The sequence below is a fragment of the Erwinia sp. PsM31 genome, from assembly GCF_030433775.1.
Taxonomy (GTDB): domain Bacteria; phylum Pseudomonadota; class Gammaproteobacteria; order Enterobacterales; family Enterobacteriaceae; genus Erwinia; species Erwinia aeris.
On the sequence record NZ_JARUWZ010000003.1, the window covers coordinates 1 to 230,686 of the forward strand.

Genomic DNA, 230,686 nt, shown 5'->3' on the forward strand with positions numbered 1-230,686 from the left:
GACGCTCGATAGCGGTGCTCAGAGAAGCCTGTGATTTGTTCAGGTTGTTCTGAGTAGTCAGCGACATGATGTTAGTGTTAATAACGGACATAATAGTTTCCTTCAAAATCAGTTAGTTTGTTAGGCTGAGCTTTTAACGCTCACGGCGTCTGCCACCGTTACTGAAGTTATCGGTTGGGTTAATCTGAACTTTAGAAAAAAAGTGAAAAACCCATTAGCCCGTTGAATCAACATTAAAAATCGTGACTATTCTACCCTTCCCGACCGCCGTTTCGCGGCCGATACGTACTCTGCAACTCTCATTATAGTAACCCCGGCCTGAAGAAACGATCTGGCTAATTACCTGCGGATACCCCTCTTATTCTGCCCATTAAATTTTTTTCTGCGGCGTAAACTTTTTATCTCTGCGGCCGATATGTGTTTTGCACCTATCTCATTCTTAAGGATCTCTCATGGCAAGTGTAAGCTCGCTCGGAGTCGGTACCAGCCTTGATCTGGATACCCTTTACACCAGTTTAGAAACCGCTGAGAAGACAAAACTGACCGCGATTACTAAACAACAGACGACCTATAATTCCCAGCTCAGCTCTTATAGCAAGCTGCAGAGTTCTATGGCCGCGCTGCAAACGGCGGCGGCGGCGCTGACCAAGACGTCTGCTTTCAGCGCGACGGCCGTAACCAGCACCAATACTTCCTTTACCGCTACTACCGACGCAACGGCCTCAACCGGCGATTACAGCGTTGACGTTGATCAAATAGCGAAAGCGCAGACGCTGATGTCCGGCTCGTTTAGCAGCAACAGCACGGCGCTGGGCGGCACCACCAGCGGCAACAGCCGTACGCTGACCATCGCCCAGGGCGGCAGCACTACGCCGCTGACGATTACGCTGACCGACAGCCAGACGTCGCTGTCCGGCATTGCCGACGCCATTAACAAAAGCGCCGGCAACGTCAGCGCCAGCATTATTAAAGCCAGCAGCGGCGATTACCGTCTGATGCTCAGCTCGAAGACTACCGGCACCGACAGTGATATGACCGTCAGCGTGACCGGCGACGATACGCTGCAAAGCGCGATTGGCTATAGCGCCAGCGCGACCGGCACGCAAAATATGTCGGTGCAGACCGCCTCTCAAAACGCCAAACTCAACATTAACGGCGTGGCGATTGAGCGTAGCAGCAACAATATTACCGATGCGTTAACCGGCGTTACGCTGAACCTGAACGCTCCCAGCACCGATGCCTCCGGCGAGAAGCTGACGGTTTCACGCTCTATTGATGACAGCAAAAAAACCATCAATGCTTTTGTGACGGCCTACAACTCGCTGAAGTCGACTATTGCTTCGGTTACCAAGTATACCGCCGTTTCAGCTGGCGAAACGCAGGCAAGCAGCAACGGCGCGCTGCTGGGCGACAGTACGGTTCGTGCGGTAGAAAACAGCATGAACTCGATCCTGACCACGGTACAGGGCGGTTCCTACTCGATTCTGGCGCAGCTGGGCATCACTATCGATCCAACCGTGCAGAGCGACGGTTCTACCGGCGCGCTGACCGTAGACGACACCAAGCTGACCGCCGCGCTGACCAATAACCCGCAGGCTGTCAGCCAGTTCTTTATCGGCGACGGCAGCACCACCGGTTTCGCGACCAAGCTGAACAGCACCTTAACCGCGATGCTGAGCACCACTGTCGGTAAAGAAGGCATCATCAAGAACGCAGAGGATGGCATCAATACCACGCTGAAAACGCTGAGCAATCGCTATGATCAAATGAGCGATTCGATTGACGCGACGATGGCCCGGTACAAGACGCAGTTTACGAACCTGAGTACGCTCGTAAACTCCCTGACCAACACGTCGACCTACCTGACGTCGCAGTTTTCTTCAACTTCATCCAGCTAATTAAGCCGGGGACGATATGTATAAAGATTCAGGAGCGCAGCTCTACCGCAAAGTAGGTTTGGAAAGCAGCGTGCTGGGCGCCAGCCAGCAGCAGCTGACCACGCTGTTGTTCGACGGGGCGCTTAGCGCCCTGGTTCGCGCACGGTTGTTTATGCTGGATGGCCAGATTGAAGGCAAAGGCAACGCCATCTCCAAAGCCATCAACATTATTGAAAATGGGTTGAAAGTGGGCCTGGTGGATGAAAGCGGCGACGAGCTGGCTGCCAATCTGCTCGCGCTCTATGACTACATGATAAGACGCCTTCTCCAGGGTAATTTGCAGAATGATGTCGCTGCCGTTCAGGAAGTAGAAGATCTGCTGCGCAACATTGCCGATGCCTGGAAAGAAGTTACTGTTAATACTGTTCTTCAGGACGCCGTTTAATGAATATTGCACCGCATCTGCTCTCGATTTACCAACAGCTTTTAGTGCTCAGCCAGTCAATGTTGCGTCTGGCAACAGAAGGCGAGTGGGATAAATTGATCGAAATGGAAGTCGATTATGTCAGTGCGGTGGGAAAACTGGCGGAGTGTACGCAGCAAACACCCGTCTCGGCTCAGACTCAGGACCAGTTACGTCCTGTACTGCGCCATATCCTTGCCAACGAAGCGGAAGTGAAAAACCTGCTGCAGGCGCGCAAGGCAGAGCTGGCGCAGCTGATTAGCCAGACCAGCCGTCAGAAAACCGTCAATAAAGCCTATGGCGGCATGGCGGGCGTGATCCTGTTCCCGCAAAACGCCCAGGGCGTTTAATTCCACTCGGGCAATCGTCCCGAATGAAGCCAGTAAGCGCAGCGGAAAATATTTCTGCGCTTACCGCGCTTTTCCCGCCGCCTCTTCCATACTTCAGTTTCCCGCTGATGACTATTGGAGCAATGGCATGCGTAACCCCACATTATTACAGTTCTTTCACTGGTATTACCCCGAAGGAAGCAGGCTGTGGCCAGAAGTGGCTGAACGCGCCGAATGGCTGGCGCAGGCGGGGATCACCGATGTCTGGCTGCCACCAGCCTATAAAAGCTCCGAAGGCGCAACAGGCGTAGGCTACGCCACTTACGATCTTTTTGACCTTGGGGAATTTGAACAGAAAGGCAGCCGCGCCACCAAATATGGCGATAAAGAGCAGCTGATCGCGGCGGCAAACGCGCTGAGAGAGCATGAGGTCGGCGTCATTATGGACGTGGTCTTCAACCATAAAATGGGCGCGGACGAAAAAGAGAAGGTGCAGGTCAATCGCGTTAACCCTGAAAACCGGGAAGAGATCGATGACGAGGTGATTGAGGCGGAAGCATGGACCCGTTTTACGTTTCCGGGCCGTGGCGGCCAGTATTCAAAATTTACCTGGGATTATAAATGCTTTAACGGCGTGGACTGCATTGATAACCCGGAGGAGTACGGCGTCTTTAAGATTATCAATGCCTATACCGGCGACGGCTGGAACGAACAGGTTGACGACGAGCTGGGCAATTTTGATTATCTTATGGGCGCCAATATCGATTTCCGCAATCGCGCGGTTACCGAAGAACTGAAGTTCTGGGCGCGCTGGATGATGCAGCAGCTGCCCTGCACCGGCTTTCGTCTGGATGCCGTCAAGCACATTCCCGCCTGGTTCTATAAGCAGTGGATCGATCATATTCAGGAAGTGGCAGAGCAGCCGATGTTTATCGTGGCGGAATACTGGTCGCACGAGGTCGAGAAGCTGCAAAACTATATTCATCAGGTCGAAGGCAAAACCATGCTGTTCGACGCGCCGCTCCAGATGAGATTCCACAACGCCTCCCGCGAGGGCGCCAACTTCGACCTCAGCCAGATTTTCAGCGGGACGCTGGTCGAACACGATCACTGGCATGCTGTAACTATTGTCGCTAACCATGATACCCAGCCGCTCCAGTCGCTGGAGGCGCCGGTAGAGCCCTGGTTTAAACCGCTGGCCTATGCGCTGATCCTGCTGCGCGAACAGGGCGTACCCTGCGTCTTCTATCCCGACCTGTTTGGTACCAGCTACAAAGACACGGGCGGCGATGGCGAAGAGTATCAGATTGATATGCCGGCAATCCCGGAGCTGCCTGCATTGCTGCGTGCGCGCCAGGAACATGCGCACGGCATCCAGACCGAATGGTTCGATCATCCGAACTGTGTGGCTTTCGCGCGCAGCGGCACGGATGAACACGCGGGCTGCGTGGTGATTATGTCAAACGGCGAACAGGGCGAGAAAACGCTGCCGCTGGGCATGGATTTTGCCGGTAAAACATGGCACGACTACCTGGGCCATCGTGAAGAGCAGGTGACCTCGGACGAAGAAGGCAACGCGACCTTCTTCTGCAATGCGGGCAGCGTCAGCGTTTGGGTGCTGGATATTTAAAAAAATGCGCGCGCGGCGGGCCGCGCGCGGCTTGTTCAGGATCAGGATTTCCCGTTTTTCATCATCACTTTATGATGCGACCGGCCGTTGCTATGTGCTTTGGCGACTTTTTGCGCCTGCGCCTGCTCTGTAGCCTGTTTTAACGCTTCCTGACACTCGGCGGTTGGCTGCTGCACCTTCTGCATCACCAGCTTGTCGTAGTGCAGCGCCTGTCCTTCCAGCACCAGCGGCATGACGCGCACTTCATTATTTACATTCACCCAGTCGCCGGAGAACAGGGTAATCTTGCCCGGCTTGGCGATAACGCGCTGCCACTGGCGACAGTCCAGCGTATCGCCTTCGGCGGTAACGATCAGGCTGGCTTTTGCCTCTTTGCTGACCAGCCCCTTCTGCGGCCCCATCGTCTGCCAGTTACCAACCAGGTTTGCAGGCGGCGGCGTTTTAATCGCGCTCTGGTAATTAGGTATTTGCGCACAGCCAGTCATCGCGACGGCAGCGGCCGCTAAAATCCACTTTTTCATGTTCAGTTCCTGATTCTTCAGCCAGGCGCTACGTTATAATTTTTTACCCGTACAATTCAAGCTGTCTCGCCCTGCCCTACGCGCTTTTCAACAGCAGATGCTGAAAAGACGCCGGACGTGTAAACTGGCGCATCATTTTTTTGCCGGACCCCGCTATGAAAACCATTGAAGAGTATTACGCCGCCGCCACCGCGCTTTTTCTGGAAGCGCACCCGGAAATCAAAGCCGGTATCGCCGCGCTGAGCCAGCAGGACGCAGAGACGCTCGGCATGTCGTTACCGGCCTTACAGCGTATGCAAACCGATCGCGCCTATGCTGCGTTTACGCGTGAAAAAAAGCTGGATGGCATGTTGTTCGCCATCCAGCTGGCCGAGCCGGATAAAGCCGTAGCGGCTCAGGCTATCGAAGCCTACCTGCGCCAGCACGCCGAAGCGCTCGGCATGAGCTGGGAAGAATTCTGCATTAAAAACGAGCTGTAGCTGTTTATCCTGCTTTTTTCCGGCGTAATCCCTCTGTTGCGCCGGATAAACGCAACTTCAGGACCGACCCCGGTGAGAATGCTCTCAAACAGAAAAGCGCAGTGAATAATAATGCGTAAAGCGCACTTTTTTACGGTATATATAGCCTTAACGCCTGTATCTCGTGATAGATCGCGACAGGATGATTAATTTTTCAGGAGATTGAAAACAGCAAATTATAAGGATATTCTTTACGCGCTTTTCCGCCTGGATAAATAAGCCTGACTTTATTGCCTTGTCGCGACCAGGGGCATTATCTGCTTTACCTGTTTGAATCATAAGAAATTATTAAGAATACTAAAGTCAGAAAACCAACTGTGATAGCTGGAAGTATAAGCGCAGGCCACGTTTGCGGCATTGCCTTAAATAAAATTTGAGCCACCGAAATGCCATTAAGTAAATATAAAATCAACCTGGTTATTCTGCTATTTTTTATCACTCTTTGTATGGCAATGCTGGGGCTTTACTGCCGCACTAACGCCGCGCTTTCTCTTTTCTGGCCCTGCAACGCGATGCTGCTGGGTCTGCTGGTCCGTTTTCCCCAGCTTAGCTCGGCCCTGACTTTTCCGGCTATTTACGTTGGGCTGGTGACTGCGGATATCGCTTTTGGCACGCATGTCGCTGCCTCAATGGGCATGGACGCGGCCAACCTCTCTTTTATCGTCACCGGCCTTGGCGTCCTGCTAACCGGCAGCACTACGTCACGCCGCCTGCAGGCGCTGAACCGCGTTTTTCCGGCTTCTGTCGTGGGCGCAGCGGTATGCGCGGTTATCGGCTCGGTCGCCAGCCAGCACTATTTTCATGACGATTTGGTGCAGGGCTGGATTTCCTGGTTTTGCGAGCAGGTATCCACTTCTATTCTGCTGTTGCCGGTCATGATTACCTTGCCCCGCAGCGATGAAATCAACGAGCTGCTGAGGGAGTGCCGTCAGGTTTCGCCGCTGCCGCTGATTTCGCTGGGCGTATCCATCGCCGCCGGCATTAGCGTGGGCGGCGGCGGCAGCCTGATTTTTCCCCTCCCGGCGCTGATGTGGTGCGCGGTCAGCTATCCGCTTTTTATCACCTGTCTGCTGACGCTTATCACGGGCATCACTGAAATTATCCTGGTCGCCAGCAACGTATTAACGATTCAGGGCAGAGACGATTTCTTTCTGATCGATAGTCTTGCTTCGGCGCGGCTGGGCGTAGCGGCGATGACGGTCAGTCCGCTGATCGTCGCCCTTAGCGCTACCGCCAATAAAAAGCTGGTGGCGCGCATTACCCGACGGGCCGATTACGATCTGCTTACCGGCGCGCTGACCCGCAGCGGTCTGGCCGCCAGGCTCGACGCTTTGATGGCGCGCAGGGATCATAACTTTAACGGTGCGGCTTTTGTGGTGGATATCGATCGCTTTAAAAATATCAACGACACTTTTGGACATGCGGCGGGAGATTATGTGCTGGCGCAAACCGTCGAGCGTATTCGTCAGACGCTACAGCAAACGGCGATTATCAGTCGGATGGGGGGTGAGGAGTTTTTAATTTTAATTGAGGATATTTCGCTGCCTCGCGCTTTTCTGCTCGCCAACCGGCTGCGGCAGAGCATTGAGCAGCATACGATTATTCTTAACGACGACGATCTAAGCGTGACGATCAGCATCGGTATCAGCTCGCTGGAGCGGGTTGATGCTAAAACGCTGGATGAAGCGATTAAGAGCGCGGATAAACAGCTCTATCTGGCCAAAAGCAGCGGCCGCAATCGGGTCTGTCCGGAAGTTGTGCTGTAAAAAAAAAGGCCGCCATCACTGGCGGCCAAAGCCTTAACGGCTAATAGTAAGCAATTTTACGGTCTGTACCGTTAATATTGACCGTGACATAGCCTGCTACTGTCGTGGTCGAAGGTGCTGTAGCGGTAGCGGTAGCTATCGTCAGCACGCCTTTTTCATTGGCGCCAATCCCTGCCAGTCCGTTGTGCAGGCTCATCCTGGCGTTGACCACCGTTGTCCCTACGACGCTGGCATCGGCTTCTGCCAGACTGGGTCGGTAGTAACAGCACTCGCCGGAATCAAAGCGGCTTGGGCCCGTCGCCCGCAGGCTGAACGAGGTATCGCCGCTGTTGGCTTTCACCTTGATAAAGACTTCCGCAACGGTCATCCCAACACGGTTGATTTTGGCCTCCAGCACGGACGGCAAGCCTTTGTGCTGCATATCGCCATAAATACCGTTCCAGCAGCGCGAAATATTCAGCCAGGTCATACAGGAGTTGGTTGAGGTGATCGGATTGCCCAGCGTTTTATCCAACGCTTCCGTACTTAGCTTGCCGATAATCTCAAAAACCCATTGCAGGTTATCTTTCGGGAAGTTAATTAATCCCAGATTGAACCACTTATCGGTGCTGGTATTGTTCGTCACCCGATAGCCGGAGTACCAGCCGGGACGAATCGAACCGTTGAGCGAGATACCGTAGTTTTCATCGCGGCGCCAGCCGTACTCAAAGGCGGACAGCCAGCGGCTTTTATCATCAAAGGTCAGGTCCAGCGCGCTGCCGCTTTGCAGGTTAAGCTGACGCATCTGCACGCGGCTGTTGGTCATATTCAGCTTGTTGGCGCAATCCTCCACGCTCAGCGCATCGACAATCCACTGCCCGTCACTTAAGTTGCCGGGGAAGCGGGTATGTTCGATCCAGACGTTGTTGATCAACCCCTGGGTCACGCGCGGCATCCACAGCGTCGCTTCGCCATAGCCGTACTGGAAGTTCGCATTCGTCAGCTCAATTGCCGTTGAGTGATCCCACGAACCCGCCGCCGTGCCGGAATAGTTGACGTCAAAAATCCGGCCGTAGGTGGTGGTGGTATAAACCTGGTTAAACTTGGTATCCAACGTATCCAGCAGCTTGATAACCGTACCGCCGCAGTACTGCGCGCGGAAACCGTCAATCAGTACGGATTCGCCCGCCACGATGGTATTTTCAAAGAACGGCTGCGTGTTGGAACACATCGCCGCCGTAATCGCCCCCGTATTGGTTTTAACATCAGCCGCCGTCTGACCATCCCAGCAGATACCTTCAATGGTGACACGCCGCGATTTAACCTTGAATACCGGCGATGATGACTTATCGGAAATAATGGTGGTACGGGGGATGGCGCCGTGCGGGTTATGATCCCCGTAGAGATAGAAGAACGCCGTCTCACTTGCTGAAATATCAATGGGCTTAACCAGAAATTTACCCGCCGGGAAGCGTACGGCGATATCACGCATACTGGTGTTATACGTCTGTGCCCAGTTCAGCATGTTTTTAACCGGCGTAGTATCGTCGTTAGCGCCATCACCGCGTGCGCCGAAATGGAACAGGTTTACCTCATCCGGATCGTCCACCACGCGGCGCCAGTAGAATCCGTTTCCGACCGCAATGGTACCGCCATTATCTGCCGGCAAAGAAGTGGTAACGTAGCCCACGAAATTACCGCCGCCGCGATAGTAGTTGTCGTTATTATAATAACGACGCAGGATAGCCAGCTCGCCGGTTTTGGATGGCGCAGTTGTTTTCAGTTCAGCAAAAGAGTTAACTTCAATCATAATAACCTCCGCGACAATAAGCAGGTGCAAATTGCCTGTAGTGAATAAAAGAATAGTTAAACAGATTTAGCCTTTATTATTTCCCGCCTGCTCCTTCCCCTGGAGGGCGATTAGTGTCCTTTTTATTTGTGCAGAGTTTATTCCACATATCATTGTGCACATTTATTTCCTTCACTGTCCTGATGTCCATGAGTTTCCAGTCTTCCCCGTATGTTTTAATAGGTGAGAAAAACGTACAGGATGAATCCACAATTAGCCTAGGGCTGTTTGTCGTTGTATTGCGACTCGCGCAGCTTGCGACGAGCGTCGTCGTCATTAAGAGCATTATTAGCGGCCTGAACATTTTTGGCTTCCTCGCTATTTTTTGCCTGCTTTTCAGCAACGGCGGAAATTTGCGCGCTTTCAACCTTTGCGGCCTGAACGTCCGCTTTCGCTTTCTCCTGCACCTTGCCGGTTTTTTTACCGCCGAACCAGCTGGCCACGACTGCCGCGATTACTACGCCGATCCCGGCAAGGACATGCCAGCTCCCGTTAAATAAGGCGAGGAAACTTGTCATGATTTCTCTCCCGGTTTAGGCTGCGTTTCCGGTGCCACAGGGGCTGAAGCAGGTGCTGCCGCCGTATGCGAACCGCCTGGCCTGCCGGCTACGGCAGTTTGATCCGACGTTACTACCGAAACTTCAGGCGCTACGGGCGTTGATACCGGCGCTACGGGCGTTGCGTCAGAGTCCGCAGGTGCCGGGTCAGATGGCGTCGTTGCGTCAGGTGCCGTCGTTTCCGGCGTGACCGGCCTGCCGGGTACCGCGGTTTGCTCCGACGTCACGACTGACACCTCAGGCGCCACGGGCGTTGATACTGGTGCCGCAGGCGTTGAGTCAGATTCCGCAGGCGCTGCGTCAGGCGGCGTCGTTGTGTCAGATTCCGCAGGTGCTGCGTCAGGCGTCGTTGTCGTTTCCGGCGTAACCGGTCTGCCGGGCACCGGAGTTTGCTCCGATGTCACGACTGAAACCTCAGGTGCCACGGGCGTTGATATCGGCGCGGCGGGCGCTGAATCAGAGTCCCCAGGCGCTGCGTCAGGCGGCGTCGTTGCGTCAGGCTGCGTCGTTGCGTCAGGCTGCGTCGTTGCGTCAGGCTGCGTCGTTTCCGGCGTAACCGGCCTGCCGGGCACCGGGGTTTGCTCCGATGTCACGACTGAAACCTCAGGCGCCACGGGCGTTGATACCGGTGCCGCAGGCGTTGAATCAGATTCCGCAGGCGCTGTGTCAGGCGTCGTTGTCGTTTCCGACGTGACCGGTCTGCCGGGCACCGGAGTTTGCTCCGATGTCACGACTGAAACCTCAGGTGCCACGGGCGTTGATACCGGTGCCGCAGGCGTTGAATCAGATGCCGCAGGTGCTGCGTCAGACGGCGTCGTTGCGTCAGGCGGCGTCGTCGTTTCCGGCGTAACCGGCCTGCCGGGCACGGGGGTTTGCTCTGACGTCACGACCGACATCATGGCCGAGGAGGATCCCATCCCCGATGCTGCTGCCATTGGCATTGCTAATATCTCTGGCATCACCGAGCCGGAAGCCATAGCCGGCGCCGTAACCGCGGTTAGCGGGTTAGCGACCGGCACCCGAATTGGCCTTATTTCCGCCGTTGGCCCGGCGGCCAGCTGCCCTTTTTCCGCCGCTAATTTTTTCTGTCGGATAAACTGGGCGATTACCGCCATCGCGACCATAAAAGAGGCCAGGAAGCCCAGAAAATGCTGCGGAATAACCGTTTTTACATCCTCAGGCAGGCCGTTCCACGCGCTGGAAGCGGAATCCGGGAAGGACTGCACCCAGGCGCCGATGGCCGAGCCGGCGGAGGCCAGCCAGACAGACCAGGTTTTGAACAGGAGCTTAGCGTGGGCTACCAGCTGGATGTTGCCGTGTTTACTGCTCCACCAGACGATAAACCCGATCGCCATCACAATAAGAATAAAGAGGATAAATTTCATAACGCCCCCTGCCACGCATCATAAGTTCCGCTGCGCATAGCCTCTGCATGACGCTTCGCTCGGGCAGGCGTCTGTTTTGCCCAGAGGCTGCTCAGCATTCCTTCCGCCGCGCCTGAAAAGTTTTTATTGGAAATCATGACCAGCGTATTTTTAAACGCGGCCAGCCCGTCGATGCCAAGCTGATAAGCCATACTGTAAAGCACATCAGCGCGAGCTTCGTTGCACTCTTTGAGCGCGGCTACTAATACCGGTCTGTTATTCATTTCCTTTATTTTGTCGTTAATTATTTTTTGCATCCATACATCGCCGACCTCACGCGGAACGGTGAATGAATAATATTTCAGCGGCGCCTCTTTGGGGCCAATGAGAATACCGCACCCCACCGTTGGGTAGCCTTCAGTATCGATATATGGCTTCTCTTTATAGCCTTCTTCATAGGCCAAAATTTGAATTATCTTACTCATTTTTCACCCCTTCATCGAATAAGCCGCCGTAGCGGAATGGATAAGGACCTTTCCCCGGTGAAAATGAATTTTATATTTATGCAGGCGGTTTAAATTGCCTTTCTAACACACTAGAACCGAAATTGCGTACGCAACCAATTTTTCTTAAAAAAATTTTCAAGCTATAGGAAAAGATATTTAAAGTTAAAGGAATTTTTTAAAGGAAATAAAATATTTAGGCCCGTAACGAGGCGAAAATTATTTTTCGCACTCCAGCTCTACCTCCAGCGCGCTCAGCACGCCTTCAACAAAGCCCTCGGCGGTTTGCAGCTGTTTACGAATGGTGCCGTCCGCACAGCGACGACGGCGCGCAATAGAGCGCAGTGAGATCCGATAGTGATAGTGCGCCACCAGCAGCGCATGTTCGTCAGGATGATTAATTTTCAGTCTGCTGATGCAGCTATCAAGGATCATGCCGTCGTTATCACTACAGGTAGGACGATCGGAAGGCGCGGCGGTAATCAATCCGCGGAATCCGGCGGCGATGTGTGAATAGCTGACGCCGCTCTGTTCCGTCGCCGCCCAGCCTCCCCATTTTTCCAGCAAGCGTTTCATGTCTCGCATCTTGACCCCCTCAGAGTGAGTAAAGCAGAAGAAAAAATGAAGTTTCCCACACTTTCTCTTAACACCTGCTAATTTCAAAACGGTACTGTTTTTTTGCGTGCGGCGCTGCCGCTTCGCTTGTTTTCCCTGGGTCAAATGGGTTGCCAGCGGTTAGGCTGGACGGCCTGATTGTCAAAGAGCGGGCGTGCTGAAACTGATAGCCTGAAGGAAGAACTTTTATCCGCTTAAGTATCAACACACCTTAATTAATAGCATAGGTTATTAAACCTGCCAATAGCAAAGCGTGTTTGACGAAAAATACGCGTCGCTATAAATTCTGGTATATGAAACCGAATACACTCGCCTACCGACTGAACATGGCTATGACCATGATGGGGATCACCCAGGGTGCTTTAGCTAAAGCATCGGGCGTATCACAACCTACGATCTGGCGTCTGACCAAGGGAGAGGCCGAAGGGTCGCGCAAACTGGTCGATATTGCCAGAGCGCTGGATGTTAATGTGCAATGGCTGGCCAGCGGCGAAGGAGAGATGCGCGGCAACGCTGGGCTGAGCGCTATTGATAAAGTAAAAAGTGGATCGACGATTCCGGTCTGGGGACCGGAAGGGAAAACAGGGGAAATAGTCTCTTCGCCCAATGGAGTAAAGGCGAAGAAGACCTGGCGCGCCTACATTCTTGACAGGAACAGTGGCTGCGCGGAAGCCACTACCGGCAGCATCGTTATTGTCGATACCGACGTACCACCCGAATCTGGAGATTTGGTCATGGCCAGGGTGAGTTCACGCATCTCGGTTTATCGCTATCTGGAAGGCCCCTCCAATGGTTTTTTAACCGTGGACGATCCCCGATTGCCCGCCGTAGAACTCTCCGATGAGTCAGAACTGATTGGCGTAGCGATCTTTCTAATCCGTGATTTAAGGCGATAGTTACTGACATCCTGCCCTGGCAGAATGGTTTCTTTGTAACGCCCCCCAGACACTCTGTGCAGCACAGATATCATCAGCTTATCCTCGCGAAAACCCATCCTCTGTAACAGTTAATCTGCGCAGAGGCTTTGGCGCATTGATTCAACTGAATAGATTAGTAAAGCTTTTAATAACATCGCCAGAATAATACGTAAAAAAAGCGTTAATAAAATAATTAAGCAAACAAAAACAACAACTTAAGCTAATAACAAAAGTTATACTTGCAATACCTATTGATATTAATAATAACTATGGCTATTGTTTTTTAAGGTGGACAAATTCCCCCCACTTAACATTCCTCATCGCCTTGTTTAAGTCGCTGGGAAATCGACTAATTTGCCCGTAACCGGAGGGTTGTTTATGACCATTATCATCTGGAAAAAGTCCCGTCCTGCCGGCACCAGCAAGAGCCGTTATAAGGCCAGACGTGCCGAGATGCAGAAGGTGTTGGCGCAGGAAGAACAGCTTGCCCGGCGGATAACGCGAACGTTGGCGGGCTGCAGTTTGAGGGTGCTGAAGGCGGTACACAAGTGACACAATGGCCTGCTCCTGTAATTTATACTGGTTTTATATACAGTATTATTTCTTTTACCGGGCAGGCAAGTTTTTTTCATAGCGGCTGGTACGGTTTTAAAGGTCGTTCTCCCCTTCCCACCGTTCCCCCGTACTGTCGCAGGGCGCAACAGTGCAGGTCTGCGCAGTAAAATGCGCGCAGGCCGACGGAAAATCAGGCCCGATCGGCGTTAGCAGCGTGACAGGCCGGAAAAAAACTTTTTTGGGGCGATAGACTAGCTGGCGAAAGCTTTGTAGCTAACCGTCATGGTGGCTTTGCAGAAGATGCAGTTAGCGCCGTGAGGATTTTTAGGCGTGATACTGTGGAGCGAGAAGCGGTACTGACATCCGTGGCATGTCGGACATCTGAATTTGATAGGAGGAATAAGTAGCCTTAGTTTTACGAAATTGAAGCTCCAGCCTAACACTCCCTGCCGTCTCTGTCGAATCTAACACCCGTTCCACATCAATAAATGCGATTATTTATTCCGTCAAACTGCTTCGTTGACGTTGGTGAAGTTCTTAAAGCCGCTTCTGATATGGATACGCCTGCTAAAACGCCATCACAGCGCTGTCACAGCATTTTTATCCATTAACGTCCTGTCACCCTGGTAGCGTGCCGTAACGGTGTCAGTCGCTCGACAGCGGCTCTGAAGCGGGCTGCCGTCATAGCAGCCCGGATCCTGCGGATCCTTGATATATTCACGGCCTTTAAGGCCTTTTGCCGACATTAAGACTAAACTCAAGAGGCATTTACTCCGGTAGACATAATCCGGATAGCGTAGTCGTACCACCCCCTTGTCAAGCCTTACGCCTTTCACACTCAGAAACAGTCAAATCTTGTTTATCAATTCTTTGCGGGGGATTTTACCGTGGTGTTTTTTGCGACCCGTTTCCGGCTACCGTACGTAACCAGAAGCAGGGTAAAAAAAATCAGAGCTGAGCCAATCAACGTTTCCATTAAAAGCCTGCCTTAATGATTTGATGAAGTCCCTATTTTTGCCCGACGCCGCTAAACGCTTTGCCAACATGCTGCATAAATGTCCTGTTCTGCCCTTCTGGTAAGCGCTATCTGACGCCGCTATAACGATTTTTTGCTCCCGTTTTGCGAAGGGTTATGCATTCTTCTGCAAGTCGGCTGTAAGAGATTTTATTTTTTGGAATAAACGTCAGATCTGAAAGAAGTTGTCGGTGACAGCCTTTCGGCAACAGGCTTAGGATACAAAACGAAGTCAGAGAAAAGTCAGGACAGACCGTTACAACGGATGCCAAAAGCAGTATGGCAAGGGAGCGTAACTTATGCGAAGGCAAGTAAAGAAAACAGTCAGCTTGCCGTTCCCGGCGTTAAACCAGCCTCATGACGGCCAGATCAGCGGAGAAGAAAGGATGCTTAACCGAATCAAAAAACTGGAAGAAGATATGTACATCGTCCGGACAGACGTGGCGGTCATCAAGGCCAGCTATGCCACACGGGCAGACGTCAGCGAAGCGAAACAAAGCATTATTTTATGGGTGGTAAGTGCCATTTTTCTGGTGCAGCTTTTACCTGCTTTTATTCACTACTTCAGCCCTTAAGCCGGCAGGCCACGGCATTCGCCCGGCAAAGCTGCTGCTGGCATCCGTAAGCCAGCCAGATGCGCAATGGCGCGATGGCCCTACCCCAGAAACGTTGGCGCCCAGGCCTGCGTATGGCCCTGGCGCAAAATACGGCGGTAATAAGCGGTTTTAAACCAGAAGGCTGGCGGACTATACCTGCATATTCATCACTTCGGAGTAGGCATTGACCAGCTTGTTGCGCACCTGAATGCCCATCTGCATAGAAAGCGATGCCTTCTGCATATCGATCATAACGTCATTCAGGTTCACGCCGGGTTTACCCAACTCAAAATCCTGCGCCTGCGTACGTGCTTCAGTTTGCGTATCGCTGATTTTGTTCAGCGCAACTTTCATCGCGTCTGCGAAATCTGCGTGGCTGGCCGCATCGGTCTGCTTACCGCTTGCCTGAATCGCTGCGGTCTGCAGCTGCTGCATTACGCTCTCAATACCCTGAATTGCCATGACTTACCTCGGTTAGAAAAGGGAGAAGATTTTTGCTGTGTGAAAACTTACCACAATGTCAATAAGACAAAGCCCGTAAATAAGAGCAAAAGTCATAGCTTATCCAGCCATCGAATTTTTCATTTCAGAAAATAATGGCACCCCATAAGAGGTGGATTAATTTGTTTAGCCAGCACATCAGGGAGTCAGATTTGTTACGACACTACACGAAACAGTCCGGTCAACTGTCAGGCGGGAAAGAGTCATGAATGCAACTGTCACGCAGGATCAACCAGAGAAGAAAGGTTTGAACGACCTTTTTGCTCGTTTAAAGGCAAATCCTCGCATCCCGATTATCATCGCTGCGGCGGCTGCCGTTGCCATTGTAATCGCCATGGTGCTGTGGGCCAAACAGCCTGAGTACCGTGTGCTTTACAACAACCTCAGCGATGAAGATGGCGGCGCCATCGTCACTCAGCTGACCCAGATGAACATTCCTTATCAGTTCGATGATAAGGGCGGCGCGCTGATGGTGCCCGCTGAGAAAGTGCACGAGCTGCGTCTGCGCCTGGCCCAACAGGGCCTGCCGAAAGGCGGTGCGGTCGGCTTCGAACTGCTGGATCAGGAAAAGTTCGGCATCAGCCAGTTTAGCGAGCAGGTTAACTACCAGCGCGCGCTGGAAGGCGAACTGTCCCGTACTATCGAAACGTTAGGCCCGGTCAAGAACGTACGCGTACATCTTGCCATGCCAAAACCGTCGCTGTTTGTGCGTGAACAGAAAGCGCCAACCGCATCGGTTACCCTGACGCTGCAGCCCGGCCGTGCGCTGGACCAGGGTCAAATCAGCGCCATCGTGCATATGGTATCCAGCAGCGTTGCCGGCCTGCCGCCGGGCAACGTGACCGTGGTCGACCAGGCCGGTCATCTGCTGACGCAGTCCGATAATGCCGACCGCGATCTGAATGACGCGCAGCTGAAATACGCCAGCGATGTGGAAACCCGCTACCAGCAGCGTATCGAAGCGATCCTGAACCCGATTTTGGGTAACGGCAACGTACACGCTCAGGTAACGGCGCAGATTGATTTTAATGCTCGTGAGCAGACCGACGAGAAGTATCAGCCCAACACCGATCCTTCTAAACAGGCGATCCGCTCACGGCAGAGCAGCAACAGCGAGCAGTCCGGCGGTCAGTCCGGCGGCGTGCCCGGCGCACTCTCTAACCAGCCTGCGCCTGCCAACAGCGCGCCGGTGACGACGCCAGCTAATGGCGCAAACGGTGCGAACGGTGCGAACGGTGCAAACGGTGCAAACAGCACCACGGCGAACAACGCCACGGCAAACCAGAACAGCAGCACGACAAAAACCGGGCCGTTAAGTAGCCGTAATGATGACACCACGAACTACGAAGTAGACCGCACCATCCTGCATACCAAGATGAATGTAGGTGAAGTACAGCGTCTTTCTGTAGCCGTAGTGGTGAACTACAAAACCGACGCGGCCGGCAAGCCGATAGCGCTGACCGATGCGCAGCTGAAGCAGATTGACAACCTGACGCGTGAAGCGATGGGCTATTCAGAGCAGCGCGGCGATACGCTGAACGTGGTGAACTCCCAGTTCAACGATACGCAGGAAATCGGTGGCGACCTGCCATTCTGGCAGCAGCAGTCCTTTATCGACCAGATAATGGAAGCCGGACGCTGGTTGCTGGTACTGATTGTGGCCTGGATCCTTTACCGCAAGCTGGTTCGTCCACAGCTGCAGCGTAAAGCGCTTCAGGAGAAAGCGATGGTGGATGCCGCGACCCAGGCAAGAGCGGGCAGCGATGACGATGCCGTCTCCGTGAAGCTGTCGAAAGACGAGCTTGATCAAGAACGTAAGTCTCAGCACCGCATGAGTGCTGAGGTAATGAGCCAGCGTATTCGTGAGATGTCGGAAAACGACCCACGCGTGGTGGCTCTGGTCATTCGCCAGTGGATGAAGGACGAACTATGAGTCTCACCGGTACCGAAAAAAGCGCCATTCTGATGATGACGATTGGCGAAGACCGCGCGGCCGAGGTGTTCAAACACCTTGGCGCCCGCGAGGTGCAGCACCTGAGCGCCGCGATCTCTAACATGCGTCAGGTTTCTCACAAGCAGCTGACCGAAGTACTGCATGAGTTTGAAAACGATGCCGAACAGTTTGCGGCGCTGAGCGTTAACTCTAACGACTACCTGCGCTCCGTACTGACTAAAGCGCTGGGCGAAGAGCGCGCAGCCAGCCTGCTGGAAGATATTCTGGAAACCCGCGAAACCACTACGGGCATGGAAACGCTCAACTTTATGGAGCCACAGGCGGCGGCAGACCTGATCCGCGACGAGCATCCGCAGATCATTGCTACCATTATGGTACACCTGAAGCGTTCGCAGGCGGCCGATATCCTGGCCCAGTTCGACGAGCGTCTGCGTCACGACGTGATGCTGCGTATCGCCACCTTCGGCGGCGTGCAGCCAGCGGCGCTGGCCGAGCTGACCGAGGTACTGAACGGCCTGCTCGATGGTCAGAACCTCAAGCGTGCGAAGATGGGCGGCGTGAGAACCGCAGCGGAAATCATCAACCTGATGAAGACGCAGCAGGAAGAAGCGGTTATCGAAGCGGTACGCGACTTCGACGGCGAACTGGCGCAGAAAATTATCGACGAAATGTTCCTGTTCGAAAACCTGGTGGAGGTCGACGACCGCAGCATCCAGCGTCTGTTGCAGGAAGTGGAATCGGAATCGCTGCTGGTGGCGCTGAAAGGCTCCGAACAGCCGCTGCGCGAGAAGTTCCTGCGCAACATGTCGCAGCGTGCGGCAGATATTCTGCGCGACGACCTGGCGAACCGTGGCCCGATGCGTATGTCGGCAGTGGAAAGCGAACAGAAAGCCATCCTGCTTATCGTTCGTCGTCTGGCGGAAAGCGGCGAGATGGTGATTGGCGGCGGCGAGGAACAGTATGTCTGATAAATCTTCACTTCCCTGGCAGCGCTGGCAGCCCAACGATCTTGGGCAGCCGAATAAGCCGCTGATGGCCTCGTTCGACGAGCCGGAAGCGCCGCTGGCGGATCTGACAGACGATCCGTTCAGCCAGCAGCAGTCTGAGCTGGAGCAGATGCAAAACCAGGCGCGCAGCGAAGCGCAGGGCCAGGGCTATGCCGAAGGGCATCAGCAGGGGTTCAGTGAAGGACAGAAAGCAGGCTATGAAGCCGGCTTTCAGCAGGGGCTGGCCGAGGCGCAGCAGCAGCAGGCGCCGCTTCAGGCCCGTATGCAGCAGCTGGTCTCTGAGTTTTCCCACACGCTGGAAGCGTTGGACAGCGTGATCGCCGCCCGTCTGATGCAGCTGGCGCTGGAGGCCGCTCGCCAGGTGATTGGCCAGGCGCCGCACGTCGACGGCACCGCCCTGCTTCGTCAAATCCAGGGCATGATCCAGCAGGAGCCGATGTTCAGCGGTAAACCCACGCTGCGCGTGCATCCGGATGATTTACAGCGTATTGAGCAGTCGCTGGGCGCCACGCTCAGCCTGCACGGCTGGCGCCTGATGGCGGACAGCACTATCCATCCCGGCGGCTGTAAAGTCAGCGCCGAAGATGGCGACCTTGACGCCAGCATCGCTACCCGCTGGCACGAACTCTGCCGCCTTGCCGCGCCGGGAGAACTGTAATGACCACCTCTCGCCTGTCGCGCTGGCTTGGCGCGCTTGACTCTTTCGAACAGCGTCTGGCCAATGTGCCGGACGTTCGCCGCTATGGTCGCCTGACCCGCGCCACCGGCCTGGTGCTGGAAGCGACCGGCCTGCAGCTGCCGCTGGGCGCGACCTGCGTGATCGAGCGCATGGACGGCAACGGCGTCAGCGAAGTCGAGAGCGAAGTCGTCGGTTTTAACGGCCAGAGGCTGTTTTTGATGCCGCTGGAAGAAGTAGAAGGCATTTTGCCTGGCGCGCGCGTGTATGCCCGCGTGGCCGGCGACAGCCAGCACAGCGGCAAACAGCTGATGCTTGGCCCGGAGCTGCTGGGGCGCGTACTCGACGGCAGCGGTCGGCCGCTGGACGGGCTGCCTTCGCCGGAAACCGGCTATCGCGCGCCCTTGATTACGCCGCCGTTTAACCCGCTGCAGCGTACGCCGATTACCGACGTGCTGGACACCGGCGTGCGGGCCATTAACGCCCTGCTGACCGTGGGTCGCGGCCAGCGTATGGGCCTGTTCGCCGGGTCCGGCGTGGGTAAAAGCGTGCTGCTGGGCATGATGGCGCGCTACACCAAAGCCGACGTAATTGTGGTTGGGCTGATTGGCGAGCGTGGCCGTGAAGTAAAAGACTTTATTGAAAATATTCTGGGCGCCGAGGGCCGCGCGCGCTCTGTAGTCATCGCGGCGCCAGCGGATGTTTCTCCGCTGCTGCGTATGCAGGGCGCGGCCTACGCCACGCGCATCGCGGAAGATTTTCGCGATCGCGGCCAGCACGTGCTGTTGATTATGGATTCCCTGACTCGTTACGCCATGGCCCAGCGTGAAATCGCCCTGGCTATCGGTGAGCCGCCTGCCACCAAAGGCTATCCGCCTTCCGTTTTCGCCAAGCTGCCCGCGCTGGTGGAACGTGCCGGTAACGGCATTGACGGCGGCGGCTCCATCACCGCTTTTTATACGGTGCTGACCGAAGGCGATGACCAGCAGGATCCCATTGCGGACTCCGCGCGCGCCATTCTTGACGGTCACATCGTGCTGTCGCGTCGCCTGGCGGAGTCGGGCCACTATCCGGCCATTGATATTGAAGCGTCGATCAGCCGCGTGATGTCGCATCTGATCGACGATACGCACTATGCGCGGGTTCGCCAGTTCAAACAGCTGCTTTCCAGCTATCAGCGCAACCGCGATCTGGTAAGCGTGGGCGCCTATGCCGCCGGCAGCGATCCGACGCTGGATAAAGCGATCAAGCTCTATCCGGAGCTGGAAACCTTCTTACAGCAGGGCATGTTTGAGCGCAGTACGTTTGACGACGCCTGTCTGCATCTGCAGGCAATTTTTGGTTAAGGGCTGACTGATGGCAAAACACGCATCGCCAATTGAAACCTTGTGCGGCCTGGCGCAGAAAGATCTGGAAAAGGCCGCCATCCAGCTGGGCGACGTTCGTCGCGGTCAGAAACAGGCTGATGAGCAGCTACATATGCTGCTGAACTATCAGGACGAATATCGCAAAACGCTGAATACCACCATGGCGGAAGGGATTAACAGCACCCGCTGGTACAACTACCACCAGTTTATCGAGACGCTGGAAAAAGCGATCGAACAGCATCGCCAGCAGCTGGCGAACTGGAACGGCCGGGTAGAAAACGCATTGCGCCTGTGGCGCGACAAGCAGCAGCGGCTTCATGCTTATGAAACCCTACAGGCTCGCGCGGCAGCAACCGCACTATTACAGGAAAACCGTCTCGATCAGAAACGGATGGATGAATTTGCCCAACGGGCATCATTGAGGAAAGGCGAATGATGACTTTGCCACTGGTTAACACGGCGGCGAAAACCGCGACCGCTTCCACTAACGGCGCGGCGGCGGATGCTACCGATATCGGCACGGATATTGGCGGTGCGGCTACGGCCGACGGCGCGCAAACCGGCAACGCGGGCTTTCTGTCACTGCTTGGCAATAAGCTGCTGACGCTGGCGCAGCAGGGGCAAACAGCCCTGCCCGCCTCGGCGACGGCGGCCGTTGCCGCTGCCGACGATAAAAATGCCGCCTCGCCGAAGGCGAAACTGAACGCGCTGCTGGCCGCGCTGGATAAACCGGAAACGCTGAACTCGCTGCTACAGTCCGCGAAAACGCCGTCGGAAGACAACGCGATCGCGCTGACTAAAACCCAGGACGACAGCGAAACCGCCGCCGCCCAGCCCCTGAGCAGCAGCGATATGCAGGCGCTTCAGGCGCTGTTCGCCATGCTGCCGCAGGCGCAGCAGCAGCCGACCGCAGCCCTTGCCAAAGGCGGCGATAGCCTGACCGAAGGCAATATCAAAGGCAGCAACGCTAACGCTACCCTTGCCTCGCTGTTAGCCAGCGCGGGCGGAGCTAAGACGACAGCCGTCGACGGCGATGAAACCGCAAAAGACAGCGACAGCAGCATGCCGCTGAGCAGCACTAACACCCTGAGCGCAACGGCCGGCACGCAGAAAGGCGATATCGCTACGCTGAACAGCGCCTTCCAGCAGGTGCTGGGCCAGGTGACTAAAGACAGCGATAAAGACAGTGCCGCCAGCCAGACAACGATTACACCTGGTGTTATCAGCGCTGCTTCCGTCGCCGTGACGCCAGCTACAACCTCGCTGGTTAGCGCACCGGCTACGCCGCAGCTGAGCTCTCAGCTGGGCAGCCCGGAATGGCAGCAGGCGCTGGGCCAGCAGATTGTGATGTTCAGCCGCAACGGTCAGCAGACCGCCGAGCTGCATCTGCATCCGCTGGATCTGGGCAGCATCCAGATTAGCCTGAAGCTGGACAGCGATCAGGCGCAGCTGAGCATGGTGTCGAACCACAGCCAGGTGCGCGCCGCGCTGGAGGCCGCCATGCCGCAGCTGAAGGAAGCGCTGGCGCAGAGCGGCATCAACCTTGGGCAGACCAACGTCAGCAGCGACGCCCAGGCGCAGAGCCAGAGCTTTAGCGGCCAGCAGGAGCAGCGTAATAACAGCCGTGGCAACACCTTTAGTCTTGCTGCCGACGCCGACAGCGAGATCACCCCTATCGCCGTTCCTGCCTCCCTCCAGGCGCGCGCTTCGGGCAGTAATGCCGTTGATATCTTCGCCTGACGATCACAAACGCCAAAGCTAACGGTAAAACCCGCGTCTTTTCGCCCTATTGTTTAGCGAGCGATGCGGGATAATCTGCCCATAACGTCGTCAGAGAGCAGGCACTCCCGGCTCTTGAACATACTCACAGGAATTATCGCCCGTATGACTGAGAAGAAAGCCAAAAGCGGCAAACGTAAACTCTTGATTATCCTGATAGCGCTGGTGGTTCTGGCCGCTTGTGGCGCAGGAGGCTATCTGGTCTGGCATAAAATGCACGGGTCTGCCGACACGGCAAAAGCTGAAAAGCCTGCGCCGCCGCCTGCACCGGTATTCCTGGCGCTGGATACGTTTACCGTTAACCTGATCAACCCGGATAACGATCCCGATCGCGTGCTTTACGTTGGCTTCACGCTGCGTCTGCCCGATCAGGAAACGCTGCAGCGCGTAAATGATTATCTGCCGGAAGTTCGCAGCCGCCTGCTGCTGCTGCTCTCTAACCAGAACGCCGCGTCGCTGGGCAACGAACAGGGCAAGCAAGAGCTGGTCAAACAGATTAAAGCCACGCTTGCGCCGCCGCTGGTGCCGGGACAACCTCCGCAAAAGGTGACGGACGTTCTGTTCACCGCCTTTATCCTGAGGTAGGGCAAAATGGCCGACAGCATTCTCTCACAAGCGGAAATTGACGCGCTGCTTAACGGCGACAGCGACAGCGCGGCGGAAGAAAACGTCAGCAGCGCGGGCGACAGTGATATTCGTCCTTACGATCCCAATACCCAGCGTCGCATGGTTCGCGAACGTCTGCAGGCGCTGGAGATCATTAACGAACGCTTTGCGCGTTCATACAGGATGGCGCTGTTTAACCTGCTGCGTCGTAGCCCGGATATCACGGTAGGCGCGATTAAAATTCAGCCGTATCATGAATTTGCTCGCAACCTGCCGGTACCGACGAACCTGAACCTGATCCACCTGAAGCCGCTGCGCGGTACGGCGCTGGTGGTGTTTTCGCCAAGCCTGGTGTTTATCGCCGTGGATAACTTGTTTGGCGGAGACGGTCGCTTCCCTACTAAAGTAGAAGGACGCGAGTTTACGGCAACCGAACAGCGCGTCATTCGCAAGATGCTAAAACTGGCGCTGGAAGGCTACAGCGAAGCGTGGAAACCGATTTATCCGCTGGACGTGGAGTATGTTCGCTCCGAAATGCAGGTAAAGTTTACTAATATTACTACTTCACCTAACGATATCGTGATTACCACGCCGTTCCAGGTGGAGATTGGCAACCTGATTGGCGAGTTCAATATCTGCATTCCGTTCAGCATGATTGAACCGCTGCGTGAAACCCTGGTCAACCCGCCGCTGGAGAACTCGCGTCAGGAAGATCACAACTGGCGCGAGACGCTGGTGAAGCAGGTTCAGCACTCCGAACTGGAGCTGATTGCGAACTTTGCCGACGTCTCGATGCGGATTTCACGCCTGCTGGCCCTGAAGCCCGGCGATGTATTACCGATAGAAAAACCGGATCGCATTATCGCTCATGTCGATGGCGTGCCGGTCTTAACCAGCCAGTACGGCACCCTGAACGGGCAGTACGCGCTGCGTGTGGAACATCTGATTAACCCGATTTTGAACTCGATGAATGAGGAACAGCCCCATGAGTGACACCAATAAGCCGTCCGTTGACGACCTCTCTGCGGACGACCTTTGGGCTGACGCGCTGAACGAGCAGTCAAACTCAACCAGCACCGCGTCCGAAGGGGTGTTTAAATCTCTGGAAAGTAATGATATCGCCGGTTCGCTCCAGGATATCGACCTGATTATGGATATCCCGGTCAAGCTGACCGTGGAACTGGGCCGCACCAAGATGACCATTAAAGAGCTGCTGCGTCTGACGCAGGGTTCCGTGGTGGCGCTGGAAGGCCTGGCCGGCGAGCCGCTGGATATTCTGATCAACGGTTATCTGATTGCCCAGGGCGAAGTCGTGGTGGTTGCCGATAAATACGGCGTGCGCATCACCGACATCATTACGCCATCTGAACGTATGCGTCGACTGAGCCGTTAATGACGACCGCCAGCCAAACGCAGCAGGAGCAAGCGCCAATGAGCACGGGCCAGCAGCAACCGGCGGCGCATTCGCCGGTCAACGTCGGACAAACGCAACAGCCGCCAGGCCAGCCGGCCGCTTCCACCGGTTCAGTGTTGACGCAGGTCAGCAGCGTGTTGGCCGTGATTATTCTGTTGATTCTGGCCTGCGCCTGGCTGGCGAAACGATTTGGCTTCGCGCCCAAAACGGGCAAGCGCGGCCAGCGGGATATCTCGATCAGCGCCAGCTGCCAGGTTGGGCAGCGCGAGCGCGTGGTTATCGTTGACGTGCAGGATGCCCGGCTGGTGCTGGGCGTGACCGCACAGCAGATCACCCATCTGCATACCCTGCCGCCCTCACCGGTGCAGGAAAATCCGGAAGAGCCGCAGCCCGCTGGCGATTTCCGTCAGGTGTTAGAGCTTATTAAACGCGCCGGAAAACCAAAATGAAACGCATTCTTCCTTTCTTAGCGCTGCTGCTGCTGCTGGCGCCTGAAGTTCACGCCCAGTTGCCGGGCCTGGTCAGCCGTCCGACGGCTAACGGCGGTCAGAGCTGGTCGCTGCCGGTGCAGACGCTGGTGTTTATCACCTCGCTGACTTTCCTGCCCGCTATTTTGCTGATGATGACCAGCTTTACGCGCATCATCATTGTTTTCGGCCTGCTGCGTAACGCGCTGGGCACGCCGTCCGCGCCGCCAAACCAGGTGCTGCTCGGCCTGGCGCTGTTTCTGACCTTCTTTATTATGAGTCCGGTATTGGACAAGATTTATCAGAACGCCTATCTGCCGTTCAGCGAAGACAAGATCAGTATGCAGGACGCGCTGGATAAAGGCGCGCAGCCGCTGCGTGAATTTATGCTGCGGCAGACTCGCGAAGCGGATCTGGCCCTGTTTGCTCGCCTGGCCAACTCCCCGCCTTTGCAAGGCCCGGAAGCGGTGCCGATGCGCATTCTGCTGCCGGCCTACGTGACCAGCGAGCTGAAAACGGCGTTCCAGATTGGCTTTACCGTGTTTATCCCGTTTCTGATTATCGACCTTGTCGTCGCCAGCGTGCTGATGGCGCTGGGGATGATGATGGTGCCGCCCGCGACCATCGCGCTGCCCTTTAAGCTGATGCTGTTCGTGCTGGTAGACGGCTGGCAGCTGCTGATTAGCTCGCTGGCGCAAAGCTTCTATTCATAATAATCGGGCGACGACGTCGCCCGGCAAAAATCGCGGCGCTGCCTGTCGCGACGATATAGGCCCTCAATTTTCCCGGAGTCGTGATGACACCAGAATCGGTTATGTCAATTGGTCATGATGCGCTGCACGTTGGGCTGATCCTGGCCGCACCTCTGCTGCTGGCGGCGCTGGTCAGCGGTCTGCTGATTAGCCTGCTGCAGGCGGCGACGCAAATCAACGAACAAACGCTCTCTTTTATTCCAAAAATCCTCGCCGTCGTTGCGACCATCGTCGTGGCTGGCCCGTGGATGCTGAGCCTGGTGCTGGACTATATGCGCACCCTGTTTACCAACCTGCCTAATATGATCGGTTAAATGATTAACTTCGACAGCAGCCAGCTGATGTTATGGATGGGGCAACTTTTTTGGCCCCTCGCCCGCGTGCTGGCGTTAATCATGACCGCCCCGATCCTCAGTGAAAAATCGATTAGCAAAAAGGTTAAGCTTGGCTTAGGCCTGATGATTACCTGGGTTTTGATCCCCACGCTGCCGCCGGTTAATGTGACCTTATTCTCAATTGGCGGCTTCTGGCTGCTGATTCAGCAGATTCTGATTGGCGTGGCTATCGGTTTTACGATGCAATTTGCCTTTGCGGCAGTCAGAACCGCAGGTGAAGTCATTGGTTTGCAGATGGGTATCTCTTTTGCCACCTTTTTCGATCCTTCAAGCCGACTGAATATGCCGGTGCTGGCCCGCTTTATGGATATGCTGGCCATGCTGCTGTTTTTATCTTTTAACGGTCACCTGTGGTTAATTTCTATGGTCGCCGACAGCTTTCATACGCTGCCTGTTGGCGGAGAGCTGATTAACGGCAACGCGTTTCTGGCGTTAACGAAAGCAGCCAGTCTGATTTTCCTTAATGGAATGCGATTAGCGTTACCCCTGATAACGCTGCTGCTCATCATTAACCTGGCACTGGGTTTGTTAAACCGTGTTTCACCTCAGCTGTCGGTTTTTGCCATCGGCTTTCCTATCACCTTATCAATCGGTCTTATCTTCCTGAGCCTGATGATGCCGCTCCTGGCCCCGTTTTGTGAGCATTTATTCAGCGAAGTATTTGATTTACTCTCACAGATCCTTAGCGAACTTCCTGCCAAATAAACTTAAGTATTCAGAACCACCTCAAGAGAGGCCCTGGGGGCATTGTTAAGCGTGTAGAATGTTTTTGCACATTTTTCAAACCGCCGATACCAGAAAATTCTTAAGGAAAATCTGATTAATCGCTTCACCCAATGAAAATTATTCTTATTAAATGCCAGTTAGCGTATTTTGTTTAACGAAACGGATGCAATGTTGCTTAAATGTTAAGCATCGGAGTGAATAAAAACGTCTGTTTTTACTGGAAATTTTATTTTTTGCCGTTATTCTTGTAGCAAATCGTATTTCACAGCAGGTTTAGTGCCCTATACAGCGGCACACATTCGCGTGATGAATGTTTTTTAGGATTCGTCCTATCAGATTTCTCTGCGTTCTGCGCGATAGTGGCGAAGTTCACAAAGCAGTGCGGCAAACTTCTGTCAGATCCTCCATCTGTCTACGGATGTTTTACCGCGTTGGTAGTGGGTGGTTTGCCTAAACTAAACGGTTACATCGAGCATGGACAGGTTTGTTCAGCGTCCGCTAACAGACTTAATGCTGAGTACAAATAATAAAATTGAAAACAGAACATATTACTCTCGTAACTTACACAACGCGTAATTCATCGTTAGTTTAAACGAATAACAATTTGGTGAGGGTCGCAGTTATGCCAACAATTATAATGGATTCATGCAGCTACACACGCTTAGGTCTTACTGATTATATGTCCGTCAAGGGAGTTAAAAAGAAAAACATAACTTCCGTTACCGACATCGATCAGCTTCAAATTAAATGCCAGCAGCTCCAACCGGGCGTTGTATTTATTAACGAAGATTGTTTTATTTATGAAGCAGATGCCAGCCAGCGTATAAGAGACATTATTACGCAGCATCCTGACACGCTGTTTTTCATCTTTATGGCTATCTCTAACATCCATTTTGAGGAATACCTCTACGTTCGTAAGAACCTGATTATTACGTCAAAATCGATTAAGCCTGCTACACTCGATAACTTACTTCTGTCCTATTTCCAGAAGAAACTCAACGTGTCGCCTCGCTATTCCGCTGGCTTCGATGTTCATCCATTGACGCTAAGCCAAACTGAGTCGAACATGCTTAAAATGTGGATGTCCGGTCACGATACCATTCAGATCTCGGACAAAATGCAAATTAAAGCCAAAACGGTTTCTTCGCATAAAGGCAATATTAAACGCAAGATTAAGACTCATAATAAACAGGTCATCTATCATGTGGTGCGCCTGACTGATAACGTCACCAGCGGTATCTACGTCAACGTACGCTAAGCGTTAAAGAAGCCGGCTTATGCCGGCTTTATTTTATCCACTAATGTTAACAGGATCACACTTTTCCGTTAACCTTTCGCCTTTCTCTGCCGATGTGTTGTAAACAAAGCGAAGCCTGTCGCTTCGTTTACCCAGACAGAGAGCACAAGGACATGACACCACTCCCCCAACCCGAAGGTTCTTCTCACTTAAGTTTCTGGCAGCATCTGCGCCTCGTTCCCCTGTTCACCACTATTCTCGGTGCCATCCTGTTTCTGTTCGCCCTGTGCATCGGCCTGGCGAGCTATTATCTGATCCAGAGTAACCAGTCGCTCAAGGACGTTACCGAAGAGATCCAGGTACGTATGGCTATCTCTAACAGCTCCAATCACCTGCGTACGGCCCGGCTGAATATTATTCACGCGGGCGCGGCGGTGCGCATTGGCGATATGGATCTGTTTAACGAGAATCTTAAACAGGCGGAAAAGCGTATTCAGCTGGCTGGCGAGAATTTTAAAGCCTACACGCAACGGCGCATTAAAACCCCGGCGGACGAAGCGCTGGATGGCGAATTGACCGTCCGCTTTACGGCCTATGTCAGCGAGGGCCTGCTGCCAATGGTAAAAAGCGCCAAAGACGGCAGCTTTGAAAATGTGATAACGCGAGAAACAGATTTCACGCGCGGCCTGGATAATGACTATAACGCCGTACTGCTGAAAGCCATCGCCATTCGTACCCAGCGCGCCACCGCCATTAACGCGGGCGCAGAGGCGCAAACCCGCATGGGCTTTATTATGATGGCCGGCGCTTTCGCCGCCGCGCTGCTGCTGACGCTGGCTACCTTTATCTTCCTGCGTCGCGTGATCATTGCCCCGCTACGCCAGGCGGTGCAGCGAATTGAGCGTATTTCGCATGGCGATCTGACCGCGCCGCCGCAGGCCTGGGGCCGCAGTGAAATCGGCGCGTTGGGCAGCAATCTGCAAACGATGCAGCAGGCGCTGGTGAAAACGGTCGGCACGGTGCGTGAAGGTGCGGTAGCTATCTATCAGGGCTCGACCGAAATTTCGGCGGGCAATACCGATCTTTCCTCCCGTACCGAGCAGCAGGCGGCGGCGCTGGAAGAAACGGCGGCCAGCATGGAACAGCTGACCGCAACCGTGAAGCAGAATGCGGAAAATGCGCACCATGCCAGCCAGCTGGCGGGCGACGCCTCCGGGAAAGCCCGCCAGGGCGGGGATATCGTTTCCGGCGTGATCGGCACCATGAATAATATTTCCGCCAGCTCAAAGAAAATTGCTGAAATTACCACGGTTATCAACAGCATCGCATTCCAGACCAATATTCTGGCGCTGAATGCCGCCGTTGAAGCGGCGCGGGCGGGCGAACAGGGTCGCGGTTTCGCCGTGGTGGCCAGCGAGGTGCGGAATCTGGCGCAGCGCAGTGCGGGCGCGGCGAAGGAAATTGAAGGGTTAATTGCCGAATCGGTCAGCCTGATCGAGCGGGGATCGACTCAGGTCAGCCATGCAGGCGAGAGAATGACGGATATCGTTCAGGCCGTACACAGCGTTACGGAGATTATGGCCGAGATTGCTTCTGCCTCTGATGAACAAAGCCGGGGCATCCAGCAGGTGAGCCAGGCCGTATCGGAAATGGATAACGTTACCCAGCAGAACGCCTCGCTGGTGGAACAGGCCTCCGCCGCCGCCTCATCGCTGGAAGAGCAGGCCTCACGTCTGACGCAGGCCGTAGCGGCCTTTAATCTTAGCGGCACGCCACAGCCGACTGCGCCAGTGCTGAAAACCAAAGCGGCGCCGTTGCGTCCGGCGCTGGCGGACGGCGATAACTGGGAAAAATTTTAGAACGGGCGTAAAAAAGGGCGAATTGCTTCGCCCTTTTTCATCCTGCGCGGCTATTCGGTATGCGGTTCTACAAAAATGCCGTCCCGCTGCCCCAGCTCGTTAAAAAACCAGATCCCCTGCGGATAATCCTCCAGCGAGACCAGATACATGGTGCCTTCGCTAAAGTCCTCTACCGCCAGTACCGTGCCGGCGCGGCGCGGCCCGCCGTCGGTCTTTACCGTGACCCGATCGTTTACCTTCATTTTTTTCTCCTGGTAGGTGCGCTACAAATAAGATAGCGCATCTTACCCGGAAACCGGCGCGCTTAACGACGGGCAATGACCCAAACGGCGTGCACAATACCCGGAATGTAGCCGCAGAGCGTCAGCAGGATATTCAGCCAGAAGGCGCCGCCAAAACCGACCTGCATAAAAACACCCAGCGGGGGCAGAAGAATAGCAATAATAATACGTAAAAGATCCATGTCGCCTCCATAGCGCGGATAACAGCTTGTTTTGTAATCGTTTGTTCAGTATAGCCCGAATCTGCCGTTGCGCCTGCCGCCGCATGTAAAACAACGTAATGAACGTATATTTTTCACTTTTTTAACGTTTTACGGTGAGACTTCTGACAACGGCCCGGCATACACTGTTCCCACTGCACCAACCCCAAAGGCGCAGTCAACCTAAAAAGTAACAAGGATTTTTGCCCGCGCAGCGCGGGCTTTTTTTTGCCTTTTTTTCAGGCATTGCGTCGGTTATGCGCAAAAAAAAACCCGGCCAGCGGCCGGGAAAAAATTAAAATTCGCTACAGAGAAAAATCTCTGACCCGCGTAGCCTACCGATTGGCCCTATTAAGAATTTTCTTAACTTCATAGCACATTATTTTTTTCCTGTGAATTTATCCACCTTTTTTGTCTGAAGCCCTGTCGCCTCGCCTGCTCGCCTGTAAGTAGTTACTTACGTGAGTTATTGCTGTTTTTTAAGAGAATTCCTGGGCGAACCGCTTCGTTTGTTTGCCTGCCTTTTCTGCGCCTTCGATGGATACCGCTATACTTGAGTCACTTGCCTCAGGCTATGGAGAAACAACGATGCCGGCGCTGCATGATCCCCTGATGATAGTTACGGATTTAGATGGTTCCCTGCTGGATCATCATACCTACAGCTGGGAGGCTGCCGAGGCCTGGCTGGCGCGTCTGAAGGCGGCCGATATTCCCATCGTGATCTGTTCAAGCAAGACGGCGGCGGAAATTGAGCCTCTGCAGCGGGCGCTGGATATCGTCGGCGCGCCTTTTATTGCGGAAAACGGGGCCATTGTGAAATGGCAGCAGCAAACGCCTGTCGCTGCCGATCGGCCTTCCGCAAAAGATTATGCGGCGATCTGCAAGACGCTGCGGCAATTGCGTGAGCAGGATGGCTTTAAATTTACCGGGTTCGCCGACGTGACGGAAAAAGAGGTGGCGGACTGGACAGGCCTGACGCCGCGCGACGCCGCCCTGGCGAAAACGCGGGAAGGGTCGGAAAGTTTGATCTGGCGAGATACCAGCGAGCAGTTTACCGCTTTCCAACAGGCGCTGGCGGCGCAACAGCTGGAGCTGGTTCAGGGCGGGCGTTTCTGGCACGTCATGAATCAGGGACGCGGTAAGGGCGCGGCGCTTGACTGGCTGCTGACGCACTACCCGCCTCCCGGCAGCGGCCGCTGGATCACTATCGGTCTGGGCGACGGTCCCAACGATGCGCCCATGCTGGAGAAAGTAGATTATGCCGTCGTGATCAAAGGCTATAGCAAAACCGGCGTGACGCTGAAGCGTCAGCAACATGTTTTTTACAGCGCAGGCTTTGGCCCGGAGGGCTGGAGCGAGGGCCTGACGCACTATATTACCTGATAACAGATTTCCCATGCAGCCCAACTACGGGCCCGGCTTAAGGAACACGCGATGAGTGATTTTTTCCAGAACGGCGTTATCACCAACTTTCATAATCTCACCGCACGTCCAGTTGAGGAACTGGAGCAGGAGCTGGTGCAGTTCGCCACGCGGCGCAAGATGGGACTGATCCTGCCTTCGCTTTTTTCCGAACTGGAAGGCCCGGCGCTCGGCCATATCGTTGACGAGCTGGCTAAGGTGCCCTATCTCGAAGAGATAGTTATCGGCCTGGATCGCGCCGATCGCGAGCAGTTTCTTTACGCCCGCGACTTTTTTTCCCGCCTGCCGCAGCGCCATCGTATTTTGTGGAACGACGGGCCGCGCCTGAAGGCGATTGATGCCGAGCTGGATAAAGAAGGACTTTCCCCTTCTCAACCGGGCAAGGGTCGTAATGTCTGGTTCTGTACCGGCTATACGCTCTCTTCGGAAAGTACCAGCTGCGTGGCGCTGCACGACTGCGATATCGTAACGTATGAACGCGGCATGCTGGCAAGGCTGCTCTATCCGCTGGCGAACCCGTCTTTTCAGTATGAGTTCTGTAAGGGTTTTTACGCCCGCGTGGCCGACAACAAGCTGAACGGTCGCGTTGGCCGCCTGCTGGTTGGGCCGCTGCTGCGTTCGCTGCAGAAAGTGTACGGCCATTCGGAATACCTGGACTATCTGACCAGCTTCCGCTATCCGCTTTCCGGCGAGTTCGCAATGCGCACGCACGTGCTGAACAATATAAAAATCCCCGGCGACTGGGGGCTGGAAATCGGCGTGCTGTCTGAAATCTATCGCAACTACACCACGCGCCAGAGCTGCCAGGTTGAGATCGCGCATAATTACGATCACAAACACCAGCCGCTGTCGGAAGAGGACGGCACCGGCGGCCTGCGTCGGATGAGTAACGATATCGTCCAGTCTTTGCTGCGCAAGATGGCGACAATGGGCGTGGATTTGACCAGCGACTCGTTCCGCGTGTTGAAAGCGACCTATTACCGCAACGCGCTGGATATGATGGAGATTTACAGCCATGAAGCGGCGATGAACGGGCTGAAGTTCGATCAGCACGCGGAAGAGGCGGCGGTAGAAATGTTTACTCAGTCGATTCTGGAAGCCGGACAGTCCTTTATCGAGCGGCCGAACGAAAAACCGTTTATTCCAAGCTGGAGCCGCGTGCAGTCCGCTTTCCCTGACATTATGCAGCGTATCTATCAGGCGGTGGAAGAGGATAACAAGGGCAACGTTTAGTCCCGGTCGCAGACGCGATTGCGTCCTGACGTTTTGGCTATATAGAGCCTGCGGTCGGCAATCGAGCGCAGGCTTTCAAAATGGTAGTCGCCCGACGCCTCGCTGGAGGCGACTCCCAGCGAGGCCGTTACCCTCAGCCATGCTGAATTCCCGGCAAACACCTGCTTTTGCGCCAGCGCGACGCGAACTTTCTCCGCTATTGCCACGGCCTGGTCGGCAGTAACGGCCAGCGCAATGCAAAACTCTTCACCGCCAACGCGCCCGGCGATCGCCGACGGGTCAATGGTGTCATCTATCACGGCGGCGGCATAGGCCAGCACGCGATCGCCTGCCTCATGACCATAGCCGTCATTTACCTGTTTAAAGCGGTCGAGATCCAGCTGGATCACCGAAAAAGGCCTCTGCCTGAGCTGGCTCTCGTACGCCAGCGCGTTAGCCCGTTCGAAAAACGCGCTGCGGTTCAGCATCTTCGTCAGCCCGTCATGGCTGGCGCGCCAGCGGAGTTTTTCCTGCATCGCCAGCAGGCGCCTGACCAGACGAATAATGAGCTGGTGCGACAGCAGCAGCGCCAGCGTAAACAGCAGCCACATCCCCAGCAACGCCAGCGCTACCTGACCGGTGCTGCCCGTCAGACTCTGCCGCAGCGTATCGACATTAATCAATACGCCTCGGGCATAACGGGTTTTGACCCAGCTGATATAGCGCGTATCAAGCCGCAGCGCGCCGCGATCGCTGTGGGCGATGGCCCGTTGCAGCCGGGCGATCTGCTCAGCGGTAAAATGTGCGGTCGCTGGCCCGTCTACGGCGCTGGCCAGCGGCCTCAGGTTGATATCATAAAAAAGTATGCTGCCCATTGGCCGTTCAGGCAGCGACAGCAGAAGCTGTTGGCGAATGTTGGCGGTCGAAAAATCCATTGCCAGCACGCCATACCAGTAGCCGTCCAGATCGACAGGCAGACTGAGCGTCAACGCGCTGCGGCCTGCGGCAGTCGCGTCCGGGCCGCTCCAGCGCGGCTGCCTGGACAGATTGCTTTCAGGCCGCATAGCGGTAAACCAGGGCGCGTTCACCACGCGGGTAAGATAGCGCAGCGTATCCTCGCCCTGCGGCAACGGCGTGGAGCTGAGCCAGAATCCCGCCCGCGAGAGGTACCAGAGCCGCGAATGAAAATCTCTGTTGGCGTCGTTAAGCTGCAAAATCAGGCTCATCATCAGCGTTGCCGCCAGCTCCGGCTTTAGCCTGGCGTCGTCGCGCCTGAGCAGCGGATAGGCGGCAACCGCGTCGTCGGCAATACCGGATAGCGGCAGGCTGTGGGTCATGCTGGCGTAGAGATGCCAGACCGGCTGGCTACGCAGCAGCGAAAAATAGTCCAGCTGTCGCCGCATCTGGCTGTTTTCGGCAGGCGCGCGCATAACCTGTTGCAGCATATTGCGGCAGAACAACAGCTGGTCAAGGCTGAACTGAAACTGGCGATCGAGATCGTCGGCAATATCTTTCAGGCTGGCGCGCTGGCTAAGCTCATAGGTTGCTTTTAACACGCTGCCTTCTCGCCAGGTCAGTACCGAGGAGAAAAGAAAGACCAGCAGAAAACAGACATGAATAACCGCCTCAGGATGGGAATGGGCCAGCTTCACACGGCAACGCTCCTGCCAGCGGGAAAGAGCTTTTCAGTTTAGCTGCGGCAGGAAGGTTGCGCCAGCAGCGGCGCGGCGGGAAGTAAATGATAACAGGACGAAATTTCTCGTCCCGTTCGGTCAACGCTAGCTGGCAAGCCGGTTTTGCCCCGCGCTCAGCGCACAAAGCTCCTCTTCCCGAAACGCTTCGCGCCGCACGCTGTAGCCGTCATACCAGCGACACTCCACCATACCGCTGGCATAGCCGGTAACCACCATTGCCGGACCGCCTTCTTTAAGCTGCACTGCCTCACTGACCATGATCATGCCGTTTCTCCTGAGCTGGAAACTTCGGGGGAAATTCAGGTATAGCAGGCAATCGCGCGGCGCGCCGTTAACGGTAGGTAAAAGTTTTGTTAAAAAGGAATAAGCAGTTAAAAAGGCGAAAATTAAAAAAAGCGAGTAAGGATTACTCGCTTCAAAGAAGGGTCGAACTCAGATTTTGCAGCCTTCGCAGTCCGCTTCGTCGCTCAGGTCAGTCGGGACTTCGCTGGCTTTTTTCTCGGCGTTGGCTTCTGCCTGTTCCAGCTCGGCATCAATATCAAATTCAAAAATATCGTCTTTCATCTTCGCTCCCGGTTTGGTGAAGGGGTGTCTTTATACTGATTATGCCCGCAGTTTGCCAGCCAGATTTACCCCGCACAGCACGATCGATCCGACGATAAAACCAATCACCAGATTTGCGCCGTTGCTGATAAGCGAGCTGATAAAACCGCTGTGGCCCGCGGCCAGATGCTCAATAAAGTGATGGATGAAGGGCACGCCGTGCGCAATGATGCCGCCGCCGACCAGAAACATCGCTATTGTGCCGACTACCGTCAGCACCTTCATCATTTTTGGCGCCAGGGTCAGCAGCACGCTGCCGATACCTTTGGCCAGCGATGAGGTTTTCTGTTGCAGCCACAGGCCCAGATCGTCGATTTTCACGATACAGGCGACAATGCCGTACACGCCGACGGTAACCAGAATGGCGATACCCGCCAGGATCATCACCTGGCTCAGCAGCGGCGCTTCGGAAACGATACCCAGCGTAATGGCCACAATTTCTGCCGACAGAATAAAGTCCGTGCGCACTGCGCCTTTGACCTTTTTCTTCTCGAAGGCAGCGGCTTCCTGCTGCGAGAGATTGCGCAGCCGCTGTTCGCGCGCCGCATCGCTGTTTTTCTCTTTGCCGTGCAGGCTATGCAGCACCTTTTCCACGCCTTCATAGCTAAGGTAAGCACCGCCCAGCATCAGCAGCGGCGTGATCGCCCAGGGGATCCACGCGCTGATGGCCAGCGCCAGCGGCACCAGGATCAGCTTGTTAAGAAAAGAGCCTTTCGCCACGCCCCAGACCACAGGCAGTTCCCGGTTGGCTTTGACGCCGCTGACCTGCTGCGCGTTCAGCGACAGATCGTCGCCCAGCACGCCGACGGTCTTCTTTGCCGCCACCTTGCCCATGATCGAGATATCGTCCATCAACGTGGCGATATCATCCAGTAAAGTCAGTAAGCTACTACCCGCCAAAATTTCCTTCCTTATTTAATGTTCATCATGCTGACAGCAGGGACAGACGTTGACTTCCGCTACCGTCATATCGGCTATGCCTTCGCAATCCCACTCAACCCGCACCGGCTGGCCCGCGTCCAGGTTGTGATGCACAAATTTGCTGACCGGGCTTTCGGTCATCCCGGCGATCTCCTCCGTCGCCACCAGCTGCTCGCCGACAAAAATGCGCGCGGTAGCCTGCGTGTTGACCATGCGCTCGCCGCTGATTTTGTACAGCCGTCTGACTGTGAGTTTGATACTGGCCATCGTCTGTCCTGCTACAGGATGTTAAAGAGTGTGATCTAAGCAAGTATGCACGAGAGATGCAAATTATGTGGACTGAATCGCTTTCCGGCCGTTAAAAAGACGCTATTTCATCTGGTTGAAATCTTTTTTTAACGGTAACTTAACGACCCCAACCCGCGGTGAGAAACCTTATGTTACGTCGTGCGCCCGCTCTGCTTCCGCTTCTGGCCGCTTTGTTCGCCCTTTACTTTATCTGGGGATCGACCTATTTCGTTATTCGTATTGGGGTAGAAAGCTGGCCGCCGATGATGCTGGCTGGCGTGCGCTTCGTGCTGGCGGGCGTCGTCCTGCTGGTCTTTCTGCTGCTGCGCGGCGAGCGGCTTCCCGGCTGGCGAGCGGCAGGTAACGCCGCGCTGGTGGGGATTATGCTGCTGACCATTGGCAACGGCGCGGTGACGATTGCCGAGCATCAGCAGGTGCCTTCCGGTATCGCTGCCGTGATGGTCGCTACCGTCCCGCTGTTTGCAATGTGCTTCAGCCGCCTGTTCGGCATGGCAACCCGCTGGATAGAGTGGCTGGGCATTGCGGTTGGCCTGGTCGGCATTATTCTGCTGAACAGCGGCGGCCACCTGGGCGGTAATCCCTGGGGCGCATTGATCATTCTGATCGGCTCGATCAGCTGGGCGTTTGGCTCGGTATGGGGATCGCGCATCACGCTCCCGACAGGCATGATGGCGGGCGCAATAGAAATGCTGGCGGCGGGTGCGGTTCTGCTGGCGGGCAGCCAGCTTAGTGGCGAAAAGCTGGCTGCCGCGCCGGGCCTGTCCGGCCTGCTGGCGCTGGGCTACCTGACGCTGTTCGGTTCGATTATCGCCATCAACGCCTATATGTTTTTGATCCGCAACGTCAGCCCGGCGGTCGCCACCAGCTACGCCTACGTTAATCCGGTGGTGGCGGTGCTGCTGGGGATTAGCTTCGCCGGTGAAAGCCTGTCGCCGCGCGAATGGCTGGCGCTGGGGGTGATCCTTTTTGCAGTGGTGCTGGTCACACTGGGCAAATATCTTTTTCCCGGCAGGCCGGTGATTAAATCGGTATCTCGTCCAGACTAAGGCGCTATGCGGGGCTTTTATCCATTAGTGGATGCCCTCAGTCATCAATGGCCAGAGCACTATGCAGGGCGTTCGCGCATCAGGTGAATGCCCTGCCAGTCGATTTCGGCGTTACCCTCGCCGGCAAAAAGCCACTCTTCCAGCCTGGCGCTTATCGCCTCGTCCGCCAGCTTGTGCTTACCGCGCAGCGCGCATTCCCAAACCACCAGCACCCGCCAGCCGCTGGCGCTCAGCTGATCGATAAAACGCTTATCGCGCGTCACGTTGCCGCTGATTTTATTCATCCAGAATTCGGTGCGGGTTGCCGGCACTTTAAACAGATAGCAGTCGTGATGATGCCAGAAGCAGCCGTGCACAAAAATAATGGCCTGGGGGTTCTCCAGTACGAAGTCCGGCTTTCCCGGCAGCGTCTTATCCTGCACGCGATAGCTGAACCCGCGCTCGGCCAACAGCTCGGCCAGGCGGATTTCAATGGCGGTATCCTGGGTACGGATAGCGCGCATATTTTTACTGCGAATTGCGGAAGTGTGAACATCGGCCATAGCATCCTCCTTGAGGTGGCTTAAGTATAGACGCCTCCGGGCCTACTTCTCCGCCTGCTTAACCGCCTGCGCTATCCAGGGCTGCAACAGTCTGGCGACGGCGGCAAAGGCGGGCACCACCACTGAATTGCCAAACTGGCGATAGGCCTGACTGTCTGAAACCGGAATGCGGAAACGCGTTTCGCCCGGCGCCTCAAAGCCCATCAGGCGGGCGCACTCTCTTGGCGTCAGGCGGCGCGGACGGCGCTGCTGGTTTTGCGGATGGTCGAAATCCACCTCGCCCTGCTCTTTGTCCCAGCCGCGATCGATCAGGATTTCCGAGCCGTCTTTGTAGTAGCGCGCGGAGAGCGTGCGCACCACGCCGTGCTCTTTATCCGGGTCGACCAGCCCGTAGCCAAAGCCGTTGCCCTTCGCCTGATGCTTTTTCGCGTAGTTATAGAGATATTTCCACAGCGACGGCGTCAGAATATATTTGGCCTCGACCTGGCTGTCCAGCAGCTGGCGCAGCGGGATCCTTTGCTGCGGATAGTGCTGAGCGAGCGCGGAAAGCGTGAATTTGGGCAGGTTTAAATCGCGCCGAAACCCGACCAGCACGATACGTTCGCGGTGCTGCGGCAGAAAATGCCTGCCGTCGACGATTTTCGGATCGGCGGCGCCGTTGAGATCCGCATCGGCCACGTCGTAGCCCAGCTCGTCCAGCGTTTCCATAATGATGCGGAAGGTTTTGCCTTTGTCGTGGCTCTTCAGGTTTTTGACGTTTTCCAGCACGAAGATCGCCGGTTTCTTCGCGGTGATAATGCGCGCCACGTCGAAAAACAGCGTGCCCTGCGCTTCGCACTCAAAGCCATGAGCGCGGCCCAGCGCATTTTTTTTCGATACGCCCGCCAGCGAAAACGGCTGGCAGGGAAAACCGGCCAGCAGCACGTCGTGATCCGGTACCTGCTGGTCAATATGTCGATAGGCTTCCTGCTCGCTGACCGGCTGCGCGCTTAGCGTCACGTCGCGGATATCCTGATTGAAAACGTGCGCCTGCGGATCGCAGTACCAGTTCGCCTTATAGGTTCTGACCGAGTATTTATTCCATTCGCTGGTAAACACGCACTGCCCGCCAATCGCCTCAAAGCCGCTGCGGATACCGCCGATACCGGCAAACAGATCGATAAAGCGGAAAGCGTAATGCGGATGGTGCGCGGGCGGCTGAGGCAACAGGCGCGCCAGCGCGTCCGCTTCCGCCTGGCTTAACGTCCCGCCCGTGCCTTTCAGCCAGCGGCTTAACGATTCCCGCGTCCACTTAGCGTGACCAACCTGCTGCAGCGTAGCCAGAAGGGTTTTGATATCGTAAACGGCCTGCAGGCGGGCGGCCAGCTGGCGATCTTCCAGTCCAGGCTGCGCCTCTGCAATAGTGTCGAACTCGCTCATAGTCTCTCCGGAAATAAACGCCTGCCAGTCTACCACTTCATCACGCTAAAACCAGGGGCAACCGCCTTTTACTGCGGGCCACGATCCGTGACATCGGGCGGCCATCAGCCTAAACTTGCCGTGTTTAAAACAATGGAGCTGAAATGATGAGCGATATTACGCGACCGCCGTTAACTTTGCCGAACGGCGCGAACAAACTGCTGCTGCACTCCTGCTGCGCGCCCTGCTCTGGCGAGGTTATGGAAGCCATCGCGGCGGCCGGCATCGATTACACCATCTTTTTCTATAACCCCAACATTCATCCACAAAAAGAGTATCTGCTGCGCAAAGAGGAGAATATTCGCTTTGCCGAGAAGCACGGCGTGCCTTTTATCGATGCCGATTACGATACCGATAACTGGTTTGAGCGGGCTAAGGGCATGGAATGGGAGCCGGAGCGCGGCGCGCGCTGCACGATGTGTTTTGATATGCGTTTTGAACGCACCGCGCTTTATGCGCACGAAAACGGCTTTCCCGTTATCACCAGCTGCCTGGGCATCTCGCGCTGGAAAAATATGCAGCAAATTAACGAGTGCGGCGAGCGGGCCGCGGCGCCCTATCCGGGGCTGGTCTATTGGGATTACAACTGGCGGAAAAAAGGCGGATCGGCGCGCATGATTGAAATCAGCAAGCGCGAACGTTTTTATCAGCAGGAATATTGCGGCTGCGTTTATTCACTGCGCGACAGCAACCTGCATCGTAAAAGCCAGGGGCGTCCGTTGATTAAGCTTGGCGTACTCTATTATGGTGATGAAGACGAGTAGCGGCTGACAGGCGTCCCTGACCGGGCAGTCAGGGACGGAAAGGCCTTTTTACTTCTTCTTTTTCGTTTTTTTCAGCAAGGCGCGTACCTGTTTCAGCTCGCTGGCGTTCAGCTGGGGATCGACGTCTTCGAGCACGCTCTGGTTGTCCACGGCCGGATGCTGCTGGGTGGTCAGACTGAGCTGTAAACGCTGGCTGACTTCCTGGCTGAGCGAAATCTGGTTTTCCTGCGCCAGGTTTTTCAGCGTTTCTTTCAAAGCGGGGTCAATTTTTAACGTTAAGCTAACAGCGTCGGTCATGCCTGAATCTCCTGATAAATGTTAGCAACACGGTAGCCTGAAAAGATCTGCTTAACCATACTGTCACAAAAATTTAATATTTCCCCCGCGCCGCGACAAATTCACGCAGCACATCCGGATCCAGCTCGCAAAACTCCCCTTTCAGTTCGGCGCAGAGTTTGGCCATATAGGTAATCAGGAAATCCGCATTATGCTCGGCAAGCCGACGCCCTTCCGCCGTCTGCATGGTTTGCGGCAGCTTAAGCAGCTTCTTCTGGAAGTGATCGAGCGCCCATTCAGCATCATTTAGCGGGCGATCGCGACCCAGCGGATCGGCGCTGTCGAACAGCGAGCGGCCCAGCGCGCCGGAAACATAAAACACCCGAGCCAGCCCGATCGCGCCCAGCGATTCCAGCCGGTCGGCGTCCTGAACAATTTTTGCCTCCAGCGTTTCCGCCGTTACGTTGGCGCTAAAGCTGTGGGCATGTACCGCATGCGCTACCGCCTCACGCTTATCGGCAGGAAAATCAGGAAACACTTCCGACAAAATTCGCCGCGTTTCAACCGCCGCCTTTGCTGAAGCCAGGTGTCTTTCAGGATGGTTCTTAGGCAGGTTGACGATATCGTGGAAATAACAGCTGGTGAGCACAACCAGTTCATCCACCGCCATCCCTTTCATAATACGCTGTGCAGTCAGCCAGACGCGCCGTAAATGGGCGATGTCGTGCGCTTTATCATCCTGCGGCCAGGTCTCAAACAGCCAGCTTTCAAAGCGGGTTTGCCAGTGGGTTAGTGTCATAGCCTTCTCCCTGTAATGTAAAATTGCAGAGACGTCAGCGGCCTTGCTTCACCGCGGCGCCACCGGCGATAAAAATGCGATCTACTTCATGTTTATAACGTTTGTCTTAACACTTCCACAACCCCTTTCCCGTTACCTTCGTCGCCCGCCATTATCAGGTGGCGCGTTTTTAACCAAAAAGATAAACGCTTATAATGTTGTTTTTGCAATAAGTTACCAGCATTTTGTTGCACAGTAAGTTAGAATCAATGCCGGTCGGTCGTTGTTTTTAGCTCGCGCCATCATCAGAAAGCTCCGATAATACACCCTTGCGGCTACTGTAAGGGATTGTAAAGGCGGCATATGTCAAATTTATGATGGCCCGGATAATCCGGCGCTAACCGGCCTTCCGAACCCGATCCTGGCCACCCGTCGCACACAGAAAGCGAGAGCGCAGAACGGGTTCAAAAATAAACAAGCACGGCTAATGATTGCATACTTTTTGTATACACTTTTCACTACAGGCTAACAGCATATGCCGGATCCCTTTTCGCCTGACGGCGGCGAGCGGGTCTTAACTAATAAGAAACAGGGGTCAAACCATGAAAGAACGCCCGATTTTGTTTAGCGATCAACGGGTGCGAGCACTGCTCTCAGGCCAGCAGCGCCAGACCCGACGCATTATGAAGTCACAACTTTTTGGTCCAGGCCAGGATAACCATGAAGGATGCTACGGGATTGATGTTCTGAACAATCACTTGCAGGGCAACCGCGTGATGGGCATGGAGAACTTGAGCTACCACTGCCCTTACGGTCAGCCTGGCGATCGCCTGTGGGTAAGAGAGACCTGGCGCGGCCCGGTGGTTCCCGTAGAAGAGATGGCTAACTACGAGCGCAATCCGGCCCAGTTTAAATCTTCCGCCTGGTGCCGCTATCGTGCCGATACCAGCGAGTTCTCCAGCGCAGGCGAAGAAGACGAGCATTTTGGCTGGCAGGCCGGCATCCATATGCCACGCTGGGCAAGCCGCATTGATTTAATGGTGACCGCCGTTCGGGCAGAGAAAATTCAGGATATCAGCGACGATGATGTGCTGGCCGAAGGCGTGCAGACAGACTCCCATTTTCTGAATAACTTCTTCACCATGCACAACGAGGTCGTTTCGCCTAAGGATGCCTACCGCAAGCAGTGGGCATTGCAGTATGGCGGCACCAGCTGGGAAGTGAACCCCTGGGTGTGGGTTATTGAATTCGAGCGTATATAACGCTGCCCGCAGGCTCCGGCTGGTCTGGGCCGCCGGGGCCTGAATATCTCGCTTCGTCACAGAAAATCGCTGAAAAGCTTGCTTAAGTTCGCTCTGCTGTTCCATGCTGCTATGCCCTTTTATATGGCCTGCTCGCCGGAGACTGCGCCAAGCGATCCGCCGAAGCAGGGTGAGATTTTTCTGCTGTGGGTTGCATCATGATTAAATGGTTCCGGAAATCCAACGATGCTGTGTTCGACGCGCTGCCCTGGCAGCAGGCGTTAGCTATTCCGCTGCTTGGCGCGCTGAATGACGCCGAGCGGCAACAGCTTATCCAGCTGGCCACGCGCTTCCTACAGCAGAAACGGCTGGTGGCGCTACAGGATTTCGCGCTGGATGAGCTGAAGTCGGCCCGGCTGGCCCTGCTGTTCTGTCTGCCGGTACTTAATCTGGGTTACGACTGGCTGGACGGGTTTCACGAGGTGCTAATCTATCCCGCGCCTTTTATCGTTGACGACGAATGGCAGGATGAGTTTGGCCTGGTGCATCGCGAGAGTATGGTGCAGTCGGGCCAAAGCTGGCAGCAGGGTCCGGTGGTGCTCAACTGGCTGGACGTGCAGGATTCGTTCGATCTTTCCGGCTATAACCTGATCGTTCACGAGGTTGCCCACAAGCTCGACAGCCGGGGCAGCGACCATGCCAACGGCGTGCCGGCTATGCCGCTGCGTCACGTCGCGGCGTGGGAGCACGAGCTGAATGCCGCGATGACCAGTATTGCAGAAGAAATCGAACTGGTCGGCGAAAATGCCGCAACGATTGATGCCTATGCGGCCAGCGATCCGGCGGAGTGCTTTGCGGTCCTGTCGGAATATTTCTTCAGCGCCCCTGAGCTGCTGAACGACCGCTTTCCTGCGCTTTATCCGCATTTTTGCCGCTTCTATCGCCAGGATCCGCTTTTGCGCAACGGCGCGGGCGTAGTACATTAGCTGCGCGCCCTGTTTTAAAGATAGCCAGTTGAAAGGGCTGGACTTTTTTCCTGTTGACACGCCGGTCCGCCCTCGCTACTATGCGCCCCATCGAAACCGATTCCTCTGTAGTTCAGTCGGTAGAACGGCGGACTGTTAATCCGTATGTCACTGGTTCGAGTCCAGTCAGAGGAGCCATATTAAAGAAGCCCGCTCAAGGAAACTTGAGCGGGCTTTTTGCTTTTTTATAATCTGATCGGTTTCCGTCACTAATGTCTAAAGTCCCTCTTGAGCGATAAGCGATCCTGCATTGCGCCGGGTGCCAGGACAATTGGCTCCCAAGCTGAGACCTGACAACAGCGTAAAGATATCCGCACGGTGCTGGCGCTGAACATTACCTCGGTACAGCAGCGGGCCACTGAGCACAGTACACATACGCCGAATAACATGTTTATTACCATGTACTGGCATGGCATAAAATCAATAAAAAATAGCCGCTGAAACCACTGGCCGTCTGCCTCGTGACATCAGCGAATAGCCTGTTGCCATTCCTGTCAATAAGGATTAATGTGTAATATTGAAAATTAAAAGAGTAAGGAGTTAATAATTTGGACAATAAATTACTGAAATCATTTATTGTACTGGCGAAAAGTAAAAGCTATCGCGAAGCCGCAGAAAAACTTTTTATTACACAGCCTGCGCTAACGAAACAGATAAAATCCCTGGAGCAGGGACTACATTTATCCCTTTTTGTGCGTGATAACCATGGGACTAAACTGAGCATAGAAGGGGAAATGCTATATCGTAGTGCCCTTGTGCTGGATGAACAGATAAATCACTTTACATGTGTCGCCAAAAAGATCCGTACCGGAAAAACGGGAAGTATTAATATAGGTTACACCTCATCCTTTCTCAATATTTTCCCTGATATAGTCAGTGCATTTAACAGACAATATCCAAATATTAATATCAATCTTATTGAGATGTCTTCTGCACAGCAGGAAGAGGAGTTACTAAAAGGAAGTATTGACTTGGGGTTTATGCGAAAATCAGAAAATGAATCGCTCTCTTTTATGCTGCTCGGTAGAGACTATTTATGTGTTGTAGCACATCCTGACAATAGAGACAGGAAAATGAACATTGATGAACTTGTCGATGCAAATAACCTAATTTTACTGAACGAGACAAGCAATCCGGAACTTTACCATATTGTCAAAGTCTACCTTAAGAAACGTGACCTTCGCAAGAAACCCGCTCAGTATCTGACAAACATATATAGTATACTGGCTCTGGTCGGTTCAAGGACAGGAGTCTCAATCCTTCCATACAGTATTGTTTCTTTTTTAAAATCAGGATTTAGCTGCCAAGCTTTATCCGGATATGAGAGTCAATGGTTGCTAAGCCTTGCATGGAACAAACAACTTGAAATCCTTCCATGTATGGAATTTATCAAAAGCGTGGCCGAAAACAACCACAATGATGATACATAATACAGAATTTAAATAACCATGAATTTGGCAATTTAATCAACCTGTTATATTAAGAAAAGTTAACATCAGTGTAAGTGAAGAATTAATAATTATTTCTGATGGAACCTGCTGCTCTTCAAGAAGAGTTACAGCGTGATCAAGATTTCCGGTCCGAGTACAGAAATGTGAATCTGAGCCGACAGAAATATATCCTCCGGCATTCATTACTTCTGCGATAATTTTACGACAGTTCGGTAAACTCCCTTTACGTGCAACAGCGGAGCCGCTGTTTACCTCAAGGGCTACATTGTTTCTGGCTGCTTCAATAGCAATTTCCCGGTAATCTAACGGGAAATGTGGATTACCGGGATGGACAATGATTTTTATTGACGGATGGTTTATTACTTTCATCAGGCAATCCGTATTCTTGACAATATCATTACACGGTGGATAAACCGGGGAATGGAATCCTGCCATAACGTAATCCAGTTTATCAGCCATAATAGCATCGCAATCAATCTTGCCATCTTCAAATATGTTGGCTTCTATTCCTTTCAGAATACGCATCCCATCGATCTGTTTGGGAATGGCATTCATATTAAGGAAATGCCACCGGTGAGGAGAATCGTCAAGCGCAGGTCCATGATCTGTGATACCCAACGCCAACATATTTTTACGTTTTGCTTCCACTATATGTTCATATACTGAACTATAAGCATGTGCGCTTGCATGGGTATGGATATGCAAATCAATCAATAAATTCATAGACTCACCTTTTATTGTTACCTATATAAAACCTTTTGCTTTACTTGCTTTAACTAATAACAGGCATAATACCAGCAGAACGATCAATACCACTGGTAGTGAGAGTACTCCAGCCCATGCCAGCAATATACCTCCGACAAGACCACCTGCGGCAATAGCTATATTCCAGACGGTTACCATGAGAGACTGAGCTATATCAGCGGCTATACCCGATGTGCGTGCAGATGCGGTCTGAAATAAAGTTGCCCCGCCGCCAAACCCCAAACCCCATAAAAAAGCACCACTCATGACAAAATAAATATTGTGGTAAAAAAAAGATAAAAGTAACGAAGATAGCAAAAATATAGATAACCCACTTAGTACAAGAGACCGAAGATGTCTATCTATAAATATCCCTGTGATAACAATGCTGATAACAGCCATTACCCCAAATATAAGGAGAAATGTACTAATATAACGAACACCCAGTAATTCAGTCAGATAAGGTGATATGTACGTGTACATCATATTATGGCCAAGTGAGAAAATAAACGTTGCCAGTAATATGGTTTTGATACCAGGTATAGATACCACTTTCCCAACTGAAAAGCGCTCTGAAGGGGTTGCACCCGGTTGTTCAGGTAAGGTAAGCAAGCCGGCCAAAAATAATAGTCCCGCTAGCAGCGTCATAGCGTAAAACACGGTACGCCAGCCATAAAGACTTTCCAGAAACGTTCCTGCCGGAACTCCCAAAGAAAGCGCCAGCGGAACGCCCAGCATGACAATGGTTATGGCTCGTCCTTGGCGGGACGGCGTTACCATTCTACCCGCATACCCGGCAGCCAGTGCCCATAAGAGCCCAGCGAAGATCCCGGCCATAAATCGTGCTATCAGCGTGATGACAAAAGAATCAACCGCAGCGGTAATGCCGTTTGATACGGCAAATCCAGCCAGGGTCAATAAGAACATTTTTTTTCTTGAGCAGCGCTGCGTTGCAAGCGTTAACGGAACAGCAGAGAGTAGAGAGCCAACGGCATACAGTGTCACCCACTGACCTGCTTCGGAAGCGCTTATGTAGAAAGACTGCTCCAGAGAGTGGAGAAATCCGGCGGGAAGCGCCTCCGTCAGTATGGAAAGGAAGAGCGCCGCGCCAAGAATACCGAGCTGAAATACAGGTAATCCCGGTTTTTCCTCAGTCATATCTGTAAAACCCTTCATCCAGTTTTTACCTGTTTATTTAATCATGCCGTATGCTTTCATGAACTCCTCAGGATAACGTGTTCCCGAAGTTTCATGGCCTGAGAGTATTTCAGTAATCGTGACTATCTGATCTGGCGTTAACGTTATTTCAGCTGCCCGAATATTTTCATCCAGATATTGTGGTGTACGGGTCCCAGGGATAGGGATAATTTCGGCGTCGTTATTTATGATCCATGCCAGCGCAAGCTGCGCAGGAGTCATTCCATTGGCTGTAGAAAATATCATTAATTCATTAACGATATTATTATTTGCTTTGAGGTTATCTCCCATAAAACGCGGGAGATAGCGACGTGAGTCATTTTGGGAAAGTGCATTCAGATTCTGTAGCTTACCACTAAGCAATCCCCTGCTCACAGGACTGTAAGCTACAACCGAAATACCGAGGTCTTTGCATGTATCAAGGACGCCATTACATTCAATATCACGTGACATTAGAGAATACTCGGTCTGGATTGCACTCAGGCCAAACTGATTTCCGGACAATTCCATCAATAGTTCGTGCGCAAACCGTATAGTTTCAGCATTGACTTCTGATAAGCCTATTGCACTAATTTTGCTATCAGATCTTAACTCATACATGGTTGTCATTGCTTCTCTGAGTGAGTCCGGATTCTGAATCACCCTATGTAAATAATATAAATCAATCTTTCTGTTCAAACGCTCCGAACTCTTCTCAAAACAGTGCAGAATATAGTCGCAACTGTTATTAACCTCCCGATAAAGAGGATTATTAACATCCCTAACAACCCCGCATTTAGTTGCAATAACAACCTCATCCTCCGGGTAGTTTTGCAGAACTTTCCCGAGAAGTTTTTCATTGTTTCCGTAACCATAAATATCAGCGGTATCCAGAAAGTTAATCCCATTCTCAATAACACTATGAAGAATTTTCTCTGCATCATATTCTGATGTCGGACCGTAAAATTCTGACAGTCCCATGCAGCCATAACCTTCTGCTGTAACGCTGAGCGCAGAATGCCCAACTTTGTTTTTTTTCATAATCAGGAACTCTCTTTATTGTTTACATTCATAACCAGAGGTTATCTGATGCCAGCTCGCTGTCTATTTTAGTCAGCATATCTCTGGTAATTTCAGCTACTGAGGGTACTAGATGTTTCACGCCGGTATCCTGCATTTGCTCTTTCTGATACTTCGTTACCGGTGTACCGATAAAACCGGTTCTGTAATACCTGGAAACCTCAGCCATGCGGTTTATGTCATCAATGAATAACACTTCATTAAAATCCAGTTTAAATATGTCCTTGGTAATTTCCAACAAACCCGGTCTAATTGAATTGGTATCTATATAAGGATTATCCTCATCGAAAAATTTTTCAAGAGAAGGCATATACTTGTCAAATATGTACGCCTTTGTTCGGCCACCGTAACAAGTTACCCTGACATTAAAATCCTGTAACAATCCCAGGAAATTTTCTGCACCCGCAATAATCTCTATTGGATGCTCTTTTATATATTCAGCATGATGAAGAAAAAATTTATCAATAGTTTTTTGTGCTGACCAGGGCAGTTTACAGGCCAATGACATGTTGTGACCACCTGCAATATGAGGTGATCCCCACACTAGTCGTTCAAGCTCAGATGTGTAAACACCTCCATGTTTCTCAACAAATGATTTGATTGCCGGACTATATGTATCAGTTAAAAGTACACCATCGACGTCAATAGCAACAAGTTTTATTTTACTTAAAGTAGTCATATTTTACCTAATTATTAGAAGAAATAATAAGCGCACCATTATGACCACCAAATCCCATTGACAGTTTTAATGCATGGCGGATATTAAGTTCTCGCGGCTTACCAAAAACAATATCAAGGTTAATATCAGGATCAAGATTTATCAGATTTGCAGTGGGAGGGATAATACCATGTTTAACAGAAAGGATGGTTAACACAGTTTCCACCGCTCCGGCTGCTGCTAATGTGTGCCCTATTGCACCCTTTAATGAACTAACCGGAGCATGTCTACCAATTTCTTTTTCAATGACTCTACTCTCAGTGATATCATTGAGTGGTGTTGACGTTCCATGAGCATTAACATACTGGATATCTTTTCCTTTTAATCCAGCATTTTCTAACGCCTGCTGAATGGCCTCAGACAGACCCCGTCCCTGAGGTTGTGGCGTTGTGACATGATATGCATCTGTTGAAGTACCGACCCCACTGATAAGCGCCAGAATTTCCTGCCCTCTGGCAGAGGCATGTTCTTCTGATTCCAGAATCATAAAACCGGCGCCTTCGGAAATAACAAAACCATCCCGATCGCGGTCAAATGGCTTACTCGCATGCTTAATATCAGAATTTTTCGACAATGCCCCAAGCCGATTCATGCTACTAACAATTAAAGGAACAATGGGTGCTTCTGTAGCACCTGCAATTACCACATCACATCGTCCTTCTTTGATCAAGTTGCAGGCTGTATCAACGGCAGTAATACCGGAAGCGCATGCTGTACTTACTAATAAACTGGGACCGGTAGCATGGCAGTCAATAGCTATCTGGCCTGCGACCATATTCATCATTGCACCTGGAATAGTTGAAGGTGATACCATTCGCTCACCTTCAGACTCAAGAACATGCTGCTCAGACAGAAATCGTTCTATACCCGCCAGCGAATTTCCTACCACAACACCAATACGTTTACCATTCCATTTAGCTGGATCCAGCCCGGCTTCTGCTACAGCTTGACGATAAGAAACCAGTGCCAACTGGATAAATCGATCAATACGCCTTGCAAGACTTCGTCCAAGCAACTTATCCGGATCGAAATCAGTGAGGCTGCATGCATAATCAATTTCAAGCCCTTCAAGCTGCCTGCATTTAGCTGCTGATGACTTACCGCTAAGAACGAAATCCCAGCTTGTAGGCACATTCATTCCGGCAGGGCATACCAAACCAGTCCCGGTAACCGCAATACGAAGTCTATTTTCAGCCATGACGTCATACCCTTTTGTGAATATACTCTGAAATGTCATTGACGGTAAAGCCAGGCAGAATATCACCGTCTGGAATTTTAATGCCGAACTCCCTTTCCAGATCTAGCTGAATCTCAATCACTATGATTGAATCAACGCCCAGTGTTTCGAGACTTTCGTTAGTTTTGACATTCTGTTTATTAAGTCCGAAATTATCAACAAGAATATTTGTCACTTTGTCTGCTACAACTGTCATATAATAACCTTTTTTTATATATCAATCATTTTGAATAAATACACCATTTCGGCAATACTTTTCCCTTTCTGTACCAATAATACATTAAATTCTATTTCATCCCGCTGCATGCCGGGTATTTCCTCCGAAATGATTTGAATGTCCTTATCAAGTTCTGCATAATGGAAAAACTTGCTTTTCATTGTAGTTAATATCGGAGTCGAATTTAATTTAGTTATGTAAATCAAGATTTGGCAGTTCTGCTTTCCAGCTTCCATTAAAACCATCGCAGGATAATGATCCTGGGGATGGTCAAAATAGGCCGTATTATTCATGTTCACTGTAAGCGAGGATATTACTTTATGATTTTTAAATTGTGGCGCTTTAATAACAATATTATTAACATTACTGCGATATACATACTCCGGTGATACATTCATGCTTTGGTTAAAAATAAACTCGCTTTGATTCTGCGCATTTTTATTTATTATGTTACGTATTTTACGGTATGCTTCATCCGTCATATACTTAACAGACATATAAATTGTTGCCATATCAACATGGCCTAGACGCGCGTCAACCTTGTATTGTTGCGAAAGAATTTTATTCTGGGCACGGCGTGAATTATATGTATTTATAGTAAGATTAATATTTTCATCCAGTAAATCAACAGTCGGCGTAAAATACCCAGAAATACTACTTGACCATTCAGTTAAAATAAACCTGGTATCAGCTGATTGATGTTCATACTTGTGTAAAATATAAGTTTCAGCTTGCCTGGCGCATTCCAGTATAAACATTAGATCGGTTAGTGGCTTAATATGATCGCAAAAGTAGGAATGTTTAGATAACCGTGCATTAGCTTTGTATCCTGAATCAAAAGGAATACAATTCAACAAAAACATTTCATCCTTATGTAATTTATGAACTAAAGAAATATCAACTGTTGATTTTGCGTTTACTTTGTTGTTATTCAGGTTCATTACTTTATGCTCTTAACATCAGTAGTGCTTTAAATTACCCCTGTTATTATCACTCTGTGAAATGAAAAATTTCTATAGCATGATAACCAAAAGATATCGCAGAACCTTTTCATTAAATTATTTTAAAACGAAATTAAATATATATTTCTGTTAAACGATGTCAGTTTCATCAGAATAATCACCCTGTACGCTAAATGCAGGTGTTGTCAATTTAGTATTAATTATCGTGTACTGAAAGATCAGAAGAAAGCGAATTCATGGAAGTAAAACACTATTAACAGAGGGTATTTACATACATCAAGGATGTCATCATATGCCTTAAAATAATTACAAATAAATGGGCGTCAGGTTTGCCTTTTTCAACAGATTACCTCCTGCCCCTCCATCAAAATGCTTTCCTGTCTGTTGGCTTCACGTTACGCCCGCTGAAAATCCAACAACTTTAGCCGCCAAAATTTAACAAAGGCATCATACTTGCTGTCAGAGCACAGATGCGTTCACCAGTCGCTCAGATCGCGATAGCAGGACGTTTTTTTAGCGGCAGCGGGCTGACAGGATGGCTTTTTGCGCCCCTGGCATCGAGAATAGCGCCCTGAAACAGTCATTCACGGAATAAAAAGAGGTTATAACATGCAACAAGGACCCTTAACGGCTGAAGAGCTGGAATGGCTCGATAATATTCTGGCGCAGTACGGCACCGATGACGCGGTGCTTGATGCCTCAGAACTGGATGGATTGTTAACCGCCCTGCTCTCTTCGCCGGAACCTGTCTCCGACGAGCGTTTGCAGGCCATTATTTGGGGCGGCGAAAACAATCTTCCACTTTGGAATGAAACAGACCAGCAGCGTTTCACCGAACTGGTGACGCAGCATCAGAACGATATCGCCGAGCGGTTGAAAGAGTATCCCGAGCAGTTCGAGCCGCTGTTCGGCACCAGCAGCGAGGAAGATCTGGAAGTCACTATCGTGGAAGAGTGGTGCATTGGCTATATGAAAGGCGTAGCGTTAAGCGACTGGTCGGCGCTGCCGGATCACCTTAAGCCTGCGCTCCATGCCATTGCGCTACATGGCAAGGAAGAGCACTTTAGCGAGCTGGAAAAAATGACGGCGGAAGAGTTTGAGCAAAGCGTGGAGGCTATTAGTCACGCCGCGCTGGAGCTGGCCGGCAACTGGCCGCTACACTAAAAGCGAAGACGTGCCGCGTTGCTGAAGACGCGGCACGCTAAAGCGCATAGCTCGTTCCAGTAGCTGTAGCGCAGCGTCAGGCGGTAGCGATTATTTTTCACCGTAGCCCCTTGCGCGCAGCCAGCTCATCTCAAAGCCGTACAGCTGGCCGATCGGCAGCAGCGATTCGCTCAGCCTTGACGGATCGATGCTCTCTTCGGGCGTAACCGATGGTGTAAACCAGCCGGAAAAGGCGGCAAGATACTTTTTCAGACGAGACATAAATTTCTCCTGCAAAGCGGATGGATGCGTTAAGCGGATTTAACCGCAGGTGCGCCTGGCAGGGAAATATCCACTTCTTCCAACCTTTCCCAAAAATCAGCTTAGGGTTTTATGGTATTCTTGTCCGCTTCAGCCGCTCAGGCTCTGGATCACGGATTAACTGATTTGCTATGCCCGCACTTGCCAAACGAAAAAACGACCCGGAAGGGTTAAAGAAACGTATTCTTGCCGGCGCGCTGGCTACTTTTGCCGAATTTGGTTTACAGGGCGCGCGCATGGAGCAGATCGCCGACCACGCCGACACCACTAAACGTATGGTGGTCTACCACTTTACCAATAAAGAAAACCTGTACATGGCGGTGCTGGAACAGGTCTACCAGGCTATTCGCCAGCACGAAACCGAGCTGAACCTGACCGAACTGCCGCCGCAGCTGGCGATGCAAAGGCTGGCGGAAGCGAGTTTTGACTATCATCTCTCCCATCCCGACTTTATGCGCCTGGTATGCAGCGAGAACCTGATGCGCGGCCGCTATATCAGCCAGTCTGCGCGCATTAAGACGTTAAATCAGAGCGCGCTTAACGTGCTGGAAGAGATCTTAACGCGGGGCAAAGCCGACGGCGTTTTCGACCCCAACGTCAATACGGTGGACGTGCACCGCCTGATTAGCAGCATCTGTACGCATAATGTCTCTAACCGCTACACCTTCAATACGCTGTTTGGCGATAACGAAAGCGAACAGCAAAGTATTGCCCGCAATCGCCAGCTGGTAGTGGATGCCACGCTGCGCTATCTGCGGCCCGGTGCCGCATAAGGTTGTACAACTTACAAATATGTTGTACAACTTTTTTACCCTGAACCGCTGTTGTTCCAGGGTGATTCAGCTACGCTTACTGAGGTTAACCCCTTTAGTTCGTCCCGCATTTTATCTTTTGAAAGGCCTCACGCCAGGAGTTGCCAATGGCAAGCGAAAATTCCGGTTACCCACGCCGTAAGCCGGATGCCGAAGAAGGCAAAATAATGAACTGGGCGCAGAACGCGACGCTGGCCGACAGCCACGCCGTCAGCGCCCCCAAAACGGAAGAAGAGCTGTGCCGCCTGATTGCTGCCAGCCGCGGTAAAATCCGCGTAATGGGCAATAAAATGTCGCCTGGCCGCGTGCTGAAACTGGTCGCCGCAGGCGATACGCTGCTGGATCTGCGTCATCTGCGAGGATTAATCGCGATGGATGAGCACAGCGCGACTTTTGCGGGCAGCACGCCTATGCATGAGATTTATGAAATACTGAGCGCCGAAGGTAAAATGCTGCCCGCCTCCCCTGGCGTTATCGCCGCGCAAACGCTGGCGGGCGCACTGGCGACCGGTACGCACGGTCAGGGTCTGCAGCAAAGCTCTATCGCCGACGAGGCGCTGAGTATCCGCATGGTGCTGGCCGACGGCACGGTGGCGGATTTCGATCGCGATCATCCTTTCTTTCACGCCGTGCAGCTGGGCGTGGGCGCGCTGGGCATTGTGACCCAGGTAACGTTGCGCACGCGATCTTCGCTGATCTACACCTGTTATAAAAATGCGGTCAGCGGCGATACCCTGGAGCAGGATATCTATGACTGGAACCATAACTATGCGCTGAGCAAAGCCTGGTGGTTCCCTAACGAAAATCAGGTGCACGTCTGGACGGCTCGCGAAGCCGATAGCGAAGAGATTGCGCAGTATCGCGCCAATAATAACGATCTGGTGAAGCAGGAACAAACCAGCGATGCGATGAACGAAACCATCGACCAGACGCTGGAACATATGCGCAGCGATACCAAAATCGTGGATGAAAACGGCAAGCCGTTCCGCACCGTCACGCGTTTTAAAGATTTCTCCGACGTAACCGGCGACGTTTACCAGGTGTTCTGTCGCGGTATCGCTACGCCGCAGATCAACGTTGAAATCGGTATTCCCATGTCGCGCGTGGGCGAGGTCATCCGTAAGATTAAAGACTGGCACAGCGAAACGCAGCCGCATATGCACTACCCGATTATCTTGCGCTGTACCGGCCCTTCCGCCAGCTGGCTCAGCCCGGCTTACGGCGTCGATACCTGTTTCTTTGGCTTTGTGGTTTATTACGCCGAAGACGGCTCGCTTTCTGAAGAGGGCGTCAGCTTTTTGCAGGCCATCGAGCGGGTGCTGGCGGCGGAAGGCGGCAGACCGCACTGGGGCAAATACTTTGACGAGTCGCTTTACCACTGGCCGGAAATTTACCCGCAGTGGCAGGCGTTTCGGCAGGTTCGCGAGACGCTGGATCCGCAGCATAAATTTGATAATGCGTTTACCGCAGCACTGTTTGATTAATTAAGGAGAATGCCAATGAAGGCATGGGCAACCCTGTTGACGCAGCCGGGCTATCTGGTGGGCGTCAGCGCGTTGAATCGCTCGCTGAAAAAAAGCGGCAGCCGCTATCCGCTGGTGGTAATGGTCACGGAAAATATCGACGCCCAAAGCCGGCAGATCCTGGAGCAGGAAGGCTGCCTGGTGCGTGAAGTGCAGCCGATCAGCCCCGACAGCAGCCTGGCGCAGCACTACGCCAACGCGCGCTTCTCCGAAGTGTGGACCAAGCTGGCCGCCTGGCAGCTGACGGAATTTAAGCGTATCGTTTTCTTAGATGCGGACATGCTGGTGGTGCAGAACATGGATGAACTCTTTGCCCTGACGCTGGCAAAAGAGAGTATCGCCGCGTGCCACGCCTGCCGCTGCAATCCTAACAAGATCCCGAGCTACCCGAAAAACTGGACGCCGGAAAACTGCTTCTATAGCTACTGCCGGGGCGTGGATCATACGGAGCAGCCTGACGAAGTGGATAATTATCTGAACGGAGGTTTTCTGGTGCTGACGCCGGATCGCGCCGTCTATGACGATATGCTGCAAAAGCTGGCGGAGGTGAAGGATTTGTCGCGCTATCTGTTTGCCGAGCAGGATTTTCTTAACGACTACTATCATCAACGCTGGCGGCCGCTGCCCTATATCTATAATGCGCTGAAAACCCTTCCCTTCCAGCACAGCGCCATGTGGCACCTGCCTGAAGTGAAGAATATTCATTACATTATCGATAAGCCGTGGGAGCGTCAGCCTAATCCTGACGATCGCTACTACTCGTTGAATAAAATGTGGTGGGAGATTGCCGGTTAACAGACCACAACGTTGGTGGTGTGCGGCAGCGCCATCATCTGATCGCCGCAGGTAAAAATCAGGTCGATCGGCTGAGGGAAAGAGTGTACCCGCTCACGCAGGTAATGCAGAACCGCTTTCGGCAGCTTTGGCGCAACGGCGCGAGACTCACGCAGGGCCGGGCCGCTTAAGCGCAGCGTCAGGCCGCCGCTTAGCGCAGGCACCTCAATAATCACGGTGGCGGGCGCGTCGCCTGGCGAAAATTCCGCAATGGCCATGTCGGAAGCGGCATGAAGCAGCGCCACCGACGCTTCCGCTTTGGCCGTGGTTCTGGCGCCAAAACGCTGTAGATTTTCCAGCATCGCCTCGTCGCCGAGCGAGCTGTCCAGCCAGAACGGCGTTTCCCGATCCACCAGCGTCATTAAAATAGCCGTTGCCGCAGGCGAAGCGTTGCCCCATACCGGGATTTGCGGCAGCGTCACTTTTACACCGGGTTCGCTTATCGCTTTCAGAATAAGGCGGAAGGCGCGCTGCGAATCGGCAAAAGAGTGGCTGAAGCTGGCAATCAAAGTCATAAATTTTCCTGTGAGATAATAGGCTGGTTGGTCGGCCCGCAGAACGGACGGCAACGGAATAGCCGTTAAGTTTTTAAGCATGGCAGAAAAAAATGACAGCGACGTTAAAAATGCGTGGCGTTCTGATGAAAATCAGACTGGGCCGTCCCGTCAGCCTTCAGCGCTGCGCATCCGGCGTCAAAAACAGCATTCTTTCGCGCTTTCTGCGCGGCAGCAGGAGATTGACCAGTTTGCCCGCTCTTTTCCACAGCAGAAAAGCCTCTGCGGCTTCCTGATAGTGTTTTTCATTCAGTTTTTTTCTGACCGTGGAATTAACGAAAGCCGTTACGCCAATATTAAAAATCAGGCTGCAAAGCGCGTCATATTGATTCTGGCTAAGCGGCACGGCGACATGCTTTGCAATAGCCTGCTCGACGACCGCTAAATCTTTGCGCAGCAGCTCGGTGGATTTTTCCGCGCTGATCATCATCTCTTTGCTGACGGCAACGCCATCGACGTGGCCGGTATGCCCTACGCCAATCGTCGCTATCCCCACCGAATCCAGATAGCCGCTCAGCTTCTCGCCCTCCTCCTCTTTAATAAAGCGGATACCTTTTTCGCTAATATTCATTCTGCTTTCCGTTCTCTGTTTGCTGATTAACGCTGTTGCCTGTATGCAGCGCTCGGCTGGCTGATTAATGACGGACAAACCGACGTGATTTTTAATACGCGCGGCTGTTAAATGGCGAAGGCGTATTAAAAATCACGCTGTAGTAGCCGTTAACGACTTAACAACGTGATTTGATTTAATTTATGTCAGGCGAACGGGCCGCGTCCCTTTGGCCCGCAAGGATAAATTAACGTGCCTGACGCCACAGGGTTTCTGCCAGACCCGGCGCCCAGTCAACGGCGTGGGCAACATGCGTCTGGATACAAACCCAGTTTTTACCTTGATGGGTAACGATATCGCCAGCGGTGTAAGATCCGCCCAGCACCCATGCCGGATACTGGCCGTTATCGCCGTTGTCGTCGTTGCCGTTGTCGTCGTTGCAGTTAGCCAGAGTGGTGATGCTCAGTACGTTGCTCGGAACGGAAAGCAGATCCTGAGAATCCACAGCGGCAACAAAGTAACGGTAAGTGGTTTCTGCACGCAGGCCGCTGTCGGTATAGCTGAGCTGAGAAGCCGCCACGCGAGCGATTTCATCACCTTCGCGGTAAACGATGTAGCCGGCAATGGCGTTGCTGCCTTGAGAAGAACCCCACATCAGCGCAACGCTGTCTGCGGTCACGCCCATGCTGTGCAGCTGTGCTGGCGCAGTTGGTGGCGTGGTGGAGGCGTCAGGATTTTTAGTGGTCACGATAACAGCTTCGCTGCGAACGGATTCTCTGCCTGTAGCGCTGACCGCGCTGATGGTGTAGCGGTAAGCGGTGTTTGCCTCCAGGCCGTTATCCACAAAGCTCAGCTGGGTACCGTTGAAGATCATGTTGTTGTCACGATACAGACGGTAAGAAACGCCTGCGGTTGAAGAAGCGTTCCACGCCAGCGCAATGCTGCTGGTGGTGATATCGGTCGCGTGCAGGCTGGCTGGCACCGCAGGCGCAGTTTCGCCGCCGTTGCCGTTGCCCACGAAATCCAGATCGATAACCTGGTAGAACGCGTTACCGGTATCGGCAACTTCCCATACCGCCAGCAGCACATGGTAGCCGCGACGCTGTGGCAGCTGGATTTCATGCGTGGTTGGGCCGGTCGGACGCAGCGTGGCGCCGTGGCTCCAGTAAGGCTGCTCGGTAAATTCCGCTTTAAAGAACGGCGTGGATTCAAACTGCGCGCGGCTCAGCGGCTGGTTTGGATTCCAGTCTTCGCGGGTAATAAAGTAGTTATAGCGACGAGTGGTGTGAGCTGCGGTATAGGTCCAGACGAATTTCATGATTTCGCCTGGGGTTACCGTGTGTTTTTTCCAGTGGGTGCCTGGCTCATCCAGGAAGCGACCGTCGCCCTGGTTGGCGCTGGCGATTTCGCCGTCGCGTGGTGGCACAGCATTCGGGCTGTCGTCCGGCGCTACAGCGTCACGCAGACCGCTCTGCGCAGCCGGGAAGAATTTACCCGCTTCGCGCTGGTTCAGCTGACCGGCGTTCAGTTTGCCTTCCTGCCATGCAAAGAAAGCACGTGAAGCTGGCGTGGCGATATGACCATGGCGCAGTGCCGGACCGATGTTATTTGACATTGTTTTAAATTCCGTAGTGGTTTTATTGGTGGAAATTGGCTGCCAGAGCGATGTAGCCAGCTCAGGCGTCCAGAAAAGGTTAGAGTCATGCTGCATGACGCAGATATAGTTACGTGACAGCCAGCTCACGCGGGCACCATCGATATAACGCACGCCCGCGCGCCACTGTTCAAACTGCGGTTCAGGCGTTGGCTCTGGGGTTGGTTCCGGAGTTGGCTCAGGCGTTGGTTCCGGGGTTGGTTCCGGAGTAGGCTCAGGCGTTGGTTCCGGAGTTGGCGTCGGCCCAGGCACCACGCCATCACCGGCCAGGTAGCCGTAGCGACGGATAAATTCCCAGTTGTAAGGCACGTTATCGCTGGTAAAACCGGCATCCCAGTTAACGGACCAGGTCATCAGACCCGCAACAGGCAGACCAGCGGCCTCAAGGCGAGCCAGGGCATTTTTCACATCCTGTGGATTAATGACATAACCGGTCGCTGCCGCATCGTTATTGGTTGGCAGGCCGATAATGAATTTTTCGCTTGGGATCTTCAGGAAATTACGGGTACCGGTGACCAGGCTTTCAGTCAGGTAATAGAGAAAATCTTCTTTAATCGCGTCGTTGCTTTGCGACACCCATTGGTTGATTTCATCAACCCAGACGCCGTCGCCGCCCTGGTTATAGAACTGCGGCGCAACGTAATCGTAGTAGCCTTCCAGGCCGATGATATAAGGGCTGTAATGGCCGCCATTGGTCAGGTAAGGGAATTCTGGCGCCATGCTGATGATGAAGTTCTTACCGAACTTGCGGTAGTGATCTTTCACCACGCGCAGCGCAGCAGGGATCACCGTCTGGTTATCGGCAGCGGTAATCGCAGACTGCTCCAGATCGATATCCAGGCCGTCAAAGCCATATTTATCGCTCAGCGCGATAATACGCTCGGCCAGCGCCACTTCGTCCCCGGCGTGCATTTCGATATGCGCATCGGCGCCGCCCATGGAAATCAGAACCTTACGGCCCTGAGCCTGCACTTTCGCGATTTCGCTGCGGAATTCAGCATCCGTTCCTTTATACGGTTTGAAATCAGGGATGCGGTCGCTGTCATCCAGCACTTTCATAAAAGCGACGGCGATAATGTTATATTGCACAGGAATTTCGGACAGGGTCATTTCCGTGAAGCGGCCCTGTTTATAACCCTGAGCGCCTACGGCTGGCCAATTGTGCCAGAAGCCCATAACGATTTTATTTTGCGCGGAGCGGTTTCCGGCAATCTGACCTGCCGATAAATTTTTAGAAGCTGGCATAATTCCTCCATATGCATCTGCCATGATGCATATTTCATTATGTAAAATGTTCTTTTTGTTATGCAGCCAGCAAGCAAAATAATGCGCTTACTGCATGCGTTCTATTTTATTCAGCCAAGAAAAACAGACAAACCCAATAATTGCATTCAGCTATTAATAATTGAAAAGCCTTTGTTTTATATGAGTTATTTATAGAAACACCTCGTCATTTAATTTTATTTAAACCCTGAATAAACACCTTTGATTATTCTATTTACTTTTAAAATTACAGTATAAGAACGTATATGTTTAGCCATTATTTAATTTTATAACCTTGCGCAAATACCAGCAAAGGCATTCCATTACATCGTCATTTCATTTTGGTAATTAATCAGGGAAAGGAGCAGTAGATGCGGCCAGAGATTCAGGTGGGTAAATAAAATAAAAATAAATATTGCGTTATTTTATGCAAGGGTAACATGAAAAAAACCGGCCATATTAAGGCCGGTTTTTCACTAATGGGCATTAGCTGTTTATGGGTTTTAGTTCAATCGCGTAATCAAGACCGTTTACCCTTACCCGCAGGCATTCTCTGGCCGTACCAACCGACGCGGTGCTGACCACGCGGCCACGCATAATCAGGTCGTTATTATTGTTGTAACCATAGCCGACCCGATCCGTTCCTTCCCAGTGCTGCAAAAATGCCGTTACCGGCTCGGCATCCAGCACGGCCGCTTCCGCAGCAGAAACCTGCGTATAAGACTTGATAAAGCGGAAATGAACGCCGCGCGAGAAACGATCGTGGCAGTTAGTGGTGATCAGAGCGATACAGAAGCCGGTGTATTTAGCCAGCTTAACAAATATTTCCCCTCTGCTGCTGCCCAGCGATCTCACCCTGACCCGCGTCACCGGGCACGATCCTTCCGCTGCCCAGGAGGCGTTAAAGCTGCCGTTCACGTTCTGAATAGAGATTATCGCTTCGCCTTCCGGCGTGCGTGACGTGAAGTCGATTTGCGTTTCCGGCATCGCATTAAACTGAGAGGAACCGATAATGCGCATCTGCATCTGCGTGGTCCATTCCGGCATCTCAATCTCGCCCACTTTAAACCAGGTTTCCCGATCCTGACGGTTATCCATACGTTCCTGGGAAGTGATGTACTCGTAGTTCAGCGAACCTTCAATACGCGCGCCGTGGTTTTCAAGGAATATCTGCCCTTCTTCATATACAGGCAGCCAGCGCTCGCCGCTGTCAGAGAGATCCAGCCCCTCGCCGTTATGCACATTCAGCATGGTAGAAATAAGGCGCGTATGATGGCACTTGAGCGGATTTTTATTGCCTTCCAGATTCAGCGCATTGACCTTCCACTGGCCGTTGGAAAGGTCGCCGGGGAATTCGGTATGCTCAATCCAGCCGTTATGCAGCACGCACTGCGTCGCGCGCGGCAGATCGATCATTTCAGACTTCACGCCGTACTGGATATTAAAGTTGCTGAGCTCGATAGCGGTAAGGTGATCCCAGGAGCCAGCGGCGCGATCGGACCAGCGGCCATAGATAACGCTGCCGGCGCAGCGGGTGGCGTACCACTGATCGATCTTACAATCCAGCGTATCGAGCAGATCCAGCGCGCGGCCGCCCAAATCCTGGAAATGCACCCCGGTCACGCGCAGATACTGACCGCCGGGGATGATATTTTTAAAGAAACCTTTGGTTTTAGTGTTGTCCTGCCCGTTAACGATAATGCCGCTGATATAGGTCCAACGGGCGTTGACGGTAAACATGTATTCGCCGTCTTTCTGGTCAGAGAAAAGACGGGTGTTAGGGAAGTAGCCGAAGTTGACGTGGGCGCCAGAGAGACGGAAACGGTTTACCTCCTGGCCGGAGAAATCAAATTTAGAGATAAAGAAGTTACCTGCCGGAAAGCGGATGCCGACGTTTTCATGGGTACGTACATTGTTTTGACGATCCATGATGCGTGACCAGTGCCACATGCGGGTAACGGCTTCCAGACAGTCCGTTTTGCCATCCGGGATAGCGCCAAAATCGACCACGGTTACGCCCGCGTTATCGGTAATATAACGTTTCCAGCGCATATTTCGGGGAGTAACGATAGTCATGCCGCCATCTTCCGGCGCCGTCTTGTCGTTAAAGTCACTGATAAAAATACCGCCGCCGTAGCCGGTTCCTGCACTATAAGAAAGCACAATAGCCAGTTCGCCGTGGGCGGCAGGCTCGTGCGCCCGTAATTCATCAATAGAGTTCAGCATAGAAAAGTTATTTTCTTCATTAGCTGAATGCGCAAGATATACAATTCTGTCGAAGTCAATAGCTTTGCCATCTTTATCAAGTACGTTTAAGTTCCTGACCATTTCATTTAACTTAACCTGTTGTGATGTTAAATTATCCTGGTTGTTGTCACCAATGACACTCATTTAAAGCCTCTTTATTAAATATATATTATACGATGGTTGCATTTTCTGATGGGTTGCAGGCTTGCATTTAATGTTGGTTTAGGTTTCCACCAAAAAACGCGGTTTAAACCATATTTCTTGCTTTAGTTTTTAGAATTGACAGGATAATAATTGAAGGCCATTCATACAATTTTAAAAAATGATGCTCACGCGTAGAAATTAGCATCTCTATGATTAGCAAAATAAAAACAGTCTTATTTTGTAAATACCCCCCATCCAGAGCTTTCGTAAGTATGCTATATTTTTCATAAATTTACGCTAAGTTAACAGTTGTTAAACGATCTGGAGGTTTTATGTTTCTGTCATCTAATCTGAAATGCTTTATTGTGCTGGCGAAAGAGAAGTCATTAAAGAAGGCTTCTGAGATATTATTCGTTACCTCTTCCCCTATTTCTCGCCGGATAAAAATATTAGAAGACGAGCTGGGATTTAAATTATTTTCACGCACGGACCATGATTTCACCCTGACCAAAAAAGGGCTGGAACTCTACGATAAAATAATGCCGCATTACGATAAGATGACGGAACTGGAAGACTATTTTTCACGAAAAAGAACCAACGTTAATATTCGCCGTGGCCTGATGATTGGTGTAGAAAACCTCAATCCCTTTTTATTCAACCTGCTGGTAAAAACCCGCAAGAAGACCGAAAGCGTCTCTTATTGTTCCTGCGATACCAAAACTTCGGTGGAATCGCTGCTTTCCGGCGAGATCCACGGCGTTATTTCCCATCGGGAAATCAACGATAACGGGATCCTGTCGATGAATTTTTTCAGCGAGCCCGCCTGCTATCTCTATTCTAAAAAGTTCCCCGATTCGCAGCTTAGCGATATAAAAAACACGCCCGTCATCATTCCTACCAATGGCTTTTACGAACACTATGTGAAAAACGCGCACGCCAAAATCCTGACTATGTGTCCTACGGCGCAGGTTATTATCGTGGATGATATTTATGATTATATTTCGCTGATTGCCAATGGCGAAGCCGTTGGGCTAATCAGTGAATCAATGGTGTCATTTTATCAAAGCAAAATAAGCAATTTCAGTGAGTTAAGTTACAGAGTCGAAAAATCATTCCCGGAGCTTAAAACCTATATCTACTATCTGAAAGAACGTGAGTTCTCTTTGAAATATGCGTTAGACACCGTTGACGCCGCACAGGTAAATGCGTGATAACAGAGACAGGATGTCTCTTTTTTAACATTCTTACAGGCTGAGGGACAACGGGAAACGCATCGGGAAAAAACTTTTTCCTGATCTGGCGGGTAAAGCATGGCGCCAGAATTAATGACTGGTATCATCCGCGACGGTGAAAAGCGAACTATCCCTGGCGTATCGCCAACCAGGGAAAATAAGAAAGGATAACGCCCTTCATAACATTTTTGCCGTCATTATGTCCGACAGCCATCAGAACTCCATCGTTTGACGAAAGATAAGCGAACGCAGCGGCACGCTGCTTTTCAGGATCGGCGATTTAATAACAATGTAGCTAAAGTATTTATCTATCCCGATTTTAGCGTCCAGAACGCTTTCAATGACTTCCTGGTAATGTTCGATGCTGCGGGTAATAAAACGCAGCAGATAATCGTATCCACCGGTAATCAAATGACACGCCATCAGTTCGTCCACCTCCCGGAGCGCGTTTTCAAAACGCATAAAGTCTTCGCGCCGGTGTCCGGCCAGCGTAACCCCGGTGAAGACGGTAACGGAATCGGTAATTTTAGGTAAATTAACGTGCGCCTCGTAACCGGTAATAAACCCTGCCGTTTCCAGACGTTTTACCCGCTGTAGACAGGGACTGGGTGAAAGCCCGACAGCGTCGGCAAGGTCTACATGATTGATGCGACCGTCCTTTTGCAGCTGTACCAGAACAGGGATATGTAACGCCTCGCCGATATCCGGCTACTGGCGAAACACCGCTTACGCCGCCGGCTCCGCCACCAATGCCGCCCGGATAAGGCCGCGCTCCGGCTCTGATTGCTGGAGGATATTTATGCCATTGCCTGGCTCACCAGCGCGAACGCCCGCACGTCCTGCGGCTGCCAGGGGGTGCCTTTATACATGGTGATGGGCTTGTCAACCTGAACCATACCCAGGGCGACGAGCCATTCGCCCAGCCCGCAGGCGCTGTCGGTATCGATACGGACGAAGGCGCCTTCCAGACCGGCAAGCAGTTCGCTGACCAGTACTTTCGCCTGCTGTAGACTGGCACAGATAATGGGGCCGATAGCGAAGCCGTGCCCGAAGCGGCGCAGGCAGGCGAATCCCGCCGTTTGATCCTGCTCTTCCAGTACCAGAAAGCGGTCTGCGCTGGCAAAAAGCTCGGCGATCAGTGCCGGACGATGCTGCCCGTGCGCCCTGGTTTCCAGCTTGCTCAGCGCCGTCAGCTCTTCGCGGCGAGCGGGGCGCAGGCTTTGCGACGCCTGCGGTAGAACGCGTTCGCCCGGTGCCAGCGCGCGACATTGATGCTGAGCGATCGTTCCCGTGACCACAAACCCCAGCTTTTCATACAGCCCTTTGCCCATTTCCGTGGCGTGCAGGCGCAGCTGATGCCCTTCCAGCGCGGCCAGCGCCGTCTGCATAAGCTGTTTACCGATACCTTTGCCCTGCGCGCTGCCGGCGACGTTCACCAGACCAAGGGTGGCGTAGTCGCCCCAGCGCCAGTAAAGCACGGTGCCAATCAGCTCGCCGTTTTCCATCGCCGCCAGGCCTTCACCCAGCGCCAGCGCCTGCTGCCAGTCTTCACGGCGGTGCGGCCAATGTAACCGCTGCGTCAGGGCATAAGCGGCATCAAGATGCTGCTCGTTCATCGTTACTATGTTCATCCTTTTCTCCTTAAATCATGCCTGGCTGTTGCTGGCCGCTGCCGTCTGTCAGCCTGGCATAGCGGGACGGCGTGGGATCAACCACCGGCGCAGAATCGGTCGCTAAATCAGCGGCCAGTCGCCCGGCACCCGGTTCTCGCAGGAAAGGCGTCAGGCCCCGTTCCAGCCTGAGGTTTTTGCGCCTGGTTTTAAACGTGGGATAAAACTACCGCGCATAGCGCAGCCTTTGTACGGCACAGGTCAGGACGCTCAGCCATATATGCCGCAGGTTGATGCTACGGACGCTCAGCCATTTGCAACAGAGGTTTATACTGTGGACGCGCAGCTATGTACAACAGAGGTTTATATTGTGGACGCGGCTATGTGCAACAGGAATTTATACTGTGGACGCGCGGCCATGTGCAACAGAGATTTATATTGTGGACGCGCGGCCATGTGCAACAGAGGTTTATACTGTGGACGCGCAGCCGTGCGCGGCGCAGGTTTATGCTGCGGGCGGAGATAACAGGGCTTAAGCGAGCCCAGAAAAATTATGATTGGCCGGATAATGTCAGATATTGCACAACTACATTTTATGCGCTGAATAAGGGAAAGCTTATTTGGGGGCGATTATCGGGCCGCATCATGGCCCGATAATTTTCTCCGTTCATTTTTATAAATTTTCAAACATACTTTCCGACAGCGGTCAGGCCGTTGGCGCTTTACCGCCGCAAGCCTGGCTATGGCGTTGAGAACGTCGCCACATCCTTCACCATATCGTCAATAGCGCCCTTCACGTCCGCCGGGGTAATTGGCACAGTGCCGTTCGCCACGCTTTTACCGTATCCTTTACGGATAATTTTAATAACCGGCTTGCCGGTAGCAATATCAATCGCTTCCGCCTCGATAAATAGCTCGGCGTTCTGGCTGCGATGCCCGGTGGCGGCCATCGTGCCTGCTACCACGGCGGCGACCGGCACCACCTCATAAAACTGGAGATCTTTGTTTTCAGCGGTTACGGCAGTAATGGCCGTTTTCACTATCAGACCGCCAGGCTGAGGGGTGTCGACAATCTTCTTACGCCCGGCCAGCGCGCTTTTAAGACTGGATTCGGTATAGCTACGGATTTGCTCCAGCGTGGCGGCAGAGACCCGACTGTTGGGTAACGCGCGAGGATAATAAGTAACAGGCGCAAAATAGAGGCTGGTATAACGATCTGACTGATAATCGGGCGCAATCCAGCGCAGCGTTTCATGCCCGCTTGCTGTGTTTACCGGTTTTATCTCTGCATAGTTTCCTAAAAAGCCGGAATATTGCGACTGCTCGGCGGTTTTACTGGCACAGCCGGTCAATAGAATAGCGAGGAGAGCAAAAGGCAGCGTTCTTTTAGCAACAACCATACAACCCCCTGAGTGGATAAACCTGCTTTACAGCATAGTCGTTCGCCGTTGATTTACTTGCTGGCAGTGTTAACTATGCGATCGCCCCGCCGCTTTGCTTTCAATAACATGCTGTACGGCGATAGCGCGCCTGGCCAGGCGCGCTAAAGGCTATTACCACTATGGATCGCATCCAATGAATAAAACCCCACCATAAAATTTTTTTGCTGCACGACACCGTACGCAAGCTACCCAGGCCCAGGGGCAAAAACAAGGCAATATTGCCGGGCGAACGGCTTTCTTTGCTGTTCTTCGGGACGCCTCTGAAATTTTAAATCTGAAAATCCAGCACCGGTTCTACCGCGTCATGCGTGGAAAGCGCCTTGCGCTTGATCTCTTCCAGCGACAGGTTGGCGTTGCACAGTTCCAGAAACTGCCAGACGTAGTTGCGCTGTAGCTGCCCACGCTTCAGGCCCAGCCAGACGGTATTGGATTCAAACAGGTGTTTGGCTTCCAGCCGGGTCAGCGCGGCCTGCGCATCCAGCTGGCAGGCCTGATCCGCCAGCACGCCCACGCCCAGCCCAAGTTCGACATAGGTTTTTACCACGTCGGAATCCTGCGCGCTGAGCACGATATCCGGCGTCAGCCCGGCGGCATGAAAGGCGCGGTCAACGCGGGAACGGCCGGTAATGCCCTGGCGATAGGTAATTAAGGGATAGCGGCTGAGCGCCGCCAGCGAAACCGGCTGCTCCTGCTCCAGCGGATGCCCCTTTGGCACCAGCAGCGCATGATGCCAGCTGAACCAGGGAAAAGCCGCCAGCGACGGATTATTGACGACCTGTTCGCTGGCAATACCGATATCGGCTTCGCCCGCCATCAGCATGGCGACAATCTCCTGCGGCGTGCCCTGATTTAACTCCAGGCGAACACCGGGATAGAGCGCGCGAAACGCTTTGATCACCTTTGGCAGACTATAGCGCGCCTGGGTATGCGTGGTGGCGATGGTCAGCACGCCGCTGGATTCGTTGGTAAAGACATCGGCCAGACGGCGCACCTTTCCGGCTTCATCCAGGATGCGTTCGGCAATAGTCAGCAACGCCTTGCCTGGCTCGGTCATGCCGAGCAGCCGCTTGCCGCGACGGATAAAGATCTCCACGCCCAGCTCATCTTCCAGATCGCGTATATGGCGGCTGACCCCTGACTGGGAGGTAAAGAGCGCATTAGCCACTTCGGTCAGGTTAAACTCGCAGCGTGCCGCTTCCCGGATGATTTTAAGTTGCTGAAAATTCACGTGCGCCTCTCCCTCTGTTATCTGTTGGTTTCAGCCATGTTAATAAGGCACATTGATAGCAACAAATAATAAAAAGAGGTTTTATATGCTTTTTAGCGATATAGGAGTGAGGCGCGCCGACGCGCGCCCGCAGAAAGGCATTAGCTCACCAGCATCAGTTCACGCTCTTCAATCGTCGGTTTGTTGAGCAGCGACAGCAGGATATTTTTTACCGCCTGCGCAGAAGGAGAAAGCGGCGAGCGCGCCGAAACGTTCAGCGACAGCGGCAGGTTCAGCGTTGGGCTGTTGATGCGCGCCATCCAGGCATCGGTGGAGCTGACCAGCGCGCGCGCTGCGGATTCCGGCAGTACGGTGACACCCATGCCGCTGGAGACGGCGGCGGTCAGCGTGGCGATCGATTCAATTTCGCCGATAATGCGGGCGCTCAGGCGGCGCAGCGAAAACGCTTCGTCAACGCGTTTGCGCACGGCGCTGTAGTCGCGCGGCAGAAACAGGTTCATTTTGGCCACGTCGGCTAAATCGATGTTTTGTCCAGGGCAGTCGGTTGCGCCAACCAGATAAAGTTCTTCTTTCATCAACGGCAGGCTGGTGATGCCGGCGGACGGCGCGCGGTCGTAAAGTACGGCCATATCAAGCTGCCCATCCATCACTTTTTCGTTTAGCGATGCGCCGCTGTTTTCATGCAGGTAAACCAGCACTTCCGGAAACTGTTCGCGCACGGTTTGCAATAAAGGCATGGTCAGCGAAGAGGCGGCGGTTCCCGGCGCCAGACCGATTGAAACCTGACCGGTCAGCGTCTGCCCGGCGTTGATCACCGCCGTTTGCGCCTGTTCGCACTGCCGTAAAATGGTACGGGCGTGGGCGTATAAAATCTTCCCGGCTTCCGTAGGCGTCACGCCGCGCTTGGTACGGATAAGCAGCTGCTGGTCCAGCTCGTTCTCCAGCGTGGCAACCTGCTGACTGAGCGCAGGCTGCGCAATATGCAGCACCTCTGCGGCCTGGGTCAGGCTGCCAATATCGACGATTTTTACAAAATATTTCAGTCGTCTTAAGTTCATTTTGCCTCCGTCACGGGACGCCATTGTTACTGGCGCTAAAAAATAAGTTTTCACTCTGGTGCGGGTTAAGAATTGCAAGTGACGTGCCAGAAACTTCCGGCTGCGCTTTCAGCCCATTTGTTTCAGGCTAAGCGCCGGTAAAATAAGAGAATCTGATTACCTCTAAAGGAGTAGCGCTTTTTTTTAATGCTTTCACCAACCGCTTGCCTGCACCGATGAGGTGCAAAATATGCTGTCAGGCTGTGCATGGTAACGTTTACATGGCATAAAAAAGCGGCGGCTGAGAGGAATACAGGGGCCGGCCTGGCTCCTGCCCGCTAGCGCTTTTTACGATTGCGGTACATATCCACTGAAACGGCGCTGACGATAATAATGCCTTTGATAATGTCCTGAACGTAGGCGTCCACGCCAACAAAGGTAAAGCCGCTCTTAATCAGCCCTAAAATCACCGCGCCGATCAGCGTACCTGTAATCCTCCCTACGCCACCCATCAGGCTGCTGCCGCCGATGACGGCGGCGGCAATCGCATCCAGCTCATAGGACATGCCCATGCTGGACTGGCCGCTGCTGACGCGCGCCGCCAGGACTACGCCAGCCAGGCCGGAAAGCCCGCCCGCGATGGTATAAACAATCACCAGGTATTTATTGACGTTAATCCCGGAAACTTTCGCCGAGGTCATATTGCCGCCAATGGCGTAAACGTACTTGCCATAACGGGTGTGTTTCAGCGCGATATGGAAAATGACCGCGACGACCAGGAAGATGACTACCGGCATTGCGCCCTGGCCGATGGCGGTAAAACTGTCGGAAAGGAAGCTGATCGGGTTGCCCTGCGTGTAGTATTGCGCCAGCCCGCGCGCGGAAACCATCATGCCCAGCGTGGCGATAAAGGGCGGAATACCGGTTTTAGTGATCAGCACGCCATTCACCACCCCGCAAAGCAACCCCACGCCGACCCCGGCTACGATCGGCACCGCCGCAGGCATGTTGACCAGCGACGGGAACATCGGGGAAAGGCTGTCGGAGGTTTGCGCCAGGCTGGCCGCCACCACGGCGGTTAAAGCAATCACCGAGCCGGATGAGAGATCAATCCCCGTGGTAATAATCACCTGGGTCACGCCGACCGCAATAATGCCGATAATGGCAACCTGCAAAATAATCAGCACCAGCCGGTTTGGATTAAGCAAAAACGATTGATCGCGCACGTACCAGCCTGCCGCTTCAAAAATCAGCGCGATGGCGACCATCACGATAAAAATGCCGGTATCCTTCGGCATCTTTCCCTTAAAACTGCTTAAAAACGTTGCCGAAGACGGCTGTTGGCCACTCATTTTTACGTCGCTCATGGTTTCAGCCCTTATTCAGACGCCAGTGACAAAATGGATTCCTGATCGGCCTCTTCTTTATTGAGGATGCCGGTGATGCGGCCGCCGTGCATGACCATCACCCGATCGCTCATGCCGAGTATTTCCGGCAGTTCAGAAGAAACCATGATGATGGCGACGCCGCGATTCGCCAGTTCGCTGATTAGCCGGTAAATTTCCGCTTTCGCGCCCACGTCGATGCCGCGCGTCGGCTCGTCCAGGATCAGGACTTTGGGCTGTGCCAGCAGCCAGCGGGCGATCAGCACCTTTTGCTGGTTGCCGCCGCTGAGGTTATTGATGATTTGATCCATAGTGGGCGTTTTGATGTTCAGCCGACGGATCTGCTCCATGCAGTCCTTCGCCATCTGGATATGGCTGACAAAGCCCGCGCGGCTGCTGTATTCCGGCATATTGACGATGCTCATGTTTTCCATCACCGACAGCACCAGAAACAGCCCGGACTTTTTCCGATCTTCAGTAAGAAAAGCCAGCCCCTTTTCTATCGCCGTGGCAGGCGAATCTATTTTTACCGGCACGCCGTCTATCAGAATTTCGCCGCCGTCGGGGCTGGTCATGCCAAACAGGCTTTCCATCACCTCGCTGCGGCCCGCGCCGACCAGCCCCGCCACGCCCAGAATTTCACCACGGCGCACGCCGAAGCTGATGTCATCAAACACGCCTTTACGCTGTAAATGACGTACCGTCAGCACCTCTTCGCCAATGGCCGTGTTGAACTTGGGAAAAAGCTGGGTCAGCTCGCGCCCGACCATCTGGGTAATCAGCGACTGCCGCGTATAGTCCGCCGTCGCGCTGCTACCGACCCAGGCACCGTCGCGAAATACGCTGACCTCATCGGTAATCGTAAAGATTTCATCCATTTTGTGGCTGATATAGATGATGGCTTTACCCTGCTCTCTGAGATCGCGAATGATAGCGAAAAGATGCGAAACCTCGGTTTCAGTCAGCGCGGAGGTTGGCTCATCCATGATCACCACATCCGCATTCCAGGATACGGCTTTAGCGATCTCTACCATTTGCTGCGAGGCGATGCTCAAATCGCCCACCAGATCGTCCGGCGCAAGGCGAATGTTCAGCTTGTTTAACAACTCGCGGGTCTGGCGATGAAGGCTGCCGTGATCGACAAAGCCATATTTCATCGGCTCGCGGCCCAGCCAGATGTTTTCCGCCACCGTCATATGAGGCACCAGGTTAAGCTCCTGGTGGATCATCGAAATGCCTGCGCGCAGCGCGTCCAGCGTGTCCTGAAACGCTACCGCCTCGCCCCTGACGCGGATTAAGCCTTCATCCGGGCGATAAATTCCTATCAGGCATTTCATCAGCGTGGATTTTCCCGCGCCGTTTTCGCCCATCAGCGCGTGTACGCTGCCGGGCCTGACCCGTAAAGAGACGTTGTTCAGTGCCTTTACGCCAGGAAAAAACTTGCTGATGCCTTCGGCTTCAAGCGCATATGCGGTCATGATGCACCCCGGCTATTTCTGGTTCAGGCTGGTAAACTTCGCCATGTTTTCTTTGGTGATCAGCTGGAAAGGGATATCGACGTTCGATGCCACGTTTTCACCTTTTGCCAGCTTCACCGCCGCCTGTACCGCCCCCTCGCCCTGGCCTTTTGCGTCCTGAAAAACGGTAGCGACCATTTTGCCGTTTTTGATCATTTGCAGCGCGTCCGGCGTGCCGTCAACCCCCGCCACCAGCACGTGGTCGCTGTTTTTTCCCAGCGCCTGAAGCGCGCCAATCGCCATTTCGTCATTATTGGCAGCGATCGCCTGAATATCGTCGCCAGCGGTGAGCCAGTTACTGACCACATCTACCGCATCGTTACGCATAAACTTCGCGGTCTGCTCCTGAACGATTTTTAAACCAGGATATTTCGCAACAATCTCTTTCACGCCTTTGGTACGTTCACGCGTCGATTCATTGGCCAGATCGCCTAACAGGATGGCGACGTTGCCTTTGTAATTCATTTGTTTAGCCAGCGCTTCCATCTGCAAACGCCCCGCCAGCTGCGAGTTGGAGCCAACATAGGCCATTTTGCCCGTCAGTTCGGCTGCGGGACGGCGGTTAATAAAAATCAGCGGGATGCCCGCCTTGCTGGCCTGATCCATAATCGGTTTAACCGCGTTGGTGTCGACCGGATTGACGATAATGGCGTCCACGCCCTGCCCGATAAAGTTCTGCACCTGCTGTAGCTGCTGGGAAACATCGTTTTTGGCATCTTCTACCTGCCCTTTAACGTTTTCTTTTTGAAGTTCTTTTTGCATAGAATTGCGAACGATGGTGAGGAAGTTGTCGTCAAACAGCGCCATTGAGACACCCATCTGGAGATCTTTTGCCAGCGCGACAGCAGGCAGCGAACAGACTAACAGTAACCCTGCAACGAATTTTTTCATGATAGAGCCCTTATGTGATTAGCTTGTGCGGCTGGCTGGACCTCGAATGAAAGATATTTTTTACATTCACACAACTTCACCGGTGCCTGGATAACATTTTTAAGCGGTGAAAAAGCAATGTCTTAGTCAGATTGCTCCTGGTTATTAACAATATTTATCAAAAGCTTAATTTAGTTTTTCAGTCTTTATCGCTTCGACATATAGCGGCCGACTGACTGATCAGTGCAATTATTCCATAATTAACATTTTTGAAACTTTTTACATAAAAGCACCGAAACGCACGTTTTAAAAACGGCAAACAACAAAATTTTGACACACCTCTAACATCAGCAAGGCATTCGCCGTAAAGTGCGATCTGGCGCAAGAGATTGAATTTTGCCCGAACGGGCGAGAAACAGAGCGGGTTGCTGATTTTGCGGCCGAACGCGCGGCAAAATGGCATTCGACCTTTGACACGCCCGGACGCGGCCGTTACTATGCGCCCCATCGAAACCGATTCCTCTGTAGTTCAGTCGGTAGAACGGCGGACTGTTAATCCGTATGTCACTGGTTCGAGTCCAGTCAGAGGAGCCATATTTATGTTGTCATGCATCTTCACGAATCTTTATATTATTAAGATTCAACAAGCTAGCGTGAAAACCTACCCAATGCATTTTCATTCCCCCTCTGCATTGGGCAAGATTTGGGGTCATTTCAGTTTTACTATGGAGTGACCGCCCAGTGTTTCTGAACGTCACTAAAATCCACAGCTTTAAGCCTTCTGAAAATCCCTTTACGCTGACCGATTCTCATCTCCTGTATTTGCTTGTCGATTCAGGCGGTTAAAACCTCTGGTATTTCAAATATCGCTTTAACCGAAAGGATCTTCCCTTGCTCTGGATGCATATTCGCAAGCCTCGCAAAAACGAGGGCGCTGTATGTGACAGCGCCCTCGTTCAGGTGGCCTAAAAAACATTAGCTCAACATGGCCTCCAGGCGGGCCAGCACTTCATTCACAACGACGTCAGGTATACGTTCCAGCCGCTTACCATTTCGGGCCGCCATATCAATGGTTCTGGGCTGGTCGCAGCGGATCACGCCCGTCGTTTTTGTTCCCGCCTCGTCCAGTGAAACGGTAAAACCGGCTGTTCGGGCAACGTTTCCGCCGTGGGTAACGGGAACAATAACGGGTAGCCGGGTCAGCTTGTTAAACGATGCCTTCGATACGATCAGTACCGGACGTTGTCCACTTTGCTCGTGGCCGGCAATCGGATCCAGTGAAACAAGCCAGATTTCCCCTCTGTCCATTTACAGGATCTCCTTGCCCATCGCAGGCGCATCAATCCATTCACGATCCTCTTCGCTCATTTCGGCGTGCGGATCGCACTGCGCCAGCAGCTCCTCAAGCGAATAACGGGGCCGTTTTTGGGGTTCAATAATCAGGCAGCCATTATCAATGGTCATACCTACTTCGCTGTCCGTCGACAGCGCCAGCGTTTTCAACACGGCAGGAGGAACCGCCAACATGACGGATCCGCCGACCTTTTTCAGGCGAGTGGTATACATAGAGCACCTCCGGATATTATATTTTAATATAACATCCAGGGCAGGCGATGCACAATTATTCATCAGATTCATTGTGATTTCCTTAGCGTAAGAAAGCCTTAACCCATCGAAGGACAGAGCCGGTAGTCTTCAAAGCGGCATTGCCGGTAAAACGGCAAGCATCCTGATACATCAGGCGTTTCTTTCAGATCCTAAAGCATGCCATGCAGAGAGGAGCTTAATGCGCGACAAAGAGGGCCGATAATAGAAAACTGTTTTTTCGGTGCAAAGATTTATTACGAATCGGATAAACAAAATGCGGCATATCTTCCGTATTCAGGCTGCGCCGGAGGGTTATCAGTGATAGCACGAAGGCCGTTTTTTCAGGCGCAGGCCCAGCACTTCCGCTATCAGCTTTTCGCCGTGGGCCAGCGCTGGTTAAGAGCGTTGGACAGCGTGGAGGACGCCAGCCCAGCGTTACGGGAAACGGCCGCCAGCGACCTCTCCCTTTTTTCAGCGACGCAATAATATCGGCAGGATAGCAGTCGGTTGCGTCATGCGGTCACCTTATTGATAAACATCACACCGTCGGCAGTGCGTATCTAACGCGTTGATTTAAGTTCGGCGGAAAAAAACCAAAGCAGCTCACCGAAAACCCGTTCTGCTACAGAGTAATTTATCAATTTTAGACAACCCTGAGGTTGGCACCTTAGCTGCGCCGTCTTTTTACGCGCTGCGTTTTTTCAGCAAGGTCTGATAATTAAACAGGCGGCACCCCAGGCGCCCTCGCTGCCTTCATCATGGATATCGGAAATAATCTGTTCGACCCGATAACGATCGGAGATATTCTCGCTGACATAGGTTTCTACGCGTTCGAATTTATTAAGCACTTTCTGCGCCCCGCTGAGCAATTCGCCATCCGCTGCCGAATAATAGTAAGCAAATACGCCAAATTTTATGGATGAGGCGTCGCGGTTAATAGAAAGCACTGAGGTTATCCTTTCAATATCGTGATACCAGCCCGACGGGCCGCCCGGCTGGTTTTTGACTTCGATTACCGCTCGCGGCTGGGCTTTCCCCCACCACAGCAGGAGATCGAAACGGCCGCTCAAACGCGCCTTAACCGGCTTTGGCCCCGGCGCTATCGCGCCCGCGTGATCCATTGAGCTAAGCCCATTGCTTTCAAGCGTCACGAATTTAGCGCCCGGCATGTCGCTTAGCGCTTTGGCAATATAGGTAGTGAGCATATATTCCGCAGCCGTCCAGACCCAGTATCCGCCGGACATTTGACGATAATCTTTATGCGCTTTTTCTATACCTGAAATGATAGCGCCACTAATTGTTTCAGTTGAAACGGCAGCCATTTGGTCATCCTTATAAAAAAAAGATAAGCCTATACCGCAGGGCCGTTTTTTATGGCCTTAATAACGTTAATTATTAACCTTAGTTCGGAGCTTAAAGATAAACCTTCACAGGGAATTTTGTCATGCTGCTTGTTCTTTAGCCGGGCGCTGTGTTTTTTTATTCCTTTTTGGCGCCTCAAACGGTGAACTTATTTTTTTTGCCTATATTTGAATCAGTCGCATCCAAAAATCACATTTCCCCTTTGATAGTCTGCTGCGTCTTCGCTATGATTCGCCCTGTTTCAACAATTCCTCTGTAGTTCAGTCGGTAGAACGGCGGACTGTTAATCCGTATGTCACTGGTTCGAGTCCAGTCAGAGGAGCCATATTAGAGAAGCCCGCTTAAGGAAACTTAAGCGGGCTTTTTGCTTATCGACCTTGTTCTGTCTTTTACTCTTTACCTGTCGGCGTTGCGTTTTCATCAATTTTGGTTTCGCCCTGATTATGCAGTGATTCGGGTAAAAACTCTGCGCCCTGGCTCAGCAGGGTGCCGTGCCAAAAGGGTGCCGGTAAAGTGCTGACTGCATGGCGCTGCCGCCCAAGGTTAAGCATTCTCTCGTTAGCCGATTGGTGTCATGCCCCTTTATCAACGCTACTCTTTTAACCTCATCACATCTGCTCGCTATTGTTCCACAGCTTAAGGAACCAGGCGGTTTTTCTGTTCACTTACTCTTTCTTACTTTGCAGTGAAGTCGGATCGGGCTGCCCTTGCCGTGCCGGTTTGCTACCTGAGACAAATAAAAAGGAGGATTTATGTCAACAACCTTTAATAGTGCTCTTATTCCCTTGTTCAATTACCTCAAGCTAACGCCTGAGATGCGGGGCGATGAAGAAGCCTTTGAGTTAGTGATGTGGTCAGATTTATCGCTGCGGCTTTTGCATTATCCCGGTAACCACATCACCTTTAGCTGCCTGCTTCCTTTCAGGACGGCTAATGACATCACCACTGAGCTTCTCTGGGAACTTCTACAGGCAAATTTGATGAACGAAGATTTCCCTCCCATTGTGCTGGCGGCTTCGGCAAACAGTGACGAGCTAGTGATATGGTCGCGTTTGCCGATGAACACGGCAGATCCTCAGGCCCTGATTGCCCTGTACGAAAATATGGCTTTTTATACTCATACGCTGGGACAGCGTCTGGGCATCATCAGCCAGCACCTTCCTGATGAAGTCGGAGTCTGATTATGATGCGTATATTTTCTTCTGGCAGCAGCCGCCAGACCCAGCAGAGCCAGCCCGCTCATCAGAGCCTCAGCGCGACACAAATGCAGGCATCCGGCCCCTTTCAGCATCAGGTCAGGGTGGTTTCACCACAGACGCTGCAAAGCATGGATCTGGCGGCGCAAGTCCAACAGGAAGTGCGTACGCAATTAGGGCGTGGTGGTAATCAGTGGTTGCCCCTTGTGGCCGATAAGGGAGAGAGTGCGATGCGCGGTATCATGGCCGTGCGCGCTGCGGACCGCTTTAGTCATGAAGCCAGTGAACGCTTTACACAACGGTTTCCTGACGCGGCGACAGGCCTGGATCGTGCTTATGCGAGTGGACACAGCGCCCTGAGAGTGCAAGGAGGACACTGTCAGGAATTTGCCGATCTGGCCTACACGCAAGTGGCGGCCAGAGGAGCCAATAAGCCCGTGTTTAATACTCTCTACAATAATGACCACGTCCTGGTGCTGTTAGGAGACAAACGTCAGGAAGATCCGGTAGTGCTTGATGCCTGGCAACATCTGCCGATTGTGACCACGCTGGAGAACAGCAGGCTCGATCCAGGCAGGCTTGACGTTATCCAGCAGCGAAACGATCCCCGCCCCGATCCGCACGCCCAGTGGGCGCTGCGCCATGTACGTACCATGCCAATGGCGGAGATCGAGGATATATTAACCTCGACTACCTATCCGCCAGTGGGGAAAAAATTTGTCAAACATATGGTAGAAAGTGCGCGGGCGAAGGAACCCGGACGTTATGACGTACGCTCGCTGGCGAAAGATCCCAGTACCCGCTTCACTGACGATCCCGCCCGGGCGGCGAAACCTTTTGACGTCATGTCTGCCTCATCCCTATCCAGTACCCGACGAACTATTGAAAAATATGAACAGGCTGCAGCCGCCGATCCCGGGGGCTATGGCAAGGCAAAGCGTTTCTGAATACAGCATCGGTGATCGGCGCTTTGCGCCTGCGTAAGTGCGCCTGAACCCAACCTCTTCTGAGTAAAAAATTTACTGGTCAGCCAATAGATTACGACACAGGTTGGGCTCATTCCTGTAACAGGCGGAGTGTGCAACCGGCTAAGGGTTGCAGCAATCTTACGCAGGATCATTCGTGCTTTTGCAAGATTGGGTGTATGCCGATCCAGGGTGGACGCTGCAATAGTTTTCGCTGCAAGCTATGGGCCTTTTCTTTCTCTCGCTCAGGTTTCATACCTGAACGCCATCGCTTTTTCTTATGGAAAATCGTCAATAATCGAGATGAAAATCTCAAAAAGGTTAATATATAACCATAAGAAATTATGAACTGTAACAATTCAACATTTCTACACCTTTAGCAGTTCAGAAGAAAAATAAAATCCTGACCAACAAAAAAAAACATAATTATCAATTAGTTGAAAAGAGCACATTCTCTCCATAAAAGATACACACCAGTTTTACTAATCAATAATCAATGATTTATTGTGATAACACTCACACTTACATAAAAATGTATTAACATAAAATTATCAAATTACATTACTTTTAAATCTCCGGTGACATTTACTTAATTTTCCTTACATTAATTAAAGATCACTGCGTTTACATTTTTGTTTAACAACAATCCAAGTCAAATTACAGGAGCAATAACCATGAATGATTTCGAAAGCAAAGAGTTTCGTTCTTATGTATCTCCAACTGAGACTCAAGATTTTGATGTTGAATTCAAAATTGAAAATGTACAGCTGGCTGAGATTGAACTGGATAACGAACTGTTATTAGCAACTCACCGCTGCTAATAAGATCGTCGGGTTCTGGGGGCAACCCCAGAACTTAAATTTATAACTTATCGTGAGAATTCTCTATGAGCGTATTCCGGCCACATGTTGAAGATGTCGCAAGTGTTGAAAACCACCAGTTTGAAGAAACATTTTTCAATAAGACCCAGCCCGTGCAGTATGCAAATTTGAACAGCGACATGCCTGCCTATAAAAAATGGAGTTTTGAATTTTTTAAAGCGCGCTGTAGCGAGATATTATGTCAGGTAAGTGATAACTTAGAGGATCCGGCAAACATCACCAGAAAGATTTCAATATCAGAATACATTGATCTGATGAAAAATGGCGAGCAATGCCCCTATATGACAGGCTGGAGTTATCAAAAAAGCTTGCCTGGGCTGGACGAAGATATCTTTTTTCCAAAATTCCACCCGGATGATTTCATCGATCGTTTGCCAAAAAGAATGCAATTCCGCAGACGATGGGTGTTTTTTGGAAAAAAAGGAATAAATTGCGATCTTCACATTGACTGTTTTTCAACCAGCGCATGGTTAATGATGATTGAAGGTCAAAAAACATTCCGCGCTATATCTCCACTTCATCGTCACCATATTGAAATGGGGACTTCATTATTTAATGAGGAAGTCGTAGCACATCTGGATGAATTGAACGTTGAGATCGTTGAATTCACTCTTACTCCCGGGACTATTCTCTACGTGCCGACTGGATGGGTACATGAAATCCGTAATGACACGGATAATATCATGGTGACAGGTGGTTTTACCTCCAGACAGCATGCCATAAGATTTTATAAAAATTATCACTCCTATATCTCCCGAGATTCAAATGAGAGTGACATTGCTTTCAATGATTACCTCGAAGTGCTTACAGAAAATAAATTAAAAATATCGGATGAAGTCAGGAATTCTATTATAGAGGAGGTCTCTTACACTAAAGAAAAAATAGAGATCTTGCTTAGAAAACAAAAAATGTATGAAGAGATGATTAAGACAACCGCTTAGGTAAACGGCCTGAATATCATGAATAATTTAAATATCGCTGTTGATGTTTTCCCTTATAAAGAAGATATCTGGTCGATCTGTGATTACAGCGGAGAGCAAATTTACAGCAAGCTTGCGCTCCCGTTATTCTCTTTGGAAAAGGGCGAAGTCGAGCTCTTAGGTGCCGAATCCTTCCAACAGACGGCTGACTCCCTCAGAATAACTATCAGAAAAGATTTATTCTGGAGTAATGGCGATAACGTGAAAGCTGCGGATTATGTGCGGGCGATCAGACATATCTGTTATGATGAGAATAATCGTTATAATAAGATCCTTGCATCTGTAGCGAAACTGGGTTCAGAAACAGAAATCCATAATGACCACAGCTTCACTATTCAAACCTCATGGTATGACCCCTTTATTATTCAGTATTTATCTTTATTGAATTTCTCTCCCAAACACGAGCATAGTGATGACGTTTCTGCCGGACCTTATGTTCTTTTGAAAAAACAGGATAACGTTTATCAGCTGGTTGCTAATAAATATTTTACACTTGATAAGCACCTGCCTAATGTGGAAAAAATCAATTATCTTCTGGTTGAAAAAGATCCGAACGGCGAGGCCTTTTTTGACGGTAAAGTGCATGTCAGTTGCAACACTGCCGTTAACCTGAAAAATTACCGTACCTTCACGGCTAAGCAAAATTTTGTGGCTACTGAAGGGAACTTAATGATGATACTTTCTCCCGGAAGAAAATTTGATAAACTGCCAGACTACGTCAAAGAAATTTTAACTTGTAAAATTAATCGCAGCTCAATTGCAGCACGTTACGACAATATATTAAAGCCGGTTACGTCATGGATGTCTGTGTATTTTGATGGTTCTTATCATCCGCTCAGGGATACTATCACCTACTCAAAAAACAGCTTTGTTATCGACATATCTTACGAAGATTTCTATCCAAATGATGAAATTCTTGAAGATATTGCTGAACAACTCTCTTGCTTTAATATTGAGGTCCGCAAACATCAGGACAAATATGGCTACTGGCGTTCCGAATCCCATTTACGCTTTGAAATTCGTAAAATTCCTCAGCGAAATCCTGTACAAATCATTCGATCTGATTTGAGTCATGTATCTACGAGTCATGTAAAATTTGAGAAAATAAAAAAGCTGTATTCCTTGCTTTTTACTGAAGCGCTATCATCTCAACAACCAGAAATATTCAAAGCTATTGATTTTTATTTGCGGGAGCAGTGTCTTAGCCTTCCGTTATTTATCTTTCCCACTGGTTTTTTTTGTCACAGTTCAATTCTGGAAAACACCTTATATGCTCCGGGACGTAAGGTTCTCATAAAGGAAACCGTGAGTGAAAATTAAACTGAATGCCTCGATCATAAGATCCGATGATAAAATCATATTTTTGGGTAAAAAAAATTACCAGATGACCGACATTATTGGGCCTGAGGTGGAATATTTTTTAACCAGGCTTGAAACAGGCCTGGACGAGACAGAATTACAGTCGTGGCTTAAAGATGATTGCTGCTATGCACTTTATAAAACAATGTGCAGCTTGAATTTGCTGGTACTGTCGGAAAATAAATATAGTGGCACCGTTTTAGAGAAAACCTATGATTTCCTTAATTTTCATTTAGGAACGTTACACTCACCGTTTAGCTTCAAGAATGATATCCATATAGCCCTGATTGGATGCGGTGGAACAGGATCAAATGTAGGGCTGTGTCTGGCCTCATCGGGGATCAAAAAATTCACGCTGATCGACTATGATAAAGTTCAGATAAGTAATCTGAACCGCCAGTTTGCTTATGATTCTGCCGATATTGGCAAAAGCAAGGTGCAGTGCTTAAAAGATAAATTGCTCAGAATAAATGCTGAGGTCAACGTTTCTTTATACGAGCGTAAAATTACCTGCTCAGAAGATCTGCATTGTCTCCCTGATGATGTTAATTTACTGGTATCCGCTATCGATACGCCTGCCATTAAGTCATCCCTCTACATCGTTGAATATGCTATGCGCCACAAAGTCCCGGTTATCTTTGGATCTGCAGGATACGATACTATTACAGCAGGCCCTCTGTTAACCACTGAAGCGGCCAAAACCGAATTCCTTAGCCTTTTGCAGAAGAGTTCACACGCAGTAACAAAACCTATAACAGGATCTATCGCATCCACTAATTTACTGCTGAGTGCAATATTGGCTAACAATATTACCAGCCTTTTTTATCCTTTTAGCAAACCCGACTTGATTAATGTGAGAAAAATATATAATCCTGTCAGCATGATTACAATGGGGGAAATAAGCTATGACAATAACTAAAAGAGATATTTTTTCCATATATTTAAACCGGGAAGTTGTTGAACAAGAGTGTACACTCTGGCGTCAATTTGTTGCCTGTAATAAAAAACAAACCATTCTTAATTTCCTTACAGAAAACCACGCCTACGCTCCCTGGCCCGAAAAGGTTGTTTGCTATCAGGCAGCCAATCGTGACGATTATCAGGCAGTTCTGAAATCAGTTGCTGCGGAAATGCAACGTCAAAATGAAAAATTCTCGGCAATACATTACTCTGCAATGAACAGTTACAGAGAAAATATTCTGGCAGCGATTGAATTGCTCTCTACCAACAGTGCCGTGATGGATTATACCTTGAGGAATCTTATTGGTCGTGTTGTTGTTGTCAGTTGCGACTCACTTGTAGCAACCAGTTCCGTGCTTTTTTTAGGTCTTATTGTTATCTCGCCTAAAGAAGACTGGACGCTATCTGATTATGTCGAAAATATTATTCACGAGATGTCTCATATTGAACTCTATATTAAGCAACTGCTCGATCCCCTTGTATCGACAGGAACTTACCTGAAAAGTCCTTTTCGTGATCAACCCCGTCCTGCCAACGGGGTCTTTCATGCTGCATTTGTTTTAACTCGCATTATTTTTTATATGCGAAACCTTACCTTCCCAGGAGCACATAAGCAGTCTGCCGCCGTCAATATTAACAAAGCATCGCTGTCATTGCAGGAGACACTGGCGCAGTTTGACCATAAGAATTGCCTTACGGCACAAGGCAGTAGCATAGCAGAAGAAATGTGTTTGGTCTTATCTCAATTTCAGAAAGAGGATGCAGCCAGTGCAATTATTTAAAAATGAGCAAGCATTTTTGGAAAACTGCCGCATTAATGATTTGACAGGTACATGTTTTCTTATTCATGAGTATTGTTTTCACTGGCCATTGTTTACGCAGGGCAATTTTTCTTTTATTGAGAAAAATTACGGTAGCGATAAGATATTTATTGAGGAAGGAATAAATAAATCGGGCAGAGTGGAAATTACGGTAAGTGATTATATCAAGCGTATTCAATCTGGCGTTAAAGGCATGGGTAACTGGTCATGGCAGCCACATCTTTCCCACGCAAAATCACTTAACGACAGTTTCACCGTGCCCAAAGCCATTACATTAAATAATATTGAGAAATCGTTAGTAGGCGAGCTGGTTCTTGCACCCTGGATTTTGATGTCTGCGCCTGAAACAGTCACCAGCATGCATCAGGATATGCTCAGCGTGAACGGCATTGTCGGACAGTTGCAGGGCGTAAAAGAATTTACGTTAGTGGCACCGCAGTATGCGCTTGAAGAGGGTAAATTTTACAGCACATACGAGCTCGAAGCGTTGGGTATTCCTTTTGAGTGCGTAGTGCTTCATCCCGGTGATTTTCTTTACTTTCCTGCGCACTGGTGGCATCAGGCAAAAACGATTGAATGCTCGGTGACCTTCATTCATAGTACAGTAAATCTGTACAATATGACCGCCTTTTTGGATGATGCCATCTCTCAAATGCCGGCCTTGATACAAAGAGTGCAGTCAGCAGCGAAAAAACGTGGCTATTTCGGCGACAGAATTAACTGGTTGTGTAATGGATTCCGGTCATTGGGGTAAGAGAATGTTTAGAGCAGAAGTAAAGGAACGGCTGGCACTGTTTGAAAACAAGAATTTTTTGTTTTTCACCGTGAGCGGCCTTTTTGCCACTTTTGGCAACGGATTAAATTATATTGCGCTTTCCTGGCTGGCCTATAACAAAACCAACTCTGTTAAAGGCGTGGCGATAATGATGTTTTGCATCTGGATGCCCAGTATCCTTTTCGCCCCTTTATTTGGCCTGCTTGCCGATCGTTACAATCGTAAAGCACAAATCATTATCTCAAATCTGGTCAGGGGGATGGTTATCGTTGCATGGGTCCTGATGTGGGAAATGAATATTGAGCCAGATCTGATGATTTTGTGCTCTCTGCTTGGGGTGTTTATCTCATTTTACATGCCTTCCGCGGTGCCTTTTATTCAAAGTATCGTGCCTGAAAAGGAGCTTGTTAGCGCTAATGCGACCATTGATATGGTTTACGAATTCGGCACTATTATGGGAATGGGTTTAAGTGGCTTCATACTGGCTGTAGCAGGCATCAAAGGCACGCTGCTTATCGGTGGTATACTTTTTATTATCGCCGGCCTTTTCAACCTTGCCATGCGTACGGTAGCAACGGCAGAAAGCGCAAATAAACAAAGTGAAGGCTGGTGGTATAGCTATACCTCTTCGCTGAGATACTTTAAAAGTAAGCCTGCGCTTTTTATGCCTTATATGAGCCAGATGATAATAATGGTTCTTTTGATGACTATTCCTATTATTTTAGTTCCTTATACTCGTGAAGTGCTGCATGCGAGCACACGAGTATTTGCCCTTTATGAAGCGCTCTATTCGCTGGGAGTTTTGGCCGGCGGCTTTTTATCACCTGTGCTTTGTAAAAAAACCAGCATCAGGAAAACGCTGGCCTTGCTTTTATTGGTCATGGCTGGCGGTTTATATATTCTCTCTGTAAATGATGCTGTTATTTTGGTATTCCCGGTTTATTTCCTTATTGGTTTTGGGATTTCCAGCTGGGCCCTGTCGATATCTCTTTCACAACTTCACTGTGAGCCTGAGTATCAGGGGAGACTTCAGGCTACTTTTAACGGTCTGTCGGGAATACTTATTCTTGCCATGTATCTTCTTATGGCAAAAGAAGGGAATGGCTTATCCTCGCAGGGGGTTTACCTGACTCAGTCGGTTCTTGCGCTAGCGGGCATTGTGATTGTGCTTTTTTATCGTAAAGGGGATCTTCGTGAATCGTAAAGAACAAGTTTTCCTCTCAACTAATCAGTTGAGTTACCATAATACAACCCATCTGTTGTTTAGCGATGTCTCTCTTTCATTAAACTCCGCTGAAAAGGTGGGCTTAGTTGGATTCAACGGTGCCGGTAAGTCTACCCTGCTACAGCTGTTGACTAAGAAGCTGGAGCCGAGTTCAGGCCAGGTTACTCACGCCAAATCGTTACGTTATTATCTGGTGGAACAGCGTTTTCCAGAGCACTTATTATCTTTGACGCCAGAAGAGGCTCTTCTTGATGTTTTAGAAAGTGATGAGCGCATAAGTGAAAGCTGGCGCGCTGAAGTTATTCTTGAAAATATTGGTATGGGGCTTACCCAGCGTGACACGCCGTGTTCAGAACTTAGCGGTGGCCAGCAGACGCGCCTGTTACTGGGTAGAGCGCAGCTCTCTGCTCCCAATGTTCTTTTACTTGATGAGCCTTCAAACCATCTTGATTTGCCGACGTTAATCTGGCTTGAAACCTTTTTAGCAGACTGGCGTGGAAGCTTAATTCTGGTTTCCCATGATACCCGCATGCTTGATACTGTCACCAACAGTACCTGGATTATCGCTAATGGCGGCGTGCATCAATATCGACTCCCCTGCACGCAAGCTTTAGTGCAGCACGAACAAAGCGATCTTGCCTGCCAGCAGCAATATCAGGATCAGGCAAACGAAATTGAGCGCATTGAAGCCAGCGCGCGTCAGCTGGCGGTGTGGGGTAAAGAGCAGCACAGTAAAAGCTCGGCAAGAAAAGCGCAGTCCATGTTCAAACGTGTCGACAAACTCAAGCTTGAGCAAAATACTTTACCAGAGCCTTATCCCTGGAATCTCTCCTTTCCCGGACAAATGCTGCCGGCAAAACGACTCCTGTTTTGCAATGAGGTCATGGTCAGAGCGCCAGGGCAGACTACAATCCTGTACGCAATAGATGAGCTGTTGATTCAGCCAGGAGAAAAAATTGCTTTAATCGGTGCCAATGGCATGGGTAAGTCGACTCTGCTGCAGCTTATCTGGAAGAGTTATCTGGAACGGGATCGGGCCATTACGCTGCATGACTCGACGGTGATGGCCTATTACGATCAGCTGCAAAATGGCGTGGATAGCGAGCTGGATATGATGAATGCATTATTCAGTTTCTGCAGTACGTCGCGCGTGAATGCCAATAATGAGCAGCTGAAGCAGGCGTTACTTAAAGCCGGATTCCCCTGGGAACGTCTGCAGAGTAAAGTCAGAACATTGAGTGGGGGAGAAAGAGCAAGATTATTATTTGCAGGTATATCCCTTATCAACAGTCATCTGCTTTTGCTGGATGAGCCCACTAACCATCTGGATATTTCAGGTAAAGAGGCCCTTGAACGTCAGTTAGCAGAGTTTAACGGCACTGTGCTTCTGGTCTCGCACGATCGTAGTCTTATTGAAAAGGTCTGCAAACGCTTTTTAGTGATAAGCGATGGAAAGCTGCACTCTTTCAACGACTACCACAAGGCTTACAGCGCCTCACAAATGACAGTTGAAGGTTATCTACTGAGTAATGCGTCATGATCTGTTGCTGAACAGAGCCTGTCTCATTCGATATTGGGGCTTTACCCGCCCCTCGTCTGTAAAGATCATATTTCACCCGGTATTGTGGCTTTACCTGTCCCTCCCACCAGCATTTTTACTCCTGCCGCCTCTGCTGCCCGGGTCATCTCTTCGGCATCAGCCACATCAGCGCCAGCGGTTTTTCTGAGAAGACGTGCTTACCGTGGCGAATCGCTTCCAGCGCCATCTCCTTGTGCAGGCAGTTGGGCGCGCAAATATCCACCCCATCTCTCTCAGGCTCGGCAACCCGTTCACGCCAGTCGCCTGTTGACCGTTTGAACCCCAGCAATGCAGCCCGCGGTTTCGCCACCTCAAGGTTCACTTCCGCCACCATTTCCCCCCTTTAACGAAAAAACGGTGGAAACCTGTGCATAAGCAATTGCGTGGCAGCGTCCGATATAGCCGCTACCAATCAGTCCAACTCTGACCTTTTCCATTCTTGTTCCTTGCCGGTGAGCGAAGCGCGTGCATGGAATGCATATTTCAAAATAAGAGGCGGCAACCACGAAATGAAATAAACGTAATTATTCTGACGTAAACGGCTGTTATGCTTGTTGCCATTTGTCAGAGACCTGCGGAGCATTCCGCAAAGAACAGAGATGAGGAACACCTTCTAACCTGAGGAAATTTCAACAAAATGCTGATTTATTCAGCAGCCGGTTAAAAAGGTGCAATCAGGCTTTGACATCCCTCTGCCCTCTGGATATTATGCGCCCGTTCCAACAATTCCTCTGTAGTTCAGTCGGTAGAACGGCGGACTGTTAATCCGTATGTCACTGGTTCGAGTCCAGTCAGAGGAGCCAGATTAGAGAAGCCCGCTTAAAGAAATTTAAGCGGGTTTTTTGCGTTTGTGCCGTCAGTTATTCTGCGCGAAGGGAATGGACTGGCGGCTGCCCTTGTTCATTCTTTAACGGCCGGCCGCTGGCTCGGTATCTGAAGGCGCCTGCATCGTAACCACCACCTTCCCTTTTGCATGTCCCTGGCCAAGCCAGGCCAGCGCCTTCTTTGTTTCAGCAAAGGAAAATACTTTGTCGATCGTTGGTTTGATTTGTTCAGCCTCTATTAGCTTGCCAATTTGGGTCAGCTGCTCCCCCTCCGGGCGAACAAAAAGAAAAGAATAGGTCAGACGTCGTTTTTTGGTGAGGCGCGTGATTTTTCGGCTCATCATTTTCATCACAAAAGTCAGAAAAAAGTTTATCCCTCTGTCCCGTGCGAAGGCGGCATCTAAAGGCCCGACGAGAGAAATAATCTGTCCTCCAGGCTTAAGGATCTGCACGGATTTTTCAATCGTATCGCCTTTGAGGGTGCCCAGAACGATATCGTAGCTGCTTAAAACGTTTTCAAACTTTTCTTGTTTATAATCTATCACTTTATCGGCGCCAAGCTGACTAACCCACCCGACGTTAGCCGTGCTGGTAGTCGTGGCCGTCGTGGCGCCCAGGTGCTTAGCCAGCTGGATAGCAAAGGTGCCAATGCCTCCCGAGCCTGCCGGAATGAAAATCTTCTGGCCCGGCCGCAGTCTGCCCCGCTCCGTCAGCGCCTGCCAGGCCGTGAGGCTTACCATCGGCAGCGACGCCGCCTGCACGAAATCGAGATTTGCGGGTTTTAAGGCGGCTGCACTTTCAGGCACGGCTGCAAATTCGGCAAGAGAGCCTGTTCCACTGTCGAACAGGCTGGCAAAAACTTCATCGCCTGGCCTGAAGCGCGTGACCTGCTTGCCCACCGCAATAACTACGCCAGACAAGTCGCTCCCCAATATTCCCGGAAGTTTAAAATGCAGAACCGGCTTAAATATTCCAGTGGGGATCATATTATCTATGGGGTTCAGCCCCACCGCGTAAATTTTTACCAGAATTTCATTGGCGTTGATCGCTGGATAATCGACTTTTTCGAACCCCAGCTCAGGATGTTTGCCATAGCGTTTAAACGTGAAGGCTTTCATCGTTTTATTCATTTATTATTTACCTGCAACGGCCGGTTGCGAAAATATTCTTTCCTGGCAAGCTAAGGCTATTTCGGCTTTGCCGGGTAATTTCGCCGGCGCACGGCTTTTCCGTGAAAAGAAAAAGACCCTGCGCCGACAAAACAACTCAAGGGATATTGCCTCGTCCTGCTGGCTCCCTCGCTTTGGCTAAAGCGCTTTATATCGCTCCGCCGCTTCCGCCTGTCTGATATCCGCCATCAGAGCCTGACGGGCAGCATCAAGGGCATCCCAGCGTGCCGCATTATGTAAAGGCGGAATGGTGACAAGTTCCCGACGGTCAAAGCCAACCAGCGCGGCATCGACCAGCTCGCCCACTTCCATCATTTGGGGCAAAGTGCGGGTATCAATGCCTGTCCGCTGCCAGATTTCCGTATAGGTTCCGGCAGGAAGCACCGCCTGCACGTAAATGCCTTTGGAAGAGAGCTCGTGATCCATCCCCTGCGATAAAAAGAGAACAAAGGCTTTGGTCGCGCCATAAACCGACATGCCAAATTCAGGGGCCAGGCCGACAACGGAGCCGATGTTGACGATCGCGCCTTCACCAGCTTCAACAAAGCGTGCCGCTGCCGCCCTGGCCAGTCGCGTCAGCGCCGTTATGTTAAGCGCGATAAGCCGCTCGATCGCATCAGGCTGCTGGCCGATAAAGTTACCCGACTGGCCGACGCCCGCGTTATTGATAAGAATACCGATCCGCGCGTCATCACGCAGACGAGCTTCGACAGCCGTTAAATCCTCTGCCTGGGTGAGATCGGCAGGCAGAACGTCGACGGAAATCCCCCTTTCATGACGCAAACGTTCTGCAAGACTATCCAGTTTTGTCTTGTCGCGAGCGACCAGCACAAGGTTGTGGCCCCGTGAGGCGAACCGCTCCGCGTATACAGCACCAATCCCTGTAGAAGCGCCGGTAATAAGAACTGTCGATTGGGTCATAAGTTATTCTTCTCTGTTAAAAAATAAATGAGAGCGGCGCCAGGCGATACAGACAGAATCGGGCGCTGGCAAGGTTATGCGTTAACGGCGCCATCGAGGCCCACAGGGGGGAAACAGGTGCTGGCGCTTCCCCTGCCAATGAACGTCCGATGACGCAAATTAATGATGGTGATCGTAATCTAAAAAGTCAATCAGTTTGATTACGATCGTCATCAATGTATACTGAGCGTGGAAATGACAGGTGGAAAGGGTAAACCGATGAAGGTGTCGAAAGAGCAGGTTCGTGAAAACCGCAGGCGCATTGTCGAAACGGCTTCGGAGCTGTTTCGCGAGCGGGGCTACGACGGTGTGGGCGTTGCGGAGCTGATGTCAGCCGCCGGTTTAACCCACGGTGGGTTCTACAAGCACTTTGGTTCCAAAGCTGATTTGATGGCAGAGGCGCTGGGCTGCGGTTTTGCGCGCTCCGCCGAGAATGCTTCAGGCGCCGGTCGGGAACAATTTGTTGAACACTATCTGTCACGGCAGCATCGGGATGCGATGGGAAAAGGGTGTGCGATTTCGGCGCTGGCGGCCGATACGGCGCGTCAGCCTGAATCAATTAAGGCAGTATTTGCGGCGGGTATTGAAAACCATCTGGCCCGTTTAGCGCATGAAGAGCAGGCAAGCGCCGAAACCCGTGCCGACCTGCTTGCTACCCTTGCACAGCTTGTCGGCGCGCTGGTGCTGTCACGTGCCTGCCCTGATGATTCTGCTCTGGCCGATGAGATTTTGGCTGTTAGCCGCTCGCGTATTCTCGGTCAGGAAGACGAGGCGAAATAAGGTTTCGATTTAAAAAAGCCCGCTTTTACAGCGGGCTTTTTGCTCTTCCCCTTGCGGCAAGTGGCATCAGCTACAGTAGATCCCGCCACGTCATAATCAGCTTCGCCGGTAACGGCTCCGCCAGCAGCGCCGCGTCCGGCTGCCAGCTGTCCCAGGCGCGGAAAGCGCTGAAATCAAGCCCGGTCAGGGTTTCCAGCGCGCTGACGGCAACCCGGTATTCATCCACATTGGGCACCGCTTCCGGCTGCGCCTGCGGCAATACGCGGCGCGGTTCGTCCAGCAATTTATCCTGGCTCACCAGCAGTGCCGTAGCCTGTGGCTTGCCCTGCGGCCCGATGCGCAAAACGACCTTCCAGAACATCAGCGGCACCGCTAAATCCGCATATTGCCTGCTTTGCTCGTTAAGCACCGGCCCGGTCAGCACGCTGATCCGCTGCTTTGACTGCAGGACGCCAGACTCAAGGATGTAGCGCTCAACGCCCTGCCAGTACTGCAAACTCTGATTAAAGCGGAAATGCTGCGGCGAGCAGTTGGTAAAGTGAAAAGTATCTTTATTGGCGCGAACCGCTTCGGCCGCGCTGCCCCAGGTGGGATCGCTGCGGCGGGTCAGATGGCCCCGATCGAACCAGCGGCTGAACTCGCTGTAAAACGCCTGACCGGTGACGAAACGGCTGTCGATGCGGCTGTCTTCATACCAGCGGTCGCCCTCCGGCAGCAGCGAAGGCTGTCCGCTGTCGCGATCGATATTGATATAGCTCGCGCCATCAATGTTGGTGGCGGTAAAAAAGGCCAGCCGCCGCTCACCGCTCATCAGCAGAGAAAAGTGCTGATAGTCGAGCCTGGCCTCTGCGCCTTTGCTGCCGTCGCGCAATGGGGCGACTTCCGCCGCGCGCGGAGCGATAATCTCCGCCATATCAATATGCGTACCGGCAAGAAAGTCGGCCTGATAACCATCACGATTACCATAATTGCTCTCCGGCGCGGCGGCGCTGGCGACGGGACGCAGCGGCGTAGCGTCCGAAGTTAACGCCTGCATCAGCTGTGCCTGCATATCGGCGGACAGCTGCGGCAGCTCGCCTTTCAGCCAGTCGGTTAAGGCGCTGAGGCGTATGCCTTCATTAACCCATTTTTCGCCGTCCTCAACGGCACCGTGGTGCAGCGCCACCAGCTGCCAGCCGTCGTTGAACACGGGCGCGCCGGACGATCCGCCCTCGCTGTCGGCTTCGTAATGCAGAAACTGCTCGTGCCGCGCCAGCAGCGCATTATTACGCAGCGTGAGCTGCTGTGGCGCGCCGCCCGGATGATGGATAAGGTTCAGGCTGATACCCAGCGCATGTTTATCGTTGCGATCGTTAAGCGCCAGCGGCAACGGCGTCTCCCCGCTGCCGCTAAGGGCTTCGCCCAGCGCAATCAGCGTGCAGTCGAACGCCTCTGTCGGGCTGGTCAGCCAGAAACGCTCTGCATCCAGCGTGTAAAGCCGCCCGTCGCTAATTTCGCCAGTCTCGCTCTGACGGAAGCCGAACTGTACCGTCACCGTGCCTGAAGCAGGCGGTTCAGGCAGCACGTGATGGTTGGTGATAAACAGGCCGCCGTGGGTCAGAAAGCCGCTGCCCTCAGGAATGCCGTCTTTGCGGATCAGCCCTACCGCCCGCGCCGAACTCAGGCCCTGCTGCAAAAAAGAAACCGGCAGCAGATCGCGCTCGCCAATAATCAGGCTCTGCCGGGTTCGCTGCTGAAAAGCATAGCGCTGCGCGCGTCGCCGATCCGGCTCGGCCTGCTCACCCTGCGCCAGGGCCGCGCGGGTTTGTTCTCGTTGCTCTGCGGTCAGCGCCAGTCTTGCAGCAATCAGCTCGTTAATTTTCATTCGCCTCTCCATGCCAGGGATATGTGCCTTTTAACCATAGCTGCTGCCTGTGACGGAACAAGCGCTACGCTGTTACGCCCTCGTCATGCCGTTCCGGCTGCTGCGATATTTTATCGGCGTCATAGCCAGGTTTTGCCGTGAAACGGTGCAAAAATATTGCGGCGTGCTGTAACCGCACAGACGGCTGATTTCGGCCACCGGCAGCGAGGTGGTTTCCAGCAGCTCCTTCGCTCTGGCAAATTTCTCATCCTGGATCACCTTATGGATCGTGGTGCCCAGCTCGGTCATAAATTTTTTATCCAGATTGGAACGAGAGGTGCCGACCGCTTCCAGAACCTGTTCAACGGTGGCGCCCCGGCAGGCGTTTTTACGGATAAACCCCATCGCCTTCACCACCATAGCGTCGATAATCGATCGGTAATCGGTAGACTGCCGGGCAATTACGCTTTCCGGGGCGATTATCACCGGTTCGCTACTTACGCGACGGCCTGAAAGCAGATTGTCCAGCAGCCTGGCCGCTTCGAATCCCATTCTGCGCGTGCCCTGCACTACCGAAGAGAGCGAAATTCGCGACAGATATCGAGTTAATTCTTCATTATCAATGCCGATCACGCACAGGCTTTCCGGCACCGCAATGCCGATATGCTCACAGGTTTGCAGGATGTGCCTGGCGCGGGCATCCGTGACGGCGACGATGCCGGTATGGGCGGGCAGCGAATGCAGCCATTCGGCCAGCTTCTGCTGGGCCGTTTCCCAGGTGTTGCTGTCCGTGACCATGCCTTCATAAAGCATGCCGGGAAAGGCCATATCGCAGGTCAAACGCCGGAACGCCGCGGCCCGCTCCTGCGCCCAGCGTTTTCCTGCCTCGGCGGGCAGGCCGAAAAAAGCGAAGCGCTCAATGCCTTTCTCGGTAAGATGATGCAAAGCCGCAGCCACCAGCGCCTCGTTGTCCGTGGCGACATAGCTGACGCCGGGATAGTCTTCCCGATTACTGTAGGAGCCGCCCACGCCCACAACAGGCATAGCGATCTGGCTAAGCTGTGCGGCCAGCTGCGCGTCGTCAAAGTCCGCAATAATACCGCTGCCGGAAAGAATGTTCTCGTTCAGGTGATGAACGCTGAAATCTTCTTCTATATAGATATCCCAGTCGCACTGCGAGGCGTAAAAATACTCGCCTATCCCCTCAATGATCTGGCGGTCATAGGCTTTGTTAGCGTTGAACAGCAGCGAAATCCTGGCGTGCCTGGCGGGAGCCTCATTTTTCTTCATATTCAGACCCTGAAACTAAAGCGACCGCTTCAATATGAAGAGTTTTTTTGTAAAGACAAGGGATTGGGGGGAGCAACCGTCAGGTCTGCTCGGGCGATCAAAAAAATGCGGCGCGGCTTCCTCCCGTTACCGCGAAGAAGCCGCTGACTGCCCCTTAAAGCAAAGCGGTGGCGTTGCTGCCAGAACGCCAGGCTTGTCGATAAGCTGTGGCCGCGCCTTAAAGCGAGGCGGTTTGTTGATAAAGCGCGCTGAACAGCCTTTGTCGCTGGCGGTAGAAGTCATGGCGATCGGCGCGGGGCGTATAGCGGGACTCCAGCGGCAGCACCGGCAACAGCTCCGCCGGTGAAACGCCCGGATGACAGCTCATGCGGGCAAGCCTGGCGGCACCCAGCGCCGGGCCGACATCGCCGCCCGTGCGGTATTCCATAGTTACGCCGGAGATATCCGCCAGCAGCTGCCGCCAGAACGCGCTGCGCGCCCCGCCGCCAATCAGCGTGACGGCAGCCGGCCTGACGCCCGTCGCCTGTAGCGCGGCCATTCCTTCCGCCAGCCCCAGGCTGACGCCTTCCAGCACCGCCATCGCCAGATCTTCCGGGCCGTGCTGATGGGTGAATCCCCAGAACACGCCGGTAGCATCAGGATTATTATGCGGCGTGCGCTCACCGGACAGATAAGGCAGAAAACAGGGCGATTTATCTCCCGGCTTCGCCTTTTCGGCCAGCGCCAGTAGCGCCGCTACCGAAGGCTGCCCGGTCAGCCGCGCCGCCCAGTCCAGACAGGAAGCGGCGCTGAGCATCACCGACATCAGGTGCCAGGTGTCGGGCAACGCATGGCAGAAGCTGTGCACCGCCTGGTCGGGATTGCTGAGAAAGCGCTCGCTGACCGCAAAACAGACGCCGGAAGTGCCCAGCGACAGCATCGCCTGGCCCGGCTGCCAGATCCCGGCACCAATCGCGCCGGCGGCGTTATCTCCCCCGCCCGCCACCACCGGCAGCTCAGAGGGCAGCGACCAGCGCTGACTCAGCTCTGCGGTTATCTGTCCCGTGACTTCGTTGCCTTCAAACAGCGTCGGCATCTGGTCGCGCGTCAGTCCACAGGCGGCCAGCAGCTTATCGCTCCAGGCGCGCTTGCCGACATCCAGCCACATCGTGCCCGCCGCGTCGGACATATCGCTGGCGAAATCGCCGGTCATCCGCCAACGTAGATAATCCTTCGGCAGCAGAACATGCGCTATCTGATTAAAGATCGCCGGCTCATGCTCTTTTACCCATAGCAGCTTTGGCGCGGTGAAGCCCGGCATCATCAGATTGCCCGTGATCTTTCGCGCATCCGGCACGCTTGCCTCCAGCTGCTGGCAGGCCCGCGCGCTGCGGCCGTCGTTCCACAAAATAGCGGGCCGCAGTACCTCATGCTGTCGTCCCATCAGCACGGCGCCGTGCATTTGCCCGGTCAGCCCGACAGCCCGAACCGCCTTCAGCGACCGCTGTGCGGCCAGCGCCAGCATCACCCGATCGGTGGCCTGCCACCATGCCTGCGGATCCTGCTCCGACCACAAAGGATACGGCCGTGAGACGGTCAGCTTCTCCGTGTGGCTGGCTAATACCGCGTTGTTTTCGTCCAGCAATACGGCTTTTACGCCGGACGTACCCAGATCGATTCCTATATACATGCGTCGCTTCCTCTGGCGTGAGGCTAAAAGACACTAGCGGTAGAGCGCCTGGTTGACAATATTTTCCAGCCGCTCCTGATGGCCGCTGCGGTGTTCCGGAAAGAACGCTGATTTTTCCGTATAGTGCGCCAGCTCCTGCAAAGAGAATTTCCCGGCAAGAATGTCCTGGCCCAGCGGGCCCTTCCAGCCCGCGTAGCGTGCTTCGCGAGCCTGTTCAAGCCGTCCTTCTTCGATCAGACGAGCGGCAATCCGCAGGCCCTGTGCCATCACATCCATCCCGCCAATATGGCCGTAGAACAGATCGTAAGGATCGGTGCTCTGCCGACGAACTTTGGCATCGAAATTCAGTCCACCGGTGGTGAAGCCGCCCGCTTTCAGGATCTCATACATAATCAGCGCGTTTTCCTCCACGCTGTTCGGGAACTGATCGGTATCCCAGCCCAGCTGCAAATCACCCCGATTGGCATCCACAGAGCCAAAAATGCCCAGCGCTGCCGCTGTGGCAATTTCATGCTGGAAGGAGTGCCCGGCCAGCGTCGCGTGGTTAGCCTCTACGTTGACCTTGATTTCGTTTTCCAGCCCGAACTCCTTCAGGAAGCCATAAACGGTTGCCACATCATAATCATACTGGTGTTTGGTTGGCTCCTGCGGCTTTGGCTCGATGAGCAAGGTGCCGGTAAAACCGATGCGGTGCTTGTTCTCCACCACCATCTGCATAAACCGGCCAATCTGCGCACGTTCCTGTTTAAGATCGGTATTTAACAGGGTTTCATACCCTTCACGACCGCCCCACAACACATAATTTTCACCGCCCAGCTTTTGCGTGGCGGCCATTGCCGCATTAACCTGCAAAGCGGCCCAGGCAAAGATTTCCGGGTCCGGACTGGTCGCCGCGCCCGCACCGTAGCGTGGATGGGTAAAACAGTTCGCCGTGCCCCACAGCAATTTCACCCCGGTCTGCTGCTGTTTTTCCGCCAGGATATCCGTCATCACCGCAAAGTTATGCAGGTAGTCTTTGACGGAGTGGCCCTGAGGCGCCACGTCGGCATCGTGAAAGCAGTAAAACGGCACGTTGAGCTTATCGAAAAACTCAAAGGCGATATCCGCTTTCGCTTTTGCCTGTTCCAGCTCGTCACCGCCCTTAAACCAGGGCCGATCGAAAGCGCCCGTGCCGAACATATCGGTGCCGGCCCAGCAGAAGGTGTGCCAGTAGCAGGCGGCAAACCGCAGGTGTTCTTTCATGGTTTTACCCAGAATGACTTCATCCGGATTATAAAAATGAAAGGCCAGATCGTTCTGGCTGTCGCTGCCTTCATAAGCAATTTTGGTAATGCGATCGAAATAGTCTGCCATGGTCATTATCCTTAAAGATATGTTCAGGAATTAGCGGGAACCCCATCACTATGCAAACAACAAAGCGCGACACTCAATTATAAAATTTCACAAAGCAGCGCTGTAATATCCCAACCATGACCTTAGTCACAAAGTTGCTACCGGCGTGAACGAAGACACCCGTGATCCCTCTCATAAAAAGCAAAACGGGCATAGCGATTACAAAAAATTGTAATTTCTTTGGCGGGTCAGGAAGATTATGTTTACCTCGCGACATTGGGAGTTCAAAAAATAAACGCGTGGAAGTCTATAAAAAGCATCCGTCTTACCTCCAAATATAAACGCGTTTTATCCTGTTCCTTTCTACCCAAGAGGTTTGTTATGGCAATAGCATCCGAGATGAAGGCCAACAATCGTTATATAATCTCTGTCACGCTGGTGGCGACATTAGGCGGGTTATTATTTGGTTATGATACGGCGGTGATCTCCGGCACCGTTTCCTCCCTGGATAAAGTTTTTATTTCGCCCAGAGGATTAAGCGAATCGGCGGCCAACTCCCTGCTGGGCTTTTGCGTCGCCAGCGCGCTGATCGGCTGTATTATCGGCGGCGTGCTGGGCGGCCCGTTAAGCGCCCGCTTTGGCAGAAAGAAAACGCTGCTGGTGGCTGCCGTGCTGTTCTTTTTATCGGCGCTGGGTTCAGCTTTCCCTGAAATCGGCCACCGCGCCGTCGGTACTGACAGCGGCGTGCCTTATTACCTGTCGGGCTATCTCAGCGAATTTGTGATCTACCGTATCGTCGGCGGGATTGGCGTAGGCCTGGCCTCTATGGTTTCCCCTATGTATATCGCGGAAATTACGCCGGCGAAAATTCGTGGCCGTATGGTTGCCTGTAATCAGTTCGCTATTATTTTAGGGCAGCTGTTAGTTTATTGCGTGAATTACAGCATTGCGCTGTCCGGCAATGCCGACTGGCTGGATACGATGGGATGGCGGCTAATGTTTCTTTCCGGCGCCATTCCTTCTTTATTATTTTTCATTTTATTATTTGCCGTCCCGGAAAGCCCGCGCTGGCTGGCAGTCAAAGGTATGAATGATAAAGCCGCCGCCATTCTGGAGAAGCTTTTTGGTAAAGCGCAAAGCCAGAAAGAACTACAGAATATTTTACAGTCGGTTAATACCCGTACCAGCAAAAGCGCTCCGCTGTTTTCTTTTGGCGCTGGCGTCATTGTTATTGGCATTATGCTTTCCGTTTTTCAGCAGTTCGTTGGTATTAATGTGGTTTTATATTATGCGCCGGAGGTCTTTCGCTCTGTTGGCTCCAGTACGGATGTTGCTCTGTTACAAACTATCATTGTGGGCGTCATTAATTTAATTTTTACCACTATTGCCATTATGACGGTGGATAATTTTGGCCGTAAGCCGCTACAAATTATCGGCGCGCTGGGCATGGCGATCGGCATGTTTACGCTCGGCACCGCTTTCTACAGCAAAATGTCCGGCGTGGTGGCGCTGGGCGCAATGCTGTTTTACGTGGCGTCCTTTGCCATCTCGTGGGGGCCGGTCTGCTGGGTGCTGCTGGCGGAAATTTTCCCCAACCGCATCCGCAGTAAAGCGATGTCGCTGGCCGTGGCGGCGCAGTGGGTGGCAAACTATCTGGTTTCCTGGACCTTCCCGATGATGGATAAAAACAGCACGCTCAATGCGCATTTCAACAACGGTTTCGCCTACTGGCTGTATGGCGTGATGGGGCTGCTGGCGGCGCTGTTTATGTGGAAGTTTGTGCCGGAAACCAAAGGCAAATCGCTGGAAGAGCTGGAATCCCAATGGAAAAAACCCGCTTCAGCCGGGCTGAGTGAGAAACTGGCGGACTGACCGGTTCGTGCACGGGAGACGGCCCATCTTCCCGGGCGGAGTGATTACGACAGCCAGCCATGGCTAAAAAGAATATCAGCTTTGCCATAAAGAACTGCACCTTACTCAGTTGGGTGACCAACTTTTAGGGTGCAGCCCATTTACAACGGGCCTGTGGTTTTTCTTACCGGCGTTTTGTCAAAGGCACAGGCATCGGCTGCTATTTAACCGATGCATTACTTTTCAGCTGCCTTATTGCCGGAACCAGGCTGGTTGCAACGGTAGCGATAACCACGGCAGCAGCGCAACACAGCAGCACGGCGCTATTGCCGTAGCGGATCGCCAGCGGCCCGGCGGCCAGCTCGCCTACGGGAATAGCAACAAAAGACCCCATAGCGTCATAAGCGTAAACGCGCGCCAGCCTGTCACGGGGAATATGCGTTTGTAGCGCATGCGCCCAGACCACGCCAAACTGCCCCAATCCCATGCCCGCCAGGCAAAACCCGCCCATCAGTGCCAGCGCCGTCGCGCCGGTCGCCAGCTGCAAAACAGGAACGGCACAAAGCGCCACCAGCATGACGCCGATAAACATCGCGCGCTGCGGTCGCCAGCGCAGCGCGACGCACGAGCCGAGGATCAGTCCGATGCTTTGCGCGGCAATCATCATGCCCCAGCGGGTGCGGCCAAAAGAGGCATCGGCGATCACCGGCCCTAACACCATTACCATGCCGGTAAAAGCGGCGTTCACCACTGCAAACTGCACTACCACCGCCCAGACCCAGGCGCGCGCCGTAAACTCGCGCCAGCCGTCGCGCAGATCCAGCCAGAGATTACCCGGCGCATCGACAGGCTGATAGCTAATCCGGATGCACCGATAGAGCGGCGCGGCGGCAGCGAACCCCAGCGCATCAACGGCAAGCCCCCAGCCCGGCCCAACCGCGCTGGTCAACACGCCGCCGAACGACGCGCCAAACACCGTCCCGATATAGATGCCGACCTGAATAAAGGCGTTAGCCTGACGCAGCGTTGGCGAGGGGACGGTTTGCGGTACAAGCGCTGAGGAGGCAGGCAGCGCAATACCGGCCGCCGCGCCGTTCACCGTGCCGAGCAGAACCAGCAGCGGAATAGTCGCCATCCCTTCCAGCACCAGCCATGCCACCACGCCCTGCGACAAAGCAGCCACGGCGGAGGAGGAAAAAAGCACCAGGCTGCGCGAATAGCGATCCGCCAGCACGCCGCCGAACAGCAGAAAGGCAACGTTGAAAATGGAGCGCGCCGCCACCACCAGTCCCAAATCCGCTGCGGATCCGCCCATATCCAGCACGGCGAAAGCCAGCGCAACGGGCGCAATGCTGTTGCCCAATACGGTAAGGAAACGGGCCAGAAAAAGGTTTCTGAATGGCGCATAGCGGAACGCATGTTGTCGGTGCGGGAGTGCGGCTTTAGCGTTCAAACCTGCCTCCCTGCGCACCGCCTTGAGAGCGATTTCGGCTCAGGCAGGGACTGGTGCGATCCCCGCCTCCCCCTGCGCAGCCTTGATACGGGCTGTGGTTTGACGCCGCGCGCCCTGTGATTTTTCTGCTCATGCCGCCAGCTATCGCCTCCCTGCTTTTGCCTTTAACCCTGAAAAAAAGAGGGTGAAATAATAACGGCTGGCTGGCCCGTTGCCTATGCCCTTTTGCCTGCGGGTTTACACCTTGAATCCATAGTGCGAGCCGTCCGGCAGCTCAATATTCAACTGCAGCTTGCCGCCCGCCGCTTCGATATAGCGTTTTAGCGTGGAAAGTTTGATATCGCGCCCCGGCTTTTCCATGCCCGCCACGGTAGGCTGTTTTACCCCCAGCGCCTGCGCCATCTCGCTCTGGGTTTTCTGCACCCGCTCACGCAGTTCAGCAAGCTGAATATCCAGCTGTATCTCTGCGGCCAGCTTTTCCGCTTCTGCCACGACATGCGGTGCTTCTTCCGCCAGCATTTGTTCTAATGTACGCATACGTTACCTCTGGTCCTGTTCAGATAGTCAGTAAACTCCCGATCGGCTATCGGGATCATCACGCGATAAAAACGTTTTTCATTGCCTGTTTTGCCGCCTGCGCAAAGCAGCACGCCGGTTCTCTGTGGGTCAAAAGCGAAAAAGATCCGTATCGGTTTGCCACGGCACTGCACGCGAAGCTCTTTCATATTGCTGTAGCGCGAACCCTGAATGCTGTCGGCCCTGGGACGTGGCAGCTCCGGCCCTCATGCGCGCAGTACCAGCAGCGAACCCAGCACGGCTGCCCGTTCGTGATCCTGAAGCGTGCTGAACCACCAGTCAAACCTGTCCGTTGTTTTGAGCAACCACATATGCGGCCTCCGTTAATATAGCTCCAGACCTATATAGGTGTAAAACTATAATGACGGCTTTTTTTGTAAGATGCCGCTGCCTGTTTGCTAAAACCAGAAGCGCTTTCCTGAGAAAACGTGCACGTATGCCTTGCTTGCAGTGTGAATGCAGCGCCGCTCGCAAAACTGTGCCTCGGAAAGCGCAGTTTTCTGCCTGTAACGAATTCTTTTGCGGCCGATCAATAAGCGTTAGAAAGTAACTTATTAGCCTTGAGCAGCGGCTATGTTGGCTGCGCGCGATGCCAAACAGGCTAAGGGTTAAGATGACAACTTTTGAAAAACGCATTCAGGTTAATTTCAGCCAGAGCCAGATGTATAACCTTGTCGCCGACGTCGCCGCTTATCCCGACTTCTTGCCCTGGTGTCGGCAGGTCGAGATCCTTGCCAGCCAACCGGAAGCAAAAATGGTGCGCATCGGGTTGCGCTTTCAGCAGTTTCCTGAACTTAGCCTGACAACCCGCGCCACTTTCCATCCCCCCTCCTCGCTGCATCTGCGGCTGGTAAGCGGTTCCTTTCTGTCGCAGTTTGAGGGCGACTGGTTTTTTGAGGCTACGGGAGAAAAAACCTGTACCGTGACTTTCGCGGTGAAATATCGCTTCGCTAACGGCCTGCTGCGATTGACCCTCGCCCCTTTTTTCAGCCTGATGGTCAGAATGCTGCCGGGCGTATTTATTCAGCGGGCGGAGGAAATTTATTCGCACGCCTGAAGCCAGGATGCGGCATCTGCGCCTGCAAACTGCCGCGCGCCCTTTTTCCCAAATCTGACTATCCTTATCTTTCCGATACGCTCCTCTAAAAAGAGCGATCGCATTCACCTTTTCAGGCGTGCCTGTATTCCGAGCAATGAGGCAGTGTCGACATGAGTAAGCGCTGCGCACACTGTCAGTGACCTCCCCAATCTGGAGACGACAATGACTCAACTTTATCCTTTGCAGCTCACCGTCAACGGTGAAAGCTGTCAGCTGATGGTCGATCCGCGCACTACCCTGCTGGATGCGCTGCGGGAGCACATTGGTTTAACCGGCTCGAAAAAGGGCTGCGACCAGGGGCAGTGCGGCGCCTGTACCGTGCATATCGACGGCGAACGCGTGCTGAGCTGCCTGACGCTGGCGGCCCAGGCGGCGGGCAGAGATATTACCACCATTGAAGGTCTGGCCGCGCCGGACGGGACGCTGCACGCGGTGCAGGCCGCTTTCCTGCGCCACGATGCCTTCCAGTGCGGCTATTGCACCTCCGGCCAAATTATGTCGGCCGTCGCCTGCATCAAAGAAGGTCATGCCCGTTCCGATGACGAAATCCGCGAATATATGAGCGGGAATTTATGCCGCTGCGGCGCCTATCCCAATATCGTCAAAGCCGTGAAGGACGCGGCGGCCAGCCTGAGCCAGGAGGCCACATCATGAGATCGTTCAACTATCAACGCGCGACCGACGTCAGCCAGGCCACGACGCTGGCCAGCCAGCCAGAGGCGCGCATTCTCGCCGGCGGCACGACGCAGCTGGATCTGATGAAGTGCGGCGTCGAGCGTCCCGCCACGCTGGTGGATATTACGCATTTGCAGGATCTGCATGATATTACGCTCAGCGACGGTGAGCTGACGCTCGGCACCCTGGTAAAGATGAGCCAGGCGGCCGACAGCAAAACGGTAAAAACTTTTGCGCCCGCGCTGGCGGAAAGCCTTTCGCTCGCCGCCTCGGCGCAGCTGCGCAATATGGCCTCGCTGGGCGGCAATATTCTACAGCGCACCCGCTGCAGCTATTTTCGCGATCCGCAGGCCTGGTCCGCCTGCAACAAGCGCAACCCCGGTTCCGGCTGCGCCGCGCTGAACGGCCTGAATCATAATCATGCGGTGCTGGGCACCAGCGACAGCTGCATCGCGCTCTATCCCGGCGATTTTGCGGTGGCGCTGACCGCTTTCGACGCGGTGCTGAACCTGCAAAACAGCGCGGGCGAACTGCGTTCCGTTCCCGTTACCGATTTTTTCCGCCTGCCGTCCGATCGTCCCGATCTTGAACACCAGCTCGCGCCTGGCGAGATGATCGTCAGCCTGACGGTGCCGCGTAGCGCCGCGCTGGCCCGCTCGCACTACCTTAAAGTGCGCGATCGTAGCTCCTACGAATTCGCCGCTGCCAGCGCGGCCGTAGGGCTGGAGATGGAAGAAGATAACCTGACCATCAAAGAGGTACGCGTCGCGCTGGGCGGCGTGGCAACCAAACCCTGGCGCGCTTACCAGGTAGAGCAGGCGCTGAAAGGCCAGCGGCTGGAGGAGAAAACGCTGCGCAAAGCGGCGGAAAAAGTGACGGAAGGCGCCATTGCCCGCCAGCATAACGGGCACAAAATTATTCTTGCGCCTCGCGTTATCGCCAGGGCTTTGATGACCGTGGGAGGTCTGGTATGAGCACGCTCGAAACGTCTTCGATCGGTCGTCAGCAGGCTTTAGGCAGCCCGCTGGATCGCGCCGACGGCAGGCTGAAAATTCAGGGGCTGGCGACCTACGCTGTCGAAAAATCGCTGGATAATCTCGCTTACGCGGTAGTGGTTCAGTCAACCATCGCCTATGGACGTATTACCGCGATGCATACCGAGCGAGCGCGCCAGTCGCCCGGCGTGTTGGCGGTGTATAACCACGAAAGCGGATTAACCATTCATTCAGCCAAAACCTTTGGCGAAGGCGGCGCGGCGGCGCAGGCTTTTCTGCCGTTGCAGGACGATAAGGTTTTGTGGAACGGTCAGCATATTGCGCTGGTCGTGGCCGAAACGCTGGAGCAGGCCACCGAGGCCGCCGCGCTAATTGAGACGGAATATGAACAACAGCCGCCTGTGGTGCATCCGACCCACCCCAACGCTAAACCAGAAACGGTGGATGCGTTAACGATTGACTGGGGCGACGCCATCCCCGCGCTGGCCCAGGCGGAGGTGCAGGTAGGCGGCATCTATACCACGCCCAGAGAATATAACTCGCCCATTGAGCCGCACGGCTGTATCGCGCACTGGCAAAACGGCAGCCTGACGCTGTGGGAACCGAGCCAGTGGCCGGGCGGCGCGCGTCAGGTAGTATCGGAATGGCTGGCGATAGATCACGACAAGGTGCGCGTGATTTCACCCTTTGTCGGCGGCGGCTTCGGTTGCAAAGGCGGGATACAGCCGCATAGCGCGCTGGCCTGCGTGGCCTCGCGCGAGCTTAACCGGCCGATTAAACTGGCGCTGACCCGGCCGCAGACCTTTACCGCTTTCGGCGGCAGGCCGCGCACGCATCAGCAGCTGGCGCTGGGCGCCAACCGTGACGGGCTGTTACAGGCTATCGTGCACGACAGCTGGAACGAAACCGCGCTGAACGATGTGCACAAGGAGCCTTGTAATTCCGTAACGGCGCTGATGTACGCCTCGCCAAACTTTTTATCGCACCACAAGCTGATCCACCTGAATACCGTCAATCCAAGCTGGATGCGCGCGCCGGGCGAAAACCCGAGCGCCTTTGCGCTGGAAGTGGCAATGGACGAGCTGGCGTGGGCGCTAAAAATGGATCCGCTGGCGCTGCGCCTGAAAAACTATGCGGAGCAGGATCCGCAGGCCAGGATCCCCTGGAGCTCTCGCCAGCTGCGCGAGGCTTATCAACAGGGCGCCGACGCATTTGGCTGGAGCAAACGTCCTCTTGAGCCGCGCAGCCTGCGCGAAGGCCGCCAGCTGATCGGTTGGGGAATGGCTTCCGGTACCTATCCGGTACGCCGTACGCCCGGCGAGGCGCAGATTGTTTTGTCCGCTGACGGCAGTATTGAGGTGCAGAGCAGCGGGGTGGATATCGGCACGGGCACCTACACTATTCTGGCGCAGACGGCGGCGGACGTGCTGCTGGTTGCGCCGGAAAGCATCACCGTGTCGCTTGGCGATACGCTGCTGCCCCGTGCGCCGGTTGCGGGCGGTTCGCAGCTGGCGAATTTGCTGACTGGCGCGGTGCATAAGACCGCGCAGGCGCTGCGCGATAGGCTGATAACGCTGGCGACTGCCACGGAGAAATCGCCGCTGTGGCAGCAGCCGCCTTCCGCCCTCTCGCTGGCCGACGGTTATCTCTGGCTGAGCAACAGCCCGGGATTACGGATTAGCTTTGCCGAGCTGCTGAAGCTTAGCGGCCGCGAAAAGCTGGTGGCGCATCAGGATACCTTCGATAAAACCGCCAGCGAGGAAGATCGCAACAAAGCGGATCGTACTTCCACTATGATGCTGCCGCCTACCGATGGCGGCGTGTCGGCTCACAGCTGGAGCGCTATCTTTGTCGAAGTCGCAGTAGATGAAGACTTCGGCACGGTGCGGGTTAAAAGAATGGTCGGCGCCTTTGATTCCGGCCGGGTTTACAATCCTAAGCTGGCAGAAAGCCAGTGGATTGGCGGCATGGTGATGGGCATTGGCCAGGCGCTGCTGGAGCAGGGACAGATAGACGATCGCGACGGCTGGATAGCCAACGCCAACCTGGCCGACTATCTGATAGCGGTCAACGCGGATATCCCTGAACTGACCACGATTGACGTTGGCAAGCCGGATTACCTGGCTACCGTGCTGGGCGGCAAAGCGGTCGGCGAGCTGGGGATCGTCGGCGTGGCGGCCGCCATATCCAATGCGGTCTGGCACGCCACCGGCAAACGCATCCGCGATTTACCCATCACTCAGGACAAGCTGTTATAACCGCAGGCGGGCTGGCAAACGGCCCGCGATTTTTATGCGGCGCCAGCGCTGTTTCGGCTGGCGTTTTGCTGCCGATCGCCAGCCCTACCGGCGCAAACCGCACCGCCCCCGTCAGCGATCGGCAGCGATCCCACTGCCCAAGGCGACGATCCCCAGGTTTTGATGACGATACAGAGCCAGACGGGCCGATCTTTAGTCCAGCTCAGCGCCTGGCGCATAACCCGATCGTTGAGCGACAGCAGGGCTCTCTCCTGCTGGCAGCTGTGAAGGCAGATCGATATCCTGCAAAATTGACGCATCCTGTAGCTCAATCGTATACAGGGGAAACTGCACCAGCAGGCTGCGTGCGCCCTGCTCATCGGTCAAGGCGCTGAGCGCCCTGAAAGCGCAGCGGCCAAACCCCACCGGATGCCCCGGACTGGCGCGAAAAACGGGGCGCACGATCCCCTCCTCAACCACTTTACTGGCTACCAGCCGCAGCGTGGCCGCAGAAATAAAGGGCATATCGGCCAGATGGATCAGCCAGCCGTCCCATGCCGCCGTCTGGCGAACGCCGGCGGCGATCGATTCGCCCATGCGGGTATTTTCCACCAGCACCGTCGGAATGCCCTGCTGCTCACAGTAGTCGCGAATGGCCTGCTGCGCGGGCCGCGTCACCACGCATACCGGCAGGCCGCTCTGCTGCGCCGCCTGGCAGCTGTGAACAAACACCGATTTTACCTGCCCTGACGCATCGGCGAACGCCGCCTGGAGCTTATCGGTTGCGCCACCCGCTTCGGTAAACCGCTGTCCCTGACCGGCCGCGATAACCAGAACGCCGATCGTTTTTTCCCTGTGCTCATGCTTATCCATATCCCATTCCCCTTATTAACGTTCGGGGCTACCAGCGTAGCGCAAATTATCCCCTGTGGGGATGAATTCAGACTGCGCCTGAGCGCGCACGCTTTATTTCAGCTAACATGCTGTTAAGAAAACAATAACCGCCCAGGAGAGACTTATGACGCGGCCACCATCAGGATTAACCGTAGACGAGGCGCTGGATAAGCTGGATGCCCTGTACGAAGCAGCGGTCAGCGCGCTGCGCCAGGCGATTACCACCTATGTCAGCGAAGGCACCTTGCCGGATGCGGCCAGCCGCGCCGCCGGCCTGTTTGTTTACCCGGAGCTGCGCGTCAGCTGGCAGGGTGATGCGGCGGGCCACAAGCTGTCGCGCGCCTTTGGCCGTTTTACCCGCCCCGGCAGCTATGCCACCACCATCACCCGCCCCGCGCTGTTTCGCCACTATCTTTCCGAACAGCTTTCCATGCTTTGCAGCGAGTATCCGGTAACGCTGGAAGTCAGGCCTTCGCAGCAGGAGATCCCTTTCCCTTACGTTATCGACGGCTCCAACCTGGGGCTGGATCGCAGCATGAGCGCCGGGCTGGCGCAGCATTTCCCAACGACCGAGCTGGCGCAAATTGGCGATGAGAACGCGGACGGCCTTTACCAGCCGGGCGAAAAGTTCCCTTTGTCGCATTTTGACGCGCTGCGCACCGACTTTTCACTGGCGCGGCTGCGTCACTATACCGGCACGCCGGTCGAGCATTTTCAGTCGTGGGTGCTGTTTACCAACTACACTCGATACGTTGACGAATTCGTGCGCTGGAGCTGCGAGCAGATAGCAGATCCGGATTCGCCTTACGAAGCGCTTTCCTGCGCGGGCAATATCTGCGTGACTGCCGAAACGCCGGATCCCCAGACCACTATTTCCGGCCTGGCGTGGAAAAACCACCAGATGCCGGCCTGGCATTTAATTGCCAAAGAGGGCCAGGGCATTACGCTGATTAATATCGGTGTTGGCCCCTCAAATGCGAAAACCATCTGCGATCATCTGGCGGTGCTGCGTCCGCATGCCTGGCTGATGATTGGCCACTGCGGCGGCCTGCGTGAAAGCCAGACGATTGGCGATTACGTGCTGGCTCACGCTTACCTGCGCGACGATCACGTGCTGGACGCGGTACTGCCGCCCGATATTCCGGTACCGAGCATTGCCGAAGTGCAGCGCGCCCTGTTTGACGCCACCAAACAGGTTAGCGGCATGCCGGGCGAAGAAGTTAAACAGCGCCTGCGTACCGGCACGGTGGTGACGACGGACGATCGCAACTGGGAGCTGCGCTATTCCGCCTCCGCTCTGCGGTTTAACCTCAGCCGCGCGGTAGCGGTGGATATGGAAAGCGCCACCATCGCGGCCCAGGGCTATCGCTTTCGAGTGCCTTACGGCACGCTGCTCTGCGTCTCCGATAAGCCGATCCACGGTGAGATCAAGCTGCCCGGCCAGGCTAACCGTTTTTACGAAGGCGCGATCTCTGAACATCTACAGATCGGCATCTGCGCGATAGATCTGCTGCGCGCGGAGGGCGATAAGCTGCATTCGCGTAAGCTTCGCACCTTTAACGAGCCGCCGTTCCGCTGATCAACAGGGCGGAGGTAGAAGCCTCCGCCTGTCAGAGACTGATGTCGCCAAAGCCAGCAGCTGGTATCGCTAAAGTAGTCATTCTTATCTCCGGCGAAAAAGCATAAAAACGCCGCGTTAAAACCGGGACGCGCCCTGCACCTCGATCCAGCGACGCTCCAGCGCAGAAACGGCTATCGCCTCCAGCACTTTCGATACCTGTAGCCCTTCGGCAAAGTCTGGCCACATCGGATCGCCCGCCGCGATGCCGTTGATTAGATCCCGGATTTCCACCGTTTTTTGATCGTTAAAGCCGATGCCGTGTCCGGCAGAAATGCAAAAGGCAGCATAATCAGGATGCGCCGGGCCGGTCAGAATGGTTTTAAACCCCTGTCGTCCGGCGGCATCCTCATGCTGATAAAGCGCCAGTTCCGCCATTCTCTCCTGGCTGTAGCGGATCGCTCCTTTCGTGCCGGTCACCACGTAGGTCAGTCCCATTTTGCTGCCGCAGGCGATACGCGACGTTTCAATCACGCCGTGCGCGCCGTTGGCAAAGCGCAGCAGCGCGCTGGCCTGATCTTCGTTTTCTACCTCGCGCAGCACGGCGGGATTTTTTGCATCGGGACGTTGCCCGATCACCGTCTGCATATCGCCAGAAACCTCGCGGATTTCGCCTACCAGATAATGCGCCATATTAACGATATGCGCGCCCAGGTCGCCAAGCGCGCCCAGCCCGGCCAGCGCCTTCTGACAGTGCCAGTCCAGCGGTGCCTGCGGGCTGGCGAGATAATCTTCATTATGCGTGCCGTAAAAATGCACCACCTCGCCTATCTCGCCGCTGGCGATAATCTCTTTCGCCAGCTGGCTGGTAGGGTTTTTCATATAATTAAAGCCCACCAGCGTTTTCACCCCGGCCTGCGCGGCGGCCCGCGTCATCTCCTCGGCATCCGCCACGCTCAGCGCCAGCGGCTTTTCAGAATAGACATGCTTGCCGTGGCGGATAGCCTCCAGCGCCATTTCTTTGTGCAGAAAATTGGGCGCGCAGATATCCACCACGTCGATCGCCGGGTCTGCCGCCAGCTCGCGCCAGTCCCCTGTCCAGCGGGCAAAACCCAGCGCCGCGGCCTGCGCTTTGGCGACCGCCGGGCTGACCTCCGCCACCATCTCGCGCACGATCTCGCCTTTCAGCGCAAAGACGGTGGCCGCCTGCGCATAAGCAATCGCGTGACAGCGTCCGATATAGCCGGTGCCGATCAAACCTATCCTGACTTTTTTCATTGGGGTTCCTTACGGGTGAACGAGGCGCGTCGATGGAATGTATATTTCAAAATCCGTCTGAACAATGTGAAAATGAAATAAACGTGATCATGCTGACGAAAATTGCTGCGTTATTCAGTGGTTACATTCACGGATTGCGAGGCGCTACGCAAAGCCTGGCCGACGGCGTTTTTCGCGTCGGGCGATGCCCGCCGCTTAATTGCCGATTAATGCAGCAGTCAGCGAAAAAAGTGCAAACAGGCTTTGACATCGCAAATCGCTATAGATATTATGCGCCCCGTTCCAACAATTCCTCTGTAGTTCAGTCGGTAGAACGGCGGACTGTTAATCCGTATGTCACTGGTTCGAGTCCAGTCAGAGGAGCCAGATTTGAAAAGCCCGCTCAGGGTTACCTGAGCGGGCTTTTTGCTTTCGGGGATTTTCCGTTGCGGCTGGCGGTTACCATCCCCCCATTCTGTCAGTGAGAACCGAAATCCTGCGCCTCGGTCAGCAATAAAGCCTCATTAAGCGCTGATGCCGTGATGGTAAAGGGCAAATGGTCCAGGCTGGCGGCGGGAAAGTGAATGCCGGCGGCAATCTGTGCAAGGCGGGCGGCCCGATCTCCCTGCAAGGCAGGCAAACGCAGCGGGCTGCGGAAATGACGCAGCAACGCCAGTAACGTGCCGTCGGGGCGATCGTTATGGTTCGCCACCAGCGACTGGATCAGCAGGCTGTATCCCACCTTTTCGCCATGCAGCCAGTCATGTAATTCGGGCTGATGGGTTAGCGTATCGTGGATCACATGCGCAAAGCCTGGCGTATCCAGCGAGCCGCGCACGCTGTTCGCCAGCCCGGCCAGCACGATATTGGCTTCAATCACTTTTTCCAGCGCCTGCGTAACCTGCTGCTGCTGATTATCACGTACCGCCACCTCGCCCCAGCGTTGGAATACCTCCACGGCCTGCCACGCCGCCGATACCTTCACATCCAGCGCAAGCTGATGCGGGTTGTGACGCTGATAAGGCTCAAACTCATACCATTTAGCCAGCGCGTCGACGATACCGGCGCGCAGATAGCGCACATCGCTTTGAGCAATCACCGCGCTATCGACCAGGATCAGCGCCGGCATGGCGTCCAGCGGCTGGCTTCTGAGGTGCCCGCCCGCCGCGTTATACACTATCGCCAGCGGCGACCAGGCTGCACAGGTTGCGGCCAGCGTCGGCAGCGCAATCAGTACGCGATCGCCCAGCGCGGCATTCACCGCTTTGGCCGTATCCAGCACGCGCCCGCCGCCAATCGCCAGAATGCCTTCTGCGCCCTGCTCCAGCAGCCTCTGCTGAAAGCGGGCGATGTTGTCATCGGTACATTCACCGGATAAATAGTCGAGCTGCCAGCGGATCCCGGCGCGCTCAAGGCTTTCGCTTAGCGCCGGATTGACGGCCTGCCAGGCACGCGGCGAGGTCAGAATGCGTAAGTGAACGGCCAGCGGGCGGATAAGCTCGCCCGCCTGCTGACACAGCCCGGCCTGCTGCACATAGCCAGCGGGTGATTTGATAGTAAACATATAAAAGTCCTTGTGATTCAGCGACGCCAGCTTAGCGAACGCACCAGGCGATCGCCCGATTTCTGCACCAGCAGCACCAGCAGCAGCAGCACCAGCACCGTTGCCGCCATCAGGGTGTTATCGAAGCGTTGATAACCGTAGCGAATAGCCAGATCGCCCAGCCCGCCGCCGCCCACCACGCCGGCCATGGCAGAGAAGCCGATCAGCATGACGGTGGTCAGCGTGATGCCCGCCACCAGCGCAGGGAGCGCTTCCGGCAGCAGCACACGGCTGACGATATGCCAGTGACTCCCGCCCATTGCTACCACCGCCTCGATGCGGCCGCGATCGACCTCATCCAGCGCATTTTCAACGATGCGGGAAAAGAAAGGAAATGCGCCAAGCGTAATGGGCACGACGGCGGCGGTGCTGCCCAGCGCGGTGCCGACGATCAGCCGCGTCACCGGGATCATGGCAATCAGCAAAATCACAAACGGCAGCGCGCGGCCAATATTCACCACGCAGTTCAGCACCAGAGAGAGGGGGCGATTGGCAAGTATCCCCTCTTTACGGGTAAGAAACAGCAGGACGCCAACCGGCAGCCCGATCGCTACGGTAAAGAGCGCCGCCAGCGCCACCATATACAGCGTTTCCAGCGTGGCATTGATCATCAGGTCCTGAAAACGATCCCAATTTACGCTACGCATCGCGCACTCACCTCCGTATATTTTGCCAGGAAAGCCCTGTCTGCTTCGCCATCCTGCAATAGCATCTGCCGCAGCCGCCCCCCTTTGTGCGCCATAATCTCTGCAAGCGAGCCGCTTTCAACCAGCCTGCCCTGCTCAAGCAGCGCGGCGCCGTGGCAAATTTGCTTCACCACGGCCATTTCATGGGTAATCAGCACGACGGTGATCTTGAGCTGCCGCTGAATGTCCGCCAGCAGCTCAAGAATGGAACGGGTGGTTTCAGGATCGAGCGCGCTGGTGGCTTCATCACACAGCAGATAGTCCGGCTCGGCCGCCAGCGCGCGGGCGATGCCGACGCGCTGCTTCTGGCCGCCGGAGAGCTGCGAAGGCCAGGCATTGCCAAAATTTTCCAGCCCGACCAGTTGCAGCAGCGCGGCAACCCGCGCCTTTCGTGTTTTTACCGGCACGCCAGCAATCTCCAGCGGCAGGTCGATATTGTCGTTGACGCTACGGGAATGCAGCAGATTGAAATGCTGGAAGATCATGCCCGTCTGCCGACGCTGCTGGCGCAGCTGCTTTACGCTGAGCTGGCCGATATCCTGCCCGTTAATCATCACCCGGCCGGAAGTCGGCTGCTCCAGCCGGTTCAGGCAGCGTAGCAGCGTGCTTTTTCCCGCGCCGCTGCGGCCCACGATGCCGAAAATAGTGCCCGCCTCTATCGTCAGCGAGATATCCGATAAAGCTGGTGCGGCTGCGCCGGGATACCTCTTACTGATTTTTTCGAGTTTAATCATGCTTAAGCCCTTCAACCGGGATCACCGAACCGCTGTAGTTTTTACGAATAAACTCAGCCACCTGCGGCGACTTCAGATCTTTAGCCAGCTGCACGATGCGGGGATCTTTTAACAGCTCGGGCGTCGTTACCAGCAGGTTGGCATACGGATTGTGGTCGGCCGACTCCAGCGCCAGCGCGTCTTTGGCCGGAACCAGGCCCGCTTCCAGCGCATAGTTGCCGTTGATGATTGCCGCATCGACATCGTCCAGCGCGCGCGGGATCTGCGGCGATTCAATCTGCACTATTTTAAGTTTTTTCGGGTTGTCACTGATATCGGCCGGCGTCACCAGCGTCGATGCGGCATCCCCCGTGGACTTCAGCTTCAGCAGGCCGTTCTTCTGAAGCAGCCACAGCGAGCGGCTCAGGTTTGGGGCATTGTTGGGTACGGCAATGCTGGCGCCTTTCGGGAGTTCCGCCAGCGACTTTACTTTGCGTGAATAAAGCCCCAGCGGCTCAATATGCACCGCCGCCGCCACGCTGAAAGTTTTGCCCAGCGCTTTTTCCTGATCCTTTAAATAAGGCAGATGCTGGAAATAGTTAGCATCAACTTCGCCGGAGGCTAATAATTCATTCGGGTTAATACCGCCGCTGCTCATTTCAATAATTTTTAAATCCAGCTTCGGATCGAGGGTTTTCACATATTCCAGAATTTCCGCATGGGGAACCGGATCGGCCGCTACGCGTAATGGCGCAGCATGGAGCGTCTGTGCAACAAATAAAGAGATCCCGGCTAAGGTGTAAAAAGCAGCTTTCATCATTTTATGTTCTCAATTTTATGGGTGTTTTTCGTGATTCAGATAGTCGGAATAGAAACGGTCAGCGACTTCAGGATGCGAGCGAAGGCGGCCTTTTAAATAATTCCAGCCCACCTCGCGTAATAAGGGATTTAACGGATCGCTGGTCGGTCCCTGGGCAAATTTCGCCAGTGACGGAGAGAGCTGATAAACCGGCACCACCGCGTCAAGCTGCGCGCCGAGGAAAAAGGCCACCGAGAGGCGTTCGCGTTCAGCCTGCGGCGAGACCACGCGGTGTACGGTCGCACGCAGATAGCCATTGGTCGCCAGCTCCAGCAGTTCGCCGATGTTGACCACGAAAGATCCGGGCAGCGGCGCGGCATCTACCCAGTTATCCGGCGTCACTTCCACCTGTAAGCCGGCCTGGTCGTCCTGCAACAGCAGCGTTAAAAAGCCGGAATCTTTATGCGCGCCGACGCCCTGCCGGGATTCGCCCTCCGCACGGCCAGGATAGCGGATCAGTTTGACGTGCTCGTTAGGGTACTCGCCATATAAGTCGTCAAAAGCATGGCGCGGTAGCGACAGCGCTTCGGCAAACGCGCGCAGCAGCGCCAGCGCCACGCCGGTCATCTCCTGCTGCCAGCGCGTTAGCAGGCTGCGCAGTTCAGGCAGGCTCTCTGGCCACTGATTCGGCCCCTGCAAGCGTTGCCAGGGCGCGTCAGGATTTCCAATGGCCGGGCGTTCCGCGCCGATATCAAACTGCTCACGGTAGTCCGGCTGGCTGCGGGTGATTTCGGCACCCGCACGGTTATAGCCGCGAAAATGCGGAGAGTTCGCCATTTTCACGCCCAGCTTTTCCTGCTCCGTCAGCGCAAAGAACTGGCGGGAAACGCGTTGTACATCCGTTAACAGCTGCGGAGAAATACCGTGACCGATCAGATAAAAGAATCCGACTTCACGAGCGGCATAATTTAAAGTTTCCAGAAAGTCCTGACGCTGCCGGGGATCGCCATTTAATTGAGAAAGATCAATCACCGGCAGGGAGAGCTGTTGCGCTGTACTCATTTTGTTTCGCCCTGCTTATAGAGAAGGTTTTACCTTGCCATTTCGCTCAGGGCTGTACTACGAAGTTATCTTTCTTTCGATATGCAAAAGCCGGCGACAAAATGCGGCGGCTGCCAGGCGGTTATTTCCGGCAGCGGTAAATCAAAGCGCTCAATTTCAACGAAACAGGTTTGCGCGCTGCATCCCTGCCCTAACCGTGAACTGCCGATATCGACGGTTAATACGTTGGGATTACCCTGCTTATCCAGCGAGTGTGATTGGGTAGGATCCAGCGGATCGTACCAGGCGCCCGTGGCTATCTGCACAACGCCCGGCAGGATATCTGCCGTTACTCTCACCCCAGCCAGCAGCGCGCCGCGATCGTTCCAGACTTTGACGATATCGCGATCCTGAACGCCGCGCGCGGCCGCGTCCTGCGGATGCATCCACAGCGGCTCACGCCCTTTGATCTTGCTCTGCTGGCTGATCAGCCCATGATCGTACTGGCTGTGTAAGCGCGTACGCGGCTGGCTGGAGAGCAGATGCAGCGGCCAGCGCCGTTTTTCCTCGCACTGCGCCGCCTGCTCCGGCTCGTGCCAGTAAGCATGTCCCGGCGCTTCCTCGTAACCCCAGGCGGCCACCGAGGCAGAAAACAGCTCGATCTTTCCCGAGGGCGTGGTCAACGGCGCGGCATCGGGATCGTCACGAAAAGCCTTAAGCAGCACCTGTGGCTCGTTGGGGCGCGCATACTCAAGCTTGCCCAGCGCCCAGAACGTGGCAAAATCCGGCAGGGTAATGCCCTCTTCCGCCGCACGTGGGCGTGAGTCGTCATAAATCTTTGCCAGCCAGTCACGTACGCTGCGCCCTTCGGTAAAGGCGCTGTCGAAGCCCAGCTTCGCGGCAAGCTCACTGAAAATCGTATAATCATCCCGCGCCTCGGCAAACGGCGGCAGGTGCTGGCGCATGGCGATCATAAAGCCGTCGTTGCTGGCGCTGCCGATATCCTCCCGCTCCAGCGAAGTGGTGGCGGGCAGCACGATATCGGCGAATTTTGCCTGTGCCGTCCAGTATTGTTCATGAACGATCACCGTGTCCGGCCGCCGCCATCCCTCAATCAGGCGATTAAGATCCTGATGATGATGAAAAGTATTGCCGCCGGCCCAGTAGATTAAACGAATATCGGGGTAGGTCAGCGTCTTACCGTCAAACTCAAAGTCCTTACCAGGATGCAGCAGCATATCGGCGATGCGCGCGACGGGAATGCGCGTACTGACAGCGTTCTCCCCTTTCGAGAGGCGCGGGCCGGAAAATCGCCGCCGATCGGCGCCCGCCAGATTGGTGGAAGCATAGCCAAACCCGATGCCGCCGCCGGGGGTGCCAATCTGTCCCAACAGCGCGGTAACGGCAACTAAAGCCCAATAGGCCTGCTCGCCCTGCCGGGCGCGCTGAACCGACCATGCCATATTGATCAGCGTCTTTTTCTGCGCCATTTGCCGCGCCAGCTGGCGAATGGTGGCGGCGTCCAGACCGGTGATCGGCGCGGCCCACTCCGGGGTTTTGGCTTCCCCCTCCTGCTCGCCCCGTAGATAAGCCGCATAGCGATCGAAACCTACCGTATAGCGTGCGACAAAATCGTGCTGAAAGAGATCTTCTTCAATAAGCACCTGACAGATCGCCAGCAGCAGCGCGGTATCGCTGCCGGGCCGGATCGCCAGCCATTCGGCATCCGGCAGGGTAGCCAGATCGTTACGCACCGGGCTGACGTTGATAAATTTGCAGCCGTTGTCGCTCAGCGTTTGCAGCCAGTAGCCGAGCGCATGTTCGTTGGCGCCGCCGCCGTTAACCTGCGCGTTGCGCTGCGGCAGGCCGCCAATGGCGACAAACAGCTCACAGTGCTGCGCCAGCTGCGCCCAGTGCGTATGCTGACGCTGAAGCTCGTCGAGATCGCCCAGAATATGCGGCAGCACGCGCTCGCCGGCGGCGATGCTGTAAGTGTTGGTACTGGCGGTATAGCCGCCAAACTGATTTAAAAACCGGTGCAGCTGGCTCTGGGCGTGATGGAAACGACCCGCGCTTGACCAGCCGTATGAACCGCCGTAAATCGCCTGATTGCCGTGCTGCTCTTTTACCTTTTTTAGCTCGGCGGCGACCAGCGTCAGCGCCTGTTCCCAGCTCACTTCCACAAACGGCTCTTTACCGCGACCTTGCCGATTCGCCGGTTTGCCCTGAAGATAGCCAAGCCGCACTGCCGGTCGTTTTACGCGGCTGTTGCCCTGGACGGCTCCCGGCAGCGAGAGGCCGATTTTTGACGGCTGTCTGTCCCACTCAACCGGCTCAAGCGCGGTCAACACGCCATTATTGGTGGTGACGCGATAGGTGCCCCAGTGGGTCACGGTAAGCTGATGTTCCGTAGCTGGCCCGGCGGTTTTGTCCGCATCGGCAATATGGCTTACCTTTGGCATAATTTTCCCTCTGGGGTTATTCACGACGCACCCGACGCGCCAGACGCGTGCCGAGAGTCTGTAGAAGCTGCACGATTACAATCAACACCAGCGCGGTGGTTAGCGTGGTGAAAGCGTCAAAGCGCTGATAGCCGTAGGTGATGGCTAAATCGCCAATGCCGCCGCCGCCCACGGTGCCCGCCATGGCCGTGGCGCCCAGCAGGCCGATAGTGGCGGTGGTCAGCGCCAGGATCAGCGAGGAGGCCGCTTCCGGCAGCATAAAGTGCCAGATGGTTTGCCAGGTGCTGGCGCCCATGGCGTTGGCCGACTCCAGAATGCCCTCGTCGACTTCCAGTAGCGAACTCTCCACCAGTCTGGCGATATAGGGCGCGATAAACACCACCAGCGGCACAATCGCGCCCGCCGTACCGATAGTGGTGCCGACCAGCCAGCGCGTCAGCGGCAAAATAACGATCAATAAAATAATAAAAGGCAGCGAACGCAGAATATTAACCAGCGGATTCAGCAACTGATGCAGCAGGCTATCAGGCAAAATACCGCCGGGACGGCACACCACCAACACGACGCCCAGCGGGATCCCAAGCAGCGATCCGAACCCCAGTGAAACGCCGATCATCACCAGCGTATCCTGCAACGCCAGCAGAAACTGTTCGCCGGTGACGGCGGTATCGATAAATTCAAACATCGCTGATTTTCACCCCTGCATCATGGAGATAGCGAATGGCCGCGTCAGTATTCGTCGCGTCGCCGCTGATCTGCACAATCATAAAACCGAGAATGGTCCTCTGAACCTCGGACATGTTGGCAAACAGAATATTCACCTCTACCGGAAACTGCCGGATCAGCTGATTGATAATCGGCTGCTGCGCCGTCTGGCCTATAAACTCCAGCCGCAGCGCGCGGCTGTGGCTTTGCTCTCTGATGCGCTTCAGGGTTTGCTCCGGCACGCGGTCGTGGATCGCCGACTGCACAAAACTGGCGGTGACGGCGTCCTGAGGCTGCCCAAACAGATCCAGCACGCTGCCCTGCTCCACCACGCGGCCATGCGCCATTACCGCTACCTTGTGACAGATTTTCTGCACCACCGACATCTCGTGGGTGATCAGGACAATGGTGATGCCGTAGCGCTGGTTGATCTCCTGCAACAGCAGCAGAATTTGCACCGTGGTATGGGGATCGAGCGCCGATGTCGCCTCGTCACACAGCAAGATTGACGGATTGGTCGCCAGCGCGCGGGCAATCCCAACCCGCTGTTTTTGCCCGCCCGACAGCTCATTGGGATAGCGCTGCGCTTTATCGCTGAGGTTGACGAAAGCCAGCAGCTCCGTCACGCGCTGGCGAATAAACTGTTTATCCCGCCCCTGCAAAATCAGCGGGATAGCGACGTTATGAAACACCGTGCGCGAATTCAGCAAATTAAAATGCTGAAAGATCATGCCAATCTCTTTCTTCACCGCGCTGAGCTTTTTTTTATTGAGCGATTGCAGCGAAACGTCGTTAATCAGCACCTCTCCCCGGTCGGGGACTTCAAGGTGATTAAGCAGGCGCAGCAGCGTGCTTTTTCCCGCGCCGCTTGCACCAATCACTCCAAATATTTCGCCTTTATTAATAGTCAGACTGACATTGTCTAACGCCAGCAGCACCTCTCCCTTGCGGGAGAAGGTTTTGCTGACCGAGTTAACGCTTATCGCCTCGCTCATTTGAAATAGTCAGGCAGCAGATAGCCATCATATTGATGGTGCGTGCGAATATAATTCTTAAACGCTTCAGACTGGTAGCCAGCCACAATATCTTTGGCAAAGGCCGCCTCTTTATTTTTTCCCGCAACGGTAACCACGTTAATAAACTGGCTGGTTGGCGCCTCCAGCTTTAACGCTGAAGCCAGTTTCATTCCGCTGGAAACGGCAAAGTTCCCCTGGATCAGGCCGAAATCAACGTCCGGCAGCGCACGAACCTGCTGGGCGTTATCCATCTCTTTCAGTACGATTTTATAAGGATTCTCGCTGATGAATTTTTGCGAAAAGGTGGCCGGATCGCTGTCGGGACGGATTTTCAACCAGCCTAAGCTTTGCAGCACCAGCACCGCGCGGTATTCGTTAGGCGCCTGGTTAGGCACTGAAATCACCATGCCGGGCTTCGGCGTTGCCAGCGTGGTAATTTTGCTGGAATAAAGCCCCATCGGCGGCGTTGGCACCTGCACAATCCCTGCATTATCAATACCCAGGCGCGCGTTTACCGACTGAAGATAGACCGGGTGCTGCATGATATTGGCTTCGATATTGCCGCGGCTCACCGCGTCATTGACCTGAATGCCATCGCTGAAATCTTTATATTCAATCCTGTAGCCTTTCTTTATTAACCAGGGCGCCACGCCCTGCTGAAACTGCTCTTTATAAGGTCCCGGATTAAAACCAACACGGATTAATTTATCGTCCGCATGTGAAACCGAAGAAAATAAAACAAAAAGCAACCCTGTCGTTAGCAACCTGCGCATAAAAAACATCTCTCTGTATAAATAATCAAAACGATTAAATCACAGAGCGATTGCCGGTAAGAAGCCAAAAAAAGGCTGTCCCTGTGACTTTATTACGCTAAGGTTATGCAGATTATGCTATTGCATTCGGCGAATAAGATTATCCGTTTTATTGCTTACTGCCGGGACGTGATGCTGTTTTATGCCGTGGCCCACTGTGCGATAGTGGCACCCTCCTTTTATCTGTTCGGAATAATAATGCCGGTATTTTCTCCCTCTGCGCTGGTTAATGAATTAGAAGAGAATCTGTTCAGCGCGCTCGAAAAAATGGCCGCCCAGGTGGAGTCCTTGCAGCGTCCGCTCATCGATCTCTCTTCCGGCAGTCCCCGACAGCCCACGCCGCCAGCCGTGGTGGCCAGCCTGCAAGCCGCTGCGGCACGGCCCGAAAACCACGACTATCCCTCTTTTTGGGGAAAATTTACGCTGCGCCAGGCGATTGCCCGCTTTTATCAACGCCAGTACGGCGTTGAGCTGGATCCTGAACATGAGATTGCCGTTTTTCACGGCGCGCACATTGGCGTTACGGGCCTGCCGCGAGCTTTACTCAACCCCGGCCAGTATCTGATTTCAACCGATCCCTGCTATCCCATTTACCGCTCTGCCGCCGTGCAGGCGCAGGCTGAATTTTATGGTATCCCGCTTCATGCCGCGCGCCGGTTCCTGCCTGACTTTATTGAAGTGCCTGAAAAGATCGCGCGTCAGGCCGGGCTGCTGATGCTGAACTATCCGCACAACCCTACCGGTGCCATCGCCACGCCTGGGCTGTTTGCAGAGGCGCTGGAATTTGTCCAACGCTGGCAGATCCCGCTGCTGCATGATTTTGCCTATGCCGCCATTGGCCAGCGCGCCGGGGAAAAACCGCTGAGCCTGTTAGCCCGGCCAGAGGCAAAGCAGTGGGGTGTGGAAATCTATACGCTGTCGAAAACCTTCCTGATGGCAGGCTGGCGTTTTGGTTTTGTCGTGGGCAACGCCTCGATTATCAGCGCTTTTAAAAAACTGCATACGCATAGCTACAGTACGGTGTTCGGGGCGGTGCAGGACGCTGCCGTGACGGCGTTGGATCTGCCGGAGAACGAGGTGACGCACTTTGCCGCCATTTATCATCGCCGTCGCGAAAAGGTTATCCAGGCGCTTCGCGCGATGCGCTGGCCGGTCGACGAGCGCCAGGGCACCTTTTTCCTCTGGCTCCCCGTGCCTGCGGGTTTCAGCGCGCAACAGTTTACCGAAAAGCTGCTGCGCGACGCTCAGGTACTGGTTGCGCCAGGACACGGCTTTGGCGCGGGCGGCGAAGGTTTTGTGCGCCTGAGCCTGACCGCCAGCGAGGAAGCCCTGGCGGAAGCGCTGAAGCGGATAGCGGCGCTGAAGCTGTTTGCTTAAAAATGCACGGGATATAATGCAAAGGCTCCTTTTGTAGTTCAGGCGTAGCGGGTTCAACCGCCACGGCTATTTTACACTAGCCGTGGCGCTCGATTTACGGTATCAGCCCGCCAGGTGCCACGCCTCTTGCGCTATATCAGCCACCGCTATTCTGCCCCCATCGGCCTGTTCAACCTCATTAATAAACAGGCGGCGGCGTTCGCCTGCGGGCAGCGAGACAGCCAGCCGCCGCCATGCCGGTTTAAACTGTCCCTGGCGGGAAAAGCTTACCCGTACAGCATCCGCCTCGCAGCGCATCTCCCAGTGCAGCAACAGCGCCCGGCCTTCTTTATAACCCCATGATTCGCCATCATCTTCAAAAAGGCAGCCGTTGGCAGTGCCGATCCCTCTGAGCGGAAACAGAAGCAGCTCACGGCGATCGTCGGCGCGGGCGTCAACATGCTGTAAACGCTCGCTTATCGGCAGCCCCGCTCCGGCACGTACCAGCAGCGGCAGCTTTTCCAGCGGCGCGGCGAGCGTGATCCACTGGCCGCCGCTGTACCACTGGTGCGTGTAAAAGTCGTACCAGCCGTTCGGGTTATCCGGCAGCCACAGGCGCCGCTCGCGCTGCCCCGGCTCTACCACGCTGGCCACCAGCAGGTCGCGACCCAGCATAAACTCGTCGCATTCCGCAAAGGTCTGCGCATCATGCTCATGATCGAGGAAGGTCGGCCGCAGCATTGGCTCGTCTTCGCTGTAAGCCTGCCAGAGCAGCGTGTAGAGATAAGGCAGCAGGCGATAACGCAGAGCAATGGCTTCCCGCACGGCTGGCGTGACGGCCGGATACATCCAGGGTTCGTTGACGGTGCCGTCATCGTTCCAGGAGTGAATTGTAAACCGAGGATGCATCACGCCGTTTTGCACCCAGCGCACAAAGAGTTCCGCGTCGGGCCTGTCGCCAGCGAAACCGCCCACGTCATGCCCCACGTTATACAGGCCGGAAAGGCTCATCCCCAGGCCCATTCGGATGTTGTAACGAAGCGACTGCCAGCTGGTGCGGTTATCGCCGCTCCAGGTCTGTACATAGCGCTGCATCCCGGCGCAGCCCGAACGTGAGATCAGAAAAGGCCGTTGATCCGGCGCGAAGCGCTGCTGCGCCTCCATTGAGGCCCGCATCATTAACAGCGGCATGACCGGACGAAGATGCTTAATGGCTATCGCTTTTCCAAAGCCGTAACAGCGCGCCTCGCCATCCCAGATTTCATATTCATTGTTGTCGTTCCAGCTGGCATCAATGCCTTTTGCCAGCAGCTGACCGGTAAGATTTTCCTGCCACCAGGCGATGGCGCCAGGATGCGTGAAATCGAGGTGGGAACCTTCATCGTCCCAGAACACGGAGCGTTCCGGCGCGTCGCTTTCTGAATCACGGATAAAGAAGCCCTTTTCCGCCACCTCCTGATAGCGGGGATGATCCTGTAGCAGGCAAGGTTTGATATTGGCCGCCAGCCGCAGGCCTGCCCGGTGAAAAGCCCCGGTCATCGCTTCCGGCTGCGGCACCTTGTCATGATTCCAGTGAAAGACATAGCGCTTGTTGTTAATCGAGGTATAGCCGGAAGAGAGCTGGAAAGAGTCGCAGGGGATCGCATGCTGTTGGCACAGCCGGATAAAATTTAACAGCTGGGCCTGCGCATCCGGCGCGTCCGTGTAGTGCATGGTAGAGCCGCTGTAGCCCAGGCTCCATTTCGGCCCGAAGCAGGTTTTTCCGGTCAGCCGGACAAAAGCTTTAGTGACGTCGACCAGCCGCGCGGCGGCAAAAAAGTAGTAATCGATATCGCCGCTTTCCGCCTGCCAGCGCCGATAGGGCGCATGATAATTATCCAGCTCGTTCCCCAAATCAAACCAGCTGCTGCTCAGGTTGTCGTAAAACAGCCCAAAACTGGCCCCGCTCCGATGGGTCAGCGTAAACGGCACGTGCTTATAAAGCGGATCGGTCGAGGCGGCGTTATAGCCCATAGCGTCCAGATTGCGCATCTCAAAACGCCTGCCGTTACGTTGCAGATCGCCCGCTTTTTCTCCCAGCCCATAATAGCGATCGTCGCTCATCCGCCGCTGATAGTGCGCCACGCCGTCGCCATGAGCGTTAAGCAGGTAAGCGCCGCTGGGGCGATCGCTGGCCAGAAACACCCACTCTCCGCCGCTATTCCGATAGTGCCATTCCAGCCACAGCGGCTGATGAACCGTCACCCGCAGCTGCTCCGTCGCGATAATCAGCCTGTCATCCTGCTCCGTCAGCGCGTAGCCCGGCAGGGAGAAACCCGCCAGGCTTTCACGCGGCCGCCCTTCCCAGGGCACATCCTCCTGCGGCGCAATGCTCCATGTACGATCCAAAGCAAACTGCCCATGCCGTTTGAGCGTGACCCGGATTAGCGCCTGTTCCAGTACCGACAGGCACAGCAGATGGCGGTTATCCACCCTGAGCTCAATACTATTTTTGTCCGAGGCGTTCAGGCTCCAGTGCTTAAGCGTTTTCATCGTTATCTTCCCTTCAGGCGCGTGCGGCGCGGCGTTCAGCAATAAAAGCGATCAGAAACAGTGCGCCGATCAGATCGAAAAATCCCATCGCGATAAACAGCGGATTGAAGCCGATTTTGTCCGCCGTCAGGCCAATGAGCAGAGAAAAGAGAAAGCTGGCGATCCACGCGCAAGAGCCTCGCATGCCGTTTACGGTTGCCATTTCGCCTTTATCGAACTTTTCCACCACCAGCGCGCTCAGCATGCAGGAGATAATCTGATGCCCGAAGCCGCCCACGGAAATCAAGGCAATCGCGATATAGGGATCTTTGGTAACGGCTACCAGCGCCAGCGATACCATCAGAAACGCGCCGGTGATCGAGCTGGCGACCACGCCGTTGACCTGCGTAAAGCCAAACAGGCGCGTATAGAGGCGCGTCAGATAGCCGCTGGCTATGCTGCCCAGATCGGCGGCCAGAAACGGCAGCCAGGCGAATAAGGCGATCTGCTTTAAATCCATACCCAGATCGTTTGCCAGATAGAGCGGCACCCAAAAACTTAATACGCCCCAGGCCGGTTCGGCCATAAAGGCCGGAATGGCTATCCCGTAGAATCGCTTGTTTTTGCCTACCGAACGCAGCGCGCGAAACAAGCTCTGTTTCACGGCGGGCGGTTCATTATCCTGCTGGATAAGGGCCAGCTCTTTTGCGCTCAGATTGGGATGGTCGGCCGGATTGTGATAAAAAAGTGCCCATAATCCAACCCACGCCATCGCCAGAAAACCGGTAAACAGAAAAGCGCCCTGCCAGCCGAAGGCGGCGTGCGCAAAATAGATAATGGGTGGCGCCAGCATCGCGCCGATGGAAAAGCCCACGCCAGCCCAGCCGGCCGCAATCGGCCGCTCTTTTTTAGGAAACCACTCGCCCAGTACTTTGGCATTGGCGGGCGTGGCCGCCGCCTCTGCGCCGCCCATAACAAAACGCAGGATCGCCAGCTGTAGCCAGCCGCCCGCGCCAGCATGGAGCAAACAGGTCAACGCCCAGACGGTGGCGCAAATCAGGAAACCGATTTTCAGCCCGATAACGTCAATAAGCCAGCCGCAAACCGGCTGAAACAGGGTGTAGGCCAGTTGAAAAGCGCCCACGATCCAGGAATAGTGTTCCGTCGTGATGCCCAGGCTGGTTTTCAGCTCGGGTGCCAGAATAGCTAATGAATTGCGGGTGATATAGTTAACCGTGACGCCGGTTAAAAACAGGATGAGTACCCACCATCGCAGATTGGGGAAGGTACGTTTGCTACCTGCTGCGCTTATTTGTCGCTCTAAACTGCGGTTCATCTGCTTCTCCCTTTCAATGACACCGCCCTGGCTTTGCGCCTGGCCACAATATTGGTCAACCAATTAAAGGCGAGGTCGTCCTGATTATCAATCGATCTGATACCGTCAAGGCATCAGCTCAGATGCGCCCACAGCCCGCAAGGGTAAGCTGCCGCAGGGACTTACTTCGGCAAAGCAGCACTGGCATCCGAGCTGGAGTGAAGCACAGTTCCCGACCCCGGTCGCCAGCCTGATAATATATTTGTGATAAGGTTAACCAAATAATCCATTTTGGTTGACTTATTTATACGGATAACTAATTCTGCCCGTAACAGAGCGGGACGCCGTGCGGCCAGCCCGCGCTGTCCGTTAACATGTGGCGGCACGCGTCGCGTTTAGCTAAGAGCATGGAGGTGAAAATGGAACAAACCTGGCGCTGGTATGGCCCCGAGGATCCCGTCTCGCTGGCAGATGCGAGACAGGCTGGCGCAACGGGCATCGTCACCGCCCTGCACGCTATTCCCAACGGCGAGGTGTGGTCACAAGAGGCGATCCGCGAGCGAAAGACGCTGATCGAAGCTGCCGGGCTGGTCTGGTCAGTGGTGGAAAGCGTCCCCGTTCATGAAGAGATCAAAACCCGTAGCGGGCAGTGCGAGCGGTGGATAGAAAATTATCAGCAAACGCTTCGCAACCTGGCCGCGTGCGGCATCACTACTGTTTGCTACAACTTTATGCCCGTGCTGGACTGGACGCGCACCGATCTGGGCTGGACTTTACCTGACGGGGCAAAGGCGCTGCGTTTCGATCAGATCGCCTTTGCCGTTTTCGATCTGCATCTTTTACAGCGGCCCGGTGCAGAACAGGATTACAGCGCCAGGGAGATTGCCGAAGCCAGAGAGCGGTTTATAACCATGAGCGAGGAAAGCAAGGCTCGTCTGGTGCGTAATATTATTGCCGGACTGCCGGGCGCGGAAGAAGGCTATACCCTGGATCGGCTGCGCGCGCAGCTTCGGCGCTATGCCGCTATCGATAAAGCCCGGCTGCGCGAAAATTTCAGCCACTTTTTACGCCATATTATTCCGGTAGCGGAAGCCGTCGGCGTGCGGATGGCGGTGCACCCGGACGATCCGCCGCGCCCTATTCTCGGTCTGCCGCGCATTGTCTCTGACGCTGAGGACTGGCAGTGGATGGTCGACACGGTCAGCAGCATGGCTAACGGCTTTACCTTCTGTACCGGGTCGCTGGGCGTGCGGGCCGATAACGATCTGGTCGCCATATTTGAACAGTTCGCCCCGCGTATCTATTTTGCCCATCTGCGCGCCACCCGACGCGAAGAAAATCCCGCCAGCTTCCACGAGGCCCCTCACCTGGCGGGCGATGTCGATATGTATGCGGTAGTCAAAGCGATCGCCCACGAGGAACATCGGCGTAAAACGGCTGGCAAAGAAGATCTTATTCCGATGCGGCCCGATCATGGCCACCAGATGCTGGACGATTTGCACAAACAAACCAACCCCGGCTATTCGGCGATTGGCCGCCTGAAAGGCCTGGCGGAAGTGCGTGGCGTGGAGCTTGCGGTTCATCGCGCCTTTTTTTAGTGCCTGCTGAGTGAGCATTGCTGTTTAAGGATAATGATTTATGGGCTGCCGGGCGGCATGGCGCGGGATATCTGCATCAACAATGCGGCGCGCTGTTTCGCGCCGTAGTCTTTGTCGTCCGGCCTGGTCAATTGCTGCCCGCAGCTGGCCCGCCCGCTGCCATCAATATGCTATAGTCAGCCGCTCACGGCGGTGATAACACCGGTCAGCCCAGCAACTTAAAAGAACATGATGAAATTAACTCCCTCTCAACAGCGGCCCTACCAGGAAGTCGGCGAAATGCTTCGTAAGCTGATCGCGCAAAAGCCTTACGCCGTCGGCGAGCGTCTGCCGCCTGAACGTGAAATCGCCGAAAAGCTGAACGTGACCCGAACTCTGGTGCGAGAAGCGCTGATCATGCTGGAGCTGGAAGGACTGGTTGAAGTCCGGCGCGGCGCGGGGATTTTCGTACTGGCCGATCGCGCTACGCCGCAGGCGCCTGCGGCGGCGGAAAGCGCCTGTAACGACGCCGGCCCGTTTGAAATGCTGCAGGCGCGGCAGCTGCTGGAAAGCAATATCGCCGGGTTCGCGGCCATCCAGGCCACGCGCGACGATATCCGCAAAATGCGCCAGGCGCTGGAGCTGGAGGAGCAGGAGCTGGCTTCCGGCGCGGTCAATGAAACCGAAAACGGCGACATGAACTTTCATCTGGCGATAGCCCAGGCGACGCACAACAGTATGCTGGTCGAACTGTTTAAGCAGTCCTGGCAGTGGCGCGAAAACAATACCATGTGGAGCCAGCTACACCGCCACCTCGATAACACCCACTACCGTAAAGAGTGGCTGAGCGATCATAAAAAGATCCTCGTGGCGCTGATTAAAAAGGATGCCCGCGCGGCGAAGCTGGCCATGTGGCAGCATCTGGAAAACGTAAAGCACCGCCTGCTGCAGTTCTCCGACGTGGACGATCTCGATTTTGACGGCTATCTGTTTGATTCCTGGCCGCTGGATACGGCCAACGGCCAGGCCGATCTTAGCTGAGATCGCTGCCGTTGCTGGCAATCACCTTCTGATACCAGTAGAACGATTTTTTCTTATAGCGGTTGCCGGTGCCGGAGATAGTGTCGTCCAGATCGACATAGATAAAGCCGTAGCGCTTACTCATTTCGCCGGTGGACATGCTGACCAGGTCGATGCAGCCCCACGGCGTATAGCCCATCAGCTCGACGCCGTCGTCAATCGCTTCCGCCATCGCTTCAATATGCTGGCGCAGATAGTTGATGCGGTAGTCGTCTTCCACCCGGAAGTTTTCATCCGGCTTATCAATGGCGCCCAGGCCGTTTTCGACAATAAACAGCGGCTTCTGGTAGCGATCGTAGAGCTGATTCAGCCCGATGCGCAGGCCGACAGGATCGATTTCCCAGCCCCAGTCGCTGGCCTCCAGGAACGGGTTGCGCGCGCCGCCCAGCAGATTGCCCTGAGCGGACTCCGCTTCCGCAGTTTTATTGATGGTGGTGGACATGTAGTAGCTGAAGCCGATGTAATCCACGGTATGCGCTTTGATTAACGCCATATCGCCCGGCTGGATATCCAGCGTCACGCCCAGCGATTTCCACAGGCTTTTGGCGTAATAAGGGTAGTCGCCCTTTGCCTGCACGTCGGCGCAGTAGAAGTTAAACGACTGCATCTCTTTCAGCGTGGCCAGCTGGTTAAGCGGGTTACAGTCAAAGGCATAGGCGGTAGCGTAGATAATCATGCAGCCAATCTGAATGGCGGGATTGGTTTCGTGCGCGATTTTCACCGCCATGCTGCTGGCGACAAACTGGTTATGCCACGCCTGAAATTTCGCCTGCGGCTCCAGCGCGCCGGTTTTTACCGTCAGGCTCTGGCTCATCATCGGGAAATGTACCGCGCTGTTGATCTCGTTAAAGGTCATCCAGTACTTTACTTTCTGGCCGTAGCGTTCCAGCACCGTCCGGGCAAAGCGTTCAAAATGCTCAATGACTTCACGATTTTTCCAGCCGCCGAATTCGGTGGCGAGATGCAGCGGCATTTCATAATGGGAAAGGGTGATAACCGGCTCGATGCCGTGCGCAAGACAGGTAGCAATCACCTCATCATAATGACGCAGGCCCGCTTCGTTGGGCTGCTGCTCAACGCCGTTTGGATAGATGCGGGTCCAGGCAATGGAGAAGCGATAGCACTTAAAACCCATCTCCTTAAACAGCGCGATATCCTCGCGGAAGCGGTGATAGTGATCGATGCCTTTATGGTTGGGATAGGTGTAGCGGGAAGGGTCCAGGGTGAAATCAAAATCAGGCGAGGAAACGATAGCCAGGCGGGACTTGCCGCCGGGAATGGCGTCCACGATGGAAAGCCCTTTGCCATCCTCGTTATAGGCGCCTTCTACCTGATTCGCGGCGGTCGCGCCGCCCCACATAAAGCCTTGCGGAAATCTTTCTTTCATTGCATTTATCCTTTTTAAAACGGCAAGTTTTAACGGCAATTGATGACAAGATTTGTACCAGCGACGATTTTAAAGCAAAAGCAGGATGGCAGACAGGAAAGAAGCCGATTAATGCCGTGCGGGCACAATGGTCAGCGCTATGCGTTCTGCCAGCTCCAGCACTTTAAACCAGGTGCCGTGATCCTGTAGCAGAGAACGGGAAACGCCCGTGGGCCGTAGCGTTTTTACGCCGAGGCGATCGCCAAAAAGCACGATGGCGCGCGCCGCGTCATCCTGTCTGGATATCCAGAGCAATCCCTGCGCCTGCGGACACTGGCAATAAATAGCTTCGGCCCATTTTCGGGTGGCCGGATAGCAATCTTTTTCGGTATCGATTAGCTGGCTACGCTTCAGGCCGAGCTTGTGTAAAGCCAGGCTGCGTAAATCCACCAGCCTCAGCGCTTCCGTTACCTCAATAACCGAGTGCTGCTGGCCGGTAAACTTTGCCTTGTCCATGCTTTTGAACCCGGCGGTATGCGGAACGTCGTGAAACAGCGTTTCCATCAGCGCGCAGGAAAACGTCGTACCGGCATACAGCGTGGGAATAGCGCGATCTTCCTCATCTTTAATGGGGCTGAATCGCGCATTGCCTTTAAGGCCCGGATTAAACTGCGTCGCTTGATATTTATCCAGATGGATACGGTGTAGCTTTTCACCGGCGTTAAGGAGCGTCAGGGTAACAGCAAGCTCTGCCGTGGGAGCGGGAAGCAGTAAAGCATCGGCAGAGCTAGCCATGTTCAACGCCTTCTACCTCATCTTTCGCTGCTTCTATTACCTGTTCCGGGCTGCTGAGCAGCAAATCCTGCGGACGCCTGCCGCCCAGGGCGCTGTTGTCAGCCCGAAACCAGTAGGCCATTCCCCAACCGTCCTTGCTATCGGTGAAGATTTTTATGATTTCCGCCAGCGCCTTACAGGGCCGGAACCCGGTGTCCGCCGCCAGAGCCCAGGCAGGATAGTAATCAATACCGTGATGCTGAATGGTAAAAATCTGCTGCTGTTTTTTCCACTTATGCGGCTGCGCGCTGGGGTTGCGCGCGCTGAACCCGGCCAGCCCGGCCACTTCTGCCGCCGTCAGCCAGTCTCCGCTTTCCAGTACGGCCTTACGGGCCTGGATCAGCATAGCGGCTTCTTTCAGCAGCGTTGGCGAGACCGGCGCCGACGGCAACATGATTTCCGCCAGCCGCTCCAGCGATGACTGCTCCTGACGCTCCCGCAGCACCTCAAGCAAAGAAACGGTCATGTTCATAATGTTTTCCGTTAACGTCTCGACCACGCCCGGCTGTTGATGAACAAAGGTCATGGCCAATACGCGATCGGCCTGAGACTTATTTAAACGGGCCTGGATCTCTTTCGGAGTGCCTACCAGCGTGGCGATACCTGAAGAAACCGGAATGGCGCTCATAGCTTTATCCTTGGTGATGGTAGTTATGATCAATATAACATAACCATCATTACTGACAAGGTCGCTTTTTGAACGGAAACGTAAAGATAAAGCCCCGACGTCAGCGATCGGGGCAACGGATTACAGCGCGACGCGCATCACCTCGTCAGGCGCGGCGGCTTCCTGTTTGCGGGAAGAAGCCTGCTTAACGGAGATATACAACGTCTGACCATCCGGCGACAGCGCAAGGCTGTTTGGATGGGTCGGCGCCTTAAGGGTTTTGACAACTTTATAGGTTTTGCCGTCAATAATGCTGACTTCGCCCGCCTCACGGTGGGTCACATAAATTTCATTGCGCTGCGGATTAAACAGCACCGCCAGCGATTTTGGCACGGCGACCTTCTGTATGACCTTGCCGTCTTCGGTGTTCACCACCAGCAGCTCAGGCTGCTTAGAGTCGGTGATAAAGGCGCGATGCGTGGCCGGATCCAGGCTGATATTCAGAAAGAAGTGCTCGCCCTCTGCCAGCTTCACTTTGCCAAGCAGCCTGTTGCTGGCGGTGTCGAAAGTGAAGAGTTCGTTATCGCCGCCGGTAGCGTAAAGGCGGTGCGCGGCGGTGTCCAGCGTCAGGCCGGTAGCGTGCTTGCCTAAGCCCTCCAGCGTATGGCGCAGCGTCAGCTTATCGCCATCCACCACCCAGATGCGGCTCTCTTCGCCCACGCCGCCGATATAAACCGTATTGGTATTTTCATCTACCGCCAGCTCACGCGGCGCCAGCGGACGGAAATTTTCGCTGCGCGGACGCGCATCCAGCACCAGACGTCCTTTTACCTGACCGCTTTTTACATCGATCGCGGTGACCGTGCTGTCCAGCGTGTTGCCGACAAAAAGCGTGTCGGTTTTATTGTTGATTGCCGTACCAAAGGGCTTGAGGTCGTTGTGGATCGCCTGAGTAATGGCCAGGGTCTGCGGATCGAGGCGGTAAACCACGCCGCCCTTATCCAGCTGGCGGCTGCCGGAGGTTGCCACATACAGCGCCTGCTGCGACGGGCTGTAAGCCATTTCATAAGCGCCTTTGGCAACGGGCTGGCGCAGCGGTTCAGCGGTTTCACTGTGGGCGGGGATCGCGGCGGCAAACAGCGCCAGCGTTAACAGGTAGCCTTTTCCACGGCTGAAGGTAGCGTTCATATTCTCTCCATGTAACTGAATGATCAGAGGTAAAGCGGCCCGACGTGCTGTCTTGCGGCGGCGGGCCGAAAATTAGCCCAGCAGCGCCGTGGTCAATCTTGCGGTACAGCAGCGCCTGTCCCTGTCGTCATAGATAGCGATTTCCCAGACCTGCTGGCTTCTGCCAAGATGCAGCGGCTGACACACGCCGCGCACCAGGCCGCCGGTCACGGCGCGATGGTGGCTGGCGTTAATCTCCGTGCCGACCACGCACTGCCCTTCCTGGCTGGTCAAAAAGCCGGCCATCGATCCTAACGTTTCCGCCAGCGCGACCGACGCGCCGCCGTGCAGCAGGCCAAAAGGCTGCTGCGTACGGGCATCGACCGGCATGGTCGCCTCCAGCCTGGCCTCTTCCAGCAGCGTAAAGGTCATGCCCAGATGGGCGACCATCGATCCGTCGCCCATGCGGTTAAGCTCATCCAGACTCAGCTGGCGCTTCCAGATAGATTTTGTCATTACGCCCCCAGCGTGCTGCCACCGTCGATCACAATATCCTGCATCGTGATATGGCTGGCTTGATCGGACGCAAGGAACAGAATAGTGCTGGCGACCTCCTCTGGCCGGGCGATTTTGCCCAGCGGAATACCGACTTTAAACTGCTCCGCAAAGCCGCGAATGCGCTGCTGTTCGGCATCCGGGCTTTTCCACAGCGTGCGCTGCATATCGGTATCGGTCGAGCCTGGCGACACCAGGTTGCAGCGCACGCCGAAAGAGGCCAGCTCCAGGCCAACCGTCAGGCTGAGGCTGCGCAGCGCCGCTTTCGACGCGCCGTAGGCCGACATGCCGATGCGCGGACAGTGCGCAGCGTCCGACGCCACGGTGACGATAGCACCGCCGCGCTGCTCGCGGAACCACGGCATGGTCTGCTGGAACAGGTTAAACGCGCCGCCAACGTTGACGGCCATCACCGCTTCCCAGTCCGCCACGTCCAGCTCATCCGTCGCGCCCATCCGCAGAATGCCTGCGCCGTTGACCAGCACGTCCAGTCGCGGCGTTTCCGGCCGCAGCCGCTGGCATACCGCTTTCACCTGCTGCGCGTCGGCTACGTTCAGCTCCACGGTCTGAAACGGGTAATCGGCCTGAGGGAAAGCGAGATCCAGCCCGACTACCGTCGCGCCCGCCTCGTGAAAGGCCAGCGCGGTGGCATAGCCAATGCCTTTACCGGCACCGGTTACCCAGATATGTTTATTGGTAAAATCGAGGCTCATGCGCGCTCCCGCGACAGCAGACGCCACCAGGCCGCCAGCGTCGGCTCTTTCGCCAGCATCACAAAATCGATATCGCCGTAAACTTTACGCCAGCGCGCCGCCAGCGCCATCATGCGCACCGAATCCAGGCCGTAATCGATCAGGTTCTCATCCTCTTCCGGCGTTTCGTCCTCATCCAGCATCGGCTGCACCAGCGCGCGCAGCTGCGCCATGCTCAGCGGCACCGGCAGCAGATCTTCCGTCAGCACCACTTTCCCGGCGCGACCGGCGGTGTATTTCAGCGCCATCAGGTGCTCGTCGCGGCTGAAGTCAGCCAGCGCATCCGCCACCATAAAGGGCTGGATATCCCGCATAAAGGCGTCGATAGCGGTGGTCAGGCAGCCGATGTGCGCGTACACGCCGCAGATAATCAGCTGGTCGCGGCCGGTCTCTTTCAGGTGCTGCTCCAGCGGCGAGCGATGGAAGGCGCTGTAGCGCCATTTCACCAGCACTTCGTCACCCTCTTCCGGCGCCAGTTCGGCTACGACTTTCTGCTGCTCCGGATGTTTATTCAGCCCCGGCCCCCACATATCGTTCAGCAGCGCGCGGTCTTTATCGCTTTGATGATTAGGCTGCGCCGTGTAGTAAACCGGAATGCCGTTCTGGCGGCAGTATTCACGCAGCGCGGCGATATTGCTGATGACCTGTTTGATCATCGGGCAGTCTTCGCCCCAGAAATTAATAAAATAGTTCTGCATATCGTGGATCAGCAGCGCGCCCCTGGCGGGTTCAAACGTCCATTTGACCTTGTTTTCTGGCAGGTCGGCGGCGGCAGGCAGCGCATAGGCTTTCAGTGCAGGGATAGTCATTTTTTCTCCGGAATTCAGTTGGTCTGGCTGGCGGCCAGCTGTTGACGCAGGCGTTTTTTATCCACTTTACCGACGGGCGTCAGCGGCAGTTCGTCAACGGTTTCAATACGATCGGGCAGCTTGTAGTCCGCCACGCCAAGCTCGCGCAGATAGCGGCGGATCTCCACGGCGCGCACGGGACGTTTGCCCACGATAAAGGCGCAGCTTTTTTCGCCCAGCAGGCTGTCCTCCATCGAGACCAGCGCAACGTGCAGAATGGCCTCGTGGCGTAACAGCAGGTTCTCGATCTCTTCAGCGGCAATTTTCTCGCCGCCGCGATTGATCTGATCTTTTTCGCGGCCCTGCACGCAGATATAGCCGTCCGGCGTAATGGAGACCAGGTCGCCGGAACAATAGAAGCCGTTGGCGTCAAAGGCCTGCGCGTTGTGCTCCGGGCTGCGGTAATAGCCGCGGAAGGTGTACGGGCCGCGCGTCATCAGCCGTCCGGTTTCGCCCTGCGGCAGCGGATTGCCCTGCTCGTCCGCAACCCAGACCTCATCGTCCGGGCTCATCGGCGTGCCCTGCGTCGAGAAGATGTGCCACTCGTCGTCGGTCAGCTGCGTATAGTTGACCAGCCCTTCCGCCATGCCGAAGACCTGTTGCAGCCGGCAGCCGATTTCTGCCGGAATGCGTGCCGCCAGCGCTTCGCTTAAGCGCGCGCCGCCCACCTGCAACAGCTGGAGCGAGCCAAGCGCCCGATTGCTGCCCCACTCCTGAATCGCCTGTAGCCAGAGGCTGACCGCTGGCGGCACCAGCGCCGTCGCCGTAATCTGGTGTTTTTCAATCAGCGGGAAACAAAGGTTGGCGCTCGGATCGCCTGCCAGCACCACCAGGCCGCCGCCATAAAACACGCCGAAGGCGCCCGGCGAACTGAGCGGATAGTTGTGCGCGGCGGGCAAAGCGCAGAGATAGCGGGTTTTTTCGTTAAAGCAACAGACTTCCACGCTGCGGCGGATGCTGTAGTAGTAGTCGTTATGGGTACGCGGGATCAGCTTGGGCGTGCCGGTACTGCCGCCGGAAAGCTGGAAAAACGCGACTTCGTCAGCGGCGGAAGGCGCAGCGACAAACTCGCCTTGCGCCTCGTCAATTAAGGCCGCAAGCGAGGTATCGTCCTCACGAGCGTTGCGCAGCACCACCTCACGCAGCGACGGATAGCGCTGGCGCAGCGGTTGCAGATAGTCGTCGGTGGCGAACAGCGCGTGCTGACGATCGGCGATCAGCAAAGCAGGCTCAATCTGGCTGGCGTAGGCGTCCAGCTCCTGGCGCTGATGGCTGAACAGCGCGTTGACCGGCGCGACGCCGAGTTTCAGCAGTGCAAACAGCACGATATAGAATTCGGCCACGTTGCCCAGCTGCACCAGCGCGGTATCGCCGCACTTCAGGCCGCGACGCTGTAAGGCCGCCGCCAGACGGGTGCTGGCGCTCTCCAGCTGCCGGTAGCTGTATGCGCGGTCGCCGTCGATCAGCGCCGTTTCCGTGCTGTCGGCATGGCGAGTCAAAATATCCGTTAGCGGCAGATCCAGCCAGTAGCCTTTTTCACGGTAGCGGGCCGCAAAATCGTCGGGCCAGCGGGAATAGGAAATCGTCATAAAATAGCCTTATTGCAGTCCAAATACGTGCAGCATGGTGCTGAGCTTGACGCCGGTTTCGCGCCATTCCGATTCCGGCGAAGAGGCCGGAACGATGCCCGCGCCGGCGAACAGGCGAATGTTTTTTCCGGCCAGCGTGCCGCAGCGAATGGTCACCACCCATTCGCCGTTGCCTTCGTCGTCGCACCAGCCGACGATGCCGCCGAACAGCTCGCGGTTAAACGGCTCCAGCTTTTCAATCCACTCGCAAGCGGCAACGTGCGGATAACCGCTCAGCGCGGGCGTAGGATGCAGCAGGCAGGCGAGCGACAGCGCCGTTTCCTCAGCCGCTGCGGCTTTGCCTTCAATCGCGGTAGCAAGGTGCCACAGCGTCGAAGTAGTGATCAGCTCCGGCTTGTCCGGCACCGCCAGAGAGCGGCTGCGCGGTTTCAGCACGTCGTACATGGCGTTGGTCACCAGGCGGTGCTCGTAGCGATCTTTTTGCGAGTACATCAGCTTTTCGCCTACCGCAAGATCGCGCGCTTTGTCGCTGCGATCGCGTCTGGCCGAGCCCGCCAGCGGCAGCGAAGTGTAGGTTTCGCCCGACTTACGCAGCAGCAGCTCCGGGCTGGCGCCCAGCAGCGTGCTGCCGTCGGCCAGCGGAACATGGAAGTGATAGCTGCCAGGGTTGAGCGCAATCAGGCGATCCATTAACGCCGTAGCCTGCACCGGCTCGGCGGTAGTGATATCGATCAGACGCGAGAGCACCACTTTATCCAGGCCAGGCTGGGCGGTCGCTTCCGCTGCTTTCGCCACCATCTCCATAAATTCAGCCTGTTCAGGAATGTTCTGGCGCGCGGTAATTACCGGCTCTACGGCAGAGCTCGCCTGCTGCGCCGACTCTGGCTGCTGCTGGCGGGAGAATGCCTCATGACGCTCAGGAATAAATAGCGCGGAAGGCTGGCGCGTATCAAAGGGGATGGCGCCAACCATCACCGGGCGCGTAATCCCTTTGGCCCTGGCCGCGGCAAAGGCGCTGCGTACCTGCTGCTGGAAAGCGCCCTGCAGGTTGTCGCCGTCGGCGGCGGGACAGGTAATTTCGGCAAAGCGACCAGTGGTGATAAAGCTTTTCCACGGCGATGCGAAGAAAAAGCTCTCAGATGAGAGAGAAACTGATGGTTTAACTGCATCAGCGCAAAGCGTCTCCATAACGGCCTCCAGCCACAACGATAAAAAGTATAATAATGATTATCATTTGCATTATTACCGCGTAACTTTAAGTAAATTCTTTGTGATGTCAAGCAACGTTTCGCAGTTTAAAACAGTGCAAAACACCACGCCGCGACCAGGCGCAACGTTTGCGCCGTTATTAGCATCATTTGGCAGCATTACCTGCCGCCAGGGCAGGCAAGGAAGGACTAAAACCCGATGTTATTCAGTTACGCTTTCTCCCGGCGAAGCGGGCGCGGGCTGGCGATAGCGTCGGAGCGAACCGAAGGCGGCGGCCAGCACCAGGCTGACGATGGCCAGCCCCAGGCCGCTGCTGCTGGCGGCGGTGGCGGGCAGCATCACCGTGGTCATCGCGCCCAGCAGCAGCGCGCCCAGCGAGTCACCCATCACGTTTTGCGCCGTCCACAGGCCGTTGATACGGCCCAGCATCGCGTCCGGCGTCAGCGTCTGGATCAGCGTGTATTGCAGCAGCGCGCTCAGGGCGCTCAGGTAGCCGAACAGCATCAGACAGAGCGCGCCCGCCTCCCAGTAAGGCATCAGGCCGCACAGCCCTACCGCGACGAAAGCGGCGACGGCGGTGAAAAGCATCACCTTGCCCGGACGCGGATGCTGTGCCAGATTGCCGCTGGTCAGCGCGCCTGCGGCCGCGCCGAGCGGTACGGCAGCATAGAGAAAGCCGATCTGCTGCGCGCTCAGCTCCCAGCGAATGGCCAGCGCCGGATAAAGCACGCGTACCGCCGTCGCCATGGTCAGCAGCGCGCCCACCAGCGCCACGCCGCCGATCAGACGATGGCCGAGCAGAAAGGTAAAGCCTTCCGCCAGCGACCGTAGCGGCCTGGCGTGCGACTGCGGCGGCGGCGGCAACGACGGCAGACGCAGCAGCGGGATCAGCGTAATAAAGGTGCCCGCCGCCGCCAGCGCGAAGTTCCAGAATACGCCGCCCGCCGCGAGCAGCACGCCGCCCACCATCGGCGAGATCACCGCGCCCAGTCTGACCGTGAGCATGGTGATCGCCCCGGCCTGCATCAGGTTTTCACGGCCCACCAGCGCGGGCGTGGCGGCAAGCAGCGCCGTCACGCCGATGGCGCCGAAAAAGCCGTCCCAGATGCCCAGCAGGTAGATGGCGGTCAGCGACGGGGACGGCATGGCGGCATTGACGCACAGGCCGATAAAGCCCAGCCCGCAGGTCGATCGCGCGAACAGGATCAGCCGCCGACGCTCGTGGCGATCCGCCAGCACGCCGCCCAGCATCAAACCGGTAAACAGGGCCGCGCCGGTCAGCGTGACCGCCAGGCTTACCTGCCAGGCAGAACCGGTCAGCTGCTGGATCTGCACCGGCACGCCGACGCCAAGCAGGCCCAGCGCCAGGATAGAGATAAAGCGGGCGATAAACACCGCCCGAAAATCAGGGTGCGTCTTCAGCAGGCTGAGGCTGAGCATAAAGGTCTGTTTTTTCATTGTGTTGCCCGATCCAGCAGTTGGTTAAGGCGTGGGCCGATATGGGTAAACGCCTCTGCCGAAATAATATCCACATGCGCGCATTCCACCGGGAAGGTTTGCAGCGCGTCGAGCCATGGCGCCCACGCGGTGTGCGCATCCTGCCCCGGCTTCAGCGTTTTCTGCGCGACGAACAGCGTGGCTTCCCCGACGAAGCGGCGGCTTTTCGCGGTCGCCAGCAGCCTGACCGCATCGCCGTAGTTGCCTTCGATAGCGCCAAACAGCGCCTGGCTGGCCGAGGCCGCCAGCGACTCGCGCAGCGACGCCTGGGCGGCCATAAAGGCTTCACGCTCGCGGTCGATTTCCGCCAGCACTTCGGCATCCAGCTGGTTATTCCGTGACCAGTTTTGCGTTTCCGGCGGCCAGGTATCCAGCAGCCCCAGGAAGGCGACTTTTTCGCCCTGCGCCTGCAGGCGCGCCGCGATAGCGTGCGCCAGCGTGCCGCCCAGCGAATAGCCCAGCAGATAGTAAGGGCCGTGCGGCTGCTGCTCGCGCAGCGTGGCCAGATGCCGCTCGCAAAGCTCATCAAGATTTTCCGCCTGCCGCATTGGCCCGTGCGGGCGCGGCGACTGAATGCCGATCAGCGACCAGCACGCGTCCAGATAGCGTTGCAGAATGCTGAACTGCCAGGCGAAGCCGGAGGCCGGATGGAAGCAAAACAGCGTGGGGCCGTGCGAACGCCGCAGCGGCAGGATGGTTTCCATGCCCGCGCGGCTCGCCTCTTCTTCGCTCTGCCGCGTCAGCTTTTCCGCCAGCGCGCCGACGGTGGACGCCACCATAATCAGCCCCGGCGTCACCGGTCTGTCGAGACGGCGACGCAGATCGACCGCCAGCCGCATCGCCAGCAGCGAATGGCCGCCGAGGGCAAAGAAGTCATCATTAACCGAGCGGATCTCGCAGTCCAGCAGGCGGGCAAAGGCTTCGGCCACCACGGTTTCCACACCCTCTGCCGGCGCGCGACCTGCGGCGTGGGCCAACTGTGGCAGCGGCAGCGCCTTGCGATCCAGCTTGCCGTTAGCGCTTAGCGGGAAAGCCGCCAGCTGCACCAGCACCACCGGCACCATGTGCGCGGGCAGGCGATCGCTAAGCTGCTCGCGTAGCGCGGCCGTATCCAGTTCGCCGGACGCGGCCACCACGTAGCCCACCAGCTGCCGTTGATCGCCGCCGCCCGCGCTGGCGTTGCCGAGCACGCAGGCATGGGTAACCGCCTGCGCCACATTATCCAGCGACAGCAGCGCCTGATCGATCTCGCCCAGCTCGATCCTCTGTCCACGGATCTTAAGCTGATCGTCGCTGCGGCCCAGATATTCCACCGCGCCGTTCTCCAGCCAGCGCGCCACGTCGCCGGTGCGGTACATTCTTGCGCCCTCGCCTTCCGGATCGGCAATAAAACGGCTGGCGGTCAAATCGGCTCGCGCCAGATAGCCCTGCGCCAGCTGCACGCCGGTCAGATAGAGATCGCCCGCAATGCCCGGCGGCACCGGCTGCATATTGCCATCCAGGATGCGCAGCCCGGTGTTCCAGACCGGATAGCCAATCGGCACGCTTGCGCCCGTTACGTTGGCCAACGCTTCGCCGTAGGCCGGATACCAGCTCACATCCACCGCCGCTTCGGTCGGGCCATAAAGATTGTGCAGCGGCACGGCCGTTTTGTCCTGCCACTGGCGACAGAGATCGGTCGGCAGCGCCTCGCCGCTACAGAATACCCGCCGTAAAGAAGCACAGTGGGCCACGGCCTCGTCATCGGTTAACGCGGTGACAAACGCCGCCAGCATGGAAGGAACGAAGTGCGTAGTTGTGACACCGTAACGGCTGAACAGCGCCTGGAGCGCCTGCGGATCGCGATGCGCTTCCGGTGGCGCCATCACCAGCTGCGCGCCAGTCAGAAACGGCCAGAAAAATTCCCAGACCGAGACGTCAAAACTGCACGGCGTCTTTTGCAGCACTACATCGTCGGTAGTCAATCGATAGTGGTCCTGCATCCACAGCAGGCGGTTTACGATCGCCTGCTGGCCGACCATGACGCCTTTTGGCCGTCCGGTTGAGCCGGAGGTATAAATCACATAGGCGGTATGGTACGGGCGTGACAGATCCTGAGCAGGCGCAAGATCCACTGTCGGCAGCGGCTGGTGGTAGCAGAAGCTTTGCAGATTTTCGAGCTGCGCAAAGCGGCCCAGCTGTTCTTCGGTGGTGATTAACAGACGCGGGTTAGCGTCTTCCAGCATCATGCTCAGCCGATCGGTCGGATAGCCGGTATCCAGCGGCAGCCAGGCGGCGCCCAGCTCCACAATGGCCTGTAGGGCAAGCGACAAAAATACCGAACGCGGCAGCGCCACGGCCACGATGTCGCCCGCCTGCACGCCCCGCTTTTGCAGCGCCTGAGCCAGCGCCGTTACCTGCTGGCGCATCTCGCGGTAGGTAAAACTATGCTGGTCATCCGCCAGCGCGTCTGCGTCCGGGGTGCGCCGCGCCTGCGCCATAATCAGGCTGCTCAGCGTGGTTTGCGGTACCTCGATCGCCGTATCGTTAATCTGCCGCAGCCGCTTTTCCTCATGCGGGTGCAGCAGCGTCGCCTGCGCGTAGGTCAACGTCGGATGGCCCGCGAACTGGCTAAGCAGCAGCGGCAGGCGGGCAAGATGCTCACGCAGCGTTTCCGCCTGATAGCGCTCCGCGTTCGCCAGGATTTCCAGCGAGACGTTGCCCTCTTCGTCCGGGTAGAGCGCGATTTCCAGATCGCGTACCGGGCCGGAAGCCAGCTGGTGGGTCACGCCTTCGATACCGGCAAAATCCAGCCGGTAGTCAAACATTTTCAGGTTAATGACCGGGCCGAACAGCGGCTCGCTCAGCTGGCCGATATCCCTTTGGATTTGCTCCGCGTCGTAGCGCTGATGGCGGCGCGCTTTTTTCAACTGCTGCTGCAGCGCCTCCGCCAGCTGTGGCAACGTGGCCTGAGGATCGAGCCGTATCGCCATTGGCAGCACGTTGAGCACCGGCCCGGTGGCGCTCAGCGCGGCCGATCCCAGGCGGCGCATAAAGATAAAGCCCGCGCTGTATTCCGCCCGCGCGCTGAGGCGGCCCAGCCACACCGCAACCAGCGCCAGCGCCAGTTCCGACGCGCTGAGCTGGCTTTGCGCCCGCAGCTCGCGGAAATCTTCGCGGCTCAGCTGCAAATGCTGACGAATAAGATGCGTGGTGGCGCTTTGTCCGTTCAGCGGCAGCGGCGACAGGCTGGCGGGCATCGGCAGCTGGCTCGCCTGCTCTTTCCAGAAGGCGGCATCGCGCTGGCGGGTCGCGGAGGCGCTATAGCGATCGTACTCCTCCACCACGTCGCTGAAAGGGACGAAAGGCGAAGGCTTCGGCTCGCTGCCGGTGCAAAGCGCAGTATAAATCTCCGCAATGCGACGGGTGATGGCGGTAAAGCTGAAGCCGTCCACCACCAGATGATGAAAACGCTGATACCAGTACCAGCGGCTTTCGCTCAGGCGAAAAAGAATATGACGATAGATCGGGCTGCCGCTGCTGATGCGCAAATCCTGATCCAGATCCTGCTGCATACGCGCCAGCGCCGCCGCTGCGGGATCGGCCTCGTGGCGCAGATCGACGCACTCCGGCAGGGTAAAGTCAGCGTCGGCATCGACCCACTGCATCGGCACGCCGTCCCTTTCAGTAAAGCGCATCCGCAGCGTGTCCGCCTCCTGCATCCCGCGCACCACGGCCTGGCGCAGCAGCGGCTCATTCAAAGCGCCGTTCAGCTCCACATAGTGCGCCACGCTCCAGGCATTAACCTGTGACGAAAGCTGTTCCGCCATCCAGATACCGGACTGCGCCGCTACCAGCGGCATCATTTGCTGCTGCACTTTATTTATCAGCGCCTCGCTCATTTCACTTTTCACGCTGTGACTCCCGCCGCAAAATGGGCCGGGGTCAGCGTTTGCCAGCGCGCCAGCCAGTCGTTGCATTCGTGCTGCGTCGCCGGGCCATACGCCGGCTGCCAGCCAGCGGGCCGGGCGCAGTGGGCTGGCCACAGACTGTAGCCCAGATGATTTTGCAGCACGAAAAACGGCCCCTCAGGGCGATCGAAAGGATTACTCTGTTCCATCGGAAACTCCGGATTTAGCAGGGACAGACTGCCACAGCGTGGTCAGCCCGTTAATCAGGCCGCCTCGCCAGCACAGCGCGTCGTGGCCGCCGTCAACAAGGCGATAGTGCAGCGTCGGGCAGGCCCGTTGCAGCAGCGGATAAATGCGCTGGTTAGCCTGCAAAACGACAGGTTCGCGCAGGCCCGCTTCCAGATAAATGCGCAGCGGCGCGGCGCTGAGCCGGCCCTGCATCAGCTGCTCTGTCAACCAGCCGTCCTCGCCGGTGCGCTGGCGATGCGGCCACCAGAAAGAGCCGGACTGGCTGAGCGCGCAGCCGAAACGCTGCGGCCAGTGCAGCGCGGCATAGAGGGCGGAAAGACCGCCGAAGCTCTGTCCGGCCACCACGGTGGTCGCCGGATCGTCGCGCCAGCGCGCGTGCTGCGCAAGCAGCGGCAGCAGCTCTTCCTGGACCGCCAGCCAGAAGTCGGGATTGCAGGTCAGTTCCTCGCCGCGATGCTGCGTGTCGATGGCATCAATCAGCAGATAAACCGCCTGTGGCAGCTGACCGCGATCGGTTTGCGCCTGCAGTGCAGACCAGACCGGCATCTGCTCCGCCCAGAACTGGCCATCCAGCAGCACGGCCAGCGGGCGCTGTTCCGGCTGGCTTTCGCCAGTGGTGAAAAGCCATACCCGACGCTGATTGCCCAGCCTTTTGCTTTCCCACGTCAGGCAGCACGGCGCAGCGAACTCAACGCGCTCTGTCCAACCCGGCTGCACAGGCGCCTGCGGCAGATGCAGCGCGGAGACGGGATGGCCGCGTCCGCCTCGCCAGCTGGTATGGGGATTAAGCGGATCGGCTATCGCCTGCGGCAGCAGCCTGCGCCAGCCTTCGCGCAGCGCCGCGCGGTCCGGCGGACTTTGCAGCGCCTCGGGGGGAAAATCATTTTCGTTTACGGAAGGGATAAAGCAGTAGCTGCCTCGCCAGCCCGCATTTAGCCGAACCTGCCACTGCCAGATAGCCGTGCCGCTGATGCGTTGCAGGCTTTGCGGCGCGCGCTGCTGGTGATGATCGGTGACGCCGGTGATATAAATCCATACCCGGCGCACCGGCGAAGTCTGTTCCGTTCCGGCGGGATCCCGCCAGTAAAAGGTGACGGTGCAGATGTCACCTTCCGTCACGACCGCTGGCGACCCCAGGCTCAGCTTGTGCTGCCAGCTCGCCTGCGCGTCGCTATCCCAACCGCCTGTCATATCATCATCTTCCATCATTAGTGCCATGAAAACAGGAACTGCAAGGCGTCGATTTTATTGATAATGGTTTTCATTTGCAATAAGAAATCATCACGTTTTTCAGACCGTCGAGACGTACCGCTTGGTCTTAACCCGCAGAAAAGATAAGGAAAAAAGGAAGCGACCACGGAAAAAACAGGCTGTCGATAACCTATCGGCGCGGCCAGCCTGGCGAAAAAAACGAGGGGGAGAAAAGCGGTAACGGCGCCGTTAATCATTAACGGCGCTTATTAAGGGTGGGATCAGGAAGAAGAAACGGGATCGTGCAGCCGCTGGCGCTTGCGAAGGCTCGGGAACCAGGCCATCCACAGGCCGACCACGATCAGCGTGCCAATACCGCCGACTGCCGCCGCCGGCGCCGCGCCCAGCCAGGCTGCCAGCATCCCCGACTCAAATTCACCAAGCTGATTAGAGGTATTAATAAAAATAGAGTTAACCGCGCTGACGCGTCCGCGCATCTCATCCGGCGTATCCAGCTGCACCAGCGAGCCGCGGATCACCATACTGACCATATCGAACCCGCCCAGCGCAAACAGCGCCAGCAGCGACAGCCACAGCTCTTCAGAGAGCGCAAACACCAGCGTCGCCACGCCGAAACCGGCTACGGAGGCAAACATGATTTTACCGACGTTGCGCTCCAGCGAACGACGGCTGAGCCAGAAGCCGACCAGCAGGCCGCCAACCGCTGGCGCGCCGCGCAGCAGGCCCAGCCCCCACGGCCCGGTATGCAGAATATCTTTGGCGAAAATGGGCAGCAGCGCCGTCGCCCCGCCCAGCAGTACCGCAAACAGATCCAGCGAAATGACGCCCAGCACGTCCGGCCGGTTACGGATAAATTTCACCCCGGCAAAGACGCTGGCGAAGGTGGCGGGCGTGCGCGGCGGCGGCGCATGGTCGTAGCGCAGGCGGCTGACCATCACGACGGAGATAAGATAGAGTACGCCAGTGGTGATATAGACCGCCTGCGGCCCGGCAACGTATAAAAAGCCGCCGAGCGCCGGGCCAAGCATGGAAGCCGTTTGCATCGATGCGGCGTTGGCGGCCGTCGCCCGCGCCAGTATTGAGGGCGGCACCAGCGCGGGCAGCATGGACTGTAGCGACGGCGCCTCTAACGTTTTGGCGATGGAAAGCACGAAAATCAGCGCCAGGATCACCAGCTCGTTGGTCAGGTGCATCAGCGTCAGCACCGCCAGCGCGGCAATCGCCAGCAGTTCGGTAAACTGCCCCAGTAATACGACGCGACGACGGTCAAACTGATCGGCAACGTGCCCTGCCGGCAAGGCCAGCACCACCGCCGGCAGAAACTGCGCCAGCCCGATTAAGCCTAAATCGAAGGCGCGGCCGGTAAGCGCATAAATCTGCCAGCCGACCGCGATAGAGAGCATCTGAAAACCGAAACTGGAGCTGGTGCGGGCCAGCCAGAAAGCGACAAAAGAGCGATGGTGAAACAGCGATTCCGACCCGGCGGAAGTAGGCGATTGCATGGTGATTTCCGGTTATTTTTTTGACAGCGCCAAATCCTGAGCGGCCGGCTCCTGCCGGGGCGCATATTTCCACAGCCAGCGTCCGCTGGTCATGCGGCGGTAGAAGAAGATACCACGGACAATCCAGTCCAGAAACATGCCCAGCCAGATCCCCACCACGCCAAAGCCGAGTACCACGCCCAGTCCGTAGCCCGCCACAATGCGGCATCCCCACATGCCCAACAGCGAAACCCACATGGTAAACCTGGCGTCGCGCGCGCCCTTCAGCCCCGCCGGTAAAACCCAGGATGCGGCCCAGAACGGCATAAACAGCGCGTTCAGCCAGATCAGGATTTTGACCACGTGGATAACCTCCTCGTCGCGGGTATAAAACGAAGCCAGAATGCCCGCAAAAGGCACCGTCAACGCCGCCAGCGCGCACAGCCCGATGGTTGAAAGCCAAAAAATATGCCGCAGCTGCCTTTCCGGCTGCTTCAGCTGTCCTTTGCCCAGGCGGGTGCCGACAATAATGGTTGAGGCGGAGCCAAGGGAGTTGCCCGGCAGGTTGATCATCGAGGCAATGGAAAAGGCGATAAAGTTACCGGCGATCACGTCGGTGCCCATTCCCGCGACAAAAACCTGCGTCAGCAGCTTGCCGCCGTTGAACAGCACCGATTCAATACTGGCGGGCACGCCGATGCTCAGCACCTCCATCAGGATATTGGTGTTGAGCCGGGTGAAATAGCTTTTCAGCGTGATTTTCAGGCGCGGATTGAAGCCGATAGCCAGCACATAAATTACCGCCGCCGCGCCGATATAGCGGGCGATAGTCAGCCCCAGTCCGGCACCGACAAAGCCCATCCCTTTCCAGGAGAAACAGCCGTAGATCAGCACCGTACTGAAAATAATATTCAGGATATTCATGCCGCCGTTAATCAGCATGGGGATCTTGGTATTGCCCGCGCCACGCAGCGCGCCGCAGCCAATCAGCGCAATCGCGGCGGCCGGATAGCTCCATGCGGTGATATTGAGATAGATCAGCGCCATCTCTTTTACCCGCGGTTCTGCGTTACCGGCGATAAGATTGATGATCCACTCGCCGTAAAACTCAATGCCTATTGCCAGCAGCACGGCGAAAATAGTCATCAGCACCAGCGACTGGCGGGCGGCCGCCTGGGCCCGTTCACGGTTAAGCTTGCCCAGGCTGAAGGCGACCACCACCGTGGTACCCAGATCGATAGCGGCAAAAAAAGCGATGATGACCATATTAAAACTGTCGGCCAGCCCGACGCCCGCCATCGCCTCCTTGCCCAGCCAGCTCACCAGGAAAGTGCTCAGCACGCCCATCAACAGCACGCAAAGGTTCTCAAAAAAGATCGGTACCGCCAGCGGCGTGATTTCTCGCCAGAACAGAACCCGATAAGAACGTCTTTTGGGATACCAGGGCGTACGCCTGATGGCCTCTAACGGAGAAATACGGAATATTTGCAAAGTGCTGCCTGCCAGAAATGGAGAAGACTCTACTGATGATGGTAAAAGGCGCTCTGATATGCAAAGTCTTTTCCGGAGAAAAGTGATTTTCCCCTGCGGATAGCGCCGTGCCCTGTACGATCGAAAAAGGCGATCGTCGATCGCCTTTTTTGGTTCTCCAGCCCTGGCTACTGCGCTTTAGGCTCGCCCAGCGCCTTGAGCCTTTTGGAAAGCTCACGACGCTCTTTGGAAAGATCGGCGTTTTTGATGATGTAATCGTCAACGCGATCTTCGTAATCGCTGCGCATGCTGCTGATAATTTCCTGAATGGCTTCGACGCTCATGCCGGGCTTGATATATTCACTCAGGTTATCCAGCAGCAGCACGCGTTTCTGGTTGTCGCGGATTTTCTTTTCAATATCGTGGATTTCACGCTGCAGCTTGTTCTTACGACGGAACATCCGCACAAACTCCAGTACGTCCTGAAAGGATTGCTTTGCATTTTCCATGGAAACACCTTCTGTTCAGGCCTGCAAGGCAGGCATTATTATCATTGCGCTCAGCGTAGCGGCGAACCGCTGTCGAGGCGATTAGTTGTAGAGTCGGACTGGCGTTATCTTAGCGCGAACCGGCGCTTTTCGCAGTAAGTTGTTATTAATCGTTTATTTACGCAGCACCAGACGCATCAGATCCGACAGCCTTTCCAGCTGCGCGGCCATCTCCAGACTCAGCCAGACGTAGCCGTGGATCGGCGTTTCCACCAGCTCGTCGCTGTTGGAGGCTTTGATCAGCTGCCGCAGCTCGCGGGTGATTTCCGCCAGCTCCGCGCTGTTGGCGGAGATTTGGTCCGTGCTGCCCGCCACTATCGCCTTTGACAGCGCGCGCAGCGTATTTTCCGTCATCTGCTGGGTGCGCCTCAGCGTAGGCGCGTTCAGCATTATCAGGTGGCTTTCGCGAGAGGACCACCAGGCGTTCAGCTGCAGCTCCAGCGTGCAGACCATATTGCGGTTCAGCGTCTGAATACCTTCAAAAACCGAACGCGGAATACGCGTTTCCTTGCTGGCGGGATCGATCAGCGACCGCATTTTCACCACGCCGGTCAGCAGCCGCTGCAGGGGGCGCGTCAGCCGGGGCTTGTCCACCAGGTTAGGTGAACAGCCGGCATGGTAAATTTTAGCGGTTTCCAGCAGGGAATCGGAAAGCTTGATGCGCCAGTGGGTATAGGCCTTTTGCGGATAAATGCTGGTAAAAAACAGCGCCAGCACCGAACCCAGGATCACGTCGCCGCCTCGCCACAGCGCCATGGTCATATCGCCCGGCGCGCCGCCGCAGATCACCGCCAGCGTAATGCCGATCAGCAGCGCCATATAAGGGTGCTTGCCCAGCGTCAGAAAACCGCATAAAAACATCACCAGCGTGCACCAGGCCAGCATTACCGGCAGCGACCACAGCTCCAGCCAGAGCGCAATCAGCCCCGAAACCGAGCCGAATATCGTACCGCCGATGCGCTGGATCGCACGCGGAAAGACGTTACCCCAGGAGGAAATCGGCCCCATCACCACCACCAGCGTAATCAGCGGCCAGCTGCCTTCCGGGATAGAGAACAGGCGGATCAGCAGAAACGTCAGCACGAACGCCAGCGCGATGCGAATGCCGTGCACCGTGCGATAGTTACGATAGAGGGTGAATTCAAAGGCCGATAGCGGCTTGTCGGGACGCAAAACTTTCTCCAGGAGCGGGCTATTTTCCGGCATCATACCCTGCCCTGCGGGGCTTCGCCCGCTTTTTTGCGTATTGCCGTCTCACGATAACAGTGGTGCAACAGCAGCTCAACAAACAGGCAAAATGGCGACCCGTTGCGGATCGCCATCAGGGGTTACAGCTTGCGTTTGATGTAGTCAGTAATGCGAGTGATCACGCCCGCTTTTTCCACCGGTTTCAGCGTCACCAACGGGTAAGAGGCCAGCTCTTTGTCGCCATCCACCAGCTGGATAGTCCCGACCTGCTCATGCAGCTTCAGCGGCGCCTCAAGATCCTTGCGGTCAATGACGTACCTGGCCTTGATTTTTTTGACGTCTTCACGAGGCAAGGAGAGATAAACATCCTTATCGCTGCCTACGGCTACCTGATGCGGATTGCCGTACCAGACATTCTCATGGCCGATCTCTTTACCAGCATGGAACAGCTGCACGGTATCAAAATTGTTCTGTCCCCAGATCAGCAGCTTGCGCGCCTGCTCTTCGCGCCCTTTAGGGCTTTTGCCGCCCATGATCACGGCGATCAGTCGGCGCTGGCCGTCCACGCTGGAAGCAATGATATTGAAACCCGCGCTTTCGGTGTGGCCGGTCTTCAGGCCGTCGACGTGCAGCGTTTTATCCCATAACAAACCGTTACGATTCTGCTGGGTAATGCCGTTCCACGTCAGCGATTTCTCGCTGTACATCTGATAAAAATCCGGCTCGCCGGAGATAATGGCGCGCGACAGCTTAGCCAGATCGCCAGCCGTGGTGTACTGTCCCGGCGCATCCAGGCCGTGAACCGTTTCAAAATGGGTGTTTTTAAGGCCAAGCTTAACCACATACTGATTCATCTGCTCGACAAAAGCGGCCTGGCTGCCCGCCACATAATCCGCCAGCGCCACGCAGGCGTCGTTGCCGGAATCGATAATGACGCCGCGGCTCAGATCGCGTACCGAGACTTTCTCGCCGGGCTTAAGAAACATCAGCGAAGACCCTTTAAACACGGGATTACCGGCGGCCCAGGCATCTTTACCCACGGTGACCATGTCGTCGCGGCTGATGTGCTTGCTGTCGATAGCACGATCCACCACGTAGCCCGTCATCAGCTTGGTCAGGCTGGCCGGGTTGCGGCGTTCGTCGGCATTGCCCTGCGTCAGCACCTGACCGGTCGTGGCGTCCATCAGCACCCAGGAAGCGGCGTCGATAGCGGGCGCGGTCAGGGGAAAAGCTAAGGGGTTATCTTCAGCATGGGCTACGGCGACCACGGCCAGAACCAGGCTGATACTTGCAAGCTGACGCTTCTTCAACGGTAAATCCTCAATAGACTGGAAAAAAACAGCCTGTTGTACGGGATCCGCCGTCGTAACGTGTTAAAAAATTGCAAGAAAATATTAAGATTTAAGATTAAGGAGTTTTTTTAATCTGACCTCCAGCCTGAGGGGGTTAAGCCAAAGATAAGGATGTTTTAACGTTGGCGTGCAGGCGCGCTTATTAAGACCCCAGCTGTGCTAAAAGGTCGGCCAAGGCAAAATTACCCCTTTTTAAATTGCAAAACAAACCCATCTGACATTGAAATTTTGTCGGTAAAATTTTATAGTATTATAATAAATATATACTGGATGACATCTCAATGCCGTTGAAAACTGTGGCCAACCTGTTGCAGCGTGGTAATAATAATCTCGACTTAATACGTATTGGTGCAGCATTAATGGTTATATGGAGCCATGCTTATGCTATCAATAATATTGCAAAGTTAACAGAACCTGTCTCCTCGTTTACCGGCAAGGAGACAGGTGGCAGCATAGCTGTTTATATTTTTTTCTTTATCAGTGGAATGCTAGTCACTAACAGCTTGTTAACTAAAAAAAACATTGTCGACTTTATACTTGCCCGAATATTTAGAGTTATTCCTGCCCTCGCTTTTTTATTGATTATAACCGCATTAATTATTGGCCCTTTTGTAACATCTTTAACAATCAGTGAGTATTTCTCTTCACCTCAATGGCATCGATATATTACAAAAAATCTATTAATGGATACGCAATTTTCCCTACCTGGGGTATTTGAGCATAATTCTTACCCTGGTAGCGTCAATGGTTCTTTATGGACGATTCGTTATGAAGTAATATGTTATCTTATTCTACCATTATTACTTCTCATGCGAGTAACTAACAATAAAATCATTAGCACCTCCTTATGTTTATTTGTTATCTTTGCTCCCACAATAGAAATTATTAAAAACCACATCCCACTATATAATTTTTTTTATATTGTGGTAGTTTTTTCCTGCTTTGCTTTGGGCGGAATTTACGCTATACATAAACATTTAATTCGCGTATCCCTCCTGATTCCGATGTTTTTTTTATTACTTCATTTGATTACAGAAAGACATTACCCTTCTATATCAAAACTTTTCCTTCCCTTTTTCTTTTGTACTATAGCATTGTGGTTCTCATCATTAAACCTCGTTAAAAATCTACATATTAAATACGATATTTCCTACGGTGTATATTTATGGGGATTCCTTATTCAACAACTTATTTCTAAATTCCTGAATATGAATATTTATTTATCGCAAATACTCGCTATTTTGTTAGCTATAGTGGCAGGTTACTTATCTTCAAAATTCCTCGAAATTCCGGCATTGAAATTATATAAAAAAATCATGAAGCATAGCTGGATTATGCGACTAACCCCTCAAAAATAAAAAATTATTTACTGACCGCTTGCTGGAAGCTAAAATTTGTCTTTTTTTGTTCAGAAAAATTTCGATGCTGCCTGTAATATTTCCCCTCTCGTTTTTTGCATCGTTTTATTATAAAATTAACATTCAGCTGTCGTCAACGCGCATAAGCCACTGTAAAATAAGGATTTATAATGTTAGCCCTCCTTACAAGGTATGTTTCAATTGGGGTTATAAATACGTTGATACACTGGATCACTTTTGCTACAGGCCATTATTTACTCAATCTTGACCAAATGTTGTCCAACCTGATTGCCTTTATTGTAGCAGTTAGCTTCAGCTTTTTTGCTAATGCAAAATGGACCTTCAAAGCCTCAGCAGGCCTGGCTCAATATATATTATTTACCATGTTTATGGGGTTTATGGCATTAACGGTTGGTTATACCGCTGACAAGATTCACTTAGCGCCTCTGTTAACGCTGATTTTTTTCTCAGCCCTGAGCATGGTATTTGGCTTTCTTTTTAGCAATTTCGTAATATTCAGGAGAAAAATATGAAGATCTCACTTGTTATACCCGTTTATAATGAGGAGGCTACCATACCAATTTTTTATAAAACGGTAAGAGAGCATAAAATCTTAAAAAATTACGATTTAGAGATAATCTTCGTCAATGATGGGAGTGAAGATAATACTGACGATATTATACAAGCATTAGCAATAGCCGACCTCAATGTCAAATTGATAAGCTTTACCCGGAATTTTGGTAAAGAAGCAGCTCTTTTTGCCGGACTCGAATTTTCGAGCGGCGATGCGATAATCCCTATGGATGTGGATCTACAGGATCCTATTGAAGTTATCCCACTAATGGTGGAAAAGTGGCGGGCCGGAGCCGACGTAGTGTTGGCAAAGCGTATTGACAGAAGCAGTGACACTGCTTTCAAGAAAAAAACCGCAGGCTGGTTTTATAAATTACATAACGCTATTAGCCACTCAAAAATTGTTGAAAATGTTGGCGACTTCAGATTGATGAATCGAACTACTGTCGACAACATTATCAAGCTTCCCGAGAGGAATCTTTTTATGAAAGGGATCCTTAGCTGGGTTGGAGGAGAGGTAGAGATAGTTGAATACAATAGAGCGGAACGCAGTGCTGGCGAAACCAAGTTTAATGGATGGAAGCTGTGGAACCTGGCACTTGAGGGGATAACCTCATTCTCAACATTACCACTAAGAGTTTGGACATATATTGGTCTGATTGTGGCTGGAATCTCCTTTTTTTATGGCAGCTGGATGATCTTTAATAAAATGATATGGGGGAATAATGTGCCTGGTTATCCTTCTATCATCGTTTCAATACTCTTTTTAGGTGGGATACAGCTTATCGGTATTGGTGTGCTTGGCGAATATATAGGAAGAATATACCTGGAAGTAAAACGACGCCCAAGATACCTTATAAAAAAAGCGAAATTGAGTTTAAAAGAAAATGACGAAGACTAAATTATCAGAGTGGGTATTTTTTAGCGCCATAATTTTGAGCATATTATTTCTTTATATGGCTCGTTATTCTATTAATGATTATAAAAAAGTAACCCCAGGCATAACAGAGGCGCTACCTGGCGATATTTCATACCATATCGACTATTGTACTGTTCAGTCCCGCTTTATTTTAATACAAGGATGGGCCGGATTACCTAATGGCGGCATTAATGTTGTAAAAAATATTTATATCCTCGATCAGAAAGGTCAAGCTCATAAATTACATAGTACGACTGTAAAGACACCCCAAATTGTCGAGAAAAAGAGAAACCCAGCTTTCAGCCATGCCGGTTTTATCGCCTCTGCAAAAAACGATTCTGGTATTAACGCAACGAAAAAATTTGTTATTGAACTAGCCCTTAATGGGAAAAAGAACGTGGTGACTTATGAATGCAAGTAGAAAAACAGCCTTGCCAATTTTATTTTACTTATTGACCATGATTTTTTTATACGCTCTTTCACGGACATTACATCCGGTGCCGGGAGGGGATGATGAAATGTTTTCTAATATCCTAAAAAATAAAAACCTGTTCACGCTTATATATGAGCGGTATCTCGGTTGGAGTGGAAGAATTACCATTGAAATGCTGTTGATAAAGACGATCAATATAAAAATTTTCTGGAAAGCAGCTATTCCTCTTTCAATTTTACTATTAGCTTATTCTGCCTGGAAGTTATTCTTTTTTGATATTGTTCGCCCATATATTGCAATTCCTACAGGCATAATGTTTTTTATGCTGATTACTCCAAGTGTTAATGCTGATGCAGCATGGTGGATTACGGGTTTTTATAATTACCTGTTACCTGTTTCATGCGGTGCCTGGTCATTGGTGGTGTTAAAAAATTCAGCTACTTCTCATCTTTCAAGCAAAATCATTGCATTAATGCTTTTAAGCATAAGTTGTTTTAGTGAGCAAGTTGCTATTCTAATGATAACTGCAGCAATATGCATTTATTTTACCAAGCAAAACAGAAAAAAATATGATATTGTTTTTATATCATTATGCTTAATTCTTACTGGTATATTGTTAACAGCACCAGGCAACGCACAACGATATGCTTTTGAAATAAAAAACTCTCTCCCCGAATTTTCGAGTTTCAATATTATTGATAAATTAATGCTTGGTTTAGACCGTTTAAACCACCATTTAAACGATCCTGAAAATATCATTGTAAATATACTACTCTTAATGACAATAGCGATTGCTATACGTCAAAAGAACTTATCATCAACAGATCTTGTAGGAATCGCATTTTTAATAATTAAGTTATGTGGTTTTTTGTTGTGTCATGCTAATTTAACCATGTCAGAGTTTATTTATAACCAACACTTTTTTAATGCCGCCTCATGGTTCGGTTATAAAATATACACTTCATTTTTCTTTACTTTAGCTTCAGTGTTTTCATTAATATTGCTTTCTTATAAATTTATTGATGACAATAAGACAGCTATAGTTTCAGTGGTAAGTTTACTGACAGGCTGTGCTACAGTGATGATGATGAGCTTTTCCCCAACGGTTTATGCGTCAGCGCAACGCATTTTATTCGCTTATGAAATCTGTTCGCTGGTAGCACTTTGTGCTTATGTGAGACACTTTCTTTTATCAAAAAGCAGAAAATAAATAAGGCACGCCGCACGAGATGACGTCGAGCGGCTCATTTTCATCCTGACCAGAATGGAGTATATATATATTAATTAAAAAAGAGTAACACTCACTTCATCTTGGCTTTGTACATTCAAATCCAAATGAATTCACGTTTCAAAATATGTATGCTTAAATAGTTTATTTATTTGATTACTATTTAACTCTCCTCAGCATGTCACTGTTACTCTTGGTATCTTATTCAGTGAAACTCAGATTTATACTTTTAAATTTAGCTCATTTAGTAGCAATTTTATTTGATACGGAATTATGACTCACTCTATTCCACTAATATGTGATATACCAAAAAATCAGCGTGAACTTATGCAAATGTCTTATGTCTTATATCTTATGTTCTGACATTTACATAACTGCATTTTGTAGCAGATATAGTATTCATTCCCTACTCAATCTTCGTATCGCTGCTACCAAGGATGCCTGGGCAAGATCCCCATGTTATATGTCTTTTTACCTGCCGCTTCAGACATGGTGAAAGATAGGTTACCCTATGCGAACAAGGTTCAGCAGCGTCAAAAACATAGCACCTTTGGTCTGCGTAATCATTAAGCATGGATAAACTTCCTTACGGAATTAAGTGGTTACGCTACGGTCAATGCTGGCATTTTAACGTCGAATCTTATATTTATATAATTAAATTACCTCAATAAAGGGGACAAAACGTAAAAGTGAAAAACGAAAGCAATCAACCTACGTTCCTTTTCCACGACTACGAAACTTTCGGGAAAAGCCCATCGCTGGACCGCCCTGCGCAGTTTGCCGGCATCCGCACCGATATGGATTTTAACATTATTGGCGAACCGGAAGTGTTCTTCTGCCAGCCTGCGGACGACTATCTGCCGCAGCCGGAAGCCGTGATGATCACCGGGATCACACCGCAGCTGGCGAAAGCCAAAGGCATGAACGAGGCCGCTTTCACCCAGCGTATTCACCAGCTGTTTAGCGAGCCCAATACCTGCATCGTCGGCTATAACAATATCCGTTTCGACGACGAGGTCACGCGCAATCTGCTTTACCGCAACTTTTACGATCCTTACGGCTGGAGCTGGCAGAACGGCAACAGCCGCTGGGATTTGCTGGACGTGATGCGCGCCTGCTACGCGCTGAGGCCGGAAGGTATCGAGTGGCCGGAAAATGACGACGGCTTTCCCAGCTTTCGCCTGGAACATCTGACCAAAGCCAACGGCGTGGCGCACGAAAACGCGCACGATGCGATGTCCGATGTTTACGCGACCATCGCTATGGCAAAGCTGGTAAAAGAGAAGCAGCCGCGCCTGTATGATTTTCTGTTCAGCCATCGCAACAAGCAGAAGATTATGACGCTTATCGATATTCCGCAGATGAAGCCGCTGATGCACATCTCCGGCATGTTTGGCGCCCAGCGCGGCAATACCAGCTGGATCGCCCCGCTCGCCTGGCATCCCACCAATAAAAACGCGCTGATTACCTGCGATCTGGCCCAGGATATTTCTCCGCTCCTGGCGCTGGATGCCGATGCGCTGCGTGAGAGACTCTACACGCGCCGGGAAGATTTGGGCGATGCCGCCCCCGTACCGATCAAGCTGGTGCATATCAATAAATGTCCGGTCGTCGCACCGGCCAATACGTTACGCCCGGAAGATGCGGAGCGTCTGGGGATCGATCGTCAGCGCTGCCTGGATAATCTGGCGCTGCTGCGTCAGCACCCGGAGGCGCGTGAAAAAGTGGTGGCGCTCTATGCAGAAGCGGAGCCGTTTGTGGCTTCTGACGATGTGGACGCCCAGCTCTACGACGGCTTTTTCAGCGACGCCGATCGCAGCGCCATGAATATTATCCGGCAAACGACGCCGGAAAACCTGCCCGCGCTGGATCTGACCTTTAACGATAAGCGTATTGAGAAGCTGCTGTTCCGCTTTCGGGCGCGCAACTTCCCCGGCACGCTGGATGAGGCCGAGCAAAAGCGCTGGTTGCAGCATCGCCGTGAAGCGCTCAGCCCGGAACGCGTGCAGAACTATGTGCAGGAGCTGGAGATGCTGTTTAATCAGTACGACGGCGATAAGGCGAAGATGACGCAGCTGAAAGCGCTGTTTGATTACGCTCGCGAACTGGTTTCCTGATTTTTCGGCTACGCGCAGCGGCAATTAAAAAGGGCGCGGTTCACAGAACCGCGCCCTTCTTTTTAGCCCATCGCCACGCTAAATGCTGGCTGGGTTACATCGGCTCTTCGGTGTACTGCGGCACCGGTTTGCGGAAGCGCTGCGTCACCACGGCCAGATAGACCAGACCAATTGCGCCCCAGACCAGGCCGAGGATCATCGAGCTTTCTTCCAGATTGATCCACAACGCGCCCACCGTCAGCGCGCCGCACAGCGGCAGCAGCAGGAAGTTGATGTTGTCCTTCAGCGTCTTGTTGCGCCCTTCACGGATCCAGAACTGCGAGATCACCGAAAGGTTAACAAAGGTAAAGGCCACCAGCGCGCCGAAGTTGATCAACGCCGTCGCCGTCACCAGGTCGAAGGTAATGGCGGAAAGCGCGATAGCGCCTACCAACAATACGTTCAGCGCTGGCGTATGCAGCTTCGGATGAATATAGCCGAAGAAACGTTCCGGGAACACGCCGTCACGCCCCATCACATACATCAGGCGGGAAACGCCCGCGTGCGCCGCCATGCCGGAAGCCAGCACGGTGATGCAGGAGAAAATCAGAATGCCGAACTGGAAGGTTTTACCCGCCACGTAGAGCATGATTTCCGGCTGCGACGCGTCCGGATCTTTAAAGCGCGAGATATCCGGGAAATAAAGCTGCAGGAAGTAAGAAACCACGATAAAGATCACGCCGCCAATCAGGGCGGTCAAAAAGATCGCTTTCGGGATCACTCGACCCGCATCCTTGGTTTCTTCCGACAGCGAACTGATGCCGTCAAAGCCCAGGAACGAGAAGCACAGAATGGTCGCGCCGGTGATCATAGGCACCACGTGCGCCTGCTCAGACCAGAACGGCTTGCTGCTGGTCAGGGTGCCGGCCCCTTCGCCATGGGACACGCCGTAAATTACCATACCGGTAATCGCCACCATGACCGCCATTTGCAGCACCACGATAATGCTGTTGAAATTGGCGACGGTTTTAATGCCCTTGAGGTTAGAAAGGGTCATAAAACCAACCAGCAGCACCACGAATATCCATGATGGGACACCCGGCACCAGCGCTTCAAAATAGATTTTCGCCAGCAGGATATTGATCATCGGCATGATCAGGTAATCCAGCAGCGAGGACCAGCCCACCATAAAGCCGACGTGCGGGCTGATGGCTTTTTGGGCATAGGTATAGGCCGAGCCGGCAGACGGGAAGCGGCGAACCAGCTTGCCGTAGCTCAGCGCAGTAAACAGGATCGCGATTAACGCGAAGGCGTAGGCGGTTGCTACGTGACCGTCTGTGAGGCCGGAAACGATGCCGAACGTATCGAACAGGGTCATTGGCTGCATATAAGCCAGGCCCATCATCACTACAGGCATCAGAGTCAGCGTTTTTTTCAGGTGCGCGCGCGGCGCGGCGGTCTGGGAATTATGCGACATGATTCAGCCTCCCCATAGCATCAACCTTTCTGGGTTGAACCACAGGGAAACTTCGCTTTATGCGAGCGTTGTTCTGATTTGGGAAGGTAAAGCAGGCAGGCGTGAAGGTGACGGCTGCCGCTGCGCCGTAGTCGTCGCGCAGATGTTTACCGGCTGCGGCCGGCGTAATGAAGTGTTGCCCCATCTTTATTTCCTCAAAAACACTGTCAGTGTGTATCAGTCCGGCTGAGCCGGCCTCTTTGGCTTCGTTTTTTTGTGCAAAAAAAATAACCGGCGCGTTAAGCGTCGGTTATTCATTTACAGTCCGTATATTTTGCCAGGCTGTAAGACAGAATACAAGTTTTTAAAGCCTTTCTGCGCCATTTCTTTACAGGAAACGTCAGGCATTTTTCAACATCCAGTCGATTTCTGTGGCGGTGATCAGCCGTTCAAAATGCATCAGTTCATGATGTTTGCAGCTGTGCCAGACAAACCCAAAGCGCTCGCCCAGCAGCTTTTGCAGCGGAGAGCTTTGGGCAAATTCGTCCAGCGCATCGCTTTGCCTGATCGGCAACGGTCTGCCGTCGGCTTCATGGCCGTTGCCGGTAATGGCCGACGGCAGCGGCAGCTGATTATCGATGCCGTGCAGAATGCCCGCCAGCACCGCGGCGACCACCAGATAAGGATTGGCATCCGCGCCTGCCACGCGGTACTCCACGCGATGGTTTTCCGCTTCGCCACAGGGAATACGCAACGCTACCGTACGGTTGTTGTGCCCCCAGGATGCCTGTAGAGGCACAAAGGCTTCCGGTAAAAAGCGACGATAGGCATTAACGTTAGGCGCCAGCAGCGCCATGGAGGCGGGCATCAGATCGATCATCCCGGCCAGCGCTCGCTTCAGCAGGGGCGAATCGCTGCCGTCATCGGTGATAAAGGCGTTATGATCGGCGGCGTCCAGCAGGCTGATATGAACGTGCATTCCGCTACCGGCCCAGGCCTCGTAGGGTTTTGCCATAAAGGTAGCGTTCATCCCGTGATTTTCTGCCACCTGACGGATTAGCCGCTTCAGCTGCACGGCATGATCGCAGGCGCTGAGCACGTTGCGGGTATGGCGCAGATTGATTTCAAACTGGCCTGGCGAGGCTTCCGCCAGCGCGCCGTCGGCCGGAATACCCTGCAGTCTGGCCAGCCTGTCGATATCATTGAGCACGGCGGCAAAACAGTCGAGATTATCAACCGAATAAACCTGGCTTTGCCGGTTACGATCGTCGCTGCCCGGCGAGCACGGCGGCTGAATTGCGCCTTCCGCATCGCGTTTTTTATCGACGAGATAGAACTCCAGCTCTACCGCTACCACCGGAAATAACCCCCGATTGCGCAACTGCTGCCAAAGGTGATTCAGGACATTCCGGGGTTCAACGTCAAAGGGAGTACCATCTTGATTACGCATGGTCAGCAAAAGCTGCGCCAGGCGCTGCGGATCGGTTGCGGAGGGAGTCAGCGTGCCTTCAACGGGAAAGCAGATATTATCCGGTTCCCCCAGCGCCTGGCCAAGTCCGGCCTCTTCCACCGTGTTGCCGAGAATATCCATGGCATAGACGGAAGCGGGAAAATAACAGCCTTTTTCCAGCCTGAGCAAACTGCCGATCGGGAGGCGTTTGCCGCGAAAAACACCGTTTAAATCATTAAGCAGAACATCAACATGCTGTGTTTCAGGATAGCGTTCCAGATAAGTTTCTACTTCAAGCTGGAACGCGCTGGTTCGCTCGCCATGCCGCGTAAAATCTTCCACTTCGACGATATTGGTCATGATGCCACCCGCCTTCGCTCAGTCTGATGTTTGCGCGCCGCTCAAAATAAGCGCCGCCTTCTTAACATAGCGTCAACTATTCAGCGCGGCAAATGTTATGACAGAGTTTATTTTCCAGGCAAAATCTTTTGCATATTGCCTTGCAGAGTGCCAGATTGGCTGGATAAGGCACGGATCCGTCCTGCCTTTCCGCGCTCACTAAAACCGGACGGAGAGTTGGGATGGGCATTATTTCGAACAACCCCTTGATTGACGTAATAATGTATCAGGCAAGCCTCAGCAAACAGGCCCTGACGACGGCGCTTCCCGATGCCTGCCCGGCATGGCAAAACCCAACCGGGTATGCTGGCTTTGACCCTAAGGAAGACTATTTATTAACGCCTTTACGTGCGTTTTTTCGGCAGCAAAAGGAACCCCGTCGATGAGCGATATTTCTCTGGCCCCCGGCCGCCGCCTGGCTGAAATCCGCCAGCAGCAGGGCCTGTCGCAGCGGCGCGTGGCCGAGCTTTCCGGCCTGACGCACAGCGCCATCAGCACTATCGAGCAGGACAAGGTCAGTCCCGCCGTCGGTACATTACAGAAGCTGTTAAAAGTTTATGGCCTCTCCCTTTCCGAATTCTTTTCCGAGCCGGTCCAGCCTGCCAGGCCGAAGGTGGTAATAGAGGCAAATGAGCTGATTGATATTGGCAGCCAAGGGGTCTCGCTGCGGTTGATCCATAACGGCAGCCCCGAGCGGACGCTGGCGATGATGTTAGAAACCTATGAACCCGGCGCGACAACCGAAAAAATTCGTCATCAGGGCGAAGAGATCGGTACGCTGCTGGAAGGCGAAATCACCTTAACCGTCGACGGCCAGCGCTATCAGCTTCGGGCTGGCCAAAGCTACGTTATCGATACCGGCCATCCCCACAGCTTTAATAACACCTCTGCGCAGCCCTGCCGGATCGTCAGCGCGCATACCCCAACCACCTTTTGATCGCCAGTTGACGCCGCTTGGCGCTTTTTGTTGGAGAAAGCTATGGAACATGTGCAGAGCTATTACGCCGCTACGGCCAATCCTCATGACCGCTGGCCGCGGCTGACGGATGATATTCTCTGCGACGTCTGCATCATCGGCGGCGGTTTTACCGGCCTTTCCTCGGCGCTCTACCTTACCGAAGCGGGTTATGACGTGGTGGTGTTGGAAGCGGCCAGGGTTGGCTTTGGTGCCAGCGGCCGTAACGGCGGGCAGGTGGTTAACTCCTACAGCCGTGATATTGACGTTATTGAGCGCCGCTACGGCAAAGAAAGCGCACGACTGCTGGGCAGCATGATGTTTGAAGGCGCAGCGGCGATCCGCGACCGTATCGATCGCTACGCCATTAGCTGCGACTACCGGCCCGGCGGCGTTTTTGCCGCGCTTAACAGCCGTCAGTTTAGCCATTTAAAGCAGCAGCATCAACGCTGGCAGCACTATGGCAATCATCAGCTGGAGCTGCTGGACGAGCTGGGCATCCGGCGTAAAATCGCCAGCGAACGCTATGTCGGCGGCCTGCTGGATCGCAGCGGCGGTCATCTGCATCCTCTGAATCTTGCGCTGGGCGAAGCGGAGGCGATTCGCCGTCACGGCGGCAGGATTTATGAAGAGTCAGAGGCGACCGCCGTGACCTACGGCACGCCGCATCGCGTCAGGACGGCTCAGGGTAGCGTATTGGCTAAATACGTTATTTTTGCCGGTAATGCCTATCTGGCGCCGCAGCTGGAACCCAGACTGGCGAGCAAGAGCCTGCCCTGTAGCTCGCAGATCGTCGTCACGGAACCGCTCTCACGCGATAAGGCGCTGGCGCTGCTGCCGGACAACTACTGTGTAGAAGACCGTAACTATCTGTTGGATTACTATCGCCTGACGGCCGACAACCGCCTGCTGTATGGCGGCGGCGTGAGCTATGGCGCGCGCGAGCCGGGCAACATCCACGAGCTGATCCGGCCCAGACTGCTAAAGACCTTTCCACAGCTGGAAGGAATAAAATTTGATTATGCCTGGAGCGGGAACTTTTTGCTGACGCAGTCCCGTATGCCGCAGATCGGCAGGCTGGAAAACGGCGTTTACTATATGCAGGGCGACAGCGGGCACGGCGTGACCTGGACGCATCTGGCAGGCAAACTGGTTTGTGAAGCGTTGCAGGGCGAGCCAAAACGCTTCGATGCGTTCGCCCGCCTGCCGCATCTGCCTTTCCCGGGCGGTCGCCGTCTGCGCACGCCTCTGACGGCGCTGGGCGCCGCCTGGTATGCGTTGAGGGACCGATTGGGGGTTTAAGTGAAAGTTCGTATCAGGCAAAAGATCGAACAGGATAGAAAATTTACCCTTAAACTTTTAATTATTCCCGGATTGATTTGCTTATTTTCCAGCGTACTTAATAGAAACCGCCCGCTGAAAGTGATTCATAACATTCTCGGGGCGGTAAAATGACGCTACTCTCAAGAGTATAATCTTTTATCGATAGCGATAGCTCAGATTCTTACAAGTATAAAATTTATGTCCTTGCAACACAGCCAGACCTAAAGCGTTTTCCCCTGTAACTTCAGGAAGCTCATATTGAACCTCAAAGCCTGTAAGGCGTAACTTATTGTTTTTAAAGTGGCTGGCTACATCTTCACGCGCCACGATCCGTGTTCTGACAAAATATTCTTTACCCTTCTCGTCAACATTATGCACAAAAATGTCGTCGGGGGCAGTGTCTTCAGCTAAAGGAACTTTACTCCACCCTACAATAGAAACCTGACGCTGATTGTTTTGCGCAGAAAATTTAACACTTTCGAGATACCCTTCACAGCTGGCTGATGTCCTCTCACCTTCGTAATCCGGTGAAGAAATAATCTCACCAGGATAAGAAGAATGAATATCCATATTCTCTAAAGAAAGATTCTCCCAACTATATTTAAACTCAGGATAGAAGTAATTTGATGAAGTGGCAGTAAACTTAATTTTTTTTACTTTATCCCCTACATAGGGGAAAGAGTTTAATAATGGTGAAGCCAAAACCCCACTGCCAGCGTTGAGAATATTCAACCTGAACTTTTTTTCCTCTCCAGAATAGAGTAAGTAATGCACATAAAGAACATCACCACGAAACATCAGGTTTTTCATTTTAGCATAATTTGTTAATTTAAAACGTGGGATTATTTTTACTATTCCGTGAACAGAATTAGGAACATCAATCCAGCGATCAAATTTTTCATTACCTGAGAAGGAAATGTTTGGTTGATAATGGACAAGGCCTTTATTCGCCTGTAGTAACATCACAGGTTTATTATTCTTGTCTATAAAGTGCTGCACAACATGATAATTTAACATGATAGCGTTCGTGGTTAAAGGATCTTCATTTAATGCATATTTCCCGTCAAATCCTTCAAAACTATTGCATGTTTCATTAAAACAGTTTTGCCCCGCATGCCATATAACAAACTCTGGCCGATTATTACTTTCAAAATAATGTTGATTCATTTTATCCAGTATTGGCGTCAACGTCATATAATTTTGAAAGAGCGGTCGATTTTTATAGTTAAGATGGTTTGCAAAAACAAATTCATTATTATAAGGATAAACATCAACACTGGCCTTACCGATAATAGCAAGAATACTTTCAGGAAGCAGATAGTTTTTATATTTTTCAGCAATTCTTTGTTCAGGGCTTTTACTGAAATCCTCATGTTTATAAAAAGGTTTAGCTATAGAAAACCCTGCAACCACAGGAACAAATGAGATAAAAACCAAGGAACCCAAGACTGTCACAAACACTCCAAACCATCTTTTTCTGCTATTAAAGCAAGTTATCATAGCGATAACTGAAATTGGTATAATAAAATAATTAAGATAATGATCAGCCCTTCCAAAGCCTAGTTTGATAAATATAATCATTAAACCATTAAATGTTAGAATCAACGCAGGATAATGTGAAATTAAAAACAAATTCATTGCAAAAAAAATAATAATAAATGCAATATAAATCCCAATTGGCAGGACATTATCATACGTCATATCAACCGCATTACCAAAATTCAATTGCGAATTGATAGTGATATAATCTTTCATGCTAACTAAATCATGAAATATAGCTAAACCTACCGCTACGTAAGCTAAAAACAAAGCGATAACAAAGTAAAAAATCACCCCTGGTTTTTTATATTGAATAGATTTATACAAAAAATAACTACCAAAAGTCGCTGCAGCCACCATTCCATAAAGAAATCGCACGTAAAAGAAAGCACCTGTTACCAGCCCTAAAAATATTATTATTTTCAGAGAGTATGGTAAAGCCATGCCCTGACGTTTTACACCCTTATGATTTTCAAAAAGCACGACCAATAAAAAAGGCCATAACAAAAAAACAGAAGGGAACATCAGATTATTAAGATATAGAAAAAAAACAATAATAAAAGCACACCATGCGTGAATGCTTTTAGTCAACTTGATAAGGAGAAACCAAAATGTTGCTGCTACGAGGCTCATAAATGTTAGCGAGAGCCAATAGGTTAGTTCACTATATTGCGTGACAGTGCCTCCGGTCAGCCAATAAAGTGGCCCATAGCTAAATAAGAAATCCTTATTCCCATAAAACATGGAATTTGTCATATTAATCCACTGTTCAACACCGCGAATAGAATTCCCATTCATAGGGTTAGAATGTAGATATGCGAAAAGGAGACAAAAAATAACCGCAAAAAGCTTTGCGTTAGTGGTTTTTATTGAGCTCATAGTACTTTTTATCAACATAGCTCAGTCCTTTGGATTAAATTTACCCAGGCATGCATCAAACAGCGTTTTCAAAACCGCATAATTGCCGCGAAAGCTGCTAATTTTAGTGGGCACCTCACCCTTCGGATATCTCCTGACAGTTGCCATTTCAGTACACTTATAACCTAACTTAGGAGCACGATAAGACAGATAGGCAAGAAGTTCATAACTCATAAAAACATCACGAAACGGTGCTATACGCGGATCGGCCAACATTTTGCTACTGTATGCACGGAATCCCTGAGTTGTGTCAGTCCATCTGAAGCCTGAAGACAGGCTTAGTAAAGGGGCATGGATTAAGCGAATAGCAAAATGTCGAGATTTAGGCGTATTCTCCGCCACGCCGCCGCTAATAAAACGAGAAGCTTGAACGAAATCTACCCCCTTTTCCAAAGCAGAAATAAAGCGTGGAATAGCTTCAGGATCGTCTTTATCATTACCATCTATAGTAACAATACCCTTATAACCTTGATCCAGACAAAAAGAATAAGCGCAGCGTAATTGAGCACTCAATTTACCATTCCCTGTCTTAACTAACAGACCACTAACCCGGTATTTTTTTAATTTATCCAAAGCTAAGGAGCCATCCTGGCTGCCACCGTCAATAATAATGATGTCAGCGTAAGAACTCACGTTTATTTCAGCCATTCGACTTAATAGACTAGTAATACGCTCACCTTCATTAATAACAGGTATAACCACACACCAGGGATGATTTTTACCTTCCCACAATGATGTTTTATAAGCAGGAACTTGCCATTCTGTGCGAGCTTGAAGATTTGACATAGCCTTTAAAATTCCTATTTAAATTTAGCTGTAATCAGGACGACGCCAGCCATCACCAGGGCGATACCAAGAGCGGTTGTCCAGTAGAAAGGTTCACGAAATATAATGAAAGAAAGTAAAGCAACGCAAGCTACTGCTCCGGATGTCAAAATTGGGTGAGCAACATTCAGTGGTAAAAAAGCTAACGCTGCGGCATAAAGAACAAAAGCCAGCCCGTAAAGTATTAATCCCAGCCAAAATGGCCAGTTATATAAAGCCGATAACGGCTCGCTTAAAGATGGAAACTTTCTTGGCGGTATCATCGCCATTTTGATCAAAACACTCGCTGAACTGTTTGCTGCAATTCCTAAGAGCAGGACTAACCATTTCATTGCATTTCACCATATTGCGCGGAAATAAACTTCAAAGTTTGCTCAATAGTATTCAGGCGATTTTTTTTGTCAGTCAACATCTCAATGGTCACGTACATTTCTGGAAGGTTTTTTTTGAGCTGGCTGCTTAAAATTTCATGCATTCCATTCTTTGCGGTTGGTGGGACAAGATTAGGCTCACTGATATGAATATGACCAATCAAGGCTTGGTATTCCTTTAACAACGTAGATATTTTTTCTTTATTTAAAGATATTGCGCCTGTATCAAGCTGCATACGAATGTGAGCATGGTTAACTGCTTTCACAACGCATGCTGTTTCTAAAGCCGTAGTCATGAAATTGGCACCATAATGTGTAGGGTTAGGCTCAAGGCAAATTACCACGCCAAAATATTGAGCAATATTACCGAGTTCGCGAAAAAAACTTACCGCTATCTTCTCTACCTGAGCATCGGATAGCTGTTTCCTGTCCCTGTTCTTAGGGGAGCCAAAAACCAGCTTTGTTGCGCCTGTTCCTGCAGCTATACGGCAAATGGCTGTAAGATGGGCAAGCATTTTCTGACGAGTGTCTTCATCGTCGAAAATATTAAATCCTTGTGTGCCAAACAACAAAGATTGCATTCCTGTGATAGTAATACCGCGCTGTGACCACCAGCTTTTTACCAATTCAATCTGCTCATGACTGGTGGTAAGAATATCTGGGAAATATTTCCCTGGCGCAATATCAATAGCGTTGACGCCATACTTATTCAGCAGTGAAGCAACTGCGGCATCTTCTTCTTTATCCCAGGCGATATTTGATATGGATATTTTCATGAGTCAACGCCATTTCTTTTTAATTCGGACTGAGCATAAGCTCGTATTGCCATCAGAGTTTCACGCTTACTGTATTGATACGCGCTGCCGCCTGAAAACAGTGCCGAGTGAAGGCTTTTCATATCATAGTGGCCAGGGCTTTCAGTAATATGATTTTTAAAATCGAGATTGAATGCCTCTTTAGCCACCTCAGCAACAGAAACAGGCTCAGCGCTCAAATGCAACAATTTAAGATTGTTTTTAACAGCTATATCGATATCGTACCAGAGATTAATCATGGGATAGAATTGAAAAACGCCCCGACTTTCAATTTGTGTGATATTATTGTTGTTATGGAAATCATAAATAATATTTTTACGTAACCCCGGCCCAACCAAACCTGGTAAGCGAACAATTAAAGCCCCTTCGAAATGTGACTCAACAAATTTTTCCAGATAGCGTCGATGTAAGCCATAAGGGTGCAACCCCTCTTCCTGAACCTTACTGTTTTCATCAACACCTATCGGCTTTTTAAAGACATCCACTGTACTAATCAGGATGAATTTTCGGCATTTGATTTTACTTAGCTTATCGATTAAAGAGTTTATTTTGTCTAAATCATCCTGTGGGTGTTGATTAGCCAGCCATTTTTGCGCTGGTGCCCCTGCACATACTACGATATCAAACTCCTTGCCACAAATTTCATCAATATTTATTGAGCGATAGAGGAAAGAAAAACTCCTTTGTTTTAAAAGCGTTGAGCCAACGAAACCCGAATATCCAATTAAAGCATCCATATATCACCTTGAACTATTTATTACGCCCGGTTTGCACCGAATTATTACCTGATGAAAGTGATTCGCTAAGTACATTCACCCTGTCAGTATTTAACATAACTTCGCTATTTCTTTCATAAACAACAGCATATTCAGACTGTACGCTACTTTCATCCAGTAACCTTCCCAAATATTCGCCAAAAAAGGCCATCATGATAAACTGCAATGTGAAAAGAAGGGACATAAAAAGTACAATTGTAGTCCATCCTTCAACTACATGACCGTTAATCAAATGGATCAGAACGCTATAGCCAGCAAAAACAAATGCTGCCAGGCTGCCGCAAAAACCTACTGCGGACATCCAACGTAAAGGCCTGGGTGAATTGAATACCATCAAGCGTAACAGACGTCTTACTGACTTTAGCATTCCCAGTCCTTCCGCTTCCATTATGGGTGTATATGGAAAAGCGCCCGCCGGATATCCCGTTTTTTGTATACGTAAATAAAATTGATGATGGAAACGTCCAATGCGCGTTACAGCATTAACAGCCCTACGACTCAGGCAGCGTAGCCCAGTAGAGTTAGTCGGAAGTTCATATTCAATAGCACGCAGAGCCCCATTAATTAGTTTGCGTAACAGGCGATAAGAAAAGGATTTTGTGCTATTGGTAACGCCAATGACCACATCATGCCCTTGTCGACATTGCGTAACAAGTTGAGGAATGACTTCAACCGGATCGGAACAGGGGTTCCAGAGAACAACAAAATCACCAATAGCATTTTCAAGGCCAGCCGCCAGCGCCACATCTACATCTACAGCAGCTGAAAGATGAATAATTCTCATACTCGGAATAACTCGCAAAAGATTGTCTTCATCCTGTGCGTTCGTTGAAGATACCCCTGACGCGATAATAACCATTTCGTAATCTGTATAGTTTTTATCGAGGAGCATATGCAACCTGAACAGTTGTTCATTTATTTCCTGGAGCCGCGACTGAACCACGACAACAACGGAAACGAAAGATTCGCTTTTCATAATATCAACTCAGTTCAATGACGCGCTCTACTTCCTGAAGAGCGTCGTATATGTTATCTATTTTGCCACCCATGATACAATGTAATCCCCGTAATCCATGATTCGGCTTAAACAATATGGGTCTTGAATCATCAGAATCACTGCGCGGTAAAATAGTTTTCACTTCCCATATGGACTTTTGATATTGGCATTCACTCAATGACGGAATGTAGCGTTGCGCATCAGCAATCATATAACGCCAGGCACTGTGACGTTCATCTTCGTCATATCGTTTCTGTGAGTCCTGGTAATCTTCCCCAAGCGCATCTGACCACTGATAATGCGGTGTGTAGCGCACGTGGCTAAACGAGTGCCAGGCTGTTGAAGGAAACGGCATTACCGAGAAAAAGGGGCCGCACATCACCGTTATGCCTATTTTTTTGAGATGATCAGGTACTTCCACAAGGCACATCTCCGTCATCTCATGTTTCAAAGGAATGAGCTCAATACCCGATGATTCTAATAAATAATTGATACGTGAGTAAGTGCAATTGAATACATGATCAGCGAAAACTTCATCGACGGACCCCGCTGAGTTTACCTGAACGGACAGACCATTACCTGCCGGCATCACCTGTGTAACATCAGTGTTAAGCACGATTTTGACATTAGCCACCTGTAAACGCTCTAGCATGATCGTACGTAGCTTATGTGAATCGAACGCAAACTCTGTAGTCGTGAATACAGCGTCAATCATTGCAGGGTTGACTAATTGCTTCACTTTCGCAGGTGCTTCTTCACAATCGGCACCTATCCGGCCGCAAAAACGTTTGAACTGATCGGCCGTGACTTTACCCAAGTGGCCTGAAATGAGGTAGTATTTTTGAAAATCACTTTCAATACAATCCTGAAATTCGCTGACAAAACGAGGAAAGGAAACACGCGAGCGCAATGCTGTAAGAATACTTCGCGGATAGTGGTAACCGTTGTGGACGCGCGCCTGATTAACATAGGAAGCCCGTGACATCAGCAGGGGAGACTTCTCAAAAATTGTGACATCATTACCTTTTAACGCAAGTTGCTCGGCCAGATACAAACCAAAAAAACCGCCGCCGACTACAACTATGTTGTTCATTCTGCTTTTAATCATTTCTGATTCAACCCGCAAAAAAAGTTTAAATATATTGCAACAAGAATGAGCTTTTTGTAACCATTATTTTTAATTAAATCAATCCAGGGGAGAAAACGGTGTGGGTGGATTAGGGCTTATCCATGACTTCGCCCTTTTAGATACAATTTTATCAGAGTTTCCATACCGAGACATTCCCTTTAATGAAAATGTCTCTGGTAACCTTAATCCAGGACGCAATATAACAGCCTGTCAACATTACTTCTGATATCCTTCATCAGAAACAGGTATTCCAAACTGGTTATCATTATGCGTGATTTACCGTAACGGCATTTTCAATGGATCGGGATAGCGGTAGCTGAAACCCAGCTCCTTGCAGATACGCTCGCCGTTGATGATTTTGCCCGTTGCCTCGCCCGCTTCTGCAAGAAATGTCGGCGGCGTCAGCCCCAGCTGACGGGCAACCGCCGGATAAAAATCTTTGCGGGCAGGATGATGCGGCGCGCTCAGGTTATAAGTTCTTCCACCTTCGCCGTTTTCCAGCAGCAGGATAATAGCGGCAACCACATCTTCAAGGTGCACCAGATTAACGCCGTGTGAGCCGTCGCCTAAATCGGTTTTACCCGCCAGGAAGCGGCCCGGATGCCGCTGCGGCCCCACCAGGCCGGACAGCCGCAGAATATCTACCGAGGTGCCCGGCAGATTATGTAGCCAGGTTTCCAGCTCTTTCAGCGTCTTACCCGCTACCGTAACCGGCTCAAGCGGGCTGTCTTCGTTCATCTCGCCATCTCCGCTGCCGTAAACAGAAGTGGAGCTGGTAAAAACAATGCGCGGCACGTTTGCCGCCAGCGCGCTGTCCACGATTTGCTGAACCGCCAGCAGATAATTTTCGCCGCCCTCCGCCGTGCGGCTGGCAGGTAAGGTGATGACCAACGCCTCCACGTCCAGCAGCGCGTCAAGATCGTCGGGATCGCACTCCAGTTCCGGCGTCAGCGTCAGCAGCACGCTTTCCAGCCCGCACATGCGCGCCGCCTCCACGCCGTCAGCCGTGGTTTTGCTGCCGGTGACCTGCCAGCCTCGCGCCGTCATCGCCAGCCCCAGCGGCATCCCCAGCCAGCCCAGTCCTACAATCGCCACTTTTTTCATCTTTGTTCCCTGCTTTCTCAACCATGCCCTAAAACTACGCCAGCCTTTCGTCAACAACAATCGGTTAAGCCTTTTTATCTGTCATCAATGATAAAAAAGTGTTGCGCCCGACATTTGTCCTGAGTTAGGTTATTGGTCACGAAATGAATAATCATTCAACCCTATTTGAGAAGACTATGACACGCGTTCAGTTCAACCACCATCATCACCATCATCCTGACTAGTCTTTCAGGCGATGTGTGCTGGGAGACATTCAGATCTTCCAGCGGTGCAGAACGCAAAAAAAGCCCCCGGAAGATCGCCTTCCGGGGGCTTTTTTTATGGGCGCAGGCCCGGGCCTGAAAGGATGAACAACGCTGGCCGGTTAAATCGAGCAGACAGGAAAAGAGGATAAGCACCGATGTTAGATAACAAACGTTTACGCATAGCTATGCAGAAATCAGGCCGTTTAAGCGATGAATCACGCGAGCTGCTGGCCCGCTGCGGCATCAAAATCAACCTGCAGCAGCAGCGTCTGATCGCCTTTGCCGAGAACATGCCGATCGACATCCTGCGCGTGCGTGATGACGATATTCCGGGGCTGGTGATGGATGGCGTCGTGGACCTGGGCATTATCGGCGAAAACGTGCTGGAAGAAGAGCTGCTGACCCGCCGCGCGCAGGGCGAAGATCCTCGTTATGCCCTGCTGCGACGTCTTGATTTCGGCGGCTGCCGCCTGTCGCTGGCGATGTCGGTTGATGATGAATATACCGGCCCGCAGTGTTTGCAAAATGCCCGTATCGCCACCTCTTATCCTCACCTGCTGAAAAAGTATCTCGACAAACAGGGCGTCGCTTTTAAATCCTGCCTGCTGAACGGCTCCGTCGAAGTGGCACCTCGCGCCGGCCTGGCCGACGCCATTTGCGACCTGGTTTCCACCGGCGCGACGCTGGAAGCCAACGGCCTGCGCGAAGTCGAAGTTATTTACCGCTCTAAAGCCTGTCTGATCCAGCGCGACGGCGAAATGCCTGCCGCCAAGCAGGAGCTAATCGACAAGCTGATGACCCGCATTCAGGGCGTCATCCAGGCACGTGAATCCAAGTACATCATGCTGCACGCGCCGAGCGAGCGTCTGGAAGATATCATCGCTCTGCTGCCGGGCGCGGAGCGTCCAACCGTTCTGCCGCTGGCGGGCGACAAGAGCCGCGTCGCCATGCACATGGTGAGCAGCGAAACGCTGTTCTGGGAAACGATGGAGAAACTGAAAGCGCTGGGCGCCAGCTCCATCCTCGTGCTGCCTATTGAGAAGATGATGGAGTAAGCGATGATGACCCCGATTGACTGGCAGGCGTGCAGCGCCGAAGAACAGCAGGTGCTGCTGACTCGTCCGGCTATCTCCGCTTCTGAAAACATTACCGCCAGCGTGCGCGCTATCCTGGAAAAGGTAAAAGCGGAAGGCGACGAGGCGTTGCGCTACTACAGCGCCGCTTTTGACAAGACCGAAGTTGAGGCGCTGCGCGTCACCAGCGAAGAGATAGATGCGGCGTCAGCGCGGCTTGGCGATGAGGTCAAACAGGCGATGGCGGTGGCGGTCGCCAATATCGATAAATTTCACCAGGCACAAAAGCTGCCGGAAGTGGATATTGAAACCCAGCCCGGCGTGCGCTGTCAGCAGATCACCCGTCCCGTAGCGTCCGTCGGCCTGTATATTCCCGGCGGTTCTGCCCCGCTCTTCTCTACCGTGCTGATGCTGGCGACCCCCGCCCGCATTGCCGGCTGCAAGCGCGTGGTGCTCTGCTCGCCGCCGCCGATCGCCGACGAAATTTTATATGCCGCTAAGCTGTGTGGCGTGCAGGAGGTGTTTCAGGTCGGCGGCGCGCAGGCTATCGCCGCCATGGCGCTGGGCACCGCATCCGTGCCGAAGGTCGATAAAATCTTCGGGCCGGGCAACGCCTGGGTGACCGAAGCGAAACGTCAGGTCAGCCAGCGTCTTGACGGCGCGGCGATTGACATGCCTGCCGGCCCTTCCGAGGTGCTGGTGATTGCGGATGGTGAAGCCACGCCGGATTTTGTCGCCTCCGATCTGCTTTCTCAGGCGGAGCACGGCCCCGATTCGCAGGTAATCCTGTTAACGCCCGATCGCCAGATGGCCGAAGCGGTCGCCGACGCGGTAGAAAAGCAGCTGGCCAGCCTGCCGCGCGCCGAAACAGCTCGTCAGGCGCTGGCCGCCAGCCGCCTGATCGTGGCGAAAGATTTGGCGCAGTGCGTTGAAATCAGCAACCGCTACGGGCCGGAACACCTGATTATCCAGGCGCGCCAGGCGCGCGATCTGGTTGCAGACATCACCAGCGCCGGTTCCGTGTTTCTGGGCGACTGGTCGCCGGAATCCGCCGGCGATTACGCTTCCGGCACCAATCACGTGCTGCCGACCTATGGCTTTACGGCGACCTGTTCGAGCCTGGGTCTGGCCGATTTCCAGAAGCGGATGACGGTGCAGGAGCTGACGCCGCAGGGCTTTTTAAATCTGGCGCCGACCATTGAAACCCTGGCCGCCGCCGAGCAGCTGACCGCCCACAAAAACGCCGTGACGCTGCGCGTTGCCGCGCTGAAGGAGAAGCAATGAGCAAGATTGAAGATCTCGCCCGCGCCAACGTGCGCCAGCTGACGCCCTATCAGTCCGCTCGTCGTCTTGGCGGCAGCGGCGATGTCTGGCTCAACGCCAATGAGTATCCGCTGGCGGTGCCGTTCGACCTCCGCCAGCAGACGCTGAACCGCTATCCCGAGTGCCAGCCGAAAGCCGTAATTGAGCGCTATGCGGCCTATGCGGGTTTGTCGCCGGAGCAGGTGCTGGTCAGCCGTGGCGCGGACGAAGGCATCGAGCTGCTGATGCGCGCATTTTGCGAGCCGGGCAAAGACGCCGTGCTGTTCTGCCCGCCGACCTACGGCATGTACAGCGTCAGCGCCGAAACGCTGGGCGTGGAATACCGCACCGTGCCCGCGCAGGAGGGCTGGCAGCTTAACCTGTCCGCCATTGCTGAAAAACTTGACGGCGTGAAGCTGGTCTACGTGTGCAGCCCGAACAATCCTACCGGCAACCTGGTGAAGCCGGAGGCCATCCGCCAGCTGCTGGAGATGACGCGCGGCAAGGCGCTGGTGATAGCAGACGAAGCCTATATAGAGTTCTGCCCGACGGCGACGCTGACCGGCTGGCTGAAGGAATATCCGCACCTGGTGATCCTGCGTACGCTCTCCAAGGCGTTTGCGCTGGCCGGACTGCGCTGCGGCTTTACGCTGGCCAACGCCGAAGTTATTGCGCTGCTATTAAAAGTTATCGCGCCTTACCCGCTTTCCACGCCGGTAGCCGATATCGCTGCCCAGGCGCTGAGCGAACAGGGCGTCGCCCTGATGAAAGAGCACGTTGGCGAGCTGCTGGCGACGCGTGACAAGCTGATTAGCGATCTGCGCGACTGCCGCTGCGTGGAAAAAGTATTCCCCAGCGAGACCAACTACGTGCTGGCCCGCTTCACTGACTCCGCGCTGGTCTTTAAAACCTTGTGGGATCAGGGCATTATTCTGCGTGACCAGAACAAACAGCCGGGACTGGCGGGCTGCCTGCGCATCTCCGTCGGCACGGCTGAAGAGTGTGACCGCGTTATCTCCGCGCTGCAAAAGTTATCCGGCGCGTCCGCATCCATGGAGCAAGCATGAGCCAGAAAGTTCTTTTTATCGATCGCGACGGAACGATTATCGCCGAACCGCCGGAAGATTATCAGGTTGACCGCATGGAGAAGCTGGCCTTTGAGCCGGACGTGATCCCTGCCCTGCTGGCGCTGCAAAATGCCGGTTATCGACTGGTGATGATCACCAATCAGGACGGGCTGGGTACCGCCAGCTTCCCGCAGGCGGATTTTGACGGCCCGCACCAGCTGATGATGCAGGTTTTAAGCTCGCAGGGCATCCGCTTTGATGACGTGCTGATCTGTCCGCATCTGCCGGAAGACGGCTGCGACTGCCGTAAACCGAAAACCAAACTGGTCACGGCATGGCTGGCGGAAGGCGTGCTGGATACCGCTAACAGCTATGTTATCGGCGATCGCACCACCGACCTGCAGCTGGCAAGTAATATGGGCATTCAGGGGCTGCACTACTCTAAGGAAGGCCTTAACTGGCAGGGTATTCAGCAGCAGCTGACCAAACGCGATCGTCACGCGCTGGTGAACCGCAACACCAAAGAGACACAGATTAAAGTAGAGGTCTGGCTGGATCGCGAAGGCAACAGCCAGTTCAATACCGGCGTGGGCTTCTTTGACCATATGCTGGATCAGATCGCCACCCACGGCGGCTTCCGCATGAATATTGAGGTGAAAGGCGATCTCTATATCGACGATCACCACACGGTGGAAGACACCGGCCTGGCGCTGGGCGAGGCGCTGCTGAAAGCGCTGGGCGACAAGCGCGGCATCGGCCGCTTCGGCTTTGTGCTGCCGATGGACGAGTGCCTGGCGCGCTGCGCGCTCGATATCTCCGGCCGTCCGCACCTGGAATATAAAGCCGAGTTCAGCTATCAGCGCGTGGGCGATCTCAGCACCGAGATGGTGGAACACTTCTTCCGCTCGCTTTCCTATACCATGGCCAGCACGCTGCACCTGAAAACCAAAGGCAAGAACGATCACCACCGCGTGGAGAGCCTGTTTAAAGCCTTTGGCCGCACGCTGCGCCAGGCGATCCGCGTGGAAGGCAATACCCTGCCCAGCTCGAAAGGAGTGCTGTAATGAACGTGGTGATCCTGGATACCGGCTGCGCCAACCTTTCCTCCGTTAAATGGGCGATCCAGCGCCTGGGCTATGAGCCAGTGGTCAGCCGCGAGGCCGACGTCGTGCTGCAGGCCGACAAGCTGCTGCTGCCGGGCGTCGGTACGGCGCAGGCGGCGATGGATCAGCTGCGCGAGCGCGAGCTGATCGAGCTGATTAAAGCCTGTACCCAGCCGGTGCTGGGGATCTGCCTGGGGATGCAGCTGCTTGGCTCGCACAGCGAGGAGAGCAACGGCGTCACCACGCTGGGGATTATCGATCAGGCGGTTGAGCAGATGAACGACTGCGGGCTGCCGCTGCCGCATATGGGCTGGAACCAGATTACTGCTCAGGCAGGCAACCATCTGTTTCGCGGCATTCCCGACGGCGCGTACTTCTATTTTGTGCACAGCTACGCTATGCCGGTAAATGCCTGCACCATCGCGCAGTGCAACTACGGCGAGCCTTTTACCGCCGCGGTGCAGAAAGATAACTTCTTCGGCGTCCAGTTCCATCCGGAACGTTCCGGCGCGGCTGGCGCGCAGCTGCTGAAAAACTTCCTGGAGATGTAAGTGATTATTCCCGCATTGGATTTAATTGAAGGAAAAGTGGTGCGGCTGCATCAGGGCGATTACGGTCAGCAGCGCGACTACGGCAGCGATCCTCTGCCGCGCCTGCAGGAATACGAGGCTCAGGGCGCCCAGGTACTGCACCTGGTCGATTTGACCGGCGCGAAAGATCCGGCGGCGCGGCAGATCCCGCTGCTGAAAACCCTGCTGGCGGGCGTCGGCGTGCCGGTACAGGTTGGCGGCGGCATCCGCACACGGGAAGATGTGGAGGCGCTGCTGGAGGCGGGCGCCACGCGCGTGGTGGTTGGCTCTACGGCGGTAAAAAACCCCGAAGAAGTGCAGCGCTGGTTTAAGCAGTACGGCGCGGAGGCTATCGTGCTGGCGCTGGATGTGCGTATCGACGCGGCTAACCGCAAAGAAGTAGCGATCAGCGGCTGGCAGGAAGCGGCTGGCGTGACGCTGGAAGAAGTTATCGAACAGTTTCGGCCTTATGGCCTGAAACATGTGCTTTGTACCGATATCTCCCGCGACGGCACGCTCGGCGGCTCTAACGTGGCGCTGTATCGTGAAGTCTCGGCCCGCTATCCGCAAATCGCCTTTCAATCTTCCGGCGGCATCGGCTCGCTGGAGGATATTCGTGCCCTGCGCGGCTGTGGCGCTGCGGGCGTGATTGTCGGCCGTGCTCTGCTGGAAGGTAAATTCAACGTATCGGAGGCGATAACATGCTGGCAAAACGGATAATCCCCTGCCTGGACGTGCGTGACGGCCAGGTGGTCAAAGGCGTGCAGTTCCGCAATCATGAGATCATCGGCGATATCGTGCCGCTGGCGCAGCGCTACGCGCAGGAAGGCGCGGACGAGCTGGTATTTTACGATATTACCGCCTCTTCGGCCGGTCGCGTGGTGGATAAAAGCTGGGTAGCTCGCGTAGCGGAAGTGATCGATATTCCTTTTTGCGTGGCGGGCGGCATTAAATCGGCGGAAGACGCGGCGCAAATTCTCTCTTTCGGCGCGGACAAAATCTCGATTAACTCACCGGCGCTGGCCGATCCTGAGCTGATCACGCGGCTGGCGGATCGCTTTGGCGTGCAGTGCATCGTGGTCGGTATCGATACCTGGTACGACAGCGAAAGCGGCAAATACCATGTGAATCAGTATACCGGCGATGAAGCGCGTACCCAGGTCACAACCTGGGAAACGCTGGACTGGGTACAGGAAGTACAGCAGCGCGGCGCGGGCGAAATCGTGCTGAATATGATGAATCAGGACGGCGTGCGTAACGGCTACGATCTGACCCAGCTGCAAAAAGTCCGCGAGGTCTGCAAGGTGCCATTAATTGCTTCCGGCGGCGCGGGCACCATGGAGCATTTCCTTGAGGCTTTCCGCGACGCCAACGTCGATGGTGCGCTGGCAGCCAGCGTTTTCCATAAGCAAATTATTAATATCGGCGAGCTGAAGGCTTTTCTGCTCGACCAGGGTGTGGAGATCCGCGCGTGTTAACAGAACAACAGCTTGCCCAACTTGACTGGGCAAAAACCGACGGCATGATGCCGGCTATCGTGCAGCACGCCGTCTCCGGCGAAGTATTGATGCACGGCTATATGAATCAGGAAGCGCTGACGAAAACGCTGGAGACCGGTAAAGTGACCTTCTGGTCGCGTACCAAACAGCGTTTGTGGACCAAGGGCGAAACCTCGGCACACTTTCTTAACGTTGTCAGCATCACGCCAGACTGCGATAACGATACGCTGCTGCTGCTGGTCAACCCGGTTGGTCCAACCTGCCATCGCGGCACCAGCAGCTGCTTCTCGCCTGCCGCCGCCGACTGGGCTTTCCTGTATCAGCTGGAACAGCTGCTGGCCGAACGCAAGCACGCCGATCCGGCCAGTTCCTATACCGCCAGCCTGTACGCCAGCGGCACCAAGCGCATCGCGCAGAAAGTCGGTGAAGAAGGCGTGGAGACCGCGCTCGCTGCCACCGTTAACGATCGCGATGAGCTGACCAACGAGGCTTCCGATTTGGTGTATCACCTGCTGGTGCTGCTTCAGGATCAGGATCTTAATCTGAGCGCGGTGATCGAAAACCTGCGCCAGCGGCATAAGTAACCAAGCCGGGGTATAGCAACAAATAGCAAGGTCGGGAAACCGGCCTTTTTTATTAAGGGAGCAAGATGAGCACGTTTGACAAGTTAATCACTCTGCTGGACGGCCAGCAGGCACGTTATAAGATCATGACGCATGAGCCGACCGGCAAATGTGAAGAGGTCGCGGCCATCCGCGGAACTGCGGTTGGTCAGGGTGCCAAGGCGCTGGTGTGCCATGTCAAAGGCAACGGCGTTAAGCAATATGTTCTGGCGGTATTACCTGCCGACCAGCAGGCCGATTTAAGCAAGGTGGCAAAAGCGGTCGGTGGCCTGCGCGCCTCGCTGGCCAGCCCGGCGGAAGTTGACCGGCTGACCGGCTGCGTGTTTGGTGCGATCCCGCCCTTCAGCTTTCATGATGAGCTGAAAGTCGTCGTCGATCCTACGCTGTGCGAGCGTAACAGCGAGATTGCGTTTAACGCCGGACTGCTGGAGAAATCAGTGGTGCTGAACGCGCAGGATTATCAGCGTATCGCGCCGTCGCTCCCGGCTGATATTTTAAAAGCATAGCGGCAACGGGCAAAAAAAAACCCCACCGCAGAGCGTGGGGTTTTACTTTATGCTGTTTCAGCCTGCGGAGAAACTTAATCCAGCCACTCGGTGTGGAACACACCTTCTTTATCGGTACGCTTGTAGGTATGCGCGCCGAAGTAGTCACGCTGCGCCTGGATCAGGTTCGCTGGCAGCACCGCTGAACGGTAGCTGTCGTAGTAAGCGATAGCGGCGGAGAAGGTTGGCGTTGGGATACCGTTCTGTACGGCATAGGCCACAACGTCACGCAGCGCCTGCTGGTATTCGTCCGCGATGTTCTTGAAGTACGGTGCCAGCAGCAGGTTAGCAATGTCGGCGTTATCCGCATAGGCATCGGTAATTTTCTGCAGGAACTGTGCGCGGATGATGCAGCCAGCGCGGAAGATTTTAGCAATCTCGCCGTAGTTCAGATCCCAGTTGTTTTCGGTGGAAGCCGCTTTCAGCTGAGAGAAGCCCTGTGCGTAGGAAACGATTTTGCCCAGGTAAAGCGCGCGGCGCACTTTCTCAACGAACTCTGCTTTATCGCCGGAAACGGTCTGCACGGTCGGGCCGCTCAGAACTTTGGAAGCGGCAACGCGCTGAGTTTTCAGTGAGGAGAGGTAGCGTGCGAATACGGATTCGGTGATCAGCGACAGCGGCTCGCCCAGATCCAGAGAGCTCTGGCTGGTCCATTTACCGGTGCCTTTGTTGGCCGCTTCATCCAGAATCACATCAACCAGGTAGTTACCCTCTTCGTCTTTCTTGGTGAAGATGTCTTTGGTGATGTCGATCAGGTAGCTGCTCAGCTCGCCTTCGTTCCATTCGCTGAAGGTCTTAGCCAGATCTTCGTTGCTCAGGTTCAGGGCGTTTTTCAGTAGCGAGTAGGCTTCTGCAATCAGCTGCATGTCGCCGTATTCGATACCGTTGTGCACCATTTTCACATAGTGACCAGCGCCGTCCGGGCCGATGTAGGCAACACAGGCTTCGCCTTCGGCACGCGCGGCAATTTTATCCAGGATCGGTGCAACCAGCTCGTAAGCTTCTTTCTGGCCGCCAGGCATGATGGATGGGCCTTTCAGTGCGCCCTCTTCACCGCCGGAAACGCCGGTACCGATAAAGTTGAAGCCCTGCTCAGACAGCTCGCGGTTGCGGCGAATGGTGTCTTTATAGAAAGTGTTGCCGCCGTCGATCAGGATATCGCCTTTATCGAGGTGTGGCGTCAGAGAAGCGATAGTTTTGTCAGTCGCTTCGCCTGCCTGCACCATCAGCAGAATACGACGAGGTTTCTCAAGGGATTCAACAAACTCTTCGATGGTGTAGTAAGGCGCCAGCTTTTTGCCTTCGTTCTCGGCGATGACTTCGTCAGTCTTTTCGCGAGAGCGGTTAAAGATGGATACGGTATAGCCGCGGCTTTCGATGTTAAGAGCCAGGTTACGACCCATTACCGCCATACCTACAACGCCGATCTGTTGCTTGGACATTACATACTCCTGTCATGTAAAAACAATGGCTTGCATCGCCCTCGTTTTAGTGCTTGAACTGTCTCTCTACCTTAGAGATTATCCATTCTATTGTACATAGCAAAATTAACATTCAAAGCTATCACAGCTATTACTCTTTTCAGATTAATGCTTAAGTAATAACCATATATAAAGCATGTCAATGAATAAAAAACAGTCATTAATAGTAACCGCGACAGCATTATTTACACTCTGAAATAAAAAGCCCCCGCGATGCGGGGGCCCAGGCACTATTTAACAATCTCGTGAATAGCACGATTTGATAATCGCCGTTTCACATAACGCTGCAAACGATAAGGGATTAGCCGCGCAACAACTTTAACGCCAGGAAGCTGAATGAGCTTCCACAGTTTCGCCAGATAGACCTCTTTTTGCGAGAGCTGATCGCTAATTACCCTGGTAACCTCAACATGATTGATCAACGTTTTGTAATCGATAATGCCGAGTTTCCCTTTGCGCTGCCATTCAGGATTGAGGTATTCCGCCTGATAAAATCCTTTATTTAGCTTGATGCCTTTATCATCAAGTATATTGTGCTTATTTTCACCATTACTCAGCAGTGCCGGATCGGCCGCCAGCGAGAGGAAGAATTCCTTCAGCGCCGGGATCGCCATATCCCACTGGATGACTCTGCTATATTGACGCTCGTTAACCCGCTCCGGGAATGCGCCAATGTTAGGCACGATCACAGGCAAACTATTCTCCAGGGCGATGCTAAGCGTATAGCTATAGGTTTCTGGCCATTGAGCAGGATACCAGACCACGTCAGGCTTCACTTCCTCAATGATTTTTTCGATATCGGCATCTGAATAGCCGCCCAGCGTATTAATTGCACTGTGTAACGGACGGAAAGCATATCCCATCAGGGTAAATTTCACCGGATGTCCATTCAGGGCGACGGCGGTTTCTTCCAGAAGAACAGCGCCCTTCTCTTTGCTGATAGCACCAATAATGAGGACATTCAGATTGCGCGAAGGCTGCGGCGCTTTAACCGGCACATCAAGCTGTTTAACATGATGGTCGATATGCCACGCGCTGACCGCATTGTAATTTTTCGCATCGTATACATTGGCATAGCGCGCCTGCGTATCAATTGATGGAAAAATCACGCGCTGTGCGCCCTGTAGCCAGACGGCGACATGCTTGCGGTAGTCTTCCAGCGGCATATACATTGGCACTGGATAGTGCTCAATGCAGAGCTGATCCATAGTGGTTAAATCATCGCCGCAGAAGCGTCCGTTTCGGTCGGTTAACGTGGGGTTGCCGTTAATTAAAAAGTAGTCATGTACCGTTATATCATAACTGCATTTCAGCTTTTCATGCAGCGCCAGGATCTCTTTGCTGAATCCCATAATATGGTGATAGTGAATATTACCTATACCTACGAAGGTCAGCAAATCTATTAATTTATCTGTGCCCTGATCCAGATCGAAAATGATCCGGTCTTTGTTGGCCGCGCCTTCCGCCGTTAGCGCCAGTGCATAGGTATTCTCTTTTTCACCTGGCGACAGCAGTAAAAAATGCACTTTATTCTTGTAATGCGCAATAAGCTCATTTAGATGGGTAACTACGCCGCCGCCCATTTTATGGCTGACCAGCAGCACTTTAGGGACCGGCGTGGTAGCGATAATACGCGCCATCATCTGTTGACGAGCTTTTTTAGCCGGATCGGCAGCGATAAAGGACATAACGTCAGCAGTATAATTCGGGTGCAGTTCGGACAAAAGCTCCATAGCTTTGAGCTTACGTGGGCTCTGCTCACCGGCAAAACTGACGCCGCCTTTATGGTAGGCAAACACGTTCAGCTGATGATAATTTTTCCAACCCAGCTTATCTGCTCGCTGACACCAGTCATTTTCTTCGCCATAGCCGCGACCAAAAGTTTCGACATCGAAATAACCAACCTGATTTAAACAGTCGCGACGAATATACATGCAGAAGCCGATCCCCGTGGGGATCTCAACCAGGTTGTCCTGAGTGCCATAGCTGGCGAAATGGTCGTCCAGGGCTTTAACGTCCAGCCCGAGCAACAGCTCGTTATCTTCGCAAAAATTAGGGAAGCTGCAAATAGTGGCATTATTTGAAAACGGTGTGATGCTGCCTACCCGTTCTTTGCTATAGGCGGCATCTTTGATTCTTTCGAGCCAGTCGTTCGCCACCTCAACGTCGCTGTTGAGTAATAGCACGTCGTTACGCAGGTGAAGCTGCATTCCGCGATTGACTGTAGCCACAAAGCCCAGATTAGTTTCGTTTTCCAGCAGGATAAACTCATCATTGCTGCTACGCGCGCGTAACCACTCCGTCAGCTCCGGCTCCGGTGAGCAATCGTTAATAACGACCAGCTGCGCCCAGTCCGGAATTGAAGCCAACGTGGATTCAATACACTCCTGGGTTTCTTCCAGGCCAGCATAGACAGGGACAATGACGTCAACCGTTTTCGACAGATCAATGTCGTTGCGTGCCAGCGCTTTGCGGTGGCTAGCCTGCACCTCATCCAACTGGGTTATTAGAGCGGCTACCTGCTCTTTCAGCGTCTGATTTTCCGCTTCCAGCGTTGAATGGTCATTAGCTGAAGCAATATGGCCAGCCTGGGTTTCAACACGATTAGCTTCCAGCATGGCTATAGTATTCTGCAACGCAGCGATGCTGGAGGTTAATTCCTTTATCTTACGGTCCTTAACGCCGTTTTCGATATCGGATGCCAGTGATCCCTTATCGTTATCATTCATTTTGTATTTCCTGCACTTTCATAAAATTGAAGATGTTTTTTTATAATCGCCTTTTCATCGGGCTTAGCGAGCCTGAAACGTATATAGTCTAAATCAAAGATAAGGGAATAGGGTACCAGATAAGCAAACAGGTAAAACCCAAGGCGGTTAATACGTTCCTTTTCATCTTCTGCCTCTAAAATAAATCGAAAAGATGAATCGCCAAAAGCAGCAACCGGCACGCCCATTAACAACGCTTCAAGACCTACACTGGAATTGATAGTCACTATTTTTTTACAACGAGCAATAAAATCAATGCTGGTAGCTGATTTGTCTACATTAAAAAGTTCGTCATTTAATCTGAAAGCGCTGCCCGGATGGCTACGCACGATAAAATCGCTGTCGTAGTTTAAGCGTGCGTAATCGAGCAATACCTGATTATTGAAACCATTAGCATAAGCAATAAGATTAGAGTCATTTTCGACCTGTAGCACTATGCCTGATTTGTATTCTTTTGTCAGCGGGGGCAACGGCGAAGAGGCAAAAAAATCTCTTAAATCTTCAAGCGTCAGGTCTAACCGGCATTCTTTCGCCACGGCCGCATAGCGAGTCGCTGCTTCAGTGTTGCCATTGACGCCGCTAAAATCAAGGTAGCCCGTAGAGATGTATTCCGGGTGTCTTAACGGCCCTAACTCCATATTCATTACTGGTATATTCAACTTTTTACAAGCCAGGGATAAAGAAGGACAATTACACCAGTTTAGTACAACTTCGACCTTTCCGATTGACAAAATCGTATCATGGAAATCTTTTTCAAGCGTAGCATCTTCTGTAGTGAGGTAATCATAAAACGCACGCGTCGGATTACCGTTATGCTCGGCCAACTTTCGGACAAAAAAGTCGCTGTTAAAAGGGGTGAAGCTCATAGCGGCCAGTTCTGCCGGAGTAGGCAGCCGATAGCCCTGACGAGTTTGCGAATCGTCCAGCAATTCCCAGCGTTCATACTGACGCCAGATATCGATATCTCTACGATAAAGATCGTCAGTCAGAAAATGCAGTCGATCGCCATAGGTCGTCAATAGCTTATAAAATATCCATAAATAAGGGGCAGACTGCCCCCTGAATGGAAAAGAAGGGAAATAGGCGACAATCATTTGTCGGCACTCTCTTTAAAGGAAACCTTGACCGGGGCGTAAAGCACACCACCCTGCTCACGCGGCGCCCAATATTTTATTTTGTGCATCGGGCGACGCTGATCCAGCTCTTCACGCTGTCCATTATCCAAAGAAGCCAGCCCACAATGGATTAAATAATCACCCGCATTGAGAGGCAGAGTTACCTTGTAATCAATATAATATTTACCCGGTTTAAGATGAAAAGGTTGCCCGGCGGCAATATTATTATCGCCCCAAACGTCTCCCCCCTGCGCTCTGGACAAAGAAATACCCAGCACGGCTTCTTTAATTTCCTCCGCAACCAACAGGGTGAAGTTAAAAGTGAGCGCCTCACCGGCTTTCACCATTGGCTTCTCTTCCAGAGGCGTACCGTCAGACTTGATGACGGCCATTTTTTCTATAATAGCGCGAGCGCTACCGAAGCGTTTTTCATCGACTTCACGATGAATACCTGTCTGCTGAATCCGCTGTAGATCTGGGACACTGAAAGCCGTGGCAGCAAGAGTTTCGTTTTGAGGCTTAACATTTTCTACCGCTTCGGCTTGCGAAAGGATCATGCCTTTTTCATAGGCAAGCACGGCAGCCAGAACATCCGTGGTGTCAGCGACCAATTCGCCGTTTTTCATCACGATGCAGCGATCGGCATATTCCAGGATACTGCCAGTCGAATGCGTTACCATCAGGATAGTTGTGCCCTTTTTCTTTAAGGCTTCCATTCGTTTGAAGCATTTGTACTGGAATCCGATATCGCCTACCGCCAATGCTTCATCGACAATCAATATTTCTGGATCCACACAGGCCTGCACGGCAAAAGCAAGTCGCACGTACATGCCGCTGGAGTAAGTTTTCACAGGCTGATCGATAAAGTTGCCTATATCGGCAAAGCTTAATATTTCGTCGAGCTTAGCGTCAGTTTCGCTTCTGCTCATGCCCAATACGCTGGCATTGAGGTAGACATTTTCGCGTCCGGTAAATTCCGGATTAAATCCTGCGCCCAGTTCCAGCAGAGCGGCGACGCGGCCGTTGATTTCTACGCTTCCCGCCGTAGGGGAAAGCGTCCCACAGATCATCTGTAACAGCGTCGATTTTCCTGCGCCGTTGCGGCCAATAATACCTACGGTTTCACCACGGTTAATGGTAAAAGAAACATTCCTCAAGGCCCAAAACTCTTTAAAATAATTTTGGGTACTTTTCCCTGCGAAGCGGCGCGCGTGCGGGAGAACGAATTGTTTCAGGCGATCCCTGGGACGATCGTAGATGTGATAGCACTTACTCAGTCCTTCAATGCGGACAGCAAATTCATTAGAGGACATCAGCGAATCCCTTTCTGGTTTTCTGGAAGAAAGCAAAGCCGAGCCAGGCAATAACAGAGGCACAGCCGGTATAGATTAATAATCCTTTCCAGTTTGGTATATGCCCCCAAATTAGAACTTCACGTGCTTGCTCAATGATAAAAGTGAGCGGATTAAGCATAATCCAGATACGGAACTTTTCAGGAATAGCCGTGATAGGAAAAAATACCGGAGAGAGAAACATCATGATGGTAGTAATGATCATGGTGGTTTGCCCTACATCACGAATATAAACACCTAGTGAAGAAAGGATCCAGGATAAGCCAAGACAAAAAATTATCAAAGGTATAAACACAGCGGGTAGAAAGACGCTTGTCCAGTGCAGATAGCCGTTAAAAGTAAAGAAAGCGAGCATCAGGACAAACAGGCTAATTACGCTATGAAAAATAGCGGAAAGCAGGCTGATAACGGATAACGTTTCAAGGGGGTAAACAACTTTTTTGACGTAATTGATATTTCCCAAAATAATTGTTGGGGCTTTGTTTACCACCTCAGCGAACAGACCATGCACAATCATGCCCACAAACAGTATCAGTGCAAATTGCGTTTTACTTTCATCACCGCCCACGGACCAGCGGGCTTTAAAGGCTACGGAAAAGACGAAGGTATAAACCGCGAGCATAAATAAAGGATTCAGAAAAGACCAGGCCAGCCCCATGCTGGAGCCTTTATAACGGCCGACAACTTCTCGCTTGGTCATTTGATAAATCAATTGCTTATGACGAAAAATTGAAGCCAGCATCGCCCTGACGGAAATACGCTGTTTTAAATGAGGGTTGCTCATTTCTCTCCCCTCTCTGAACCTGCCATAATAAATTTTTTGAACATATTATTAATACCTCAAACAGTATTTAGGTATCGGCCCTGGTGGGTACCGACTTCAAACACTCTTTATTTTTTGAACGTCTTAGCGGATCGAAAAACCAGCCCCATTTATTAAAATATTTTATCGATGATAAAATATGTTGCAATAAGAGGTATTTACTTTTATAAGATCCTTTCTTAAAAAGATGTGTAACAGTGACATCTGAATAGTAAATAATATCTGTATACTTTAGGGCTCGGCGGCAAAGATCAATATCTTCCATATACATAAAGTATCTGTCATCAAAACCTTCCAGTCTGGCAAGCAGATCGGATTCTAAAAACATAAAACAGCCAGATACTGAAGGTACAGTGAAAACTTTCGAAAAATCTGCATTTCGCAGCTCATATTTATTATCGAGATCCTTTGCCAATGCCGGGATAAACCGACGAACAAATAAATTTACTGGCGTAGGTAAAAGACGGCAGCTAAACTGTTTTGATCCGTCCGAATAAACAATTGAGGGCGAAACAAATTTATATTTGTTTTGCCTGGCCACGTGATATAAAGCGGAAACAGATCCTTCATGAAAGCGTATATCAGGATTGCAGATTAAAAAATACTCAGATTGCTTAAGGTATTTTTTTATTGCAATATTGTGTCCCGCGCCAAACCCACGGTTGCTTTCAGCCCGAATATAGTCAACTCGCGGATGATGCAACTTTGCAGCCCAGTCAGCACCGCCATTGTCCACCAGCACGATCTTTTCTACCGTTTCCTCGCTTAACAAAGAAGCCAGCGTTGGCTCGATGTCTGCCTGAGTATGACGATACAGAACGATTGAGGCGACTATTTGCATATATGGGTTATTATCCATCGTTAAACCTGTCTGAAATTAGCACCTGTCCCGTGTGCCGGTCCGTTGCTCTGATTTGCATGTTGCGCGAACGCCAGGTTTTTCAGGATAGGCTTGTCTTCAGCTTTTGCAATACGAGATCAATACGTGGCAGCCAGCTAACGGGCATAATGCCTGCTGCTGCAATCTTTTGCGTAGACATAACCGAATACTTTGGTCGTTTCGCTGGCGTAGGAAACTGGGTGGTCGGGATGGGCGTCAGCTCAGGCATTTTTTCCAGCAGTCCGGCGACACAGGCCTTCTGTAAAATGGCTTCTGCGAAGCCAAACCAGCTAGTTTCACCTACACCGCTATAGTGATAAATACCTGTAGGGCGCGGGGCGGCAAATATTATCTCCATCGCAGCACTGGCTATATCGCCTGCATAGGTAGGGCATCCACGCTGATCGTCAATAATGCTTAGTGCGGGGCGCTCTTTACCCAACCGCAGCATGGTTTTCAGAAAATTATTGCCATATTCGCTAAATACCCATGACGTCCTCAGTACTATTGCCTGCTCACAGGTCAGCGCCGCTTTCTCACCAGCCAGTTTGGTAGAACCATATATGCTTTGCGGATCGCAGGGATGATCCTCAGCCCAAGGCTTATCTGCTTCTCCATTAAAAACGTAATCGGTAGAAATATGGATAAGAAACGCATGATGGCGCTGAGCGGCAAGTGCAAGGTTTTCTACAGCCTGTACATTTACGTTCCAGGCACCTTCAGGATCGGATTCCGCGCGATCTACCGCAGTATAGGCAGCCGCATTAAAAATAACGTCTGGCTGAAATTGTCCGACAAGCCGTTCAACAGCGGCAGCGTCAGAGATATCCAGCTGCGAGCGATCGGTAGCCAGCAGCGTAACCTGCGGAAACTTCTCTTTAGCAAGATCCTGGAAGCAAGAACCAACCTGACCAGATGCACCGGTTAACAGCACTTTCATTTGAACAGCTCTCTGAACAATTTACCTTGCGCGTCTTTACCGGAAAGTAGTGGCTCAGCGACAGGCCACTCGATATTCAATTGAGGATCGTTCCACAGCAGACAGCCTTCGTGTTGCGGGTCATAATAGTCTGTACACTTGTATTCAAAATCAGCAAATTCTGAAATCACTACGAACCCGTGCGCCAGGCCGGGTGGAACCCAGAACTGGTTTTTATTTTCTTCGGAAAGATAAACGCCAGCCCACTGGCCAAACGTAGGCGAATCAGGACGAATGTCTACCGCCACATCGAAAACTTCACCACGTACGACCCGGACCAGCTTGCCCTGCGGCCTTGAAGTTTGAAAATGCAGCCCTCTCAAAACCCCCTGAGACGAACGGGAGTGATTGTCCTGCACAAAATCTAAATCTATGTCCAGCAACGCCTGGTAACGCTCTTTCTGGAATGTTTCGAGAAAAAAACCTCGCTCATCGCCAAAAACCTTTGGCTCGATGAGTTTTACACCCTGTACACGCGTCTCAGTAACTTTCATTTGTACACCGTTCGTCATCCGTTAATACATGCTTTTGGCGCTGATTCGTATTTTATGGATCATTCAACAAAATCAAAAGAGCCAGTTTTAAGGGGTTGATCTTAGCATTAACTCGATCGACGCTGAACCCTGTGTCAGTAATTCTTTTTTTTCTTACGAGTTTGTCTGTAAAGGAATTTCATATAAAGGTCATATAAGCTCTTGACTTAAAGAAATTTTCGCCATTGCACCCTTAAAATATTCTTGCGCCTGCTGCTCATTTACATCTCATCAGCCTTTATATCCTTATGAGCGGTTACAGGCAGGAATGATACTGGGAAAAACTGTAACTAAACGCGTGTTTTTTGCCCTTCGATGGTTGAGGCGATTGTGGTTACAGGTATAATTTGCTCTCTTAACCTGTGGTCAGGTTATCTCTCTGATCCTGCGGCTTAATATGCTGGATAACTTCGCGATAGCAAATGAGTGAGCTTTAATTCATGAAAATTCTTGTAACAGGCGGTGCAGGTTTTATCGGTTCAGCCGTCGTCAGGCATCTTATTAACGATATTCAGGCGACGGTACTGGTGGTGGATAGCCTGACCTATGCCGGCAATCTGGAATCTTTAGCTGCCGTTTCACAAAGTCCTCGCTATCACTTCCTTCAGGCTGACATTTGCGATGCGGCCGCCATGAAAAGAGCCTTCACAGAATTTCAACCGGATGCCGTTATGCATCTGGCGGCAGAAAGCCATGTTGACCGCTCTATCGATGGCCCGGCTGCCTTTATCGAAACCAATATTGTCGGCACCTATACGCTGTTAGAAGCGGCCCGAGCTTATTGGTCCTCGCTTTCCAGCGAGAAGAAATCTGCTTTCCGTTTCCATCATATCTCCACCGATGAGGTTTATGGCGACCTGCACGGTACGGACGATCTTTTCGTGGAAACCACGCCTTATGCGCCAAGCAGCCCTTACTCCGCTTCTAAAGCTTCCAGCGATCACCTGGTGCGCGCATGGCACCGTACCTATGGTCTGCCGGTAATTATTACCAACTGTTCAAACAATTATGGTCCTTATCACTTTCCAGAAAAACTGATCCCGCTGGTTATCCTGAACGCGCTGGCCGGCAAACCGCTGCCCGTTTACGGTGAAGGCCTGCAAATCCGCGACTGGCTCTATGTCGAAGACCATGCCCGAGCGCTGTATAAAGTCGTATCGGAAGGCGAAGTGGGCGAAACCTACAACATCGGCGGCCACAACGAACGGAAAAATATCGAGGTGGTGAAAACCATTTGCTCGATCCTGGATGAGCTGATTGCTGGCAAACCAAACGGTGTGAGCCATTTTGCCGAGCTGATCACCCACGTTACCGATCGTCCTGGCCATGATATGCGCTACGCCATTGACGCCGGCAAAATCGCTCGCGAGCTGGGCTGGCGGCCGCAGGAAACGTTTGAAACCGGTATTCGTAAAACCGTTGAGTGGTATCTGAATAATAGCGAATGGTGGCAGCGTGTGCAGAGCGGCGCCTATGCAGGCGAACGTCTGGGTTTAAATAAATAAAAGGTATTTTATGAAAGGCATCGTTTTAGCCGGAGGCTCCGGAACGCGTCTGTACCCTATTACCCGCGGCATATCAAAACAGCTGCTGCCCATCTACGATAAGCCGATGATCTATCATCCGCTTTCCGTACTGATGCTGTCAGGGATCAGAGAAATTTTGATTATCACCACGCCGGACGATCTATCTTCGTTTCAGCGTTTGTTGGGCGACGGCAGTCAGTTTGGCATTCAGCTGGAATATGCCGTCCAGCCTTCTCCTGATGGCCTGGCGCAGGCCTTTATTATCGGTGAGGAATTTATTGCCGGCGATCCCTGCGCGCTGGTGCTGGGCGACAACATTTTCTTTGGCCAGAGCTTTGGGAAAAAGCTGGAAACCGCTGCGCAGTTAAAAAGCGGCGCTACCGTGTTTGGTTACCAGGTAATGGACCCGGAACGTTTTGGCGTGGTCGAATTCGATGAAAACTTCCGTGCGCTTTCTATTGAAGAAAAACCGTTAAAGCCGAAATCGCACTGGGCCGTCACTGGCCTGTATTTCTACGATAACAGCGTAGTAGAAATGGCTAAGCAGGTTAAACCGTCCCATCGTGGCGAGCTTGAAATCACCACGCTGAACGAAATGTATATGGAAAAAGGTCAGCTGAACGTTGAACTGCTGGGGCGCGGTTTCGCCTGGCTGGATACGGGCACGCACGACAGCCTGATTGAAGCGTCGCAGTTTATCCATACTATTGAGAAACGTCAGGGCATGAAGGTTGCCTGTCTGGAAGAAATCGCCTGGCGTAAAGGTTGGCTAAATTATGAGGAAGTGGCAGTACAGGCAAAACTACTGTCAAAAACTTCTTATGGTCAGTATTTGCAAAATCTGATCGACGAAAAGATTTAAAAAAGCACAGCGGAAGCTGTGCTCGACGTTTTACCTGAAGCACAGCATTCGCTGTGCTTTTTTTATTTATAACCGTTAGGGTTATTGCTCTGCCAGTTCCAGGTGTCACGCATCATCTCATCGATGCCGCGTGAAACGCGCCAGTTCAGCTCTTTATCTGCCAGCGAGGCGTCGGCCCAGAACGCTGCCAGATCGCCATCGCGACGAGGCGAGACCTGGTAAGGCACCGGACGACCGGAAGCCTTCTCGAACGCCTTCACCATTTCCAGTACGGAATAGCCTTCGCCCGCGCCCAGGTTATAGGCTTTATAACCGCTGATAGCCGACAGATGATCCAGCGCTTTCAGGTGGCCTTCTGCCAGATCCATTACGTGAATATAGTCACGTACGCCGGTGCCGTCTTTAGTCGGATAGTCGTCGCCGAAGATACCCAGCTTTTCAAGGCGGCCAATCGCAACCTGCGCAATATAAGGCAGCAGGTTGTTAGGGATACCGTTTGGATCCTCGCCAATCTGGCCGGATTCATGCGCGCCTACCGGGTTAAAGTAGCGCAGCGCAATGGCTTTCAGCTCCGGATTGGCTTTGGCATAGTCACGCAGGATCAGCTCAACCATCAGCTTAGAGGTACCGTAAGGGCTGGTTGTGCCGCCGATTGGCGTAGTCTCAACGTAGGGTACCGGCGCATCCGCGCCGTAAACGGTGGCGGAAGAGCTGAAAATAAACTGATTCACGCCGGCAGCGCGCATCTCTTCCAGCAGCACCAGCGTGCCGGTCACGTTATTTTGATAGTATTCCAGCGGCATACGGGTAGATTCCCCAACCGCCTTCAGACCAGCAAAGTGAATAACCGCAGTGATATTGTGCTGAGCGAAAAGGTCGCGCAGGCAGGCGCGATCCAGGATATCACCTTCGCAAAAAACGGCCTTTTTACCGGTCAGCTTTTCTACCCGAACGATAGATTCGCGGGAAGCGTTGCTCAGGTTATCCAGAACCACCACGTCGTCGCCGCGTTCCAGAAGCGTCAGCACCGTGTGCGAACCGATGTAGCCCGCTCCGCCCGTTACCAAAATAGCCATATTGACTCCTTTATGGCCGCGCTGGCGCGACCTTAAATAATGGGAAATTACTTAGCGAGGATCTTTTTGATTTCTTCGCGGAACTCGCGGCCCTGCGCGTTATTTCTCAGTCCCCAGGAGACAAAAGCTTTCATGTAGCCTAATTTACGGCCGCAGTCGAAGCTGGTACCGGTCAGCTGCTGCGCGTCAACACGCTGCTTTTTCGCCAGGCTGGCGATAGCGTCGGTCAGCTGGTAACGGCCCCAGGCGCCCGGCTCCAGATTTTCCAGCTCGGCCCAGATATCGGCGGAGAGCACGTAGCGGCCTACCGCAGCCAGATCGGATTGCAGCGTCTGCGGCTGCTCCGGCTTCTCCACGAACTCCAGGATCTGGCTGGTCTGACCCGGGTTATCCATGACTTCTTTCGTTTTAATCACGGAGTATTCGGAAAGGTCGGCTTCAGGCATATGGTGCGCCAGCACCTGGCTGTGGCCGGTTTCTTCGAAACGCGCAACCATCGCGGCCAGGTTATAGCGCAGCGGATCGGCAGTAGAGTCGTCCAGCAGCACGTCCGGCAGAACGACCACGAAAGCTTCGTCGTGCAGCATAGGACGAGCGCACAGAATAGAGTTAGCCAGGCCCAGCGGCTGTGGCTGACGCACGTTCATGATGGTCACGCCTGGCGGACAGATTGATTGCACTTCGCTCAGCAGCGAACGCTTCACGCGCGCTTCCAGCAGGGCTTCCAGCTCATAAGAGGTATCGAAATGGTTTTCAACCGCATTCTTGGACGCGTGGGTGACCAGAACAATTTCCTTGATGCCTGCCGCTACGCACTCGTCGATGATGTACTGGATCATCGGCTTGTCGACAACGGGCAGCATCTCTTTAGGAATGGCTTTTGTAGCAGGGAGCATGTGCATACCCAGACCCGCAACGGGGATAACTGCTTTAAGCTTGGTCATATTTTTTCCATATAAATGAAGTAAAAAACGTTCAGCAATTATGCATTAAAGTGATATTCAGCAAGTATAATCTTAATCTGAAAATTTAGCTGCGGCTGGCCCATATAAGGGCCGGCATTTTAATGCTTAGCCCATGAATTTTCATAAATGCACGCGGCAAACGGCCCTTGAGCTGCGAGCCTGCAAACGCAGGCGGCGCGGCTTTGCCAGACTTTGCCGTGAACCTCGTTCAGTTTCGATAACTTATCGGGCTTAAATAAAAAAAGGCCATTGCCACAGCAATCGCCTTTACCTGTCTTAGCTTAGCGCTGAATTAATTGTCGGGTATTCGATAAGTCCGCACAAAAATATAATTACGCTGCACTCAGCGGCAAATTTACTCTGCCGCTTTAATAAAGATTATCTGAAATTAATAGTGCGATTTATTAACGCTTAGCCAGCTTTTCCAGCGTTTCCGCCAGTTCCTGATAGGCAATATGCTGGTTAAACTCCGTTTCCACTTTTTGGCGAGCGGCGGCGACCACGGGCGCGACGTCCACATCGCCTTTGGACAGCCGGAACAGGATATCGCTCAGCGCCTGCGCATCGCCTTCCGGGGCCAGCCAGCCGGAAACGTTGTTTTCAATCAGCTCCGGAATGCCGCTGTGATCGCTGGAAACCACCGGTAGTCCTACGGCCATCGCTTCCATCAGCGCAACGGGAATGCCTTCCATATCGCCATCGGCAGCGGTCAGCGAAGGCAGCAGGAAGATGTCGGCTTCGTCCAGGTAACGCTTAATCTCTTCCTGAGGCTTAAAGCCGACCATCTGCACGCAGTCTTCCAGATGGGCCTGACGAATAGTGTCGCGCATCTGCTCTTCCATATCGCCGTTGCCGATAATGGTGTACTGGAAATTAGCGCCTTTCTCTTTCAGATATTTGCAGGCTTCCACCGCCACGCCCAGGCCTTTTTTCTCGGTCAGGCGCGCCACGGTAAGGATACGTAACGGCTGATGCAGCGCTTCACGCGCTTTCATATTGAATTTTTCAGGTTCAATACCCATCCGCGTGACCTGGATTTTCTCCGGCGGGCAGCCCATGGCAATCAGCTTTCTTTCCCACAAATGGCTGATAGGCAGCAGCAGCTCGGTATCGCGGAAAAGGATGGGATAATCTTTACGGTGCTCGTTGAGGATAAAGCGACGGGAAATATCCGCGCCGTGAAAAACCGTTGCCTGCTTGCCGCGCAGCACTTTCAGCTCACGCAGCTTGTTGGCCAGCGCGCCCGCGTAGCCGAAATGCACCAGAAACACATCTGAAGTAATAGGTTTCTTAGCCCAGGCGACGATAGCCGGCAGCAGCAGCTTCATGGACTGATCGCCATAGCGACCCACGTTCATGGCCTTAATAACCCCAGGCTTGAAGAGCTTCGGCAGGATCATTTTCAGGCGCTGCTTTAGCTTTTCCGCGTTGCTTTTTTGCTCTTCCGGCAACAGATAATGAATACGTTCCGCCAGATTGTAGCGATCGAAAGCCGCATGCCGGTTAACGTGATCGCCCGGAAATACCGAAATGATCTCTACGTCATATCCACTGTCAATGAAGTGGGTTACCTGGTTGAGCACAAAGGTTTCTGACGCTACCGGAAAACGCATGGTGAAAAAAGTTAGTTTCATCGATTTACCCTAAAATACTGACGACGTCTTCGGTAGTAAGTCCCGGGAACGCGCTCCTGCGCAGACTGGCGGATCGCCCGGGGCGAAAGACATAATATTCGCAGCGTCGTATCCACCAAGAGGCGGTTTTAGCAACAGGGCAGGAACGTCTCGCCCTGCCCCGAACAGCTTGATCAATTTTATCTAATACTAGCAGCTAACCTGTGCAGCCAGGCAAGCGTAATTATCCTAAAAATCAACCGGCTAGCCTGCTTTTTTACGATTAAAAGCAGGCTGACCGCCGAAAGCAGCCGTTAACCCTGATTTTTTAGCGCATACCAGGGCACCGCAACCTGCTGGCCGTTGATCACCATGGAAACAAAACCGCCGGGTTTGGTGGTATCGACCTCGGCCGCATCCAACTGCCGCGACTGCACCAGCAGATCGCCCTGCTCGTTGGCGCCTATCCCTGCTTTGCCATTGTGCAGCGAGAAGCGACGCACGGCCTGACGCGCGCCCTGCGGCGGATTTTTGAAGTCCATCTCCGCATCGAAGCGGGCGCACTGGCCGGTCAGGAAGCGATCGCGCGCCGTGGTTTTCATCATCACGCCGGACGAGCCGACCCAGCCTGCCAGCTTCACAAAGACCTGCGTATCGGCATCGTGCGTAGTGGTATACATCACGTCGACAATCGGGCTGCTGCCCTCGATGTGCCAGCTTCCTTCAAAACCGTGAACCTTACGTTGCAAGGTGATAACGGCTTTACCGCCGGTGTTGCGATCGTTCAACAGATTATGCAGCGGCTCCGACGTGGTGCCATTGCTGAACTGCGACTGCCCGAGGATCTCAATTTCCCAGCTGTCGCCCACATCCGGCGTATGGATGTTGCCCAACAGATACCATTTTTCCTGGTTGCTGTTGTTCTGAATACGAAAGCGTGAAGTCAGATAGTTGTACTTCATGCTGCCGTCGGCGGCGATGCCGTAAGACTCTACGCGAGTAGAACCGCGTTCGTAAGGGCCAAGCCACTCATCGCCCTGCAGCGAGTTATCAATCCAGCTTTTCGCCTGCAGGTTGATTTGCCGCATATTCAGCCGCGAGTGGTGGGCAATCAGCGGGTTCGGGCAGGTTTCAATGCTTAACGCATCCACGATCCACTGACCGTTAGAGAGATCGCCCGGAAACTCGGTGTGCTCAATCCAGCCGTTGTGAATAATCGACTGCGTACAGCGCGGCAGGTTCAGCGCCATGCCTTTAGAGCAGTGCTGCACGTTGAAGTTCGACAGTTCGATAGCGGTGCTGTGGTCCCAGTTGCCTTTTTTGGTATAGGACCAGGTCGCTTTGATCACATCGCCGGTACAGTTATTGGCATACCACTGGTCGATTTTACAATCCAGCGTATCAACCAGGCTCAGCGACGTGCCGCCAACGCCAATAAAGCGCAGACAGGAACCGCGGAAGTACTGCCCCGCCGGACACGAGTTGTGATAGAAGCCCTGCGTGTTCGGCAGTTCTTTATTGCGGCCTTCAAAGCTCAGGTTGCTGATCTCTACCCAACGCGCGTTCACCTTAAAGGCAAAGTCCGATTTGCCATCGGAGACAATCGTGGTCGAGGGGAAATAGCCGAAGTTGATAGGCGCGCCCGATACGCGGAAGTAGCTGACGTAGTTAGCGGAAATATCAAACGAGGAGACGAAAAAGCGCCCGGCCGGGAACTGCACGGACAACATTCTGTTGTTATCCTGCGCCCAGTGGAACATTGCCTGAATGGCGGGCAGCGAGTCGGTGCGGCCGTCGGCCACTGCGCCAAAGTCAAAGATGGTCAGCGCGTTCAAATCGTCAGAGATGCGACGCCAGTGGTAATCCTGACCGGACGAGGCAATATAACCACCGTCATCCTGTGCTTTGCTCAGCTCGCCGACAAAGGCACCGCCGCCCGTTTCCGTCCCGGCGTGCCAGCCCTTAAGCCGCACTTTTGCGCCGTTGAACAGCGGTCGGGTCTGGCGTAACTCATCGTAAGAGCCGATTTCGCCAATCAGCTGGTAGCCGGAAGGCTGCGCCAGGCGGCGGCTGAATTCGGAAGCGCCGCTGTTTTTCACATCCGGCACGTAGAACAGCTGCTCGTCGCGATCGTTATAGAGCGCCATCGAATATTCGCTGTTTGACCACAGCGCGCCTTTGGCTGCCACAAAGCGTTTTAAAGTATCGCTGTTCAACGACACGGGCTGCGACAGCAGCGAAACTTCGCCGTTGGCGCTTTTAACAAAAACGTCGATTGGGTGCTGAGCGGGATCGGTGCCCGCCTTGCCGATATAGAGCTTGCCGTTAAAGTCATGCCAGAATTCGGCGGGCATGGTGAAGACGTCGTCAGGTGAAAAAATCGGCACGTCATTTTTGGGAATGGCATCGGCCGGCACTTTCTTCAGCTTCAGGCCCGCTTCTTCACTGCGGGCAGCTGCGGGTAGCGAACTCAGTGCTGCGGTTGCCACGATAGAGGAAAATGCTGTTCGGATTAATTCTCTGCGCTTCATACAAAATTCCGTTAATCAGGTAAGTGTCGATGCTGTTTCATCCAGAGGTATAGTCCGGTGCAGGCTTTTTTATCCTTTGCGATCCCGCTCGTACAGGAACTTCATTACGCTTACCGGCATCACCCGCGTTGAGGTGCGGATCAGAAAATAGAGCGTGCCGTTCACGAAGTTAGTCTGGCGCAGGCGATTCTTTAACGACCACAGCTGCACCTCGCTTTTGATATAGGTCATGCCGCGGCGCTTGCTGACCATCTCGCTGCCCGAGCGCACGCGCATCAGCACATCGTGCAGGTTGGCGACGTCATAGCCCTGCGAGAGCATACGCAGCCACAAATTGTAATCTTCCATAAACAGGTGGTGCTGGTAGCTGCCCGCCGCCAATACCTTATCCTTACGGAATACCACGCACATATGGTTGAACGGGTTTTTCATGCGGGCGAAATGGCGGATCTCTGCGTTGTTCAGCGGCAGACGCTTCAGACGCTCGTTGCCGAATTCATCAAATTCAATTACCGCCGCGCCCAGCAGCGCCATATCAGGATGCGCTTCCATATAGGGGATCTGTTTTTCAAAGCGTTCCGGCAGGCAGATGTCGTCGGTGTCCATGCGCGCGACGATATTATGCGAGCAGCGATCCAGACCCGCGTTAAGCGCCTTGCCCAGACCGACGTTTTTTTCCAGCGGCACGATGACAAGCGGCAGCTTGTCCATCCAGTTGTTGACCGCCGCTTTCAGATCGTCGCCCAGCGGGCCGTCGTAGACCAGCACGATCTCGTCAGCTGGCAGCGTCTGCTCGTACAGGCTCTGCATGCACTGCTCAACATTTTCCGGTTTCTCTCTGTGATAGAGAGACATAAGAACTGAAAACATAACATCACCCGTTAATTCAGAAGTTCATTCCACTTTTGTAAGATCAGCGTCGGCCCGTAGTTTTCGGCGTTGCGCCAGGCCGCGTGGGCAAAGGTTTTGCGCTTTTGCTCGTCGGCGATCAGCATGTTCAGCTGCGCCACAAAGGCGTCGTCGTTGTCGTAATCGATAACGAACCCGTCGTCTTTGATAATTTCCGCCGGGCCGGTTTTGCAGTCGAAGGCGACGGCGGGCAGCGCAAAGTTTTTCGCCTCGATCAGCACCATCGGCAGGCCTTCATAACGGGAGGTCATGATGATGATGCCGGCGGCGCGGTAGTAATCGTTGATCTTTTTGCTGGGCGTAATGATTTCCGTGCTCGCTTCCATGCCGTAGCTTTTAATTTTCGCCAGCAGCGCGGGTTTGTCTTCGCCGTCGCCGACGATTTGCAGCGTCCAGCCCTGCTTATCCACGCGTTGCCAGACGTCGAGCATCCGGTCGAAATTTTTCTGGTAAGTGAGACGGCCCACCGCCAACACCCGATCCTGCTTGCCGGCGAAAACGTCATCAAAGCTGCTGGCGCTGCTTTCAGCATGGAAAGGCGAGATGTTTCTCATCACGTGCACGTTTTTCACGCCGTAATTTTTTTCCAGATAGCTTTTATCGTGATCGGTAAGCACGGCGATTTTGTCCGCCAGGCCGTAGCAGAACACTTTCAGGCGACGGATCGGCGTTTTAAAGGTTTCAATCGAGACGTGATCGCAGCAGATGATTTTTGACTTCACGCCGAACAGCTTCATGGCCAGCAGCGCCTGCACGGAAAGCTTGCCCATGGAGATAATCATAATGCCGTCAAAGGGCTGCGATTTCGCAAAGCGGATAAACTCGCGGATCTTAAGCAGGCGCGCGGTCGCTTCGGGATAGCGAATTTTCACTTTCGCATCGGTCGGATAGTAAGGATCGCCTTTGTTCAACGAATAGAGCGTGACGTCGTAATCATTATTGCTGAGCAGGCTGGATAAGGTGCTGGCAACGCGATCCGTACCGCCGCTGTTGGAAATGCCGTCAATAAGGATCAGCAATTTGTACATATTCAATCATCCTGTTGAAATTGAGCAAAAAGCGCGGCTCAGGGCCGCCTAGCCGCTGAACATACGGAACAGCGGCGCTACGCTATAGCCGGTAATCGACTGCGCGGAAAGTATCGTGTTATAGGCGAGGTAGTAAGAACAGATCCCCGCTAACAAGGCGACGTTTACCAGCAGATTGCGTATTCGCAGCAGCAAGAAAGAGAAAAGTATCGGTTCGGCGTGAAGGAACAGGTTGCCCACCCTGCCGCCAAAGATACTGAAGTCGGAGAACGTAATACGCACGCCCGCGCCCACCGCATACGAGACCAGCAGGATATAAACCAGACGATCGCCTTTCTGGATGCCGTTACGGAAGTAGTAAAGGGTAAAGGCGGCAATAAAGAAGATGTTTTTCAGGTTGGCCAGGCCAAACACCGGCGAGGCGGTATCGAAGTCGGTGCCGCTATAGCCCGCCGCTCGTTCGCCCAGGCCAGGCACGATGCCCAACGAGTCGAGAAAGAGCTTTTTCCCGCCGATAATTCCCAGCGGAATACAGGCGAAGACGATAATCAGCGGCAGATACTTGCGCTCGCGCAGGAAGAAGAACGGCACCGCCAGCAGGATGGTATAACCCGTGGCGTGCGACTGCGTACTGAGCACCAGGAATACCAGCGCCAGCACGTTTCTCTTCGTCGCCAGCGAGCAGATAAAGGCGATAGCAAAGGCGCTGGATAAGCCAAAGCGGATCTGGTTCATGTCTTTGTTGATAAACAGGTGAGTTGAATATAAACAAAGCGAACAGAGGATCAGCGGAGAATACTTTTTGTAGCAGTAAGCGTTAGTCGAAACCGCAATAAAGCAGATAAAAAAGAGAAAATAGTAGCTCTGGCTGGTGACCAGTGAAAACAGCCAGGCCAGCAGCATAAAGAGTTTTTCATAGCGATAGGTGTCGGTGATCGCGTCATAGGTGTTGACGTGAAGCTGTGCCGAAAAATCCGCGAAAAAGTCCAGGTACTGGCTGTCATCCATGCCGGAGTGCAGACCGCGCGAGCCGCCGAAACAGATCAGCGCCATCGTGCAGATAAACGCCAGCCACATGATGACGCGTTTGATCCTGGGGTCGTTAAGCTGGTTGATTGCTGCCAACTCAAAAATACAGCACGCCAGAATGCTGTAACTGATTATCCAATATATGGCCATTGTTGTTCCGCCGTCTTATTATTTTAATCAGGGCTATTTTTTTGCAATACGTTCTGAGAACTTCTGTTTTAAACGGCCGAGAAAATAATCGCGATTGCCTTTGTTGGTTAAAAAGAAATATTGCGCGAAGCTCAGGCTGGCGTGCAGCACCTTGCCATCCATTTTATAGCGGATCGGCAGCTTATACGCTTTATAGGTATAAACATCCCGCTTGCTCAGATACGGGCTCATGCTTTTCAGCCAGAAGGTGGAGTACTTTACGGACTCGCCTTTATGGCTGGAGTTGAATTTGCTCACCATATGGTAGTTAGCCAGTGGTTTTGCAATCATCACGAATTCAAAATCGTTTTTATCCGCGCGGATGCAGAAGTCGTAGTCCTGATGACGGATAAACCGCTCATCAAACTTAATTTCCGCCGCGTGCTCGCGCTTCAGCACAATAGTACTGGTCTGGATAAAGCCGTAGCAGCCAAACAGATATTCGGCGATGCTTTCATTGTGCGCAGGCAAATTGATCGGCATCACCTTTAAAAAGGCGCCGTCCTGCATAATGTTCACCTGGCTGTAGATCACAAAGCGGTCTTTGCCTCTGGCAGTCAGCTCCTGGATTTTTTTGACGTTTTCCAGCAGCTTGTCTTCATGCCATTCATCATCGGCGTCCAGGAAGCAGACATAGTCGCCCGTCGCCAGGTCAATGCCCCGGTTGCGCGCGCCCGCGCCGTTGAGTTTGACCTCTGACAGCACCAGATTAATTTTCAGGTCGCTGTAGCGATCGCTGTTAACGACCTCGGCCAGCTTTGCCGCATCGGCCGACTTGTCGTCGACGATAATCACTTCAAAATGCTTATAGCTTTGCGCTTTAACGCAGTCCAGCGTGGTGACGATCGATTCGGAGGCGTTATAGGCAGGGATAACGATCGAGAAGAAAATATCCTTCATCACAAGGCACCTTTTAAACGTTATACATAAAACAGCCGGAAACAGGCCTGATTCCAGAGGCGAAAGGATCCGCCTTGCGGCGGATCCTTTTAAGCATTAGCTTTTTGCATTGCCTTTGTAGCTGTAATCGTAATAGTCGTAGCCGTAGCCGTACGCATTGGCGGCTTTCCGCACGACGGCGTTAAGAATGACGCCTTTAATATCGATACCGTTTTGCGCAAAGCGCTTGTAGCTGAACTCTACTTCTTTCAGCGTGTTGGTTTCAAAGCGCGCCACCATCAGCGCGGTGCCTGCCAGCTTGCCGATAATAGTTGCATCGGTCACAGCCAGCACCGGCGGCGTATCGATCAGTACCAGATCGTAATTTTTGCTCGCCCACTCCAGCAGCTCGTTCATGCGGCTGTGCATCAACAGCTCGGAAGGGTTTGGCGGCACCTGACCGCGCGGAATAAAGTCAAAGCCGTATTCGCCGTGCTGGATCAGATCCTGCGTGAAGGCGGTTTTGCCCGACAGGATGGTGGACAGTCCGGACTTATTGGCCGCGCCCAGCAGCTCGTGCGTATAGCCACGGCGCATATCGCCATCGATAAACAGCACTTTCTGCCCCGCCTGTGCAACCAGCGTCGCCAGGTTGGCGCTGATAAAGGTTTTACCAATGCCAGGGCTGGCGCCGGTGATCATCAGCACGTTGTTACGGGCTTCCATCATCGCGAAGTGCAGGCTGGTACGCAGGCTACGGATCGCTTCGATAGAGAGGTCGGTCGGGTTGCCCAACGCCAGCAGGCTGTTGTGCGGATCGACCTTCACGCCGCGCTTGTTCAGCGCCTCGACGTCTTTCTTACGCTGCCATTCGGAAAGCGGCACGCTGGCATAAACGTTCATACCGGCTTCTTCCAGCTGGTCCGGCGCGGTGATGCCGTGGTGGAACAGCGCTTTCAGCAGAATGATGCCCACGGAGATCACCAGGCCTGCAATCAGGCTGGCCAGCATAATCAGCATTTTCTTCGGCGCAACCGGCTTGGATGCGGTTTCCGCATGGTCGATGATGCGCACGTCGCCAACCGTACTGGCTTTGCTGATGCTCAGCTCCTGCTGACGGTTAAGCAGCTGCATGTAGATTTCCTGACCGGCCTGCACGTCGCGGGTCAGACGTAAAATTTCCTGCTGGGTCTGCGGCATCTGACCAATTTTCTGGTTCAGTTTTTTCTGCTCGTCTTCCAGCGTTTTACGTTTTTCCAGCAATGCGCGATAGGTCGGGTGATCCTTGGTGAACAGCTGGGAAACTTCCGCTTCACGGAAGGTCAGCTCGTTCAGCTGGCTCTGTACGCTAACAGAGGAGTCCAGCGCCGATTTGGCTTCCAGCGACATATCCACCGAATCGTTATTGCGACGATAGGTGTTAAGCTTGTCTTCCGCTTCGTCCAGCTTGCTGCGCACCTGCGGCAGCTGATGCTGCAGGAACTCCAGGCTCTTCTGCGCTTCGGCGGATTTACGCTCCACGTTCTGCATCAGGTAGTTGCTCATCACCCGATCCAGCACCTGGCTAATCAGCTCCGGATCTTCACCGGTATAGGTCAGACCCATCACGCCGGTATCTTTGCCTTTGTCGGCCACGGCAAGGTTGTTAGTGACCATGCCGATCGCCGCCAGCGTGGACAGCTTAGAGACGGTAAAAGTGGTGCCCGGTTCAGCGTCAATGCCGCTAACCAGCATCGACACGCCATGCTGCTGCTGGAACTGGCCGATTTTACCTTTGAACAGATCGTCGCCGTCTTTCGAAACGGTGTAGCTGTCGGCGCCGGTGATCTCAACCTTTACGCTGGCATCTTTCCAGCTTTTCGGCATCTCAAGACGGGATACGGCGATTTTGGCCGGCTTTTCGCCCAGCAGGCGGGCAAAGCCTTTGCCCACTACGGGGAAGTGATTTTGCTCAACCTGGATGTTCAGGCCCAAATCGTCTACCGTTTTGCCAATCACCATACGAGACTGGATGATCTGGATTTCCGTGGCGGAAGCGGGTTCCACCGGCGCCTCGGTCAGATCGGTCAGCACGGTGTTAGGGCTTTTCTGCTCTACCTGTACCAGCGCGTCCGCACTATAGATAGGCGTGGCGAACAGCGAATAGAGCGTGCCGAGCAGCAGGAAGAAGGCCGTAACGGCCACGATAATCCAGCGATGATCAACCAGCTGTCCGACAAGGTGCGCTAAATCCCACCCGCCAGCTTCCTCTTTCGACGCGGTCGGCGCCTTACTTTTTATATTCATCGAGTATCCCAACTATCGGCTTAATGCGGTGACCCATTTCTGGGCAGCTTTTTCGAGTAATCCGTACACGGCTTCAAAGGCATCGCGGCTTTTCTTATAGGGATCCGCTATTTCCTGCTGGTTGAGCCAGTGGCCAAATAACATGGTCTTGCCACGTACGGAGGGGTTAATGCGGTTGACCAGATCGACATGCCTTTTTTCCATCACCAGGATGAGATCGTAATCCCGGCACATGCCGGAGGTCAGCTGCCGTGCCTGATGGCCCGCCAGCGAAACCCCATGTTCGCTGGCGACGCTGCTGGCGGTTTCGTCGGCCGGATGGTCGACCAGCGCGCTCAGCCCCGCCGAGGCGATTTTTTTATCCGGTAGCGCCTGTTTCAGCAGCCGCTCCCCCGTAGGAGAGCGGCAGATATTGCCGACGCAGACCACTAAGATTGAATTAATCATCATGCCCCGCCGTTACCATCTGTGAATGATCTGTGCGTTTTCGCTCGCGTTATAGATACCGGTGATAGTTGGGGTCAGCTGCGAAATAACACGGTTCCAACGCGTCAGCGGCGTTGAGGTGACATAAACGATGTCATACGGTTCCAGCTGGAATTCGGAGCCCATCACCATCGCCGACGCATCCTTCAGGTTCAGCTGATAGATGTTGGCGATCTTGGTGCGGTTTTTCCCTTTGATTGGACGGATAACAAATACGCCCGTCGCGTCAGAGGCGGTCTGATCCATCCCCTGGGCGCTGCCCAACGCTTCAGAAAGCGTCATGCCGCTGCGATCCATTTTCAGCGTGGTCTGCTGTCTGACTTCGCCCATCACAAAGACTTTCAGATCGTCGTTGCGCGGCACAAACAGGATATCGCCCGGATAAAGCAGATGGTTCTGCGACAGATCGCCGTTTTGCATCAGCGCCTGCAGAGAAACCGGCACTTCGCTGCCGTTGTGGGTCAGCACCACGTTGCGCCAGTCGGCATTGGCGGTCAGGCCGCCTGCGGCGTTGATTGCATCCAGAATAGTCAGCGGCACGTTGGTAATCGGCTGCTGGCCAGACGTGGTCACTTCTCCCGTCACGTACGCTTTCTGCGACTTGAACGAGGCGACGCTGACGTCAACCTGCGGGCTTTCGATATACTGCGCCAGGCGGCCGGCGACTTCGGTACGCACTTCCTGCACGGTACGACCGGCTACGCGAACGCGGCCGATATAAGGGTAAAAGATGGTGCCGTCTGAGTGAACCCAGTTACCGGTGTCGCTGGCGCTGCGGTACTGGCCCGCTGGCGTGGTCAGCTCCGGGTGGTCCCAGACGATAACGGTCAGCACATCGCCGACGCCGATACGATACTCATAGTTTTGCAGTTCATTTTGCAGCTGAACGTTCTGTCGCGCCACAACGGGCGCCGGACGCATACGGTCAACCAGGCTTGGGGTCATCGGGAAGACATTAACGTATTTATCAATGTCAAAATCGTTGTCCTGCTGCTTAATTACGTCTTTTCCGCTGGTGGAAAGCTTTGAACCCGGAACTACCGTACATCCGGAAAGGAGGGTAGCCGATATCAACAAGGGCAGTAACTTCGTTTTGATTGTAATCATCTGTTTCATCGCTATCAGTAATTTGATTGATAGTGGCGGATCCGCCGCTGTGTAGCGTCTTGCAAAAGTAAAGATAAGCGTTTCAATCGCTATAACTGTCAGTCATTATCGTCCGATCCCTATCCTTTTTTAATGCCTTGCCGACTCGCTGTGAACCGACGCTTAACAAAGAAAGTGGTGAGCGCGTAAGTCCATGACGGTTACAGTCAAACTACGCTATAACAGCGACGCGCTCCGAAGAGCGCGTCGAAAGCTCAAATTAATAGGCGCCGTCGCGCTTAAGCACCACCCCGATGGTTTTGAACAGGATGGCGATATCGTTCCACAATGACCAGTTTTTTACGTACCAGGAGTCAAAATAAACGCGGGTTTCATAATCGACATCGTTACGTCCGCTTACCTGCCACAGGCCGGTCATACCAGGCTTAGCCATAAAGTAGTAGTCAACGTCGCCCGCATAGCGCTCCAGCTCGTCTTCAATCACCGGACGCGGGCCGACCAGGCTCATCTCGCCGCGAACCACGTTCCACAGCTGCGGCAGCTCATCAAGGCTGGTTTTACGAATAAAGTGACCGATGCGGGTGATGCGGGGATCGTTCTTCAGCTTAAAGTCTTTATCCCATTCCGCACGCGCTACAGGATCGGTGCGTAGCACTTCTTCCAGTACCTCTTTGGAATTCACCACCATTGAACGGAACTTAAGGCATTTAAATTTGCGTCCGTTGCGCCCTACTCGCTCATGCCCATAAATAGGATTGCCGCCGTCGCGAGCGACCATAAAGATCAGGAAGGCCAGCGCAGGCATCAGCATGGTGATAATACTTAAGGCACCGACAATATCGAAGGTACGCTTAAGGAAACGCGAGGTGCGCTTCGCCAAATTATTGCTGACGCGCAGGATCATAACTTCATGGCTGAAGATATAAGCCATATCAGTACCGTATAGCGGTACGCCACGCAGTGAAGGAATAACGGAAACGGAACGGCAATTATGTTTCGCCAGATTTTTCAGCCAGAGATCACGATACTGACTCTGTTCATATTCTACGGCGACAATAAATTGCGTTTCGCTGTTGACCAGCTGCCAGAGCGAGGTTTCATCGCGAATGACCGGAATGCCGAACAGCGCAGGCGCGGGCGTAGTGCCATCCACATCGTAGAAAGCCACCACGTCAAAGCCCATTACCTCTTCGCTTTGCAGCGCCAGATAGGCTTCTTCCGCATTTTTACCGCTGCCGATAATAATGGACTGCTTTTTCCACAGGCCGTTACGGTTCAGCACACGCTTAACGATGGCGCGGCCGACAGGAATAAGGATCAGCGCCAGCAGCCAGGTAATAATCCACACCCAGCGGGACATTTCCCATTTTGACAATGCCGTAATCGACAGGTCAATAACGGAGAAGATCAGCACGCTGCGGAAGACTTCTTTTAATTCAAACCAGAACGGTTTGCGATAGGTATAGTGGCGCAGGCGAACCCAGAACCAGCCGATACAAATCACAGAGAGAATGATGTGTGTGCTTATTTTTAATTGCAGATCCTGCTCTGACATATTTTCCAACAAACTGTTTGGAAAAGTTTTCATCAGCAGAACAGCAATAAATAAGGAGGCGTTAAAGAAAATAAGATCTGAAAGTGCCAGTGATATTTTTATTAACAGTCCTTTAAATGTAAATTCTATATCGCGCATAGTTAACTCTTATTTTTTCTTCAAAAGCCTGTGATTTAATAATTCCCACCGCTAAGGATTGCGTATCTTATCGACACGCTCTTTATTACACAGGAGACGTATTCAGAAATTGTGTAAAAGCTCATGGTAACTGGCAGTACAATCAGAGAATGACATGTAAAATCAACAACTGCGGTGATTTTATCGCCAAAAGGCGTGGTCTTTTCACCGCTTCGGACACGCTACCGCCCCTGGCTTGTAGCTGCCAATGCGCTGTATTTTGTCCTGAAGTGTTGGTTTTATCCTGCCATCTAAAGGCACTAACTGGCGCGTCTACATAAAGCCGAACATAAAAAAGAACGTTAAGACGCGACCGTGCTAATTGCTACATTAACGCAGCCATTTACTAACACATTGCTATACTAGTTATTACTGGCCTGTTTACAAGAGCCTGCCGCTACCCATGCGCGCTTTTAGGATTAAGACTACCTTCAGCGCCATGCTAAACCATACCTTTCATCTTTATCCTCACGATAAATTCAGATTAGCTTTACTGTCACAGTCAGAATATTCCTGTCTGACTTTACTTCATTGCTTAAGTATCCCTTATTTCAACAGGCAGACCTATGCGAATATTCCTGAAAACCTTTTAATCAGATGCCAAATTTTGCGCGGGCAATTCCAGGAATGAGTGGCGATTTATTCGGCTGTTTATCGACCTTGCGGCGACTTTCAGGGGATTATTTGTTGAATCAGGCGGCGTTCACTATCATCATGGCATTTCCTTAATCTGTATGAGTGAACTTCTGATGTTTGAATGGATCGTCGATCCGTCAATCTGGGCTGGCCTTGTCACCCTGATCGTGCTGGAACTGGTGCTGGGCATTGATAATCTTGTCTTCATCGCTATCCTGGCGGAAAAGCTGCCGCCCGCGCAGCGTGACCGCGCCCGCGTCACGGGCCTGATGCTGGCGCTGATTATGCGTCTGCTGCTGCTGGCCTCTATCTCCTGGCTCTCTTCACTGACCTCTGCCCTCTTCTCGGTTGGCGGACACGCCTTCAGCGCGCGCGATTTGATCATGCTGCTGGGCGGCGTTTTTCTGCTGTTTAAAGCGACAGTGGAGCTGAACGAACGGCTGGAAGGCAAAGATGAGGATGAAAATCCACAAAAGCGTGGGGCTAAATTCTGGCCAGTGGTAGCGCAAATTGTGGTGCTGGACGCCGTTTTTTCCCTGGATTCCGTGATCACGGCCGTAGGGATGGTGGACCATCTGGCCGTGATGATGGCGGCCGTTATTATCGCAATTTGCTTAATGTTGCTGGCCAGCAAGCCGCTCACGCGTTTTGTTAATCAACACCCGACGATCGTTATCCTCTGCCTGAGCTTCCTGCTGATGATTGGTTTCAGCCTGGTGGCGGACGGCTTTGGCTATCATATTCCTAAAGGCTACCTTTACGCCGCTATCGGTTTCTCGGTGATTATCGAAGCGCTGAATCAGCTGGCGCATTTCAACCGTCGCCGCTTCCTCTCTTCCAAAGCGCCCCTGCGTAAACGTACTGCCGAAGCCGTACTGCGCCTGCTGCGCGGCAGCCACGAGCAGGCGGAGCTGGATGCGGAAACCTCTTCGCTGGTTGCCGACAGCAGCAGCCAGGCGATCTTTAACAAGCAGGAGCGCATGATGATTGCGCGCGTGCTTGGCATGGGGCAGCGCACGGTCAGCAGCATTATGACCTCCCGTCAGGATATCGCTTCTGTGGATCTCAGCGAGTCGCCGGCAGAAATTATGGCGATGCTTGACCAGAACCAGCATACGCGGCTGGTGGTCACGGAAAACAGCGAGGATCCGCTCGGCGTGGTGCACGTTATTGACCTGCTGAAGCAGGCGCTGCACGGCGACAGTCTGGATATCCGCGCGCTGATCCGTCAGCCGCTGGTGTTCCCCGAGCAGCTGTCGCTGTTGCCGGCGCTGGAGCAGTTTCGCAATGCGCGCACGCATTTTGCCTTTGTGGTGGATGAGTTTGGGTCGGTAGAGGGCGTGGTCACGCTCAGCGACGTGATGGAAACCATCGCGGGCAACCTGCCTAACGAAGGCGAAGCTATCGATCCCCGCTACGATATCCAGCAAAACGCAGACGGCAGCTGGACGGCCAACGGGCATATGCCGCTGGACGACCTGATTATGTACGTGCCGCTGCCGCTGGATGAAAAAAGGGAGTATCACACGCTGGCGGGACTGCTGATGGAGCATATGCAGCGGGTGCCGCAGGAAGGCGAAGAGATCCAGATTAACGACTGCCTGTTCCGCACGCTTAAAGTAGAAAGCCACCGCGTGCAGAAAGTCCAAATAATCCCTCTGGTGACGGAAGAAGAAGACTGGTAACACCGGCGCTGATAAAGCGATGCTGCTTTATCAGCGCTGCCCATCAAAGGTCGTTAATCAGTTTCTGTACCGAGCTGCTTTTGCCGCTTTGCGGATTTTTCTCCGACCACGCTTTCAGACGCTTCTTCGCTTCATCCTGTAGCTGCTGGCGCAGTACCTGATCGATTTGCAGCGAATAGTTCAGGCCATCCCACGGGCCGTAGATCCTTAACGGCACCGGCGTCTGCTGGAGCCGTCCAATCAGCTCGCTATCGCCCTGCCAGCCCTCGGTGACCGTTACGCCAAAGTTCATATCCGCCTGTTTGTCTGCCATATTCACCGTGCCCTTGCCGCTATAGTTAAGCATGGAGGCGCGTCCGTGCAGGTCGACGAAAGCCAGCAGCCCTTTTTGCAGCGACATCTTACCCGTGATTTGCTGGAAGTCGTTCTCCGGCCCGGCGGCGGCGTGAACGCGGCTGCTGCTACGCTCTACGGCGCGCTGGATCATACGCTGGAAGTTCAGTCCGGAGAGCAGCGCGTTGTTCAGGCTGATTTCGGCACTGCCCTGCCAGGCATGTTTAAAGGCGGGCACGCTCAGGCCCGCGCCGCTGAAGCTGCCGTTCAGCGTCAGATCGCCGCTCAGCGAAGCCGGCAGCTCAAACGCTTTAAGCAGCGGCGCCACGGCGATATTCTGCAAGGAAGGCGTCAGCGCGATCTGCGTCTGTGCATGGCGGAAATCGAGGCTGCCCGGCAGGGAAAACTGCCCGTTGCCCGTTTTGCCGGTCAGCGTCGCCAGCGTTACCAGGCCATTACTGCTGTTGCCCTGTAGCGTCACCCCATCAAACGTCATACCGCGCCAGTTAAGCTTACCTGCCGACAGCGCCAGCTGTCCGTCCATCTGGTTAAACGGCGAGCTGGCGTTATCCTGCGCAGGCTGAGCAATAACAGGCGCAGGGCCGCCGCGCTGAGTCTGGATATTTTGGCCTTCGCTGTTGACCTCGGTTTCCAGCCCTAACAACGGATCCAGATTCAGCACGGAGGCATGCAGATCCAGCGCGATTTGCGGGCGGTCGCCCAGCGTCCCGCTGGCGCTGCCGTTGAGCTGGCTGTCGTTAAGGCTTAGCGCCAGATTTTTCAGGCTGAAAGCATCGCTGTCGCGCCACTCCGCCTGCAGGGTCGCCTGCCCTTTGACGCCTTCACGCGGCAGATCGGCCCCGCTCAGCTGGTAGTCCAGCTGGTTTACCGTTGCTGCAAGATGCTGTGGATAGTGGCTGAGATCCACATCCGCATTCAGATTCACCAACAGCTCACGCTGGTCACGGCTGACGCGGCTGCCAAATTCAATATGGGCATGGCGCTGCGCGTTCTGCGACAGCTGCAGGTTCAGATCGCGAACGTTAAGCTGCTCGCCGCTGTTCTGTTGCCAGATCAGCAGGCTGTCGGCAACCTGCAAATTATCGATATCAAAGGTCCAGCGCTGAGTCAGCGGCGGCGGCGGTGCGGTATCCGCCGGGCCCTGCGGCGCATTGGCCGGACGCTGCGCCGCGCTGTCAGGCGTCAGGCGGATCACCGCCCCTTTCAGCAGAACCTGTTTAACCGCCAGCTGATGAGAAAGCAAAGGAAGGAGCTTGACGTCAAGCCGCATATTGCTGGCGCTGACGAAGGGCTGCTGCGCGCCGGGCGCGGTCAGGGTCATCGGGCCGGAGAGAATGCTGAGCTGCGGCCAGACGTGCCAGCGCAAATCGCCGTTCAGCGCCAGCTGATAGCCGCTGCGCTGTTCGACCTGTCTGGCCATATAGGCGCGAAAATCATTGGGATTGACCAGCAAAACCAGCGCCGTCATGCCGGCCACGATAACCACCAGCAAAATGGCCAACGTGGTGATAAACCTTTTCATGCCTTCCCCTTATAGCTTCCACTTCCTGACGCATGCCGCCGGCTCAGGCCCTGCCCCGCCGCCGCTATACGTCGTCCTGATCTTTATCGATACGGCTGGCGTCCGCGCCCTGTTGCCCTTTGTATTTGGCATCCTGACGGCGGTTATAAGGACGAGCCGCCGGCCCGGAAAGCGGTTCAAAGCTCAGCGCGCCAATCAGCATCCCCGGCCGTAACGCCAGCGGCAGCTTACCAGAATTATAGAACTCCAGCACGATACGTCCCTGCCAGCCCGGATCGATACGGTGGGCGGTAACGTGCACCATCAGTCCCAGCCGGGCCAGCGATGAACGCCCGTCCAGCCAGCCGACCAGGTTATCAGGAAGGGTCACGGATTCAAACGTCACCGCCAGCGCCAGTTCGCCAGGGTGTAAAAAGAACGCTTCGCCTTCCGGCAGCACGATTTCGTCGCTCATCACGCGGTCAAGCGCCGCGCTGACCTCGTCTTTCGGGCCGCTGAGATCGATAAAGGCAGCGGTGTGACCGCGGAAAGTGCGGAACTGATTGCCGAGGCGGACGTCAACGGTAGCGCCGTTAATACGCTCTACCGGCGGACGCGGAGAGATATCAAGCTGGCCGCTGTCGAGCCAGGCTTCTATATCACGGTCGCATAAACGCATGGACAGATACTCCCAAATTAATAACAGGCTGAGCGGCGGGAGCATGAGCGCTCCCTGCGCGGGCTACCCGGCTGGCCCTTTCGGCCGCCGGGACAGGTTTACTCGAAGAACTGATTGATCTTCGCCTTCAGGATATCGATCGCAATGCGGTTTTTACCGCCGCGAGGCACGATAATGTCAGCGTACTGTTTGGAAGGTTCGATAAACTGCAGGAACATCGGACGCACGGTTTTCTGATACTGCGCCATCACGGAGTCCATTGAGCGGCCTCGTTCGTTGACGTCGCGCTTCATGCGGCGCATCAGGCAGATATCCAGCGGCGTATCCACGAAGATCGAAAAGTTCATTTCGGCGCGCAGCCGCGCGTCCGTCAGCAGCAGGATCCCTTCCAGAATAATGACTTTCTTCGGTTTCAGCTCAATAGTCTGCGCGGTACGGGTATGTTCTACATAGCTGTAAACCGGCAGATCGATCGCTTCCCCTGCTTTCAGCATCTGCAAATGTTGCAGCAGCAGGTTGTGATCCATGGCGCTGGGGTGGTCATAGTTTGTTTTAACCCGTTCATCCATGGTCAGATGGCTTTGGTCTTTGTAATAAGCATCCTCAGGGATAACACCAATATTTTCATCGCCGACCCGATCGCGAACTTCACGATAGAGCGTACTGGCGATAAGACTTTTTCCCGAGGCAGATGCGCCGGCGATACCTACGATGACGCACTGATGCGACTTGTCAGTCATAAATTAAAGACCTGATTTGTGTCTGAGACAGATGGAGAGGATGAATTCGCGCGTAATTATAGGGATTTCGGGGTGTTGATGCCAGAAAAAACCGGCGGAAGGCTTTTAAGACTTTCCCGTTATACCTCTGCTGCCCCTCTCGCTAAACTGTTGGCTGTCAGATTCACAATGTCGGCCCGGCCGTTGCAGGCACCCTGTTGCAACAGCGTAGCGGGTTATCACAGCATAATAAGGAAACACCGTGTACTGGCGTACATTGCATTTTTTGACCTATTTTGGCGACAGCATGTTGCTTATCCCTACCGCTATCGTGATGGCCGGGCTGATTAGCTGGAAAAACAGCGATCGGCGCGCGGCCTGGTATTGGGCGCTGGCGTTCTGCACCGCCGGTGCCGTGGTGAGCCTCTCTAAAGTGGCTTTTATGGGCTTTGGCCTTGGCAGCGCGCACCTGAACTTTACCGGCTTCAGCGGCCACACCGCCATGTCGGCAACGCTGTGGCCGGTGATGCTGTGGCTGCTCAGCGGACGCCTGTCGGACAAGGGCCGCCTGTTTGCCGTTGGTATCGGCTACCTGATCCCCATCCTGGTCGGCGTCTCGCGGCTGCTGCTTAGCTACCACTCCACCAGCGAAGTGATTACCGGTCTGATCCTGGGCTTTACCCTGAGCACGGCTTTCCTGGTCAGCCAGCGGCGCGCCAGAGTGCAGGGCTTTTCCACGCTGCAGCTTTGCATTGCGCTCCTGCTGCCTCTGCTGCTGCTGAGCCACGGTCGTCTTGCCACCACGCAACAGTTTTTACAGCGTCTTTCCGTGCAGATTGCCGGCATTGACCATCCCTGGACACGTGACGATTTGCTGAAGCTTCGGCAGTAATTCCCCGTCCACCAGCGGCGCGCGGCGGTCAATCGCCCGAATAAAGCGATCTTTTGAATTAGCGCAGGCATTCAAAAACGAATGTGTTAGCATGCCTTAAGTTACCTGGTTCGAGCTGACCGTTCCCCGTTGCCTCGCTGGATTTTTATGACGACTGATACGTTTTCCCCCGCTGACCGCTCCTCTCTTCCCTGGCTCAGGGGAGCGATGTTTGGCGTGCTTTCCTTTGTCCTGACGCTGTTTTGTCTGGAACTGATTAAAGTCAGCATTCAAATCTCTTCGCTTTGGCTGCCCACCGCCCTGATGACCCTGCTGGTGTTCCACTATCCGCCGCGCAGGCTGCCGGGACTGCTGGGCGGCTGTATGGTCGGCATTATCGCCGCCAACGCGCTGATGGTAGGCACAGCCGTCGTCGTATTGACGTTTCCGCTAATCAATTTACTTCAGGCGCTGCTGGGCGGCGCGCTGTTGCGCAGGCTGCTGGACAGAGAAGCGCCGCTGGATTCGCTGCTCGGCTGGAGCAAGATGGTGGTATCGGTCGGCATCTTTACGCCGCTGCTCGGCGCGCTGCTCGCCTGCTGGTCACTGAACTTTACCGGGCGGGCCAACTTCCACTTTTTTACCACCTGGGCGGTGTCGGAAACTATCGGGATGCTGGCGATCGGCCCGGTTTGCCTGCTATGGCGACCCGAAGAGCTGCGCAAATCCCTTAGCCAGCACGCGCTGGTGGAAACGTTATTGACGCTGATCGTGACGCTGGCGCTGAGCTACTGCGCGTTACGCTATCTGCCGTGGTCTTTTACCTTTGTGATGGTGGTGCTGTTCTACAGCGCCGTACGCCTGCCGCGCCTGTCTGCCTTTATTGTTTTCTTCGCCACGCTGCTGATGATGAGCCTGCTGCTGGCGCTAAACCAGCTGGTGCAATATACCAACGCGGTGACTATCGTGAACAGCGCGCCCTGGCTGCCGTTTTTGCTGGCGATCATTCCCAGCCATATTATGGCGCAGGTGATGCACTCGTTCCGGGAGGAAAAAAAGCATATCTCCCAGAGCGAGGCCAGATTCCGTCATGCCATGGAGTATTCAGTGATCGGCATGGCGCTGGTGTCGCCGGAAGGCCGCTTTCTACAGGTGAATCAATCGCTTTGTCGGCTGCTGGGCTACGCCCAAACCGAGCTGGTCACGATGACCTTTCAGATGCTGACGCACCCTGATGACCTGGCGGTTGATGAAAGCAAGTTTCACGAGCTGCTGGCAGGCGAGATCGAAACCTACAGTCATGAAAAACGCTATCTGCGTAAAGACGGGGGGATTGTTTGGGCGCTGCTGGCAACCTCGCTGGTGCGCGACAGCGAGCAGCGGCCGCTCTACTTTATTTCTCAAATTGAAGATATTTCCGACCTGAAGCAGACCGAAGCCGCCAACCGTCGCCTGATGCAACGTATTACGCTGGCTAATGAGGCGGGCGGCATCGGCGTCTGGGATCTGAGCCTGAAGACCGGCAAAATGAACTGGGACAAGCGCATGTTTCAGCTCTATGGGTTGAAGGAAGAAGGCCAGGCGACCTATCTGACGTGGGTTAACAGCCTGCTGCCTGCCGATCGTCAAATGGCCATCGACGCTTTTGATAAGGGCATCAAAGAATCCCTGCCGGTAGATATCGTGTTCCGTATCGCTACGGATGACGGCATCCGCTTTATTCACAGCCAGTCGACGCTGGTTTTTGGCGACGACGGCAACGTTGAAAGAATGCTTGGCATCAATCAGGACGTGACAGCGATGCGTCAGCTGACCGACGCGCTCTACCAGGAAAAAGAGCGAATGCACATTACGCTGGACGCCATCGGCGAGGCGGTGATCAGCACGGATGAAGAGATGCGGGTGACGTTTATGAACCCGGTAGCGGAAGTGATGAGCGGCTGGACGCAGGAAGAGGCGGCAGGAAAACGGCTCAGCGATCTGCTGCGCATCACTCACGGCAGCGACGGCCCGGAAATGGAAAACCTGCTGTTATGCGGGCTGCCGCACAGCAAATCGGTGCCGGAACTGGCCGAAGAGCTGGTGCTGCATACTCGTTCCGGCGACTGTTTTGATATTCACTACAGCATTACGCCGCTGAAAACGCTGGAAGGCGGCTATATCGGCAGCGTGATGGTGATCCAGGACGTCAGCGAATCGCGGGAGATGATGCGGCGGCTGAGCTACGGCGCCTCGCACGATATGCTGACCCGCCTGCCTAACCGCGTCAGCTTCGAGCAGCGTCTGAAACAGCTGCTGCACAGCGCCAGCCAGCAGCAGCGTCAGCACGCGCTGATCTTTATCGATCTCGATCGCTTTAAGGCGGTCAACGACAGCGCCGGTCATGCCGCCGGCGATGCGCTGCTGCGGGAGATATCGGGCCAGATGAAACAGCATTTGCGCAGCGGCGATTTTCTGGCGCGCCTGGGCGGCGATGAGTTTGGCGTGCTGCTGCCGGACTGCGCGCTTGGTGAGGCTCGCGATATCGCAGAGTGCCTGGTGGTGGCGGTAAATCATTATCCTTTTCTGTGGGAAGGCCAGCTGCACCGCATTGGCGCCAGCGCGGGCATCACCCAGCTCAGCAAGGACAACGCTCACGCCAGCGACGTGATGGCTCAGGCCGATCTGGCCTGCTACAACGCCAAGCACAACGGTCGCGGCCAGTTTTCCATTTATGAAGCAAAGCTGATAGATACGCTTAAACCCGTGCTGTCACAGCGCGAAAACGAACAAATTTTACCGCAGCAGCTCTCTTCTCAAGGCAATAACAGCAGCCCGCTGCGGTAGCCTTTGCTCGCCCTGGCACACAACCAGCGCCGCGCGCGTCAATTAAAGCTTACCCGGCGCTTGCTCTCCTGCCGCCCCTGGGCTAAAGTCGCCCCCTTTTTTTATTAGCGGAGGGAAGGAATGTTTATCGGCTTTGATTACGGGACGGCAAACTGCTCGGTCGCCATCATGAAAGAGGGCGTGCCCGCGCTGCTGCCGCTGGAAAACGGTTCCAGCCTGCTACCCTCAATGCTCTGCGCGCCGACGCGCGATACGGTCAGCGAATGGCTGTTTCGCCATCACCAGGTGCCAACGCCCGAAGCCGAAAATCAGGCGATTTTACGGCGCGCCATCGCGTTCAACCGCGAAGAAGATATCGAAGTCACGCCCGCCAGCGTGCAGTTCGGTCTGGCTTCGCTGGCGCAGTATATGGCCGAGCCGGAAGATACCTGGTTCGTTAAATCGCCAAAATCCTTCCTGGGCGCGAGCGGCCTGAAGCCGCAGCAGGTCGCCTTCTTTGAAGATCTGGTGTGCGCGATGATGCTGCATATCCGCCAGCAGGCCGAAGCGCAGACGCAGGAAAGCATTACCCAGGCGGTGATTGGCCGTCCGGTCAACTTCCAGGGGCTGGGCGGCGAAGAAGCCAACCGCCAGGCGCAGGGCATCCTGGCGCGCGCCGCCAGCCGCGCCGGGTTTAAAGAAGTTGAGTTCCAGTTCGAGCCGGTCGCGGCCGGTCTGGAATTTGAAGCGACGCTGAAAAAAGAGACGCGCGTGCTGATTGTGGATATCGGCGGCGGTACCACCGACTGCTCCGTGCTGCTGATGGGCCCGCAATGGCACGACAGGGCCGAGCGACAGGAGAGCCTGCTGGGCCACAGCGGCTGCCGCGTCGGCGGTAACGACCTGGACATCATGCTGGCCTTTAAAGAGCTGATGCCGCTGCTGGGCAGCGGCGGCCAGACGCACAAAGGCATCGCGCTGCCTGCGCTGCCGTGGTGGAACGCTATCGCTATCAACGACGTGCCTGCGCAAAGCGACTTTTACGCCACGGCCAGCCGCAAACAGCTTCAGGATTTGATCCGCGACGCCCGCGAGCCGGAAAAAGTGCAGCGCCTGCTGAAAGTCTGGCAGCAGCGGCTGGGCTATCGCCTGGTGCGCGCGGCGGAAGAGAGCAAAATCGCCCTTTCCGATCGGCCTTCGGCCACCTCGACGCTGGATTTTATAGAGCAGTCGCTGGCGACCGATATCAGCGTGGACGCGCTGAAAAGCGCTATCGCCCAGCCGCTGGAGCGCATTCAGGAACAGGTAAAGCTGGCGCTGGACGGCAGCGGCACCCGACCGGACGTGATCTATCTGACGGGCGGCAGCGCCCGCTCGCCGGTGCTGCGCGAGGCGCTGCAAAAGCAGCTGCCGGACATCCCGCTCGCCAGCGGCGATGACTTCGGTTCCGTCACCGCCGGTCTGGCGCGCTGGGCGCAGGTGCTGTTTCGCTAATTAATAGCGGCTCGCTTCGGTAAGCTTGCGGATCGCTTCCTCGCTAAGCTGAAGACTGGCAGCCTTGCTCAGCTCTTCCAGCTGAGGAAGCGAGGTCACACTGACAATCGGCGCGGTGATGCCCGGACGGGCAATCTGCCACGCCAGCGCAACCTGCGTTGGCGTGGCCTGGCTCTCTTCCGCCACCTCGTCTAACGCTTTCAGGATGCGCAGGCCACGATCGTTCAGGTACTTCTCGACCACGCCTTCGCCGCGCTTGCTTTTGTTCGCGTCGGCCTTGCTGCGATATTTGCCGCTTAAAAAGCCGCTGGCCAGCGAATAGTAGTTGATGACGCCCAGACCATGTTCACGTGCTACCTGCTCCAGGCCGCTTTCGTAACCCTGGCGGTCATAAAGATTGTATTCCGGCTGTAGCGTTTCATAGCGGGCCAGGCCCTGCTGTTTGCTGATATTCAGCGCTTCCTGCAGCCTTTCCGCACTGTAGTTAGAGGCGCCGATGGCCCGCACCTTGCCTTCTTTAATCAGCGAGTCGAAGGTCGCCAGCGTCTCCTGCAAAGGGGTGTCGCTATCGTCGCGGTGCGCCTGATAGAGATCGATATAGTCGGTTTGCAAACGTTTTAGCGAGGCCTCTACCGCCTGGCGAATATAGGCGGGCGACAGGCCGGTTTTGCCTTCGCCCATCTCCATGCCGACCTTGGTGGCCAGCACGATTTGATTGCGCTTGCCGGTTTTCTTCAGCCAGTCGCCGATGATGGTTTCTGATTCGCCGCCCTCGTTGCCCGGCGCCCAGCGCGAATAGCAGTCGGCGGTATCAATAAAGAAGAGGCCTTTTTCCACCAGCGCGTCCAGCAGAGAAAAAGAAGTTTGCCGATCGACCGTCCAGCCGAAAACGTTGCCGCCAAAAGTCAGCGTGGGAACCTGAATACCGGTACGGCCCAGCTCGCGATGCGTTTGGATCATCTTTATACTCCTGTATTGGAAGGGTTTCTGAAGTGACTATTAGCGTAGCAAATATCCACACGAGCCGTTTGTTGATTGACGGTACAGGCACGCCGGGGCAGGAATACTTACACTTGCTGAACGGTTATTCTTAATTCCTTCATTTTTATAATCGATAAATCCGTTAAAATTGAAATATTAAGCGTCTTCAGTCTCGGCCGGCCCCGGAAAACAGCCAGGCTTTTCGACCGGCGAGATTGCTTTACCGACGCTAACTTTTGCCTTTGGAGAGCTGATAACAGGATGAACACCCGGCGCCGTTTTAAAATCATACTTGTGGTGCTCGCGGCTATCGCAGCGGGCGGACTTTACTGGTGGCACAGCCACGGCGAGCCGCAAAAAACAGCCGAACGCCCGCACGCTTCCGGCGGCGGTCGTAAAGCCGCAGGCGGCCCGCTGGCGCCGGTGCAGGCCGCCGCCGCCGCGCGTCAGAGCGTGCCGCAATACCTGACCGGGCTGGGCACCGTGGCCGCCGCCAATACCGTTACGCTGCGCAGCCGCGTCGATGGCGATCTGATGGCGCTTCACTTTACCGAAGGCCAGGAAGTTAAAGCGGGCCAGCTGCTGGCGGAAATCGATCCTCGTCCCTTCCAGGTCGCGCTGACGCAGGCGCAGGGCCAGCTGGCAAGAGATCAGGCGACGCTTGCCAACGCGCGTCGCGATCTGGCGCGGCTGGAGAAGCTGGTGAAAACCAACCTGGTTTCGCAGCAGGAGCTGGATACGCAGCGCGCGCTGGTCAGTGAAACCCTGGGGACGATCAAAGCGGACGAGGGCAGCGTTGCCAGCGCGCAGCTGAACCTGACCTACAGCCGCATCACCTCGCCCATTTCCGGCCGCGTCGGGCTGCGTCAGGTAGATATTGGCAACTATATCAGCAGCGGCGATACCAACGGCATCGTGGTGATCACCCAAACGCATCCTGTCGAGCTGGTGTTCAGCCTGCCTGAAAACCAGATCGAAACCCTGCTGAACGCGCAAAAAGCCGGGCAGACGGTGCCGGTAGAAGCCTGGGACCGCAGCAACAAAACGCTGCTGGCGACCGGTTCGCTGCTGAGCATGGATAATCAGATCGACGTCACGACCGGTACGATTAAAGTCAAAGCGCAGTTCACTAATCAGGACGACCGCCTGTTTCCTAATCAGTTTGTCAACGCGCGTTTGCAGGTCAACACGCTGCACGACGCCATTGTTATCCCGGTAGCGGCGCTGCAAATGGGCAATGAGGGGCATTTTGTCTGGGTGGTTAACAGCGACGGCAAGGTCAGTAAAAAGACTATCACCGTCAGCGTGCAGGACAGCGAAAAAGCCATTGTAGACGCCGGACTGGATGAAGGCGAAAAAGTGGTGACCGACGGTATCGATCGCCTGACGGAAGGCGCCACGGTAGAAGTGGTCGCGCCGCAGGCCACGCCGCTGCCGGGCACCGGCACGCCGCCCGCTAAGGGAGCGCGCCAGTAATGCAGGTGATGCCTTCCAACCCCGGCGGCGGCCCTTCCCGCCAGTTTATTATGCGTCCGGTGGCAACCACGCTGCTGATGGTCGCTATCCTGCTGGCCGGTATTCTGGGCTACCGCTCGCTGCCCGTTTCGGCGCTGCCGGAGGTCGACTATCCCACCATTCAGGTGGTGACGCTCTACCCCGGCGCCAGCCCGGACGTGATGACCTCGGCCGTTACCGCGCCGCTGGAGCGCCAGTTCGGCCAGATGTCGGGCTTAAAGCAGATGGCTTCGCAGAGTTCCGGCGGCGCGTCGGTCGTGACGCTACAGTTTCAGCTAACGCTGCCGCTGGACGTGGCCGAGCAGGAGGTGCAGGCCGCCATCAACGCCGCGACCAATCTGCTGCCGTCCGATCTGCCAAACCCGCCGGTTTACAGCAAGGTGAACCCCGCCGATCCGCCGATCATGACGCTGGCCGTAACCACCACCAGTATGCCGATGACCCAGGTGCAGGATATGGTGGAGACGCGCGTGGCGCAGAAGATTTCGCAGGTTTCCGGCGTGGGTCTGGTGACGCTCGCGGGCGGCCAGCGGCCAGCGGTGCGGGTGAAGCTCAACGCGCAGGCGCTGGCCTCGCTGGGCTTAACCAGCGAAACGGTGCGCACCGCCATCAGCAGCGCCAACGTTAATTCGGCTAAAGGCAGCCTGGACGGCCCGGAGCGCTCGATTACGCTTTCCGCCAACGATCAGATGAAGTCGGCGGAAGATTATCGGCAGCTGATTATCAGCTGGCAGAACGGTGCGCCGGTGCGCCTGCGCGACGTCGCTACCGTGGAACAGGGAGCGGAAAACAGCTGGCTGGGCGCCTGGGCTAACCGCCAGCAGGCTATCGTGCTTAATATTCAGCGGCAGCCGGGCGCAAACATTATCACCACCGCCGACAGCATTCGCCAGATGCTGCCCGCGCTGACCGCCTCCCTGCCGAAGTCGGTCGAGGTCAAAGTGCTGACCGACCGCACCACCAATATTCGCGCCTCGGTCAACGACGTGCAGTTCGAGCTGATGCTGGCAATCGCGCTGGTGGTGATGATCATCTATCTGTTTCTGCGCAACGTGCCGGCAACGATTATTCCGGCGGTCGCGGTGCCGCTGTCGCTGGTCGGCACCTTTGCCGTGATCTACTTCCTCGGCTTCTCCGTCAATAACCTGACGCTGATGGCGTTGACCATCGCCACCGGCTTTGTGGTCGATGACGCTATCGTGGTAATTGAAAATATCTCCCGCTATATCGAAAAAGGCGAAAAGCCGCTGGACGCGGCGCTGAAGGGCGCGGGCGAGATCGGCTTTACCATTATCTCACTGACCTTCTCGCTGATTGCGGTGCTGATCCCGCTGCTGTTTATGGGCGATATCGTCGGCAGGCTGTTCCGCGAGTTTGCCGTTACGCTGGCGGTATCGATCCTGATTTCCGCCGTGGTGTCGCTGACGCTGACGCCGATGATGTGCGCGCGGATGCTCAGCGTGGAATCCTTGCGCAAGCAGAACCGCTTTTCGCGCGCCAGCGAGGCGATGTTCGATCGCGTCATTGCCGCCTATGGCCGCTTTCTCAAGCGCGTGCTGGATCACCAGTGGCTGACGCTTGGCGTGGCGCTCGGCACGCTGGCCATCACCGTGCTGCTGTGGATAGCTATCCCGAAAGGCTTTTTCCCCTTGCAGGATAACGGCATTATTCAGGGCACGGTGCAGGCGCCGCAGTCGGTTTCCTGGGCCAGCATGGCGCAGCGCCAGCAGCAGGTCGCGTCGATTATTATGAAAGATCCGGCGGTACAGAGCCTGACCTCGTTTGTCGGCGTGGACGGCACCAATCCGGCGCTGAACAGCGGACGGCTGCAAATCAACCTTAAGCCGCTGGACGAGCGTGAGGATCGCATTCCGGCGGTGATTGCCCGTTTACAGCAGGCGGTCGCCGCCCTGCCCGGCATTAATCTTTATCTTCAGCCGGTGCAGGATCTCACCATCGATACCCAGCTCAGCCGCACGCAGTATCAGTTTACGCTGCAAACCGGCTCGCTGGATTCGCTGAGCCTGTGGGTGCCGAAGCTCACCGAGGCGCTGAACCAGCTGCCACAGCTAAAGGATGTCAGCAGCGACTGGCAGGATCGCGGGCTGGAAGCCTATATCAAGGTGGATCGCGATAACGCCAGCCGTCTTGGCATCAGCATGGCGGACGTCGACAACGCGCTCTATAACGCCTTTGGTCAGCGGCTGATCTCCACTATCTATACCCAGGCCAGCCAGTATCGCGTGGTGTTGGAAAACGATATTTCCGCCACGCCGGGCCTGGCCGCGCTGGAATCGATTCGCCTGACCAGCACCGACGGCGGCAGCGTGCCGCTCAGCGCTATTGCCAGCGTGGAGCAGCGTCACGGCGCGTTAAGCATCAATCATCTGGATCAGTTCCCTTCCACCACCTTCTCGTTTAACGTCCGCGACGGCTATTCGCTGGAGGAGGCGGTGAACGCCATTACTCAGGCTGAACAGACGATGGCAATGCCCGCCGAGATCGTCACGAAGTTCCAGGGCAGCACGCTGGCGTTTCAGGCGGCGCTCTCCAGCACCGTCTGGCTGATCGTGGCCGCCGTGGTGGCGATGTATATCGTGCTGGGCGTGCTGTATGAAAGTTTTATCCATCCGATCACCATTCTTTCCACGCTGCCGACGGCGGGCGTCGGCGCGCTGCTGGCGCTGATGCTCAGCGGCAACGAGCTGGATGTGATCGCCATTATCGGCATCATTCTGCTGATCGGCATCGTGAAGAAAAACGCCATTATGATGATTGACTTCGCGCTGGCGGCGGAGCGCGAACAGGGCATGACGCCTTATGACGCGATCTATCAGGCCTGCCTGCTGCGCTTCCGGCCGATCCTGATGACCACGCTGGCGGCGCTGCTGGGCGCGCTGCCGCTGATGCTGAGCACCGGCGTCGGCGCCGAGCTGCGGCATCCGCTGGGCGTGGCGATGGTGGGCGGCCTGATCGTCAGCCAGGTGCTGACGCTGTTCACCACGCCGGTGATTTATCTGCTGTTCGATCGCCTGGCGCAGGCCGCCCGTCGTCGTCTGCCGTCGAAGGAGGCGCAGTGAAATTTTTTGCGCTGTTTATTCACCGTCCGGTCGCCACTATTCTGCTGACCATCGCCATCGCGCTGGCGGGCGCGCTGAGCTTTCGCCTGCTGCCGGTCGCGCCGCTGCCGCAGGTCGATTTCCCGGTGATTTTAATCTCCGCTTCGCTGCCCGGCGCATCGCCGGAGACGATGGCTTCGTCAGTGGCCACGCCGCTGGAGCGGTCGCTGGGCCGCATCGCGGGCGTCAGCGAGATGACCTCCACCAGCTCGCTGGGCAGCACGCGCATCATTCTGGTTTTTGATTACGATCGCGATATCAACGGCGCGGCGCGCGACGTGCAGGGCGCGATCAACGCGGCGCAAAGCCTGCTGCCGACGGGGATGCCGAGCCGGCCGACCTGGCGCAAAATCAACCCTTCCGACGCGCCGATTATGATTATGACGCTGACGTCGGATGCCTGGTCGCAGGGCGATCTGTACGACTACGCCTCTACCCAGCTGGCGCAGAAGCTGGCGCAGATCGAGGGCGTGGGCGACGTCTCCGTAGGCGGCAGCTCGCTGCCAGCGGTGCGCGTGGATCTGAATCCGCAGGCGCTGTTTAACCAGGGCGTGTCGCTGGACGCGGTGCGCACGGCTATCAGCAACGCCAACCAGCGCAGGCCGCAGGGCGCGATTGAAGACAGCCATCAACGCTGGCAGATCAAAACCAACGACGAGCTGAAAACGGCGGCGGAGTATCAGCCGCTGATCGTGCACTACAGCAACGGCGCGGCGGTGCGGCTCCAGGATGTCGCCAACGTCACCGACTCGGTGCAGGACGTGCGCAACGCCGGGATGGCCAACGCTAAACCGGCGATTTTGCTGCTGATCCGCAAGCTGCCCGAAGCCAATATTATCGATACCGTCGATCGTATTCGCGCGGCGGTGCCGGAGCTGCGCAACAGCATTCCCGCCTCCATTCAGCTGGATGTCGCGCAGGATCGCTCACCAACTATCCGCGCGTCGCTGGCCGAAGTGGAACAGTCGCTGGTTATTTCCGTCGGGCTGGTAATCCTGGTGGTGTTCGCCTTCTTGCGTTCGGGCCGCGCCACGCTGATCCCTGCCGTTGCCGTGCCGGTATCGCTGATCGGCACCTTTGCCGCCATGTATCTCTGCGGCTTCAGCCTCAACAACCTGTCGCTGATGGCGCTGACGGTGGCGACGGGGTTTGTGGTGGATGACGCCATCGTGGTGCTGGAAAATATTTCCCGCCACGTGGAGGCGGGCATGAAGCCGATTCAGGCCGCGCTGCAGGGAACGCGCGAGGTCGGCTTTACCGTGCTGTCGATGAGCCTGTCGCTGGTGGCGGTGTTCCTGCCGTTGCTGATGCTCGGCGGGCTGATTGGCCGCTTTTTCCGCGAGTTCGCCGTGACGCTCTCCGTCTCCATTATCATTTCGCTGCTGATCTCGGTGACGCTGACGCCGATGATGTGCGGCCGCCTGCTGAAAGCGCATCCCCGCCGCGAGCAGCCGCGCCTGCGCGGTTTCGGCCGCGTGCTGACGGGCATTCAGCAGGGCTACGGCCGCTCGCTGAACTGGGTGCTGAACCATTCGCGCTGGACGCTGCTGGTGTTTATCGCCACCATCGGCCTGACCATGTACCTGTACGTCGTGGTGCCGAAAACCTTTATGCCGGAGCAGGATACCGGGCGGCTGATGGGCTTTATCCAGGCGGATCAGAGCATCTCTTTCCAGTCGATGCGCGGCAAGCTGGAAGATTTTATGAAAATCGTCCGTGACGATCCGGCGGTGGAAAGCGTGGTCGGCTTTACCGGCGGCTCGCGCACCAACAGCGGCTCGATGTTTATTTCGCTTAAGCCGCTCAGCGAACGCAGCGACAGCGCCCAGGCGGTGATCGCCCGGCTACGCGGCAAGCTGGCGAAAGAGCCGGGCGCGAGCCTGTTTTTAATGGCGGTACAGGATTTAAGAGTGGGCGGGCGCGAGTCGAACGCGGGCTATCAGTACACGCTGCTGTCGGACGATCTGGACGATTTGCGCAGCTGGGAGCCGAAAATTCGCCAGGCGTTTTCTAAGCTGCCCGAGCTGGCGGACGTTAACTCCGATCAGCAGGACAAAGGCGCCGAGATGGCGCTGGTTTACGATCGCACCCGCATGGCGCAGCTGGGCATCAACGTCGCCGACGCCAACAGCCTGCTGAATAACGCCTTCGGCCAGCGGCAGATCTCCACCATTTACCAGCCGCTGAATCAGTATAAGGTGGTGATGGAGGTCGACCCGCGCTATACCCAGGACGTCAGCTCGCTGGATCTGATGTACGTGATCAACAACGACGGCAAGGCGATTCCGCTTTCCGGCTTTGCGAAGTGGCAGCCCGCCAACGCGCCGCTGTCGGTGAACCATGAGGGGCTTTCCGCCGCTTCGACGGTGTCGTTTAACCTGCCGGAAGGCGTCTCGCTTTCTCAGGCGTCCGAGGCTATCGAGCGCAGCATGACCGCGCTGGGCGTACCGTCCAGCGTGCGCGGCAGCTTTGCCGGCACGGCGCAGATCTTTCAGGAGACGCAAAGCAGCCAGCTGTGGCTGATCCTGGCCGCCATCGCCACCGTTTATATCGTGCTGGGCATTCTTTACGAGAGCTATGTGCATCCGCTGACTATCCTCTCCACCCTGCCCTCTGCGGGCGTGGGCGCGCTGCTGGCGCTGGAGCTGTTTGGCGCGCCCTTCAGCCTGATTGCGCTGATCGGCATTCTGCTGCTGATCGGCATCGTGAAAAAGAACGCTATCATGATGGTCGACTTCGCGCTGGATGCGCAGCGCAACGGCAATCTGAGCGCGCGCGAGGCGATCTTCCAGGCCAGCCTGCTGCGCTTCCGCCCCATTATGATGACCACGCTGGCGGCGCTGTTGGGCGCGCTGCCGCTGGTGCTGACCACGGGCGACGGCGCGGAGCTGCGCCAGCCGCTGGGGATCACCATCGTCGGCGGCCTGGTGATGAGCCAGCTGCTGACGCTCTACACCACGCCGGTGGTTTATCTCTATATGGATAAGCTGCGCAGAAAACCGGCCGCGCGCAGGCGCGCAGGCGCGACCGGCTGATGGAGACGCTTCCGGCCAGCGTGCGCTGGCAGCTGTGGATTGTGGCGTTCGGCTTCTTTATGCAGTCGCTGGACACCACTATCGTCAACACCGCGCTGCCCGCGATGGCGCACAGCCTGCACCAGGATCCGCTACAGATGCATTCGGTGGTGGTTTCCTACGTGCTGACCGTCGCGGTGATGCTGCCGGTCAGCGGCTGGCTGGCCGATCGCTTCGGCGTGCGCAATATCTTCTTCAGCGCCATCGTGCTGTTCAGCGTTGGTTCGCTGTTCTGCGCGCTCTCCTCCACGCTTGACCAGCTAATCGCCTCGCGCGTGCTGCAAGGATTAGGCGGCGCGATGATGGTGCCGGTCGGCAGGCTGACGGTGATGAAGCTGGTGCCGCGCGCGCAGTATATGGCCGCGATGACCTTTGTGACGCTGCCGGGCCAGATCGGGCCGCTGCTGGGGCCGGTTCTGGGTGGCGCGCTGGTGCAGTACGCCAGCTGGCACTGGATTTTCCTGCTGAACCTGCCGGTCGGCCTGGCGGGCGCGGCGGCAACGCTGCTGCTGCTGCCCGATCTGCGCCTGCCGCGCCGCCGCTTTGACTTTCGCGGTTTTCTGCTGCTGGCCGCAGGCATGGCGACGCTGACGCTGGCGCTGGACGGCTCGCGCGGCGCCGGTTTTTCTCCGCTGATACTCTGTTTGTTTATCCTGACGGGCGTCCTGGCCCTGCTGTCCTATCTGCTCTATGCCCGCGCCAACGACCAGGCGCTGTTCAGCCTGAAGCTGTTCGACAACCGTATTTATTCTGTCGGCCTGTTGGGCAGCCTTACCGGGCGGATCGGCAGCGGCATGCTGCCTTTTATGACGCCGATCTTCCTGCAGGTCGGCATGGGCTATACGCCTTTTCACGCGGGGCTGATGATGATCCCGATGGTGCTGGGCAATATGGGCATGAAGCGCATTGTGGTGCAGATCGTTAACCGTTTCGGCTACCGTAACGTGCTGGTCGGCGCTACCGTCGCCCTGGCGCTGGTGGTGCTGCTGTTCCCGGTGACGGCGCTGCTTGGCTGGGAGGCGCTGCTGCCGCTGGTGCTGTTCCTGCAGGGCATGGTTAACGCCATTCGTTTTTCGGCCATGAACACGCTAACGCTGAAGGATTTGCCGGACGAGCTGGCCAGCAGCGGCAACAGCCTGCTGTCGATGGTGATGCAGCTGTCGACGAGCGTGGGCGTCACGCTGGCCGGGCTGCTGCTCGGCACCTTTGCTGCTCAACAGTCGCAGCCTGAGCTGATGCAGCAGGCCTTTATTTCAACCTGGATCTGTATGGCGGCGGTGATTGTTCTGCCCGCGCTGGTGTTTCGCCACGTGCCGCCAGACGTCACCAAAAACGTGGTGCTGAGCCGTCGGAGAAAGCCCTGAATGTTTGCAAAATTACGTATCGGCATCACCGCCAAGCTGTTTATCGCTATTTTTTCCACCTGTATGCTGGTGCTGATCACCATGCACTGGGGCGTGCGCCTCAGCTTTGAGCACGGCTTTATCGACTATATCAAAAAAGGCAACGAGCAGCGGCTGGGGCTGCTGAGCGACGCGCTGGCCGATCAGTACGAGCAGCACGGCAACTGGGACTTTCTGCGCCATAACAACAAGCTGGTGTTTCAGATCCTGCATTCGCTGGAGCAGAACCCGGAGGCGAATAATCAGCTGCCGCCGCACGGCTGGCGCACGCAGTTCTGGATCATCGATCAGCAATATCGCGTGATGATGGGGCCGCGCGGGCCGGTGCCGCCGGAAGGCACCCGCCGCAGCATTACCACCAGCAGCGGCCATATCGTGGGCTGGGTGATCGGCTCGCCGCCGGAAAGGCTGACCCGCAGCGCGGATATTAACTTCGATCAGCAGCAGAAGCGCACCAGCTGGATGATTGTCGGCCTGACCATGCTGCTGGCGGCGCTGGTGACCTGGCTGATGTCGCGCGGCCTGCTCGCGCCGGTGAAAAGGCTGGTCGAGGGCACGCATCACCTGGCCGCCGGGGATTTCGCCACGCGCGTCAAGGCCGACAGCCGCGATGAGCTGGGCCGCCTGGGCCAGGATTTTAACCGCCTGGCCAGCACGCTGGAGAAAAACGAAAGTATGCGGCGCGCTTTTATGGCGGATATTTCGCACGAGCTGCGCACGCCGCTGGCGATCCTGCGTGGCGAGCTGGAGGCCATTCAGGACGGCGTGCGCAAGCTGACGCCGGAGTCGATTGTCTCTCTACAGGGTGAAGTCGCGACGCTGACCAAACTGGTGGAGGACGTGCATCAGCTTTCACTCTCTGACGAAGGCGCGCTGGCCTATCGCCGCAGCGATATCGATCTGGTGCCGCTGCTGGAAATGGTCGCCGCGAATTTTGCGGGACGCTACCAAAGCCGACATCTGACTTTGCAGCTTCGCCTGCCCGATTCCGCACCGCTGTTTGGCGATCCGGATCGCCTGATGCAGCTGTTCACCAACCTGATGGAAAACAGCCTGCGCTATACCGATGCGGGCGGCGGCCTGGTGGTGACGCTGCGCGCGGAACAGGGCCAGCAAATTATCGATTTTGAGGACAGCGCGCCGGGCATTACCGACGAGCAGCGCGAGCAAATTTTTGAGCGTTTCTACCGGGCGGAAAGCTCGCGCAACCGCGCCAGCGGCGGTTCCGGCCTGGGGCTGGCCATCTGTCAGAATATCGTGGAGGCGCACGAGGGCGCGATCAAAGCGGATCACTCTGCTGCCGGTGGCCTTAAAATTACGGTACACTTACCCGCAAGACTAACCCGGGCGTAATGCGCCTGCTTGCAAAGAAGAGTGTCATGAATCAGGAACCGCTTAGCCCACTGATCCTGGTGGTTGAGGATGAACCCAAGCTCGGCCAGCTGCTGGTCGATTATTTGCAGGCCGCCAATTACCGCACGCATCATCTGCTGCGCGGCGACGAGGTGCTGGAATGGGTTAAGCAGACGCCGCCGGATCTGATGCTGCTGGATTTAATGCTGCCGGGCGTGGATGGCCTGACGCTGTGCCGCGAGCTGCGCCGTTTCTCTGAGCTGCCGGTGATTATGGTTACCGCCAGAACGGAAGAGATCGACCGGCTGCTGGGGCTGGAGATTGGCGCCGACGACTATATCTGCAAGCCTTTCAGCCCGCGTGAAGTGGTCGCGCGGGTGAAAACTATCCTCAAGCGCTGCAAGCGTACGCCGGAAGAGGCGCAAAAAGCGTCGCTGCTGGTGGTGGATGAAGCGCGTTTTCAGGCCAGCTGGAACAGCACGCCGCTGGAGCTGACGCCCGCCGAGTTTCGCCTGCTGAAAACGCTGGCGCATGAGCCAGGCAAAGTCTTCTCCCGTGAGATGCTGCTGAACCATCTGTATGACGATTATCGCGTAGTCACCGACCGCACTATCGACAGCCATATCAAGAATCTGCGCCGCAAGCTGGAGGCGCTGGATGCCGATCAGCCCTTTATCCGCGCGGTCTACGGCATGGGCTACCGCTGGGAAGCGGACGTGTGCCGCTTGATCTAGCGCAATTTACATTCCTGCCGCCAGCTTTTACAATCCCCGCACATTTTGTAAGGCCGTCATACGGCCTTATGCCAGGATTGAGACCTCTATGTTTAAACCAGAACTGCTTTCTCCCGCCGGCTCGCTGAAAAACATGCGCTACGCCTTTGCCTATGGCGCGGACGCCGTCTATGCCGGCCAGCCTCGCTACAGCCTGCGCGTGCGCAACAATGAGTTCAACCACGAGAATCTGGCTATCGGCATCAGTGAAGCGCACGCGCAGGGAAAGCGATTCTACGTCGTGGTGAATATCGCGCCGCATAACGCCAAGCTGAAAACCTTTATCCGCGATCTGACGCCCGTCGTGGCGATGGGGCCGGACGCGCTGATTATGTCCGATCCCGGTTTAATTATGATGGTGCGCGATGCCTTCCCGGAGATGGACGTTCACCTTTCCGTGCAGGCCAACGCGGTCAACTGGGCCACGGTCAGGTTCTGGCAGCAGATGGGGCTGACGCGCGTTATCCTCTCGCGCGAGCTTTCGCTGGAGGAGATCGCCGAAATCCGCGAGCGCGTGCCGGAAATGGAACTGGAAATTTTCGTGCACGGCGCGCTCTGCATGGCCTATTCCGGCCGCTGCCTGCTTTCCGGCTATATCAACAAGCGCGACCCGAATCAGGGCACCTGCACCAACGCCTGCCGCTGGGAATATAAGGTGCAGGAAGGCAAAGAGGATGAAATCGGCAATATCGTGCACCAGTATCAGCCCATTCCGGTAAAAAACGTCGAGCCGACGCTGGGCGTGGGCCAGCCAACCGACAAAGTCTTTATGATTGAGGAAGCCATGCGTCCCGGCGAGTATATGACCGCCTTTGAGGATGAGCACGGCACCTATATTATGAACTCCAAAGATCTGCGCGCGGTGGCGCACGTGGAGCAGCTGACGAAGATGGGCGTGCACTCGCTGAAAATTGAAGGCCGTACCAAATCGCATTATTACTGCGCCCGCACCGCGCAGGTTTATCGTCGCGCCATCGATGACGCCGCCGCAGGCAAACCCTTCGATGCCTCCCTGCTGGAAACGCTGGAAGGCCTGGCCCATCGCGGCTATACGGAAGGCTTTTTACGCCGCCACACGCATGACAGCTACCAGACTTACGACCGCAGCTTCTCCGCTTCCGAGCGCCAGCAGTTTGTCGGCGAGTTTACCGGCGAACGCCGTGGCGACATGGCGCTGGTCGAAGTAAAAAACAAGTTCAGCCTGGGCGACAGCCTGGAGCTGATGACGCCGGCAGGCAACGTCAATTTCCGCCTGGAGCAGATGGAAAATCAAAAAGGCCAACCGACCAGCGTCGCGCCGGGCAACGGCCACTTTGTCTGGATCCCGGTGCCGGAAGCGATCGACCTCGCTTTCGCGCTGCTGATGCGCAATTTTCCTGAATCGGCATAACGTTCAGGGTGCTAAAAGTTTCCTGACGTGACTTTTAGAATGCCATCACATTCCGGCGCGCCGTTTCCGGTTATGATGCACGGGCCTCGAATGAAAAATTCTAAATAGCGGTTTTTAAAACCACCTCCTGGCCCGCCCGGCTCGCCGAGCGGGCCTTTCTTTTAGCCCACGGTTTTTTCCACCGATGGTCGGATGTGCTATAACAGAAGCTCGTCTGGCTAAGGCCATTTTGACAGGAAAAGAAGATGGACCAACAATCGCTTACGCTGGTAATCCTTAATGGTAAAGGTGCAGGTAATGAGGAACTGCGCGAAGCTATTCTGTCGCTGCGCGAGGAAGGACTGCAGATTGAAGTCCGCGTTACCTGGGAACACGGCGATGGCGAACGCTTCGTCAAAGAGGCGGTAGATCTGCACGCGGCGACCGTGGTTGCGGGCGGCGGCGACGGCACGATTAACGAAATCGCTACCGCGCTGGCGGGCGTGGATGCGCCGCTACGTCCGGTATTGGGGATTATTCCCCTCGGCACCGCCAACGATTTCGCCACCAGCGCGGGCATACCTGAAGAGATGGAGCACGCGCTGCGTCTGGCTATCGTCGGCAAGGCCACCTCCGTCGATCTGGCGCGGGTTAATCAGGATCGCTACTTTATCAATATGGCGACCGGCGGCTTCGGCACGCGTATTACCACCGAAACGCCGGAGAAGCTCAAATCAGCGCTGGGCGGCGTCTCTTATCTGATCCACGGCCTGTTGCGCATGGATACGCTTAAGGCGGACAGCTGCGAACTGCGCGGCCCGGACTTTAGCTGGCAGGGCGACGCGCTGGTGATCGGTATCGGCAACGGACGCCAGGCGGGCGGCGGCCAGCGGCTCTGTCCGACCGCGCTGATCAACGACGGCCGGCTGGAGCTGACCATTGTCACCTCAAAAGAAATTTTGCCGACGCTGTTTAACTCGCTGACCGGCGGCGATGATGAAAATCCAAACATCATTCGCGCTTCGCTGCCGTGGCTGGAAATTACCTCGCCAAACGAGATGGCCTTTAATCTTGATGGCGAACCGCTGCGCGGCACCACTTTCCGTATTGAGATTTTGCCCGCCGCGCTGGCCTGCCGCCTGCCGCCTTCCTGCGAGCTTCTGGCCTGACCGACCGGGGCCATTGCGCCCCGGTTTTGGACAGCGATGCATAAAGGCGAAGGCAGGCTTTTAGCCTTGTCCCACGCAGGCCGCCAGCCTGAACGTTCAGGGCGACCGGCGCTGACCGCCAGCCTTAGCGTTCAGGGCGAACCGGCACGCGCCCTCTTCCGCCGTTACCGATCTTATCTCCTGCCGCA

Annotated in this window: 207 protein-coding genes, 5 tRNA genes, 4 pseudogenes and 1 other annotated feature (1 of these 217 cut by a window edge); of the genes and pseudogenes, 95 read left to right on the forward strand and 121 right to left on the reverse strand. The window is 54.0% G+C overall.

Translation table 11 applies throughout. The features are described from left to right. A pseudogene (locus tag QCD69_RS02960) lies at window positions 1-91 on the reverse strand (flagellin FliC); the annotation flags it as partial. A 361-nt stretch (window positions 92-452) separates the two neighbouring features. On the opposite strand from QCD69_RS02960, the gene fliD reads away from it, so the two are divergent. From fliD to amyA, 4 genes are all read left to right on the forward strand, one after another. Beyond that, window positions 453-1,898 (forward strand): flagellar filament capping protein FliD, encoded by a 1,446-nt coding sequence (gene fliD, locus QCD69_RS02965; protein WP_301250974.1) that lies wholly within the window; start codon window positions 453-455, stop codon window positions 1,896-1,898. Between the two features lie 16 nt (window positions 1,899-1,914). Beyond that, window positions 1,915-2,322, forward strand: a complete 408-nt coding sequence (fliS, locus tag QCD69_RS02970) for a flagellar export chaperone FliS (protein ID WP_125287994.1) — start codon at window positions 1,915-1,917, stop codon at window positions 2,320-2,322. After that, window positions 2,322-2,690 (forward strand): flagella biosynthesis regulatory protein FliT, encoded by a 369-nt coding sequence (fliT, locus tag QCD69_RS02975; protein WP_125287995.1) that lies wholly within the window; start codon window positions 2,322-2,324, stop codon window positions 2,688-2,690. The genes fliS and fliT overlap by 1 nt, the downstream gene beginning before the upstream one ends. Before the next feature lie 127 nt (window positions 2,691-2,817). Continuing rightward, window positions 2,818-4,299 (forward strand): alpha-amylase, encoded by a 1,482-nt coding sequence (gene amyA / locus QCD69_RS02980; RefSeq protein WP_253460503.1) that lies wholly within the window; start codon window positions 2,818-2,820, stop codon window positions 4,297-4,299. Between the two features lie 41 nt (window positions 4,300-4,340). Here the strand turns inward: amyA and yedD are convergent, their stop codons facing one another. Next, window positions 4,341-4,820: a lipoprotein YedD gene (gene yedD, locus QCD69_RS02985; RefSeq protein WP_253460501.1), complete on the reverse strand. Its 480-nt coding sequence runs from the start codon at window positions 4,818-4,820 to the stop codon at window positions 4,341-4,343. Between the two features lie 155 nt (window positions 4,821-4,975). Between yedD and QCD69_RS02990 the strand changes: the two genes are divergently transcribed. Together QCD69_RS02990 and QCD69_RS02995 are read left to right on the forward strand one after the other, a co-directional pair. Then, window positions 4,976-5,299, forward strand: coding sequence for a DUF6388 family protein (locus tag QCD69_RS02990; RefSeq protein ID WP_253460498.1), 324 nt, complete (start codon window positions 4,976-4,978; stop codon window positions 5,297-5,299). 425 nt (window positions 5,300-5,724) lie between these two features. Further along, window positions 5,725-7,104 (forward strand): GGDEF domain-containing protein, encoded by a 1,380-nt coding sequence (locus QCD69_RS02995; protein WP_253460495.1) that lies wholly within the window; start codon window positions 5,725-5,727, stop codon window positions 7,102-7,104. Between the two features lie 40 nt (window positions 7,105-7,144). Here QCD69_RS02995 and QCD69_RS03000 read toward each other — a convergent pair whose 3' ends face one another. The 5 genes from QCD69_RS03000 to QCD69_RS03020 form a co-directional block, all read right to left on the reverse strand. Then, window positions 7,145-8,893 (reverse strand): amylovoran biosynthesis protein AmsF, encoded by a 1,749-nt coding sequence (locus QCD69_RS03000; protein WP_253460491.1) that lies wholly within the window; start codon window positions 8,891-8,893, stop codon window positions 7,145-7,147. 257 nt (window positions 8,894-9,150) lie between these two features. Then, complete coding sequence (locus QCD69_RS03005) at window positions 9,151-9,450, reverse strand: hypothetical protein (RefSeq protein WP_253460489.1); 300 nt, start codon at window positions 9,448-9,450, stop codon at window positions 9,151-9,153. After that, window positions 9,447-10,874 carry a hypothetical protein gene (locus tag QCD69_RS22855; RefSeq protein WP_367317856.1) on the reverse strand — a complete coding sequence of 476 codons (1,428 nt, stop codon included), beginning with the start codon at window positions 10,872-10,874 and terminating at the stop codon, window positions 9,447-9,449. Before QCD69_RS22855 ends, QCD69_RS03005 begins: the two co-directional genes overlap by 4 nt. Next, on the reverse strand, window positions 10,871-11,338 hold the full coding sequence (locus tag QCD69_RS03015; protein ID WP_125288002.1) for a glycoside hydrolase family protein: 468 nt from the start codon (window positions 11,336-11,338) through the stop codon (window positions 10,871-10,873). Before QCD69_RS03015 ends, QCD69_RS22855 begins: the two co-directional genes overlap by 4 nt. A gap of 237 nt (window positions 11,339-11,575) precedes the next feature. Further along, window positions 11,576-11,941 (reverse strand): antiterminator Q family protein, encoded by a 366-nt coding sequence (locus tag QCD69_RS03020; RefSeq protein WP_253460486.1) that lies wholly within the window; start codon window positions 11,939-11,941, stop codon window positions 11,576-11,578. 368 nt (window positions 11,942-12,309) lie between these two features. Here QCD69_RS03020 and QCD69_RS03025 point away from each other — a divergent pair, with 368 nt between their 5' ends. Then, window positions 12,310-12,867, forward strand: coding sequence for a helix-turn-helix domain-containing protein (locus tag QCD69_RS03025; protein WP_367317857.1), 558 nt, complete (start codon window positions 12,310-12,312; stop codon window positions 12,865-12,867). A gap of 399 nt (window positions 12,868-13,266) precedes the next feature. Beyond that, window positions 13,267-13,440 (forward strand): hypothetical protein, encoded by a 174-nt coding sequence (locus QCD69_RS03030; protein WP_253460480.1) that lies wholly within the window; start codon window positions 13,267-13,269, stop codon window positions 13,438-13,440. 254 nt (window positions 13,441-13,694) lie between these two features. On the opposite strand, the gene ymcF is transcribed toward QCD69_RS03030, so the two are convergent. Further along, complete coding sequence (ymcF, locus tag QCD69_RS22860; protein ID WP_367317858.1) at window positions 13,695-13,886, reverse strand: cold shock small protein YmcF; 192 nt, start codon at window positions 13,884-13,886, stop codon at window positions 13,695-13,697. A 958-nt stretch (window positions 13,887-14,844) separates the two neighbouring features. On the opposite strand from ymcF, the gene QCD69_RS03035 reads away from it, so the two are divergent. Beyond that, complete coding sequence (locus QCD69_RS03035; protein ID WP_253460476.1) at window positions 14,845-15,033, forward strand: hypothetical protein; 189 nt, start codon at window positions 14,845-14,847, stop codon at window positions 15,031-15,033. 171 nt (window positions 15,034-15,204) lie between these two features. Here QCD69_RS03035 and fliE read toward each other — a convergent pair whose 3' ends face one another. Next, entirely contained in the window at window positions 15,205-15,516 is a 312-nt protein-coding gene (gene fliE / locus QCD69_RS03040; RefSeq protein ID WP_125288006.1) for a flagellar hook-basal body complex protein FliE, read from the reverse strand. Window positions 15,517-15,760: 244 nt separating this feature from the next. Between fliE and fliF the strand changes: the two genes are divergently transcribed. The 15 genes from fliF (at window position 15,761) to QCD69_RS03115 (ending at window position 29,794) form a co-directional block, all read left to right on the forward strand. After that, window positions 15,761-17,488 (forward strand): flagellar basal-body MS-ring/collar protein FliF, encoded by a 1,728-nt coding sequence (gene fliF / locus QCD69_RS03045; protein WP_301250977.1) that lies wholly within the window; start codon window positions 15,761-15,763, stop codon window positions 17,486-17,488. Then, window positions 17,485-18,477 carry a flagellar motor switch protein FliG gene (fliG, locus tag QCD69_RS03050; RefSeq protein WP_253460469.1) on the forward strand — a complete coding sequence of 331 codons (993 nt, stop codon included), beginning with the start codon at window positions 17,485-17,487 and terminating at the stop codon, window positions 18,475-18,477. The genes fliF and fliG overlap by 4 nt, the downstream gene beginning before the upstream one ends. Next, the gene (gene fliH, locus QCD69_RS03055) at window positions 18,470-19,174 is read left to right on the forward strand and encodes a flagellar assembly protein FliH (protein ID WP_253460466.1); all 705 of its coding nucleotides are present in this window, start codon (window positions 18,470-18,472) and stop codon (window positions 19,172-19,174) included. Before fliG ends, fliH begins: the two co-directional genes overlap by 8 nt. After that, window positions 19,174-20,538 (forward strand): flagellar protein export ATPase FliI, encoded by a 1,365-nt coding sequence (fliI, locus tag QCD69_RS03060; protein WP_125288010.1) that lies wholly within the window; start codon window positions 19,174-19,176, stop codon window positions 20,536-20,538. Before fliH ends, fliI begins: the two co-directional genes overlap by 1 nt. A 10-nt stretch (window positions 20,539-20,548) precedes the next feature. Further along, window positions 20,549-20,995: a flagellar export protein FliJ gene (gene fliJ, locus QCD69_RS03065; RefSeq protein WP_125288011.1), complete on the forward strand. Its 447-nt coding sequence runs from the start codon at window positions 20,549-20,551 to the stop codon at window positions 20,993-20,995. Next, the gene (locus tag QCD69_RS03070) at window positions 20,992-22,299 is read left to right on the forward strand and encodes a flagellar hook-length control protein FliK (RefSeq protein ID WP_301250978.1); all 1,308 of its coding nucleotides are present in this window, start codon (window positions 20,992-20,994) and stop codon (window positions 22,297-22,299) included. The genes fliJ and QCD69_RS03070 overlap by 4 nt, the downstream gene beginning before the upstream one ends. Before the next feature lie 144 nt (window positions 22,300-22,443). After that, window positions 22,444-22,923, forward strand: coding sequence for a flagellar basal body-associated protein FliL (gene fliL / locus QCD69_RS03075; RefSeq protein WP_125288013.1), 480 nt, complete (start codon window positions 22,444-22,446; stop codon window positions 22,921-22,923). Window positions 22,924-22,929: 6 nt separating this feature from the next. Continuing rightward, window positions 22,930-23,937 (forward strand): flagellar motor switch protein FliM, encoded by a 1,008-nt coding sequence (fliM, locus tag QCD69_RS03080; RefSeq protein WP_253460461.1) that lies wholly within the window; start codon window positions 22,930-22,932, stop codon window positions 23,935-23,937. After that, entirely contained in the window at window positions 23,930-24,337 is a 408-nt protein-coding gene (gene fliN, locus QCD69_RS03085) for a flagellar motor switch protein FliN (protein WP_125288015.1), read from the forward strand. Before fliM ends, fliN begins: the two co-directional genes overlap by 8 nt. A gap of 38 nt (window positions 24,338-24,375) precedes the next feature. Beyond that, window positions 24,376-24,807, forward strand: a complete 432-nt coding sequence (gene fliO, locus QCD69_RS03090; RefSeq protein ID WP_125288318.1) for a flagellar biosynthetic protein FliO — start codon at window positions 24,376-24,378, stop codon at window positions 24,805-24,807. Then, window positions 24,804-25,538 carry a flagellar type III secretion system pore protein FliP gene (gene fliP, locus QCD69_RS03095; RefSeq protein ID WP_125288016.1) on the forward strand — a complete coding sequence of 245 codons (735 nt, stop codon included), beginning with the start codon at window positions 24,804-24,806 and terminating at the stop codon, window positions 25,536-25,538. Before fliO ends, fliP begins: the two co-directional genes overlap by 4 nt. A gap of 83 nt (window positions 25,539-25,621) precedes the next feature. Then, entirely contained in the window at window positions 25,622-25,891 is a 270-nt protein-coding gene (gene fliQ, locus QCD69_RS03100; protein ID WP_125288017.1) for a flagellar biosynthesis protein FliQ, read from the forward strand. Next, complete coding sequence (fliR, locus tag QCD69_RS03105) at window positions 25,892-26,677, forward strand: flagellar biosynthetic protein FliR (protein ID WP_253460458.1); 786 nt, start codon at window positions 25,892-25,894, stop codon at window positions 26,675-26,677. A gap of 643 nt (window positions 26,678-27,320) precedes the next feature. Further along, on the forward strand, window positions 27,321-27,956 hold the full coding sequence (gene rcsA / locus QCD69_RS03110; RefSeq protein ID WP_253460455.1) for a transcriptional regulator RcsA: 636 nt from the start codon (window positions 27,321-27,323) through the stop codon (window positions 27,954-27,956). Window positions 27,957-28,108: 152 nt separating this feature from the next. Next, window positions 28,109-29,794 carry a methyl-accepting chemotaxis protein gene (locus tag QCD69_RS03115; RefSeq protein ID WP_301250982.1) on the forward strand — a complete coding sequence of 562 codons (1,686 nt, stop codon included), beginning with the start codon at window positions 28,109-28,111 and terminating at the stop codon, window positions 29,792-29,794. A gap of 50 nt (window positions 29,795-29,844) precedes the next feature. On the opposite strand, the gene dsrB is transcribed toward QCD69_RS03115, so the two are convergent. Together dsrB and QCD69_RS03125 are read right to left on the reverse strand one after the other, a co-directional pair. Further along, entirely contained in the window at window positions 29,845-30,036 is a 192-nt protein-coding gene (gene dsrB / locus QCD69_RS03120) for a protein DsrB (protein WP_253460447.1), read from the reverse strand. Between the two features lie 62 nt (window positions 30,037-30,098). Continuing rightward, window positions 30,099-30,257: a YqaE/Pmp3 family membrane protein gene (locus tag QCD69_RS03125; RefSeq protein ID WP_039385165.1), complete on the reverse strand. Its 159-nt coding sequence runs from the start codon at window positions 30,255-30,257 to the stop codon at window positions 30,099-30,101. A gap of 606 nt (window positions 30,258-30,863) precedes the next feature. On the opposite strand from QCD69_RS03125, the gene QCD69_RS03130 reads away from it, so the two are divergent. Both QCD69_RS03130 and QCD69_RS03135 read left to right on the forward strand, forming a co-directional pair. After that, window positions 30,864-31,658 carry a mannosyl-3-phosphoglycerate phosphatase-related protein gene (locus QCD69_RS03130; protein WP_253460445.1) on the forward strand — a complete coding sequence of 265 codons (795 nt, stop codon included), beginning with the start codon at window positions 30,864-30,866 and terminating at the stop codon, window positions 31,656-31,658. A 51-nt stretch (window positions 31,659-31,709) separates the two neighbouring features. Further along, window positions 31,710-32,930, forward strand: a complete 1,221-nt coding sequence (locus QCD69_RS03135) for a glycosyl transferase (protein WP_253460442.1) — start codon at window positions 31,710-31,712, stop codon at window positions 32,928-32,930. Here the strand turns inward: QCD69_RS03135 and dgcQ are convergent. The 5 genes from dgcQ to QCD69_RS03160 all read right to left on the reverse strand — a co-directional run bounded on the left by dgcQ (window position 32,927) and on the right by QCD69_RS03160 (window position 36,394). Next, window positions 32,927-34,561, reverse strand: a complete 1,635-nt coding sequence (gene dgcQ / locus QCD69_RS03140) for a cellulose biosynthesis regulator diguanylate cyclase DgcQ (protein WP_301250986.1) — start codon at window positions 34,559-34,561, stop codon at window positions 32,927-32,929. The two genes, QCD69_RS03135 and dgcQ, sit on opposite strands and share 4 nt — an antisense overlap. Window positions 34,562-34,687: 126 nt before the next feature. Then, complete coding sequence (locus QCD69_RS03145; RefSeq protein WP_125288024.1) at window positions 34,688-34,867, reverse strand: YodC family protein; 180 nt, start codon at window positions 34,865-34,867, stop codon at window positions 34,688-34,690. Window positions 34,868-35,035: 168 nt separating this feature from the next. Continuing rightward, window positions 35,036-35,167 carry a hypothetical protein gene (locus QCD69_RS03150; protein WP_255416512.1) on the reverse strand — a complete coding sequence of 44 codons (132 nt, stop codon included), beginning with the start codon at window positions 35,165-35,167 and terminating at the stop codon, window positions 35,036-35,038. Window positions 35,168-35,206: 39 nt separating this feature from the next. Further along, window positions 35,207-36,106 (reverse strand): DUF808 family protein, encoded by a 900-nt coding sequence (locus QCD69_RS03155; RefSeq protein ID WP_253460436.1) that lies wholly within the window; start codon window positions 36,104-36,106, stop codon window positions 35,207-35,209. A 15-nt stretch (window positions 36,107-36,121) separates the two neighbouring features. After that, on the reverse strand, window positions 36,122-36,394 hold the full coding sequence (locus QCD69_RS03160) for a hypothetical protein (RefSeq protein ID WP_125288026.1): 273 nt from the start codon (window positions 36,392-36,394) through the stop codon (window positions 36,122-36,124). 170 nt (window positions 36,395-36,564) lie between these two features. Between QCD69_RS03160 and yedA the strand changes: the two genes are divergently transcribed. Continuing rightward, the gene (gene yedA, locus QCD69_RS03165) at window positions 36,565-37,482 is read left to right on the forward strand and encodes a drug/metabolite exporter YedA (RefSeq protein WP_301250991.1); all 918 of its coding nucleotides are present in this window, start codon (window positions 36,565-36,567) and stop codon (window positions 37,480-37,482) included. Between the two features lie 59 nt (window positions 37,483-37,541). Here the strand turns inward: yedA and QCD69_RS03170 are convergent, their stop codons facing one another. Then, a complete protein-coding gene (locus QCD69_RS03170) occupies window positions 37,542-38,024 on the reverse strand; it encodes a very short patch repair endonuclease (protein ID WP_301250992.1) in 483 nt (160 codons plus the stop codon). Window positions 38,025-38,066: 42 nt separating this feature from the next. Then, entirely contained in the window at window positions 38,067-39,443 is a 1,377-nt protein-coding gene (locus QCD69_RS03175) for a DNA cytosine methyltransferase (RefSeq protein WP_253460425.1), read from the reverse strand. 146 nt (window positions 39,444-39,589) lie between these two features. Here QCD69_RS03175 and QCD69_RS03180 point away from each other — a divergent pair, with 146 nt between their 5' ends. Next, window positions 39,590-40,246, forward strand: coding sequence for an epoxyqueuosine reductase QueH (locus tag QCD69_RS03180; RefSeq protein WP_301251156.1), 657 nt, complete (start codon window positions 39,590-39,592; stop codon window positions 40,244-40,246). A 48-nt stretch (window positions 40,247-40,294) separates the two neighbouring features. Here QCD69_RS03180 and QCD69_RS03185 read toward each other — a convergent pair whose 3' ends face one another. Together QCD69_RS03185 and QCD69_RS03190 are read right to left on the reverse strand one after the other, a co-directional pair. After that, a complete protein-coding gene (locus QCD69_RS03185; RefSeq protein ID WP_125288030.1) occupies window positions 40,295-40,543 on the reverse strand; it encodes a hypothetical protein in 249 nt (82 codons plus the stop codon). Window positions 40,544-40,616: 73 nt separating this feature from the next. Then, a complete protein-coding gene (locus QCD69_RS03190) occupies window positions 40,617-41,321 on the reverse strand; it encodes a phosphohydrolase (protein ID WP_253460422.1) in 705 nt (234 codons plus the stop codon). A 581-nt stretch (window positions 41,322-41,902) separates the two neighbouring features. On the opposite strand from QCD69_RS03190, the gene QCD69_RS03195 reads away from it, so the two are divergent. From QCD69_RS03195 to QCD69_RS03210, 4 genes are all read left to right on the forward strand, one after another. Then, the gene (locus QCD69_RS03195; protein ID WP_253460419.1) at window positions 41,903-42,562 is read left to right on the forward strand and encodes a hypothetical protein; all 660 of its coding nucleotides are present in this window, start codon (window positions 41,903-41,905) and stop codon (window positions 42,560-42,562) included. Between the two features lie 197 nt (window positions 42,563-42,759). Next, window positions 42,760-43,527, forward strand: a complete 768-nt coding sequence (gene mtfA, locus QCD69_RS03200; RefSeq protein ID WP_301250993.1) for a DgsA anti-repressor MtfA — start codon at window positions 42,760-42,762, stop codon at window positions 43,525-43,527. A 101-nt stretch (window positions 43,528-43,628) separates the two neighbouring features. Beyond that, window positions 43,629-43,704, forward strand: a tRNA-Asn gene (locus tag QCD69_RS03205). 410 nt (window positions 43,705-44,114) lie between these two features. Continuing rightward, window positions 44,115-44,996, forward strand: a complete 882-nt coding sequence (locus QCD69_RS03210; protein ID WP_301250994.1) for a LysR family transcriptional regulator — start codon at window positions 44,115-44,117, stop codon at window positions 44,994-44,996. Window positions 44,997-45,032: 36 nt separating this feature from the next. On the opposite strand, the gene QCD69_RS03215 is transcribed toward QCD69_RS03210, so the two are convergent. Genes QCD69_RS03215 through QCD69_RS03245 form a run of 7 tightly spaced genes read right to left on the reverse strand, consistent with a single transcriptional unit; the run spans window position 45,033 to window position 51,130 of the window. Next, entirely contained in the window at window positions 45,033-45,740 is a 708-nt protein-coding gene (locus QCD69_RS03215; RefSeq protein ID WP_301250995.1) for a PHP domain-containing protein, read from the reverse strand. A 21-nt stretch (window positions 45,741-45,761) separates the two neighbouring features. Further along, entirely contained in the window at window positions 45,762-46,937 is a 1,176-nt protein-coding gene (locus QCD69_RS03220; RefSeq protein ID WP_301250996.1) for an MFS transporter, read from the reverse strand. 15 nt (window positions 46,938-46,952) lie between these two features. Then, entirely contained in the window at window positions 46,953-47,978 is a 1,026-nt protein-coding gene (locus tag QCD69_RS03225; RefSeq protein WP_301250997.1) for an aldo/keto reductase, read from the reverse strand. Between the two features lie 28 nt (window positions 47,979-48,006). Beyond that, entirely contained in the window at window positions 48,007-48,696 is a 690-nt protein-coding gene (locus QCD69_RS03230) for a hypothetical protein (RefSeq protein WP_301250998.1), read from the reverse strand. Window positions 48,697-48,703: 7 nt separating this feature from the next. Then, window positions 48,704-49,933: a beta-ketoacyl-[acyl-carrier-protein] synthase family protein gene (locus QCD69_RS03235; RefSeq protein WP_301250999.1), complete on the reverse strand. Its 1,230-nt coding sequence runs from the start codon at window positions 49,931-49,933 to the stop codon at window positions 48,704-48,706. 4 nt (window positions 49,934-49,937) lie between these two features. After that, the gene (locus tag QCD69_RS03240; RefSeq protein WP_301251000.1) at window positions 49,938-50,168 is read right to left on the reverse strand and encodes an acyl carrier protein; all 231 of its coding nucleotides are present in this window, start codon (window positions 50,166-50,168) and stop codon (window positions 49,938-49,940) included. A gap of 14 nt (window positions 50,169-50,182) precedes the next feature. Then, window positions 50,183-51,130: an AfsA-related hotdog domain-containing protein gene (locus QCD69_RS03245; protein WP_301251001.1), complete on the reverse strand. Its 948-nt coding sequence runs from the start codon at window positions 51,128-51,130 to the stop codon at window positions 50,183-50,185. Between the two features lie 630 nt (window positions 51,131-51,760). Here QCD69_RS03245 and QCD69_RS03250 point away from each other — a divergent pair. After that, window positions 51,761-52,315, forward strand: a complete 555-nt coding sequence (locus tag QCD69_RS03250) for a UPF0149 family protein (protein ID WP_253460397.1) — start codon at window positions 51,761-51,763, stop codon at window positions 52,313-52,315. 90 nt (window positions 52,316-52,405) lie between these two features. Here the strand turns inward: QCD69_RS03250 and QCD69_RS03255 are convergent, their stop codons facing one another. Next, the gene (locus QCD69_RS03255) at window positions 52,406-52,576 is read right to left on the reverse strand and encodes a hypothetical protein (RefSeq protein ID WP_301251002.1); all 171 of its coding nucleotides are present in this window, start codon (window positions 52,574-52,576) and stop codon (window positions 52,406-52,408) included. 170 nt (window positions 52,577-52,746) lie between these two features. On the opposite strand from QCD69_RS03255, the gene QCD69_RS03260 reads away from it, so the two are divergent. From QCD69_RS03260 to QCD69_RS03270, 3 genes are all read left to right on the forward strand, one after another. Next, a complete protein-coding gene (locus QCD69_RS03260) occupies window positions 52,747-53,388 on the forward strand; it encodes a TetR family transcriptional regulator (RefSeq protein WP_253460391.1) in 642 nt (213 codons plus the stop codon). 146 nt (window positions 53,389-53,534) lie between these two features. After that, entirely contained in the window at window positions 53,535-54,911 is a 1,377-nt protein-coding gene (locus QCD69_RS03265; protein ID WP_301251004.1) for a D-arabinono-1,4-lactone oxidase, read from the forward strand. Window positions 54,912-54,926: 15 nt separating this feature from the next. Further along, the gene (locus QCD69_RS03270; protein ID WP_301251006.1) at window positions 54,927-55,745 is read left to right on the forward strand and encodes a glycosyltransferase family 8 protein; all 819 of its coding nucleotides are present in this window, start codon (window positions 54,927-54,929) and stop codon (window positions 55,743-55,745) included. Here QCD69_RS03270 and phnH read toward each other — a convergent pair. The 4 genes from phnH to QCD69_RS03290 form a co-directional block, all read right to left on the reverse strand. Beyond that, window positions 55,742-56,299: a phosphonate C-P lyase system protein PhnH gene (phnH, locus tag QCD69_RS03275; protein ID WP_253460383.1), complete on the reverse strand. Its 558-nt coding sequence runs from the start codon at window positions 56,297-56,299 to the stop codon at window positions 55,742-55,744. The two genes, QCD69_RS03270 and phnH, sit on opposite strands and share 4 nt — an antisense overlap. Before the next feature lie 157 nt (window positions 56,300-56,456). Beyond that, window positions 56,457-56,909, reverse strand: coding sequence for a lysozyme (locus tag QCD69_RS03280; RefSeq protein WP_253460380.1), 453 nt, complete (start codon window positions 56,907-56,909; stop codon window positions 56,457-56,459). 226 nt (window positions 56,910-57,135) lie between these two features. After that, a complete protein-coding gene (locus QCD69_RS03285; RefSeq protein WP_301251008.1) occupies window positions 57,136-59,787 on the reverse strand; it encodes a lytic polysaccharide monooxygenase in 2,652 nt (883 codons plus the stop codon). Window positions 59,788-60,291: 504 nt separating this feature from the next. Then, window positions 60,292-62,031 (reverse strand): hypothetical protein, encoded by a 1,740-nt coding sequence (locus tag QCD69_RS03290; RefSeq protein ID WP_253460374.1) that lies wholly within the window; start codon window positions 62,029-62,031, stop codon window positions 60,292-60,294. A 497-nt stretch (window positions 62,032-62,528) separates the two neighbouring features. On the opposite strand from QCD69_RS03290, the gene QCD69_RS03295 reads away from it, so the two are divergent. Then, on the forward strand, window positions 62,529-63,407 hold the full coding sequence (locus QCD69_RS03295) for a LysR family transcriptional regulator (protein ID WP_253460371.1): 879 nt from the start codon (window positions 62,529-62,531) through the stop codon (window positions 63,405-63,407). A gap of 234 nt (window positions 63,408-63,641) precedes the next feature. Here the strand turns inward: QCD69_RS03295 and QCD69_RS03300 are convergent, their stop codons facing one another. From QCD69_RS03300 to QCD69_RS03340, 8 genes are all read right to left on the reverse strand, one after another. Next, a complete protein-coding gene (locus QCD69_RS03300; RefSeq protein ID WP_301251158.1) occupies window positions 63,642-64,130 on the reverse strand; it encodes an Lrp/AsnC family transcriptional regulator in 489 nt (162 codons plus the stop codon). Window positions 64,131-64,225: 95 nt separating this feature from the next. Continuing rightward, window positions 64,226-65,059 (reverse strand): GNAT family N-acetyltransferase, encoded by an 834-nt coding sequence (locus QCD69_RS03305; RefSeq protein ID WP_301251010.1) that lies wholly within the window; start codon window positions 65,057-65,059, stop codon window positions 64,226-64,228. A 719-nt stretch (window positions 65,060-65,778) separates the two neighbouring features. Continuing rightward, window positions 65,779-66,438 carry a DUF3313 domain-containing protein gene (locus tag QCD69_RS03315; protein WP_301251012.1) on the reverse strand — a complete coding sequence of 220 codons (660 nt, stop codon included), beginning with the start codon at window positions 66,436-66,438 and terminating at the stop codon, window positions 65,779-65,781. 310 nt (window positions 66,439-66,748) lie between these two features. Continuing rightward, window positions 66,749-67,708, reverse strand: a complete 960-nt coding sequence (cbl, locus tag QCD69_RS03320; protein WP_253460357.1) for an HTH-type transcriptional regulator Cbl — start codon at window positions 67,706-67,708, stop codon at window positions 66,749-66,751. Window positions 67,709-67,848: 140 nt separating this feature from the next. Continuing rightward, window positions 67,849-68,766, reverse strand: coding sequence for a nitrogen assimilation transcriptional regulator NAC (gene nac / locus QCD69_RS03325; protein ID WP_253460354.1), 918 nt, complete (start codon window positions 68,764-68,766; stop codon window positions 67,849-67,851). A 317-nt stretch (window positions 68,767-69,083) separates the two neighbouring features. After that, entirely contained in the window at window positions 69,084-70,097 is a 1,014-nt protein-coding gene (locus QCD69_RS03330; RefSeq protein ID WP_370734459.1) for an ABC transporter permease, read from the reverse strand. A gap of 26 nt (window positions 70,098-70,123) precedes the next feature. Continuing rightward, window positions 70,124-71,608 carry a sugar ABC transporter ATP-binding protein gene (locus tag QCD69_RS03335; RefSeq protein WP_301251014.1) on the reverse strand — a complete coding sequence of 495 codons (1,485 nt, stop codon included), beginning with the start codon at window positions 71,606-71,608 and terminating at the stop codon, window positions 70,124-70,126. A gap of 12 nt (window positions 71,609-71,620) precedes the next feature. Then, window positions 71,621-72,538, reverse strand: coding sequence for a sugar ABC transporter substrate-binding protein (locus QCD69_RS03340; protein ID WP_301251016.1), 918 nt, complete (start codon window positions 72,536-72,538; stop codon window positions 71,621-71,623). A 497-nt stretch (window positions 72,539-73,035) separates the two neighbouring features. Between QCD69_RS03340 and QCD69_RS03345 the strand changes: the two genes are divergently transcribed. Then, a tRNA-Asn gene (locus tag QCD69_RS03345) sits at window positions 73,036-73,111 on the forward strand. 381 nt (window positions 73,112-73,492) lie between these two features. On the opposite strand, the gene QCD69_RS03350 is transcribed toward QCD69_RS03345, so the two are convergent. The 4 genes and pseudogenes from QCD69_RS03350 to QCD69_RS03365 all read right to left on the reverse strand — a co-directional run bounded on the left by QCD69_RS03350 (window position 73,493) and on the right by QCD69_RS03365 (window position 75,426). Further along, complete coding sequence (locus QCD69_RS03350) at window positions 73,493-73,825, reverse strand: type II toxin-antitoxin system PemK/MazF family toxin (RefSeq protein ID WP_301251018.1); 333 nt, start codon at window positions 73,823-73,825, stop codon at window positions 73,493-73,495. Further along, window positions 73,826-74,083, reverse strand: a complete 258-nt coding sequence (locus QCD69_RS03355) for an AbrB/MazE/SpoVT family DNA-binding domain-containing protein (RefSeq protein ID WP_253460339.1) — start codon at window positions 74,081-74,083, stop codon at window positions 73,826-73,828. A gap of 336 nt (window positions 74,084-74,419) precedes the next feature. Continuing rightward, a pseudogene (locus QCD69_RS03360) lies at window positions 74,420-74,591 on the reverse strand (helix-turn-helix domain-containing protein). Window positions 74,592-74,805: 214 nt separating this feature from the next. After that, on the reverse strand, window positions 74,806-75,426 hold the full coding sequence (locus tag QCD69_RS03365; RefSeq protein WP_253460336.1) for a hypothetical protein: 621 nt from the start codon (window positions 75,424-75,426) through the stop codon (window positions 74,806-74,808). A 289-nt stretch (window positions 75,427-75,715) separates the two neighbouring features. Here QCD69_RS03365 and QCD69_RS03370 point away from each other — a divergent pair. Further along, window positions 75,716-75,791: transfer RNA gene (locus QCD69_RS03370), tRNA-Asn, on the forward strand. A 64-nt stretch (window positions 75,792-75,855) separates the two neighbouring features. Here QCD69_RS03370 and QCD69_RS03375 read toward each other — a convergent pair. Next, entirely contained in the window at window positions 75,856-76,017 is a 162-nt protein-coding gene (locus tag QCD69_RS03375; protein ID WP_301251021.1) for a hypothetical protein, read from the reverse strand. Between the two features lie 201 nt (window positions 76,018-76,218). Between QCD69_RS03375 and QCD69_RS03380 the strand changes: the two genes are divergently transcribed. The 10 genes from QCD69_RS03380 (at window position 76,219) to QCD69_RS03425 (ending at window position 86,168) form a co-directional block, all read left to right on the forward strand. Then, the gene (locus QCD69_RS03380) at window positions 76,219-76,647 is read left to right on the forward strand and encodes a CesT family type III secretion system chaperone (RefSeq protein WP_301251022.1); all 429 of its coding nucleotides are present in this window, start codon (window positions 76,219-76,221) and stop codon (window positions 76,645-76,647) included. Window positions 76,648-76,649: 2 nt separating this feature from the next. Continuing rightward, the gene (locus QCD69_RS03385; RefSeq protein ID WP_301251024.1) at window positions 76,650-77,609 is read left to right on the forward strand and encodes a hypothetical protein; all 960 of its coding nucleotides are present in this window, start codon (window positions 76,650-76,652) and stop codon (window positions 77,607-77,609) included. 692 nt (window positions 77,610-78,301) lie between these two features. Then, a complete protein-coding gene (locus QCD69_RS03390; RefSeq protein ID WP_153810780.1) occupies window positions 78,302-78,448 on the forward strand; it encodes a hypothetical protein in 147 nt (48 codons plus the stop codon). A gap of 65 nt (window positions 78,449-78,513) precedes the next feature. Next, a complete protein-coding gene (locus tag QCD69_RS03395; RefSeq protein WP_301251025.1) occupies window positions 78,514-79,449 on the forward strand; it encodes a cupin-like domain-containing protein in 936 nt (311 codons plus the stop codon). Between the two features lie 18 nt (window positions 79,450-79,467). After that, window positions 79,468-80,808, forward strand: coding sequence for an ABC transporter substrate-binding protein (locus QCD69_RS03400; protein WP_301251026.1), 1,341 nt, complete (start codon window positions 79,468-79,470; stop codon window positions 80,806-80,808). Further along, entirely contained in the window at window positions 80,798-81,766 is a 969-nt protein-coding gene (locus tag QCD69_RS03405) for a ThiF family adenylyltransferase (protein ID WP_253460320.1), read from the forward strand. The genes QCD69_RS03400 and QCD69_RS03405 overlap by 11 nt, the downstream gene beginning before the upstream one ends. Continuing rightward, on the forward strand, window positions 81,753-82,589 hold the full coding sequence (locus QCD69_RS03410; protein WP_301251027.1) for an aKG-HExxH-type peptide beta-hydroxylase: 837 nt from the start codon (window positions 81,753-81,755) through the stop codon (window positions 82,587-82,589). The genes QCD69_RS03405 and QCD69_RS03410 overlap by 14 nt, the downstream gene beginning before the upstream one ends. Next, the gene (locus QCD69_RS03415; RefSeq protein ID WP_253460314.1) at window positions 82,576-83,382 is read left to right on the forward strand and encodes a JmjC domain-containing protein; all 807 of its coding nucleotides are present in this window, start codon (window positions 82,576-82,578) and stop codon (window positions 83,380-83,382) included. Before QCD69_RS03410 ends, QCD69_RS03415 begins: the two co-directional genes overlap by 14 nt. After that, a complete protein-coding gene (locus QCD69_RS03420; RefSeq protein WP_253460311.1) occupies window positions 83,360-84,607 on the forward strand; it encodes an MFS transporter in 1,248 nt (415 codons plus the stop codon). The genes QCD69_RS03415 and QCD69_RS03420 overlap by 23 nt, the downstream gene beginning before the upstream one ends. Continuing rightward, on the forward strand, window positions 84,597-86,168 hold the full coding sequence (locus QCD69_RS03425; RefSeq protein ID WP_301251028.1) for an ABC-F family ATP-binding cassette domain-containing protein: 1,572 nt from the start codon (window positions 84,597-84,599) through the stop codon (window positions 86,166-86,168). The genes QCD69_RS03420 and QCD69_RS03425 overlap by 11 nt, the downstream gene beginning before the upstream one ends. 101 nt (window positions 86,169-86,269) lie before the next feature. Here the strand turns inward: QCD69_RS03425 and QCD69_RS03430 are convergent. Beyond that, a pseudogene (locus QCD69_RS03430) lies at window positions 86,270-86,644 on the reverse strand (Gfo/Idh/MocA family protein); the annotation flags it as partial. A gap of 290 nt (window positions 86,645-86,934) precedes the next feature. Between QCD69_RS03430 and QCD69_RS03435 the strand changes: the two are divergent. After that, window positions 86,935-87,010, forward strand: a tRNA-Asn gene (locus QCD69_RS03435). A 104-nt stretch (window positions 87,011-87,114) separates the two neighbouring features. Here the strand turns inward: QCD69_RS03435 and QCD69_RS03440 are convergent. Together QCD69_RS03440 and QCD69_RS03445 are read right to left on the reverse strand one after the other, a co-directional pair. Further along, the gene (locus tag QCD69_RS03440) at window positions 87,115-88,149 is read right to left on the reverse strand and encodes an NADP-dependent oxidoreductase (RefSeq protein WP_441004973.1); all 1,035 of its coding nucleotides are present in this window, start codon (window positions 88,147-88,149) and stop codon (window positions 87,115-87,117) included. 189 nt (window positions 88,150-88,338) lie between these two features. Continuing rightward, window positions 88,339-89,121 (reverse strand): SDR family NAD(P)-dependent oxidoreductase, encoded by a 783-nt coding sequence (locus tag QCD69_RS03445; protein ID WP_253460305.1) that lies wholly within the window; start codon window positions 89,119-89,121, stop codon window positions 88,339-88,341. 258 nt (window positions 89,122-89,379) lie between these two features. Here QCD69_RS03445 and QCD69_RS03450 point away from each other — a divergent pair, with 258 nt between their 5' ends. Beyond that, the gene (locus QCD69_RS03450) at window positions 89,380-89,940 is read left to right on the forward strand and encodes a TetR/AcrR family transcriptional regulator (RefSeq protein WP_301251160.1); all 561 of its coding nucleotides are present in this window, start codon (window positions 89,380-89,382) and stop codon (window positions 89,938-89,940) included. A 70-nt stretch (window positions 89,941-90,010) separates the two neighbouring features. Here the strand turns inward: QCD69_RS03450 and QCD69_RS03455 are convergent, their stop codons facing one another. The 4 genes from QCD69_RS03455 to xylA form a co-directional block, all read right to left on the reverse strand. Next, complete coding sequence (locus QCD69_RS03455; RefSeq protein ID WP_301251030.1) at window positions 90,011-91,804, reverse strand: DNA/RNA non-specific endonuclease; 1,794 nt, start codon at window positions 91,802-91,804, stop codon at window positions 90,011-90,013. Between the two features lie 72 nt (window positions 91,805-91,876). Beyond that, on the reverse strand, window positions 91,877-93,073 hold the full coding sequence (locus QCD69_RS03460) for a XylR family transcriptional regulator (protein WP_301251031.1): 1,197 nt from the start codon (window positions 93,071-93,073) through the stop codon (window positions 91,877-91,879). Between the two features lie 217 nt (window positions 93,074-93,290). Beyond that, window positions 93,291-94,742, reverse strand: a complete 1,452-nt coding sequence (xylB, locus tag QCD69_RS03465) for a xylulokinase (protein ID WP_301251032.1) — start codon at window positions 94,740-94,742, stop codon at window positions 93,291-93,293. Between the two features lie 33 nt (window positions 94,743-94,775). Continuing rightward, window positions 94,776-96,095, reverse strand: a complete 1,320-nt coding sequence (gene xylA, locus QCD69_RS03470; protein WP_301251033.1) for a xylose isomerase — start codon at window positions 96,093-96,095, stop codon at window positions 94,776-94,778. A gap of 360 nt (window positions 96,096-96,455) precedes the next feature. Here xylA and xylE point away from each other — a divergent pair, with 360 nt between their 5' ends. Beyond that, the gene (gene xylE, locus QCD69_RS03475; protein ID WP_301251034.1) at window positions 96,456-97,946 is read left to right on the forward strand and encodes a D-xylose transporter XylE; all 1,491 of its coding nucleotides are present in this window, start codon (window positions 96,456-96,458) and stop codon (window positions 97,944-97,946) included. Window positions 97,947-98,145: 199 nt separating this feature from the next. On the opposite strand, the gene QCD69_RS03480 is transcribed toward xylE, so the two are convergent. From QCD69_RS03480 to QCD69_RS03490, 3 genes and pseudogenes are all read right to left on the reverse strand, one after another. Further along, window positions 98,146-99,378, reverse strand: coding sequence for an MFS transporter (locus QCD69_RS03480; RefSeq protein WP_301251035.1), 1,233 nt, complete (start codon window positions 99,376-99,378; stop codon window positions 98,146-98,148). Window positions 99,379-99,615: 237 nt separating this feature from the next. Then, window positions 99,616-99,915 (reverse strand): XRE family transcriptional regulator, encoded by a 300-nt coding sequence (locus QCD69_RS03485; RefSeq protein WP_253460284.1) that lies wholly within the window; start codon window positions 99,913-99,915, stop codon window positions 99,616-99,618. After that, a pseudogene (locus tag QCD69_RS03490) lies at window positions 99,903-100,265 on the reverse strand (type II toxin-antitoxin system RelE/ParE family toxin). The gene QCD69_RS03485 and the pseudogene QCD69_RS03490 overlap by 13 nt, the downstream one beginning before the upstream one ends. A 302-nt stretch (window positions 100,266-100,567) precedes the next feature. Between QCD69_RS03490 and QCD69_RS03495 the strand changes: the two are divergent. The 4 genes from QCD69_RS03495 to QCD69_RS03510 all read left to right on the forward strand — a co-directional run bounded on the left by QCD69_RS03495 (window position 100,568) and on the right by QCD69_RS03510 (window position 104,981). After that, entirely contained in the window at window positions 100,568-101,011 is a 444-nt protein-coding gene (locus tag QCD69_RS03495) for a type II toxin-antitoxin system RatA family toxin (RefSeq protein WP_253460278.1), read from the forward strand. A 204-nt stretch (window positions 101,012-101,215) separates the two neighbouring features. Further along, window positions 101,216-101,707, forward strand: coding sequence for a (2Fe-2S)-binding protein (locus QCD69_RS03500; RefSeq protein WP_125288063.1), 492 nt, complete (start codon window positions 101,216-101,218; stop codon window positions 101,705-101,707). Next, a complete protein-coding gene (locus tag QCD69_RS03505) occupies window positions 101,704-102,702 on the forward strand; it encodes an FAD binding domain-containing protein (RefSeq protein ID WP_301251036.1) in 999 nt (332 codons plus the stop codon). Before QCD69_RS03500 ends, QCD69_RS03505 begins: the two co-directional genes overlap by 4 nt. Continuing rightward, a complete protein-coding gene (locus QCD69_RS03510) occupies window positions 102,699-104,981 on the forward strand; it encodes a xanthine dehydrogenase family protein molybdopterin-binding subunit (protein ID WP_301251037.1) in 2,283 nt (760 codons plus the stop codon). Before QCD69_RS03505 ends, QCD69_RS03510 begins: the two co-directional genes overlap by 4 nt. 32 nt (window positions 104,982-105,013) lie before the next feature. Here QCD69_RS03510 and QCD69_RS03515 read toward each other — a convergent pair whose 3' ends face one another. Together QCD69_RS03515 and QCD69_RS03520 are read right to left on the reverse strand one after the other, a co-directional pair. After that, window positions 105,014-105,199 carry a hypothetical protein gene (locus tag QCD69_RS03515; RefSeq protein WP_301251038.1) on the reverse strand — a complete coding sequence of 62 codons (186 nt, stop codon included), beginning with the start codon at window positions 105,197-105,199 and terminating at the stop codon, window positions 105,014-105,016. Then, window positions 105,174-105,833 carry a nucleotidyltransferase family protein gene (locus QCD69_RS03520; RefSeq protein WP_301251039.1) on the reverse strand — a complete coding sequence of 220 codons (660 nt, stop codon included), beginning with the start codon at window positions 105,831-105,833 and terminating at the stop codon, window positions 105,174-105,176. Before QCD69_RS03520 ends, QCD69_RS03515 begins: the two co-directional genes overlap by 26 nt. A 145-nt stretch (window positions 105,834-105,978) precedes the next feature. Here QCD69_RS03520 and QCD69_RS03525 point away from each other — a divergent pair, with 145 nt between their 5' ends. Beyond that, complete coding sequence (locus QCD69_RS03525; RefSeq protein ID WP_301251040.1) at window positions 105,979-107,433, forward strand: AMP nucleosidase; 1,455 nt, start codon at window positions 105,979-105,981, stop codon at window positions 107,431-107,433. Between the two features lie 117 nt (window positions 107,434-107,550). Here the strand turns inward: QCD69_RS03525 and QCD69_RS03530 are convergent, their stop codons facing one another. Then, complete coding sequence (locus QCD69_RS03530) at window positions 107,551-108,690, reverse strand: Gfo/Idh/MocA family protein (protein ID WP_301251041.1); 1,140 nt, start codon at window positions 108,688-108,690, stop codon at window positions 107,551-107,553. A 290-nt stretch (window positions 108,691-108,980) separates the two neighbouring features. Here QCD69_RS03530 and QCD69_RS03535 point away from each other — a divergent pair. Beyond that, window positions 108,981-109,056: transfer RNA gene (locus tag QCD69_RS03535), tRNA-Asn, on the forward strand. 91 nt (window positions 109,057-109,147) lie between these two features. On the opposite strand, the gene QCD69_RS03540 is transcribed toward QCD69_RS03535, so the two are convergent. From QCD69_RS03540 to QCD69_RS03580, 9 genes are all read right to left on the reverse strand, one after another. After that, on the reverse strand, window positions 109,148-110,233 hold the full coding sequence (locus QCD69_RS03540; protein ID WP_301251042.1) for an iron-containing alcohol dehydrogenase family protein: 1,086 nt from the start codon (window positions 110,231-110,233) through the stop codon (window positions 109,148-109,150). A gap of 17 nt (window positions 110,234-110,250) precedes the next feature. Then, entirely contained in the window at window positions 110,251-110,919 is a 669-nt protein-coding gene (locus QCD69_RS03545) for a methionine ABC transporter permease (protein ID WP_301251043.1), read from the reverse strand. Then, window positions 110,907-111,692, reverse strand: coding sequence for a methionine ABC transporter ATP-binding protein (locus QCD69_RS03550; RefSeq protein ID WP_301251044.1), 786 nt, complete (start codon window positions 111,690-111,692; stop codon window positions 110,907-110,909). The genes QCD69_RS03545 and QCD69_RS03550 overlap by 13 nt, the downstream gene beginning before the upstream one ends. Next, the gene (locus tag QCD69_RS03555) at window positions 111,685-112,488 is read right to left on the reverse strand and encodes a MetQ/NlpA family ABC transporter substrate-binding protein (RefSeq protein WP_441004974.1); all 804 of its coding nucleotides are present in this window, start codon (window positions 112,486-112,488) and stop codon (window positions 111,685-111,687) included. The genes QCD69_RS03550 and QCD69_RS03555 overlap by 8 nt, the downstream gene beginning before the upstream one ends. A gap of 18 nt (window positions 112,489-112,506) precedes the next feature. Continuing rightward, window positions 112,507-113,532, reverse strand: coding sequence for an isopenicillin N synthase family dioxygenase (locus QCD69_RS03560; RefSeq protein WP_301251047.1), 1,026 nt, complete (start codon window positions 113,530-113,532; stop codon window positions 112,507-112,509). Between the two features lie 65 nt (window positions 113,533-113,597). Beyond that, window positions 113,598-115,973, reverse strand: coding sequence for a molybdopterin-dependent oxidoreductase (locus QCD69_RS03565; protein WP_301251049.1), 2,376 nt, complete (start codon window positions 115,971-115,973; stop codon window positions 113,598-113,600). Window positions 115,974-115,989: 16 nt separating this feature from the next. Further along, complete coding sequence (locus QCD69_RS03570) at window positions 115,990-116,658, reverse strand: methionine ABC transporter permease (protein ID WP_301251051.1); 669 nt, start codon at window positions 116,656-116,658, stop codon at window positions 115,990-115,992. Then, window positions 116,651-117,673: a methionine ABC transporter ATP-binding protein gene (locus QCD69_RS03575; RefSeq protein WP_301251053.1), complete on the reverse strand. Its 1,023-nt coding sequence runs from the start codon at window positions 117,671-117,673 to the stop codon at window positions 116,651-116,653. The genes QCD69_RS03570 and QCD69_RS03575 overlap by 8 nt, the downstream gene beginning before the upstream one ends. After that, window positions 117,670-118,467: a MetQ/NlpA family ABC transporter substrate-binding protein gene (locus QCD69_RS03580; protein ID WP_301251055.1), complete on the reverse strand. Its 798-nt coding sequence runs from the start codon at window positions 118,465-118,467 to the stop codon at window positions 117,670-117,672. The genes QCD69_RS03575 and QCD69_RS03580 overlap by 4 nt, the downstream gene beginning before the upstream one ends. Window positions 118,468-118,704: 237 nt before the next feature. Between QCD69_RS03580 and QCD69_RS03585 the strand changes: the two genes are divergently transcribed. Continuing rightward, the gene (locus QCD69_RS03585; protein ID WP_301251056.1) at window positions 118,705-119,883 is read left to right on the forward strand and encodes an aminotransferase class I/II-fold pyridoxal phosphate-dependent enzyme; all 1,179 of its coding nucleotides are present in this window, start codon (window positions 118,705-118,707) and stop codon (window positions 119,881-119,883) included. 102 nt (window positions 119,884-119,985) lie between these two features. On the opposite strand, the gene QCD69_RS03590 is transcribed toward QCD69_RS03585, so the two are convergent. Together QCD69_RS03590 and QCD69_RS03595 are read right to left on the reverse strand one after the other, a co-directional pair. After that, window positions 119,986-122,394 (reverse strand): glycoside hydrolase family 31 protein, encoded by a 2,409-nt coding sequence (locus QCD69_RS03590; protein ID WP_301251058.1) that lies wholly within the window; start codon window positions 122,392-122,394, stop codon window positions 119,986-119,988. A 13-nt stretch (window positions 122,395-122,407) separates the two neighbouring features. Continuing rightward, entirely contained in the window at window positions 122,408-123,709 is a 1,302-nt protein-coding gene (locus QCD69_RS03595) for an MFS transporter (RefSeq protein ID WP_301251059.1), read from the reverse strand. Between the two features lie 398 nt (window positions 123,710-124,107). Between QCD69_RS03595 and uxuA the strand changes: the two genes are divergently transcribed. Both uxuA and uxuR read left to right on the forward strand, forming a co-directional pair. Then, window positions 124,108-125,286: a mannonate dehydratase gene (gene uxuA / locus QCD69_RS03600; RefSeq protein ID WP_301251060.1), complete on the forward strand. Its 1,179-nt coding sequence runs from the start codon at window positions 124,108-124,110 to the stop codon at window positions 125,284-125,286. Window positions 125,287-125,517: 231 nt separating this feature from the next. Continuing rightward, window positions 125,518-126,306: a Uxu operon transcriptional regulator gene (uxuR, locus tag QCD69_RS03605; protein ID WP_301251161.1), complete on the forward strand. Its 789-nt coding sequence runs from the start codon at window positions 125,518-125,520 to the stop codon at window positions 126,304-126,306. Here the strand turns inward: uxuR and QCD69_RS03610 are convergent. The 18 genes from QCD69_RS03610 to dacD form a co-directional block, all read right to left on the reverse strand. Continuing rightward, entirely contained in the window at window positions 126,299-127,732 is a 1,434-nt protein-coding gene (locus tag QCD69_RS03610) for a glycoside hydrolase family 1 protein (RefSeq protein ID WP_301251061.1), read from the reverse strand. The two genes, uxuR and QCD69_RS03610, sit on opposite strands and share 8 nt — an antisense overlap. A gap of 108 nt (window positions 127,733-127,840) precedes the next feature. Then, on the reverse strand, window positions 127,841-128,506 hold the full coding sequence (locus tag QCD69_RS03615) for an RES family NAD+ phosphorylase (protein ID WP_301251062.1): 666 nt from the start codon (window positions 128,504-128,506) through the stop codon (window positions 127,841-127,843). After that, window positions 128,499-129,173, reverse strand: coding sequence for an antitoxin Xre/MbcA/ParS toxin-binding domain-containing protein (locus QCD69_RS03620; protein ID WP_253460245.1), 675 nt, complete (start codon window positions 129,171-129,173; stop codon window positions 128,499-128,501). The genes QCD69_RS03615 and QCD69_RS03620 overlap by 8 nt, the downstream gene beginning before the upstream one ends. A 120-nt stretch (window positions 129,174-129,293) precedes the next feature. After that, window positions 129,294-130,340, reverse strand: coding sequence for a 7-bladed beta-propeller protein YncE (yncE, locus tag QCD69_RS03625; RefSeq protein WP_301251063.1), 1,047 nt, complete (start codon window positions 130,338-130,340; stop codon window positions 129,294-129,296). 72 nt (window positions 130,341-130,412) lie between these two features. Further along, window positions 130,413-130,835 carry a hotdog fold thioesterase gene (locus tag QCD69_RS03630; protein ID WP_253460240.1) on the reverse strand — a complete coding sequence of 141 codons (423 nt, stop codon included), beginning with the start codon at window positions 130,833-130,835 and terminating at the stop codon, window positions 130,413-130,415. Then, complete coding sequence (gene dhbA, locus QCD69_RS03635) at window positions 130,835-131,587, reverse strand: 2,3-dihydro-2,3-dihydroxybenzoate dehydrogenase (RefSeq protein ID WP_253460237.1); 753 nt, start codon at window positions 131,585-131,587, stop codon at window positions 130,835-130,837. Before dhbA ends, QCD69_RS03630 begins: the two co-directional genes overlap by 1 nt. Next, the gene (locus QCD69_RS03640; RefSeq protein ID WP_253460234.1) at window positions 131,584-132,435 is read right to left on the reverse strand and encodes an isochorismatase; all 852 of its coding nucleotides are present in this window, start codon (window positions 132,433-132,435) and stop codon (window positions 131,584-131,586) included. The genes dhbA and QCD69_RS03640 overlap by 4 nt, the downstream gene beginning before the upstream one ends. A 14-nt stretch (window positions 132,436-132,449) precedes the next feature. Beyond that, window positions 132,450-134,063: a (2,3-dihydroxybenzoyl)adenylate synthase gene (locus tag QCD69_RS03645; protein WP_301251064.1), complete on the reverse strand. Its 1,614-nt coding sequence runs from the start codon at window positions 134,061-134,063 to the stop codon at window positions 132,450-132,452. A gap of 9 nt (window positions 134,064-134,072) precedes the next feature. Next, a complete protein-coding gene (locus tag QCD69_RS03650; protein WP_301251066.1) occupies window positions 134,073-135,251 on the reverse strand; it encodes an isochorismate synthase in 1,179 nt (392 codons plus the stop codon). Between the two features lie 222 nt (window positions 135,252-135,473). Further along, entirely contained in the window at window positions 135,474-136,730 is a 1,257-nt protein-coding gene (gene entS / locus QCD69_RS03655; RefSeq protein WP_253460226.1) for an enterobactin transporter EntS, read from the reverse strand. Further along, window positions 136,727-140,650 (reverse strand): enterobactin synthase subunit F, encoded by a 3,924-nt coding sequence (locus tag QCD69_RS03660; protein WP_301251163.1) that lies wholly within the window; start codon window positions 140,648-140,650, stop codon window positions 136,727-136,729. The genes entS and QCD69_RS03660 overlap by 4 nt, the downstream gene beginning before the upstream one ends. An 8-nt stretch (window positions 140,651-140,658) precedes the next feature. Continuing rightward, the gene (locus QCD69_RS03665) at window positions 140,659-140,868 is read right to left on the reverse strand and encodes an MbtH family protein (RefSeq protein ID WP_125288080.1); all 210 of its coding nucleotides are present in this window, start codon (window positions 140,866-140,868) and stop codon (window positions 140,659-140,661) included. Then, complete coding sequence (gene fes, locus QCD69_RS03670) at window positions 140,855-142,117, reverse strand: enterochelin esterase (protein WP_301251070.1); 1,263 nt, start codon at window positions 142,115-142,117, stop codon at window positions 140,855-140,857. Before fes ends, QCD69_RS03665 begins: the two co-directional genes overlap by 14 nt. A gap of 263 nt (window positions 142,118-142,380) precedes the next feature. Then, entirely contained in the window at window positions 142,381-143,622 is a 1,242-nt protein-coding gene (locus QCD69_RS03675; protein WP_253460220.1) for an MFS transporter, read from the reverse strand. Window positions 143,623-143,634: 12 nt separating this feature from the next. After that, window positions 143,635-145,092: an EmmdR/YeeO family multidrug/toxin efflux MATE transporter gene (locus QCD69_RS03680; protein ID WP_253460217.1), complete on the reverse strand. Its 1,458-nt coding sequence runs from the start codon at window positions 145,090-145,092 to the stop codon at window positions 143,635-143,637. Window positions 145,093-145,259: 167 nt separating this feature from the next. Continuing rightward, entirely contained in the window at window positions 145,260-145,580 is a 321-nt protein-coding gene (locus tag QCD69_RS03685; protein ID WP_253460215.1) for a DUF496 family protein, read from the reverse strand. A 153-nt stretch (window positions 145,581-145,733) separates the two neighbouring features. Then, window positions 145,734-146,792 (reverse strand): FUSC family protein, encoded by a 1,059-nt coding sequence (locus QCD69_RS03690; RefSeq protein WP_301251164.1) that lies wholly within the window; start codon window positions 146,790-146,792, stop codon window positions 145,734-145,736. Window positions 146,793-146,947: 155 nt separating this feature from the next. Continuing rightward, window positions 146,948-148,117, reverse strand: a complete 1,170-nt coding sequence (dacD, locus tag QCD69_RS03695) for a serine-type D-Ala-D-Ala carboxypeptidase DacD (protein WP_301251073.1) — start codon at window positions 148,115-148,117, stop codon at window positions 146,948-146,950. Between the two features lie 323 nt (window positions 148,118-148,440). On the opposite strand from dacD, the gene QCD69_RS03700 reads away from it, so the two are divergent. The 6 genes from QCD69_RS03700 to sbcB all read left to right on the forward strand — a co-directional run bounded on the left by QCD69_RS03700 (window position 148,441) and on the right by sbcB (window position 154,787). Then, window positions 148,441-149,517: an acyltransferase family protein gene (locus tag QCD69_RS03700; RefSeq protein ID WP_301251075.1), complete on the forward strand. Its 1,077-nt coding sequence runs from the start codon at window positions 148,441-148,443 to the stop codon at window positions 149,515-149,517. A 170-nt stretch (window positions 149,518-149,687) separates the two neighbouring features. Then, on the forward strand, window positions 149,688-150,050 hold the full coding sequence (locus QCD69_RS03705; protein ID WP_301251077.1) for a GtrA family protein: 363 nt from the start codon (window positions 149,688-149,690) through the stop codon (window positions 150,048-150,050). Beyond that, a complete protein-coding gene (locus QCD69_RS03710) occupies window positions 150,047-150,991 on the forward strand; it encodes a glycosyltransferase family 2 protein (RefSeq protein ID WP_301251078.1) in 945 nt (314 codons plus the stop codon). The genes QCD69_RS03705 and QCD69_RS03710 overlap by 4 nt, the downstream gene beginning before the upstream one ends. Continuing rightward, window positions 150,978-151,430: a hypothetical protein gene (locus tag QCD69_RS03715; protein ID WP_301251079.1), complete on the forward strand. Its 453-nt coding sequence runs from the start codon at window positions 150,978-150,980 to the stop codon at window positions 151,428-151,430. Before QCD69_RS03710 ends, QCD69_RS03715 begins: the two co-directional genes overlap by 14 nt. Next, complete coding sequence (locus tag QCD69_RS03720) at window positions 151,417-152,652, forward strand: DUF6056 family protein (RefSeq protein ID WP_301251080.1); 1,236 nt, start codon at window positions 151,417-151,419, stop codon at window positions 152,650-152,652. Before QCD69_RS03715 ends, QCD69_RS03720 begins: the two co-directional genes overlap by 14 nt. Before the next feature lie 707 nt (window positions 152,653-153,359). After that, the gene (gene sbcB / locus QCD69_RS03725) at window positions 153,360-154,787 is read left to right on the forward strand and encodes an exodeoxyribonuclease I (protein ID WP_301251081.1); all 1,428 of its coding nucleotides are present in this window, start codon (window positions 153,360-153,362) and stop codon (window positions 154,785-154,787) included. Between the two features lie 94 nt (window positions 154,788-154,881). On the opposite strand, the gene QCD69_RS03730 is transcribed toward sbcB, so the two are convergent. Together QCD69_RS03730 and QCD69_RS03735 are read right to left on the reverse strand one after the other, a co-directional pair. Next, complete coding sequence (locus QCD69_RS03730; RefSeq protein ID WP_253460155.1) at window positions 154,882-156,243, reverse strand: APC family permease; 1,362 nt, start codon at window positions 156,241-156,243, stop codon at window positions 154,882-154,884. A 379-nt stretch (window positions 156,244-156,622) separates the two neighbouring features. Beyond that, window positions 156,623-158,032, reverse strand: coding sequence for a glutamine synthetase family protein (locus QCD69_RS03735; protein ID WP_301289680.1), 1,410 nt, complete (start codon window positions 158,030-158,032; stop codon window positions 156,623-156,625). Window positions 158,033-158,253: 221 nt separating this feature from the next. Here QCD69_RS03735 and QCD69_RS03740 point away from each other — a divergent pair, with 221 nt between their 5' ends. The 3 genes from QCD69_RS03740 to QCD69_RS03750 are packed head-to-tail and all read left to right on the forward strand — an operon-like array spanning window position 158,254 to window position 160,328. After that, window positions 158,254-158,457, forward strand: a complete 204-nt coding sequence (locus tag QCD69_RS03740; protein WP_301251082.1) for a hypothetical protein — start codon at window positions 158,254-158,256, stop codon at window positions 158,455-158,457. Further along, window positions 158,454-159,008 carry an HTH-type transcriptional regulator PuuR gene (puuR, locus tag QCD69_RS03745; RefSeq protein ID WP_301251083.1) on the forward strand — a complete coding sequence of 185 codons (555 nt, stop codon included), beginning with the start codon at window positions 158,454-158,456 and terminating at the stop codon, window positions 159,006-159,008. Before QCD69_RS03740 ends, puuR begins: the two co-directional genes overlap by 4 nt. Window positions 159,009-159,050: 42 nt before the next feature. After that, window positions 159,051-160,328, forward strand: coding sequence for an NAD(P)/FAD-dependent oxidoreductase (locus tag QCD69_RS03750; protein ID WP_301251084.1), 1,278 nt, complete (start codon window positions 159,051-159,053; stop codon window positions 160,326-160,328). A gap of 177 nt (window positions 160,329-160,505) precedes the next feature. Here QCD69_RS03750 and QCD69_RS03755 read toward each other — a convergent pair whose 3' ends face one another. The 8 genes from QCD69_RS03755 to QCD69_RS03790 all read right to left on the reverse strand — a co-directional run bounded on the left by QCD69_RS03755 (window position 160,506) and on the right by QCD69_RS03790 (window position 168,823). Next, a complete protein-coding gene (locus tag QCD69_RS03755) occupies window positions 160,506-162,785 on the reverse strand; it encodes a hypothetical protein (protein WP_301251085.1) in 2,280 nt (759 codons plus the stop codon). Between the two features lie 3 nt (window positions 162,786-162,788). Further along, window positions 162,789-163,592 carry a glycosyltransferase family 2 protein gene (locus tag QCD69_RS03760; protein WP_301251086.1) on the reverse strand — a complete coding sequence of 268 codons (804 nt, stop codon included), beginning with the start codon at window positions 163,590-163,592 and terminating at the stop codon, window positions 162,789-162,791. 14 nt (window positions 163,593-163,606) lie between these two features. Then, window positions 163,607-163,963, reverse strand: coding sequence for a DMT family transporter (locus QCD69_RS03765; protein ID WP_301251087.1), 357 nt, complete (start codon window positions 163,961-163,963; stop codon window positions 163,607-163,609). Next, a complete protein-coding gene (locus tag QCD69_RS03770) occupies window positions 163,960-164,778 on the reverse strand; it encodes a sugar phosphate isomerase/epimerase family protein (protein ID WP_301251088.1) in 819 nt (272 codons plus the stop codon). Before QCD69_RS03770 ends, QCD69_RS03765 begins: the two co-directional genes overlap by 4 nt. After that, window positions 164,775-165,554, reverse strand: coding sequence for a pyridine nucleotide transhydrogenase (locus QCD69_RS03775; RefSeq protein ID WP_301251089.1), 780 nt, complete (start codon window positions 165,552-165,554; stop codon window positions 164,775-164,777). The genes QCD69_RS03770 and QCD69_RS03775 overlap by 4 nt, the downstream gene beginning before the upstream one ends. Window positions 165,555-165,567: 13 nt before the next feature. Beyond that, on the reverse strand, window positions 165,568-166,569 hold the full coding sequence (locus QCD69_RS03780) for a glycosyl transferase family 2 (protein ID WP_301251090.1): 1,002 nt from the start codon (window positions 166,567-166,569) through the stop codon (window positions 165,568-165,570). Window positions 166,570-166,573: 4 nt separating this feature from the next. After that, window positions 166,574-167,683 carry an NAD(P)/FAD-dependent oxidoreductase gene (locus tag QCD69_RS03785; RefSeq protein WP_301251091.1) on the reverse strand — a complete coding sequence of 370 codons (1,110 nt, stop codon included), beginning with the start codon at window positions 167,681-167,683 and terminating at the stop codon, window positions 166,574-166,576. 312 nt (window positions 167,684-167,995) lie between these two features. Beyond that, window positions 167,996-168,823, reverse strand: coding sequence for an SDR family oxidoreductase (locus QCD69_RS03790; RefSeq protein ID WP_301251093.1), 828 nt, complete (start codon window positions 168,821-168,823; stop codon window positions 167,996-167,998). Between the two features lie 176 nt (window positions 168,824-168,999). On the opposite strand from QCD69_RS03790, the gene hisL reads away from it, so the two are divergent. From hisL to QCD69_RS03840, 10 genes are all read left to right on the forward strand, one after another. Continuing rightward, window positions 169,000-169,047, forward strand: a complete 48-nt coding sequence (hisL, locus tag QCD69_RS03795) for a his operon leader peptide (RefSeq protein WP_100396937.1) — start codon at window positions 169,000-169,002, stop codon at window positions 169,045-169,047. Further along, window positions 169,023-169,144: a sequence feature (His leader region), on the forward strand. (Overlaps the previous gene by 25 nt.) Window positions 169,145-169,223: 79 nt before the next feature. Continuing rightward, window positions 169,224-170,123: an ATP phosphoribosyltransferase gene (gene hisG / locus QCD69_RS03800; RefSeq protein WP_125288103.1), complete on the forward strand. Its 900-nt coding sequence runs from the start codon at window positions 169,224-169,226 to the stop codon at window positions 170,121-170,123. A 6-nt stretch (window positions 170,124-170,129) separates the two neighbouring features. After that, window positions 170,130-171,425: a histidinol dehydrogenase gene (gene hisD, locus QCD69_RS03805; RefSeq protein ID WP_301251165.1), complete on the forward strand. Its 1,296-nt coding sequence runs from the start codon at window positions 170,130-170,132 to the stop codon at window positions 171,423-171,425. Next, on the forward strand, window positions 171,422-172,510 hold the full coding sequence (gene hisC / locus QCD69_RS03810) for a histidinol-phosphate transaminase (protein WP_301251096.1): 1,089 nt from the start codon (window positions 171,422-171,424) through the stop codon (window positions 172,508-172,510). The genes hisD and hisC overlap by 4 nt, the downstream gene beginning before the upstream one ends. Continuing rightward, window positions 172,507-173,574: a bifunctional histidinol-phosphatase/imidazoleglycerol-phosphate dehydratase HisB gene (gene hisB / locus QCD69_RS03815; RefSeq protein ID WP_253460129.1), complete on the forward strand. Its 1,068-nt coding sequence runs from the start codon at window positions 172,507-172,509 to the stop codon at window positions 173,572-173,574. Before hisC ends, hisB begins: the two co-directional genes overlap by 4 nt. After that, window positions 173,574-174,164 (forward strand): imidazole glycerol phosphate synthase subunit HisH, encoded by a 591-nt coding sequence (hisH, locus tag QCD69_RS03820; protein WP_253460124.1) that lies wholly within the window; start codon window positions 173,574-173,576, stop codon window positions 174,162-174,164. The genes hisB and hisH overlap by 1 nt, the downstream gene beginning before the upstream one ends. After that, on the forward strand, window positions 174,165-174,902 hold the full coding sequence (gene hisA, locus QCD69_RS03825; protein WP_253460121.1) for a 1-(5-phosphoribosyl)-5-[(5-phosphoribosylamino)methylideneamino]imidazole-4-carboxamide isomerase: 738 nt from the start codon (window positions 174,165-174,167) through the stop codon (window positions 174,900-174,902). It abuts the gene before it with no gap. Beyond that, window positions 174,884-175,660 (forward strand): imidazole glycerol phosphate synthase subunit HisF, encoded by a 777-nt coding sequence (hisF, locus tag QCD69_RS03830; RefSeq protein ID WP_301251098.1) that lies wholly within the window; start codon window positions 174,884-174,886, stop codon window positions 175,658-175,660. Before hisA ends, hisF begins: the two co-directional genes overlap by 19 nt. After that, the gene (hisIE, locus tag QCD69_RS03835) at window positions 175,654-176,265 is read left to right on the forward strand and encodes a bifunctional phosphoribosyl-AMP cyclohydrolase/phosphoribosyl-ATP diphosphatase HisIE (RefSeq protein WP_301251100.1); all 612 of its coding nucleotides are present in this window, start codon (window positions 175,654-175,656) and stop codon (window positions 176,263-176,265) included. Before hisF ends, hisIE begins: the two co-directional genes overlap by 7 nt. A 65-nt stretch (window positions 176,266-176,330) precedes the next feature. Then, window positions 176,331-176,810 carry a YbaK/prolyl-tRNA synthetase associated domain-containing protein gene (locus QCD69_RS03840; protein WP_253460112.1) on the forward strand — a complete coding sequence of 160 codons (480 nt, stop codon included), beginning with the start codon at window positions 176,331-176,333 and terminating at the stop codon, window positions 176,808-176,810. Window positions 176,811-176,884: 74 nt separating this feature from the next. On the opposite strand, the gene gndA is transcribed toward QCD69_RS03840, so the two are convergent. The 8 genes from gndA to rfbC form a co-directional block, all read right to left on the reverse strand. Continuing rightward, the gene (gene gndA, locus QCD69_RS03845; protein WP_253460110.1) at window positions 176,885-178,291 is read right to left on the reverse strand and encodes an NADP-dependent phosphogluconate dehydrogenase; all 1,407 of its coding nucleotides are present in this window, start codon (window positions 178,289-178,291) and stop codon (window positions 176,885-176,887) included. Window positions 178,292-178,560: 269 nt separating this feature from the next. Then, a complete protein-coding gene (locus QCD69_RS03850; RefSeq protein ID WP_301251102.1) occupies window positions 178,561-181,059 on the reverse strand; it encodes a glycosyltransferase in 2,499 nt (832 codons plus the stop codon). Beyond that, window positions 181,056-182,192, reverse strand: coding sequence for a GT99 family glycosyltransferase N-terminal domain-containing protein (locus QCD69_RS03855; protein WP_253460104.1), 1,137 nt, complete (start codon window positions 182,190-182,192; stop codon window positions 181,056-181,058). The genes QCD69_RS03850 and QCD69_RS03855 overlap by 4 nt, the downstream gene beginning before the upstream one ends. Continuing rightward, complete coding sequence (locus tag QCD69_RS03860; protein WP_253460101.1) at window positions 182,189-183,526, reverse strand: ABC transporter ATP-binding protein; 1,338 nt, start codon at window positions 183,524-183,526, stop codon at window positions 182,189-182,191. The genes QCD69_RS03855 and QCD69_RS03860 overlap by 4 nt, the downstream gene beginning before the upstream one ends. Beyond that, a complete protein-coding gene (locus QCD69_RS03865; protein WP_253460098.1) occupies window positions 183,516-184,349 on the reverse strand; it encodes an ABC transporter permease in 834 nt (277 codons plus the stop codon). The genes QCD69_RS03860 and QCD69_RS03865 overlap by 11 nt, the downstream gene beginning before the upstream one ends. 67 nt (window positions 184,350-184,416) lie before the next feature. Further along, a complete protein-coding gene (locus tag QCD69_RS03870; RefSeq protein ID WP_253460095.1) occupies window positions 184,417-185,247 on the reverse strand; it encodes a glycosyltransferase in 831 nt (276 codons plus the stop codon). 82 nt (window positions 185,248-185,329) lie between these two features. Continuing rightward, window positions 185,330-186,208 (reverse strand): dTDP-4-dehydrorhamnose reductase, encoded by an 879-nt coding sequence (rfbD, locus tag QCD69_RS03875; protein WP_253460092.1) that lies wholly within the window; start codon window positions 186,206-186,208, stop codon window positions 185,330-185,332. Continuing rightward, entirely contained in the window at window positions 186,205-186,741 is a 537-nt protein-coding gene (gene rfbC, locus QCD69_RS03880) for a dTDP-4-dehydrorhamnose 3,5-epimerase (RefSeq protein WP_253460089.1), read from the reverse strand. The genes rfbD and rfbC overlap by 4 nt, the downstream gene beginning before the upstream one ends. A 479-nt stretch (window positions 186,742-187,220) precedes the next feature. Between rfbC and rfbB the strand changes: the two genes are divergently transcribed. Both rfbB and rfbA read left to right on the forward strand, forming a co-directional pair. After that, window positions 187,221-188,285 carry a dTDP-glucose 4,6-dehydratase gene (gene rfbB, locus QCD69_RS03885; protein WP_301251105.1) on the forward strand — a complete coding sequence of 355 codons (1,065 nt, stop codon included), beginning with the start codon at window positions 187,221-187,223 and terminating at the stop codon, window positions 188,283-188,285. Between the two features lie 10 nt (window positions 188,286-188,295). Continuing rightward, complete coding sequence (rfbA, locus tag QCD69_RS03890; RefSeq protein ID WP_301251107.1) at window positions 188,296-189,168, forward strand: glucose-1-phosphate thymidylyltransferase RfbA; 873 nt, start codon at window positions 188,296-188,298, stop codon at window positions 189,166-189,168. A gap of 62 nt (window positions 189,169-189,230) precedes the next feature. On the opposite strand, the gene galE is transcribed toward rfbA, so the two are convergent. From galE to wbaP, 12 genes are all read right to left on the reverse strand, one after another. Beyond that, window positions 189,231-190,244 carry a UDP-glucose 4-epimerase GalE gene (gene galE, locus QCD69_RS03895; protein ID WP_301251109.1) on the reverse strand — a complete coding sequence of 338 codons (1,014 nt, stop codon included), beginning with the start codon at window positions 190,242-190,244 and terminating at the stop codon, window positions 189,231-189,233. A gap of 47 nt (window positions 190,245-190,291) precedes the next feature. Continuing rightward, window positions 190,292-191,188 carry a UTP--glucose-1-phosphate uridylyltransferase GalF gene (gene galF / locus QCD69_RS03900; protein WP_301251110.1) on the reverse strand — a complete coding sequence of 299 codons (897 nt, stop codon included), beginning with the start codon at window positions 191,186-191,188 and terminating at the stop codon, window positions 190,292-190,294. A 425-nt stretch (window positions 191,189-191,613) separates the two neighbouring features. Continuing rightward, on the reverse strand, window positions 191,614-192,843 hold the full coding sequence (locus QCD69_RS03905) for a glycosyltransferase (RefSeq protein ID WP_301251111.1): 1,230 nt from the start codon (window positions 192,841-192,843) through the stop codon (window positions 191,614-191,616). Between the two features lie 293 nt (window positions 192,844-193,136). Further along, on the reverse strand, window positions 193,137-195,353 hold the full coding sequence (locus QCD69_RS03910) for a phage tailspike protein (RefSeq protein ID WP_253460074.1): 2,217 nt from the start codon (window positions 195,351-195,353) through the stop codon (window positions 193,137-193,139). Window positions 195,354-195,422: 69 nt separating this feature from the next. Next, window positions 195,423-196,223 carry a glycosyltransferase family 2 protein gene (locus QCD69_RS03915; RefSeq protein WP_301251112.1) on the reverse strand — a complete coding sequence of 267 codons (801 nt, stop codon included), beginning with the start codon at window positions 196,221-196,223 and terminating at the stop codon, window positions 195,423-195,425. A gap of 11 nt (window positions 196,224-196,234) precedes the next feature. Next, window positions 196,235-197,290, reverse strand: coding sequence for a glycosyltransferase family 4 protein (locus QCD69_RS03920; RefSeq protein WP_253460068.1), 1,056 nt, complete (start codon window positions 197,288-197,290; stop codon window positions 196,235-196,237). A 48-nt stretch (window positions 197,291-197,338) separates the two neighbouring features. Beyond that, window positions 197,339-198,469 carry an EpsG family protein gene (locus tag QCD69_RS03925; protein ID WP_125288128.1) on the reverse strand — a complete coding sequence of 377 codons (1,131 nt, stop codon included), beginning with the start codon at window positions 198,467-198,469 and terminating at the stop codon, window positions 197,339-197,341. 33 nt (window positions 198,470-198,502) lie between these two features. After that, entirely contained in the window at window positions 198,503-199,408 is a 906-nt protein-coding gene (locus QCD69_RS03930; protein ID WP_253460065.1) for a glycosyltransferase family 2 protein, read from the reverse strand. A 96-nt stretch (window positions 199,409-199,504) separates the two neighbouring features. Then, window positions 199,505-201,673 carry a tyrosine-protein kinase Wzc gene (wzc, locus tag QCD69_RS03935; protein WP_301251113.1) on the reverse strand — a complete coding sequence of 723 codons (2,169 nt, stop codon included), beginning with the start codon at window positions 201,671-201,673 and terminating at the stop codon, window positions 199,505-199,507. 12 nt (window positions 201,674-201,685) lie between these two features. After that, the gene (locus QCD69_RS03940; RefSeq protein WP_253460058.1) at window positions 201,686-202,120 is read right to left on the reverse strand and encodes an arsenate reductase/protein-tyrosine-phosphatase family protein; all 435 of its coding nucleotides are present in this window, start codon (window positions 202,118-202,120) and stop codon (window positions 201,686-201,688) included. Window positions 202,121-202,132: 12 nt separating this feature from the next. Beyond that, complete coding sequence (locus QCD69_RS03945) at window positions 202,133-203,275, reverse strand: polysaccharide export protein (protein WP_125288131.1); 1,143 nt, start codon at window positions 203,273-203,275, stop codon at window positions 202,133-202,135. Window positions 203,276-203,525: 250 nt separating this feature from the next. Further along, the gene (gene wbaP, locus QCD69_RS03950) at window positions 203,526-204,959 is read right to left on the reverse strand and encodes an undecaprenyl-phosphate galactose phosphotransferase WbaP (RefSeq protein ID WP_253460055.1); all 1,434 of its coding nucleotides are present in this window, start codon (window positions 204,957-204,959) and stop codon (window positions 203,526-203,528) included. A gap of 788 nt (window positions 204,960-205,747) precedes the next feature. On the opposite strand from wbaP, the gene QCD69_RS03955 reads away from it, so the two are divergent. After that, window positions 205,748-207,319: a TerC family protein gene (locus QCD69_RS03955; RefSeq protein ID WP_253460052.1), complete on the forward strand. Its 1,572-nt coding sequence runs from the start codon at window positions 205,748-205,750 to the stop codon at window positions 207,317-207,319. A gap of 43 nt (window positions 207,320-207,362) precedes the next feature. On the opposite strand, the gene asmA is transcribed toward QCD69_RS03955, so the two are convergent. The 3 genes from asmA to udk form a co-directional block, all read right to left on the reverse strand. Beyond that, window positions 207,363-209,195, reverse strand: coding sequence for an outer membrane assembly protein AsmA (gene asmA, locus QCD69_RS03960; protein ID WP_301251114.1), 1,833 nt, complete (start codon window positions 209,193-209,195; stop codon window positions 207,363-207,365). A gap of 64 nt (window positions 209,196-209,259) precedes the next feature. Then, on the reverse strand, window positions 209,260-209,853 hold the full coding sequence (dcd, locus tag QCD69_RS03965; RefSeq protein ID WP_253461273.1) for a dCTP deaminase: 594 nt from the start codon (window positions 209,851-209,853) through the stop codon (window positions 209,260-209,262). 98 nt (window positions 209,854-209,951) lie between these two features. Further along, on the reverse strand, window positions 209,952-210,593 hold the full coding sequence (gene udk, locus QCD69_RS03970) for a uridine kinase (protein WP_125288134.1): 642 nt from the start codon (window positions 210,591-210,593) through the stop codon (window positions 209,952-209,954). A gap of 241 nt (window positions 210,594-210,834) precedes the next feature. Here udk and QCD69_RS03975 point away from each other — a divergent pair, with 241 nt between their 5' ends. The 3 genes from QCD69_RS03975 (at window position 210,835) to yegD (ending at window position 215,742) form a co-directional block, all read left to right on the forward strand. Next, window positions 210,835-211,464: a phosphatase PAP2 family protein gene (locus QCD69_RS03975; protein WP_253460046.1), complete on the forward strand. Its 630-nt coding sequence runs from the start codon at window positions 210,835-210,837 to the stop codon at window positions 211,462-211,464. 147 nt (window positions 211,465-211,611) lie between these two features. Beyond that, window positions 211,612-214,269: a diguanylate cyclase gene (locus tag QCD69_RS03980; protein ID WP_301251115.1), complete on the forward strand. Its 2,658-nt coding sequence runs from the start codon at window positions 211,612-211,614 to the stop codon at window positions 214,267-214,269. Between the two features lie 120 nt (window positions 214,270-214,389). After that, window positions 214,390-215,742, forward strand: a complete 1,353-nt coding sequence (yegD, locus tag QCD69_RS03985; protein ID WP_253460040.1) for a molecular chaperone — start codon at window positions 214,390-214,392, stop codon at window positions 215,740-215,742. On the opposite strand, the gene QCD69_RS03990 is transcribed toward yegD, so the two are convergent. After that, complete coding sequence (locus tag QCD69_RS03990) at window positions 215,743-216,702, reverse strand: aldo/keto reductase (RefSeq protein ID WP_253460037.1); 960 nt, start codon at window positions 216,700-216,702, stop codon at window positions 215,743-215,745. A gap of 282 nt (window positions 216,703-216,984) precedes the next feature. Between QCD69_RS03990 and QCD69_RS03995 the strand changes: the two genes are divergently transcribed. The 9 genes from QCD69_RS03995 to QCD69_RS04035 form a co-directional block, all read left to right on the forward strand. Next, window positions 216,985-218,199, forward strand: a complete 1,215-nt coding sequence (locus tag QCD69_RS03995) for an MdtA/MuxA family multidrug efflux RND transporter periplasmic adaptor subunit (protein ID WP_301251116.1) — start codon at window positions 216,985-216,987, stop codon at window positions 218,197-218,199. Next, on the forward strand, window positions 218,199-221,318 hold the full coding sequence (locus QCD69_RS04000; RefSeq protein ID WP_253460031.1) for an MdtB/MuxB family multidrug efflux RND transporter permease subunit: 3,120 nt from the start codon (window positions 218,199-218,201) through the stop codon (window positions 221,316-221,318). The genes QCD69_RS03995 and QCD69_RS04000 overlap by 1 nt, the downstream gene beginning before the upstream one ends. Beyond that, a complete protein-coding gene (gene mdtC, locus QCD69_RS04005; RefSeq protein ID WP_253460028.1) occupies window positions 221,315-224,392 on the forward strand; it encodes a multidrug efflux RND transporter permease subunit MdtC in 3,078 nt (1,025 codons plus the stop codon). Before QCD69_RS04000 ends, mdtC begins: the two co-directional genes overlap by 4 nt. Continuing rightward, window positions 224,392-225,795, forward strand: coding sequence for a multidrug transporter subunit MdtD (gene mdtD / locus QCD69_RS04010; RefSeq protein ID WP_301251118.1), 1,404 nt, complete (start codon window positions 224,392-224,394; stop codon window positions 225,793-225,795). Before mdtC ends, mdtD begins: the two co-directional genes overlap by 1 nt. Beyond that, window positions 225,796-227,187: a two-component system sensor histidine kinase BaeS gene (baeS, locus tag QCD69_RS04015; RefSeq protein ID WP_253460024.1), complete on the forward strand. Its 1,392-nt coding sequence runs from the start codon at window positions 225,796-225,798 to the stop codon at window positions 227,185-227,187. It begins immediately after the preceding gene. A gap of 26 nt (window positions 227,188-227,213) precedes the next feature. Beyond that, on the forward strand, window positions 227,214-227,921 hold the full coding sequence (baeR, locus tag QCD69_RS04020; protein WP_301251121.1) for a two-component system response regulator BaeR: 708 nt from the start codon (window positions 227,214-227,216) through the stop codon (window positions 227,919-227,921). 88 nt (window positions 227,922-228,009) lie between these two features. Then, entirely contained in the window at window positions 228,010-229,350 is a 1,341-nt protein-coding gene (gene trhP, locus QCD69_RS04025; RefSeq protein ID WP_253460020.1) for a prephenate-dependent tRNA uridine(34) hydroxylase TrhP, read from the forward strand. Between the two features lie 245 nt (window positions 229,351-229,595). Next, window positions 229,596-230,498, forward strand: coding sequence for a lipid kinase YegS (yegS, locus tag QCD69_RS04030; protein ID WP_301251123.1), 903 nt, complete (start codon window positions 229,596-229,598; stop codon window positions 230,496-230,498). Window positions 230,499-230,564: 66 nt separating this feature from the next. Next, window positions 230,565-230,686: the 5' portion of a hypothetical protein gene (locus QCD69_RS04035; RefSeq protein ID WP_301251125.1), read on the forward strand. 112 nt of this gene lie beyond the right edge of the window; only the first 122 of its 234 coding nucleotides appear in the window; its start codon is at window positions 230,565-230,567; the stop codon falls past the right edge of the window.

What these genes read in the sequence shown, in the direction of transcription:
- QCD69_RS03870 (WP_253460095.1), bottom strand. Translation starts at nt 185,247, where the DNA reads ATGGATAATAACCCATATATGCAAATAGTCGCCTCAATCGTTCTGTAT.
- baeR (WP_301251121.1), top strand. Translation starts at nt 227,214, where the DNA reads ATGAATCAGGAACCGCTTAGCCCACTGATCCTGGTGGTTGAGGATGAA.
- fliD (WP_301250974.1), top strand. Translation starts at nt 453, where the DNA reads ATGGCAAGTGTAAGCTCGCTCGGAGTCGGTACCAGCCTTGATCTGGAT.
- galF (WP_301251110.1), bottom strand. Translation starts at nt 191,188, where the DNA reads ATGACCAAGCTTAAAGCAGTTATCCCCGTTGCGGGTCTGGGTATGCAC.
- QCD69_RS03550 (WP_301251044.1), bottom strand. Translation starts at nt 111,692, where the DNA reads ATGATTAAACTCGAAAAAATCAGTAAGAGGTATCCCGGCGCAGCCGCA.
- QCD69_RS03560 (WP_301251047.1), bottom strand. Translation starts at nt 113,532, where the DNA reads ATGAGTACAGCGCAACAGCTCTCCCTGCCGGTGATTGATCTTTCTCAA.
- QCD69_RS03930 (WP_253460065.1), bottom strand. Translation starts at nt 199,408, where the DNA reads ATGAAGGATATTTTCTTCTCGATCGTTATCCCTGCCTATAACGCCTCC.
- yegD (WP_253460040.1), top strand. Translation starts at nt 214,390, where the DNA reads ATGTTTATCGGCTTTGATTACGGGACGGCAAACTGCTCGGTCGCCATC.
- QCD69_RS03195 (WP_253460419.1), top strand. Translation starts at nt 41,903, where the DNA reads ATGAAAGAACGCCCGATTTTGTTTAGCGATCAACGGGTGCGAGCACTG.
- mtfA (WP_301250993.1), top strand. Translation starts at nt 42,760, where the DNA reads ATGATTAAATGGTTCCGGAAATCCAACGATGCTGTGTTCGACGCGCTG.
- mdtD (WP_301251118.1), top strand. Translation starts at nt 224,392, where the DNA reads ATGGAGACGCTTCCGGCCAGCGTGCGCTGGCAGCTGTGGATTGTGGCG.
- QCD69_RS03340 (WP_301251016.1), bottom strand. Translation starts at nt 72,538, where the DNA reads ATGAAAAAATTCGTTGCAGGGTTACTGTTAGTCTGTTCGCTGCCTGCT.
- baeS (WP_253460024.1), top strand. Translation starts at nt 225,796, where the DNA reads ATGTTTGCAAAATTACGTATCGGCATCACCGCCAAGCTGTTTATCGCT.
- QCD69_RS22855 (WP_367317856.1), bottom strand. Translation starts at nt 10,874, where the DNA reads ATGAAATTTATCCTCTTTATTCTTATTGTGATGGCGATCGGGTTTATC.
- fliG (WP_253460469.1), top strand. Translation starts at nt 17,485, where the DNA reads ATGAGTCTCACCGGTACCGAAAAAAGCGCCATTCTGATGATGACGATT.
- QCD69_RS03375 (WP_301251021.1), bottom strand. Translation starts at nt 76,017, where the DNA reads ATGCTTAACCTTGGGCGGCAGCGCCATGCAGTCAGCACTTTACCGGCA.
- fliH (WP_253460466.1), top strand. Translation starts at nt 18,470, where the DNA reads ATGTCTGATAAATCTTCACTTCCCTGGCAGCGCTGGCAGCCCAACGAT.
- QCD69_RS03525 (WP_301251040.1), top strand. Translation starts at nt 105,979, where the DNA reads ATGACGCGGCCACCATCAGGATTAACCGTAGACGAGGCGCTGGATAAG.
- QCD69_RS03175 (WP_253460425.1), bottom strand. Translation starts at nt 39,443, where the DNA reads ATGAGCGAGTTCGACACTATTGCAGAGGCGCAGCCTGGACTGGAAGAT.
- QCD69_RS03520 (WP_301251039.1), bottom strand. Translation starts at nt 105,833, where the DNA reads ATGGATAAGCATGAGCACAGGGAAAAAACGATCGGCGTTCTGGTTATC.
- QCD69_RS03395 (WP_301251025.1), top strand. Translation starts at nt 78,514, where the DNA reads ATGAGCGTATTCCGGCCACATGTTGAAGATGTCGCAAGTGTTGAAAAC.
- QCD69_RS03910 (WP_253460074.1), bottom strand. Translation starts at nt 195,353, where the DNA reads ATGAAGCGCAGAGAATTAATCCGAACAGCATTTTCCTCTATCGTGGCA.
- QCD69_RS03585 (WP_301251056.1), top strand. Translation starts at nt 118,705, where the DNA reads ATGCCGGTATTTTCTCCCTCTGCGCTGGTTAATGAATTAGAAGAGAAT.
- fliS (WP_125287994.1), top strand. Translation starts at nt 1,915, where the DNA reads ATGTATAAAGATTCAGGAGCGCAGCTCTACCGCAAAGTAGGTTTGGAA.
- QCD69_RS03225 (WP_301250997.1), bottom strand. Translation starts at nt 47,978, where the DNA reads ATGAAAAAAAACAAAGTTGGGCATTCTGCGCTCAGCGTTACAGCAGAA.
- fliO (WP_125288318.1), top strand. Translation starts at nt 24,376, where the DNA reads ATGAGCACGGGCCAGCAGCAACCGGCGGCGCATTCGCCGGTCAACGTC.
- QCD69_RS03505 (WP_301251036.1), top strand. Translation starts at nt 101,704, where the DNA reads ATGAGATCGTTCAACTATCAACGCGCGACCGACGTCAGCCAGGCCACG.
- QCD69_RS03685 (WP_253460215.1), bottom strand. Translation starts at nt 145,580, where the DNA reads ATGGAAAATGCAAAGCAATCCTTTCAGGACGTACTGGAGTTTGTGCGG.
- QCD69_RS03185 (WP_125288030.1), bottom strand. Translation starts at nt 40,543, where the DNA reads ATGACCGACGCTGTTAGCTTAACGTTAAAAATTGACCCCGCTTTGAAA.
- QCD69_RS03295 (WP_253460371.1), top strand. Translation starts at nt 62,529, where the DNA reads ATGTTTCTGTCATCTAATCTGAAATGCTTTATTGTGCTGGCGAAAGAG.
- QCD69_RS03660 (WP_301251163.1), bottom strand. Translation starts at nt 140,650, where the DNA reads ATGAGCGAGGCGCTGATAAATAAAGTGCAGCAGCAAATGATGCCGCTG.
- QCD69_RS03400 (WP_301251026.1), top strand. Translation starts at nt 79,468, where the DNA reads ATGAATAATTTAAATATCGCTGTTGATGTTTTCCCTTATAAAGAAGAT.
- QCD69_RS03710 (WP_301251078.1), top strand. Translation starts at nt 150,047, where the DNA reads ATGAAGATCTCACTTGTTATACCCGTTTATAATGAGGAGGCTACCATA.
- QCD69_RS03640 (WP_253460234.1), bottom strand. Translation starts at nt 132,435, where the DNA reads ATGACTATCCCTGCACTGAAAGCCTATGCGCTGCCTGCCGCCGCCGAC.
- QCD69_RS03715 (WP_301251079.1), top strand. Translation starts at nt 150,978, where the DNA reads ATGACGAAGACTAAATTATCAGAGTGGGTATTTTTTAGCGCCATAATT.
- QCD69_RS03150 (WP_255416512.1), bottom strand. Translation starts at nt 35,167, where the DNA reads ATGAAAGACGATATTTTTGAATTTGATATTGATGCCGAGCTGGAACAG.
- QCD69_RS03920 (WP_253460068.1), bottom strand. Translation starts at nt 197,290, where the DNA reads ATGTACAAATTGCTGATCCTTATTGACGGCATTTCCAACAGCGGCGGT.
- fliE (WP_125288006.1), bottom strand. Translation starts at nt 15,516, where the DNA reads ATGGCAATTCAGGGTATTGAGAGCGTAATGCAGCAGCTGCAGACCGCA.
- QCD69_RS03260 (WP_253460391.1), top strand. Translation starts at nt 52,747, where the DNA reads ATGCCCGCACTTGCCAAACGAAAAAACGACCCGGAAGGGTTAAAGAAA.
- phnH (WP_253460383.1), bottom strand. Translation starts at nt 56,299, where the DNA reads ATGACTTTGATTGCCAGCTTCAGCCACTCTTTTGCCGATTCGCAGCGC.
- trhP (WP_253460020.1), top strand. Translation starts at nt 228,010, where the DNA reads ATGTTTAAACCAGAACTGCTTTCTCCCGCCGGCTCGCTGAAAAACATG.
- fliM (WP_253460461.1), top strand. Translation starts at nt 22,930, where the DNA reads ATGGCCGACAGCATTCTCTCACAAGCGGAAATTGACGCGCTGCTTAAC.
- QCD69_RS03855 (WP_253460104.1), bottom strand. Translation starts at nt 182,192, where the DNA reads ATGATTGTCGCCTATTTCCCTTCTTTTCCATTCAGGGGGCAGTCTGCC.
- QCD69_RS03650 (WP_301251066.1), bottom strand. Translation starts at nt 135,251, where the DNA reads ATGGAGACGCTTTGCGCTGATGCAGTTAAACCATCAGTTTCTCTCTCA.
- QCD69_RS03485 (WP_253460284.1), bottom strand. Translation starts at nt 99,915, where the DNA reads ATGCGTACATTAGAACAAATGCTGGCGGAAGAAGCACCGCATGTCGTG.
- wbaP (WP_253460055.1), bottom strand. Translation starts at nt 204,959, where the DNA reads ATGCGCGATATAGAATTTACATTTAAAGGACTGTTAATAAAAATATCA.
- QCD69_RS03440 (WP_441004973.1), bottom strand. Translation starts at nt 88,149, where the DNA reads ATGAAAGCCTTCACGTTTAAACGCTATGGCAAACATCCTGAGCTGGGG.
- QCD69_RS03270 (WP_301251006.1), top strand. Translation starts at nt 54,927, where the DNA reads ATGAAGGCATGGGCAACCCTGTTGACGCAGCCGGGCTATCTGGTGGGC.
- QCD69_RS03005 (WP_253460489.1), bottom strand. Translation starts at nt 9,450, where the DNA reads ATGACAAGTTTCCTCGCCTTATTTAACGGGAGCTGGCATGTCCTTGCC.
- QCD69_RS03190 (WP_253460422.1), bottom strand. Translation starts at nt 41,321, where the DNA reads ATGACACTAACCCACTGGCAAACCCGCTTTGAAAGCTGGCTGTTTGAG.
- QCD69_RS03780 (WP_301251090.1), bottom strand. Translation starts at nt 166,569, where the DNA reads ATGAAAAGCGAATCTTTCGTTTCCGTTGTTGTCGTGGTTCAGTCGCGG.
- fliT (WP_125287995.1), top strand. Translation starts at nt 2,322, where the DNA reads ATGAATATTGCACCGCATCTGCTCTCGATTTACCAACAGCTTTTAGTG.
- QCD69_RS03775 (WP_301251089.1), bottom strand. Translation starts at nt 165,554, where the DNA reads ATGGATGCTTTAATTGGATATTCGGGTTTCGTTGGCTCAACGCTTTTA.
- hisD (WP_301251165.1), top strand. Translation starts at nt 170,130, where the DNA reads ATGACCCCGATTGACTGGCAGGCGTGCAGCGCCGAAGAACAGCAGGTG.
- QCD69_RS03330 (WP_370734459.1), bottom strand. Translation starts at nt 70,097, where the DNA reads ATGAGTGGCCAACAGCCGTCTTCGGCAACGTTTTTAAGCAGTTTTAAG.
- asmA (WP_301251114.1), bottom strand. Translation starts at nt 209,195, where the DNA reads ATGAAAAGGTTTATCACCACGTTGGCCATTTTGCTGGTGGTTATCGTG.
- QCD69_RS03735 (WP_301289680.1), bottom strand. Translation starts at nt 158,032, where the DNA reads ATGACCAATATCGTCGAAGTGGAAGATTTTACGCGGCATGGCGAGCGA.
- QCD69_RS02990 (WP_253460498.1), top strand. Translation starts at nt 4,976, where the DNA reads ATGAAAACCATTGAAGAGTATTACGCCGCCGCCACCGCGCTTTTTCTG.
- fliQ (WP_125288017.1), top strand. Translation starts at nt 25,622, where the DNA reads ATGACACCAGAATCGGTTATGTCAATTGGTCATGATGCGCTGCACGTT.
- hisC (WP_301251096.1), top strand. Translation starts at nt 171,422, where the DNA reads ATGAGCAAGATTGAAGATCTCGCCCGCGCCAACGTGCGCCAGCTGACG.
- rfbA (WP_301251107.1), top strand. Translation starts at nt 188,296, where the DNA reads ATGAAAGGCATCGTTTTAGCCGGAGGCTCCGGAACGCGTCTGTACCCT.
- QCD69_RS03030 (WP_253460480.1), top strand. Translation starts at nt 13,267, where the DNA reads ATGACCATTATCATCTGGAAAAAGTCCCGTCCTGCCGGCACCAGCAAG.
- QCD69_RS03020 (WP_253460486.1), bottom strand. Translation starts at nt 11,941, where the DNA reads ATGCGAGACATGAAACGCTTGCTGGAAAAATGGGGAGGCTGGGCGGCG.
- fes (WP_301251070.1), bottom strand. Translation starts at nt 142,117, where the DNA reads ATGATGGAAGATGATGATATGACAGGCGGTTGGGATAGCGACGCGCAG.
- udk (WP_125288134.1), bottom strand. Translation starts at nt 210,593, where the DNA reads ATGACTGACAAGTCGCATCAGTGCGTCATCGTAGGTATCGCCGGCGCA.
- QCD69_RS03955 (WP_253460052.1), top strand. Translation starts at nt 205,748, where the DNA reads ATGTTTGAATGGATCGTCGATCCGTCAATCTGGGCTGGCCTTGTCACC.
- QCD69_RS03315 (WP_301251012.1), bottom strand. Translation starts at nt 66,438, where the DNA reads ATGGTTGTTGCTAAAAGAACGCTGCCTTTTGCTCTCCTCGCTATTCTA.
- QCD69_RS03620 (WP_253460245.1), bottom strand. Translation starts at nt 129,173, where the DNA reads ATGAGCGCCATTCCGGTTTCTTCAGGTATCGCCACGCTGGTAGGCACT.
- QCD69_RS03755 (WP_301251085.1), bottom strand. Translation starts at nt 162,785, where the DNA reads ATGTTGATAAAAAGTACTATGAGCTCAATAAAAACCACTAACGCAAAG.
- QCD69_RS03990 (WP_253460037.1), bottom strand. Translation starts at nt 216,702, where the DNA reads ATGATCCAAACGCATCGCGAGCTGGGCCGTACCGGTATTCAGGTTCCC.
- QCD69_RS03590 (WP_301251058.1), bottom strand. Translation starts at nt 122,394, where the DNA reads ATGAAAACGCTTAAGCACTGGAGCCTGAACGCCTCGGACAAAAATAGT.
- QCD69_RS03445 (WP_253460305.1), bottom strand. Translation starts at nt 89,121, where the DNA reads ATGACCCAATCGACAGTTCTTATTACCGGCGCTTCTACAGGGATTGGT.
- QCD69_RS03785 (WP_301251091.1), bottom strand. Translation starts at nt 167,683, where the DNA reads ATGAACAACATAGTTGTAGTCGGCGGCGGTTTTTTTGGTTTGTATCTG.
- xylE (WP_301251034.1), top strand. Translation starts at nt 96,456, where the DNA reads ATGGCAATAGCATCCGAGATGAAGGCCAACAATCGTTATATAATCTCT.
- wzc (WP_301251113.1), bottom strand. Translation starts at nt 201,673, where the DNA reads ATGAATATAAAAAGTAAGGCGCCGACCGCGTCGAAAGAGGAAGCTGGC.
- QCD69_RS03015 (WP_125288002.1), bottom strand. Translation starts at nt 11,338, where the DNA reads ATGAGTAAGATAATTCAAATTTTGGCCTATGAAGAAGGCTATAAAGAG.
- QCD69_RS03495 (WP_253460278.1), top strand. Translation starts at nt 100,568, where the DNA reads ATGACAACTTTTGAAAAACGCATTCAGGTTAATTTCAGCCAGAGCCAG.
- fliI (WP_125288010.1), top strand. Translation starts at nt 19,174, where the DNA reads ATGACCACCTCTCGCCTGTCGCGCTGGCTTGGCGCGCTTGACTCTTTC.
- QCD69_RS03420 (WP_253460311.1), top strand. Translation starts at nt 83,360, where the DNA reads ATGGATTCCGGTCATTGGGGTAAGAGAATGTTTAGAGCAGAAGTAAAG.
- dsrB (WP_253460447.1), bottom strand. Translation starts at nt 30,036, where the DNA reads ATGAAGGTAAACGATCGGGTCACGGTAAAGACCGACGGCGGGCCGCGC.
- QCD69_RS03500 (WP_125288063.1), top strand. Translation starts at nt 101,216, where the DNA reads ATGACTCAACTTTATCCTTTGCAGCTCACCGTCAACGGTGAAAGCTGT.
- QCD69_RS03840 (WP_253460112.1), top strand. Translation starts at nt 176,331, where the DNA reads ATGAGCACGTTTGACAAGTTAATCACTCTGCTGGACGGCCAGCAGGCA.
- fliN (WP_125288015.1), top strand. Translation starts at nt 23,930, where the DNA reads ATGAGTGACACCAATAAGCCGTCCGTTGACGACCTCTCTGCGGACGAC.
- hisF (WP_301251098.1), top strand. Translation starts at nt 174,884, where the DNA reads ATGCTGGCAAAACGGATAATCCCCTGCCTGGACGTGCGTGACGGCCAG.
- QCD69_RS03865 (WP_253460098.1), bottom strand. Translation starts at nt 184,349, where the DNA reads ATGAGCAACCCTCATTTAAAACAGCGTATTTCCGTCAGGGCGATGCTG.
- QCD69_RS03575 (WP_301251053.1), bottom strand. Translation starts at nt 117,673, where the DNA reads ATGAGCGAGGCGATAAGCGTTAACTCGGTCAGCAAAACCTTCTCCCGC.
- xylB (WP_301251032.1), bottom strand. Translation starts at nt 94,742, where the DNA reads ATGTATATAGGAATCGATCTGGGTACGTCCGGCGTAAAAGCCGTATTG.
- QCD69_RS03595 (WP_301251059.1), bottom strand. Translation starts at nt 123,709, where the DNA reads ATGAACCGCAGTTTAGAGCGACAAATAAGCGCAGCAGGTAGCAAACGT.
- QCD69_RS03255 (WP_301251002.1), bottom strand. Translation starts at nt 52,576, where the DNA reads ATGTCTCGTCTGAAAAAGTATCTTGCCGCCTTTTCCGGCTGGTTTACA.
- hisG (WP_125288103.1), top strand. Translation starts at nt 169,224, where the DNA reads ATGTTAGATAACAAACGTTTACGCATAGCTATGCAGAAATCAGGCCGT.
- QCD69_RS03025 (WP_367317857.1), top strand. Translation starts at nt 12,310, where the DNA reads ATGATGGGGATCACCCAGGGTGCTTTAGCTAAAGCATCGGGCGTATCA.
- QCD69_RS03515 (WP_301251038.1), bottom strand. Translation starts at nt 105,199, where the DNA reads ATGCGCCAGGCGCTGAGCTGGACTAAAGATCGGCCCGTCTGGCTCTGT.
- QCD69_RS03250 (WP_253460397.1), top strand. Translation starts at nt 51,761, where the DNA reads ATGCAACAAGGACCCTTAACGGCTGAAGAGCTGGAATGGCTCGATAAT.
- QCD69_RS03215 (WP_301250995.1), bottom strand. Translation starts at nt 45,740, where the DNA reads ATGAATTTATTGATTGATTTGCATATCCATACCCATGCAAGCGCACAT.
- QCD69_RS03740 (WP_301251082.1), top strand. Translation starts at nt 158,254, where the DNA reads ATGGGCATTATTTCGAACAACCCCTTGATTGACGTAATAATGTATCAG.
- QCD69_RS03580 (WP_301251055.1), bottom strand. Translation starts at nt 118,467, where the DNA reads ATGCGCAGGTTGCTAACGACAGGGTTGCTTTTTGTTTTATTTTCTTCG.
- xylA (WP_301251033.1), bottom strand. Translation starts at nt 96,095, where the DNA reads ATGGCAGACTATTTCGATCGCATTACCAAAATTGCTTATGAAGGCAGC.
- QCD69_RS03220 (WP_301250996.1), bottom strand. Translation starts at nt 46,937, where the DNA reads ATGAAGGGTTTTACAGATATGACTGAGGAAAAACCGGGATTACCTGTA.
- QCD69_RS03570 (WP_301251051.1), bottom strand. Translation starts at nt 116,658, where the DNA reads ATGTTTGAATTTATCGATACCGCCGTCACCGGCGAACAGTTTCTGCTG.
- QCD69_RS03905 (WP_301251111.1), bottom strand. Translation starts at nt 192,843, where the DNA reads ATGAAACTAACTTTTTTCACCATGCGTTTTCCGGTAGCGTCAGAAACC.
- QCD69_RS03160 (WP_125288026.1), bottom strand. Translation starts at nt 36,394, where the DNA reads ATGGCCAGTATCAAACTCACAGTCAGACGGCTGTACAAAATCAGCGGC.
- QCD69_RS03925 (WP_125288128.1), bottom strand. Translation starts at nt 198,469, where the DNA reads ATGGCCATATATTGGATAATCAGTTACAGCATTCTGGCGTGCTGTATT.
- QCD69_RS03280 (WP_253460380.1), bottom strand. Translation starts at nt 56,909, where the DNA reads ATGAATATTAGCGAAAAAGGTATCCGCTTTATTAAAGAGGAGGAGGGC.
- QCD69_RS03940 (WP_253460058.1), bottom strand. Translation starts at nt 202,120, where the DNA reads ATGATTAATTCAATCTTAGTGGTCTGCGTCGGCAATATCTGCCGCTCT.
- QCD69_RS03070 (WP_301250978.1), top strand. Translation starts at nt 20,992, where the DNA reads ATGATGACTTTGCCACTGGTTAACACGGCGGCGAAAACCGCGACCGCT.
- QCD69_RS03390 (WP_153810780.1), top strand. Translation starts at nt 78,302, where the DNA reads ATGAATGATTTCGAAAGCAAAGAGTTTCGTTCTTATGTATCTCCAACT.
- QCD69_RS03540 (WP_301251042.1), bottom strand. Translation starts at nt 110,233, where the DNA reads ATGTTTACTATCAAATCACCCGCTGGCTATGTGCAGCAGGCCGGGCTG.
- QCD69_RS03995 (WP_301251116.1), top strand. Translation starts at nt 216,985, where the DNA reads ATGAACACCCGGCGCCGTTTTAAAATCATACTTGTGGTGCTCGCGGCT.
- rfbB (WP_301251105.1), top strand. Translation starts at nt 187,221, where the DNA reads ATGAAAATTCTTGTAACAGGCGGTGCAGGTTTTATCGGTTCAGCCGTC.
- QCD69_RS03770 (WP_301251088.1), bottom strand. Translation starts at nt 164,778, where the DNA reads ATGAAAATATCCATATCAAATATCGCCTGGGATAAAGAAGAAGATGCC.
- dhbA (WP_253460237.1), bottom strand. Translation starts at nt 131,587, where the DNA reads ATGAGCCTCGATTTTACCAATAAACATATCTGGGTAACCGGTGCCGGT.
- fliL (WP_125288013.1), top strand. Translation starts at nt 22,444, where the DNA reads ATGACTGAGAAGAAAGCCAAAAGCGGCAAACGTAAACTCTTGATTATC.
- yedA (WP_301250991.1), top strand. Translation starts at nt 36,565, where the DNA reads ATGTTACGTCGTGCGCCCGCTCTGCTTCCGCTTCTGGCCGCTTTGTTC.
- dcd (WP_253461273.1), bottom strand. Translation starts at nt 209,853, where the DNA reads ATGCGTTTATGCGACCGTGATATAGAAGCCTGGCTCGACAGCGGCCAG.
- uxuA (WP_301251060.1), top strand. Translation starts at nt 124,108, where the DNA reads ATGGAACAAACCTGGCGCTGGTATGGCCCCGAGGATCCCGTCTCGCTG.
- QCD69_RS03980 (WP_301251115.1), top strand. Translation starts at nt 211,612, where the DNA reads ATGACGACTGATACGTTTTCCCCCGCTGACCGCTCCTCTCTTCCCTGG.
- QCD69_RS03510 (WP_301251037.1), top strand. Translation starts at nt 102,699, where the DNA reads ATGAGCACGCTCGAAACGTCTTCGATCGGTCGTCAGCAGGCTTTAGGC.
- QCD69_RS03125 (WP_039385165.1), bottom strand. Translation starts at nt 30,257, where the DNA reads ATGGATCTTTTACGTATTATTATTGCTATTCTTCTGCCCCCGCTGGGT.
- QCD69_RS03285 (WP_301251008.1), bottom strand. Translation starts at nt 59,787, where the DNA reads ATGCCAGCTTCTAAAAATTTATCGGCAGGTCAGATTGCCGGAAACCGC.
- QCD69_RS03135 (WP_253460442.1), top strand. Translation starts at nt 31,710, where the DNA reads ATGAGTGATTTTTTCCAGAACGGCGTTATCACCAACTTTCATAATCTC.
- yegS (WP_301251123.1), top strand. Translation starts at nt 229,596, where the DNA reads ATGGACCAACAATCGCTTACGCTGGTAATCCTTAATGGTAAAGGTGCA.
- QCD69_RS03410 (WP_301251027.1), top strand. Translation starts at nt 81,753, where the DNA reads ATGACAATAACTAAAAGAGATATTTTTTCCATATATTTAAACCGGGAA.
- QCD69_RS03035 (WP_253460476.1), top strand. Translation starts at nt 14,845, where the DNA reads ATGCTTAACCGAATCAAAAAACTGGAAGAAGATATGTACATCGTCCGG.
- hisH (WP_253460124.1), top strand. Translation starts at nt 173,574, where the DNA reads ATGAACGTGGTGATCCTGGATACCGGCTGCGCCAACCTTTCCTCCGTT.
- QCD69_RS03555 (WP_441004974.1), bottom strand. Translation starts at nt 112,488, where the DNA reads ATGAAAGCTGCTTTTTACACCTTAGCCGGGATCTCTTTATTTGTTGCA.
- QCD69_RS03235 (WP_301250999.1), bottom strand. Translation starts at nt 49,933, where the DNA reads ATGGCTGAAAATAGACTTCGTATTGCGGTTACCGGGACTGGTTTGGTA.
- puuR (WP_301251083.1), top strand. Translation starts at nt 158,454, where the DNA reads ATGAGCGATATTTCTCTGGCCCCCGGCCGCCGCCTGGCTGAAATCCGC.
- rfbC (WP_253460089.1), bottom strand. Translation starts at nt 186,741, where the DNA reads ATGAAAGTTACTGAGACGCGTGTACAGGGTGTAAAACTCATCGAGCCA.
- QCD69_RS02995 (WP_253460495.1), top strand. Translation starts at nt 5,725, where the DNA reads ATGCCATTAAGTAAATATAAAATCAACCTGGTTATTCTGCTATTTTTT.
- QCD69_RS03750 (WP_301251084.1), top strand. Translation starts at nt 159,051, where the DNA reads ATGGAACATGTGCAGAGCTATTACGCCGCTACGGCCAATCCTCATGAC.
- QCD69_RS03335 (WP_301251014.1), bottom strand. Translation starts at nt 71,608, where the DNA reads ATGACCGCATATGCGCTTGAAGCCGAAGGCATCAGCAAGTTTTTTCCT.
- QCD69_RS03945 (WP_125288131.1), bottom strand. Translation starts at nt 203,275, where the DNA reads ATGAAACAGATGATTACAATCAAAACGAAGTTACTGCCCTTGTTGATA.
- QCD69_RS03700 (WP_301251075.1), top strand. Translation starts at nt 148,441, where the DNA reads ATGCCGTTGAAAACTGTGGCCAACCTGTTGCAGCGTGGTAATAATAAT.
- QCD69_RS03000 (WP_253460491.1), bottom strand. Translation starts at nt 8,893, where the DNA reads ATGATTGAAGTTAACTCTTTTGCTGAACTGAAAACAACTGCGCCATCC.
- QCD69_RS03245 (WP_301251001.1), bottom strand. Translation starts at nt 51,130, where the DNA reads ATGAACCTGAATAACAACAAAGTAAACGCAAAATCAACAGTTGATATT.
- QCD69_RS03265 (WP_301251004.1), top strand. Translation starts at nt 53,535, where the DNA reads ATGGCAAGCGAAAATTCCGGTTACCCACGCCGTAAGCCGGATGCCGAA.
- QCD69_RS03730 (WP_253460155.1), bottom strand. Translation starts at nt 156,243, where the DNA reads ATGTCGCATAATTCCCAGACCGCCGCGCCGCGCGCGCACCTGAAAAAA.
- QCD69_RS03760 (WP_301251086.1), bottom strand. Translation starts at nt 163,592, where the DNA reads ATGTCAAATCTTCAAGCTCGCACAGAATGGCAAGTTCCTGCTTATAAA.
- QCD69_RS03240 (WP_301251000.1), bottom strand. Translation starts at nt 50,168, where the DNA reads ATGACAGTTGTAGCAGACAAAGTGACAAATATTCTTGTTGATAATTTC.
- QCD69_RS03615 (WP_301251062.1), bottom strand. Translation starts at nt 128,506, where the DNA reads ATGGCTAGCTCTGCCGATGCTTTACTGCTTCCCGCTCCCACGGCAGAG.
- QCD69_RS03145 (WP_125288024.1), bottom strand. Translation starts at nt 34,867, where the DNA reads ATGATCATGGTCAGTGAGGCAGTGCAGCTTAAAGAAGGCGGTCCGGCA.
- QCD69_RS03790 (WP_301251093.1), bottom strand. Translation starts at nt 168,823, where the DNA reads ATGAAAAAAGTGGCGATTGTAGGACTGGGCTGGCTGGGGATGCCGCTG.
- QCD69_RS03180 (WP_301251156.1), top strand. Translation starts at nt 39,590, where the DNA reads ATGAGCGATATTACGCGACCGCCGTTAACTTTGCCGAACGGCGCGAAC.
- QCD69_RS03385 (WP_301251024.1), top strand. Translation starts at nt 76,650, where the DNA reads ATGATGCGTATATTTTCTTCTGGCAGCAGCCGCCAGACCCAGCAGAGC.
- rcsA (WP_253460455.1), top strand. Translation starts at nt 27,321, where the DNA reads ATGCCAACAATTATAATGGATTCATGCAGCTACACACGCTTAGGTCTT.
- yncE (WP_301251063.1), bottom strand. Translation starts at nt 130,340, where the DNA reads ATGAACGCTACCTTCAGCCGTGGAAAAGGCTACCTGTTAACGCTGGCG.
- QCD69_RS03530 (WP_301251041.1), bottom strand. Translation starts at nt 108,690, where the DNA reads ATGAAAAAAGTCAGGATAGGTTTGATCGGCACCGGCTATATCGGACGC.
- QCD69_RS03450 (WP_301251160.1), top strand. Translation starts at nt 89,380, where the DNA reads ATGAAGGTGTCGAAAGAGCAGGTTCGTGAAAACCGCAGGCGCATTGTC.
- QCD69_RS03365 (WP_253460336.1), bottom strand. Translation starts at nt 75,426, where the DNA reads ATGGCTGCCGTTTCAACTGAAACAATTAGTGGCGCTATCATTTCAGGT.
- nac (WP_253460354.1), bottom strand. Translation starts at nt 68,766, where the DNA reads ATGAACTTAAGACGACTGAAATATTTTGTAAAAATCGTCGATATTGGC.
- rfbD (WP_253460092.1), bottom strand. Translation starts at nt 186,208, where the DNA reads ATGAAAGTGCTGTTAACCGGTGCATCTGGTCAGGTTGGTTCTTGCTTC.
- amyA (WP_253460503.1), top strand. Translation starts at nt 2,818, where the DNA reads ATGCGTAACCCCACATTATTACAGTTCTTTCACTGGTATTACCCCGAA.
- QCD69_RS03350 (WP_301251018.1), bottom strand. Translation starts at nt 73,825, where the DNA reads ATGGACAGAGGGGAAATCTGGCTTGTTTCACTGGATCCGATTGCCGGC.
- QCD69_RS03305 (WP_301251010.1), bottom strand. Translation starts at nt 65,059, where the DNA reads ATGAACATAGTAACGATGAACGAGCAGCATCTTGATGCCGCTTATGCC.
- QCD69_RS03455 (WP_301251030.1), bottom strand. Translation starts at nt 91,804, where the DNA reads ATGAAAATTAACGAGCTGATTGCTGCAAGACTGGCGCTGACCGCAGAG.
- yedD (WP_253460501.1), bottom strand. Translation starts at nt 4,820, where the DNA reads ATGAAAAAGTGGATTTTAGCGGCCGCTGCCGTCGCGATGACTGGCTGT.
- fliP (WP_125288016.1), top strand. Translation starts at nt 24,804, where the DNA reads ATGAAACGCATTCTTCCTTTCTTAGCGCTGCTGCTGCTGCTGGCGCCT.
- QCD69_RS03630 (WP_253460240.1), bottom strand. Translation starts at nt 130,835, where the DNA reads ATGACAAAATCTATCTGGAAGCGCCAGCTGAGTCTGGATGAGCTTAAC.
- QCD69_RS03665 (WP_125288080.1), bottom strand. Translation starts at nt 140,868, where the DNA reads ATGGAACAGAGTAATCCTTTCGATCGCCCTGAGGGGCCGTTTTTCGTG.
- entS (WP_253460226.1), bottom strand. Translation starts at nt 136,730, where the DNA reads ATGAAAAAACAGACCTTTATGCTCAGCCTCAGCCTGCTGAAGACGCAC.
- QCD69_RS03610 (WP_301251061.1), bottom strand. Translation starts at nt 127,732, where the DNA reads ATGAAAGAAAGATTTCCGCAAGGCTTTATGTGGGGCGGCGCGACCGCC.
- QCD69_RS03645 (WP_301251064.1), bottom strand. Translation starts at nt 134,063, where the DNA reads ATGACGATTTCCTATTCCCGCTGGCCCGACGATTTTGCGGCCCGCTAC.
- gndA (WP_253460110.1), bottom strand. Translation starts at nt 178,291, where the DNA reads ATGTCCAAGCAACAGATCGGCGTTGTAGGTATGGCGGTAATGGGTCGT.
- QCD69_RS03765 (WP_301251087.1), bottom strand. Translation starts at nt 163,963, where the DNA reads ATGAAATGGTTAGTCCTGCTCTTAGGAATTGCAGCAAACAGTTCAGCG.
- QCD69_RS03565 (WP_301251049.1), bottom strand. Translation starts at nt 115,973, where the DNA reads ATGCCAAAGGTAAGCCATATTGCCGATGCGGACAAAACCGCCGGGCCA.
- QCD69_RS04000 (WP_253460031.1), top strand. Translation starts at nt 218,199, where the DNA reads ATGCAGGTGATGCCTTCCAACCCCGGCGGCGGCCCTTCCCGCCAGTTT.
- galE (WP_301251109.1), bottom strand. Translation starts at nt 190,244, where the DNA reads ATGGCTATTTTGGTAACGGGCGGAGCGGGCTACATCGGTTCGCACACG.
- QCD69_RS03290 (WP_253460374.1), bottom strand. Translation starts at nt 62,031, where the DNA reads ATGCTGAACTCTATTGATGAATTACGGGCGCACGAGCCTGCCGCCCAC.
- QCD69_RS03915 (WP_301251112.1), bottom strand. Translation starts at nt 196,223, where the DNA reads ATGTTTTCAGTTCTTATGTCTCTCTATCACAGAGAGAAACCGGAAAAT.
- QCD69_RS03130 (WP_253460445.1), top strand. Translation starts at nt 30,864, where the DNA reads ATGCCGGCGCTGCATGATCCCCTGATGATAGTTACGGATTTAGATGGT.
- QCD69_RS03860 (WP_253460101.1), bottom strand. Translation starts at nt 183,526, where the DNA reads ATGTCCTCTAATGAATTTGCTGTCCGCATTGAAGGACTGAGTAAGTGC.
- QCD69_RS03380 (WP_301251022.1), top strand. Translation starts at nt 76,219, where the DNA reads ATGTCAACAACCTTTAATAGTGCTCTTATTCCCTTGTTCAATTACCTC.
- QCD69_RS03850 (WP_301251102.1), bottom strand. Translation starts at nt 181,059, where the DNA reads ATGAATGATAACGATAAGGGATCACTGGCATCCGATATCGAAAACGGC.
- hisB (WP_253460129.1), top strand. Translation starts at nt 172,507, where the DNA reads ATGAGCCAGAAAGTTCTTTTTATCGATCGCGACGGAACGATTATCGCC.
- QCD69_RS03675 (WP_253460220.1), bottom strand. Translation starts at nt 143,622, where the DNA reads ATGCAATCGCCTACTTCCGCCGGGTCGGAATCGCTGTTTCACCATCGC.
- QCD69_RS03115 (WP_301250982.1), top strand. Translation starts at nt 28,109, where the DNA reads ATGACACCACTCCCCCAACCCGAAGGTTCTTCTCACTTAAGTTTCTGG.
- fliJ (WP_125288011.1), top strand. Translation starts at nt 20,549, where the DNA reads ATGGCAAAACACGCATCGCCAATTGAAACCTTGTGCGGCCTGGCGCAG.
- QCD69_RS03230 (WP_301250998.1), bottom strand. Translation starts at nt 48,696, where the DNA reads ATGACTACTTTAAGTAAAATAAAACTTGTTGCTATTGACGTCGATGGT.
- fliF (WP_301250977.1), top strand. Translation starts at nt 15,761, where the DNA reads ATGAATGCAACTGTCACGCAGGATCAACCAGAGAAGAAAGGTTTGAAC.
- QCD69_RS03170 (WP_301250992.1), bottom strand. Translation starts at nt 38,024, where the DNA reads ATGGCCGATGTTCACACTTCCGCAATTCGCAGTAAAAATATGCGCGCT.
- fliR (WP_253460458.1), top strand. Translation starts at nt 25,892, where the DNA reads ATGATTAACTTCGACAGCAGCCAGCTGATGTTATGGATGGGGCAACTT.
- QCD69_RS03545 (WP_301251043.1), bottom strand. Translation starts at nt 110,919, where the DNA reads ATGCGTAGCGTAAATTGGGATCGTTTTCAGGACCTGATGATCAATGCC.
- QCD69_RS03720 (WP_301251080.1), top strand. Translation starts at nt 151,417, where the DNA reads ATGAATGCAAGTAGAAAAACAGCCTTGCCAATTTTATTTTACTTATTG.
- QCD69_RS03460 (WP_301251031.1), bottom strand. Translation starts at nt 93,073, where the DNA reads ATGAAGAAAAATGAGGCTCCCGCCAGGCACGCCAGGATTTCGCTGCTG.
- uxuR (WP_301251161.1), top strand. Translation starts at nt 125,518, where the DNA reads ATGAAATTAACTCCCTCTCAACAGCGGCCCTACCAGGAAGTCGGCGAA.
- QCD69_RS03705 (WP_301251077.1), top strand. Translation starts at nt 149,688, where the DNA reads ATGTTAGCCCTCCTTACAAGGTATGTTTCAATTGGGGTTATAAATACG.
- QCD69_RS03355 (WP_253460339.1), bottom strand. Translation starts at nt 74,083, where the DNA reads ATGTATACCACTCGCCTGAAAAAGGTCGGCGGATCCGTCATGTTGGCG.